203 protein-coding genes, 4 tRNA genes and 2 pseudogenes (2 of these 209 running past the window's edge) are annotated in these 229,221 nt (G+C 66.2%); 104 read left to right on the plus strand and 105 right to left on the minus strand.

Features of this window, described 5'->3' with window-relative positions; genetic code table 11:
- A protein-coding gene (locus tag OU998_RS09415) for an ArsR/SmtB family transcription factor (RefSeq protein WP_267513127.1) crosses the window boundary here: on the minus strand, positions 1–558 show its 5' portion. It extends 417 nt beyond the left edge of the window; the window shows 558 of its 975 coding nt (coding positions 1–558); its start codon is at positions 556–558; its stop codon lies off the left edge, out of view.
- 117 nt (positions 559–675) lie between these two features.
- Here OU998_RS09415 and OU998_RS09420 point away from each other — a divergent pair, with 117 nt between their 5' ends.
- Entirely contained in the window at positions 676–1,074 is a 399-nt protein-coding gene (locus tag OU998_RS09420) for an EF-hand domain-containing protein (protein WP_267513128.1), read from the plus strand.
- Positions 1,075–1,088: 14 nt separating this feature from the next.
- Here the strand turns inward: OU998_RS09420 and OU998_RS09425 are convergent, their stop codons facing one another.
- Genes OU998_RS09425 through ettA form a run of 4 tightly spaced genes read right to left on the minus strand, consistent with a single transcriptional unit; the run spans position 1,089 to position 4,266 of the window.
- Positions 1,089–2,015 carry a 2-hydroxyacid dehydrogenase gene (locus OU998_RS09425; RefSeq protein ID WP_267513129.1) on the minus strand — a complete coding sequence of 309 codons (927 nt, stop codon included), beginning with the start codon at positions 2,013–2,015 and terminating at the stop codon, positions 1,089–1,091.
- Positions 2,012–2,344, minus strand: coding sequence for a DUF5615 family PIN-like protein (locus OU998_RS09430; protein WP_267513130.1), 333 nt, complete (start codon positions 2,342–2,344; stop codon positions 2,012–2,014). The genes OU998_RS09425 and OU998_RS09430 overlap by 4 nt, the downstream gene beginning before the upstream one ends.
- Entirely contained in the window at positions 2,341–2,574 is a 234-nt protein-coding gene (locus tag OU998_RS09435) for a DUF433 domain-containing protein (protein ID WP_267513131.1), read from the minus strand. The genes OU998_RS09430 and OU998_RS09435 overlap by 4 nt, the downstream gene beginning before the upstream one ends.
- Before the next feature lie 24 nt (positions 2,575–2,598).
- Positions 2,599–4,266 carry an energy-dependent translational throttle protein EttA gene (ettA, locus tag OU998_RS09440; RefSeq protein ID WP_267513132.1) on the minus strand — a complete coding sequence of 556 codons (1,668 nt, stop codon included), beginning with the start codon at positions 4,264–4,266 and terminating at the stop codon, positions 2,599–2,601.
- Positions 4,267–5,340: 1,074 nt separating this feature from the next.
- Between ettA and hemA the strand changes: the two genes are divergently transcribed.
- Together hemA and OU998_RS09450 are read left to right on the plus strand one after the other, a co-directional pair.
- The gene (gene hemA / locus OU998_RS09445) at positions 5,341–6,567 is read left to right on the plus strand and encodes a 5-aminolevulinate synthase (protein ID WP_267513133.1); all 1,227 of its coding nucleotides are present in this window, start codon (positions 5,341–5,343) and stop codon (positions 6,565–6,567) included.
- Positions 6,568–6,575: 8 nt separating this feature from the next.
- Positions 6,576–6,767 (plus strand): DUF6898 family protein, encoded by a 192-nt coding sequence (locus OU998_RS09450; protein WP_267513134.1) that lies wholly within the window; start codon positions 6,576–6,578, stop codon positions 6,765–6,767.
- A gap of 114 nt (positions 6,768–6,881) precedes the next feature.
- On the opposite strand, the gene topA is transcribed toward OU998_RS09450, so the two are convergent.
- The 3 genes and pseudogenes from topA to plsY all read right to left on the minus strand — a co-directional run bounded on the left by topA (position 6,882) and on the right by plsY (position 11,351).
- Positions 6,882–9,506 carry a type I DNA topoisomerase gene (gene topA / locus OU998_RS09455; RefSeq protein WP_267513135.1) on the minus strand — a complete coding sequence of 875 codons (2,625 nt, stop codon included), beginning with the start codon at positions 9,504–9,506 and terminating at the stop codon, positions 6,882–6,884.
- A 138-nt stretch (positions 9,507–9,644) separates the two neighbouring features.
- Positions 9,645–10,716 (minus strand): annotated as a pseudogene (gene dprA / locus OU998_RS09465) (DNA-processing protein DprA).
- On the minus strand, positions 10,713–11,351 hold the full coding sequence (gene plsY, locus OU998_RS09470; RefSeq protein ID WP_267513136.1) for a glycerol-3-phosphate 1-O-acyltransferase PlsY: 639 nt from the start codon (positions 11,349–11,351) through the stop codon (positions 10,713–10,715). The pseudogene dprA and the gene plsY overlap by 4 nt, the downstream one beginning before the upstream one ends.
- A 127-nt stretch (positions 11,352–11,478) precedes the next feature.
- On the opposite strand from plsY, the gene OU998_RS09475 reads away from it, so the two are divergent.
- A complete protein-coding gene (locus tag OU998_RS09475; protein WP_267513137.1) occupies positions 11,479–12,411 on the plus strand; it encodes a glycerophosphodiester phosphodiesterase family protein in 933 nt (310 codons plus the stop codon).
- Positions 12,412–12,480: 69 nt separating this feature from the next.
- Positions 12,481–13,662 (plus strand): 5-demethoxyubiquinol-8 5-hydroxylase UbiM, encoded by a 1,182-nt coding sequence (gene ubiM, locus OU998_RS09480; protein WP_267513138.1) that lies wholly within the window; start codon positions 12,481–12,483, stop codon positions 13,660–13,662.
- Between the two features lie 3 nt (positions 13,663–13,665).
- Here ubiM and OU998_RS09485 read toward each other — a convergent pair whose 3' ends face one another.
- The gene (locus OU998_RS09485; RefSeq protein WP_267513139.1) at positions 13,666–14,613 is read right to left on the minus strand and encodes an alpha/beta hydrolase; all 948 of its coding nucleotides are present in this window, start codon (positions 14,611–14,613) and stop codon (positions 13,666–13,668) included.
- A 297-nt stretch (positions 14,614–14,910) separates the two neighbouring features.
- Here OU998_RS09485 and OU998_RS09490 point away from each other — a divergent pair, with 297 nt between their 5' ends.
- From OU998_RS09490 to OU998_RS09545, 13 genes are all read left to right on the plus strand, one after another.
- Complete coding sequence (locus OU998_RS09490) at positions 14,911–15,267, plus strand: hypothetical protein (protein ID WP_267513140.1); 357 nt, start codon at positions 14,911–14,913, stop codon at positions 15,265–15,267.
- Between the two features lie 3 nt (positions 15,268–15,270).
- On the plus strand, positions 15,271–15,381 hold the full coding sequence (locus OU998_RS17085) for a DUF6898 family protein (protein ID WP_420709721.1): 111 nt from the start codon (positions 15,271–15,273) through the stop codon (positions 15,379–15,381).
- 126 nt (positions 15,382–15,507) lie between these two features.
- Positions 15,508–16,467 (plus strand): IS5 family transposase, encoded by a 960-nt coding sequence (locus OU998_RS09495; RefSeq protein WP_267513141.1) that lies wholly within the window; start codon positions 15,508–15,510, stop codon positions 16,465–16,467.
- Between the two features lie 375 nt (positions 16,468–16,842).
- A complete protein-coding gene (gene glyA / locus OU998_RS09500) occupies positions 16,843–18,126 on the plus strand; it encodes a serine hydroxymethyltransferase (protein ID WP_267513142.1) in 1,284 nt (427 codons plus the stop codon).
- 8 nt (positions 18,127–18,134) lie between these two features.
- A complete protein-coding gene (nrdR, locus tag OU998_RS09505; protein WP_267513143.1) occupies positions 18,135–18,617 on the plus strand; it encodes a transcriptional regulator NrdR in 483 nt (160 codons plus the stop codon).
- Positions 18,617–19,237, plus strand: coding sequence for a RibD family protein (locus tag OU998_RS09510; protein ID WP_267513144.1), 621 nt, complete (start codon positions 18,617–18,619; stop codon positions 19,235–19,237). Before nrdR ends, OU998_RS09510 begins: the two co-directional genes overlap by 1 nt.
- A gap of 59 nt (positions 19,238–19,296) precedes the next feature.
- Positions 19,297–19,887, plus strand: a complete 591-nt coding sequence (locus tag OU998_RS09515) for a riboflavin synthase (RefSeq protein ID WP_267513145.1) — start codon at positions 19,297–19,299, stop codon at positions 19,885–19,887.
- The gene (gene ribB, locus OU998_RS09520) at positions 19,887–21,023 is read left to right on the plus strand and encodes a 3,4-dihydroxy-2-butanone-4-phosphate synthase (RefSeq protein WP_267513146.1); all 1,137 of its coding nucleotides are present in this window, start codon (positions 19,887–19,889) and stop codon (positions 21,021–21,023) included. Before OU998_RS09515 ends, ribB begins: the two co-directional genes overlap by 1 nt.
- The gene (gene ribH, locus OU998_RS09525) at positions 21,020–21,481 is read left to right on the plus strand and encodes a 6,7-dimethyl-8-ribityllumazine synthase (RefSeq protein ID WP_267513147.1); all 462 of its coding nucleotides are present in this window, start codon (positions 21,020–21,022) and stop codon (positions 21,479–21,481) included. Before ribB ends, ribH begins: the two co-directional genes overlap by 4 nt.
- A complete protein-coding gene (nusB, locus tag OU998_RS09530; protein ID WP_267513148.1) occupies positions 21,478–22,002 on the plus strand; it encodes a transcription antitermination factor NusB in 525 nt (174 codons plus the stop codon). The genes ribH and nusB overlap by 4 nt, the downstream gene beginning before the upstream one ends.
- Positions 22,002–22,991 (plus strand): thiamine-phosphate kinase, encoded by a 990-nt coding sequence (gene thiL, locus OU998_RS09535; RefSeq protein WP_267513149.1) that lies wholly within the window; start codon positions 22,002–22,004, stop codon positions 22,989–22,991. Before nusB ends, thiL begins: the two co-directional genes overlap by 1 nt.
- Before the next feature lie 43 nt (positions 22,992–23,034).
- Entirely contained in the window at positions 23,035–23,484 is a 450-nt protein-coding gene (locus tag OU998_RS09540; RefSeq protein WP_267513150.1) for a hypothetical protein, read from the plus strand.
- A 178-nt stretch (positions 23,485–23,662) separates the two neighbouring features.
- Positions 23,663–25,810, plus strand: a complete 2,148-nt coding sequence (locus OU998_RS09545) for a sodium-translocating pyrophosphatase (RefSeq protein WP_267513151.1) — start codon at positions 23,663–23,665, stop codon at positions 25,808–25,810.
- A gap of 66 nt (positions 25,811–25,876) precedes the next feature.
- On the opposite strand, the gene OU998_RS09550 is transcribed toward OU998_RS09545, so the two are convergent.
- Positions 25,877–26,356, minus strand: a complete 480-nt coding sequence (locus OU998_RS09550; RefSeq protein ID WP_267513152.1) for an outer membrane protein assembly factor BamE — start codon at positions 26,354–26,356, stop codon at positions 25,877–25,879.
- A 91-nt stretch (positions 26,357–26,447) separates the two neighbouring features.
- Between OU998_RS09550 and OU998_RS09555 the strand changes: the two genes are divergently transcribed.
- From OU998_RS09555 to OU998_RS09585, 7 genes are all read left to right on the plus strand, one after another.
- Positions 26,448–26,972 carry a ubiquinol-cytochrome C chaperone family protein gene (locus OU998_RS09555; protein WP_267513153.1) on the plus strand — a complete coding sequence of 175 codons (525 nt, stop codon included), beginning with the start codon at positions 26,448–26,450 and terminating at the stop codon, positions 26,970–26,972.
- 4 nt (positions 26,973–26,976) lie between these two features.
- Entirely contained in the window at positions 26,977–27,495 is a 519-nt protein-coding gene (locus OU998_RS09560; protein WP_267513154.1) for a YceD family protein, read from the plus strand.
- A gap of 106 nt (positions 27,496–27,601) precedes the next feature.
- Positions 27,602–28,678, plus strand: a complete 1,077-nt coding sequence (gene plsX / locus OU998_RS09565) for a phosphate acyltransferase PlsX (protein WP_267513155.1) — start codon at positions 27,602–27,604, stop codon at positions 28,676–28,678.
- A complete protein-coding gene (locus OU998_RS09570; protein WP_267513156.1) occupies positions 28,675–29,652 on the plus strand; it encodes a beta-ketoacyl-ACP synthase III in 978 nt (325 codons plus the stop codon). Before plsX ends, OU998_RS09570 begins: the two co-directional genes overlap by 4 nt.
- A gap of 78 nt (positions 29,653–29,730) precedes the next feature.
- Positions 29,731–30,039, plus strand: coding sequence for an integration host factor subunit alpha (locus OU998_RS09575; protein ID WP_267516756.1), 309 nt, complete (start codon positions 29,731–29,733; stop codon positions 30,037–30,039).
- Between the two features lie 5 nt (positions 30,040–30,044).
- Complete coding sequence (locus tag OU998_RS09580; protein ID WP_267513157.1) at positions 30,045–30,476, plus strand: MerR family transcriptional regulator; 432 nt, start codon at positions 30,045–30,047, stop codon at positions 30,474–30,476.
- A 41-nt stretch (positions 30,477–30,517) separates the two neighbouring features.
- Positions 30,518–30,594, plus strand: a tRNA-Pro gene (locus tag OU998_RS09585).
- A 197-nt stretch (positions 30,595–30,791) separates the two neighbouring features.
- Here OU998_RS09585 and ygiD read toward each other — a convergent pair.
- Complete coding sequence (gene ygiD / locus OU998_RS09590) at positions 30,792–31,577, minus strand: 4,5-DOPA dioxygenase extradiol (RefSeq protein ID WP_267513158.1); 786 nt, start codon at positions 31,575–31,577, stop codon at positions 30,792–30,794.
- Between the two features lie 131 nt (positions 31,578–31,708).
- On the opposite strand from ygiD, the gene OU998_RS09595 reads away from it, so the two are divergent.
- On the plus strand, positions 31,709–32,251 hold the full coding sequence (locus tag OU998_RS09595; protein WP_267513159.1) for a VOC family protein: 543 nt from the start codon (positions 31,709–31,711) through the stop codon (positions 32,249–32,251).
- 16 nt (positions 32,252–32,267) lie between these two features.
- Here the strand turns inward: OU998_RS09595 and OU998_RS09600 are convergent, their stop codons facing one another.
- The 9 genes from OU998_RS09600 to OU998_RS09640 form a co-directional block, all read right to left on the minus strand.
- Positions 32,268–32,780 carry a flavin reductase family protein gene (locus OU998_RS09600; protein ID WP_267513160.1) on the minus strand — a complete coding sequence of 171 codons (513 nt, stop codon included), beginning with the start codon at positions 32,778–32,780 and terminating at the stop codon, positions 32,268–32,270.
- Positions 32,777–34,087: a peptidase M20 gene (locus OU998_RS09605; RefSeq protein WP_267513161.1), complete on the minus strand. Its 1,311-nt coding sequence runs from the start codon at positions 34,085–34,087 to the stop codon at positions 32,777–32,779. The genes OU998_RS09600 and OU998_RS09605 overlap by 4 nt, the downstream gene beginning before the upstream one ends.
- A gap of 8 nt (positions 34,088–34,095) precedes the next feature.
- Entirely contained in the window at positions 34,096–35,373 is a 1,278-nt protein-coding gene (locus tag OU998_RS09610; RefSeq protein WP_267513162.1) for a CynX/NimT family MFS transporter, read from the minus strand.
- Between the two features lie 166 nt (positions 35,374–35,539).
- Positions 35,540–36,211 carry a cysteine hydrolase family protein gene (locus OU998_RS09615; protein WP_267513163.1) on the minus strand — a complete coding sequence of 224 codons (672 nt, stop codon included), beginning with the start codon at positions 36,209–36,211 and terminating at the stop codon, positions 35,540–35,542.
- Positions 36,211–36,690 (minus strand): hypothetical protein, encoded by a 480-nt coding sequence (locus tag OU998_RS09620; protein ID WP_420709723.1) that lies wholly within the window; start codon positions 36,688–36,690, stop codon positions 36,211–36,213. The genes OU998_RS09615 and OU998_RS09620 overlap by 1 nt, the downstream gene beginning before the upstream one ends.
- On the minus strand, positions 36,687–37,433 hold the full coding sequence (locus OU998_RS09625) for an LLM class flavin-dependent oxidoreductase (RefSeq protein ID WP_267513164.1): 747 nt from the start codon (positions 37,431–37,433) through the stop codon (positions 36,687–36,689). Before OU998_RS09625 ends, OU998_RS09620 begins: the two co-directional genes overlap by 4 nt.
- Positions 37,434–37,606: 173 nt before the next feature.
- A complete protein-coding gene (locus OU998_RS09630) occupies positions 37,607–38,452 on the minus strand; it encodes an oxidoreductase (RefSeq protein WP_267513165.1) in 846 nt (281 codons plus the stop codon).
- A 35-nt stretch (positions 38,453–38,487) separates the two neighbouring features.
- Complete coding sequence (locus OU998_RS09635; RefSeq protein WP_267513166.1) at positions 38,488–39,369, minus strand: TauD/TfdA dioxygenase family protein; 882 nt, start codon at positions 39,367–39,369, stop codon at positions 38,488–38,490.
- 19 nt (positions 39,370–39,388) lie between these two features.
- Positions 39,389–41,752, minus strand: coding sequence for a TonB-dependent receptor (locus OU998_RS09640; RefSeq protein WP_267513167.1), 2,364 nt, complete (start codon positions 41,750–41,752; stop codon positions 39,389–39,391).
- A 426-nt stretch (positions 41,753–42,178) separates the two neighbouring features.
- Here OU998_RS09640 and OU998_RS09645 point away from each other — a divergent pair, with 426 nt between their 5' ends.
- The 5 genes from OU998_RS09645 to OU998_RS09665 all read left to right on the plus strand — a co-directional run bounded on the left by OU998_RS09645 (position 42,179) and on the right by OU998_RS09665 (position 49,292).
- Complete coding sequence (locus tag OU998_RS09645; protein ID WP_267513168.1) at positions 42,179–43,174, plus strand: bile acid:sodium symporter family protein; 996 nt, start codon at positions 42,179–42,181, stop codon at positions 43,172–43,174.
- Positions 43,175–43,276: 102 nt separating this feature from the next.
- Complete coding sequence (locus tag OU998_RS09650; RefSeq protein WP_267513169.1) at positions 43,277–44,386, plus strand: acetamidase/formamidase family protein; 1,110 nt, start codon at positions 43,277–43,279, stop codon at positions 44,384–44,386.
- A 309-nt stretch (positions 44,387–44,695) separates the two neighbouring features.
- Entirely contained in the window at positions 44,696–46,840 is a 2,145-nt protein-coding gene (locus OU998_RS09655; protein WP_267513170.1) for an acetamidase/formamidase family protein, read from the plus strand.
- Positions 46,841–46,945: 105 nt separating this feature from the next.
- Positions 46,946–48,025, plus strand: a complete 1,080-nt coding sequence (locus OU998_RS09660) for a TauD/TfdA family dioxygenase (protein ID WP_267513171.1) — start codon at positions 46,946–46,948, stop codon at positions 48,023–48,025.
- A gap of 13 nt (positions 48,026–48,038) precedes the next feature.
- Entirely contained in the window at positions 48,039–49,292 is a 1,254-nt protein-coding gene (locus OU998_RS09665) for an NAD(P)/FAD-dependent oxidoreductase (protein WP_267513172.1), read from the plus strand.
- Positions 49,293–49,306: 14 nt separating this feature from the next.
- Here the strand turns inward: OU998_RS09665 and OU998_RS09670 are convergent, their stop codons facing one another.
- The 3 genes from OU998_RS09670 to OU998_RS09680 form a co-directional block, all read right to left on the minus strand.
- Positions 49,307–49,624 carry a 2Fe-2S iron-sulfur cluster-binding protein gene (locus OU998_RS09670; RefSeq protein ID WP_267513173.1) on the minus strand — a complete coding sequence of 106 codons (318 nt, stop codon included), beginning with the start codon at positions 49,622–49,624 and terminating at the stop codon, positions 49,307–49,309.
- A gap of 91 nt (positions 49,625–49,715) precedes the next feature.
- Positions 49,716–50,921, minus strand: a complete 1,206-nt coding sequence (locus OU998_RS09675) for an aromatic ring-hydroxylating oxygenase subunit alpha (RefSeq protein ID WP_267513174.1) — start codon at positions 50,919–50,921, stop codon at positions 49,716–49,718.
- A 313-nt stretch (positions 50,922–51,234) separates the two neighbouring features.
- Positions 51,235–51,309: transfer RNA gene (locus tag OU998_RS09680), tRNA-Asn, on the minus strand.
- A gap of 62 nt (positions 51,310–51,371) precedes the next feature.
- Between OU998_RS09680 and OU998_RS09685 the strand changes: the two genes are divergently transcribed.
- A complete protein-coding gene (locus OU998_RS09685; RefSeq protein WP_267513175.1) occupies positions 51,372–52,184 on the plus strand; it encodes a TrmH family RNA methyltransferase in 813 nt (270 codons plus the stop codon).
- 291 nt (positions 52,185–52,475) lie between these two features.
- Here the strand turns inward: OU998_RS09685 and OU998_RS09690 are convergent.
- Positions 52,476–52,549 (minus strand) — tRNA-Cys (locus tag OU998_RS09690).
- Between the two features lie 135 nt (positions 52,550–52,684).
- On the opposite strand from OU998_RS09690, the gene OU998_RS09695 reads away from it, so the two are divergent.
- From OU998_RS09695 to OU998_RS09715, 5 genes are all read left to right on the plus strand, one after another.
- Entirely contained in the window at positions 52,685–53,314 is a 630-nt protein-coding gene (locus OU998_RS09695) for a protein-L-isoaspartate O-methyltransferase family protein (RefSeq protein ID WP_267513176.1), read from the plus strand.
- 122 nt (positions 53,315–53,436) lie between these two features.
- Positions 53,437–54,933 (plus strand): TolC family outer membrane protein, encoded by a 1,497-nt coding sequence (locus tag OU998_RS09700; RefSeq protein ID WP_267513178.1) that lies wholly within the window; start codon positions 53,437–53,439, stop codon positions 54,931–54,933.
- Positions 54,934–55,100: 167 nt separating this feature from the next.
- The gene (locus tag OU998_RS09705) at positions 55,101–55,721 is read left to right on the plus strand and encodes a DUF2497 domain-containing protein (protein ID WP_267513180.1); all 621 of its coding nucleotides are present in this window, start codon (positions 55,101–55,103) and stop codon (positions 55,719–55,721) included.
- Positions 55,722–55,824: 103 nt separating this feature from the next.
- Positions 55,825–58,632: a valine--tRNA ligase gene (locus OU998_RS09710; protein ID WP_267513181.1), complete on the plus strand. Its 2,808-nt coding sequence runs from the start codon at positions 55,825–55,827 to the stop codon at positions 58,630–58,632.
- Positions 58,629–59,354, plus strand: a complete 726-nt coding sequence (locus OU998_RS09715) for a TlyA family RNA methyltransferase (protein ID WP_267513182.1) — start codon at positions 58,629–58,631, stop codon at positions 59,352–59,354. Before OU998_RS09710 ends, OU998_RS09715 begins: the two co-directional genes overlap by 4 nt.
- Before the next feature lie 134 nt (positions 59,355–59,488).
- Here OU998_RS09715 and OU998_RS09720 read toward each other — a convergent pair whose 3' ends face one another.
- Positions 59,489–60,121, minus strand: a complete 633-nt coding sequence (locus OU998_RS09720; RefSeq protein WP_267513184.1) for a glycine zipper 2TM domain-containing protein — start codon at positions 60,119–60,121, stop codon at positions 59,489–59,491.
- Between the two features lie 268 nt (positions 60,122–60,389).
- Between OU998_RS09720 and OU998_RS09725 the strand changes: the two genes are divergently transcribed.
- Positions 60,390–61,634, plus strand: coding sequence for a class I SAM-dependent RNA methyltransferase (locus OU998_RS09725; RefSeq protein WP_267513186.1), 1,245 nt, complete (start codon positions 60,390–60,392; stop codon positions 61,632–61,634).
- A 5-nt stretch (positions 61,635–61,639) separates the two neighbouring features.
- On the plus strand, positions 61,640–62,053 hold the full coding sequence (locus OU998_RS09730; protein ID WP_267513187.1) for a hypothetical protein: 414 nt from the start codon (positions 61,640–61,642) through the stop codon (positions 62,051–62,053).
- Between the two features lie 247 nt (positions 62,054–62,300).
- On the opposite strand, the gene OU998_RS09735 is transcribed toward OU998_RS09730, so the two are convergent.
- The gene (locus tag OU998_RS09735) at positions 62,301–63,365 is read right to left on the minus strand and encodes a PA0069 family radical SAM protein (protein ID WP_267513189.1); all 1,065 of its coding nucleotides are present in this window, start codon (positions 63,363–63,365) and stop codon (positions 62,301–62,303) included.
- Positions 63,366–63,554: 189 nt separating this feature from the next.
- Between OU998_RS09735 and OU998_RS09740 the strand changes: the two genes are divergently transcribed.
- The 9 genes from OU998_RS09740 (at position 63,555) to gmk (ending at position 71,795) form a co-directional block, all read left to right on the plus strand.
- The gene (locus tag OU998_RS09740; RefSeq protein WP_267513191.1) at positions 63,555–64,913 is read left to right on the plus strand and encodes a cytochrome b/b6 domain-containing protein; all 1,359 of its coding nucleotides are present in this window, start codon (positions 63,555–63,557) and stop codon (positions 64,911–64,913) included.
- Between the two features lie 84 nt (positions 64,914–64,997).
- Positions 64,998–65,960, plus strand: coding sequence for an ACP S-malonyltransferase (fabD, locus tag OU998_RS09745; protein WP_267513193.1), 963 nt, complete (start codon positions 64,998–65,000; stop codon positions 65,958–65,960).
- Positions 65,961–65,965: 5 nt separating this feature from the next.
- The gene (locus tag OU998_RS09750) at positions 65,966–66,568 is read left to right on the plus strand and encodes a rhomboid family intramembrane serine protease (protein ID WP_267513195.1); all 603 of its coding nucleotides are present in this window, start codon (positions 65,966–65,968) and stop codon (positions 66,566–66,568) included.
- Positions 66,568–67,308, plus strand: a complete 741-nt coding sequence (gene fabG, locus OU998_RS09755) for a 3-oxoacyl-[acyl-carrier-protein] reductase (protein ID WP_267513197.1) — start codon at positions 66,568–66,570, stop codon at positions 67,306–67,308. Before OU998_RS09750 ends, fabG begins: the two co-directional genes overlap by 1 nt.
- 171 nt (positions 67,309–67,479) lie before the next feature.
- A complete protein-coding gene (locus OU998_RS09760) occupies positions 67,480–67,719 on the plus strand; it encodes an acyl carrier protein (protein ID WP_008264317.1) in 240 nt (79 codons plus the stop codon).
- A 151-nt stretch (positions 67,720–67,870) separates the two neighbouring features.
- Positions 67,871–69,142 (plus strand): beta-ketoacyl-ACP synthase II, encoded by a 1,272-nt coding sequence (fabF, locus tag OU998_RS09765; RefSeq protein WP_267513214.1) that lies wholly within the window; start codon positions 67,871–67,873, stop codon positions 69,140–69,142.
- A gap of 1 nt (position 69,143) precedes the next feature.
- Positions 69,144–70,283 (plus strand): endolytic transglycosylase MltG, encoded by a 1,140-nt coding sequence (mltG, locus tag OU998_RS09770; protein ID WP_267513217.1) that lies wholly within the window; start codon positions 69,144–69,146, stop codon positions 70,281–70,283.
- Positions 70,280–71,164: a YicC/YloC family endoribonuclease gene (locus OU998_RS09775; protein WP_267513218.1), complete on the plus strand. Its 885-nt coding sequence runs from the start codon at positions 70,280–70,282 to the stop codon at positions 71,162–71,164. Before mltG ends, OU998_RS09775 begins: the two co-directional genes overlap by 4 nt.
- Entirely contained in the window at positions 71,154–71,795 is a 642-nt protein-coding gene (gene gmk, locus OU998_RS09780) for a guanylate kinase (protein ID WP_267513219.1), read from the plus strand. The genes OU998_RS09775 and gmk overlap by 11 nt, the downstream gene beginning before the upstream one ends.
- 255 nt (positions 71,796–72,050) lie before the next feature.
- Here gmk and OU998_RS09785 read toward each other — a convergent pair whose 3' ends face one another.
- From OU998_RS09785 to OU998_RS09820, 8 genes are all read right to left on the minus strand, one after another.
- On the minus strand, positions 72,051–73,181 hold the full coding sequence (locus tag OU998_RS09785; RefSeq protein WP_267513221.1) for a pyridoxal phosphate-dependent aminotransferase: 1,131 nt from the start codon (positions 73,179–73,181) through the stop codon (positions 72,051–72,053).
- 4 nt (positions 73,182–73,185) lie between these two features.
- On the minus strand, positions 73,186–73,641 hold the full coding sequence (locus tag OU998_RS09790) for a hypothetical protein (RefSeq protein ID WP_267513222.1): 456 nt from the start codon (positions 73,639–73,641) through the stop codon (positions 73,186–73,188).
- Between the two features lie 11 nt (positions 73,642–73,652).
- Complete coding sequence (gene rsmA, locus OU998_RS09795) at positions 73,653–74,465, minus strand: 16S rRNA (adenine(1518)-N(6)/adenine(1519)-N(6))-dimethyltransferase RsmA (protein ID WP_267513223.1); 813 nt, start codon at positions 74,463–74,465, stop codon at positions 73,653–73,655.
- Between the two features lie 144 nt (positions 74,466–74,609).
- The gene (gene pdxA / locus OU998_RS09800; protein ID WP_267513224.1) at positions 74,610–75,602 is read right to left on the minus strand and encodes a 4-hydroxythreonine-4-phosphate dehydrogenase PdxA; all 993 of its coding nucleotides are present in this window, start codon (positions 75,600–75,602) and stop codon (positions 74,610–74,612) included.
- On the minus strand, positions 75,599–76,954 hold the full coding sequence (locus tag OU998_RS09805) for a peptidylprolyl isomerase (RefSeq protein WP_267513225.1): 1,356 nt from the start codon (positions 76,952–76,954) through the stop codon (positions 75,599–75,601). Before OU998_RS09805 ends, pdxA begins: the two co-directional genes overlap by 4 nt.
- A 72-nt stretch (positions 76,955–77,026) precedes the next feature.
- Positions 77,027–79,459 carry an LPS-assembly protein LptD gene (locus OU998_RS09810; RefSeq protein WP_267513226.1) on the minus strand — a complete coding sequence of 811 codons (2,433 nt, stop codon included), beginning with the start codon at positions 79,457–79,459 and terminating at the stop codon, positions 77,027–77,029.
- Positions 79,460–79,492: 33 nt separating this feature from the next.
- A complete protein-coding gene (lptG, locus tag OU998_RS09815) occupies positions 79,493–80,629 on the minus strand; it encodes an LPS export ABC transporter permease LptG (protein ID WP_267513227.1) in 1,137 nt (378 codons plus the stop codon).
- Positions 80,626–81,774: an LptF/LptG family permease gene (locus OU998_RS09820; RefSeq protein ID WP_267513228.1), complete on the minus strand. Its 1,149-nt coding sequence runs from the start codon at positions 81,772–81,774 to the stop codon at positions 80,626–80,628. Before OU998_RS09820 ends, lptG begins: the two co-directional genes overlap by 4 nt.
- Before the next feature lie 144 nt (positions 81,775–81,918).
- Here OU998_RS09820 and OU998_RS09825 point away from each other — a divergent pair, with 144 nt between their 5' ends.
- From OU998_RS09825 to OU998_RS09840, 4 genes are all read left to right on the plus strand, one after another.
- Complete coding sequence (locus OU998_RS09825; protein WP_267513229.1) at positions 81,919–83,394, plus strand: leucyl aminopeptidase; 1,476 nt, start codon at positions 81,919–81,921, stop codon at positions 83,392–83,394.
- A gap of 20 nt (positions 83,395–83,414) precedes the next feature.
- Positions 83,415–83,873, plus strand: coding sequence for a DNA polymerase III subunit chi (locus OU998_RS09830; RefSeq protein WP_267513230.1), 459 nt, complete (start codon positions 83,415–83,417; stop codon positions 83,871–83,873).
- 101 nt (positions 83,874–83,974) lie between these two features.
- A complete protein-coding gene (locus tag OU998_RS09835) occupies positions 83,975–84,187 on the plus strand; it encodes a hypothetical protein (RefSeq protein ID WP_267513231.1) in 213 nt (70 codons plus the stop codon).
- A 25-nt stretch (positions 84,188–84,212) separates the two neighbouring features.
- Entirely contained in the window at positions 84,213–84,518 is a 306-nt protein-coding gene (locus OU998_RS09840; RefSeq protein ID WP_267513232.1) for a hemolysin, read from the plus strand.
- A 4-nt stretch (positions 84,519–84,522) separates the two neighbouring features.
- Here the strand turns inward: OU998_RS09840 and OU998_RS09845 are convergent, their stop codons facing one another.
- Complete coding sequence (locus tag OU998_RS09845; RefSeq protein WP_267513233.1) at positions 84,523–85,449, minus strand: LysR family transcriptional regulator; 927 nt, start codon at positions 85,447–85,449, stop codon at positions 84,523–84,525.
- Positions 85,450–85,566: 117 nt separating this feature from the next.
- Between OU998_RS09845 and OU998_RS09850 the strand changes: the two genes are divergently transcribed.
- Positions 85,567–86,265, plus strand: a complete 699-nt coding sequence (locus tag OU998_RS09850; RefSeq protein WP_267513234.1) for a pirin family protein — start codon at positions 85,567–85,569, stop codon at positions 86,263–86,265.
- Positions 86,266–86,365: 100 nt separating this feature from the next.
- Positions 86,366–86,764 carry a DoxX family protein gene (locus OU998_RS09855; RefSeq protein WP_267513235.1) on the plus strand — a complete coding sequence of 133 codons (399 nt, stop codon included), beginning with the start codon at positions 86,366–86,368 and terminating at the stop codon, positions 86,762–86,764.
- Positions 86,765–86,800: 36 nt separating this feature from the next.
- Here OU998_RS09855 and pip read toward each other — a convergent pair whose 3' ends face one another.
- Both pip and OU998_RS09865 read right to left on the minus strand, forming a co-directional pair.
- Positions 86,801–87,775, minus strand: coding sequence for a prolyl aminopeptidase (gene pip, locus OU998_RS09860; RefSeq protein WP_267513236.1), 975 nt, complete (start codon positions 87,773–87,775; stop codon positions 86,801–86,803).
- 45 nt (positions 87,776–87,820) lie between these two features.
- On the minus strand, positions 87,821–88,177 hold the full coding sequence (locus OU998_RS09865) for a DUF423 domain-containing protein (RefSeq protein WP_267513237.1): 357 nt from the start codon (positions 88,175–88,177) through the stop codon (positions 87,821–87,823).
- Positions 88,178–88,251: 74 nt separating this feature from the next.
- Between OU998_RS09865 and OU998_RS09870 the strand changes: the two genes are divergently transcribed.
- Complete coding sequence (locus tag OU998_RS09870) at positions 88,252–89,421, plus strand: MFS transporter (RefSeq protein WP_267513238.1); 1,170 nt, start codon at positions 88,252–88,254, stop codon at positions 89,419–89,421.
- Here OU998_RS09870 and OU998_RS09875 read toward each other — a convergent pair.
- The 3 genes from OU998_RS09875 to OU998_RS09885 all read right to left on the minus strand — a co-directional run bounded on the left by OU998_RS09875 (position 89,418) and on the right by OU998_RS09885 (position 93,047).
- The gene (locus OU998_RS09875; RefSeq protein ID WP_267513239.1) at positions 89,418–90,008 is read right to left on the minus strand and encodes a hypothetical protein; all 591 of its coding nucleotides are present in this window, start codon (positions 90,006–90,008) and stop codon (positions 89,418–89,420) included. The two genes, OU998_RS09870 and OU998_RS09875, sit on opposite strands and share 4 nt — an antisense overlap.
- A gap of 77 nt (positions 90,009–90,085) precedes the next feature.
- Entirely contained in the window at positions 90,086–92,752 is a 2,667-nt protein-coding gene (locus OU998_RS09880; protein ID WP_267513240.1) for a tipN, read from the minus strand.
- Positions 92,753–92,867: 115 nt separating this feature from the next.
- Positions 92,868–93,047 carry a hypothetical protein gene (locus OU998_RS09885; protein ID WP_267513241.1) on the minus strand — a complete coding sequence of 60 codons (180 nt, stop codon included), beginning with the start codon at positions 93,045–93,047 and terminating at the stop codon, positions 92,868–92,870.
- Between the two features lie 159 nt (positions 93,048–93,206).
- On the opposite strand from OU998_RS09885, the gene OU998_RS09890 reads away from it, so the two are divergent.
- Positions 93,207–94,685, plus strand: coding sequence for a phospholipase D-like domain-containing protein (locus tag OU998_RS09890; protein ID WP_267513242.1), 1,479 nt, complete (start codon positions 93,207–93,209; stop codon positions 94,683–94,685).
- On the opposite strand, the gene OU998_RS09895 is transcribed toward OU998_RS09890, so the two are convergent.
- The 5 genes from OU998_RS09895 to OU998_RS09915 form a co-directional block, all read right to left on the minus strand.
- The gene (locus tag OU998_RS09895) at positions 94,670–95,407 is read right to left on the minus strand and encodes an endonuclease/exonuclease/phosphatase family protein (protein ID WP_267513243.1); all 738 of its coding nucleotides are present in this window, start codon (positions 95,405–95,407) and stop codon (positions 94,670–94,672) included. The genes OU998_RS09890 and OU998_RS09895 overlap by 16 nt on opposite strands.
- A gap of 75 nt (positions 95,408–95,482) precedes the next feature.
- Positions 95,483–96,163, minus strand: a complete 681-nt coding sequence (locus OU998_RS09900) for a TPM domain-containing protein (protein WP_267513245.1) — start codon at positions 96,161–96,163, stop codon at positions 95,483–95,485.
- Positions 96,163–96,924, minus strand: a complete 762-nt coding sequence (locus OU998_RS09905) for a TPM domain-containing protein (protein ID WP_267513247.1) — start codon at positions 96,922–96,924, stop codon at positions 96,163–96,165. The genes OU998_RS09900 and OU998_RS09905 overlap by 1 nt, the downstream gene beginning before the upstream one ends.
- Positions 96,925–96,983: 59 nt before the next feature.
- A complete protein-coding gene (locus OU998_RS09910) occupies positions 96,984–97,661 on the minus strand; it encodes a LemA family protein (RefSeq protein ID WP_267513248.1) in 678 nt (225 codons plus the stop codon).
- 61 nt (positions 97,662–97,722) lie between these two features.
- On the minus strand, positions 97,723–98,646 hold the full coding sequence (locus tag OU998_RS09915; protein WP_267513249.1) for a bifunctional methylenetetrahydrofolate dehydrogenase/methenyltetrahydrofolate cyclohydrolase: 924 nt from the start codon (positions 98,644–98,646) through the stop codon (positions 97,723–97,725).
- Positions 98,647–98,734: 88 nt separating this feature from the next.
- Here OU998_RS09915 and OU998_RS09920 point away from each other — a divergent pair, with 88 nt between their 5' ends.
- On the plus strand, positions 98,735–100,564 hold the full coding sequence (locus OU998_RS09920) for a PPC domain-containing protein (RefSeq protein ID WP_267513251.1): 1,830 nt from the start codon (positions 98,735–98,737) through the stop codon (positions 100,562–100,564).
- A 40-nt stretch (positions 100,565–100,604) separates the two neighbouring features.
- On the plus strand, positions 100,605–101,636 hold the full coding sequence (gene fni / locus OU998_RS09925; RefSeq protein WP_267513252.1) for a type 2 isopentenyl-diphosphate Delta-isomerase: 1,032 nt from the start codon (positions 100,605–100,607) through the stop codon (positions 101,634–101,636).
- Between the two features lie 12 nt (positions 101,637–101,648).
- On the opposite strand, the gene hutH is transcribed toward fni, so the two are convergent.
- The 3 genes from hutH to hutG are packed head-to-tail and all read right to left on the minus strand — an operon-like array spanning position 101,649 to position 105,690.
- Positions 101,649–103,178 (minus strand): histidine ammonia-lyase, encoded by a 1,530-nt coding sequence (hutH, locus tag OU998_RS09930; protein ID WP_267513254.1) that lies wholly within the window; start codon positions 103,176–103,178, stop codon positions 101,649–101,651.
- Between the two features lie 3 nt (positions 103,179–103,181).
- Positions 103,182–104,846, minus strand: a complete 1,665-nt coding sequence (gene hutU, locus OU998_RS09935) for a urocanate hydratase (protein WP_267513256.1) — start codon at positions 104,844–104,846, stop codon at positions 103,182–103,184.
- Positions 104,847–104,868: 22 nt separating this feature from the next.
- Positions 104,869–105,690 carry an N-formylglutamate deformylase gene (gene hutG / locus OU998_RS09940; RefSeq protein ID WP_267513257.1) on the minus strand — a complete coding sequence of 274 codons (822 nt, stop codon included), beginning with the start codon at positions 105,688–105,690 and terminating at the stop codon, positions 104,869–104,871.
- Between the two features lie 96 nt (positions 105,691–105,786).
- On the opposite strand from hutG, the gene OU998_RS09945 reads away from it, so the two are divergent.
- The 5 genes from OU998_RS09945 to OU998_RS09965 are packed head-to-tail and all read left to right on the plus strand — an operon-like array spanning position 105,787 to position 114,214.
- A complete protein-coding gene (locus OU998_RS09945) occupies positions 105,787–107,142 on the plus strand; it encodes a formimidoylglutamate deiminase (protein WP_267513258.1) in 1,356 nt (451 codons plus the stop codon).
- Entirely contained in the window at positions 107,139–107,858 is a 720-nt protein-coding gene (gene hutC, locus OU998_RS09950) for a histidine utilization repressor (RefSeq protein ID WP_267513259.1), read from the plus strand. Before OU998_RS09945 ends, hutC begins: the two co-directional genes overlap by 4 nt.
- Positions 107,858–109,069 (plus strand): imidazolonepropionase, encoded by a 1,212-nt coding sequence (gene hutI / locus OU998_RS09955; RefSeq protein ID WP_267513260.1) that lies wholly within the window; start codon positions 107,858–107,860, stop codon positions 109,067–109,069. Before hutC ends, hutI begins: the two co-directional genes overlap by 1 nt.
- A gap of 37 nt (positions 109,070–109,106) precedes the next feature.
- Positions 109,107–112,577 carry a class I SAM-dependent DNA methyltransferase gene (locus OU998_RS09960; RefSeq protein ID WP_267513262.1) on the plus strand — a complete coding sequence of 1,157 codons (3,471 nt, stop codon included), beginning with the start codon at positions 109,107–109,109 and terminating at the stop codon, positions 112,575–112,577.
- A gap of 38 nt (positions 112,578–112,615) precedes the next feature.
- Positions 112,616–114,214 (plus strand): phytoene desaturase family protein, encoded by a 1,599-nt coding sequence (locus OU998_RS09965; RefSeq protein ID WP_267513264.1) that lies wholly within the window; start codon positions 112,616–112,618, stop codon positions 114,212–114,214.
- Here OU998_RS09965 and OU998_RS09970 read toward each other — a convergent pair.
- Together OU998_RS09970 and OU998_RS09975 are read right to left on the minus strand one after the other, a co-directional pair.
- The gene (locus OU998_RS09970; RefSeq protein ID WP_267513265.1) at positions 114,192–114,569 is read right to left on the minus strand and encodes a response regulator; all 378 of its coding nucleotides are present in this window, start codon (positions 114,567–114,569) and stop codon (positions 114,192–114,194) included. The two genes, OU998_RS09965 and OU998_RS09970, sit on opposite strands and share 23 nt — an antisense overlap.
- Positions 114,554–116,041 (minus strand): sensor histidine kinase, encoded by a 1,488-nt coding sequence (locus OU998_RS09975; RefSeq protein ID WP_267516759.1) that lies wholly within the window; start codon positions 116,039–116,041, stop codon positions 114,554–114,556. The genes OU998_RS09970 and OU998_RS09975 overlap by 16 nt, the downstream gene beginning before the upstream one ends.
- A 152-nt stretch (positions 116,042–116,193) precedes the next feature.
- Between OU998_RS09975 and OU998_RS09980 the strand changes: the two genes are divergently transcribed.
- The gene (locus tag OU998_RS09980; protein ID WP_267513267.1) at positions 116,194–117,786 is read left to right on the plus strand and encodes a carboxylesterase/lipase family protein; all 1,593 of its coding nucleotides are present in this window, start codon (positions 116,194–116,196) and stop codon (positions 117,784–117,786) included.
- Here the strand turns inward: OU998_RS09980 and gor are convergent.
- The 3 genes from gor to glmU form a co-directional block, all read right to left on the minus strand.
- Positions 117,743–119,125 (minus strand): glutathione-disulfide reductase, encoded by a 1,383-nt coding sequence (gor, locus tag OU998_RS09985; protein WP_267513268.1) that lies wholly within the window; start codon positions 119,123–119,125, stop codon positions 117,743–117,745. The genes OU998_RS09980 and gor overlap by 44 nt on opposite strands.
- 148 nt (positions 119,126–119,273) lie before the next feature.
- Positions 119,274–119,957, minus strand: a complete 684-nt coding sequence (gene rpiA, locus OU998_RS09990; protein WP_267513270.1) for a ribose-5-phosphate isomerase RpiA — start codon at positions 119,955–119,957, stop codon at positions 119,274–119,276.
- On the minus strand, positions 119,954–121,318 hold the full coding sequence (glmU, locus tag OU998_RS09995) for a bifunctional UDP-N-acetylglucosamine diphosphorylase/glucosamine-1-phosphate N-acetyltransferase GlmU (RefSeq protein ID WP_267513272.1): 1,365 nt from the start codon (positions 121,316–121,318) through the stop codon (positions 119,954–119,956). Before glmU ends, rpiA begins: the two co-directional genes overlap by 4 nt.
- Positions 121,319–121,382: 64 nt before the next feature.
- Here glmU and OU998_RS10000 point away from each other — a divergent pair, with 64 nt between their 5' ends.
- The 3 genes from OU998_RS10000 to OU998_RS10010 all read left to right on the plus strand — a co-directional run bounded on the left by OU998_RS10000 (position 121,383) and on the right by OU998_RS10010 (position 123,616).
- Complete coding sequence (locus tag OU998_RS10000; protein WP_267513273.1) at positions 121,383–122,096, plus strand: HAD-IA family hydrolase; 714 nt, start codon at positions 121,383–121,385, stop codon at positions 122,094–122,096.
- Positions 122,097–122,195: 99 nt separating this feature from the next.
- Positions 122,196–123,485, plus strand: a complete 1,290-nt coding sequence (locus tag OU998_RS10005) for a dicarboxylate/amino acid:cation symporter (RefSeq protein ID WP_267513274.1) — start codon at positions 122,196–122,198, stop codon at positions 123,483–123,485.
- A 56-nt stretch (positions 123,486–123,541) separates the two neighbouring features.
- Positions 123,542–123,616: transfer RNA gene (locus OU998_RS10010), tRNA-Val, on the plus strand.
- 615 nt (positions 123,617–124,231) lie between these two features.
- On the opposite strand, the gene OU998_RS10015 is transcribed toward OU998_RS10010, so the two are convergent.
- From OU998_RS10015 to OU998_RS10065, 11 genes are all read right to left on the minus strand, one after another.
- The gene (locus OU998_RS10015; protein WP_267513276.1) at positions 124,232–124,429 is read right to left on the minus strand and encodes a hypothetical protein; all 198 of its coding nucleotides are present in this window, start codon (positions 124,427–124,429) and stop codon (positions 124,232–124,234) included.
- A 129-nt stretch (positions 124,430–124,558) separates the two neighbouring features.
- On the minus strand, positions 124,559–125,128 hold the full coding sequence (locus OU998_RS10020; protein WP_035306831.1) for a recombinase family protein: 570 nt from the start codon (positions 125,126–125,128) through the stop codon (positions 124,559–124,561).
- A gap of 299 nt (positions 125,129–125,427) precedes the next feature.
- On the minus strand, positions 125,428–126,558 hold the full coding sequence (locus tag OU998_RS10025; RefSeq protein ID WP_267513277.1) for a nickel/cobalt efflux transporter: 1,131 nt from the start codon (positions 126,556–126,558) through the stop codon (positions 125,428–125,430).
- Positions 126,559–126,565: 7 nt separating this feature from the next.
- Entirely contained in the window at positions 126,566–126,841 is a 276-nt protein-coding gene (locus OU998_RS10030) for a metal-sensing transcriptional repressor (protein ID WP_267513278.1), read from the minus strand.
- A 100-nt stretch (positions 126,842–126,941) separates the two neighbouring features.
- Positions 126,942–128,195: a chromate efflux transporter gene (chrA, locus tag OU998_RS10035; protein ID WP_324287961.1), complete on the minus strand. Its 1,254-nt coding sequence runs from the start codon at positions 128,193–128,195 to the stop codon at positions 126,942–126,944.
- A 208-nt stretch (positions 128,196–128,403) separates the two neighbouring features.
- A complete protein-coding gene (locus OU998_RS10040) occupies positions 128,404–129,105 on the minus strand; it encodes a transmembrane anchor protein (RefSeq protein ID WP_267513279.1) in 702 nt (233 codons plus the stop codon).
- A gap of 13 nt (positions 129,106–129,118) precedes the next feature.
- Entirely contained in the window at positions 129,119–129,847 is a 729-nt protein-coding gene (locus tag OU998_RS10045) for a HupE/UreJ family protein (RefSeq protein ID WP_267513280.1), read from the minus strand.
- Positions 129,844–133,020 carry an efflux RND transporter permease subunit gene (locus tag OU998_RS10050; protein ID WP_267513281.1) on the minus strand — a complete coding sequence of 1,059 codons (3,177 nt, stop codon included), beginning with the start codon at positions 133,018–133,020 and terminating at the stop codon, positions 129,844–129,846. Before OU998_RS10050 ends, OU998_RS10045 begins: the two co-directional genes overlap by 4 nt.
- 14 nt (positions 133,021–133,034) lie before the next feature.
- The gene (locus OU998_RS10055) at positions 133,035–134,291 is read right to left on the minus strand and encodes an efflux RND transporter periplasmic adaptor subunit (RefSeq protein WP_267513283.1); all 1,257 of its coding nucleotides are present in this window, start codon (positions 134,289–134,291) and stop codon (positions 133,035–133,037) included.
- The gene (locus OU998_RS10060) at positions 134,288–135,610 is read right to left on the minus strand and encodes a TolC family protein (RefSeq protein WP_267513284.1); all 1,323 of its coding nucleotides are present in this window, start codon (positions 135,608–135,610) and stop codon (positions 134,288–134,290) included. The genes OU998_RS10055 and OU998_RS10060 overlap by 4 nt, the downstream gene beginning before the upstream one ends.
- A 47-nt stretch (positions 135,611–135,657) precedes the next feature.
- Positions 135,658–136,050 (minus strand): hypothetical protein, encoded by a 393-nt coding sequence (locus OU998_RS10065; protein WP_267516762.1) that lies wholly within the window; start codon positions 136,048–136,050, stop codon positions 135,658–135,660.
- 454 nt (positions 136,051–136,504) lie between these two features.
- On the opposite strand from OU998_RS10065, the gene OU998_RS10070 reads away from it, so the two are divergent.
- The 4 genes from OU998_RS10070 to OU998_RS10085 all read left to right on the plus strand — a co-directional run bounded on the left by OU998_RS10070 (position 136,505) and on the right by OU998_RS10085 (position 140,598).
- Positions 136,505–138,145, plus strand: coding sequence for a Mu transposase C-terminal domain-containing protein (locus tag OU998_RS10070; protein ID WP_267513285.1), 1,641 nt, complete (start codon positions 136,505–136,507; stop codon positions 138,143–138,145).
- Positions 138,142–139,041: a TniB family NTP-binding protein gene (locus OU998_RS10075; protein ID WP_267513287.1), complete on the plus strand. Its 900-nt coding sequence runs from the start codon at positions 138,142–138,144 to the stop codon at positions 139,039–139,041. Before OU998_RS10070 ends, OU998_RS10075 begins: the two co-directional genes overlap by 4 nt.
- The gene (locus OU998_RS10080; protein ID WP_267513289.1) at positions 139,038–140,105 is read left to right on the plus strand and encodes a TniQ family protein; all 1,068 of its coding nucleotides are present in this window, start codon (positions 139,038–139,040) and stop codon (positions 140,103–140,105) included. Before OU998_RS10075 ends, OU998_RS10080 begins: the two co-directional genes overlap by 4 nt.
- A gap of 148 nt (positions 140,106–140,253) precedes the next feature.
- Positions 140,254–140,598 (plus strand): hypothetical protein, encoded by a 345-nt coding sequence (locus OU998_RS10085; RefSeq protein ID WP_267513290.1) that lies wholly within the window; start codon positions 140,254–140,256, stop codon positions 140,596–140,598.
- A gap of 368 nt (positions 140,599–140,966) precedes the next feature.
- Here OU998_RS10085 and OU998_RS10090 read toward each other — a convergent pair whose 3' ends face one another.
- Both OU998_RS10090 and OU998_RS10095 read right to left on the minus strand, forming a co-directional pair.
- Positions 140,967–141,827 carry a DNA adenine methylase gene (locus tag OU998_RS10090; RefSeq protein ID WP_267513292.1) on the minus strand — a complete coding sequence of 287 codons (861 nt, stop codon included), beginning with the start codon at positions 141,825–141,827 and terminating at the stop codon, positions 140,967–140,969.
- Positions 141,828–141,888: 61 nt separating this feature from the next.
- The gene (locus OU998_RS10095) at positions 141,889–143,421 is read right to left on the minus strand and encodes a hypothetical protein (RefSeq protein ID WP_267513294.1); all 1,533 of its coding nucleotides are present in this window, start codon (positions 143,419–143,421) and stop codon (positions 141,889–141,891) included.
- 245 nt (positions 143,422–143,666) lie between these two features.
- Between OU998_RS10095 and OU998_RS10100 the strand changes: the two genes are divergently transcribed.
- Together OU998_RS10100 and OU998_RS10105 are read left to right on the plus strand one after the other, a co-directional pair.
- Complete coding sequence (locus tag OU998_RS10100; RefSeq protein WP_267513296.1) at positions 143,667–145,337, plus strand: MFS transporter; 1,671 nt, start codon at positions 143,667–143,669, stop codon at positions 145,335–145,337.
- 91 nt (positions 145,338–145,428) lie between these two features.
- A complete protein-coding gene (locus OU998_RS10105) occupies positions 145,429–148,809 on the plus strand; it encodes a hybrid sensor histidine kinase/response regulator (protein ID WP_267513298.1) in 3,381 nt (1,126 codons plus the stop codon).
- Here the strand turns inward: OU998_RS10105 and OU998_RS10110 are convergent.
- The gene (locus tag OU998_RS10110) at positions 148,806–149,420 is read right to left on the minus strand and encodes a response regulator transcription factor (protein WP_267513300.1); all 615 of its coding nucleotides are present in this window, start codon (positions 149,418–149,420) and stop codon (positions 148,806–148,808) included. The two genes, OU998_RS10105 and OU998_RS10110, sit on opposite strands and share 4 nt — an antisense overlap.
- A 181-nt stretch (positions 149,421–149,601) precedes the next feature.
- On the opposite strand from OU998_RS10110, the gene OU998_RS10115 reads away from it, so the two are divergent.
- The 3 genes from OU998_RS10115 (at position 149,602) to OU998_RS10125 (ending at position 152,716) form a co-directional block, all read left to right on the plus strand.
- Positions 149,602–149,754: a hypothetical protein gene (locus OU998_RS10115; RefSeq protein WP_267513302.1), complete on the plus strand. Its 153-nt coding sequence runs from the start codon at positions 149,602–149,604 to the stop codon at positions 149,752–149,754.
- A gap of 2 nt (positions 149,755–149,756) precedes the next feature.
- Positions 149,757–151,709, plus strand: a complete 1,953-nt coding sequence (gene acs, locus OU998_RS10120; protein WP_267513303.1) for an acetate--CoA ligase — start codon at positions 149,757–149,759, stop codon at positions 151,707–151,709.
- Positions 151,710–151,807: 98 nt separating this feature from the next.
- On the plus strand, positions 151,808–152,716 hold the full coding sequence (locus OU998_RS10125) for an SDR family NAD(P)-dependent oxidoreductase (protein ID WP_267513305.1): 909 nt from the start codon (positions 151,808–151,810) through the stop codon (positions 152,714–152,716).
- A gap of 19 nt (positions 152,717–152,735) precedes the next feature.
- On the opposite strand, the gene OU998_RS10130 is transcribed toward OU998_RS10125, so the two are convergent.
- The 4 genes from OU998_RS10130 to OU998_RS10145 form a co-directional block, all read right to left on the minus strand.
- Positions 152,736–153,494, minus strand: a complete 759-nt coding sequence (locus OU998_RS10130; protein ID WP_267513306.1) for a chorismate mutase — start codon at positions 153,492–153,494, stop codon at positions 152,736–152,738.
- A gap of 290 nt (positions 153,495–153,784) precedes the next feature.
- Complete coding sequence (locus OU998_RS10135; protein ID WP_267513307.1) at positions 153,785–154,363, minus strand: prephenate dehydratase domain-containing protein; 579 nt, start codon at positions 154,361–154,363, stop codon at positions 153,785–153,787.
- A gap of 146 nt (positions 154,364–154,509) precedes the next feature.
- A complete protein-coding gene (locus OU998_RS10140) occupies positions 154,510–155,880 on the minus strand; it encodes a class II 3-deoxy-7-phosphoheptulonate synthase (RefSeq protein WP_267513308.1) in 1,371 nt (456 codons plus the stop codon).
- 66 nt (positions 155,881–155,946) lie between these two features.
- Entirely contained in the window at positions 155,947–156,087 is a 141-nt protein-coding gene (locus tag OU998_RS10145) for a hypothetical protein (protein ID WP_267513310.1), read from the minus strand.
- A gap of 207 nt (positions 156,088–156,294) precedes the next feature.
- On the opposite strand from OU998_RS10145, the gene OU998_RS10150 reads away from it, so the two are divergent.
- The 3 genes from OU998_RS10150 to OU998_RS10160 all read left to right on the plus strand — a co-directional run bounded on the left by OU998_RS10150 (position 156,295) and on the right by OU998_RS10160 (position 158,874).
- Positions 156,295–156,486 carry a hypothetical protein gene (locus OU998_RS10150; protein WP_267513311.1) on the plus strand — a complete coding sequence of 64 codons (192 nt, stop codon included), beginning with the start codon at positions 156,295–156,297 and terminating at the stop codon, positions 156,484–156,486.
- 161 nt (positions 156,487–156,647) lie between these two features.
- Positions 156,648–157,865, plus strand: coding sequence for an LL-diaminopimelate aminotransferase (locus OU998_RS10155; RefSeq protein WP_267513312.1), 1,218 nt, complete (start codon positions 156,648–156,650; stop codon positions 157,863–157,865).
- A gap of 52 nt (positions 157,866–157,917) precedes the next feature.
- On the plus strand, positions 157,918–158,874 hold the full coding sequence (locus OU998_RS10160; protein ID WP_267513313.1) for a glycoside hydrolase family 5 protein: 957 nt from the start codon (positions 157,918–157,920) through the stop codon (positions 158,872–158,874).
- Between the two features lie 10 nt (positions 158,875–158,884).
- Here OU998_RS10160 and OU998_RS10165 read toward each other — a convergent pair whose 3' ends face one another.
- From OU998_RS10165 to OU998_RS10175, 3 genes are all read right to left on the minus strand, one after another.
- A complete protein-coding gene (locus OU998_RS10165) occupies positions 158,885–160,903 on the minus strand; it encodes a sialate O-acetylesterase (protein ID WP_267513314.1) in 2,019 nt (672 codons plus the stop codon).
- A 15-nt stretch (positions 160,904–160,918) separates the two neighbouring features.
- Positions 160,919–162,445, minus strand: a complete 1,527-nt coding sequence (locus tag OU998_RS10170) for an alpha-N-arabinofuranosidase (protein WP_267513315.1) — start codon at positions 162,443–162,445, stop codon at positions 160,919–160,921.
- A gap of 75 nt (positions 162,446–162,520) precedes the next feature.
- On the minus strand, positions 162,521–163,645 hold the full coding sequence (locus OU998_RS10175; RefSeq protein ID WP_267513316.1) for an SGNH/GDSL hydrolase family protein: 1,125 nt from the start codon (positions 163,643–163,645) through the stop codon (positions 162,521–162,523).
- Positions 163,646–163,814: 169 nt separating this feature from the next.
- On the opposite strand from OU998_RS10175, the gene OU998_RS10180 reads away from it, so the two are divergent.
- Positions 163,815–166,280 (plus strand): glycoside hydrolase family 3 protein, encoded by a 2,466-nt coding sequence (locus OU998_RS10180; RefSeq protein ID WP_267513318.1) that lies wholly within the window; start codon positions 163,815–163,817, stop codon positions 166,278–166,280.
- Between the two features lie 76 nt (positions 166,281–166,356).
- Here the strand turns inward: OU998_RS10180 and OU998_RS10185 are convergent, their stop codons facing one another.
- Entirely contained in the window at positions 166,357–167,250 is an 894-nt protein-coding gene (locus OU998_RS10185) for an ROK family protein (RefSeq protein ID WP_267513319.1), read from the minus strand.
- Between the two features lie 151 nt (positions 167,251–167,401).
- Here OU998_RS10185 and OU998_RS10190 point away from each other — a divergent pair, with 151 nt between their 5' ends.
- On the plus strand, positions 167,402–168,661 hold the full coding sequence (locus OU998_RS10190; RefSeq protein ID WP_267513320.1) for an ROK family transcriptional regulator: 1,260 nt from the start codon (positions 167,402–167,404) through the stop codon (positions 168,659–168,661).
- 44 nt (positions 168,662–168,705) lie between these two features.
- Here OU998_RS10190 and OU998_RS10195 read toward each other — a convergent pair whose 3' ends face one another.
- From OU998_RS10195 to OU998_RS10215, 5 genes are read right to left on the minus strand one after another with little or no spacing between them, the layout of a single operon-like run.
- Positions 168,706–170,052, minus strand: a complete 1,347-nt coding sequence (locus OU998_RS10195) for a glycoside hydrolase 5 family protein (RefSeq protein ID WP_267513321.1) — start codon at positions 170,050–170,052, stop codon at positions 168,706–168,708.
- Between the two features lie 31 nt (positions 170,053–170,083).
- A complete protein-coding gene (locus OU998_RS10200; RefSeq protein WP_267513322.1) occupies positions 170,084–171,604 on the minus strand; it encodes a tryptophan halogenase family protein in 1,521 nt (506 codons plus the stop codon).
- Positions 171,601–173,061: a tryptophan 7-halogenase gene (locus OU998_RS10205; protein WP_267513323.1), complete on the minus strand. Its 1,461-nt coding sequence runs from the start codon at positions 173,059–173,061 to the stop codon at positions 171,601–171,603. The genes OU998_RS10200 and OU998_RS10205 overlap by 4 nt, the downstream gene beginning before the upstream one ends.
- Complete coding sequence (locus OU998_RS10210; RefSeq protein ID WP_324287962.1) at positions 173,058–174,584, minus strand: tryptophan halogenase family protein; 1,527 nt, start codon at positions 174,582–174,584, stop codon at positions 173,058–173,060. The genes OU998_RS10205 and OU998_RS10210 overlap by 4 nt, the downstream gene beginning before the upstream one ends.
- Before the next feature lie 48 nt (positions 174,585–174,632).
- Positions 174,633–177,920 (minus strand): TonB-dependent receptor, encoded by a 3,288-nt coding sequence (locus OU998_RS10215; RefSeq protein WP_267513326.1) that lies wholly within the window; start codon positions 177,918–177,920, stop codon positions 174,633–174,635.
- A gap of 322 nt (positions 177,921–178,242) precedes the next feature.
- On the opposite strand from OU998_RS10215, the gene OU998_RS10220 reads away from it, so the two are divergent.
- Positions 178,243–179,055, plus strand: coding sequence for a polysaccharide deacetylase family protein (locus OU998_RS10220; protein WP_267513327.1), 813 nt, complete (start codon positions 178,243–178,245; stop codon positions 179,053–179,055).
- A 43-nt stretch (positions 179,056–179,098) separates the two neighbouring features.
- Here OU998_RS10220 and OU998_RS10225 read toward each other — a convergent pair.
- The 3 genes from OU998_RS10225 to OU998_RS10235 form a co-directional block, all read right to left on the minus strand.
- Positions 179,099–180,039 (minus strand): IS630 family transposase gene (locus tag OU998_RS10225; RefSeq protein ID WP_267513328.1). Its coding sequence is split into 2 segments (ribosomal slippage): positions 179,099–179,538 and positions 179,538–180,039, totalling 942 coding nucleotides; the frame shifts between segments, so codons are not numbered across the junction.
- A gap of 297 nt (positions 180,040–180,336) precedes the next feature.
- Positions 180,337–180,951 (minus strand): GyrI-like domain-containing protein, encoded by a 615-nt coding sequence (locus tag OU998_RS10230; protein ID WP_267513329.1) that lies wholly within the window; start codon positions 180,949–180,951, stop codon positions 180,337–180,339.
- A gap of 84 nt (positions 180,952–181,035) precedes the next feature.
- Positions 181,036–181,881 (minus strand): NAD(P)H-hydrate dehydratase, encoded by an 846-nt coding sequence (locus tag OU998_RS10235; protein ID WP_267513330.1) that lies wholly within the window; start codon positions 181,879–181,881, stop codon positions 181,036–181,038.
- A 114-nt stretch (positions 181,882–181,995) separates the two neighbouring features.
- On the opposite strand from OU998_RS10235, the gene OU998_RS10240 reads away from it, so the two are divergent.
- From OU998_RS10240 to OU998_RS10250, 3 genes are all read left to right on the plus strand, one after another.
- The gene (locus OU998_RS10240) at positions 181,996–182,334 is read left to right on the plus strand and encodes a P-II family nitrogen regulator (protein WP_008261682.1); all 339 of its coding nucleotides are present in this window, start codon (positions 181,996–181,998) and stop codon (positions 182,332–182,334) included.
- An 86-nt stretch (positions 182,335–182,420) separates the two neighbouring features.
- Positions 182,421–183,827 carry a type I glutamate--ammonia ligase gene (glnA, locus tag OU998_RS10245; protein WP_267513338.1) on the plus strand — a complete coding sequence of 469 codons (1,407 nt, stop codon included), beginning with the start codon at positions 182,421–182,423 and terminating at the stop codon, positions 183,825–183,827.
- 155 nt (positions 183,828–183,982) lie between these two features.
- A complete protein-coding gene (locus OU998_RS10250; protein WP_267513340.1) occupies positions 183,983–184,837 on the plus strand; it encodes a DUF6065 family protein in 855 nt (284 codons plus the stop codon).
- A gap of 10 nt (positions 184,838–184,847) precedes the next feature.
- Here OU998_RS10250 and tatC read toward each other — a convergent pair whose 3' ends face one another.
- The 3 genes from tatC to tatA are packed head-to-tail and all read right to left on the minus strand — an operon-like array spanning position 184,848 to position 186,522.
- Complete coding sequence (gene tatC / locus OU998_RS10255) at positions 184,848–185,741, minus strand: twin-arginine translocase subunit TatC (protein ID WP_267513341.1); 894 nt, start codon at positions 185,739–185,741, stop codon at positions 184,848–184,850.
- Positions 185,738–186,280 (minus strand): Sec-independent protein translocase protein TatB, encoded by a 543-nt coding sequence (tatB, locus tag OU998_RS10260; protein ID WP_267513342.1) that lies wholly within the window; start codon positions 186,278–186,280, stop codon positions 185,738–185,740. Before tatB ends, tatC begins: the two co-directional genes overlap by 4 nt.
- A gap of 23 nt (positions 186,281–186,303) precedes the next feature.
- On the minus strand, positions 186,304–186,522 hold the full coding sequence (gene tatA / locus OU998_RS10265) for a twin-arginine translocase TatA/TatE family subunit (RefSeq protein ID WP_267516764.1): 219 nt from the start codon (positions 186,520–186,522) through the stop codon (positions 186,304–186,306).
- Between the two features lie 386 nt (positions 186,523–186,908).
- On the opposite strand from tatA, the gene rnhA reads away from it, so the two are divergent.
- On the plus strand, positions 186,909–187,361 hold the full coding sequence (gene rnhA, locus OU998_RS10270) for a ribonuclease HI (RefSeq protein WP_267513343.1): 453 nt from the start codon (positions 186,909–186,911) through the stop codon (positions 187,359–187,361).
- Here rnhA and OU998_RS10275 read toward each other — a convergent pair.
- The 7 genes from OU998_RS10275 to kdsA all read right to left on the minus strand — a co-directional run bounded on the left by OU998_RS10275 (position 187,358) and on the right by kdsA (position 194,786).
- Positions 187,358–188,752, minus strand: a complete 1,395-nt coding sequence (locus tag OU998_RS10275; RefSeq protein WP_267513344.1) for an MFS transporter — start codon at positions 188,750–188,752, stop codon at positions 187,358–187,360. The two genes, rnhA and OU998_RS10275, sit on opposite strands and share 4 nt — an antisense overlap.
- A 61-nt stretch (positions 188,753–188,813) precedes the next feature.
- Positions 188,814–189,272: an NfeD family protein gene (locus OU998_RS10280; protein WP_267513345.1), complete on the minus strand. Its 459-nt coding sequence runs from the start codon at positions 189,270–189,272 to the stop codon at positions 188,814–188,816.
- Between the two features lie 15 nt (positions 189,273–189,287).
- Positions 189,288–190,265 (minus strand): SPFH domain-containing protein, encoded by a 978-nt coding sequence (locus OU998_RS10285; RefSeq protein ID WP_267513346.1) that lies wholly within the window; start codon positions 190,263–190,265, stop codon positions 189,288–189,290.
- 77 nt (positions 190,266–190,342) lie between these two features.
- On the minus strand, positions 190,343–191,440 hold the full coding sequence (locus OU998_RS10290; protein WP_267513347.1) for a DUF3089 domain-containing protein: 1,098 nt from the start codon (positions 191,438–191,440) through the stop codon (positions 190,343–190,345).
- Positions 191,437–192,426, minus strand: a complete 990-nt coding sequence (gene rfaD, locus OU998_RS10295) for an ADP-glyceromanno-heptose 6-epimerase (protein WP_267513349.1) — start codon at positions 192,424–192,426, stop codon at positions 191,437–191,439. Before rfaD ends, OU998_RS10290 begins: the two co-directional genes overlap by 4 nt.
- Positions 192,427–192,434: 8 nt before the next feature.
- Positions 192,435–193,889, minus strand: a complete 1,455-nt coding sequence (gene rfaE2 / locus OU998_RS10300; protein ID WP_267513350.1) for a D-glycero-beta-D-manno-heptose 1-phosphate adenylyltransferase — start codon at positions 193,887–193,889, stop codon at positions 192,435–192,437.
- An 18-nt stretch (positions 193,890–193,907) separates the two neighbouring features.
- Positions 193,908–194,786 carry a 3-deoxy-8-phosphooctulonate synthase gene (kdsA, locus tag OU998_RS10305; RefSeq protein WP_369733378.1) on the minus strand — a complete coding sequence of 293 codons (879 nt, stop codon included), beginning with the start codon at positions 194,784–194,786 and terminating at the stop codon, positions 193,908–193,910.
- A 112-nt stretch (positions 194,787–194,898) separates the two neighbouring features.
- Between kdsA and OU998_RS10310 the strand changes: the two genes are divergently transcribed.
- The 3 genes from OU998_RS10310 to sseA are packed head-to-tail and all read left to right on the plus strand — an operon-like array spanning position 194,899 to position 198,457.
- Positions 194,899–196,350 carry a deoxyribodipyrimidine photo-lyase gene (locus OU998_RS10310; protein ID WP_324287963.1) on the plus strand — a complete coding sequence of 484 codons (1,452 nt, stop codon included), beginning with the start codon at positions 194,899–194,901 and terminating at the stop codon, positions 196,348–196,350.
- 22 nt (positions 196,351–196,372) lie between these two features.
- Complete coding sequence (locus OU998_RS10315) at positions 196,373–197,593, plus strand: SAM-dependent methyltransferase (RefSeq protein WP_267513352.1); 1,221 nt, start codon at positions 196,373–196,375, stop codon at positions 197,591–197,593.
- A 15-nt stretch (positions 197,594–197,608) separates the two neighbouring features.
- Complete coding sequence (sseA, locus tag OU998_RS10320; RefSeq protein WP_267513353.1) at positions 197,609–198,457, plus strand: 3-mercaptopyruvate sulfurtransferase; 849 nt, start codon at positions 197,609–197,611, stop codon at positions 198,455–198,457.
- A gap of 6 nt (positions 198,458–198,463) precedes the next feature.
- Here the strand turns inward: sseA and OU998_RS10325 are convergent, their stop codons facing one another.
- On the minus strand, positions 198,464–199,792 hold the full coding sequence (locus OU998_RS10325) for a dicarboxylate/amino acid:cation symporter (RefSeq protein ID WP_267513354.1): 1,329 nt from the start codon (positions 199,790–199,792) through the stop codon (positions 198,464–198,466).
- 33 nt (positions 199,793–199,825) lie between these two features.
- A complete protein-coding gene (locus OU998_RS10330; RefSeq protein ID WP_267513355.1) occupies positions 199,826–200,920 on the minus strand; it encodes an amino acid ABC transporter substrate-binding protein in 1,095 nt (364 codons plus the stop codon).
- 80 nt (positions 200,921–201,000) lie between these two features.
- Here OU998_RS10330 and metC point away from each other — a divergent pair, with 80 nt between their 5' ends.
- The 5 genes from metC (at position 201,001) to OU998_RS10355 (ending at position 207,914) form a co-directional block, all read left to right on the plus strand.
- On the plus strand, positions 201,001–202,179 hold the full coding sequence (metC, locus tag OU998_RS10335) for a cystathionine beta-lyase (RefSeq protein ID WP_267513356.1): 1,179 nt from the start codon (positions 201,001–201,003) through the stop codon (positions 202,177–202,179).
- A gap of 23 nt (positions 202,180–202,202) precedes the next feature.
- The gene (locus OU998_RS10340; RefSeq protein WP_267513357.1) at positions 202,203–203,552 is read left to right on the plus strand and encodes an O-antigen ligase family protein; all 1,350 of its coding nucleotides are present in this window, start codon (positions 202,203–202,205) and stop codon (positions 203,550–203,552) included.
- A gap of 100 nt (positions 203,553–203,652) precedes the next feature.
- Positions 203,653–205,623, plus strand: a complete 1,971-nt coding sequence (locus tag OU998_RS10345) for a DNA topoisomerase IV subunit B (protein WP_267516768.1) — start codon at positions 203,653–203,655, stop codon at positions 205,621–205,623.
- Positions 205,624–205,917: 294 nt separating this feature from the next.
- Entirely contained in the window at positions 205,918–206,334 is a 417-nt protein-coding gene (locus OU998_RS10350; RefSeq protein WP_267513358.1) for a hypothetical protein, read from the plus strand.
- Between the two features lie 167 nt (positions 206,335–206,501).
- Positions 206,502–207,914, plus strand: coding sequence for an FAD-binding oxidoreductase (locus tag OU998_RS10355; RefSeq protein ID WP_267513359.1), 1,413 nt, complete (start codon positions 206,502–206,504; stop codon positions 207,912–207,914).
- A gap of 4 nt (positions 207,915–207,918) precedes the next feature.
- Here OU998_RS10355 and OU998_RS10360 read toward each other — a convergent pair whose 3' ends face one another.
- Together OU998_RS10360 and OU998_RS10365 are read right to left on the minus strand one after the other, a co-directional pair.
- Positions 207,919–209,121: a DUF1343 domain-containing protein gene (locus OU998_RS10360; RefSeq protein WP_267513360.1), complete on the minus strand. Its 1,203-nt coding sequence runs from the start codon at positions 209,119–209,121 to the stop codon at positions 207,919–207,921.
- A gap of 211 nt (positions 209,122–209,332) precedes the next feature.
- Positions 209,333–209,836 carry a DOMON-like domain-containing protein gene (locus OU998_RS10365; protein WP_267513361.1) on the minus strand — a complete coding sequence of 168 codons (504 nt, stop codon included), beginning with the start codon at positions 209,834–209,836 and terminating at the stop codon, positions 209,333–209,335.
- A 198-nt stretch (positions 209,837–210,034) separates the two neighbouring features.
- Here OU998_RS10365 and tyrS point away from each other — a divergent pair, with 198 nt between their 5' ends.
- The 4 genes from tyrS to OU998_RS10385 all read left to right on the plus strand — a co-directional run bounded on the left by tyrS (position 210,035) and on the right by OU998_RS10385 (position 213,676).
- Positions 210,035–211,288 carry a tyrosine--tRNA ligase gene (gene tyrS / locus OU998_RS10370; protein WP_267513362.1) on the plus strand — a complete coding sequence of 418 codons (1,254 nt, stop codon included), beginning with the start codon at positions 210,035–210,037 and terminating at the stop codon, positions 211,286–211,288.
- Positions 211,288–211,755, plus strand: a complete 468-nt coding sequence (locus OU998_RS10375) for a peroxiredoxin (protein WP_267513363.1) — start codon at positions 211,288–211,290, stop codon at positions 211,753–211,755. The genes tyrS and OU998_RS10375 overlap by 1 nt, the downstream gene beginning before the upstream one ends.
- Positions 211,756–211,947: 192 nt before the next feature.
- Positions 211,948–213,096, plus strand: coding sequence for a peptidoglycan DD-metalloendopeptidase family protein (locus OU998_RS10380; RefSeq protein WP_267513364.1), 1,149 nt, complete (start codon positions 211,948–211,950; stop codon positions 213,094–213,096).
- A complete protein-coding gene (locus OU998_RS10385; RefSeq protein ID WP_267513365.1) occupies positions 213,077–213,676 on the plus strand; it encodes a bactofilin family protein in 600 nt (199 codons plus the stop codon). The genes OU998_RS10380 and OU998_RS10385 overlap by 20 nt, the downstream gene beginning before the upstream one ends.
- A 40-nt stretch (positions 213,677–213,716) precedes the next feature.
- Here OU998_RS10385 and prfB read toward each other — a convergent pair.
- Both prfB and OU998_RS10395 read right to left on the minus strand, forming a co-directional pair.
- A protein-coding gene (gene prfB, locus OU998_RS10390; RefSeq protein ID WP_267513366.1) for a peptide chain release factor 2 occupies positions 213,717–214,839 on the minus strand; the annotation gives its coding sequence in 2 pieces (ribosomal slippage) (positions 213,717–214,769 and positions 214,771–214,839; 1,122 coding nt in all).
- A gap of 121 nt (positions 214,840–214,960) precedes the next feature.
- The gene (locus OU998_RS10395) at positions 214,961–217,372 is read right to left on the minus strand and encodes a penicillin-binding protein 1A (protein ID WP_324287964.1); all 2,412 of its coding nucleotides are present in this window, start codon (positions 217,370–217,372) and stop codon (positions 214,961–214,963) included.
- Positions 217,373–217,510: 138 nt separating this feature from the next.
- On the opposite strand from OU998_RS10395, the gene OU998_RS10400 reads away from it, so the two are divergent.
- Together OU998_RS10400 and cobS are read left to right on the plus strand one after the other, a co-directional pair.
- Positions 217,511–217,939 carry an organic hydroperoxide resistance protein gene (locus OU998_RS10400; RefSeq protein WP_267513368.1) on the plus strand — a complete coding sequence of 143 codons (429 nt, stop codon included), beginning with the start codon at positions 217,511–217,513 and terminating at the stop codon, positions 217,937–217,939.
- 170 nt (positions 217,940–218,109) lie between these two features.
- Positions 218,110–219,114 carry a cobaltochelatase subunit CobS gene (gene cobS, locus OU998_RS10405; RefSeq protein WP_267513369.1) on the plus strand — a complete coding sequence of 335 codons (1,005 nt, stop codon included), beginning with the start codon at positions 218,110–218,112 and terminating at the stop codon, positions 219,112–219,114.
- 2 nt (positions 219,115–219,116) lie between these two features.
- Here cobS and OU998_RS10410 read toward each other — a convergent pair whose 3' ends face one another.
- From OU998_RS10410 to OU998_RS10420, 3 genes are read right to left on the minus strand one after another with little or no spacing between them, the layout of a single operon-like run.
- On the minus strand, positions 219,117–219,653 hold the full coding sequence (locus tag OU998_RS10410; RefSeq protein ID WP_267513371.1) for a hypothetical protein: 537 nt from the start codon (positions 219,651–219,653) through the stop codon (positions 219,117–219,119).
- Positions 219,650–219,991 carry a HigA family addiction module antitoxin gene (locus tag OU998_RS10415; protein ID WP_267513372.1) on the minus strand — a complete coding sequence of 114 codons (342 nt, stop codon included), beginning with the start codon at positions 219,989–219,991 and terminating at the stop codon, positions 219,650–219,652. The genes OU998_RS10410 and OU998_RS10415 overlap by 4 nt, the downstream gene beginning before the upstream one ends.
- Positions 219,966–220,265: a type II toxin-antitoxin system RelE/ParE family toxin gene (locus OU998_RS10420; RefSeq protein ID WP_267513374.1), complete on the minus strand. Its 300-nt coding sequence runs from the start codon at positions 220,263–220,265 to the stop codon at positions 219,966–219,968. The genes OU998_RS10415 and OU998_RS10420 overlap by 26 nt, the downstream gene beginning before the upstream one ends.
- Positions 220,266–221,015: 750 nt before the next feature.
- On the opposite strand from OU998_RS10420, the pseudogene OU998_RS10425 reads away from it, so the two are divergent.
- From OU998_RS10425 to OU998_RS10435, 3 genes and pseudogenes are all read left to right on the plus strand, one after another.
- Positions 221,016–221,483 (plus strand): annotated as a pseudogene (locus tag OU998_RS10425) (sensor histidine kinase); the annotation flags it as partial.
- Positions 221,473–222,144, plus strand: a complete 672-nt coding sequence (locus tag OU998_RS10430; RefSeq protein WP_267513377.1) for a response regulator — start codon at positions 221,473–221,475, stop codon at positions 222,142–222,144. The pseudogene OU998_RS10425 and the gene OU998_RS10430, both read left to right, overlap by 11 nt.
- Before the next feature lie 897 nt (positions 222,145–223,041).
- Positions 223,042–224,772, plus strand: coding sequence for a patatin-like phospholipase family protein (locus tag OU998_RS10435; protein ID WP_267513378.1), 1,731 nt, complete (start codon positions 223,042–223,044; stop codon positions 224,770–224,772).
- Between the two features lie 40 nt (positions 224,773–224,812).
- On the opposite strand, the gene OU998_RS10440 is transcribed toward OU998_RS10435, so the two are convergent.
- Together OU998_RS10440 and OU998_RS10445 are read right to left on the minus strand one after the other, a co-directional pair.
- Complete coding sequence (locus OU998_RS10440) at positions 224,813–226,618, minus strand: aminopeptidase P family protein (protein WP_267513380.1); 1,806 nt, start codon at positions 226,616–226,618, stop codon at positions 224,813–224,815.
- An 18-nt stretch (positions 226,619–226,636) separates the two neighbouring features.
- The gene (locus tag OU998_RS10445; protein WP_267513381.1) at positions 226,637–227,503 is read right to left on the minus strand and encodes a 50S ribosomal protein L11 methyltransferase; all 867 of its coding nucleotides are present in this window, start codon (positions 227,501–227,503) and stop codon (positions 226,637–226,639) included.
- A 187-nt stretch (positions 227,504–227,690) separates the two neighbouring features.
- On the opposite strand from OU998_RS10445, the gene OU998_RS10450 reads away from it, so the two are divergent.
- A complete protein-coding gene (locus OU998_RS10450; protein ID WP_267513382.1) occupies positions 227,691–228,209 on the plus strand; it encodes a hypothetical protein in 519 nt (172 codons plus the stop codon).
- A 79-nt stretch (positions 228,210–228,288) separates the two neighbouring features.
- Here the strand turns inward: OU998_RS10450 and OU998_RS10455 are convergent, their stop codons facing one another.
- A protein-coding gene (locus OU998_RS10455) for an error-prone DNA polymerase (protein WP_267513383.1) crosses the window boundary here: on the minus strand, positions 228,289–229,221 show its 3' portion. 2,433 nt of this gene lie beyond the right edge of the window; only the last 933 of its 3,366 coding nucleotides appear in the window; its start codon lies beyond the right edge, outside the window; the stop codon is at positions 228,289–228,291.

The following is a 229,221-nucleotide window of genomic DNA, read 5'->3' on the forward strand; positions in this document are numbered from 1 at the left end:
GTTGAGCATGTTCTGGCTCAGGTCCAGGCCGACCGACATCTTGGCCTTCTTGCCGAACAGGGTCAGCATCCGGCCCGAGCCGGTGCCCAGATCGACGACGCGCTTGAAGGGGCCGGGTCCGACGGCGGCTTCCAGCGCCGCTTCGACGGCGCTTTCGCTGACATAGAGCGACCGCAGTCGGTCCCACTGGGGGGCGATCTGTTCGAAATAGGATTCGGCGGCCTCGTGGCGATCCTTCTGGACTTCGCTCAGCCGGCGATGATCGGCTTCCCCGGCGTCATCAGCCAGAATGTCCAGCACGGTGTCGATCAGACGGCGGGCGTGGGCGTCGTGCGACAGGCGGTAGTAGACGCGGGCGCCGTCGGGAAAGCGCTCGATCAGGCCCGAGTCGGTCATCAGCTTGAGATGGCGAGACACGCGCGGCTGGCTCTGGTCGAGAATCCGCGACATCTCCATGACCGAAAGCTCTTCGCTGGCCAGCAGGGAGAGGATGCGCAGACGGGTGGGTTCGCCAGCGGCGCGCAGGGCTTCGACAGTCTGGTCCGCAGTCAGGTTCATGTGGTCATATAAAGATATCCTTATATGATTTGGCAAGGAAAAACGACCTCGTACATCGTGCGACGGGAAACCTTCTGTCCTCCGTTAAAGACCCTGCAATCCCTTTGGAGTGGTTCTATGCGCAGCCTCCTGATTTCCTCCCTCGTGCTTTTCGCCGCCGGTCCGGCCCTGGCGCAGAGCGATTTCCCCGAGCCGCCTATGGGCGGGCAGATGTCGGGGCCCCCGCCGATGGGCGGAATGCGTCCGCCGGAGCGCGAGACCCTGGCCGACATGAAGACGCGTATGATTGGGATGTTCGATCGCATCGACGCCGATCATAACGGTGCGATCAACGCTTCGGAGCTGGCGGCTTCGCCCGGCGGTCGGATGCTGAGCCGCGCCGATATGGACGGCAACGGCCTGATCTCCAAGGCGGAGATGGAGGCCGGCGCAGAGGCGATGTTCAAGGCCATGGACAAAAACGGCGACGGCGTCGTCACAGCGGATGAACGTCCCCGTCCGCAACGCCCCGACTGAAACGGCCAGACTGATCACGCGACCGGCGTCTTCAGCGGCTGACCCGCGAAATGCGCCTGAAGGTTCTGCATCAGCAGCATCAGCATGCCCTGCACCCCGGCGGTCGTCGCGCCGGCGGTGTGGGGCGTCAGCACCAGGTTGGGCGCATCGGCCCAGCGTGAAGGGTCGGTCGGCTCCTCGATGAAGACGTCCAGGGCGGCCTGGCCCAGGGCGCCGGATTTCAGCGCGGCGATCAGGGCGTCTTCGTCGACCACCTGGCCGCGCGAAACATTGACCAGCAGACCGTCGGGGCCCAGGGCCTCGAGCACCTCGCGCGAAATCAGGCCGCGACTGGTGTCGTCGGCCTTGCAGGCGACGACCAGGATGTCGCTGGCCTTGGCCAGGGCCAGCAGGCTGTCGGCGCGGGGCCATTCGACCTCGTGGGGGCGGGGGCCCCACCAGGCGACCGCCATACGGAAGGCCTCGGCGCGGTCGGCGACGGCCTTGCCGATGGCGCCCAGGCCGACGACGCCCAGCTTCTGGCCGGCAATAGAAGCAGTGATGCTGCGGGTCTCGGCGGTCCAGCCGCCGGACCGGACCTGGCGGTCGCCCGAGACGATCTGACGACGGGCGGCCAGGATCAGGCCCAGGGCGTGATCGGCGACGTCTTCATGATTGACGCCGGGCGCATGGGTGACGGGCAGGCCGCGCTCACGGCACCAGTCGATGTCGATCCCGTCGTAGCCCGAGGTGAAACAGGCGATCAGGTCGAGGGCGGGGAGCTGTTCGATCAGCGCCTTGTCCAGCGGCGCCTTGCCGGCGACGATCAGGGCGCGGATGTCGTGGGCGGCCTCGATGGGCGGGCCTTCCCAGAAGCGATAGACGTCATAGGCGCTCTCGAGGATCGGCGAGAGCGGGGCGAGATGCCGTTGCATGATGAGAACGGCGGGGCGTTGGGTCATGGTCGGACCTCCACAATGGCCTCGCCGGCGGTCAGCTGGGCGACGACGCGGGGCCAGTCGCGCCGCACGATGGCGTAGAGTTCGTCGTTCGAACAGTTTCCGAGGTCGAGGCGGACCAGAGGCTGACGGCTGGCGTTACGCTGCGCCAGCAAAAGAAAGTCCTTGTCCTTGCTGACGACGACCGCGCCTCGTGACGCCGCCAAGGCCCAGATTTCCCGGTCGCCTGCCGTGGCCAGCCCCATCAATCTGACGTGTTCGACCTCATGATCGAATGCGGCGATCACATCGATCAGGCGGACGGGCAGGTTCTGATCGAGCAGGAATTTCAAGCCGCAGCGGCCGCCACCGAATGATCGAGCGCCTGCGCGGCGTAGGTCAAGGCGGCCCGCAGGTCGTCGGCTTCCAGTTCTTCGTAGTCGGAAAGGATCTGGGCCTCGGTCATCCCGGACGCCAGCCAGCCGAGAATGTCGTGCACCGCGATACGCAGGCCCCGGATACAGGGCCGACCGCCGCGTTTGCCGTCTTCGATAGTGATGCGGGACAGAAGATCGTCGCTCATGTCCCGCATCCTATCACAGATCAATCAGCGCCCGAACTTCTGGTGCTGGATGCGTTTGGGGATGATGCTGTCGGCGCCCAGGCGGCGCATCTTGTCCTGTTCGTAGGCTTCGAAATTGCCCTCGAACCATTCCACGTGGCCGTCGCCTTCGAAGGCGAGGATGTGGGTGGCCAGACGGTCCAGGAACCAGCGATCGTGGGAGATGACCACGGCGCAGCCGGCGAACTCTTCCAGGGCCTCTTCGAGGTTCTGTAGGGTTTCGATGTCCAGGTCGTTGGTCGGTTCGTCGAGCAGGATCAGATTGCCGCCCGAAGCCAGGGTCTTGGCCAGGTGCACGCGGTTGCGTTCACCGCCGGACAGCTGACCGACCTTCTTCTGCTGGTCGCCGCCCTTGAAGTTGAAGCTGCCGACATAGGCGCGGGTGTTGATCTCGCGCTTGCCGACCATCATCACATCGGTGCCGCCCGAGATGGCCTGCCAGATGGTCTCGTCCGGCTTCAGGTCGTCGCGCGACTGGTCGACATAGGCCAGTTTGACCGTCTCGCCGACCTTGATGGTGCCGCCGTCCGGGGTTTCCTGACCGGTGATCAGCTTGAACATGGTCGACTTGCCGGCGCCGTTGGGGCCGATGACGCCGACGATGCCGTTGGGCGGCAGTTTGAAGGTCAGATTGTCGAACAGGGTCTTGTCGCCATAGGTCTTGGCCAGGCCTTCGACCTCCAGCACGACATTGCCCAGGCGCGGTCCGGGCGGGATCTGGATATGGGCGTGGGTCTGGGCGCCGCGCATCGATTCCTGCTCGTCCACCATCCGCTCATAGGCGGCCAGACGGGCCTTGGACTTGGCCTGACGGGCCTTGGCGCCCGAACGGACCCATTCCAGTTCGCGGGTGAGGGCGCGCTGGCGGGCTTCGGATTCGGACTGTTCCTGAATGACGCGCTTGGTCTTGGCTTCCAGCCACGAGGAATAGTTGCCCTCGTGCGGGTGGCCCTTGCCGCGGTCCAGCTCCAGCGTCCACTTGGTGACGAGGTCCAGGAAGTAGCGGTCGTGGGTCACCAGAATGACGCAGCCGGGGAAGTTTTCCAGGTGGTGCTGCAACCAGGCGACGGATTCGGCGTCCAGGTGGTTGGTCGGTTCGTCGAGCAGCAGCATGTCGGGCTTGGACAGCAGCAGGCGGGCCAGGGCCACGCGACGCTTCTCACCGCCGGACAGGTTGGAGACCTCCCAATCGTCGGGCGGGCAACGCAGGGCGCCCATGGCCATTTCGATCCGGCTGTCGATGTCCCAGACGTCGCCGGCGTCGATCTTCTCCTGGAGGGCGGTCATCTCCTCCATCAGTTCGTCGGTGTAGTTCTCGCCCAGTTCGCCGGCGACGGCGTTGAAGCGGTTGACCCACTGTTTCTCTTCGCACCAGGCCTCGACGTTCTCGCGGACGTTCAGGCTGTCGTCGAGCTTGGGCTCCTGCTCCAGATAGCCGCGCTTGACGCCGTCGGCGGCGCGGGCCTCGCCGGTGAACTCGGTGTCCAGGCCGGCCATGATCTTCAGCAGGGTGGATTTACCCGAGCCGTTGACCCCGACGACGCCGATCTTGGCGTCGTTGTAGAAGCTGAGCCAGATGTTCTCGAAGATCTTGCGGCCGCCGGGGAAGGTCTTGGTCAGACCCTGCATCTGGAAAATATATTGCTGCGCCATGAGGTGCGGTTTCGCCCTTCGGGTTTCGTCGGATTGGGAGGTTTGGGCGGATGTAGCGATCCTGAGGCGAGAGAGCAAATGAGGCGAAGACATGCGTCAGCGTCTTCGCCGGTTCGCAGCGAAGTTGGGGAGGGCGTGGGACGCCGGGTCTGCACCCGGGGTTTGGAGTTTTAAGTACCGTTTCGGCGCAGTCGTCGTCCCACGCGGTCGTTTTCCACACGCGCTCCGGCTGGCGGCCCTAGCCTTCGAGCCTTGCCGGATCGGCGGGCCGCCTTGCGACGGCTTCGCCGGGGCGGACATGCCGATTGAAAATCGACAGCGGTCCGCTTTCCTAAGCGTGCGGCGAGCAGGAGACGGCATCCATCGCCGCCCCTAAGGACCCCGGCGGTCTCCTCCCCACCGGCTTCATCGCTCGACCACAGCCCCGCCGCCGTCAGGGCGCTGGATCCGACGCCCTCCCCATCGGCGGGGATGAGAGGATTATGCGGGAGGTTTGAGGGGTGATGAGAAGAAGGGGGTGAGATTCTGTTAGGGCGTTGAAATCTTTGAGGAGGGACCAGCGTCATTGTGCGCGCTGGCCCACCTCTCCGCGCGCGAAGGCGCGGGGGGAGGACCGGTCGCGCTTGCGACCAGGCGGGGGCGACTCCGGCGGTAGGGGTGACCGGGGCGGCGTTTAAGACCGAGTCGCCCCCTCCTGGCGCTCGCTGACGCTCCCGCCGGTCCTCCCCGTTCGCCTGCGCGAACGGGGAGGTGAGTGAGGCGGCGGCGTCACCTCTCCGCGCGCGAAGGCGCGGGGGGAGGACAGGTCGCGCTTGCGACCAGGCGGGGGCGACTCCGGCGGTGGGGATGACCGACCCAGCGTCTGACACCGAGTCGCCCCCTCCTGGCGTTCGCTGACGCTCCCGCCGGTCCTCCCCGTCGGCCTTCGCCGACGGGGAGGTGAGCGGATGGGTTCCTGAGAACCGTTATCAATGAAGGGCTTGGGGCGTTTTGACCACATGGGGCGCATGGACAAGCGGCGCCGCCGGGCGCAAAGAACGGGCAGACATCGCCATAAGCGAAAGAACGAATATCGTGTTCGACTATAAGGCCGCCTTTGAACGCTCGGTGGAGCAGGTGCGCAGCGAAGGCCGGTATCGTGTCTTCGCCGATCTGAAGCGGGTGCGCGGTCAGTTTCCGCAGGCTGTGCGTCGCCGCGACGACGGGTCCGAACAGGACGTCGTCATCTGGTGCTCCAACGACTATCTGGGCATGGGTCAGCATCCGGACGTGTTGAAGGCCATGCAGGACGAGATCGAGGCGGTGGGCGCCGGGGCCGGCGGCACGCGCAACATCTCGGGCACGACGCGCTCTGCGGTCGATCTGGAAGCCGAGCTGGCCGACTGGCACCACAAGGAGGCGGCGCTGCTGTTCACCTCGGGCTATGTCGGCAACGAGGCGACCCTGTCGACCCTGCAAAAGATCCTGCCCGGTCTGATCACCTTCTCGGATGCGTTGAACCACGCCTCGATGATCGCCGGCATCCGCCAGGGCGGCGGCGAGCGTCACATCTTCAAGCACAACGACCTGGAGCATCTGGAGGCCCTGCTGGCCGCCGCCCCGGCCGAGGCGCCCAAGCTGATCGCCTTTGAGAGCGTCTATTCGATGGACGGCGACATCGCTGACCTGGCCGGCACCGTCGCCCTGGCCAAGAAATACGGCGCCCTAACCTATCTGGACGAGGTCCATGCGGTGGGCCTGTATGGCGAAACCGGCGCGGGCGTGGCCGAGCGCGACGGCCTGTTGGACCAGATCGACATCATCGAATGCACCCTGGGCAAGGCCATCGGGGTCATGGGCGGCTATATCGCCGCCGACGCGCGGATCATCGACGCGGTGCGCAGCTGGGCCTCGGGCTTCATCTTCACCACCAGCCTGCCGCCGGCCCTGACGGCGGGGGCCCTGGCCTCGGTGCGCCATCTGAAGGCCCATCCGGAACTGCGCCATCAGCATCAGGAACGGGCGGCGACCCTGAAGGCGCGGTTTGCGGCGGCCGGGATTCCGGTGATGGACTCCGAGAGCCATATCGTGCCGGTGCACGTCGGCAATCCGATCCACTGCAAGATGATCTCGGACATGCTGCTGGACGAGTACGGCGTCTATGTTCAGCCGATCAACTATCCGACCGTGCCCAAGGGGACCGAGCGGCTGCGCTTCACGCCCTCGCCGAACCATACGGACGCGATGATGGACCATGTGGTCCAGGCGATGGACCGCCTGTTCGCGCACTGCAATGTGGCGCGGCGGTCGGTGGCGGCCTGAGGCGAGACATGTCGGACGACGGCCCCCGCTCGGACTTAGGTGAGGTGATCGTCGAGACCGTGCGCAACGGCCCCTATATCAAATGCTCGGCCATCCATGTGGCCACCGGCCGCGAAGTCAGCGCCATCGGCCCGGTGAACGAACCCAAGGCGGTGGAGCGGGTGGCGATCGCCAAGTTGAGGCGGGCGTTGGGGCTTTGACGCCTCTGTCCGTCTCCCGTGGGGGCGGATGAGGGGGGGGCTTCCTCTTCAACGGAAAGGGGCCGGTCATGCACTGACCGACCCCTGATGCGACCTCCCAAGGGGAAGAGGACGTCAGTCTTCCCCCTTGGCCTTGGTTTTTTTCGCCGGCGCCTTCTTGGCCGCAGGTTTCTTCGCAGCAGCCTTCTTGGGTGCAGCCGCCTTCTTGGCCGCGGGGGCCTTCTTCTTGGGCGCGGCGCCGGCCTTGGCGGCCAGCAGGGGCAGGGCGTCTTCGACCGTCAGGTCTTCAGGCGCCGTGCCCTTGGGCAGGGTGGCGTTGATCTTGCCCGACTTGACATAGGGCCCGAAGCGGCCGGCCATGACGTGGATCGGCTCGCCCGTTTCCGGGTGGGCGCCCAGGTCCTTCAGCGGGGCCGTGGCGGCGCCGCGACCGGGACGACCGGCGCGCTTTTCGGCCAGCAGGGCGACGGCGCGGTTCAGCCCGACCTCGAACACCTCGTCGATGTCCGACACATTGGCATAGGTGCCGGCGTGCAGGACGAAGGGTCCGTAACGACCCAGGCCCGCCGTGATCATCTTGCCGTCCTCGGGGTGGACCCCGACCTCGCGCGGCAGGGCCAAGAGGCGCAGAGCCTGGTCCAGCGTCAGGGAGGCCGGCGACCAGCCCTTGGGCAGGGACGAGCGTTTGGGCTTGTCGCCCTCGGGCGGCGTGATTTCGACATAGGGGCCGAAACGACCGATCTTCAGCTGCACCGGCTGGCCGGTCTCGGGGTCGATCCCCAGTTCGCGGTCGCCGCTTTCGGCCGATCCGTCCTCGGCCGAGGGGCTGGCGACGGGGCGGGTGTATTTGCAGTCGGGATAACGGTCGCAGCCGATGAAGGCGCCGAACCGGCTGGTCTTCAGGCTGAGCTGGCCCTGGTGGCACAGGGGGCATTCGCGCGGGTCGGACCCGTCTTCCTTGGCCGGGAAGATGTGGGCGCCGAGGCTTTCGTTCAGGGCGTCCAGAATGGCCGTGGTGCGCAGTTCGCCGGCGGCCTGGGTCGCGGCGTGGAAGTCCGACCAGAACTCGCGCAGCAGCACCTTCCAGTCCAGCTGACCGGCCGACACCTCGTCCAGACGGGTCTCGAGCGCGGCGGTGAAGTCGTATTCGACCCATTTGGCGAAGAACTGTTCCAGGAAGGCGGTGACCAGCCGTCCCTTGTCCTCAGGATAGAAGCGGTTCTTGTCGACGCGAACGTATTCGCGGTCGCGCAGGGTGGACAGGGTCGAGGCGTAGGTCGAGGGGCGGCCGATGCCCAGCTCTTCCAGCTTCTTGACCAGGGTGGCTTCCGAATAGCGCGGGGGCGGTTCGGTAAAATGCTGGTCGGTGCGGATGGCGTCGACCTTGGCCTTGGCGCCTTCCTTCAGCGCAGGCAGGCGGCTGGTGTCGTCGCCCTCGTCCTCTTCCGCGCCCTTCTGCTTCTCGTCGCGGCCTTCTTCATAGACGGCCAGGAAGCCGTCGAAGGTCACCACCTGGCCGGTGGCGCGTAAGGCTGTCAGACCGTCCGGGGTTTCGATATCGACCGTGGTGCGGTCCATGCGGGCCGCCTCCATCTGCGAGGCGACCATCCGTTTCCAGATCAGCTCATAAAGGCGCTGAAGGTCCGAATCGAGGCGCACTGAATCGGGATGGCGGGCGATATTGGTCGGCCGGATCGCTTCGTGCGCTTCCTGAGCATTCTTGGCCTTGGTCTTGTAATAGCGCGGTTCCTGCGGAACGAAGGCCGGGCCGAATTCCTTGGCGATGACCTCGCGCGCCTGGGCGATGCCCTCGGGCGTGGTCTGGACGCCGTCGGTCCGCATATAGGTGATCAGGCCGCCGGTCTCGTCGACGCCCTCATACAGTTTCTGCGCCGCCTGCATGGTGCGCTGGGCGGAAAAGCCCAGTTTGCGCGAGGCTTCCTGTTGCAGGGTGGAGGTGGTGAAGGGCGGGGCCGGGTTGCGGCGGACGGGCTTCTTCTCGACCGAGTTGATGGTGAAGTCGCCGGCGTCGATGGCCGCGCGCGCGGCGGCGGCGGTCGCCTCGTCCTTGATGTCCAGACGCTGGACCCGCTTGCCCTCATGCTTGACCAGGCGGGCGGTGAAGGGCGGGCTGTCGGCGTTCAGGTCGGCCTCGATGGACCAGTATTCCTGAGCCTTGAACTTCTCGATCTCCATCTCGCGATCGACGACGATGCGCAGGGCGACGGATTGAACCCGCCCGGCCGAGCGCGCGCCCGGCAGCTTGCGCCACAGCACCGGCGACAGGGTGAAGCCGACGAGGTAGTCCAGGGCGCGGCGGGCCAGATAGGCGTTCACCAGCTCCATGTCGATCTGGCGGGGATTGGCCATGGCGTCCAGGACGGCGGACTTGGTGATGGCGTTGAAGGTGACGCGCTCGACGTGCGTATCCTTCAGCACCTTCTTCTTGTTCAGCACCTCGAGCACGTGCCAGCTGATGGCCTCCCCTTCGCGGTCGGGGTCGGTCGCGAGAATGACGCGGTCGGCGCGCTTGGCGGCCTCGGCGATTTCGGACAGGCGTTTGGCGCCCTTGGCGTCGGCCTCCCAGTGCATGGAGAAGTCGTCGTCAGGCAGGACCGATCCATCCTTGGACGGCAGGTCGCGGACGTGGCCGTAGGACGCCAGAACCTCATAGCCGGAGCCGAGGTATTTATTGATGGTCTTGGCCTTTGCGGGGCTCTCGACGATAACGAGGTTCATGCGTGTTCGGTCTCGGGAAGGGGCGCGAACGTGGTTGGAGCGGAGCCATGTGTCAATGCACCGGCCGCCGGACGCCCGTAAACTTGCGGAATATCGGGTGACTATCACGGATCGAAGACGAATCCGGAAGAGACTTCACTATATGGACGCCAGGCCGCCGGGCAGCAGCTCGGCGCGGCCCGCCAGGCTCAACTCCAGCAGGGCGGCGGCGACCTGGCCCATGGGGGCGTTCAGGGCGCGGGCGATCTCGTCGCGCGGCGTCGGGGTGGGGGGAGAGCAGGGCGGCGACCCGGTCCAGGAAGGCGTCGTCCACCTCGCCATAGTCGATCGGCTCCGACGGCGGCGCGCGCAGGGTGCGTAAGGTGTTGAAGGCGCGCTCGATATCCTCGATCCCCTCGCACAGAATCGCGCCCTGACGCAGCAGTTCGTTCGGACCCTTGGCGCGCGGGTCCAGCGGCGAGCCGGGCACGGCGAAGACGTCGCGCCCCTGTTCGGCCGCCAGGCGGGCGGTGATCAGCGAGCCGGACTTGATCTCGGCCTCGACCACCACGACGCCGCGCGACAGGCCGGAGATAATGCGGTTGCGGCGGGGGAAGTCGCGCGCCTGGGCGCGGGCGCCGACGGGGCTTTCGGACACGACGCAGCCCTGATCGATCAGGCGGGCGTAGAGGTCGGCGTGTTCGGGCGGATAGACATCATCCACCCCGCCGCCCAGGACCGCCACCGTGCCGTTGGCCAGGGCGCCTTCGTGGGCGGCGGCGTCGATGCCGCGGGCCATGCCCGAGACGACGACATGGCCGGCCTGACCCAGTTGCAGCGCCAGGCCGCGCGCGATTCGCTGGCCGCCGGCCGAGGCGATACGGGCGCCGACGATGGCGACACAGGGCGCGTTCAACAGTTCGACCCGACCCCGGGTCCACAGGATCGGCGGGGGCGGATCCAGCGCCGCCAGCATCGCGGGATAGTCGGCGTCGCCCAGCACCAGCAGGCGGGCGCCGATCCGCGCGCCGTCGGCCAGTTCGCGCTCGATCTTGGCGACGGGCGGGGGAATGGAGGCCGCGCCGGACTTGCGGACCAGATCGGGCAGGACCTCCAGCACGCGAACAGCCGTGTTGTAGCGGCTCAGCAGTTGGGAAAAGGCGACGGGACCGATGCGGTCGGTGCGGGCGAGCCGCAGCCGGGCGAACCGCTCGTCCGCCGACAGGCTCACGCCTTCTTGGCCCCGATACGCGGTTCCTCGCCCTTCAGCAGCCGGGCGATGTTCTGGTGGTGGCGAACCCAGATCAGCACAGCGGCGAAGACGGTCAGGCACAGGATCGGCATCTCCACCGGCAGGCCGACGGCGGCCAGCGGCAGCAGGGCCAGCAGGGGCGCGGTCGCTGAGGAGATCAGGGCGGCCAGCGACGAATAGCGGAAGGCGAAGGCGCTGATCAGCCAGACGGCGCCGGCCATCAGGCCCAGGGGCCAGGCGGCGGCCAGCAGCAGACCATAGAAGGTGGCCACGCCCTTGCCGCCCTTGAACTTCAGCCAGACGGGAAACAGATGGCCCAGGAAGGCCGCGCCGCCGGCGATGGCGCCCGCGACCTCGCTGTCGAACAGGGCGCGGGCGATCAGCAGGGCGACGGCGCCCTTGCCGGCGTCCAGCAGCAGGGTGGCCAGGGCCAGGTCCTTGCGGCCGGTGCGCAGCACATTGGTCGCGCCGATATTGCCGGAGCCGATATTGCGCACGTCGCCGGCGCCGGCGGCGCGGGTGATCACCACGCCGAACGGAATCGAGCCGAGCAGATAGCCGCCCAGCGCGACCAGCGCCAAGGTCCCGACCGCGGGCCCCACCAGATCCTGCACGTTGATTCTCTCCCCGCGAATTGTTGCGGCAAAATGCGTCGGCAAGCGTTGCGGAGCAAGGGCGATCCGACCTCTTGACCCGATGAATGACGCAGGGTCAGGTCCGCCCGCCCTGCCGGAGAGTGCAATGTCTCGAATCCCCACCGCCGCCGCCCTGATTTTGCTGCTGTCCGCGTCGGCCTGCGTCGGCGCGGGCCCGTCGCGCCCGACGCCGACGGGCGGACTGGCCATGGCCGCCTATTTCGACTGCGTCCGCGACGGCGGCGTGGTTATCTCGGCGCACCGGGCGGTCTCGGCTCTGGACCAGCCCGAGAACTCCATCGCCGCCATCCTGGCCACCGGTCGGGCCATTCCCGGCGCCGTCCTGGAGCTGGACGCGGTCCTGACCCAGGACGGCCAACTGGTGCTGATGCACGATCAGACGATGGACCGGACCACGACCGGGCGGGGCCGCGTCGCCGACCTGACCCTGGCCCAGGTCAAGGCCACGCGTCTGAAGGCCTCGAACGGCGCCTTGACCCAGGCCGCGCCCCCGACCCTGGCCGAGGCCCTGGACGCGGCCGGGCGCGTCGGCGCCATCGCCAGCCTGGACCTGAAGCCGGCGGACGGCGGAACCACGGTCGATCTGGCGCGCACCGTGATCGACCAGGTGCGCCGCTCGGGCGCGCAGAACCGGGTCATCCTGATCACCTATAATGACGCCGACGCCCGCGCCGTGGCGGCCCTGGCGCCGGAGATGATGATCTCGGCCGGTCTGGACGGCGTCGAGGATCTGGACGGGCTGAACGTATCTCAGATCCTGGCCTGGACCGGCACGCGCGAGGAGCGGCCCGCCCTGTGGTCGGCCCTGCGTCAGGCCGGCGCCGAGGTCCAGTTCGGCACCCTGGGCGCCGAGGGCCGCCGCCGCGACGACCGCTACGCCGCCGACGGCGACGTCTCCGAATATCGCGACCTGTATCGCCAGGGCGTGACCGTCATCGCCACCGACACGCCCCTGGCGGTCCAGTCGGTGTTGGGCGCGGAGTTGGCCAAGGCCGCGACCTGCCGCCGCCCGCTCTGACGCGACGATTTGCGCTCGATCAAGGAGCGGACGAACCGGCTGGGGCAGGAGGAGGATCAGGAGTTTAGCATGCGCGATGATCTGATGTTCGACGTGGCCGTGGTCGGGGCCGGACCGGCGGGCCTGGCCTTCACTCGGTCGCTGGCCGGGGCGGGGCTGACGGTCGCCGTGATCGAGGGCCAGGATCAGGCCGCCCTGCGTGATCCGGCCTTCGACGGGCGCGAAATCGCCCTGACCCACAACTCCATCCGCCTGTTGAAATCCCTCGGCGCGTGGGACCGAATCCCGGCGCAAGACATATCGGACCTGCGCGAGGCGCGGGTGCTGGACGGCGGCTCGCCCTTCGCCTTGACCTTCGACCCCGGCGGCGCCGACCGGCTGGGCGTCCTGATCCCCAACCACCTGATCCGCCGCGCCCTGTTCGAAGTCGTGGAAGACCAGCCGGGCGTGACCCTGATGGCCGGGCGGCGGGTGGCCAGCTGCGCTGTCCAGGGCGCCGCCCCGCGCGGCCGGGTCGTGCTGGACGACGGCGCGACGATCCGGGCCAGGCTGATCGTGGCGGCCGACTCGCGCTTCTCCGGCGTGCGCGATCAATTGGGCGTCGGGGTCGAGATGAACCGGCTGGGCCGGTCGATGATGGTCTGTCGGATGCGCCACGACCAGGCGCACGGCCATGTCGCGACCGAATGGTTCGACCACCGCCAGACTGTGGCCCTGCTGCCCGTCGCCGACGTTGATGAGCGGGTCTCCTCCGTGGTCCTGACCCTGGCCGCTCCCGCCATCGCCGACCTGATGCGCCTGTCGCCCGAGGCCTTTGCGGTCGAGATGGAGCGGCGGCTGAAGGGGCGGCTGACCGGGCTGGAATTGGTCGGTACACGCCACGCCTATCCCCTGGCCACCACCTGGAGTCGCCGGTTTGCGGGCGCGGGTTTCGCCCTGATCGGCGACGCCGCCGTGGGCATGCACCCAGTCACCGCCCACGGCTTCAACCTGGGTCTGCGCGGGCAGGACAGCTTGGCCACTGTGTTGAGATCGGCGCGGGGCGGGGACATCGGCGCCGAACGCCTGCTGGCCCGCTATGAACGCGACCACCGCCTCGCCAGCTGGCCCCTGTACCAGGGCACCAACGCCCTGGTCCGCCTGTTCACCGAAGAAACGCCCCCGGCCCGTCTGGCGCGCGGCGCCGCCCTGCGCGCCGGCCAGGCGACGGCGCCGTTCAAACGGGTGGTGAAGCGGATGCTGACGGCATGAGGTTTACTTTTTCGCGGGCAGCAGGGCTTCCAGCGCGCGGGTGAAGCCGACCGGCGCGACGCTCAGATGGTCTTCGTCTTCCAGCACCACCGACCGAACCGTCAGGTTCGGATAGGCGTGGGACTTCAGGGTACGCTCCATGGTCCGCACGTCGGCGACCATGTCGTTTTCGCTGGTGTTGCGGCGATCCGGCCCAGGCGCTTCCCAGCCGCCGATATACATGAAGACGTCGGCCGGCAGGTCGCGGTGGCTGCGGGCGTAGTCCGCCTCCATCTTCATGATGCGGTGGTTGTCGAACCAGAAGGACGGGCTGCCTAAGGCGTAGCCGGAGAACAGGCCCGGATCGGTGAACAGGATCTGGGCGCCGAGCAGACCGCCGTAGGAGTGACCCAGCAGGATGCGGCGCGCGGGATCGGCGCGGAACCGCGTCTCTATGAAGGGCAGGACTTCGGTCTTCAGATAGGTCTGATAGGCCGGCCCCTGACCGTGGAGCATGGAACTGGCGCGTCGTGGGCCGTTCGGGGTGGGGGTATAGTCGCGGTTTCGGCTCACCGTGCCGTTGTCGCCGCGTGAATAGGACAGGCCCACCAGGATGAATTCCTCGATCACCGGCCCGTCCAGGTTCATTCGGCGCGCGATCTGCCGGATGATGGGGAAGGCGTAGTCGGCGTCGGTGACGTAGAGGACCGGATAGCGGCGCTGCGGGTTGGTCTCATAACTGGGCGGCAGGCTGACGAAGACCTCGTAGTCTCGGCCCGAGATGGGATCCGGCACAGTCCAGACCTGGGAGCCCTTCAGGACATAGGGGCCGCCTTCCACCTGGACCTTAGAGGCGGGGACCTCAGGGGCGGAGACCTCTGGGGCGGACGTCGATTGGGCGTCGGCCTTTTCCGAGCAGGCAGCAATGCCGAGGATCGCAAATAGAACCAAGCCCAGCCCTAAAATCCTCACGAACCATCCCCCAGCCTTCTCTGCGGTCAACCTTGGGGACGAATATGGCGGAAATCGGCGCAGGCGACGGCGCCGTTCAAACGGGTGGTGAAGCGGATGCTGACGGTTTGAGGTTGTAACCTAGTGCGACGCGGGCAAGACCGCCATCAAGGCGCGCGTGAAGCCGACCGGCGCGACGCTCAGATGGTCTTCGTCGGCCAGGACGGTGGATCGGCTGTTCGCCGACTGCACTGTGGCGCGCCGGTCAGTGGCGGCCTGGTCGTTTCCTGACGACTAGGATTGGGCTATGATGGCGCGATGAACGTCCATCATCCCGCGCCGGACACGCCGCCCGAGGAGGTCGACCTTTTCGAGATGGCGAACCTGTATCCACGCGACACCGGCCTGCCGATGACCGTCTGGGTCAGTCCCAAGGGGCGGGCGCGGCACGACGCGCGGGTCAAGGTCTGCCGCACGCACGGTAATCGCATGGACGCCGATGATGTGGCGACCGTCAGCATCCGGCCAGAGCCTGAACTGATCCATGGTCCGCTTCCGACTGCGGATCTGAAGCCTGTTCAAGCCTGGATCCGTCTCAACGCGACGGCGCTGATCGGCTACTGGGACGGCGATCTCAGCACGGTGGAGTTCGTGCGGGCGCTCAAGACGCTTTGAACCATGGGCGATGACGGGGAGATCATTGTCGAGTTCGTGCGCAACGGGCCCTATATCAAATGCTCGGCCGTCCATGTGGCGACCGCGAAGCTGAAGCGGGCGTTGGGGCTTTGATTTCTCTTTCCTTCTCCCGTGGGAGACCTCTGCGAAACATTTGGGGTGTTGCGGGGATGTGATTCCCAGCGGGGCGGGGTCGTGATTCTCTATCTGTGACGGGATCCGTAGAAGCGAGGGGCGGTTATGGCCGATCAGCAGTTGAGCTTGGCTGAGACGTTGGTCGATCCGAGATTGGGGACGAACGCGCGACTGGACGCCATTGGCAAGGTGATCGACTGGGCCCCGCTGGAGAAGCTGGCCGAGCAGGTCCATGCGGGCAGGTTGGGGCGCAAGCCCTACCGGGCCAGCGCGATGATCCGGGCTTTGTATCTGCAGATGCTCTACGGCCTTTCGGACCCGGGCTTGGAAGAGGCGCTGACCGATCGCCTGTCGTTCCGGCGCTTCTGCGGGCTGGGCCTGGATGAGGCGACGCCGGACGAGACGACGATCTGCCGGTTCCGCCTGACGGCGGCCAGGAAGGGGGTGATGCAGGCCTGTTTCGAGGAGGTGAACCGCCAGTTGGACGCGCGGGGCCTGATCGTTCGCAGCGGCACGCTGATGGACGCCACCCTGCTGGCGGCGGCGTCGCGCAAGCCCGACATCAAGCAGGGCGCGGGCGCGGGGCTGGAGCGCGAACCCGGGGCCAGCTGGACGCGCAAGAACGGCAAGAGCCACTTTGGCTATCGGCTGCACGTGGCCACCGACCAGGGCTTCAACCTGATCCGGGCCGTGGTGCTGACCCCGGCCCATGTCGGCGAGAGCCTGGTGGCCGAGACGCTGATCCAGGGCGACGAGAAGGCGGTCTATGCCGACAAGGGCTACGAGCACAAAGGACGGCGCGCCCGATTGAAGGCACGCGGGTGCAAGGATCGCATCTGCCACCGCTCGCACAAGCACCAGAAGGCCTTGCCCTACTGGCAGACCCAGAGGAACAAGCTGATCGCCAAGCGCCGGGCCGTGGTCGAGCAGGTGTTCGGAACTGCCCGGCGGGTGTTCGGCTACGCCCGCGCCCGATCAACCAGCTTCGCCGTGAACCTCGCCGACATCTTCCGTCTGGCCACAGTGTTCAACCTACGCCGCGTCGCAGGATTGCCGGCGACCTGACAGCCGAGTTGCGTCCAACGCCCAGCCAAGGCCGCCGACAACGCCCCAACAGGCGATCAACATCGCCTGTCCGACAGACCCGTGACCTCGGCGACGAGACCCTCCCAGTCAAATGCCTCATTCCGCAGAGGTCTCCGTGGGGAGAAGGTGGCCCGCAGGGGCGGATGAGGGCCCGCCGGTGGGCCAACTCGCACCACCTTGCCCCTCACCCTTTGGCTGCTTCGCGCCGCCCTTCGGGTCGCGCCAGAACGACGGCTGCGCCGCCGTGCGCTCAAGCCCTCTCCCGGCGGGAGAGGGTAAGACAGGACACAAGATATTGTGGTTCGGCCCGGTGCGGACTAGATAGGCGGCCTTCTCAGACGCGGGGATTCCGACGTGACCGCCTTCACCCATGACGCCTATTTCACCAAGACCCTGGCCGACGCCGATCCGGACGTCTTCAAGGCCATTCAGGGCGAGATGGGACGGCAGAAAGAGCAGATCGAGCTGATCGCGTCCGAGAACATCGTCTCTCAGGCGGTGCTGGACGCGCAGGGCTCGGTCCTGACCAACAAATACGCCGAGGGTTATCCGGGGCGTCGCTATTACGGCGGCTGCGAATTCGTCGATGTGACCGAGGATCTGGCGCGCGAGCGGGCGAAAAAACTGTTCGGCGCGGCCTTCGCCAATGTGCAGCCCCACTCGGGCGCCCAGGCCAATCAGGCGGTGTTCTTTACGCTGCTGCAACCCGGCGACACCTTCCTGGGCATGGATCTGGCCTGTGGCGGGCATTTGACGCACGGGTCGCCGGCGAACCAGTCGGGCAAGTGGTTCCGGCCCGTGACCTACAAGGTCCGCGAAGACACCCATCTGATCGACTATGACCACGTGGCCGAGATGGCGCAGAAGGAGAAGCCGAAGCTGATCCTGGCCGGCGCCAGCGCCTATAGCCGCCACATCGACTTCAAGCGGTTCCGCGAGATCGCCGACAGCGTCGGCGCCTATCTGATGGTGGACATGGCCCACTATGCCGGCCTGGTGGCCGGGGGCGCCTATCCCGATCCGATCCCGCACGCCCATGTCGTGACCACGACGACGCACAAGACCCTGCGCGGCCCGCGCGGCGGCATGATCCTGTCCAACGACGCGGATCTGGGCAAGAAGATCAACTCGGCCGTCTTCCCCGGCCTGCAAGGCGGGCCGCTGGAGCATGTGATCGCGGCCAAGGCCGTGGCCTTCGGCGAGGCGTTGCAGCCCGAGTTCAAGCTGTATGCGCATCAGGTGGTCAAGAACGCCCAGGCCCTGGCCGGCGTCCTGGTCGAGCGCGGTCTGGCCATCGTCTCGGGCGGCACCGACAGCCACCTGGCCCTGGTCGATCTGCGGCCCAAGGGCGTGACCGGCAAGGCGACCGAGCATGAGCTCGAAAAGGCGCTGATGACCTGCAACAAGAACGGCGTGCCGTTCGACACCGCGCCCTTCACCGTCACCTCGGGCGTTCGCCTGGGCACGCCGGCGGGGACCACGCGCGGCTTCGGCGAGGACGAGTTCAAGCAGATCGGCCACTGGATCGCCGACGTCGTCTCGTCGATGAACGGCGGCGACGAAGCCGATCCGGCCGTGGTCGCGGGCGTGGCGGCCCAGGTGCGGGAGCTGACTAACCGCTTCCCGATCTACGGATGATCTGACCGATGAAGTGCCCCTTCTGCGGTCATCAGGACACCCAGGTTAAGGACAGCCGGCCGTCGGACGACGGCTCGGCCATCCGACGGCGGCGCTCCTGTCCGAACTGCAACGGGCGTTTCACCACCTTCGAACGGGTGCAGCTGCGCGAACTGGTGATCCTGAAGCGCAACGGGCGGCGCACGCCGTTCGAGCGGGACAAGCTGGAGCGGTCGCTGGGCGTGGCCCTGCGCAAACGGCCGGTCCAGCCGGATCAGGTCGAGCAGATGGTCAACCGGATCGTGCGCCAGCTGGAGAGCCTGGGCGAGACCGAGGTGCCGTCGAGCACGGTCGGGGACTTCATCATGAAGGCGCTGAAGGGCGTGGATGAGGTCGCCTATGTCCGCTACGCCTCGGTCTACAAGGACTTCCGCGCGACCGGCGATTTCGCCAAATTCCTGGGCGACGAAGGCTTTGACGAGCCCTCAGGCAAGGACTTTGGCAAGGACTGATGCGCGTCACCCTGAAGCTGGCCACGTCGCTGGACGGGCGGATCGCCACGGCTGACGGCGAGAGCCGGTGGATCACCGGCGAGGCGGCGCGGCTGGAAGGCCATCGGCTGCGCGCCGGTCATGACGCCATACTGGTGGGCGTCGAGACGGTGCTGAAGGACGATCCCGAACTGACCGCGCGCCTGCCGGGGCGGAGCGTGGATCAGCCTTTGAGGGTGGTGCTGGATAGCCGGCTGAGGACGCCGACGACGGCGAAACTGGCGGGCGAGAACACGCTGATTCTGACGGCGGTCGAAGCGCGTACGGTCGGCTCGGCCCAGGTGCGGCGGGTCGAGGCCGAGGACGGGCGTCCGGCGATCCCGGCGGTGCTGAAGGCGCTGAAGGCGGCGGGGGTCGAGTCGGTGCTGATCGAGGGCGGGGGACAGGTGGCGGCGGCCTTCCTGCGGGCCGGGGCGGTGGACCGGCTGGAGTGGTTCCGGGCGCCGATCCTGCTGGGCGGGGAGGGGCGGCCCTGTGTGGCGGCCCTGGCTCTTGCAAACCTGGCCGAGGCCCCCAAGTTCCGTCGCCTGGGCGTCGAGCCCGTCGGAGACGACCTGTGGGAACGTTACGCGCGTTTCTGACGCCGTTTCCCGTCGATTTCAGACTATGTTTTTTGGGTCCGGAAGGGACCGGAGCCGAAATGTTCACCGGAATTGTCACCGACATCGGCCGCGTTCGCGAGGTTCGCGAGACCGAGCGGGATCGCCGCTATGAGATCCAGACCGCCTGGGACGTGTCCGGGATCGATCTGGGCGCCTCGATCAGTCATGCGGGCTGCTGCCTGACGGTGACGGAGAAGGGGCCGGATTGGTTCGCGGTCGAGGTGTCGAACGAGACCCTGTCCAAGACCACCCTGGGCGGCTGGAAGGCCGGCGACGGAATCAATCTGGAGCGGGCGGCCAAGCTGGGCGACGAGATGGGCGGCCATGTGGTGTCGGGTCATGTCGACGGCCTGGGCCGGGTCGTGTCGATCACGCCGGAAGGCGGGTCGCACCGGGTCGAGGTCGAGGCGCCGGCGCCCCTGCACCGCTATATCGCCGCCAAGGGCTCGATCACGGTCGATGGGGTGTCCCTGACGGTGAACAGCGTCGAGGGGCGGGTGTTTTCGTTAAATATCATCCCGCATACGTGGGACGTGACGACCCTGGGACGCCTGAAGGTCGGCGATCCGGTCAATCTCGAGATCGACATGCTGGCGCGATACCTCGCGCGGTGGCAGGAGACGGCGTGATGCAGCTTGCAGCCAGTAATATGAACGACAGCCCGATCAGTCCCATCGAGGACATCCTGGAGGACGCCCGCAACGGCCGTCCCTACATCCTGGTGGACGCCGAGGATCGCGAGAACGAGGGGGACATCATCATCCCCGCCCAGTTCGCCACCCCCGAGCAGATCAACTTCATGATCCGCCAGGCGCGCGGCCTGGTCTGTTTGGCCATCACGGCCGAGCGCGCGAACCAGCTGCGCCTGCCGCCGATGGCGGCGGACAATCGCGAGAGCATGAAGACCGCCTTCACCGTCTCGATCGAGGCCAAGGACGGCGTGACCACAGGGATTTCGGCGGCCGACCGGTCGCGCACCATTCATGTGGCGACCGATGCGTCCAAGGGCATGGACGACATCGTCTCGCCCGGCCACATCTTCCCCCTGGTGGCGCGCGACGGCGGGGTTCTGGTCCGCGCCGGCCATACCGAGGCGGCGGTGGACATCAGCCGGATGGCGGGCCTGACGCCGGCCGGGGTGATCTGCGAGATCATCAAGGACGACGGCGAAATGGCGCGGATGCCGGATCTGGTCGCCTTCGCCCAGTTGCACGGGCTGAAGATCGGCACTATCGCCGACCTGATCGCCTATCGCCGCCGCACCGAGCGGTTCGTCGAGCGGGTCATGGATACGCCGTTCGAGAGCGTCCACGGCGGGCCGTTCCGCCTGATGCTGTACCGGAACACCATCGAGGGCGCGGAACACGTCGCCCTGGTCCACGGCAAGATCGATCCGGCCAAGCCGACCCTGGTGCGGATGCACCAGGTGGATTTCGCCTGCGACCTGCTGGGCCATGTCGAGACGCGTCAGGACTATGTGCCCAAGGCGTTGAAACAGATCACCGACCATGACGGCCCGGGCGTGGTCGTCTTCCTGCGCGATCCGTCGCTGAACTCGCTGGCGGAGCGGCTGTCGGGCGTGGACAAGCCGGCGGCGGTTGACCGGTCGCTGCGCGCCTATGGCGTCGGGGCGCAGATCCTGCTGGATCTGGGCGTCAAGGATATGATCGTGATGAGTTCGACGCGACCCGAACCGACGGCGCTTGAGGGCTATGGCCTGCGTATCGTCGGCTGGCGCGACATGGATGGAGAAGACAAGGCGTGACTGAGGCCCCCCGTATTCTGATCGTCGAGGCGCGATTCTACGACGAACTGGCCGACGCCCTGCTGGAGGGCGCCAAGGAGACCCTGAAGGCGCGCGGTGTTCAATTCGACGTCGTCACCGTGCCGGGCGCCCTGGAGATCCCGGCGGTCATCGCCATGGCCGAGGAGGCCGGGCGTTTCCCGACCGCGCCGCGTTACGACGGCTATGTGGCCCTGGGCTGTGTCATTCGCGGCGAGACCTATCATTTCGAAATCGTCTCGGACCAGTCGGCGGCCGGCCTGATGGCCCTGGGCGTCAAGGGTTTCATCATCGGCAACGGCATCCTGACCACCGAAGACGAGGACCAGGCCTGGGCGCGTGCGCGGCTTTCGGAAGGGGATAAGGGCGGCGGCGCGGCCAAAGCCTGCCTCGAGCTCATTGCATTGAAGAAGCGGTTGCGGCTAGGCCTCAACGCATGACTGAACCGAACAGCGTCAAAGCCGTCCTCGAACAACTGGCCGAGGCCGAGAAGCAGCGGGCCGAGCCCCATCTGAGCTCCAAACAGCGCCGGGCCCGCACCGTGTCGCGTCTGGCGGCCGTCCAGGCCCTCTATCAGATGGAGCTGGCCGGCGAGGGCGTGGAGACGGTGATCACCGAATTCTCCAACTTCCGCTTCGACACCGATATCGAGGGCGAAGCCCTGGCCGAGGCGGACGAGGCCTATTTCGCCGACATCGTGCGCGGCGTGATCGAGAGCCAGCGCGACATCGACGCCGCCGTCAAGGCGCGCCTAGCCTCCAACTGGAAGCTGGAGCGGATCGACGCCACCCTGCGCGCCCTGTTGCGCTGCGGAGCCTGGGAGCTGGTCAAACATCCGGAGACGCCGCGCGAAGTGGTGATCGACGAATATGTCGAACTGGCCAAGGCCTTCTTCGACGACTCCGAGGCGCGCTTCGTCAATGCGGCGCTGGACGGGGTGTCCAGAGACACGCGCAAATAATGCCGGCGCTCGACGTCGCGGGCGAGTTCGAGACGATCGAGAGGCTGCTGCGGCCCCTGGCCCATCCCGAATGGGGCAGAGGGCTGGCGGACGATGTGGCGGTGCTGCCGTCGCGGCCCGGCTATGACCTGGTGCTGACCAAGGACGCCATCGTCGAAGGCGTGCATTTCCTGCCCGACGACCCGCTGGACACGGTGGCCCAAAAGCTGCTGCGGGTGAATCTGTCGGATCTGGCGGCCAAGGGCGCCGAGCCGTTCGGCTATCTGATGGCCTGCTGCTGGTCCGAGCGCTGCGGCTGGCCCGAACGCGAGGCCTTTGCGGCCGGGCTGGCCGAGGATCAGGCGCGGTTCGGCGTCTTCCTGATCGGTGGCGATACGGTGAAGACGCCCGGGCCGGCGGTCTTTTCCCTGACCGCCCTGGGCTGGGTTCCCGAGGGTGAGACGGTGTCGCGGGGCGGGGCCCAGGTCGGGGATCTGGTGTTCGTGACCGGGACCATCGGCGACGGTGTGCTGGGTCTGAGGGCGGCGCGGGGCGAGCTGTCGCTGGCGCCCGAGCGTCTGGAGGCGCTGATCGCCCACTATCGGACGCCCGCGCCCCAGCTGGATTTCGCCAAGGTGGTGCGTGAACTGGCGACGGCGGCGGCGGACGTGTCCGACGGATTGGCGGCCGATGTCGCCCATATCGCCAAGGCCAGCGGGCGAGGGATCGACTTGAACCTGGCTGTCCTGCCCTTGTCCGCCGCCGCCCAGGCCTGGGTCGACAACCGGGTCGATGCGCAGGCGGCTCTGTCGATCCTGGCGACCGGCGGCGACGACTATCAGATCGTTTTCACGGCCCATCCCCGTCATGAGGAGACGCTGCGGCGCGAGGCCGAACACCGTTTCACACGCTTGACCAAGATTGGAGCCGTGACCGACGGCGCGGGTGTGACGGTTCGCTATGCGGGGCGGGTCGTGCCCCTGAAACAGGGCGGTTGGACCCACGACTGAGGTGGAAACACAATCCTAACCGCAGTCGGCTAAGCTGGCGGTCATGGATCGTAGAACCCTGATCACATCCGCAACCCTCGCCCTGGCCGGCGCTGTCGCCACGGCGGCCGCGACGCCCGCCGCCGCTGGGGCATCGTCCAGCAAAGCGCCGGCCGAGGCGCCGTCTCTGGGTCTGGCCGGTCTCGGCCTGCCGGTGATCGCGGACGGGCGAGTTCGCAACTATGTCTTTGTCACGATTAAGCTTCACCTCGGCGCCGGAAAGACCCTGGAGCAGATGCAGGGCAAGGAAGCCTTCTTCCGCGACGCCCTGGTCAAGGCCGCCCACCGGACGCCTTTCACCGTTCCCGGTGATTGGACCCGTCTGGACGAGGGGCGGCTGTCGGCGGCCCTGATCGCGGCGGCTAGGACCATTTCGGGGCAGGGATCGGTGGCGCGGGTCGAAATCCTGAGCCAGGCCCCCCGGCGTCGGGCCGGCATGATCGCCGCGCGCTGAGCCGGCTGATCGATCACGGTTGCGTCAACGCGGCGCCCATGACACGCTGACCTTGCAAATCCCACGGGACGCACTGACGCGTCCGCCGCGCTCGGGGGGACCGGACGTCGGACAGAGGCGATAACGCCCGCCCGTCGCGCCAGGCCTGCGCGCTTGTTGCAAGGGCATGGAAACGCCAATGACGATCTATCTTACGCTGGTCTTCGCGGCCGGTGTCCTGGCGGTGCTGTACGGCGCCGTCCAGACCGCCGTGCTGATGAAGGCGAGCACCGGCAATGACAAGATGCGAGAGATCGCGGCCGCCATTCAGGAAGGGGCCTCGGCCTATCTGAAGCGGCAATATCTGACCATCGGCCTGGTCGGGATCGTGATCCTGATCGCCGCCTATCTGCTGATCGGCGTCTATGCGGCGGTCGGTTTCGTGATCGGGTCCGTCCTGTCGGGCGCGGCCGGTTACGCCGGCATGCTGATTTCGGTGCGGGCCAATGTGCGCACGGCGCAGGCGGCCTCTGAAAGCCTTTCCAAGGGGCTGAACCTGGCCTTCCGGTCGGGGGCGATCACTGGCATGTTCGTGGCGGGCGGGGCCCTGATCGGGGTGTCGGGCTATTATATCGTGCTGACGCACCATATGGGGCTGGATCCGGTCGGGCGTGAAGTGATCGACGGCCTGGTGGCCCTGGGCTTCGGGGCCTCGCTGATCTCGATCTTCGCGCGTCTGGGCGGTGGGATCTTCACCAAGGGCGCCGACGTGGGCGGCGACATGGTGGGCAAGGTCGAGGCGGGCATTCCTGAGGACGATCCCCGCAACGCCGCGACCATCGCCGACAATGTGGGCGACAATGTCGGCGACTGCGCCGGGATGGCGGCCGACCTGTTCGAAACCTATGCGGTGACGACGGTGGCGACCATGGTGCTGGCGGCCATCTTCTTCCGCGACCAGCCCTATGTGGACACCTTGATGGTGCTGCCGCTGGCGATCTGTGCGGTCTGTATCGTGACCTCGATCATCGGCAGCTTCTTCGTGCGGCTGGGCAAGAGCCAGAACATCATGGGCGCCCTGTATCAGGGGCTGATCGTCACTGGAGTCCTGTCCATCGGCGCGGTCTGGTGGGTGATCGACCAGATGGTGACGGGACCGATCGTGACCGGAAGCGGCCTGACGATCCAGCCGATGGCCCTGTTCTGGTCCGGCATGGTCGGGCTGGGGGTGACGGCGGCCATTGTGGTGGTGACGGAATACTACACGGGGTCGAACTTCCGGCCGGTGCAGTCGGTGGCCAACGCCTCGGTTTCGGGGCACGGGACCAATGTGATCCAGGGGCTGGCGGTGTCGCTGGAGGCCACGGCGCTTCCGGCCCTGACCATCATCGTCGGCATCGTGGCCAGCTTCCAGCTGGCGGGCCTGTTCGGCATCGCCATCGCCACCACCACCATGCTGGGCGTGGCGGGGATGATCGTGGCGCTGGACGCCTTCGGGCCGGTGACGGACAACGCCGGGGGGATCGCCGAAATGGCGGGCCTGCCCAGCGAGGTGCGGCATTCGACCGATGCGCTGGACGCGGTGGGCAATACGACCAAGGCCGTGACCAAGGGCTACGCCATCGGTTCGGCGGGCCTGGGGGCCCTGGTGCTGTTCGCCGCCTATACGTCGGACCTGCAATATTTCTCGGCCAATCCGGCGGACTATCCCTTCTTCGCCGACATGGGGCCGATCGCCTTCGACCTGACCAACCCCTATGTGGTCGTGGGCCTGCTGTTCGGGGGGCTGCTGCCCTTCCTGTTCGGCGGCATGTCGATGATGGCGGTCGGGCGCGCGGCCGAGGCCGTGGTGGCCGAGGTGCGGCGGCAGTTCCGCGAGAACCCCGGCATCATGACCTATCAGGTCAAGCCGGAGTACGGCCGGGCGGTCGACATCCTGACCAAGGCGGCGATTCGCGAGATGATCGTGCCGTCGCTGTTGCCGGTGCTGTCGCCCATCGTCCTGTTCGTCGCGGTGCTGGCGATTTCGGACAAGGCCAACGCCTTCGCCGCCCTGGGCGCCATGCTGATGGGGGTGATCGTCACCGGTCTGTTCGTGGCCATATCGATGACCTCGGGCGGCGGCGCCTGGGACAACGCCAAGAAGGTGATCGAGGAAGGCTTCACCGACAAGAACGGCGTGGTCCACGGCAAGGGCTCAGAAGCTCACAAGGCCGCCGTCACCGGCGATACGGTGGGCGATCCCTACAAGGACACCAGCGGCCCGGCGGTGAACCCGATGATCAAGATCACCAATATCGTGGCCCTGCTGCTGCTGGCGGTGCTGGCGAGCGGAAATATCGGATAGCCGATACGAAGACGCCCCGGAGAGCGATCTCCGGGGCGTTTTTTCTTTGACGATGGAGCGGGGCTCTTAGTCGGGGCGGCGTTGGCCGGGGGTGTCGTCCTCGGTACGCGGCAGTTGGCCGCGGCCGACGTTGCCCAGCAGCTGTTCGAGCACGGTCAGGGCGCGGCCGCGGGTCGGGGTTTCCTTGACGTTCATGGCGATCTGCTGGCCGTCGGTCAGGCCCAGGGTGCGAACGCCGGCGACCTTGTCGCCGTTCGGCTCGAACGTCACTTCAGTGATGGTGCGGCTGGAGATGACCGGGCGGTTGTAGGTGTATTTCTCGGTCGTCTGGCTGATGTAGTACCAGACCTGGTCCGGTTCGAAGGTCGAGGTGGTCGAGGGCGAACCGAGGCGGGCCAGGATGGTTTCCTTGGTGTCGGTGCCCGCCACGATGTCCTGCGGCTTGGCGTCGATGGCCTGGAAGCCGTTGGAACCAATGGTGGGCGCGCAGGCGGCGGACAGGCCGGCCAGGGAAACGGCGACGAATATCGGGACGAAACGAGACATGATCGGGCGCCTGCGAGAGAACAAGGTCTTTGACCTAGACGGACCTGCGTCCTAGTTCAACGGCGCGGCGGAAAAGGGGCCGTATAAAACCATGCTGAAAAACCTGTTCAAACCCCGGCCCGGCGTCCGTATCGGCGACGCCCTGTACGCCCTGGCGGTGGAACAGGCGCGAAATGTCGGATTCTACACGCGTCTGGGCGTGGCCGATCGGATCGACGCCCGGTTCGAGCTCTATACGCTGCACGTGCTGCTGCTGGTGCTGCGGCTGCGCGACGAGAACACCGAGGCGGGGCGGGATGCGGCCCAGGCCCTGTTCGACGTCTATGTCTCGGCCCTGGACCATGCGCTGCGGGAAGAGGGCGTGGGCGACGTCTCGGTCGGCAAGAAGATGCGCAAGCTGGGCGAGGCCCTGTACGGGCGGATGAACGCCTATGAGACCCCGCTGCGCGATGCCGAGGTTACGGCCCTGGGCGAGGCCTTGGCGCGCAACGTCTATGCAGAGACCGGGGCGGAACGGGCGGCCGATCTGGCGGCCTATGCCCTGGCCGCGCGGGCCGGTCTGGCCGGGCAACAATTCAACGAAGTGCTGGCGAAGCCGGCCTGGACGGATGTTTGAGACGATGAGCGTAAGCCTTCCCTATAGCGAGACGGTGCGGGTCAACCAGATCGGCGCCGGGCTGAACCGGCGGCTTGAGCCGGACGCGGACACGCGCAAGCGAATCGCCCGCGCCCTGGACCTTCAGGGGCTGGAGGACTTCGTCGTCGAGATCGAGGTCAAGCCGACCCCGTCGACCAGCGAATGGACGATGAAGGGCCGGGTCTCGGCCCACGCGGTCCAGACCTGCGGCCTGACGCTGGAGCCGCTGCCGGTCGATGTGGACCGCCGCTTCTCGATCCAGCTGGTCGAGGCCGCCCCGCAGGAAACCGATGAGATCGAGGTCACCCTGGACGAGGAAGACGCCGACCTGATCGAGGACGGCAAGATCGACCTGGGCCAGTACGCGGTCGAGCAGTTGGTCCTGTCGCTGGACCCGTTCCCGCGCAAGCCGGGCGCGGAATTCGTGCAACCGGAAGAACCCGCCGAAATCTCGCCGTTCGCCGCCTTGAAGGCCTTGAAGCCCCAGGACGATCAAGGCTGAGGTTGACGTAAGGGCCGGGTGGTTGCATCCCCCGGCTTCGGCGCTATCGTCCAGCGCCCTATATCAAGCGTCGCGCGACAAGACGACGCGGCCACACGAGGTCCATTTGCCAGCCCCAGTTACGATCTCGCTTGACGCCATGGGCGGCGATCACGGGCCATCCGTCGTCGTTCCCGGCATCCGCAGCTATGTCCGCACCCATGGCGGGGAGGGGGTCCGCTTCCTGCTGCACGGCGACGAGGCCCAGATTTGCGCCGAGCTGGCGCGTTGCGACCTGCCGCCCGAAATGGTCGACATCCGCCACACCGACAAGGTGGTGGCTATGGACGAGAAGCCCGCCCAGGCCATGCGCCGGGGCAAGGGCTCCAGCCTGTGGAACGCCGTCGAAGCGGTGAAGACGGGCGAGGCCGGCGGCGTCGTCTCGGCCGGCAACACCGGCGCCCTGATGGCGATCTCCAAACTGATTCTGCGCATGTCCGCGCCGGGGCTGGAGCGGCCGGCCATCGTCGCCAGCTGGCCGACCTTCAAGGGCCATACGGCGGTGCTGGACGTGGGCGCCAATATCGGCAGCGACGCCGAGCAGCTGGTCGAGTTCGCCATCATGGGCGAGGCCTTCCAGTCGGCGGTGCGCGGCATCGCCCGTCCGACCATCGGTCTGCTGAACGTCGGGTCCGAGGACGTGAAGGGCAACGAACAGGTCAAGGAGGCGCACGCCATCCTGCGCGACGGCCCGTTCGACCTGAACTATCACGGCTTCGTCGAGGGCGACGACATCGCCAAGGGCACGGTGGACGTGGTCGTGACCGACGGCTTCACCGGCAATATCGCCCTGAAGACGGCGGAGGGCACGGCCCGTTATATCTCGGCCCTGCTGAAAGAAGCCCTGACCTCGAACCTGCAGTCCAAGCTGGGCGCCGCCATCGCCATGCCGGCCCTGAAGAAGATGCGCGAGAAGATCGACCCCAGCACCATCAACGGCGGCCCGCTGCTGGGGCTGAACGGGATCGTGGTGAAGAGCCACGGCGGGGCCGACGCCAAGGGCTTCGGCAATGCGATCCGCATCGCGGTCGATCTGGCCCGCAGCGACTATATGACCAAGGTGGGCGCCAATCTGGGCAAGCTGGACGCCGTGTTCGACCATTCCAGTCCGCCCGTCGTCCCCGCCGGAGAACCCCTTCAGTGAGCGTCACCCGTAGCGCCGTAACCGGCGTCGGCTCCTATTTGCCGGAGCAGATCGTCACCAACGCCGACCTGGCCAAGATCGTCGACACCTCCGACGAATGGATCCAGGAACGCACCGGCATCAAGCAGCGCCACAAGGCGCGCGACGACCAACCGACCAGTGATCTGGCGACCGAGGCCGCGAAGAAGGCCCTGGCCGACGCCGGGAAGACGGCGGCGGATGTCGATCTGATCATTGTGGCGACCACCACGCCCGACATGACCTTCCCGGCCGTCGCCTCGATCGTTCAGCGCAAGCTGGGCGCCGGAGTGGGCATCGCCTTCGACGTCCAGGCGGTCTGTTCGGGCTTCGTCTACGCCTTGAGCGTGGCGGACGGTTTCGTGGCGCGCGGCCTGTCGAAATGCGCCCTGGTGATCGGGGCCGAGGAAATGACCCGGCTGATGGACTGGACCGACCGGACCACCTGCGTCCTGTTCGGCGACGGCGCCGGCGCCGTGGTGCTGGAGCCGCGCGAGGGGCAGGGGACCGCGGCTGACCAGGGCATGCTGGGCTTCGCCCTGCGCGCCGACGGGTCCAAGACCGATCTTCTCTACGTGGACGGCGGCCCGGCCACGACCGGGACCGTGGGTCATCTGCGCATGGCTGGGAACCAGGTCTTCCGCCACGCTGTGGTGAACATCGCCGAAGGCATCACCGCCGCCTGCGCCGCCGCCGACATCGAAATCGCCGACGTCGACTGGTTCGTGCCGCATCAGGCCAACCAGCGGATCATCAAGGGCGTCGGCGACCGGCTGGGTCTGGACGAGAACAAGGTGATCTCGACCGTGGCCATGCACGCCAACACCTCGGCCGCCTCCATCCCCCTGGCGCTGGATGCGGCGATCCAGGACGGGCGGATCAAGAAGGGCGATATGGTGCTTCTGGAAGCCATGGGCGGCGGCCTGACCTGGGGCGCCTGCGCGTTGCGACTCTAGGTTAAGCCCATAGGCATTGATTTTCCGCAGACTTTGCGCGCCTATAGGCGCAACGGACCGAACCAAGCCGGGGATATGATGTCAGGCCAACAGACCGTAACACGCGCCGATCTTTGCGAAGCCGTGCATGAGGAGGTCGGCCTGTCCCGGCAGGAGTGTTCGGCCCTGGTGGAACGGACCCTGGAACTGATCGTGGAAGCCCTGGAGCAGGGCGATACGGTCAAGCTGTCCGGGTTCGGCGTCTTCCAGGTCCGCGAGAAGCGCGCCCGCATGGGCCGCAATCCCAAGACCGGCGAACCGGCGGCGATCAATCCCCGCCGCGTCATCAGTTTCCGCGCCTCTCAGATCATGAAGAGCCGGGTTCACGACGCCGTCGTCGAGGCCTGATTCGCTTGGCCAAGAGCGCCGACGCCTTCCGCACCATTTCCGAGGCGGCCGAGGAGGTCGGGGCGCCCCAGCATGTGCTGCGGTTCTGGGAGACCAAGTTCACCTTCGTGACCCCGGTCAAGCGGGCCGGGGGACGGCGATTCTATCGCCCCCAGGACATTACGGTGCTGAAAGCCGTGCGGCGGTTGCTGCATGACGACGGCCTGACGATCCGCGGGGTCCAGCGCCTGTACAAGGAGCAGGGGCTGAAGAAGCTGGTCGGCGCCGAAGCGGCCGCCTTGATCGAGGATGGCGAGACCTTCGCCGTGCGCGCCGTCCCGGCCCCGAGCGCGGGGCGAGGCGAACATGCGGATTTGCAGGGCGTTCTGGCCGATCTCGAGCAGGCGAAGGCCCGTCTGGACGCCGTCCTGTCGCGGCCGGTGGAAAAGTCGTTTTAGCGTTTGCGGTCAACGGTTCCCCCGTCTATAGGGAGCGCCTTCGGAGCGTGGCGCAGCCTGGTAGCGCACTTGACTGGGGGTCAAGGGGTCGCAGGTTCGAATCCTGTCGCTCCGACCATCTTCCCCAAAGAAGACGGTTGGTTGAAGGGGTCGCTCTCGGGCGGCCCCTTTGCAATTGGACCTAGGGGCGCATATGGGGCGCAGCCGCAGGGCGGGCTGCGGCCGGTTTCCTGGATCAGGGCGAGGCATCGCTGTGCAGGCTTGGTCGAGATGATGCGCATCGCGGAAATCAAGCCGCAGCGGTTCAGCAGGCGGTCACCCGCCCAAGGTGACGGTGGTCATGCTGAGCGAGCCGTGTTCGATGTGGTCCGGTAAGAAAATGGGCGTGTCGCCCGGCAGACGCGCGCCCAGAACATAGAGCAGCGGCCAATAGTGCTCCGGCGTCGGGATGGAGCGTCCAGCGGGTTCGCCTTGGCTTTCGTAATCGACGGCCTGTTCCGGGGTGTCGGCGAGAATTGCGTTGCGGATATGATCGTTGAACGTCTTCGCCCAAGGGTAGGGCGCACAGTTCTGATCGCCCCAGTTCATGGCCGGCAGGTTGTGGACGATGTTGCCGGTGCCGATGATCAGGACGCCTTCATCACGCAGAGGCGCCAGACGGCGGCCCAGTTCGAAATGCCAGGCCGGAGTCTGAGTCACGTCCATGCTGAGTTGGACGACAGGGACATCTGCGTCAGGATAGGCCTTGCAAAGAACCGACCAGGTTCCGTGGTCCAACCCCCAGGACTGGACGTCCAAGGCGACGGGTATGGGCGAAAGAATCTCGCGCACGCGGGCGGCGAGCTCCGGCGATCCGGGCGCCGGATAGCGAACATCGAACAGGGCTTGAGGGAAGGCCCCGAAGTCGTGGATGGTCCGGGGACTTGGCATGGCCGTGACGGCCGTACCCGTCGTTTCCCAGTGCGCTGAGATACATAATATGGCCCGAGGTTTGCCGATCCGTTCGCCTATGGCCGCCCAGGTCCGGGTTACGTCATTGTCCTGAAGGGCGATCATCGGGCTCCCGTGACCGAAGAAGACGACGGGCAGACGCTGGTTCATGGGAAGATTCCGAACGGGTTGAGGATCAAGACCTATCGGTGACCGGGGGCTGGAATCTTGCGGCTGGGCGCACTCAGATTTGGCGACAATCCTGCGGGCGCTTCAGGCCAAGACGATGAGGGGCGGGCGTGGTGAAGATTTGTTCGCCGGTCGGTGTTCGGCCGGAAGCGATGGAGTTCCGCGTGCCTAAACCCAACACCCTCATTTTCGTCGATCTGGCCTCGGACGATCCTTCGGCGGCGGGTCGATTCTATGCTGAGGTCTTCGGCTGGGAGAATGACGCCCGGCCCGAAGGAATTTATCATCGGATGGTGCCGGGCGGCCACTTTGCCGATCCGGATGGCCAGCCCAGTCAGATCGGCAATCTCCATCTCGGGGTCTTCGATGCGTCCAATGCGCGGCCTCATCCCCAGGCTGCCGGCGTGGCGCCGCGCGGCCTTAGCCTTGAGGGGCGCAAGGCGCGGATCTGGGTGCTGGTCAGCGACGACGACACACCCGAACGCATCTTGGAAGCCGCCGTCGAGCGCGGGGCGGTGGAACTGTGGCGCAATCATTATTGGGCCGAGTTCAATGGCTATAATCACGCCTTCCGTGACCCGTGGGGCAACGAGATACTGCTGTGGTGCAAGGCGGGCCCCAATCCCGCCGTGCCGGATCATTTTACCCGCGAGTAGGGCGGCGGCGCGAGGCTCAGGCCGGGGGCAGGTGCGAAAGCCGCCCTCGGCCATACACCAGGGGCGCGAGGTTCGGATCGACCTGGATGTGTTCGGGATGCCCGATGAGTATGGTGTGGTCGCCGCCGGGCAGACGGTCGTGCAGCCGGCACTGGAGCGCGGCGACGCAATGGCGGAGCACAGGCGTTCCGTCCGGGGCTTGATCGAAGGCCACGCCGTTGAAACGGGCGTCCGCCTCTGTCCCGGAACGGCCGAAGCCATAGGCGAGGTCTTCTTGGCCGGCGCCGAGAATGTTGACGCAGAACCGTCCGCTCTTGAGCACGGCGCTCAGTGTGCGGCTGGAAGAGGCTAGGCAAACCAAGACAAGGGGGGGCGACAGAGACAGCGAGGTGAAGGCGCTGACCGTCGTGCCGTGGAGTTGTCCGTGGACGCAGGTGGTGATGACGGTCACCCCGGATGGGAAGCTGGCCATCGCGGCGCGAAAGCGCGCGGCGTCGACCGGAGCGTCAGGGGACAGGATTTCAGTCATGCGACCCGCCCGCACAGCGCCAAGGCCGCCAAGGCGTAGATCCGGGTGCAGGCGACCAGGTCATCGACGCTGGGGCGCCAGCGAACCGGTCCCATTGTCACGGAAGGAATACGGTTCAGATTGAACACATTATGATCTCGCCACATGCTGGAATAGACGGTGTGGCCGATCGGCAAGGGCGCGCCGCGCACCGAGACGTGGGCCATGTCCAAGGCGGCTCTCAGCGGCTGGACCGCGACCGGATCGGCCTCTGCGCCCGCGCGGAAGACATAGGGACGAACGTCGCAGTTCTCGACGCCTGCCGCACGCAGCACGGCCTTGAGTTCCCGGTCCACGGCTCCGATCGTCTGGCGAGGCCCCATATTGACGTCTAGATAGATTGAGCAAACCTCGCTGGAGGCGCCGATGGCCTGGGGGTTGCCGCCCCTGATCGCGCAGACCTGGACCTTGGGGGTGACGACGCCGCCGCCCTCGCTCTCGTAGGTATGCCGCTTTTCGTACGCCTGGGCCCAGGCGTTCACCGCCTCGATCACCCCGCCCATGCGCACGATCGGATTCAGACTCGCCGTCTGGGTCTCGTGATCGAGAATGGGCGTGAACAGCGCCTCGCCGTACAATGTGACCTTGAAGTAGGCATAGCCGCAGGCTGCCCAGTTCAGGCCGAAATCTGTGCCCTCGGCCGATATTGCGAAATCCGGCGCCACCCCGCCGTGCGCCAACATGTAGGCGGCGCCGAGCTCCTTGCCGATATTGGCCACGCCTTGATGTTCGTCGACCGGTTCCGGGCCGATCTCGCCCGGGCAGGCGGTCAGATACAAGGTTCCGGCCAGCTTGAAGCCGGCGGCTTTCAGCGCCTTGGCGGCCATAATGAAGCAGACCATCGGCCCACGATCATTGCCGACCGCATAGCCGAAGAAGACCTCATCCTCGAGCCACGCCTGCAGCCACTGAGGATCCGCTACTGTCCCCGGGCGGTAGGTATGGTGATCCACGGGTTCGTAGAAGGGGCTTTCGGTATCCAAATGGCTTGAGAACAGAAGATTGGGGCCCTCGCCATCGCCGCCGAACCGGCCGACGACATTGAATCGGTCCTCGACCAAGGCGACCTTTTCGGGGGCGAAGCCTTCTTCGGTCATCCAGTCGAAGACATACTGGCCAGCCTCCCGTTCACGCCGGGTCGGGCTGGGGATGTTGCAGAGTTCTAGGACACGCCGAACCAGTTCGTCACGGTCGATGGCGGCGTCGATGGCGGCGATGTCGTCTGCGTTGAACAGATCCAGCGAAAAGGGAATGGCGGGGTCTGACATCTATCCAACTATTCTGCAGCCGGAAGTATGGCGGCTTCAAGGGGGGCGGTGGTCGAAGCGGTTGTGTCCGCGTCGACGCCGGCTTCGGGGTTCGGCTGGTGCATGAACAGCAGGCTGCTGACGCCGACGAGAGCCAGCAGTACGGCCAGAACCATGAAGACGGGGATGAAGCCGCCGGTCTCGTCAGCGACCCAACCGGCCACGATCGGGCCGAGCACCGCAAATGTGGTGGCCATGGTCGCCATCGCCACCATCTCGCCCGCGATGGCGCTGCCGAAGTAGCGCAGGAGCAGGATGTGGGCGCTGAGCCAGGACATGCCCCAGCCGACGCCGAAGATCAGGGCGAAGCCATAGGCGAGGGACGGCGTTGTCGTAACGCAGAGGATCATGATGGCGACGCTCTGTAGGAGCAGGCCGCCGACCAGCAGTCCCTTGGGACTGGTCTTTTCGCTGAGGGCGCCGGTGAACCCCTTGGCGAGGGTTCCGGTTAGGGCCAGCAGGCTCATGGCGACGGCGCCGGGCGCAGCGCCTCCGCCCAGGCCGGCGACGTGGGTGACGAGGACCGAGTGCATGGTGGTGACAACCGTCTGGACCACGATCATGGCTAAGGCCAGGAATAGAAAGGACGGGGTGCGCAGGGCTGCGGACACCGTCCAGGGCCGGGGCGACTCGATCTCGATGCCGCCGGCTCCGGCTGCCTTGACCTGGTCGGTGGTCTCGACCTTGACCGCGTCGCGGACGCAGACGAGGCAGATGAGGCCGATGATCGCTGCGAAGACCGCCATGACCACCCAATGCACGCGCCAACTGCCGGACAGGGCGACGATGCCGCCGACAATCAGCGGGCCCACGACCCCGCCGAAGGCGCCCGCCATGAAGTAGAAGCCGACCCAGCGCGAGGCGGTCTTGGGAAACCAGGTGGCGAGCAGATAGACCGCCGGCGCCGGGGCGACCAGCGAGAAGCCCACGCCCATCAGGGTGGTCGCCAGGAAGAAGAGGTAGATGTGCTGGATGATCGAGGCGAGGCCAAACCCAAGCGCCAGCACCAGTCCGCCTAGGAACATGGTCCAGCGCGAGCCGACGAATTTCATCAGCAGCGGTGGAAGTGGACTGCTAAGCCCGCAGGCTAGGCCGAGGCAAGCGAAGCTGAAGCCGGCGGCGGCCTGTGACCAGTGTAGCTCTTCGACCATTGTGTAGAGCACATAGCCGAGGGAGGTGAAGGTGGTCGCTGTGACGAAGAAGAATCCCAAAGAAACCGCGAACATGACCAGATATTTGCACGCCATCTTCATTCCTCGGATTGGGGCGGCGGGTGGACACCCGACGCGGTTGCCTAAAATTGTGGACAGGAGCTACGCCATCCTGATCCCCACTCTCCGCCGTCTTTGGTTGGACCGCTTGATCGGCAGCGCCACTTGAGTTGCGGCTGGGCGAACTTGGCGGGTCGCGGGCCTAGGCTGGAGCCCATGCCGCACGCACGTCGTCGGTCAGGACGGGCAGGGCGAAATTCTTGGTCATGATGCTCATCGCCGCCCGGTGCACAGCCAATTCGTAAGCGGCGCAGGCATCGTCCACGACGAAGACGTTGAACTGGTGATGGAAGGCGTCACGCGCGGTGGAGTCGATACAGCAATCGGTGGTGAAGCCGGCGACGACCACAGTTTCGATCCCCCGCGCCCGCAGTTGCAGATTCAAATCCGTGCCGGAGAAGCTGGAATAGAGTAATTTCTCGATGTGGATGTCGCCGTCCTGCGGCTGGATTGTCCTGTAGTAGTCGGCGCCGACCTCGCCGGCCCGACACAGTTCCAGGGCGTCATCGCCATAGCCGCGTCTCTGCATCAACAGTTGCAGCGCCTGGCTGTCGCTGCGCTTGCGGGTGACGACGCGGATCAGGACGACCGGCACGCCTGCGGTCCGCGCACTGTCCATCAGTGACGTGATCCGCGCCAAGGCCGGCTCGAGCGCCGACATGTCGACGCCCGACCGCCCCAGGACGCCGTCCTGGGCCACGAAGTCGTTCTGGACATCGACGATCAGCAGGGCTGTGCTGGCGGGGGGGATCATCCCGACCAGATCTGCGCTGGGGACTGTGACGATGGAGAATGGATCGGGCGCGTTGTCCATCAGGCGGCCTGTTCCGGAAAGCGAGCGCGTACCAGCGGCAGCACCTTTTCGGCGAAGAGCGGCAAGCCCGTCAGGTAGTCAGGGAAGATCAGCATCAGCCCGTCCAGGTCCGCCTTGTCGAGAAGGGTGATCAGCTTTTCGGCTATGGTCTCGGCCGAGCCGACGGCGTGTTCGCTGATGAAGCCGCTTCGCGCCTTCTTCACGAAGACGTTCTCCTTGCCGATCTCGCTGTCGAGGAAACCGTAGGCGCGCATCATGCCGTGCAGGGCGCCCTCGTCGAAGCCGGCGCGATAGGACTCGGCGGTGGCTGCGGCGGCTTCGTCCGTGTCGCCGATCACCAGGTTGATCATCGTATAGGTCTTGATGGTCTTGCCGACGTCCTTGGCCATCTGCTTGGCCTTGCGGCTGTTGGCGGCGAGTTCATCGACCGTCGCCCCGCCCAGGAAGATTGCGTCCATCTCCTCGATCGAGAACTTCATGCCGCGTGACGAGGTGCCGGCGCAGACCAGGAAAGGACGGGGATCGCTGACGGCTTGGGATCGCTCTGGCAGTCCTTCAGCTGGAAATACTTGCCGTCATGTGTGACGCTGGGTTCGGACCAAAGCCGCTTGATCACATGGACCCACTCCTCGGCGAAGGCGTAGCGCTCGTCATGACCCAGATCGTCGCGCCAGGCGCCCATTTGTTCGAACTCGTCCTTGAACGAGCCGCTGACCACATTGAGTCCGGCGCGGCCGCCGCTGACATGGTCCAGGGTGGTCATCATCTTGGCGGTGACCGCAGGGTTTTGTAGCAGAGTATGGACGGTGGCCCAGACTTTTACGCGGCTGGTGACGGCAGCCAAGGCCGCCATCAGGATCTGTGACTCCATCGAATAGCGCCAATGCTCCGTCGCGCCGCCGAAGCCGCGCAGTTTCGACATGGCCATGATGAAATCGAGGCCATGGAGTTCGGCCAATTCGGCGACCTTGCGGTTGTAGGCGTAGGAGCCGTCCAGGGGCGGCGTGGAGGAGGAGATGATCCAGCCGCCGTTTGCGATCGGCATGAAGACACCGAGGTCCTTGCCGCCGAGGTCGGAGGGGAGGTGGGTGGAGGTCGTGGTCATTGCGTCAGGTCCGCGTGGTGCGCCGACGGATCGCTGGCCGGAAATGAAGGTCGGACAGGCGCGGTCGGCGGAGAGAAATGGATCGTCCGACAGCCCCGGACCATCGGGCCCGGCCATCGGATAGTGTCGCCAAGGTCTCGTTCGCCAAAGCCGCCTGCCCGAGCGAAGGCTCAGACTACCGGCTTATCCATGGGCGGGCTCCTCGCCAGTCCGAAAGTGGTCATATTCATTGAGGCAGGTCAGGGATCCAATCTTGACCCTGGGCGCACGCAGTTTTGTCGGCGGCGGGCTCAGGCCTTTTCGGCGTCCGCGAAGTCGGTGCTGATCGACAGGGTTTCCCAACACGCGGTCTCCGCCAGTTGAGCGTTCAGCTTGCCGCGCAGATAGCTGACGGCGTCGGCGCCCAGGAGCAGACGCAGAGGCGGTTGTTCCGCGTCGAGCGCCGACAGGATCGCCTGGGCTGCACGGACGGGATCGCCTCTCTCGTGACCCGTATGGCTTTCCAGTATGCGCTTGCAGTCCGCTAGGACTGTGCCCTCGTAGTCGGCGATGGGGGCTCCGGCCTCGAAGCGCGACCGCCCGGCGAAGTCTGTGCGGAAACCGCCCGGCTCGACCATCATGACGCTGACGCCGAAGGGCGCGACTTCCTGCGCCAAGGTCTCGGTGATGCCTTCCAGCGCGAATTTGCTGCCGGAGTAGACACCCAGGCTTGGCCAGCCGACTAGGCCGGACACCGAGGTGACATTGACGATCGTGCCGGACCTGCGGTCACGCATTGCGGGCAGTACGGCCTGAATGACCGTGACGGGACCAAAGACATTGACCTCGAACTGGGCGCGCATCTCGGCTGAGGATGCCTCTTCGACGCCCGAGACCAGCCCGTAGCCGGCGTTGTTGACCAGGATGTCTATCGCGCCATGAGTGTTCGCGACGGCGGCCACCGTCGCCTTCACCGCAGCGGGGTCGAGCACATCCATGATGAAGCCGTGGGCGCGTTCGGGCGACAGGGCCTCGAACCGCGCCACCGCCTCGGGGTTGCGAACAGTGCCGGCGACGCGGTCGCCGCGATTCAGGGCGGCCTGGGCCAGGGCGCGGCCGAGGCCGGAACTGACTCCCGTGATCAGCCAGGTTTTCATGAAGTCGTCCGATCCGTCTGAAGAGGGGGAACGGGTCAGAATACCGGTCGTTCGCCCTTGAGGGTGACGCGGAAGCCGGAGCGGGTCTGCGGGAAATAGTCCCAGACCGCGAGATGGTGGGTGCAGCGGTTGTCCCAGAAGGCGATCGAGTTCGGCCGCCAACGGAAACGCACGTGGAAGTTCGGATTGGCGCAATGGTCGTAGAGATAGGCGAGGACCGCCTGGCTCTCATTGTCCGAAAGCTCGTTGATCTTGGTGGTGTAGGACGAGTTGACGAACAGCGCCTTTCGCCCGGTCACCGGGTGGGTGATGACGACCGGATGGTTGTTGCGAGGGTAGGTCGTCTCATAGTCCTTGTAGAGGGCGTGATAGACGTGGTTGGCGTCATGTTCGGCCGTCAGTCCTTCCAGATAGGTCTTCATTCGATCCGACAGCGCCTCATAGGCCGCATACATGCTGGCGAACATCGTGTCGCCGCCGCACTCGGGGACGGTGTGAAGGCGCAGGATGCTGCCCAAAGGCGGCTCGGCGTTGCACGACAGGTCAGAGTGCCAGGACTCGCCCGCCACATATTTTGAGCTGGCGTCCGCGTGGATGGCGACGATCAGCGGATGGTCCTCGATGCCGGGCGCGCCGGGGTGAACGATCAGTTCGCTGAAGGCCCTTCCCAGCGCCATATGCTGCTCATGGTTGATCGGCTGATCGCGGAAGAAAATGACCAGATGGTCCGCCAGCGCGCGCCGCAGCTCGATCTTCTGCGCCTCACCGATGGGTTTAGTCAGGTCGATGCCGGAAATCTCGGCGCCGATCCGCAGGGTTACAGGTTCCACGGTGATGGTGCTGTAGGGTTTGGTCGCCCCCGCTGATGCGGGGGCGACCTGATCCTGGCGGGACAGCTCAACGGCGCTCTGTGTCATGATCGATGTCCTTGGCAGATCAGAATTTGTAGCCGATCGACGCGATCCACTGACGGGGCGCGATATAGGTGTCGCTGACTTGGGCGCTGCCGTAGGGGTCGCTGAAGCGTGAATTCAGGCCTTCCTCGTCGAATAGGTTGGACCCCGTCAGCGAGAGGTTCCACTTCGCCGCCTCCGGCTCGTACCGCAGGAAGAGATTCACCGTCGAATAGGCCGGCACAATGTCGGTCGAGGCTTCGTTGAACAGGCGATAGATGTACTCGCCGCGATAGACGTACTCTAGTTTGGCGGTTACGAGGCCGCCCGCGATCTTGTCCGAATAGGTCGTGCTGATCGAGCCCTGCCGCCCTGGAATCTTCGGCACATCGTTGCCGTTGATGTTTGAGCGGGCAGAGTCACGGGCCAAGGCGGCGTTGTAGAAGTTGGACCAGAACAGATATCCAGGGTAGCCGGCGTTGCTCTGGGCCTGGGTCGCTGAGACAGGGTCCAGAGCGAAATAGTCTTCGTCGAATTGACCCTCGGTGAAGGACAGGGTTCCGTCGAAGCGCCAATTCGATGTCGCGAGCCAAGAGCCCTCGAGTTCGAGGCCGTAGATCTCAGCACTGGGCGCGTTGCTGGTGCCCTCGTAGAATAGAACAGGGTCTTCCTCAAGAAACTGCATGTCGCTGTAGTTGTATAGGAAGGCCGCTGCGTTAAGTTGCAGGCTGTTGTCGAGGAACCGGTTCTTCGAGCCGACCTCGAAGGCGTCGACGGTTTCGGTTGCGAAGGTCGCTTTGATCGATTGCCAGTCCGTGCCGCTGTCGGAAGCGCTGTTCAGGCCGCCGGGCTTATAGCCGCGCGTGTAGCTGGCGTAGACCATGCTGGTGGGCTTGAACTGGTAGTTGAGTGAGGCCTTGCCGGTCACTTCCTCGGTGGTCAGGCCGGGGCGTGCGGTCGGCTGCAGGTGCGCGCCGGAGGTTAAGCCGGTGACGCCGCCGCTGTAGCTGTCGCTCGCGCCGCTGTATTCATCCCTGTTGTACCGCAGGCCAGCGGTTAGGGTCAGTTGGTCCGTCAGGTTGTAGGACCCCTGGAAGTAGGCGGCCCAGGACTCTCGCTTGATGCTGGATAGTTCCGCATAGGTCACACTGGCGACCGCAGGGTCGTCGAACGGGGTGTCCTTGGGAATGGCGGCGCGGGTGATGTTGTCGTCGTCGTCACGGTACTCGACGACATACTGCGAGTTTTCGGATTTCAGATAGACGACGCCGCCAATCCACTGGAATGGCCCGTCGGTTTGCGAGGCTAGGTTAAACTCCTGGGTGTAGGACTCGGTGTCTGACTGCCACAGCGGAACGTGGTCGTAGGCTGTGCCCGTGAAGATGCGGGGATCATAGGTCAGATCGTAAAAGAGATCCGCCGTTAGACCGTCGGAGTCCCATGCCTGCATGCTGTAGAGCTTTTGGTAGCTGGAGATCGACTTGAAGGTCGCCCAGGGCAGGTCCCATTTCAGGGTGGCGGAATAGAGATCGGTCTCGACGACCGACTTGCCCGGATAGTCCTGCGAAAGGATGCGAGGGTCGGTTTCGGGGTCGAGGATGTTTTTCTGCGCCGGCCCGTTGGTGTCGCTGTCATAGCTGATGGCGCTCAGGGTGATCGACAGATTGTCACGCGGGGCCCAGAGGGCTGAAACCTTCCAGCCCATCTCGTCGGCTTCGTCGAGGTCGTAGTGATCCGTTCCTTCGACGCCGGTCGCATAGGCATAGCCCTCGTGACGATAGGTCTGGACCGCGCCGCGAATGGCGAATGTGTCGCCCAGCGGAATATTGAGCGCGGCGCTGGTCTTGGTCAGCCCATAGTTGCCGACCCCGACCGACAGCGCGCCGCCGTAGGCGCCGAGTTCCGGCTGATTGGTTACGACATTGATCGTGCCGCCGGTCGATCCTTGACCGAACATGGTCCCCTGCGGGCCGCGCAGAACCTCGACCTGCGCCACGTCGATGAAGGCGGCGCTCGCAGCGATGGAGTTGAAGATATAGACGCCGTCGACGTGGTAGGAGACCCCCGGCTGGGTGTTGGTGTTCTCCGGCGTTTCCGAACCGATGCCGCGAATGGCGACCATGAGTTCACCGCCGCCGCTGCGGGCCACGACCAACCCTGGAACGACGCCGTTCAGGCCCGTGACATTGGTAATGTTGCCTTGCGCCAGAGTTTCGGCGGTGACGGCGGTGACGGCTATAGGCGCCTTTTGCAGCCCGACGGATCGGCGTTCGGCCGTAACGATAACCTCGGAAAGTTCGCTTGATTGCGGTTCCGTCACGGCGGTCGGATCGTCGACGGGCTCATTTTCAGCAGCGTGGGCGGCGGACGGCGCCAAGGCGACGACGGAGGCGGAAAGCAACAGCATCAATCGCGAATTTGCGACCTTACAGATTTGGCGGCGCATCAGCGTATCCCCTTTATCTCGCTGAGACAGGACGCTGTTGCGGCGGGCAAGGAGCGCCGAAACAGCGAAGCCAAGGTGTCTGTCTAATGGAGCGCCATCTTGATTTGGCACGTCCTATTTGTTGCTTGAAGCTCCGTCTGCTGAAGGTTGGATTGACTTGGGGAGGGTCGGCCACGAGAGAGGCGCACATATGAACACACGCGGGCGCGAGGCGGAGGTCTGGGGTTTGCGTGGCCCTTCGGAGACATGTGTGTGGCGAAACCCGACGATCTGATCCCGCGCTCTGGCGTGGAAAGCGCGGTCACACGCACAGCCCTGGAGGCATCGACATCCGATGACGACGCCACGATCCATTTCCTGCTTTTTTGATGAAGATCGAGTCTGACCATGTTTCGCCGTATCCGGCCTGACGGCTTTACCCTGCTGCTTATCGGCGTCGTGGTCCTGGCCACTCTGTCGCCGTGTCGAGGTCTCGTGGCGACCGGTTTCGAATGGGCGACACGGGCGGCGATCACCCTTCTGTTCTTTATGCACGGTGCAAAACTGTCCCGCGAGGCGGTGGTTCGCGGCCTTGGCGCCTGGCGGCTTCACCTTGGCGTGGCGGGGGCCACCTTCATCCTCTTTCCCCTGCTTGGGGTGGCGGTATCGCTTTTGCCCGACGGTTGGGTGTCCGCCGAGGTTAAGATCGGCGTCCTGTTCCTGTGCGCCCTGCCGTCCACGGTCCAGTCTTCCATTGCGTTGACGGCCATCGCCCGCGGCAATGTGGCTGCGGCTGTTTGCAGCGCCTCATTGTCCAATATCGCCGGGGTGGTTTTGACCCCCCTGCTGGTCGGACTGATGCTCCATGCTCAGTCCGAGGCGGGGGGCGACCTTCTAGGCGCTATCGGCAATGTGGCCGTGACCCTGCTGGCGCCTTTCGTTCTGGGCCATCTGTCGCGCCCCTTCACGGCGACATTCGTCGATCGCCACAAGCCCCTGCTTGGGCGTCTGGACCGGGGTTCCATCCTGCTGGTCGTCTACACCGCCTTCAGTGCGGCGGTGATCGAGGGCATCTGGACCCGGATGACGACGGGGGATTTCGCCGTCATTGCGGTGGTGGATGTCTTGCTGCTGGCGGCGGTCCTGACGCTGACGACGGTTGCGGCCCGCCTCGTCGGCCTGCCGGTCGCGGACGAGATCGTTCTGGTCTTCTGTGGGTCGAAGAAGAGCCTGGCCAGCGGGGTGCCGATGGCGGCGGCCCTGTTCCCGGCCGCCATGGTCGGGATCATCATCGTGCCGCTGATGTTATTCCATCAACTACAGTTGATTGTCTGCGCGGTCCTGGCGCGCCGTTACGCCGAACGGATCGAGGCGGAGCCGGCGCTGACGCACGCCCCCACCTGAAGCCTGTGCACGTCAGCCTGAGTTTTGTGCGCGTGAGGTCAAGACCTTCCGCGCCGTCAGGGCGATGTCTGGCCCTAATTCGGTTTTCAGGAGAGTGGGCGAATGGCGTTGATCTGCGACGGCGGTCAGGTGCGGCATGAGGTGAAGACGGGGGCGATCCATCACCTTCGTGCGACGCCAGAGACCGTGCACTGGGGCTATTTCCACCCCGAGATCAAACCGGCGCTCCGCGTGCGTAGCGGCGACCTGATCCAGGCCGAAGCCATCACCCACCATGCCGGCGACGCGCCTGAACTGATGATGGATGAGGCCATCACGCGAATCTTCACAGAGATCGATCCCTCGGACCGGGCGCCGGGCGTGCACATCATGACCGGCCCTATCTATGTCGAGGACGCCAAGCCCGGCGACATGCTCGAGGTCCGCTATTTTCGCATGACGCCGCGGTTCAATCACGGGTCCAACCTGGCGGCCAACTGGGGGCATCTCTACCAGGAGTTCGACGAAAAGGAGCGGGTCACCATCTATGAGCTCGATCCCAACGCCAACACCGCAAGTGCGCTTTATGCCTACGATTTTAAAGGGAAATATCTGACGCCGGGGACGATTACCCATTGTCCCGTGTGCGAGCGCCAGCCAGCGCTGAAGGGGGTCACGATCCCGGCCCGTCCACACCTGGGCACGGCCGGCGTCGCGCCGGCGTCCGACGACCGGGTCAGCACTATTCCGCCGGGTCTGCACGGCGGCAATATCGACAACTGGCGCATCGGTGCGGGGGCGACGATGTATTATCCCGTCCAGGTCGACGGCGCCCTGTTCTCGATCGGCGATCCGCACGTCAGCCAGGGAGACGGCGAAATCTCCGGCACGGCCATCGAGGCGTCGCTGGACGTGTTGTTCCAGATCGTCCTTCGCAAAGATTTCAGCTTCCCTTCGCCCCTGCTGGAAACCCCGACCAAATGGATTGTGCACGGGTTCGACGAGGACCTGAACAAGGCGATGAAGAACGCCGCCCTCGATATGCTGCACCTGTTGACCGAGCATCAGGGGTTGAGCCGTAACGACGCCTATTCGCTGATGAGCGTGGCGACGGACTTCGGTGTGACACAGGTGGTGGACGGCACCCAGGGCATCCATGTTCGCGTCGATCGGGGTATTTTCCCGAGCAAGGGCGTGGTCGTCGAGGCGCCCGAGATCAAGCGCGACAAATAATGGGGCGTTCTGAGATAATCCCTGCATTGACCACGGATACTTTGCGCCACTAGCGTTGCCGTGGCGTTGCGTCCTCCTCTTCCCCGTTGGACGTGGCGTCTCCGGGGATATCCAGGCTATGTATCAGTGCGGCTGACAACCAACGCCTATCCGAAGGAGCAGCGTCACGATGCGTGGCGATTTGCTCTAAAACGTGTTTCGCTTGAATGCCTCGACAGCGAAGAGGACATCTATGGCGAACTGGTCACCTTTCGGAGCGCCTTGGACATTCAGTTCCTCCGCGTCACGGGGTCGAGACAGTCGTTAGCGGTGGATTTCAGCGAGACCCCTGCCTGTGTCTGGCTGGTTCTGGTGCTGGAAGGGGAGGGGAGGGTCACCAGCGGGGCGACGCAGCAGGATCTGACCGTCGGCGCGCTGATCTGCGGCGGCGACCGGGTCGGTGTTCGTCTGGACATGACCGGGGATCATCGGCTGCTGGTCGTGCGCGCGCCCCTGACCTTGCCCAGTCTCAAGGCGCGGGCGACGCCCCCGTCGGTCATGACGGTCCTCGATGGTGAATCAAACCTGGGGCGGATGCTGGCAGGACTGCTGTTCTCGGTCGCGGACGCCATGGTCGACACCACCAATGACCAGATGCGGCCGGTCGAGACGGCCCTGCCGGAGTTTATCGCCTCCCTGCTGCTGGACAGCGCGCCCGACAAGGACCGCGGCGGCACGGCCGGGGGGCGGGCGGCGCTTCTCGAGCGGGTTTTCCAAACGATCGAGATCCGCCTGAGCGACCCGGACCTGAGCCTGCAGAAGGTGGCGCTCGAACACGGCATTTCGCCGCGCTATCTACAGAAGCTTTTCGAATCCGTCGGCGACAGCTTCGGCCACTGCGTGAAAACCCGTCGGCTTGAACGGTGTCGCCTGGACTTGGGCAGTCCGCTCCATGCGCAGAAGTCGATTTCGGAAATCTTGTTCCAATGGGGCTTCAATGATTCAGCCTCCTTCAGCCGTGCTTTCCGAGATCAGTACGGCGTCAGTCCGCGTCAATACCGCAAGGCGCCCGTTGTCTTGGAGGAGGCGGCGAGCGAGGCGCCCTTGCGGGGACGGCCGGAGTCGCTGAAGGAGCCGCGCAAACCTCAGCTTCGCCTGGCGACGATAGAAGACGTGGATGTCGAGCCGGTGATCCCCGAGCCGGTGATCGACCCGCCCGTCATGGGGGCGGAGGTTCGCCACCATTTGCTGCCGGCGACGCCGGAGACAATTCATTGGGGCTATTTCAGTCGGGGCCTGAAGCCTGTGATCGAGGTCCAGTCGGGCGACTATGTGACCATCGAAACCCTGACCCATCATGCCAATGACGATCCCGAGCGGATGGTCGATGGGGATGCGGGCGTGGAGTCGGTCTTCCGCTGGACGGCCGAGGGCAAGGCCGTTGATCGGCGCGGCGCAGGGCCGGGCGACGCCTCCGCCCTGGGCAGGGGGGCCGGCGAGGGGTTCGGCGTCCACATCTGCACCGGACCGATCGCCATTGCGGGCGCCCGTCCTGGGGATGTTGTCGAGGTTCGAATTCTCGATATCTCGCCCCGGCCCAGCGGCAATCCGCGGTTCGCCGGCCGGGCCTTCGGCAGCAACGCCGCCGCCTACTGGGGCTTCCACTACAACGATCTGCTGACGGAGCCGAAGCCGCGCGAGGTCGTGACCATCTATGAGATCGATCACCAGCACAGCCGGAGCTGCGCCCGGGCCGTGTACAACTATCGCTGGACGCCCCAAACCGATCCGTTCGGGATTGTGCACGACAAGATCGACTATCCCGGCGTTCCGGTCGATCTGGACACCGTAGAGCGCAATTTCGAAATCCTGCGCGATATCGAGGTGCCGATCCGCCCTCATTTCGGCGTCGTGGCCATGGCTCCGGGTCATGCCGATCTCGTAGACTCCGTGCCGCCGGCGAATTTCGGGGGCAATATCGACAACTGGCGCCTGGGCCCCGGCGCCAGCATCTTCCTGCCGGTCGCGGTCGCAGGCGGCCTTCTCTCGATCGGTGACCCGCACGCGTCCCAGGGCGACTCAGAACTGTGCGGCACGGCCATCGAATGTTCCATGACGGCCGTGATCCAGATCATCCTGCATCCGGCCAAGACGGCGCGCGAGCCGCTGAAGGATCTGGACTACCCGCTGCTAGAGACCGCCGACGAATGGGTCATCTTCGGCTTCAGCCACCCCAACTACCTGAAGGAGCTCGGCGCTGCGGCCCAGAGCGAGGTCTACAAGAAGTCGTCAATCGACCTGGCCATGCGCGACGCCTTTCGCAAGGCGAGGCGGTTCCTGATGACGACGCGGGGGTTGAGCGAAGACGAGGCGATTTCCCTGCTGTCGGTCGGCGTCGATTTCGGCATTACCCAGGTCGTCAACGGCAACTGGGGCGTCCATGCGATCATCCGCAAGGCCATGTTCGCCGGTTGAGGGCGGGCAGGGTCAACTTCGCGCGCGGCTGACGACAAATCGACCGATCTGCGAAGTGGTAGGCTTGCGCCAGATCATGCCTCCACCAGAAGTCGAGACCTAGAAATGAGCACCCTGACCGCATTGCCGCCCGTCACTGGAGCCGCCGCTTGGCGTGGGGACAGGCTCAGCAAGTCGCAGGACTGGGTCTATTTGCTCTCCCCGGAGCAACGGACCGAGCTGGAAGTTCTGGGCCAGCGTTTCGTTGAAGAGGATCCGGACCTTCGCTTCGTGCAGGCGGACGACTATCCGCTCGTGGCCTGCGCTGCGGCCATAGAGCAATGGGGCAACGACGTGGACCGGGGGCGTGGTTTTGTCCTGGTGCGGGGCCTGCGCACCGACCTCTATTCCGACGCTCTGTCAGCGGCGATTTACTACATCCTCGGCCTGCACATGGGCGACCCGATCCGTTTGAACGAGCTGGGCGATCTGATGGACAGTGTCTACGCCACCTCGACCAAGACTATGGACGACCCCACGGCCCTGTCGTCCAAAGTGCGCGACAAGCTGGTCTTCCATTCCGACAGTTCCGACATCGTCTCGCTGATGTGCCTGCGTCCGGCCAAGTCCGGCGGTGCGTCCTGCCTGGTGTCCGGAGCCGAGATCTACAATGAGATTTTGCGGCGTCGCCCCGATCTCGCGCCCCTGCTGCTCCAGCCGTTCCACTGGGATTGGAAGCGTCAGGATCATGAAGCGCCGGCCAACAGCTACACCTCGCCGGTCGTCAGTCTCGAGCAGGGGGTCTTTAGCATGTACGCGGGCAGCCTCTATATCCTGACCGCCCAGGAATATCCCGATGTGCCACGCATCACGCCCGAGCAGATTGAGGTGCTGCAGCTGTTTGACGAGATCACCTACGAGCCGGGCATGGCCATCGAGATGGATTTCCGGCCGGGCGATATTCAGTGGCTGTCGAACTACGCGGCCCTACATTCCCGCACCGAGTTCGAGGACCACCCCGAGCCGCAGCGTCGACGGCATCTTCTGCGACTTTGGCTGAGCCGCAATGCGGGGCGTCCCGTCGTGCCGGGCTTTGGCAAGAACGGCGTGGTGCAAGTGCGCGAAGCGCCGCGCGACGGCAAGTCCGAGCATCCCGACGCCTGGTTCAGCATCAAACTGGCGGCCGTGCCGCGTCTGATGTCCTAAACGGGCCCTGGTCGTGGAGCATTTCGACGTCCTCATCGTCGGCGCCGGTCACGGCGGCGCCCAGGCGGCGATCCAACTGAGGCAGGAGAAGTTCGAGGGCTCCATCGCTCTGGTTGGGGACGAGCCCTGGCTCCCTTATGATCGACCGTCGATGTCGAAGGACTATCTGTCGGGCGCCAAGACGTTTGATCGTCTGGCGCTGCGGTCGGCGACCGCCTGGACCGAACGGGACATCCTCCTGCGGCCGGGGGTCAGGGTCGTCGCTGTGGATCCGGTCGAGCGACGGGCGACGACCGACGCGGGCGACGTCCTTTCTTACGGGCGGATGATCTGGGCCGCCGGTGCGGCGCCCCGGGGGCTGACCTGTGCTGGATGCGATCTGGAAGGCGTCCATGTGCTGCGAGGGCGTGAAGACGTGGACGGTCTGCTGGCCGGTCTGGACACGGTGCGCGATATTGTCGTGATCGGCGGCGGCTATATTGGCCTGGAAGCGGCTGCGGCCCTGATCAAGATGGGCAAGCGCGTCACGGTGGTCGAGGCGAGAGAGCGGTTGTTAGCCCGAACCTCGGGCGAGATCGTCGCAAGGACCTTCGAGACCACGCATCGCAGCATGGGTGTCAATTTCCGCTTCAGCCTGTCCGTCGCCGAGTTGCGCGGCCGCGACGGCCGGGTCAGTGCGGTTGTTCTGTCCAATGACGAGGTGCTTCGCGCGGACAGGGTCGTCGTCGGCATCGGGGTGACGCCCGCCGTCCAGCCTTTGCTCGATGCGGGCGCGGATGGAGACGACGGGGTCTTGGTCGATGAGTTCTGCCGCACCAGCCTGGACGGCGTCTTCGCGATCGGCGATTGCGCGCGCCACGTCAATCCGTTCGCGGGCGTCGATCCGATCCGTCTGGAATGTGTCCAGAACGCCCATGACCAGGCGCAGACGGCGACGCGCTACATCTGCGGACGACCGGCTCCCTATGTGGCGGCGCCTTGGTTCTGGTCCAACCAGTATGACCTGCGTCTCCAGTCGGTGGGGCTGGCTCTTGGATATGATGCGGCGGTGGTGCGGGGCGATGCTGACAGCGCCAGCTATTCCGTCGTCTATCTTCGGAAGGGGCGAGTGATCGCGCTAGACTGCGTCAACTCCGTCAAGGACTACGTCCAGGGGCGCGCCCTCGTGGTCGGGCGCGCTGTCATATCCGAAGCCGCCCTGGCGGATGCGAGCACGCCTCTGAAAGCCCTGCAATCTGCGGTCGCCGAGGCCGTCATCGAGGGATGAGCCTTCGGGTCGGATCAGTCTTCGGGGGCTATAACGAAGGTGTGGCCGTCCAGGCCGCGGGTCAGTTTCAGCTGGCAGGAAAGACGGGATAACTCGGTACGGTAGTCAGAGGCGTCGAGCAGGTCGTTCTCGTCCTCGCCCATTGGTGCGACCAGGTCTGCGGTGTCGCGTCCCACATAGACATGGCAGGTGGCGCAGGATCGCGCGCCGCCGCATAGGGCGAGAAGCTCCCCGACCCCGGCGTCCCGTATGGCCTCCATCACAGAGACGTCCTCTGCGCCCTTCACCCGTATCGTCTCGCCTTCGCGCGTCACGATATTGATTTGAACCATGGGCGTAGCGACACTCGACTTGCTGGAGGCGGGGTAGGACGGTTGGGGAAGCGTTTGCGTCGCCGCCGTAATCGGGGATGCCTGACGAGAATCAGCCACTGACGACCGCCAGACGTGGCGTGACCGGAGGCTCGGGGTTGCGACGTTCCCACTCGGCCTTATAGCGCCGGATCAACCAGCTGTTCAGTCCGGCCTGGGCGCCTTCCTGCCAGGAATAGCGGCCGCGCTTGGCGTAGCGGGACTGCAGGCCGATCTGGACCTTGGCGTCGACGTCGAAGTCCTGGGCGATGATGTGTTGGGTGGCGATCCACATAGCCTCGAGCTTGTGCGGGAAGGAGTTGTCCTTCATCGCGCCCGGTGCGACCAGCAGGCCGGTGTCCATGTAATGGGTCTGGGGACTGTCGGGCCGCAGGATCATATAGATCACCACGTCGCTGGTCATGACCAGCGACAGGGTGGGGGGCAGGTTGGCGAAGGTCAGTCGGTTGCGCTCGACCTCGGTCAGACCCGGGAAGATCGGCAGCATAGCCTTTTGTGTGGCGTTGAAGCTCGCGTCGGGATGGGTCGAGCCATTGTAGCGTAGATAGCCGGCGGCTGCGGGGTCGGCCGGGGGGAATTCCGCCAGATTCGATGGCACGAAGTCGTGCAGCGGGCCATGGTGCAGGCGGCTGGCGTGATAGCCGTCGTTGTTGTTCTCAAACATGACCTTCCAGTTCCACGCCATCATCGGCGCTGGTTCCGGTCGGGGGCCTTCGGCATTGGCCAGGTCATATGGGGCGATCGCCTCGGCCACCTGGGTCAGGCGCGGCGCCAGCGCCTCGGCGTCGGGATCCAGATTGACGAAAATGAACCCGTGCCAAAGTTCGACTTTGAAGTTTGGCAGGCCGTGCGCCTTGCGGTCAAACTCGCAGGTCTTGTTCATCGCCGGAGCGGCGATCAGATCGCCATCCAGCGAATAGGACCAGTGGTGGTAGGGACACAGGAAGCCCCGAGCATTTCCGCTGCCTTCGGCCACGAGCATGGCCCGGTGCTGGCAGACGGATGACATCGCCTTGATCTCTCCCTTGCGGTTGCGGGCTATGACCATCGGCTCATTGGCGATCGTAGTGGTGAAATAGTCGCCCGGCTCCGCCAGCCAGCTCTCGCGCCCGACGCACAGCCACTCGCGCGCGAAGATGGCCTCCTTCTCGAACGCATAGAATTCGGCGTCCGTGTAACAAGCGGGGGGGAGCGTCTCGGCGGTCGATACGTCCTGCGCCGAGCTGTCGAGACCGCGGATGAATTCGGATGTGAGCATGGTCGTCATAAGGACATGACTAGGGTCGAGGCTGGCCGCACGTCTTGGCGTGTAACGAACAAAGATTTGGCGTCGTCACGTCAGTGCGGCGAAGCGGCCGCCTCCAGGGCGCCGAGACGGGCCGTGAACCGTGATCGCTTCATTCTGTCCGTGCCTTTCGAGGGGCGGACGTCAGGACGCTTCCCTGGGGAGCCGGAAAAACGCCGAGCCCGAACGAAAGGTCTCGTCGGGCGGCGAACTCAAAATGTAAGAAACATCGGTCTGGGCCATGCCCGCCAGAACGCGTCGTATCGCAACGCTGTTCTGGCCCGAGTGGCTCCGCGGGTAGGATTCGAACCTACGACCAGCCGATTAACAGTCGGCTGCTCTACCACTGAGCTACCGCGGAACTGCTCGGGAGGCGGGCCTATAGCAGCGGCCATTCGATTCGTGCAATGGGAAAAACGACGAATGCGCACGATCTCGATCAATGACCCTGAAGACCCCCGGATCTCCGGCTTTCGCGATATTCGCGAACGCGACCTGACGGGTCGCGACGGCCTGTTCATCGCCGAAGGGGAGGTGGTGGTGCGGGTGCTGGCGTCGGCGGCGTCGCTGTGCCGCCCGCGCGCCCTGTTGCTGGCCGAGAAGCGCGCGGACGCCCTGCGGGACGTGATCGAGGCGTTGGGGCAATCGACGCCCGTCTATGTCGCCGGTCAGACGGTTCTGGACCGGATCGCCGGCTTCCCCTTGCATCGGGGCATTCTGGCCCTGGGCGAGAAGCCGCGCGTCCCGCCGTTGGCGGAGATTCTCGCCACCGTAGAGAGCGACGACGTCTTCGTGATCGCGAGCGGGATCGGCAATCACGACAATATGGGCGGGCTATTCCGGAACGCGGCGGCCTTCGGCGCCCGCGCCGTCTTGATGGATCAAGCCTGCTGCGATCCCTTCTATCGCAAATCTATCCGTGTCTCGGTCGGGGCGGTCCTGCGAACGCGGTCTTCGGTTTCCGAGTCCGCCGAAGGACTGGTGGCGGAGATGCAGGCGCGCGGGGTCGAGGTGGTGGCCTTGACGCCGTCGGCGACCGAACGACTGGCGGATTACAGGCCTCGGGGGCCGGTCGCCCTGATGGTCGGCTCGGAGGGGCCGGGCCTGCCGCGCGCGGTGATCGAACGGTGCCGCGCGGTCGGCGTGCCCATGGCGGGCGGCTTCGATTCGCTGAACGTCGCCGTCGCCAGCGCCCTGGCCCTTCACCATGTGACCAGCGCTACAGCCGCCGCCTAGGCCCGCCGCTCACCAGGATGTGACGCGTTAAGGATTTGTATACCTTGTCGAGAGGCTGAAACTGTGACGCCATGCCTCCAGTTGGTGTGGGGGCGCGCAATGAACATTCTGTATTTTCTGAACCGAAACGGCCGGGCCGCGATCTTTGTCGCGGTCTGTGCTGCGGGGCTGGGCGCGGCAGGTGTGATCGGCTGGATCACCGCGCCGGTCAGCTGAACATCGCAGGCCTACAGGCCTAAATGAAAAGAGGCGCGGATCCTGGGATCCGCGCCTCTTGTTCTGTTGTCGCGATGGAGGCCTGACCGGGAATCGAACCCGGGTGCAAGGATTTGCAGTCCTCTGCGTCACCACTCCGCCATCAGGCCGCTTTATGTCCCGATTTCTCGGGGGCGGTCATCGCGAGGGGCGTTCGCTATCAGATCGGATTGTCCGCTGCAACGCACGGAACTATAAGCGCGCGAGATTTCCTCCCCTGACTATCGATTGAAGGCTGCCCAAAGATGGATTTTACCGCCGAGCGCAAGGCCATGGTCGACTCGCAGGTCCGCGTGAACGACGTCACCAATCACGAGATTCACCTGGCCATGATGGTTGTCCCCCGTGAGCGCTATTGCGCGGCGGACCGGGTTTTCGCCGTCTATTCCGACGCCTCGGTCGAAATCGCGGGTGATCGCAAGCTGATGCCGGCGCGCGACGTGTCCAAGCTGCTGCAGGCCGCCGATGCGCGCGAGGGCGAGAAGACCCTGGCCATCGCGGCGCCCTATGCGGCGGCGGTTCTGGCCCGCATGGGCCTGACGGTCACGGCCCAGGAAGCCGATCCGGCCGTGTTTGAGGTCGTGGGCGAGGCCCTGGCCGAAGAGGGTGTGGCCACGTCGGTCGCCCCCCTGGACACGGCTGTGGGCGAAGACTGGGACCTGATCGTCTGCGAGGGCGGCGTGGCGGCTGTGCCCGAGGCCTGGGGCAAGGCCCTGCGCATCGGCGGCCGCATGGTCCTGGTCGAACGTCGCGGCGCCATCGGCAAGGGCGCCCTGTATGTGAAGGGGCGTGAAGGCCTGTCGCGTCGTGAACTGTTCGATTCGTCGCCGGCCCTTCTTGCGGAACTGACGCCGGCGCCGACATTCGCGTTGTGAGGCCGACACGCGGGGGTTCGCCGTCTGCGTGAAAAAAACTTAACTGGCGTCAGATCGACTGAGGCCGCAGTTACGCTTGATGACATTCGGGCGCTCCCGGGGGCGTCAGGCAAGGACGGACAATGTTGAAACGCTCGCGTGTGCTGGCTTCGGCCGCTGTGGTGGCTCTCGTCGCAGGGCTGGGTGCGCCCGCCTGGGCCGAGACGCTGCAGGAAGCGATCGCCCTGGCCTATCAGACCAACCCCAGTCTGCTGGCCCAGCGGGCGAATCAGCGCGCCTTGGATGAAACCGTCGTCCAGGCGCGCTCGGGCCTGCGCCCGACCCTGAGCGCCTCGGCCGAGGTCGATTACACCCGCAGCGACTTCCCGGCCGCCACGCCGGGCGCCAGCTCGTCTTCGGATAGCGACGGGGCTACCGTCGGCGTCAGCCTGTCCCAGACCATCTGGACCGCGGGCCGGACCTCCCGGGCCATCGACCAGGCCCGCGCCAGCGTGATGGCGGGGCGTGAGAACCTGCGTGAGGTCGAGCAATCGGTCATGCTGTCGGTGATCCAGGCCTATGTGAACGTCTCCCGCGACATGGAAATCCTGCGCATTCGCCAGGAAAACCTCGCCGTGCTGCAACGCCAACTGGAAGAGACCAGCGCCCGTTTCGAGGTCGGGGAGATCACCCGCACCGACGTAGCCCAGGCGGAGGCCTCGCTGGCCCAGTCCGAGGCCGACCTGGCCAACGCCCAGGCTCAGCTGTCGATCACGCGCGCCGCCTATGCCGCCGTCGTGGGCCAGTCGCCCAGCGATCTGGAATCCGCCCCGGTTCTGCCGACCGTCCCGACCGATTTCGACGCCGCCATGGAAATCGCCCTGGCGCGTAATCCGGGCGTGCTTTCGGCCGGCTATTCGTTGCAGGCCGCCGAGGCCGCCGTCGCCGCCGCCCGGGCCGAATATCTGCCGTCGGTGCGCGCCACCGCCTCTTACGGCGGCACGGCCACCGATCTGGGCAATCTGGACGAACTGGCGGATCGCCGCAGCTTCACCGCCGGCGCCACCCTGTCGGTGCCGCTGTTCACCGGCGGCCTGAACCGGTCGCGGGTGGCCCAGGCGCTGGAGCAGGCCAACGCCGCCCAAATCGCCGTCGAGGGCGAGCGCCGCACCGTGCTTCAGAACGTCAGCTCGGCCTATGCCCAGGTCCTGTCGACCCGTGCGACCGTGGCCGCCGGCGAAGAGGCGGTACGCGCCGCCTCGGTTGCGGCGGAAGGCGTGCGGCAGGAGGCCCAGGTCGGCCTGCGCACCACGCTGGACGTGCTGAATCAGGAAGTGACGCTGCGGTCGGCCCAAACCTCGCTGGCCACCGCCCGCGCTGCGGAATATGTGGCCCGCGCCTCGCTGCTGTCGGCCATGGGGCAACTTGAAGGCGCAAGCCTCAACGCTGACCTCACGGCCTATGACGCCAAGGCCAACTATGACCGCGTCCGCAATCGCGGCGGTCTGCCGTGGGACGGCGTGATCGAGGCGCTGGACCGCGTCGCCTCGCCGCCCGTGGTCGACGCCGACGACGCGCCTGACGCGCCGATCGACACCCAGCTGAAGAGCGACGTGATCCGGACCGCGCCCGGCGCCTGACTTCGGTCGGGGGTCGAGTTCCAAAACGCCCGTTGATTCTGACGGGCGTTGATGCGACGACACTCATCGGGGTCGGAAAGGCTTGATCTTTCCAGCCCCAACCCGTGAATAGTGTCGGGGGCCACCTCGACGCCCCCGTTTCATCCCAGGCCTCTCCCAGGTTAGTCATGTCCGATCAGTCCGCCCAGGAACCCACCATGGAGGAGATCCTGGCGTCGATTCGCCGGATCATCTCGGAAGACGATGCACCGGCCGAGACGCCGGCCGCAGCAGCGCCTGCGCCCGAACCGGAACCCGAGCCCGCCCCGGAGCCCGCTGCGGCTGAGACCATATTTGAAGCGCCGGCTGAGGCTGAGCCCGAAGCGGCCGATGAGGAAGTGCTCGAGCTGACGGAGCTGTACGAGGCGCCGGCGGAAGACGCGCAGCCCGCAGAGACCATCGGCGATCTCGATATCGTCGAGACCGCGCCCGAGCCCGAGCCCCAGTTCGAGCCCGAACCTGAGCCCGTCGAAGCCGCCGCTGAGGCGCCCGCGCCGGCCTATGATTCGCTGGTCGGCGAAAGCGCCGCCGCCAGCGCGGCCTCGGCCTTCGCCGGCCTGGCCGCCTCGTTCAAGAAGCCGGAGGCTCCGGCGTCGGGCGACATGCCGTTCGTCAGCGGCAACACCGTCGAGGCCATGGTCGCCGAGATGCTGCGTCCGCTGCTGAAGGACTGGCTGGACAATAATCTGCCCGGCATCGTCCAGGCGGCGGTACAAAAGGAAGTCGAACGCATCGCGCGCAGCGCCTAGCCCTTCGCTTCACCGCAGACTATCGAGGGGCGGCTCCTGCGGGGGCCGCCCTTTGTCATTCAAGGCCGTCTCCCGGCCACACGACAACGATCAAAGAAGACCCATGCTCGAGAAGACCTTCGAACCCCAGGCCGCCGAACCCCGTCTGTACGCCCAGTGGGAAGAGAGCGGCCTGTTCGCGCCGCGCGCCGCTGCGGCCACGGACGGCGCCGCCGACGCCTATTCGATCGTCATTCCGCCGCCGAACGTGACGGGCAGCCTGCACATCGGCCATGCGCTGAACAATACGCTTCAGGACATTCTGGCCCGGTATCACCGGATGAAGGGCAAGGGGGTGCTGTGGCTGCCGGGCACGGACCACGCCGGCATCGCCACCCAGATGGTGGTCGAGCGCCAGCTGGCGGCCGCCGGGAACGTCGGGCGGCGCGACATGGGCCGCGACGCCTTCATCGACAAGGTCTGGGAATGGAAGGCCGAGAGCGGCGGGACCATCGTGCGCCAGCTGCGCCGGCTGGGCGCGTCCTGCGACTGGTCGCGTGAGCGGTTCACCCTGGACGAGGGGCTGAACGCCGCCGTGCGCAAGGTCTTCGTGCAGCTCCACAAGGAAGGCCTGATCTATCGCGACAAGCGGCTGGTGAACTGGGATCCGCATTTCCAGACCGCCATCTCGGATCTGGAGGTCGAGCAGCGCGAGGTGGACGGCGCCTATTGGCATTTCGCCTATCCGCTGGCGGACGGCGTCACCTACGAACACCCCGTCGCCTTCGACGAGGACGGCAAGGCGACGGAGTGGGAGACGCGCGACTTCATCGTGGTGGCGACGACCCGGCCCGAGACCATGCTGGGCGACACCGGCGTGGCGGTTCATCCCGAGGATGAGCGGTATGCGTCGATCGTGGGGAATGATGTCATCCTGCCTATCACTGGCCGTCGCATCCCAATCGTCGCGGATGAATATGCTGATCCGACCAAGGGGTCCGGCGCGGTCAAGATCACGCCGGCACATGACTTCAACGACTTCCAAGTCGGCAAGCGTGCAGGGCTGCGGTCCATCAACATTATGAACTCGTTCGGGCAAATTCTTAGCTCAGCCGATGTGACCTACCGCGAAATCCCCGGCACCGATGCGCTGGATTACGGTTCAGAGCTGTTCCTGATCGAAAACGAAATCCCGCGCGACCTTCAGGGCCTCGACCGCTTCGCCGCGCGAAAGGCCATCGTCGCTCGGGCCGAAGAAGAGGGCTGGCTGCGCGAGATCGAGAAGACCAAGCACGTCGTGCCGCACGGCGACCGCTCCGGCGTGGTCATCGAACCGTGGCTGACGGACCAGTGGTACGTCGACGCCAAGGTCCTGGCCCAGCCCGCGCTGAAGGCGGTGGAGCAGGGCGACACGGTGTTTGAGCCGAAGTCGTACGAGAAGATCTATTTCGAATGGCTGAGGAACATCGAGCCCTGGTGCATCAGCCGCCAGCTGTGGTGGGGCCACCGCATCCCGGCCTGGTATGGCCCGAACGGCGAGATCTATGTCGCGGAGACCGAAGAAGACGCCCGCGAACTGGCGATGGCGGACTATGATTCCGAGGTCGCCCTGACCCAGGACGAAGACGTGCTGGACACTTGGTTCAGCTCGGCCCTGTGGCCGTTCTCGACCATGGGCTGGCCCGAGAAGACCGAGGATCTGGAGCGGTTCTATCCGACCAGCGACCTAGTCACAGCGGCGGACATCATCTTCTTCTGGGTCGCCCGGATGATGATGATGGGCCAGCACTTCATGGGCGAGGTCCCGTTCAAACGGGTCATCATCAACGGCCTGGTCCGCGACGAGAAGGGCCAGAAGATGAGCAAGTCCAAGGGGAACGTCATCGACCCCTTGGGCATCATCGACGAACTGGGCGCCGATCCGCTGCGCTTCACCATGGCCATCCTGTCGGGTACGCGCGACATCAAGCTGTCGAAACAGCGGATCGAGGGATACCGCAACTTCGGCACCAAGCTGTGGAACGCCGCGCGCTTCAGCCAGATGAACGAGGCGCAGCGCGTCGAGGGCTTCGATCCCGCGACGGTCGAACAGACGATCAACCGCTGGATCCGCGGCGAACTGACCAAGGCCGAGCGGGCCGTGTCCGAGGCCATCGAGGGCGGGCGGTTCGACGATGCGGCGGGGGCGCTGTATCGGTTCGTCTGGAATGTCTTCTGCGACTGGTATCTGGAACTGGCCAAGCCGGTGTTCAACGGCGCCGATGAGGCCGCCAAGGCCGAGACGCGGGCCATGACCGCCTGGACCCTGGACCAGACGCTGAAGCTGCTGCACCCGGTCATGCCCTTCATCACCGAAGAACTGTGGGCCGAGCTGGGCAAGGAAGGTCCGGCGCGGGAGAGCCTGCTGATCGGCGCCGAATGGCCGGTGCTGCCGGACGGCTTCATCGATGCCTCGGCCGAGGCCGAGATCGGCTGGCTGGTCGATCTGGTCGGTGAAATCCGGGGTCTGCGGGCCGAGATGAACGTGCCGCCGGCGGCCAAGCCGCCGCTGGCTTTCGTTGCGCCCGACGTCGTGACGGCCGAGCGGATCGCGCGCCATCGCGACCTGATCCTGACCTTGGGTCGGGTGTCCGAGGTCGGATCGGCGGAGGCCGCGCCGACCGGGGCCGTGACCTTCGTTTCCGGTGGATCGACGGTCGCCCTGTCGCTGGCCGGGATCATCGATCTGACCGCCGAACGGGCGCGGTTGGAGAAGGAGATCGCCGTCTTCGAAAGCGATATCGGCCATGTGAACAAGAAGCTGGGCAATCCCAATTTCGTGTCGCGGGCCGCGCCGGAAGTGGTCGATGAACAGCGGGCCAAACTGGCCGAGGCCGAGGCGGGCAAGGTCAAGTTGCAGGCGGCGCTGGCGCGGCTGAGCGAGATCGGATGAGGCTGGACCAGCTTCTGGTCACGCGCGGCCTGGCGGAAAGCCGGGCCAGGGCGAAGGCGGCCATCGAGGCCGGCGGCGTCACCGTGGACGGGGCGCCGGCCAAGTCCGGGTCTCAGACCGTCGGCGCGAACGCCGCCATCGGCTATATTGACGCCCACCGCTGGGTCGGGCGTGGGGCGTTGAAGCTGGACCACGCCCTGACCGTCTGGCCCGTGGCCGTCGAAGGACGGGTGGTGCTGGACGTCGGGGCGTCCACCGGCGGCTTCACCGAGGTCTGTCTGGATCGCGGCGCGGCCAAGGTGTTCGCGGTCGATGTCGGCTTCGGCCAGATGCACGACCGGGTCGCAGCCGACCCTCGGGTGGTCAATCTGGAGCGCACGGATGCGCGCGACCTGACGCCGGAACTGATCCCGGAGGCGCCGGCGCTGGTCGTGTGCGACGCGAGTTTCATCAGCCTGATCAAGGTTCTGCCCGCTGCGCTGGATCTGGCGACAGCGGGGGCGGACCTGATCACCCTGATCAAGCCGCAGTTCGAGGCCGATGGGCCCGGCGGCGGCAAGAAGGGTGTGATCAAGGATCCGGCCGCCCATGCCGCCGCTGTGGAGCGTGTTCGGGACTGGCTGGAGGCGATGGGCTGGGCCGTGCAGGCCACGACCGAGAGCCCCATCACCGGCGGCGACGGGAACGTCGAGTTCCTGCTCTGGGCCAAGAAGCCAGACTAAACGCCCGATACCCCCTCAAATAACGGGCTCAAGTAGCGCGAAGCGCGATAGCCCCTCAAACAATGAGAAACCGCCGGAGGACAAGTCCTCCGGCGGCTCCCGTCACGTCGTCGATCTGACAGGGGGGCTGAAAATTAATCGACGACGCGATAGCGGCCGTACTGGTCGGGGCAGGTGCGGACGTAGCGGGTGTCCGTGCGACCATCGGGCAGACGGATCTGGCTTTCGGCCAGGCGGCATCCGTCTGAATTCTGATAGGAGTCGACCGGGCGAGAGCGGTCGTCGTGATCGTCGTCGCCATTGTAGGCGTAGTCGTCGCGGCGGTCGTCGTCGCGATAGGCCTGATCGCGGCTGTCGCGGTCGTCATATTCGCCGTAGCCCTGGCTGTAATAGCTGCTGGCGCCGTAGCTGCTCTGGTAGGTGCGGCAGGCGTCCGAGCTGGAGCGGCCGACCTGTGACCCGATCAACGCGCCGACGACGCCGCCCAGGATACTGCCTTCAGTGCGGCGACCACGGGCGGCCAGCTGCGAGCCGATGACCGCGCCGGCGCCGCCGCCGACCAGGGCCCCGGCGCCGGTGCGACCCTGGCGTTCGCGGGCGCAGGGGTCGTAGGCCTGAGAACGGCCGTAGTCGTAGGAGGGGGCGTAGGCGCCGGTGCCGTAGTTCTGGCTGTAGCCGTAGCTCTGAGCCGAGGCGGCCATGGGCGCGGCGACGGCGCCGAGGGTCAGGGTCGCGACGGCGGCGAGGGACTTGGTGGAGAGACGCATCTTCAACCCCTTGTGGTCGGACGTTCAGTTATGGGGCTGAACGGGTGGACCGGCTGTCTGTTGCATCAAGGTTTAGGGCCCCGAAGCTGAACGGCTTTTGAGCGCCCCGTTCATCTTCGTTCATGTTTTGGGGGCCTATCGCGCTTCGCGGCATCCTTGGTGGCCTATCGCGCATAGCGCTACTTGAGGCCGGTTGAGGCCGGCTGGTGTTCGGTCTCTTCTGTCGGCGCGCTTGGCGGGCGACAGCGGTGGGGCTAGAAGCCCGGCGATGCAGACCTTTACGATCAGCCGCGTCGGCGGACAGGGCGACGGCGTCGCCGAGACGCCGGAGGGGCCGGTCTTCGCCGGCCTGACCCTGCCGGGGGAGACGGTGCGCGGCCAAGTCGCGGACGGGCGGCTGGAGCAGGTCGAGATCGTCACGGCCAGTCCGGACCGGATCGCGCCGGTGTCGCCCCAGTACGGCGACTGCGGCGGGTGCTCGCTGCAACACTGGGCCGACAAGCCCTATCTGGAGTGGAAGCGCGAGCAGGTGCGGCTGGCCCTGGCGCGCGAGGGGATCGAGACCGAGATCGAGGCGACGGTGGCGAGCCCGGCTGGGACGCGGCGGCGGGTGGCCCTGCACGCGCGCCGGACCCAGGACGGCCGGGTGGTGCTGGGCTTCAAGGCGCGGCGGTCGTGGCGGCTGGTCGAGGTGCGGGAGTGCCCGGTGGCCGATCCCCGGATCATCCGCGCCATCCCGGCCCTGACCGAAGTGGCGGCGGCCTTTCTGGAGCATCCGAAGTCGGCGCCGACCCTGCACGTGACCTGGACCCTGTCAGGGCTGGACGTGGATGTGACGGGCGTGGAGCGGCGCTCGGGCGGCGGACTGTCGGCCGACGCCCAGATGCGGGCCATTGCGGCGGCGCACCGGGCCGATCTGGCGCGGCTGAGCCTGGCCGGCGACACCCTGGTGATGGCGCGTCAGCCGAAGATCGGCTTCGGCCCCGCCACCGTGCCCCTGCCGCCGGGGGGCTTCCTGCAAGCCGTGCCCCAGGCCGAGGCGGCCATGGTGGAGCGGGCCGTGGCGGCGGTGAAGGGGGCCAAGAAGATCGCCGACCTGTTCTGCGGCGCCGGGACCTTCACCTTCCCGCTGGCGACCGTCGCGCCGGTGATCGCGGCGGATGCGTCCAAGGCGGGGATCGAGGCGCTGAAGGCGGGCGTGGGCTCGGCCAAGGGGATGAAGGCGATCACGGCCGAGGCGCGCGACCTGTTCCGGCGGCCCCTGACCCCCTATGACCTGAAGGGGTGCGACGCCGTCGTGTTCGACCCGCCGCGCGCCGGGGCCATCGACCAGACGGCCCAGATCGCCGGGACCAAAGCCGCTGTCGTGGTCGGGGTGTCGTGTAATCCCCAGACCTTTGCGCGGGATGCGCGGGTGCTGATCGACGCCGGGTTCCGGCTGGAGCGGGTCACGCCGGTGGATCAGTTCCTGTGGTCGGCCCATGTCGAACTTGTCAGTATTTTCAAGCGGTAAGCCCTATGGATGATGAGCTGGAAGATGGCTTTCTGGGCGAAGACGGGGGCGGGTTCGACGCCGACGACTGGAGCCGGTTGACGCCCTTCGTCGGGGTGGTGGCGACGCTGGACGACGTCCAGGCGCGGCGGGCCGTCTTCGCCCTGGGCGAGACCGATGATCCGCGCCCCATCGCCATGGACCTGCCCCAGCCGGTGATCTGGTGGGAAGAGGACGGCGAACAGGCGGCGGTCGCGGTTCAGGCCGAGAGCCATCTGGGGCCGGACGGCGAAGAGATGGAGATCCTGGGCCTGATCCTGCCGGACGGGGAGGGGGCGGTGGCCCTGATGGAGGACGTCGATCTGGTCGACGACACCGACCCGACCTGGCGGGATCTGGTGACGCGGGCCGTCGATCCGTCGGCGGCGGACGAAGCCTGAGAAATTGCACACCGGATGAAATCGGGTGCAATCTGTGCAGTTTGCGACAGGTTGCTGTTTTTACTGGGGAAAACTTACCGCTGAAATTGCACTGTGCAATCTCGTTCAAATCCGTTCCGTCGCCGTGTCAAAGACCAGGGCTTGATCTTATCACAGCGCCGCAGGGCGCCGGGTTGATTGTCGGATTTACTTTCAAGCGTCTGAAAAGGCGGCTGATTGTTTTCAGAATTAGGAAACCTGGGCGGCCCTAGCCGAACAACTCCAGCTGCGGTCGAGCGTCGGCCGGCACGCGGAACTGGGTTTCGTCCAGCAGTCGCAACGGCGTATCCAGGCCGTAGCGTTTGACGGCGGCCTTGAAGCGGGCGCCGATCAGTTCGGCGACGGGGCCGGTCCCCTTCATCCGCTGGGACCAGTCGGCGTCATAGTCCTTGCCCCCGCGCGTCTGGCGGATCAGCGACATGACGCGGGCGGCGCGGTCCGGCCGGGCGTCGGCCAGCCACTCGCGAAACAGATCCTTGATCTCGAGCGGCAGGCGCAGGGTGACATACATGGCCCGCGTCGCCCCGGCCTTGGCCGCCGCCTCGAGCACCGATTCCAGTTCGTGGTCGTTCAGGCCGGGAATGACAGGCGCGAAGCCGACGCCGACGGGACATCCCGCGTCGGCGAGGCGGCTGATGGCCTCCAGCCGTTTGGCCGGGGTCGAGGCGCGAGGCTCCATGGCGCGGGCCAGGCCCCGGTCCAGGGTGGTGATGGAGACGAAGGCCGAGGCCAGGCCGGCCTGGCCCATGGGCCCCAGAATATCGGCGTCGCGCGCGATCAGCACCGACTTGGTGATGATGCTGAACGGGTGGTTGAACCGCCGCATGACCTCGAGGATCGACCGGGTCGATTTCAGCTCGCGTTCGACCGGCTGATAGGGGTCGGTATTGCCGCCTATGTGGATGCGTTTGCACCGGTATCGGGGGGCGAGGAAGGCTTGTTCCAGCAGACGCGCCCCCTCGGGCTTGAAGAAGATCCGGCTCTCGAAATCCAGGCCCGGGGATAGGCCCATCCAGGCATGGGACGGACGGGCGTAACAGTAGATACAGCCATGTTCGCAACCTTTGTACGGGTTGATGGAGCGGTCGAAGCCGATGTCGGGACTGTCGTTCCGGGCGATGATGGTGCGGGCGTGTTCGGGCGTGAGGGTGGTGCGCAGCGGCGCGGCCTGGGCGTCGTCGGTCGTCCAGCCGTCGTCGAACGACTCATGCTGCTCGGGCTCGTAACGGCCTGTCGCATTCGAACGCGCGCCTCTTCCCTTGGCGGATTGCATAAGGGGGAGGATGGATCAGGAAGGAGAACATAGCAAGAACATTTGTGCGGCACGCCCGGCGAGCTGGGCCGGCGCGAACAAACTGATACAGTTGCTGTTGCTAAGGAGGATTTGTCGGGTGTAGAGGGGCGTAACGTCTTCCCGTGTCGAGAACGCGGGCGGATTGCGTCGCTGATCCGGAGAGTCCCGATGGCCCCCACTCGCTATTCCGCCGTTGCTATCGCCCTGCACTGGGTGATCGCGCTCTGTATCCTGTCGATGATCCCGATGGGATTGTGGATGACTGCGGCCATCGAACAGCCCGACAGTCAGGCCCTGGCCTATCGGGTGTTCCAGATTCACAAGTCGATCGGTTTTCTGATCCTGGCCCTGACCGTGGTGCGGATCGTCTGGCGTCTGACGCATCGACCGCCGGCCCTGCCGGGCGGGATGAAGCGATGGGAAGGCTTTGCGGCCAATGCGACCCATGTGGCCTTTTACGCTCTGATGCTGGCCCTGCCGCTGACGGGGTGGCTGTATGTGTCGACCGGATGGGCCGTGGCGCTGGACCGGGCGCTGGAGGTCGCGACCAGCTGGTTCGGCCTCTTCCCGATCCCGCATCTGCCGGGCGTGGCCGAACTGTCGGCGAGCGTCAGACGGACCCTGGCCTTCCAGGCCATGGGGGCGCATGCGGCGATGGCCTGGGGCGCGGTCGCCCTGATCGCGCTGCACATCGGGGCGGCGTTGAAGCACCAGTTTCTCGACCACGACGGGGTGCTGGCGCATATGGTTCCCTTCCTCAAGCCGGCGGAGGGTCATGCGTCGGCGACGGCCCCAAAGACATCTCCGGCTTCGCCCTGGGTCGAGCGGGGCGTGGGCGTGGCCCTGATCGCGGTCGTGGCCATGGCCGGCGCGGTCGCGGCGCGGCCCGACCCCAAGCCCAGTCTGGACATGAGCCGCACAGCGCCGCCCGCGGCGGCCCCGACGCCGGTGTCGGCGCCCGAAACCGCGCCCGAAACCGCAGCTGATCCGGTCGCCGAAGAGGCGCCGGCCGAGACAGCTGTGGAGGCCGGCGTCTGGACGATCAATCGCGCGGCCTCCAGCATCGCCTTCGGCGGAACCCAGTCGGGCGACGCCTTCAAGGGGCGGTTCGAACAGTGGACGGGGCAGATCCGCTTCGATCCGCAAGACCTGGCCGGGTCCAAGGCGGTGATCACGGTGCAGACGAACTCGGCCCGCACCGGCGATGCGACCCAGGAGGGGTCTTTGCAGGGCGCCGAATGGTTCGATCCCGCCCAATATCCGACCGCCCGGTTCGAGACGACAGGGTTCCGCGCCCTGGGCGGGGATCGCTACCAGGCGACCGGCACGCTGCGGGTCAAGACGACGACCCTGCGCGTGGTCCTGCCCTTCACCTTCAGCGAGGCTGACGGCGTCGCCACGGTGGCCGGGCGGCTGGAACTGGACCGGACGGCCCTGAACATCGGCATGGAGTCAGACGCGACCGGCGACTGGGTGTCGAAGATGATCGACGTCCAGATCAAGGTCTCGGCGCGACGGGCGGGGTAAGGCGGCCAGCGCGCCGCCGCTTGCCCTGAGGGAAGTCAGGCCTTAGGGGTCCGCGCTCTTGATCAATGATTCAGGGAGCGGTCGATGACCCTCGCACTTCTGTTTCCCGGACAGGGCAGCCAAGCCGTCGGCATGGGCGCGCAACTGGCCGACGCCTTTCAATCCGCCCGCGATGTCTTCGCCGAGGTGGACGAGGCCCTGGGCCAGAAGCTGTCGGTCTTGATGCGCGAAGGCCCCGAGGACCAGCTGACCCTGACCGAGAACGCCCAGCCGGCCCTGATGGCGGTGTCCATGGCGGCGATCCGGGCATTGAAGGTCGAGTTCGGGTTCGACGTGGCGACGGCGGCCTATGTGGCCGGTCACTCGCTGGGCGAATATTCGGCCCTGGCGGCGGCGGGGGCGATCTCGCTGTCGGATACGGCGCGGCTGCTGAAACTGCGCGGCCAGGCCATGCAGCGGGCGGTTCCGGTGGGGCAGGGGGCGATGGCCTCGCTGATCGGGCCCAAGACCGATCTGGCCCTGGCCGAGGCCGCTGCGGCGGCGGGCGCCGAGGTCGGCGTCTGCGTGGTCGCCAATGACAACAACGCCGGAAACATCGTCATCTCGGGCGAGAAGGCGGCTGTGGACCGGGCTATCGAGAAGGCCAAGGAACTGGGGGCGCGGGCGATCCCGCTGAACGTCTCGGCGCCCTTCCACTGCCCGCTGATGCAGCCGGCGGCGGACGAGATGGCGGCGGCCCTGGCCTCGGCGACCATCCTGGCTCCGGCGGTTCCCGTGGTGGCCAATGTTCTGGCGCGGCCGGAACGCGATCCAGAGGTGATCCGTCGGCTGCTGGTCGAACAGGTCACCGGCCGGGTGCGCTGGCGCGAAAGCATGGAGTGGATGGCGACGCCAGACTCTCAAGGCGGGGGTGGGGCGACCCGCTTCGTCGAGATCGGCTCGGGCAAGGTGCTGACCGGCATGGCCAAGCGGATCGCGCCTGAGGCCGAAAGCCTGCCGCTGAACACGCCGGAAGAGCTGGAAGCCTTCGCCAAGGCTCTGGTCTAAAAACCGTGACACGGGGCTCAGCGATCCTTTGGATCTGGGCGGCGAGCATTGTCCTCGTCTGGATCGCGGTCGCGGTCGATCTTGGGCAACCGCTGTGGGTGCGTCAGCATTCCATTGACCTGACGGCCTATGGGGCCTTCGAAGGTCGGACTTTAACGGTGGGCCACGGGTGGAAATTGCTGGCTTCGCAATGGCTGCACGTCAAGTTTCCGCACATGGTGTTCAACGCCGTCATCATCGGCTTGGTCGGGTCTGCGCTAACGCGGCGGGTGAGTTGGCCGCTGGTTCTGGCATTAGGTCTGATCGGCGGCGCTTTCGGGCAACTGGCGTCAGCGCTGGCGCAGCCTGACGCCTATGTCTCTGGCGCGTCCCAAGCCTATCTGGCGCTGTGTGCGACAGCACTGGTGGTGCTGGACCGCAAGAGCGTCGGCTGGTGGTCTGCGGTCGTGGGCGTAACGGTCAGCGTGGCGCTGGACCTGTTCGTGAGCGGCCATGAGGGCGTAAAGCCCGGACATATCGTACCTTTCGTCATCGGTTTGATCGTTGGCGGCGTTTTTCTATTGTTGGACAGACATCGCCCTGATGGGGTGGTGGTTCGGAGGACATGATGTTCAATCTTGCAGGCAAGACCGCGCTGGTGACCGGCGCGACGGGCGGAATCGGCGGGGCGGTGGCGCGGGCGCTGCACACCCAGGGTGCGACCGTCGTGCTGTCGGGCACGCGCGAGGCGGTGCTGGCGGATCTGGCCAAGGCGCTGGGCGAGCGGGCGCATTTCGCGACGGCGAACCTGTCGGACCCCGAGTCGGTCGATAATCTGGTCGCGGCGGCCGAGGCGGCGGCGGGCGCGCCGCTGGACATCCTGGTGGCCAATGCGGGCATCACCAAGGACGGCCTGCTGATGCGGATGAAGGACGAGGACTTCCAGTCGGTCATCCAGATCAATCTAGAGAGCTATTTCCGCCTGACCCGCGCGGCGGTGAAGGGGATGATGAAGCGTCGTTCGGGTCGAATCATCGGCGTGACCTCGGTCGTCGGCGTGACGGGCAATCCGGGCCAGACCAACTATTCCGCATCCAAGGCCGGCATGATCGGCTTCTCCAAGTCGCTGGCGCAGGAGGTCGGGTCGCGCGGCATCACCGTCAACTGTATCGCCCCGGGCTTCATCGCCTCGCCGATGACGGATGTGCTGAACGAGCAGCAGCGCGAGACCATTCTGGGCCGAATTCCCGCCGGTCGGCTGGGCACGGGCGACGAAATCGCGGCCGCCGCCGTCTATCTGTCGTCGAACGAAGCCGCCTATGTTACGGGTCAGACCCTGCACGTGAACGGCGGCATGGCGATGATCTGATCACGATCACGACACGCTACACCCTATTTCCTGCCCGAAAGCCTGTGCTAAAGGGCAGGGACGCATCGGCGGTTCGGGCTTTCGGGCTTGCGTCGCCTTCGCTGCCGTGAGACGGCGATTTACAAGTTACACCCGCCTCTACGGCGATTTTAAACAGACAGAGAGACACTCATGTCCGACACCCTCGAGCGCGTTCGCAAGATCGTCATCGACCACCTGGACGCCGATCCGGACAAGGTCACGGAAAAAGCCAGCTTCATCGACGACCTGGGCGCCGACTCGCTCGACAACGTCGAGCTGGTGATGGCCTTCGAAGAAGAATTCGACATCGAGATCCCGGATGACGCCGCCGAGCACATCCAGACGGTCGGCGATGCGGTCAAGTTCATCGACGAAAAGTCGGCCGGCTGATCCCAGCCCCCGACTGGCGGCCGAAAGGCTGACGGTTCACAGGGCCGCCCGGCGCTCCTAGCGGAGACGCCCGGCGGCCTTTACTGTTTCTGACCCTTGCGAATCCGCAGTGATTCCTTGGGCCGGGATTGGAGTTTTAGGAGCACGCACCATGCGCCGCGTCGTCGTTACGGGCATCGGTCTGCTGACCCCCCTTGGCTGGGGTGTCGACAAGAGCTGGAAGGGTATCGTCGAGGGGCGGTCGGGCATCGGTCCGATCACCTCGTTCGACACCACGGGCTATGGCTGCACCATCGCCGGCGAAGTGCCGAGCGTTGATGGACGCGGCGGCGGCGGCGAAGGCGACTTCGACCCCGAGAAGATCATGTCCGTCAAGGACAGGAAGCGCGTCGACGACTTCATCCTGTACGCCATAGCGGCGGCGGACGAGGCGCTGCACGACGCCAACTGGAAGCCCGAGACGGACGAGGACAAGGAGCGGACGGGGGTCATGGTCGGCTCCGGCATCGGCGGCCTGGGCGTCATAGCCGAGACGGCCATTGTGCTGAAGGAACAGGGGGTGCGACGCGTCAGCCCCTTCTTCATCCCCAGCGCCCTGATCAATCTGGCGGGCGGGCAGATCTCGATCCGCCACGGCCTGAAGGGCCCGAACCATGCGGCGGTGACCGCCTGCGCCACCGGCGCCCACGCCATCGGCGACGCGGCCCGGATGATCGCCCTGGACGACGCCGACGTCATGGTGGCGGGCGGGGCGGAAAGCTCGGTCGTGCCGATCGGCATCGCCGGCTTCCTGGCCTGCAAGGCCCTGTGCACCGCCTATAATGATACGCCGGAGAAGGCGTCGCGGCCCTATGACCGGGGCCACGCCGGTTTCGTCATGGGCGAGGGCGCCGGGATCCTGGTGCTGGAGGAATACGAACACGCCAAGGCGCGCGGGGCCAAGATCTATGCCGAGGTCGTCGGCTACGGCATGAGCGGCGACGCCCACCACATCACCGCACCGTCCGAAGACGGCGAGGGCGGGGTGCGGGCCATGAAGATGGCGCTGAAGCGGGCGGGCATGGAGCCGTCGGACCTGGATTACGTCAACGCCCACGGCACCTCCACCATGGCCGACTGGATCGAGCTGAAGGGGATCGAGGGTCTGGTCGGCGATCACGCCAAGAACCTGGCCGTCAGCTCCACCAAGTCGATGACGGGCCACCTGCTGGGCGCGGCTGGGGCCATCGAGGCGGCCTTCTGCGTCCTGGCGATCCGGGATCAGGTGGCGCCGCCGACGATCAATCTGGATGACCCGGAGATGGAGACGCCGATCGACCTGGTCCCGAACAAGGCCAAGCCGATGAAGATCGATGTCGCCATGTCCAATAGTTTCGGCTTCGGGGGCACCAACGCCTCGGTGATCTTCAAGAAGGTCGACTGACATGTTCGGACGGGGGCGGGTTGAAAAGGGGCGGGGACGGTCGGGTCTGACGGTGACCTTGCTGACCGCCTCGGCGACGTTCAGCCTGTTCCTGATCGCCGCCCTGGCCATTGTCTGGGGCGTCTATTACGGCCCGGGGCCGGGGGCGCGTCAGGGGGACCAGACGGTCGTCACCCTGGCCAGCGGCTCGGGAGTCTCGGCCATCGCCGCCCAGCTGAAGGCGGCGGGGGTGATCCGCTCGACCGATCTGTTCAAGGCGGCGGCGACCTTTACCGGGGCGGACCGCAAGCTGCGGGCCGGGGAGTATGAGGTGCCGTCGGGAACCTCGCTGGGCGGTGTGCTGAACCTGCTGGTCGAGGGGCGGGTGGTGCGCCATTTCGTCACCCTGCCGGAGGGCTGGTCCTCGGCCCAGGCGCTGGACATCCTGGCCAAGGAGTCGGTGCTGACGGGGACGGTCGCGGTGACGCCCGAAGAGGGCAGCCTGTGGCCCGACACCTATGAGATCGCACGCGGCGACACGCGGCAGTCGGTGATCGACCGGATGCAGCGCGCGGCCAATGAGAACCTGCGGCTGTTGTGGGCCCAGCGGGGGCCGGGCGCCGTGGTGCGCAATCCCGAGGAGGCGGTCATCCTGGCCTCCATCGTCGAGAAAGAAACCGGTCTGGCGGCCGAGCGCCCGCGCGTGGCGGCCGTATTCTCCAATCGGCTGCGGCAGGGGATGCGGCTGGAGAGCGATCCGACCATCGTCTACGGCCTGACCCAGGGGCGGCCCCTGGGGCGCGGCATTCGCCGTTCCGAACTGCAGCGCGAGACGGCCTGGAACACCTATCAGATCGACGGCCTGCCGCCGACGCCGATCGCCAATCCGGGCAAGGACGCTCTGGCGGCCGTGCTGAACCCGCCGGCGGACCAGGCCCTGTTCTTCGTCGCCGACGGATCGGGCGGCCACGCCTTCGCCGCCACCTATGAAGAGCATCTGCGCAATGTCGCGCGCTGGCGTCAGATCGAGCGCCAGAAGGCGGGCCTGCCGGCGGAAGCGCCGACGCCGGCCGCGCCGGACGCCACCACTGCGCCGATGACCGACCCCAGCGATCAGGCCACCATCACACTGCCCGCGGGCGCGAGCCAAGGTCTGAGATGAGCCTGATTTCAGGAATGACGGGCTTCGGTCGGGCCGAGGGCGCCGGTCACGGCTGGACCTGGTCGGTCGAGGCGCGCTCTGTCAACGGGCGTAATCTGGAGGTCCGGTTTCGAGGGCCGAACGGATTCGACGCCCTGGACCGGGCGGCCAAGACAGCGGGGCAGGCGCGGTTTGCGCGCGGCCAGATCACGGTCGGCGTCCACGCCAAGCGTGTCGAGGGCGGCGAGGCGGCGGTCACGATCAATGCGGCGGTGCTGGCCCGCTATCTGACCCTGGCCAATGAACTGGCCGAGGACGGGGCCACGCCGCCGTCCGCCGACGGCCTGCTAGCCCTGCGCGGCGTCATCGAGACGCCGGAAGACGTCGAGGATCCCGAGGCGCGCGCGGCGCTGGAGATCGCGATGGCGCGCACGGTGGAAGAAGCGCTGGACGCCCTGAAGGGCTCACGCCATGCCGAGGGCGCACAGCTGGCCCCGCTGTTGTTGGACTTCATCACGCGTATCGAGACGCTGGTGGCGGCCGCCGAGGGCGAGGCTCAGGCCCAGGTCGAGGCGATCCGGGGCCGGTTCAGCCGCCGTATGGCCGAACTGGCGCCCGATGCGCCGGGCCTGGAGGACCGGATCTTCCTGGAAGCGGCGGCCCTGGCGGCCAAGGCCGATGTGCGCGAGGAGCTGGACCGGCTGACGGCCCATGTCGGCGCGGCGCGTCAGTTGATGGCGTCGCCGCCGGCAGGACGGAAGCTGGATTTTTTGATCCAGGAATTCATGCGCGAGGCCAACACCCTCTGCTCGAAATCGGCTACGACCGCGCTCACCGGAATCGGCCTCGAGCTGAAGGCCGTCATCGAACAGTTGCGTGAACAGGTCCAGAATGTCGAATGAACGCTCGCCCCGCCGGGGCGTCCTCCTGATCGTCGCCAGCCCGTCGGGCGCAGGCAAGACGTCGCTGTGCCGCCGGTTGATGGCGGATCACGGGGGGCTGGAGCTGTCCGTCTCGATGACGACGCGGGGTATTCGTCCCGGCGAGGTCGACGGACGCGACTATAATTTCGTTGATCGCGAGCGATTCCAGAAGCTGATCGACGCCGACGCCTTCCTGGAATGGGCCGATGTTCACGGCAATCTGTACGGCAGCCCGCGCGGCCCCGTGGACCGCGCCCTGGCCGAGGGCCGCGACGTGCTGTTCGACATCGACTGGCAAGGCGCGCGTGACGTGGCCGAGAAATGCCCGGAGGATGCGGTGCGGGTGTTCATCCTGCCGCCCAGCCTGGAAGAACTGCGTCGCCGCCTGATCACCCGGTCGCAGGATTCGGACGATGTGATCGAGCGCCGCGTCGCCAACGCCAAGGGCGAGATCGAACACTGTGACGCCTTCGACTATGTGATCGTGAACGAGGATTTCGACCGGTCGTACGCCGAACTGGCGCACATCTATCATGCCGAGCGTTCGCGCCGGTTCCGCAATCTGTGGGTGGGCGACTACAAGGCCGCCTTGATGCGCGAGCCGGTCTGAGGCGAACCCGGTCCAGGGCGATCAATCTGAGAAGAACAACGACACCGCGGCCGGCGGAGGGGGGACAAAGCCGCCGCGGTGTCGTCTTCGGCTGAGGGCGGTGACGACATCGCGCCAGGCGGGGGCGTCCTACGCGATGTCGTCTTCAGCGCTACTCAACTGCACCCCTTATCCCACAACAGGGGTTCCAGAGGGTAAATTTCTATCTAGGGGCGATTGCTTAGGTACGCGGCACGATTGCCGAATCGTTTGCGGTCAGAGCGGCGTCCGCGCCGCAAACCAGGGCGTGATTCGCGCTAGAGCCGTCTCGACCTCGGGCGTTGAGACGGCGAAGCTAATGCGGATGAAGCGGTGGCCGTCGACGGGATCGAAATCGACGCCGGGCGCGGTAGCCACACCGGTATCGCGCAGGAGTTGTTCGCAGAAGGCCACGCTGTCGTTCGTCAGATGGCCGATGTCCGCCCAGATGTAGAAGGCCCCGTCGGGCGGGGCGATCTTTCTCAAACCGAGGGCGGGGAGCGCCGCCAGCATCAGGTCGCGGTTGCGGGCGTAGGTCTGGATATGACCCTCGAGCTCGTTGATCGCGTCCATGGCCACCAGGCCGGCGTGCTGGCTGAGGCTGGGCGGGGTCAGGAACATGTTGCCGATATAGGCGCGGGCGGCGTCGACCAGGGCGTCAGGGACCAGCAGCCAGCCTAGTCGCCAGCCGGCCATGCTCCAGTATTTGGAGAAGCTGTTGATCACCATGGCGTCGGGGGCGAACTGCAGCATCGACGGGGTCGGGCCGACGTAGGACAGACCATGATAGATCTCGTCCGACAGGATGGCGATGTTTCGCGCACGGCAGACTTCGGCGATGGCGGCGAGCTCGCCCTCGGGGATGATGGTCCCGGTCGGATTGGCGGGGCTGGCGATGATGACACCGGCGGGGGCGGGGTCGAGCGCCTCGAGCTGGGCGGCGGTCAGCTGGAACCGGGTCTCGGGACCGCAGGCGATCTCGACCGGCTCCAGATGCAGGGCGCGCAGGCTGTTGCGATAGGCGACATAGCCGGGACGGGCCAGGGCGATTCGGTCGCCGGGCTTGAACCGGGCGCTGAGGGCCAGGACCAGGGCGGGCGAGGCCCCGCAGGTCAGCAGGATATTGGCGGGATCGACCGTCACGCCGTAACGGTCCTGATACAGGCGGGCGATGCGGGCGCGCAGTTCGGGGCTTTCCCAATAGCCCATGCCGTCAGCGTCCAGCACCTGGTGCGCACGGGCGATGGCGGCGGCGGGGGCGCCGGTCGAGGGCTGGCCGAACTCCATATGGATGATCGAACGGCCTTCGGCCTTCAACTGGTGCGCCAGGCGGCTGACGGTGATGGCGCGGAAGGGTTCGACGGTCATGGGATCACTTACGTTCAAAGCGTTGTGTCATGGTGGACAAGAGCCAGACCGTTCCCATGCACACCACACCTCCCGCCACCAGCATCCAGCCGGTCGGCGTAGGATGGACATCAATCCAGTCAGGATCGACGCTGAGGTAGCAACCCCAGGCGCCGTGAGTCACGATGTTGATCAGTCCCGCGTTGATGATGTGTAGAGAGCAGGCATAGCCGATGGCTCTTGAGGCGACGCCCACACCCCAATAGATCGTGAAGAAGAGGAGGGCCATGCTCGATGCACCGGCGAACCAGGGCGTGTCCTGTATGACGGACAGGACATTGCAGGATTGGCCCATCGCCCTGCTGAAAGCCCCCAGAGCAAACTGCGCGAACAAGCCGAAAACCATCACTACGCAGAAGATGACTCTAGGCCAGTGATGACGGCGACGTAGCGGCAATACGCTGTGCTCTATGTCGCCCAAGGTATCACGTCCTACTGCAGCGCATCGGCGATGCGCAGGAAACCCGCCACGTCCACCGTCTCAGCTCGCACGTCCGGTTCGATGCCGGCGGCCTCGCACAGGGCGGCCCCGCCGAGTTGTTTCAGGCTGGAGCGCAGCATCTTGCGGCGCTGGCCGAAGGCGGCGGCGGTGACGCGTTCCAGCTTCTTCAGACGTTCGGGCGACGGGCGCTCGTCCAGCGGAATCAGATGGACCACGGCCGAGGCCACCTTGGGCGGCGGGGTGAAGGCGGCGGCGGGCAGGTGCATGACGATGCGGGCGGTGCAGACGGCCTGGGAGATGACCGCCAGACGGCCATAGGCGTCCTCGCCTGGCCCGGCGGCCACGCGCTCGGCGACTTCCTTCTGGAACATCAGGGTCAGGCTGTGGGGCAGCCAGGGGCCGGTCAGCCATTTGATCAGCAGGGGCGTGCCGACGTTGTAGGGCAGGTTGGAGACCAGATGGGTCGGGCCGGAGACCAGATCGGCCTCCTTCACCTTCAGGGCGTCGGCCTCGACGATGGTCAGGCGGCCGGAGCCGTCGTCCAGCTCGGTCAGCAGGGGGATGAAGCGCGGATCTTTTTCGACCAGGACCACGGGGCCGGCGTCGGATTCCAGCAGGGCGCGGGTCAGGCCGCCGGGGCCGGGACCGACCTCAATCACCGCCCGGCCCTCGAACGGGCCTGCGAGGCGGACGATCTTGCGCGTCACATTGAGGTCCAGCAGGAAATGCTGGCCGAAGCTCTTCTTGGCCAGCAGGCCGTGGGCGTCGAGGGTTTCGCGGAGGGAGGGAAGGTCGTTGGCCAAGAAATATTCCGCTCATCCCCGCGAAAGCGGGGAGCCAGTTCTTTCAGAGCACCGGCCCTGGATCAGTTGAGGCATCCATAGACCAACGGACGGCGCGCCCAAAGCTCTGGGTCCCCGCTTTCGCGGGGATGAGCGGACAAAAATCTAGCGCGCCCTCGCCGCCGCCATCTCCGATGCCAACCGAATGGCGGCGATCAGGCTGTCGGGACGAGCGATTCCCTTGCCGGCGATGTCGAAACCCGTGCCGTGGTCGGGCGAGGTGCGGATGACGGGCAGGCCCAGCGACACGTTCACGCCGCCCCAGAAGTCGAGGGTCTTGACCGGGATCAGGGCCTGGTCGTGGTACATGCAGATCGCCGCGTCATAGGTGGCGCGGGCGTCGTCATGGAACAGGGTGTCGGCGGGTCTGGGGTCGGTGATGTCGATCCCCTCGGCGCGCAGCTGTCGGGCGACCGGGATTAGGATGTCGATTTCCTGAAGCCCCAGGGCGCCGCCTTCGCCCGCGTGCGGGTTCAGGGCGGCCATGGCCAGGCGAGGACGGGCGATGGCGAAGTCGCGTTTCAGGCTTTCGTGGACGACGCGGGCGGTGCGAGCCACGCGCTCGGCGGTGACCAGTTCGGGCACCTGGTCCAGGGCGACGTGAATGGTGACCAGACAGGCGCGCAGGTCGCGGGCGGTCAGCATCATGACTGGACCGCGCGTGCCGGCGTAGGGGGCGTCGGCGGTCAGTTCAGCGATGAATTCGGTGTGGCCCGGAAAGCGGAAGCCCGAGGCGTACATGGGCGCCTTGGCGATCGGGGCCGTGACCAGGCCTGAGGCTTCGCCGGACAGGACGAAGCTGACAGCCTCCTCGATCCCGTCGGCGACGGCGGAGGCATTGGCGGGATCGGGGGTTCCGACCACGACCGGGGCGGGCAGGGGACGGTGGATGACCGGCAAGGCTCGCGCGAATCGGTCAAGGGCGTCGGCGGGGCTGTTGACCTCGCTGACCGCCAGGCCCTGGGCCCGCAAAAGCGCGGCGTCGCCGATGACGGCGAAGGCCAGGGGTTCGGTGTTGAGCGCTCGCCAGGCGGCGGCCACGATCTCTGGCCCGACGCCGGCGGGTTCGCCCAGCGTCAGGACCAGAGGCCGGGTCATTTGAACTCGATGAGCGCGTCGTTGCGCAGGTCGCGCAGGTAGCGGCGCTCGAGCACGGCCATGTTCTGGGACCGCAGGCGGCCCTCGACCTGTTGGCGATTCGGAGCTTCCGGGCCGCCGACGCGACGGCCGCAGACGGCGACCAGGTGCAGGCCCAGCGGGGTGCGGATCGGGGTTGAGACCGAACCGATTTCGCCGGTGCGGGCGAACTGCTGGAACTGGGGCGCCAGGTCGGCGACGTCCGATTCGCCGAGGTCGGACCCGATGACGCCGGCCGTTGCGCGAGACTGGGACAGGATGTTGTCGCAGTTCAGACCCTGACGCATGGCGTCCAGCGTACGGGTCGCGGCGGCGAGGTCGGCTTCCGACGCGGTTTCGGGCAGTTCGACCATCAGTTGCTTCAGCGACACCAGGCTGGTCGCCGCGCCGTCGCGCTTGTCGCGCATATAGATGATGTAGACTCCGCCATCGACCGGGACCGGGTTGGACAGCTGGCCGGGCTGAAGCTGGTCGAAGATGCTCTGAAGGGCGGGCTGGACCGTGCCCTTGACCACCCAGCCGGCGTCGCCGGGGACGCGGGCCGAGGCCGAGGGGGCCGACGAGAACTGCTGGGCCACGGCCTGGAAGGGGGCGCCCTGGATGATCTGCTGCACCAGCTGGCGCGCGCCGTTCACGGCGGCTTCCTGGCCGCCGACGCGGGCGGCCTCGATGTAGATTTCGCCGATCAGATACTGGGGCTGGGCGGCCGCATCATTGAGGCGACGGACTTCCTGGTCGACCTGAAGCGTGCTGGGCCGGGCGCGGCTGTTGAAACGACCGGGCACCAGCTGGCCCCAGCCGATCTCGGTGCGCAGGCTCTCACGGAAGGCGCTGGGCCGGATGCCGCCCTGTTCGAGGAACTCCATATAGGCGGCAGGGGCGACCCCGGCCTGACGGGCCATCTGGGCGATTTCCTCGTCGATTTCCTGGTCGGAAATCTTGAGGGTCTCGAACTTTGTGATCTCCTGAGCCTTCAGGCGCTCTTCGATAAGACGGTTCAAGGCGGCCTGCTGGATCGCCGGCAGGTTCTGCTCGGTCGGCTGGACCTGCGAAGAGGCGATCAGCATCAGCATCTGCTGGCGCAGGTCGAAGCCGGTGATGATCTTGTCATTCACCGTGGCGACGATGCCGTCGGCCATTTCGAACTGAGGCGCAGGACGAGCGGCGGCGGGGCCGTCGCCTGCGGCAGGATTAGGCGCTCCGGCGGCAGGCGCCTGCTGAACGACCGGAGTGGACGCCGTTTGACCCTGGGCCGAACCGGCGAGGAGGGCCGCCGCGAGCGCAGCCCCCGTCGAATAACGCATCAAACCCATTGGTCGTCCTGATTCCTCACAGCGGTCCATCTGCCGGGTCGGCAGGCCGTCGCGCCCCGTAAAGCGTCATGCTCAACGCATCTCGCCCTGTCCATAACCTGAACCTCCGAAAGTGGCGAGGTTTAGGCGTACATAGATCCCCTCTGAAGTGCCGCTGGCCCGAACGCGCGTATTGTTGCGGCGATAGCCGAACTCGACACGGAAACAGTCGTCGTCAAACAGAAGGCCGACCTCCTGGCGGGTGATGATATTGCCCTCGAGGTCGGCGATGCCGGCGACCGCGACGCCCCAGTTCCCATAGACGAACTGCTGCGCCGTCAGTTGCACGAACTCGTAATTGCGATTCAGGTCGCCGGCGAGGGGATTGGAACGGTCGATGATATAGCTGACCGTAGCCAGGTTCCGCCTGCCCCAGCGACCGTCGATCGCCGCCTCGCCGCGGTGGATGTCGCCCGAGCCGTCGAAGGTAGCATGGCCCCAGCTGCGGATCCTGTCAGAGGGCGAGAAACTGCCCTGTACGACCCAGTCCGACGCCGATGAGGCCAGGCCGGTCGGGTCGTACAGCTGGCCGGTCGTGCTGTCGGGAATGGTGGTGCGGAAGGCGTCCTCGTCGTCGGCGCGATAGCTGCGGCCGACAAACAGGCTGGCGCTGCGGCCCTCGGACCATCGAATCGTCGCCCGACCGCCGGCCGTGAGCCGTGCGCCGCCTTCCACTAGATCGTAGCCGGAGAAGCGGTCCATGCGGAACAGCGAGGATTCGTCGAGCTCGATCACCTGCGAATCCTCGTTGGGAATGCGCGGATCTATGTCGGCCTTGTTGGATATTGAAACCTGGACGACAGGCTCCAGGATGATGTCGGCGCGCTGGGTGCGGCGGATCAACGGATAGCTGAGATCGACCCCGGCGCTGGCGCGGGTCCGGCTGAGGCTTTCGTCGCTCTCGACCCCCATCATCGGCGGGAGGTCGGACAGGGAATAGAGATCGACGCGGGTGTCGATGAAGGGTTCGATCCGAAGGCCGGGGCCGGTGATGAAGACGCGGCGCCATTCAGCCTGGGCGGTGAGGCGGCGGCTGTCTACGCCGGACAGACCGGTCGTGTCGGTCGGCACGATGTCCGGATTCAGGACAGGGGCGCCGACGAAGCTGTCGCGATACAGCGAGACGGCCGAGCCCTTGACCCGCAGACGTCCGCCGAAGATGGGGCCGGCGGGCTCCCAGCGGGCGTCGACCAGGGGGGCGACCAGGGGCAAGGTGTCGTCGTTCTCGAACACCTTGAAGCCAGCGGCGTCGCGGAAGTCATTGTCTTCGAAGGCCGGATCCAGACGCAGGCTCTGGATGGAGAAGGCGGCGACCGATACATAGGAGCGATCGGTCTGGCGTTCGGCGTAGATCTGGCTGATCAGCCGGCGACGGTCGCCGTAATAGAGGCCGTTGTCCTGGTACGGATCCCGAATGTCGTAGCGGTCGAACAGGGTCTTGTCCGAGGTGCGTTCGGCGGTGAAACCGAAGCGCCAGGGGCCCTGGGGGTCGAACTCGCCGTGCGACAACAGGTAGGAGCGGTGCTCCTTGTCCCCGAATCGGACATTGCTTTCGTAATCGCCGTCGCCATCCAGGTCGAAGTCGCCGAAGTTCCGCTCATAGGTGTAGCCGCCGCGCGCGACGATGGAGCCCTCGGCGAAACGTCGGCGCCACTGCAGGTTCAGCAGGGGGGCGACCTCGGTGTTGATCTGCGGGCTGATCAGCCAGTCTTCCGACGGCGAGACGACGTGCAGATAGGGCAGTTCGACCGAGACGCCGCGCCCCTCGTCATAGTTGATGATCGGGACGAGCAGACCCGAGGCCCGCTCTACTGTCGGGTCGGGGTGAGCGAAAAACGGGGTGTAGAAGACCGGTACGCCGCCGACACGGAATATGGCGTTCCGATAGATGACGGCGCGAAGGGCCTCGTCCTGGACCACTTTTTCGGCCTGGATCGAGATGCTGGGCGTCTTTGGCCCGTCGGCGTCGCAGATGGGGCAGGGCGTGAAAATGGCGTAGCTCAGCTCGTTCACACGCTCGCTGCGTCGAACCGCCGTCGCCGCCATAAGACTGGCGCCGTTCTCCAGCCGCGTTGCGAAATCTACCGCGACCGCCGCCTTCAGATCCCGGTCGGTCTCCAGGTGGCTGGCGTAGACCACTGTGCCGTCGGCCGAGATCGCCTCGACCTGGCCGCCGATGGAGGCCGCGCCGGTGGAAAGATCATAGGCCAGGTCATCGCCGCGCAGGACGTTGCCGTCGGTGCGCAGATAGACCCGGTCGTCGCCGTCGCCTTGCGCCGTGATGACGTCGCCTGTGCGGCCCGCCGAGGCGGCGTCGACATAGACCGCGCCTTTCGACAGCCCATCCGAAGCCGGAGCCGCCTGGGCCAGGACTTCGCCGGCGAACGGAACGCAGACGAACAGCGCCGCGCCGGCGAGGAGCCGAGCCCGGAATGTCTTGGAACGCTGATCGCGATCACCCTGCATGAAGCATCCGTCTGTCTTGAGCGAGGCGTTCGCTTAGCCGTCTTCGGTATAGAACAGCAAGGTGAAGGCGGCGAGGCCCGTCAATAGAGGCGGCAGCCAGGCCGCCACGACCGGCGGAATGACCTCGGCCGAGCCCATGGCGGACGAGAACTGGTTCAGGAAGAAGAAGGCGAACCCCAGCACCACGGCCGCGACGCTCATCTTCGCCAGATCGCCCAGCCGCATCAGGCGCAGCGAGAAGGCGGCCGCCAGAATGGACATGGCCGCAAAGACAAGGGGGGTGGCCAGCAATTGCTGGAACCGCAACTGGTATGCGGTGGAGGCGAAACCGGCGTTCTCGATTCGCTTGATCTGGTTCGGCAGGGACCAGAAGGGCGTGGACTGGGGACGGGCGAACCGCTCGAACGCCTCTTCGTCCGCCAGGCTGGAGATCAGGTCGAGGCTGGAATAGGTGACGGCCCGCTGGCCGATACTGGCGCCGACAGCGTTGGTCAGCCGCCAGCGACCGGCGCTGAGGGCGGCGGACTGGGCGTCAATCCGCTCCGAGAAGTCGCGATTGCCCGAGGCGTCCGTCGTATAGATGAAGAAGGTGACGTCCAGCAGCCGGGCGTTGGCGCGATCCTGGCGGCCGGCGCGGATGATCATCTGGCGCTGCTCGTCGCCTTCGCGCAGCCAGATGGCGGCGTTCGAGCTTGCGTCCGGGGCGGCGCCGGAGATGCGGGCCCGTTCACGCTGCCACAGGCCGTCGCCGGCCGAGGCGAGGGGGCCGAGCACGGTCACGGTAAGCATGCCCAACACGAGGGACATGCCCGCGGCCGGAAGGACGAAGCGCCAGGCCGACACGCCAGCCGCACGCATCGCGATCAGTTCGCTGCGTCGGTTCAGGCCGATATAGGCGGCCAGAGTGCCGAACAGGAAGACGAAGGGCAGCAGCTGCACGACCACCGACGGCGACTTCAGCGCCACCAGGCCAAGGATGCGCAGGGCCGACAGATCCTGGTCCGAGCCGACGCCGCGCGACACCTCGACGAAGTCGATCAGCATCACCAAGGCCCCGATCACAGCGAGGGCGACGCCCAGGGCGCGAAGCTGCTGGGCCAGGACATAGCGTTCGATCCGGCCCAGACGGGGCGGATGGAGCGAGGACAAGGACGGCAGGGCCAGGGTCATGCGAACCTCGCGCGGAACTGAGCCCGCATCCGGTCGATGATCGGATGTTCGCGACGTCTTCGCGGCTTCAGGGCGCGGAACAGCAGACGGGCCGCCAGGGCCACGGCGACGAGCGGCGCCAGATATTGAAGGATGTTCATCCAGGGATTCCAGGCGCTGGCGGCGACCAGCCCATAGCCGATCACCCGAACCAGCAGGAAGGCCCCAGCGGCCTTGGCGATGCGGATCGCATAGCCGGTGCGGCTGAAGGATCCGCCCATGATGGCGGCCAGAGCAAGCGCGACGGCGACCAGGGCGTAGAGCGGAGCCGAGATACGGGCATGCGCCTCGGCCAGCAGTTCGTCGCGCGATCCCGCAGTCTCGAGAACGCGGGGCGTGGGGTTCAACAGCTGCCGTAGATAGAGGTCCGCCGGCTTGTAGCGGATCTGCTCGGTGACGGCGGAGAACTGACCCAGGGGGAAGTCGTACCGGTCGAAGGACAGGGTCTCCAGCACGCCGCGTGACGAGTATTTCTGCCACGAGCCGTCGATCATGGTCAGGACCGGTTCGTTAGCGGCGTCGCGGCCGAACCGGGCCTCGGCCGCGCTCCAGTTCTGGGTCGATTTGCCGTCGTCCAGATAGACGAACATGTTCTTCAGCAGGCCGTTCTGCTCGATCTGCTGGACATAGACGGTGAGCCCGTCGGGCCCCTGGACGAACTGGCCCTCCTCGACCAGCAGGGCGGCGAGGTCGGTGCGGATGGCGAAGGCCTGGTTGCGGGCTTCCCGCTGGCCCCAGGGCTGGGCGAACAGGGTCATGGCCAGGTTGAGGATGAGCACGATCATGGCCAGCCGCGCCGCCGGCGCGATCACCTGCCAACGCGTCATGCCGCCGGCGAAGGCGGCCGTCAGTTCCTGCTCGCGTTGCATGCGGGTCAGGGCGATCAGAACCCCGACGAACAGGCCGATCGGCAGGATGACCGCCAGCAGCTGGGGCAGGGCCAGAAGGGTCAGTTTGACCATCACCCACACGCTCTGGCCACGCTCGACGATGACCTCGAGCTGGTCCAAGCTCTGGCTCAGAATTCCGATTCCGGCCAAAGAGGCGCAGGCTGCAACCACAGGCAGCGAAATCTGGCGGAAAAGGTATCTTTGGATAAGGGTCATGGGCGGATGGACTTCGCCCGGTTGCAGGCGGCGATAATGAGGCGCATCTAGTAGCACAGGAGGGCGCGTCCGCGACAAGCAGACGCGCCGTTTGTCTTTTTCTTACGTTGTAAACGCCGGGTGGGGCCTGGCTGGAGTCGCTGAATGAAGATTGAGTTTGTCGCCGCCGTAGACGCTGCTGAAATTCTCGCTGTGCCGGTTCATGAGGATCGGACCCTGGCGGGCTCTGGGGTGGAGTTGGACGCTAAGTCCGGCGGCGCCCTGACCCGGGCGATGAGCAAGGGCCGTTTCGTCGGCAAGCCGGGCCAGACGCTGAGCGTCGCCGCGCCCTCGGGCGTGAACGCCGACACCATACTGCTGGTTGGCGTCGGCGCGGCCGACAAGGTCGACGACCTGGCCGTCGAAGCCTTCGGCGGCAACGCCTTTGCGGCGGTGAAGCTGTCGGGCGCCGAAGTCCTGACTATCGACGCCTCGAATCTGAGCTCGGAACAGGCGGCGCGCGTCGGTTTTGCCGCCCGTCTGGCCGCCTATCGGTTCGACAAGTATCGGACCACCCAGAAGGCGGACAAGATTCCGTCGATCACCGCGATCCGCGTCGTGACGTCCGACCTGCGCGGCGCCGAGGCGGCTCTTGAGCCGCTGTCAGCCGTCGCCGACGGCGTGATCTTCGCCCGCGACCTGGTGTCCGAGCCCGCCAATGTCCTGTATCCGGCCGAATTCGCCAAGCGCGTCAAGGCGCTGGAAAGCCTGGGGCTGGAGGTCGAGATCCTCGGCGAGGCCGAGATGGAGAAGCTGGGCATGCGCACCCTGCTGGGCGTGGGCCAGGGCAGCCGTCGCGAGAGCCAGCTGGCCGTGATCCAGTGGAAGGGCGGCGAGGCGGGCGGTCAGCCGATCGCCTTCGTCGGCAAGGGCGTCTGTTTCGACACCGGTGGCATCTCGATCAAGCCGGCCGACGGCATGGAAGACATGAAGTGGGACATGGGCGGCGCGGCCGCCGTGGCCGGAACCATGATCGCCCTGGCGGGCCGCAAGGCCAAGGTCAACGCCGTCGGCGTGCTGGGCCTGGTCGAGAACATGCCGGACGGCAACGCTCAACGTCCGGGCGACGTCGTCGTGTCGATGTCGGGCCAGACGGTCGAGGTGATCAACACCGACGCCGAGGGCCGTCTCGTGCTGGCCGACGCCCTCTGGTACACTCAGCAGCGCTTCAAGCCGAAATTCATGATCGACCTGGCCACCCTGACGGGCGCCATGATCGTGGCCCTGGGGCTGGATTACGCAGGCGTCTTCTCGAACTCGGACGAGGTCGCTGATCCGATTCTGGCGGCGTCCAAGAAGGTGGGCGAGAATTTCTGGCGCATGCCTATCCCGGCCATCTACGAACAGCACATCGATTCGAAGATCGCCGACGTGAAGAACACCGGCAACGGCCGCGCCGGCGGTTCGATCACCGCGGCCCTGTTCCTTCAGCGCTTCACCAATGGCGTGCCGTGGGCGCACTTGGACATCGCCCCGACCGCCTGGGCCAACAAGAGCCCCAGCCCCACCGTGCCGGAAGGCGGCGTCGGCTTCGCCGTGCGCACGCTGGATCGCATGGTGGCCGATAGCTACGAAGCCTGAGTTTCGGACGGTAGAGCCGGATGAGCGGCAAGCCCGAAATCTGGTTCTACCACCTGGAGCGTTCGACGCTGGACCAGGTGCTGCCGACCCTGCTCGAGAAGACGCTCGAGCGGGGCTGGCGGGCCTTGATCAAATCGTCCCATGCGCATCGGCTGGACGATGTGGACGAGCGGCTGTGGAGCTTCCACGAGGAAAGCTTTCTGCCGCACGGCCGGGCGGATCAGCCTTATGCGGATCGCCAGCCTGTGCTGCTGAGCGAATCGGGAGAGAACCTGAACGGCGCTCAGGCGCTGTTCATCGTCGATGACGCAGAACTGGGCGTGACGGAAGGGATCGAACGATGCTTCATCATTTTCGACGGACGGGACGAGCCGGCGCTTCAGAATGCGCGGGCGCGCTGGAAGGCGCTGAAGGCGGACGGGGCCAATCTGGCCTATTGGCGCCAGACGGACGAGGGACGCTGGGAAAAGGCGGCCTGATCGCACTGGTGATGTTGGCGGGCTGTTCGACCCCCGTCGCGGAACAGCAGGCGCCGCGAACTGTTGAACGCGCGCAGTCGCACCCGCCGATCGGCAGCCGCATGCCGACCGCACAGACGACCGACGTCTGTAGGGCCGGAGAGCTGCAATATCTGGTCGGCCGGCCCCGGACCGAAATTCCCGTACCCGTGGATGTGGTCAACCGCCGAGTGACCTGCACCACCTGCCCGGTGACGGAAGACTTTTCGGCCTATCGGCTGAACATTTTCTACAATGCGGATACCGGTGTGATCGAACAGGTTCGCTGCGGCTGAAGCACGGCCAGAGGTAAAGACGACCATGAAGACCGCCTTCGTCCTCAGTTCCCTAATGGCCGCCGGTCTGGCGCTGTCGGCGTGCGCGCCCACGGAAACGCCCGTGACCATAAGGACGCCGGGCGGCGATGCGGCGTTCAAGGCCTGCAAGGTCGAGGACTATCAGGCCTATGTCGGCCGGAACCGCTCGACCGTTCCGAGCGCGCCTGAGGGTCAGACCTTCCGAGTGTTGTGCACGACCTGTATGGCGACCACGGACTATCGGGAGAACCGGGTGAACTTCGTCTACGACGAGGCGTCAGGCGTGATCCAGCAGGTCAAGTGCGGCTGAGGCCTTAGCGGCCGGCCGCATCGCCGGGCCAGAGCGGGGCGCTGAACGTCTTGGCCAGATAGTCCATCAGGGCCGTGACCCGCGCCGGGCGCGGCCCGCTGCTGGGCGCGACCAGGTGCAGGGCGATGGGGGGCAGACGCCAGTCGGTCATCACCGTCTCCAACCGCCCTTCGGCGACATCCTTCCAGTAGATGAAGTCTGGCTGAGGAAAGACCCCCAGGCCTGCGCAGAGAGAGGCGGTCAGGGCGTCGGAATTGTTGGCCCGTAGCGGTCCGCGCGGCCGCACCATGACCTCATCGCCCGCATCATTGATGAACCGCCAGACGTCGGGCGTCGGCATATAGGCGTAGCCGAGGCAGGCATGCCGTTCCAGATCGTCTGGATGGCTGGGCCGTCCACGCTGGGCCAGATAGTCAGGCGAGGCGACCAGGCGGCGTTCGACCGTCCGCAGCCGGCGCGCGGTCAGCGACGAGTCCGGCAGGGCGGCGATCCGAAGGGCGCAATCGAAACCGCCGCCGACCAGGTCGATGACCTCGTCGGACAGGTGCAGATCAATCGAGACATCGGGGTGGGTGGCCAGGAACTCGGGCAGGGCGGGGGCGACATAGGCCATGCCGAAGGACATGGGGGCGGCCAGTCGCACCAGGCCGCGCGGCGTCACCGACATGTCCAGGGCCTCCGACACCGCCCCTTCGGCCTCTGTCAGCATGTGAGCGGCGCGCGCCGCCAGGGTGCGGCCGGCGTCGGTCAGGGCGAAGCGGCGCGAGGTGCGGTGCAGCAGGGTGGTCTTCAACTGCTGCTCCAACCGTGTAACCGCCTTGGACACGGTCGCCTTGGACAGGCCGAGCGCCTCGGCCGCGCCGGAGAAGGACTGAGCCTCGGCGACCTTGGCGAAGATGGCCATGGCCTCGAGGTCGGGCAGGCGGGACATGGCGGCCTCGGCTTTGGAAACGATGAGTTTCAGGGGTTTCTATTTCTGTTCGGTCGCCGATCTCTATCTTGGCGTCAAGCCAATGACGCCGGGACGGCCCGGCCTGAGGATAGACCGATGATCGAGCGTAGACCTTTTGAATCCCTGGGCGGCGCCAACCATGGTTGGTTGAACGCCAAGCATCACTTCTCCTTCGCCAACTATTATGATCCCAAGCGGATGAGCTGGGGCAATCTGCGGGTCTGGAACGACGACGAGATCGCCGCCGGAACCGGCTTCCCGCCCCATCCGCACGCCGACATGGAGATCATCACCTATGTCCGCGACGGGGCCATCACCCACGAGGACAGCCTGGGCAACAAGGGCCGCACCGTGGCCGGCGACGTCCAGGTGATGAGCGCAGGCACCGGCATTCGCCACGCCGAATACAACGCCGAGCCGGAGCTGACCCGGATCTTCCAGATCTGGATCGAGCCGACCAAGCGGGGCGAGGCGCCCAGCTGGGGCTCCAAGCCCTTCCCCAAGGGCGAGCGTTCGGGTCAGTTCGTGGTCCTGGCCTCGGGCTTTGAGGGCGATACGGATGCTCTGCCGATCCGCACCGATGCGCGGATCGTGGCGGCGACCCTGAACGCCGGCGACAGCGCCGACTATGCGTTGGGCTCGAACCGGCGGGCCTATCTGGTGCCGGCCAAGGGCGAGATCGAGGTCAACGGCGTTCGCCTGAACGCCCGTGACGGCGCCGCGATCGCTCAGGAAGACGTCGTCACCGTCAAGGCGATTTCGGACGCCGAGATCGTGCTGGTGGACGCGGCCTGATCGACAAGCCCGTTGTTTTCAGATCAACCTGCCCAGCCGAGCAAAGTTCGGTCGGGCGACCCGCCTGATGCGGGTCAGTCCCCATCACGTAGGAGATCAGATGTTCAAACAACTTGAAGCCTCGTCGCCGCATTTCCTTGCGGCTCTGCGTATCGTCGCCGGCGTGCTGTTTCTGGCCCACGGCGTCGTCAAACTGTTCGGCTTTCCGGAAGGCGCCCAGCCGGGACAGGTCGAAATCCTGTCGCTGTTCGGAATCGGCGCGATCCTGGAGCTGGTCGGCGGCTCCCTACTGGTGCTCGGCGCCTTCACCCGTCCAGTAGCCTTTATTCTGGCCGGTGAAATGGCGGTCGCCTACTGGATGTTCCACTTCCCCTCCAGCCCCTATCCGGCGGTCAACGGCGGCGATGCGGCCATCCTGTTCTGCTTCATCTTTCTGTACCTGCTTGCGGCCGGTCCAGGCTCCTGGAGCCTGGACGCGCGACTGCGCAAACAGGGCTGAGTCCTTGTCTCCTTTCCGCCGTGCGGGAAGGAGACCTCAGACGCCCAGCGCCCAATCCGTTGCGCGAACGAGGCTGTCGACGATGCCGGGTTCAGACGAGGCGTGGCCGGCGTCGCCGACGATGTCCAGCTTCGCTTCGGGCCAGGCGCGATGCAGAGCCCAGGCGCTGGCGATGGGCGTGACCACATCAAACCGCCCCTGCGCGATCCAGCAGGGGATGTGGCGCATACGGTCCACGTTCCTCAGCAGCCAGCCGTCCTCGGGGAAGAAGCCGGCATTGGTGAAGAACCAGTTCTCGATCCGAGCGAAAGCGAGTGCGAACTCAGGCTCGGAAAACTTGTCGGGTCGAGCGTCGGGACCTTCGACGCTGACGGTTTCACCTTCCCAGCTGGACCAGGCCACGGCGCATTGTTCACGCTCGGCGACATTGTCGCCGATCAGCCTCTTGTAATAGGCGCCCATCAGATCGCCGCGCTCGGTCTCAGGGATCGGGGCGACGAATCTTTCCCAGGCGTCGGGGAAGATCATCGAGGCGCCGTCCTGATAGAACCAGTGCAGTTCCTTCTTGGTCAGCAAGAATATGCCGCGAAGCACCAGGGCGCGGACGCGTTCAGGGTGGGTGATCGCATAGGCCATGGACAGGGTCGAACCCCACGAGCCGCCGAACACCACCCATTTGTCCACGCCGCAACGTTCCCGCAGGCGTTCGATGTCCTCGATCAGGGTCCAGGTGGTGTTGTTCTCGAGCGAGGCGTTCGGGCGCGACTGGCCGCAGCCGCGCTGGTCGAACATGATGATCCGGTATTTGGCCGGGTCGAAGAAGCGGCGCATGCCAGGATTGACGGCTCCGCCGGGGCCGCCATGCAGGACCACCACGGGCAGTCCCTGGGGATTGCCACTCTCTTCATAATAGATTTCGTGGATGTCGTCCGACGCCATCCAGCCCGACGCGAACGGCTCGATCTCCGGATAGAGGTCGCGACGAAGCTCCTGGGACGCCGAAAAGGCCATGCGTTGCGGTCTTTCTACTCGGCCCAAGCTTGGCCGTACTGAACGTTATGAACGGAATGCCGCAAAGGCCAGGCAAAGCCAACCGCCGATCATCAGCAAGCCGCCGACTGGGGCGACGGCGCCCATGGCGGACAGGCTGAGGAGGGCGACCAGGGTCAGGGCCAGACAGAAGATCAGACCGCCCGTCGCGCCCAGCCAACCGGCGAGCCGCGCCAGGCCGCCGCCGTCGGTCCAAAGCGCGCAGGCCAGGGCGAAGACGGCGTGCGCCAGCTGGTAATGGGCGCCGGTCGACAACAGAGTCTTGACCTGAGGTCCGGCCCCGTGCGCGGCGAAGGCGCCCAGCCCTATGGACAGGGCCCCGTTGAGGGCGGCGAAGACGATCAGGGGGCGACTCGCTGTCATGAGATCACCCTAGACTGCGACGGTCGCCGAGCAAACCGGTCGAGACGGGCCGAACTTCTGCTATTGCGGCCCCCATGAGATTCGGCTCGAAATGGCGCGCAGCGTCGCACTACGCCCTGATGTACGGCGGTCTGGGCGTCAGCCTGCCCTACGCCGGTCTGTGGATGAAGGCCCAGGGGCTCAGCGGGGCGGAGATCGGCGTCCTGTTGGCGGCCCCGATGCTGGGACGGCTCGTCACCGGCCCCGCCATCGCCGTATGGGCCGACGGCTTTCAGTATCGGCGCACCCCTATCGCTTTGCTGGCGGGGCTCGCCGCCCTTGGCTATGGCGCGGCCGGGCTGGTGGACGGGTTTCTGGCCTGGGCCGTTTGCTGGTTCGTCGCCGCCACCGGCGCGGCGGCGATCTTGCCTTTGACAGACGTGCTGGTGCTGCGTCGGTCGAGGCGAGACGGCTTCGCCTTCGCTGTGCCGCGCGGGTTCGGCTCGGCCGCCTTTGTCGCGGCCAATATCGCCATGGGGTTTGTGCTCAGGACGACCGGTACCGAGGCGGTCATCGTCGTCGTCACCCTGACCTGTGTCGGCATAGGGCTGACGGCCTGGCGAGTGCTGCCCCTGGAACCGGTGCATGACGGGCCGCCGCTGGCCGGTTGGGAGCGGTTTCGCGGCATGGGACGGTTGCTGAAGGATCCTGTGCTTGTGACGGCGTTGGCGGCCATTGGGACGGTGCAGGCGGCCCATGCCTTCTATTACGGCTTCTCCGCCATTGTGTGGCGCGAGCAGGGGATCGAGCCTCATCTGACCGGAATACTTTGGGCCTTCGCCGTGGTCGCGGAGATCGCCCTGATGTGGGTTTTCGAGCCGTGGCGACGGCGGCGGGGCATCGGGGCCTGGCCCATATTGATGATCGCGGCGGGGGCGGCGATGGTGCGTTGGTTGTTGATGGCCGCAGCCCCGCCTCTATGGGCGTTGTGGCCGTTGCAGGCCCTGCACGCCGTCAGCTTCGCCGCCAACTATCTCGCCGGCGTCGAGCTTATCGAACGACTGGCGCCGCGCGACAGCCAGACCGCAGCCCAGACGCTGAATTCCACCCTGTCGGCGGGGGTGTTGATCGGCGTCGCGACCCTGGCGAGCGGTCCGCTGTACGACGCCTGGGGCGCGGGCGGATATCTGGCGATGGCGGGGTTGGCCGGACTGGGATTGATCGCGGGGTTGGCGTTGAAGCCGATGCTCGGCGCCCGGGCTTAGGCGCGCGGCAGCAGGGCCATCTGGCCGGCCATGACGGAGGCCGCAGCCTTGATCGCTCGCTTCACCGTGTTTTCGTCGGCCGTCGCCGGGGTGCGCAACAGACCAACAGCGGGCGTGTGCGGACCGTCGGGGAGTTCGACCAGCACGCGATAGAGCAGATAGGAGCCGACATCCGCCTCGGCCTCCGAGGTCGCATCGGCGGCGATGCCGGTTGCATTGATGGCGCGGATGATGTCGGCGACCGGCGCCGTGGTTCGCGCTAGGCCGGGACCGGTCTGCGACAACCGTTCTTCATTATCGAGGGCGCGGTTCTCGGCGCGCATCTGCATGCGGAAGCCATTGCTCTTTGCAGCGCGCCCCACCAGGAGGACGGCGCGGCAATCGCCGTTTCTCAGATGATCGCCCAGCCGTTCGGCCAAGCGCGCCGGGTCATCGGCTGAAACACTGAGGGTGCGCGCGCCAGCGGGGCTCCAGGCCTCTCCCGACAGATCTTCGACCATGTCCCAACCAGGAACCGCGTCATAGGCGCAGATCGCGATGCCGGGGCGTCGGTCGGGGCGGCTTGAACCTTGGATCTCGGTTGTCATTCAGGCCTTACCTTCACCCAGCGTGACGCTTTCGTGACGAGAGCTAGGTGGCGCGAACTTCTCCCCGGCGTCAAGCCTCAACCCAGGTCGCCGACCGCCGCATCGAGCAGCATGAAGGCGCGGCCGCTGTCGGAGGCTAGACGGTTCTGCACCGCCTGGGCGTCCCTGCTGCGGGCGTAGGCGGCGAGGTCCTGGGAGAAGACGACGACATAGCGTTCGGCGTCGGCGCGTAGCTCAGGGTCGCTCAAGACCCGACGTGAGACGCTGCGCACGGCGGCCGGCGCGACGCGGCGGACGATGCGACGGGCGCCGTCGGGATCACCGGCGCCGAAGAGCCGAGCCGCCTCCTCGACACGCGATCGCGGCAGAAGCGCATTGGGATCGACGCCCATGCGACGGATCGCGGCGGCGACCCGGTCGGACAGGGCGACCGAGTCGGCGGCGTCCACGGCCGGACGCTCCAACTCCAGCGGGGCTTCGTCCTGGCCATCTGAGACGAGATCGTTCCAGTCCAGACCGCCTTCGGGGGCGGGCGCCGGGCGCGGCGCCTCGGCGGGGGACAGACGAAGGCGGTTGCGCAGGCCGAAACTCCGGTCGCCGGCCCGCTCCTGCGAAGAGTCGTCCGGTGCGGAGCGGGGCGTGCGGGCGCGGTCGGGCTCGGCCAGGGGCTCGCGGTGTCGGGCCGCCGGGGCGTCTCCGGAAACCACGCCCATCAGACGCACGGCTTCGGTCAGCATGTCGTAGTTGCGACGGACCCGTTCCTGGAAGCCGATGTCCAGGGCTTCGGTATCCTCGGCCGCCTTGCGCGAGGCCGCGGCCAGGGAGGACAGGCCCTGTTCGACGCTGGCGCGGACGGCCTCGACCCTGGCGCGGGCCTGTTCCGGCAGGCGGGCCGCCCGTTCGTCCACGTCGGCGACGGCGGTGTCGATCTCGGACAGGGCCGAGCTCAGGCGGTCGACCAGGCTTTCCAGTCGCTGGACCATTCGCTCGCCGGCCTTGTCCACCAGCCCGGAGGTCTCGCCGACGATACGGCGGGCGTCCTCGATGCGGGCGTCGGCGGCCTGATCGGCCTTCTGGGCCGCCTCGAACAGGGCCTCGCCCAGTCGATCGGCGCGCAGCCGCGCCTGTTCCGAGGCGTCGGCGGCTGCCGCGCGGGAATCCTCGGCCGTGGCCCGCATCTGCTCGAGCGCGCGGCGGGTCTCTTCCATCAGGGTGTCGCGGGCGTCGGCGGCCAGGGCCTCGAACCGGTCCAGAGAAACCTTGGTGGCCGCGTCGAAGCCGTCGGCCTCGCGCTGGGACATATCGACAAGGGCGCGGAACTGGTCGCCGGCGGCTTCAAGGATTTCGCGCAGGCTCTCGATGGAGACCTGGGAGGTCCGTCCCATCTCGTCGTGCGCGGTGCGCGTAGCGGACAGGTTTTCGACGAACTGGGCGCGCTGGCTCTCGACCTGGGCGGAGAAGTCTTCCTGATCGGTGCGCAGAGCGTAGGCGGCGGTGACCAGGGCGGCGCGCTGTTGGCTGAGGCCTTCCTCGACCGACTGGATCTGTTCGGCGACGCCGGTTCCGGCGTTCTCCAGCCGAATGGTCTGGCGCGCCAGGTCGTCAGCGGCGACGCGTGCGGCGTCCTGGGCCTCGCCGGCGGCGGCGGCCAGGTCGGCGGCGCGGGCGGCCAGGGCGGCCTCGGCCTCCCGCAACTGGGCCTGGGCCAGATCCGAGGCGTCAGCCACCATGCGAGACTGGCGTTCGACGGCGTCGATGACGCTAGTGGCCTGGCTGTCGAGATGAAGGCCGAGGGTCTGCATCTGCTCGCGCTCGCGCGCGAGGTTTTCGGTCAGCCGGCGGGCTGTGCGTCCGGCATGCTCGGCCGCTTCGTTCAGACGATTGGTCTCTTCCATCAGGGCCTGACGCAAAAGGGCCATGTCGTTGCGCGCGCGCTCGGCCGCCAGGGCGGCGTGGTCGATGTCGGCGCGCAGGGTGCTCAGCACCTGACCGGTCTGCTGGGCGGCGAGGGCGGTGGGGGCGACCAGGGCTTCGGCTAGATCGCGGGCGCGGCGGGTCTCGGCCGCCAATCCGGCGCCCTGCCGCAGGGCATGGGCCAGCATGATGGACAGGCCGACCGGCGCCAGGGCGATCAGGCCGTAAATGGCCAGCCGGAGGGGGTCGAGTTCCGCACCGCTGGACCCAAGCTCGAAAGCCGCCCAGGAGGCCACGCCGCCGACCCATAGGGTCGAGGCCAGGGCGGCGATCAGATAGGCCGTCTGGCTGCGTGCGGCGGTCGAAGCGCGCTCGGACACGCTGGAGCGCAGGACAGGCCAGCCCATGTCGACAGGCGCCGGAGGCTTGCCGGCGGCCACAGCCATTTCAACAGCGGCGGAAGAGCCCGAAGTGGGCTCGGCGACGATTTCGGCGGCCATAGCGGGCGGCTGTTCCGGAACCTCCGCCATCACGGGCTCGGGCGCCGGCTGTGGGAGAGGGGGAGGGGGCGGCGCCGCGGCGCGCAACTGGGCTTGGCGCGCCTCTTCGGCCATCCGACGGCGGCGGCGCTCCGAGATCGGCCGTTCCGGCGGCGGCGCCGGCAGGGGATCCAGCTCCAAGGGCGGTTCTGGCGGCATGTCGGGCTCGACATAAGTCTGTTCGAGCTCCGCCTCGACGTCTGCCTCAATCGCCGCGTCGTCGGGCGCCTCGACGGGCGCGACGGTGTCATCGTCTGTCAGCTTCAGCGGCGGCCGGTTACGGGATTTCATCAGGCGTCGAGCTCGATTCATGCGCGCGGCGCGCGAGGACGCGCCGACTCGACCCTAGCGGGTCAAAACCCAAGGTCCAAGTCGTACAGATCGCAAGGGCGTGGACTGTTCGCGATCAGCAGTCGCGACCGGCGTCTGCGACGAAGGCGGCGGATTTGTCAGCTGGACAGTCGGATACGCGGTGAACCTCGCGTTCGGCAGGCTGCGGTGCGTGGATATCGACGCCGAATTGCGACAGGACGGCGGCGGCGAGCAGTGCGATGAAGCCCGCGATCAGTTCCACCAGCGCCTGCATGACGGCGTCTCTCCCAGCCCCCATGGCCGCTCCCCCTATGCGCCTTTTTGGCGAACGTCACAATCCCGCAGCGTAAAGATTGACCAGGCCTGGCGCGCGTGAAACGGAGGGATCAGGCGTCCCCATCGCAGTGTCATGCGAATCGGGCAGGCAGGCGAAATGACCCAAGACAGCGACAGCTATGACGGCAGTCTGCTGACCCCGGGAGCGGGCGTCTGGCGCAGTGAAGTCGCACACCGATTTGCGATCCTGATGGAAAACGAAGCCTATTTCGACGCCCTGTCCTCGGCCCTGCAAAAGGCCGAACGTTCCATCGTCATTCTGGGCTGGCAGTTCGACCCCCGCACCCACCTGGATCCCGAAACCCGGCCGAGTGAGAAGCAGTTCGAGATCGGCCATCAGTTGCGGATGCTGGTCAAGCGAAAGCCGGACCTGGATATACGACTGCTCATCTGGAAGTCACCTCTGCTGATCGCGGCGTCCCAAGGCTTTTATCCGCACCGGGCGCAGCGCTGGTTCCGCAAGCGGATGGTCGAGTTTCGTATGGATGCGCCGGGACCGATCGGCGCCTGTCATCATCAGAAGGTGATCGTTATCGACGACCGCGTGGCCTTCTGCGGCGGGGGCGATATCTCGACCGATCGCTGGGATTCGGAGGAGCACCTGGACGGCGATCCGCGCCGGGCCCTGCCGAACGGGCTGATCTGCAAGGCGCGTCACGAGGTGATGAGCGTCCTGGACGGGCCGGCGGCCAGGGCCTTGGGCGATCTGGCGCGGGAACGCTGGTTCAAGGCGACCTGGGAACGGACCGTCCCGGATGAGGTGGAAAGCGACCCATGGCCGGATGGCGTCGCCGTACAGATGACAGACATCCCCGTGGGCATCGCCCGGACCGAGCCGAAATGGGGCGGCCGGCACGAGGTGCGCGAGAACGAGGCCCTGCATCTGGAGTGTATTCGGCGAGCCAAAAAGCTGATTTATCTCGAGAACCAGTATTTCACATCGCCATTGATCGCCGCCGCCCTGGCCGAACGCCTGGCCGAGGCGGACGGCCCGGAGGTGGTCGTAGTGTCGACGGGCAAGAGCCCCAGCTGGTTCGACAGTCTGACCATGGATACGGCACGCGCCGAGGTGCTGTACCGGCTGGAGCAGGCGGACAAGTACAATCGCTTCTTCGCCTTCGCCCCCCTGACGGCAGAGGGCGACCGGATCATTGTTCACGCCAAGGTGTCGATCATCGACGACCGGCTGCTGCGGATCGGGTCGGCCAATTTGAACAACCGGTCGATGGGCCTGGACACCGAGTGCGACATTGCCGCCGAGCCGACCGACCCAGCGGGGCGCGCTGTGATCGTCGCCCACCGCCACCGCTCGATCGGACACTGGATCGGCGTGCCCGCAGAGGATTTCGCCGCGGTCGAGGCGGTCATGGGATCGACCGGCGCCGCCATCTGCGGCTTCGCCAGCGAACGGCTGAAACCGCTTGGCTCGGACCCGCCGACGCGGATCCAGCGGATTTTCGCTGAATGGCAGTTTGGCGATCCCACCTCGTCCACGGACGCCTGGCGGCCGTGGAAGCGGCTGAACCGGTCGCAGCGGACCCGACCGGTGTCCGAAGGCGGTCAGGCGTCGGGCTGAACAATCTCGAAGTCGATGATCAGCGGCAAATGATCCGAGGCCACGCGGGCCAGGGGCGAAAAGTCCGCCTTGACCCCTGTGATCCGGATTTCCGGACTGACGAAACAATGATCGATGCGGATGGCCGGAAAGCCGGAGGGGAAGGTCTTCACCGACGGCTTCAGGTTCAGCAAACGTTGGCAGTCCCCCAGTTTGCGCGCCAGGGTCTGATAGGGGCGGGTGATGGAGGTGGCGTTGAAGTCGCCAGCCAGCAGCGTCGGACCGGCGCAGGCGCCCAGCCATCCTGCTCCCGTCAGGGCCGACGCCTGCAACCGCTGTTCACGCGGAACCAGGCCCAGGTGGGTGTTCAACACATTGATCGCGACGCCTTCGATTTCGATCTCGGACCAGATGGCGCCGCGCGGCTCCAGCCCCGGAATACCCCGCACCGTCGGCAGGGCGTCGGCACGGATCAGCCGTTCGGGATGAGGCGTCAGAATGGCGTCGCCATAGAGTTCCGCCTCAACCCGCATCGCGGGATGGAAGCGCGAGGTCATGGACAGGCCCTCGGCGATCGCTTCGGCCTGATCGATCTTGCCGGTGCGGACGCGGCCGACGTCCAGTTCCTGGAGACAGACGATGTCCGGTTCGTGTTCGCCGATCACGGCGACGATGCGATCAACGTCAAGGCGCTTGTCCGTGCCGACACAGCGGTGGACATTATAGGTCAGAAGGCGGGGCATGGCTTCTCGAGAACGTTCCGAGACGTGGGGGACGGCTAGGCCTTTTGGGCGCGGATTGCGACCCCGATACGACGATCAGAGCAGGATCAGGTGATCCGGCAACTCATTGGGATTGCTCGCGCGGGGTGGGAAATGGGCCGCCAGGACCTGGCCGCACCGTTCGATGGCGGCTTCGAAACCGGCGACGGGGCGGCCAGCCTTCAGCGCGCGGGTCAGGGCGGCGACAGCATCGGCCCAGACGCCTTCGTCGACCTTCTGGTGGATCAGTTCGTCGGCGATCAGCTCGACCTGATGCTCTTTCAGAGCGGCGAAGATCAGCACGCCGGTGCGTTCGCGTGTGACGTGGACGCCGTGGGCCAGGAACTGTTGAAGCGCCGCCTTGCGCACACGAGCGCGACGCAGGCCGCGCGGCGTGACCCAGCGCAGGATGGGCGGCAGTCGCGTCATCAGGAAGACGCCGACGAAGATAGCCGCCTGGATCATCGCATAGGCCGTCAGCGCCTCGCCGACGCCGGCGGCCTGGGCCGAGGCATGGGCGGCTTCCCAGGTCGCGCCCAGCGGCCAGGACAGATCAAAGCCGAACGGAATCAGGACCGTGGGCGCCAGCAAGGCCGCGCCCGCCGCCCAGGCCAGGCTGACGTCCACATAGGAAGACACGCCGCGCGAGACGACGCAGAAGATTTCGCCCGAGGTTCCGGCCTCGGCCGAAGCAATGGCGGCGGCGACCCGCGTCCGATCTTCGTCCGTGAACCGCATCACCATCCCCCCGAAGCGCCGCCGCCGCCGAAGCCGCCGCCGCCGCCTCCAAATCCACCGCCGCCGCCGAAACCGCCTCCGCCGCCGCGTCCGGCGTTTCGCAGGGCTTCCGAAGCCGCCCACAGCAGGATCGGCGTCACGCTGTCGCCGCGATGGCGACGCCCGCGTCCGGCGGAACCGACAGCCACCAGAAGGAAGAGGATGAAGATCACCGCCATGATCACGATAGGCAGGATCGGTGCGGCGCCGGCCTTATCGTCTTCCTGCGCTGCGGCGGCCGCTCGCGCCTGAGCCTCGGCCGGATCGAGCTCCAGATGGGCGATCAAGGCGTCCACGCCTCGGACGATCCCAGCCTGATAATCGCCCTCTTGGAAGGCCGGTAGGATCTGATTGCGGATGACCATGGACGAGAAGGCGTCGGTCAGAATGGGCTCGAGCCCGTAGCCGACCTCGATCCGCACCCGGCGTTCCGTGGGGGCGACGATCAGCAGGGCGCCGTTGTCGCCGTCCTTCTGGCCGATGCCCCAGGCACGGCCGAGCTGGTAGCCGTAGTCCTCGATTTCCTGGTCCTGAAGGCTGCGCACCGTGACCACGACCAGCTGGTCGCTGGATTTGGCTTCGAGCGCCGCAAGCTTTTCCGTCAGCGCCTGTTCGGTCGCGGCGTCGAGCAGATCCGCCTGATCCACCACCCGACCGGTCAGGGGCGGGAAGTCCAGTTTCGCCTGCGCCGTCGCCGGCAGCGCGAACAGCAGGACGGCCATGAGGCCGAAGAGACCCGCGACGACGCCCGCTGGACGCCGTGTCCGAACGGGAGGAGCGCTCACTGGGCGGGCGGGGGCGAACCCGGCGCGACCGGCGTTGCGCCGCCACCGGGGGCAGCCGCCGGGGCGCCGTTCAGATTGAAGTTCACCTGGGGCGCGGATTGGGCCTCAGCCGTAGCGGTGAACAATTGCATCGGCTGTGAGCCCGCGTGGGCTGTCTTGGCCCAGATCACGTTCGGGAAGGTGCGCAGGGTGGTGTTGTAGTCGCGCACAGCCTCGTTGTAGTCGCGCCGCGCGATGGTGATCCGGTTCTCGGTGCCTTCCAGTTGGGACTGGAGGGTCAGGAAGTTCTGATTGGCCTGAAGCTGGGGATAGGCCTCGACCGAGACCAGCAGGCGCGACAGGGCGCCGGACAGCTGGCCCTGGGCTTGCTGATACTGCTGGAAGGCCTGCGGATTGTTGAGATCAGCGGCCGAGACATTGACCGAGGTGGCGCGGGCGCGGGCGTTGATCACGTCCGTCAGGGTGGTACGTTCCTGGATCGCCGCGCCCTGGACGGTGGCGACCAGATTGGGCACCAGGTCGGCGCGCCGCTGATACTGGGCCTGGACATCGGCCCAGGCCGCCTCGGCACGTTCCTGCTTGGTCGGGATGGTGTTGTAGCCGCAGCCGGTTACGGCGGGCGCCGCGACGAGAGCTGCGGTCAGAGCCAGAGCGCGAGCGGTTGGACGAGCCATGGATATTCCCCTGTCGGCGACGGCGCCGGTGCGGCGACTATCGCCTCAGGACCGCAACGCTTCAAGCGTCCAATGGCTCCGGTTCGACCCCTATTGAGCGGCAGGCCGCCGAATAGGTGTTGGCCAGCAGGCAGGCGATGGTCATCGGGCCGACGCCGCCCGGCACGGGGGTGATGCGTCCGGCGACCTCGACCGCCTCCTTGAAGGCCACATCGCCGACAACGCGGGTCTTGCCCTCCGCGGCCTTGACCGGATCGGCTGAGGGAACCCGATTGATGCCGACGTCGATGACGGTGGCGCCCGGCTTGATCCAGTCGCCCTTGATCATCTCCGGTCGGCCGACGGCGGCGACCAGGATGTCGGCGCTGCGGCACAGGGCCGGCAGGTCGCGGGTCTTGGAATGGGCGACGGTGACGGTGCAGCTCTCGGCCAGCAGCAGTTGCGCCATCGGTTTGCCGACGATGTTGGAACGACCGACGATGACGGCGTTCAGACCCGTCAGATCGCCGAGCTGATCCTTCAACAACATCAGGCTGCCCAACGGCGTGCAGGGCACCAGGCCCGGAAGGCCGACCGCCAGACGTCCGGCGTTGACGACGTGGAAACCGTCCACGTCCTTGTCGGGGTCGATGGCGTCCAGCACGACCGAGGACTCGATGTGTTTCGGCAGAGGCAGTTGCACCAATATGCCGTGGATGCCGGCGTCGGCGTTCAACTGGGCGATAAGGGCTAGAAGTTCGTCCTGGGTCGTGGCTTCGTCCAGCCGGTGGGTGTCGGACCGCATGCCCGCGCGCAGGGTGGTTTCGCCCTTGTTGCGGACGTAGATTTGGCTGGCGGGGTCCTCGCCGACGATGACGACGGCCAGGCCCGGCTTGACGCCCTGGCTCGCTTCGAGGCGAGCGGCGGCGGCGGCGACGCGGTCCACCAAGTCGACCGAAAAGGCCTTGCCGTCGATCAGTGTCGCGCGTGTGGGCTCGGCCGACATAAGGAAGACTCCGGGGGATAAGGATGCGGCGATTTACAGCCGTCGTGGTTCGGCGTCTATGATCGGTGTCAAACTCTGGGAGTCTTCTATGAACCGCTCGACCCTCGTCGCCGCCGTCAGCGCCATCGCCCTGGCGTGGGCCGTTTCGCCCGCTCTGGCGCAGGACGTTCAGGCGCTGCGGATCGGGACGTCGGTGAACGGCGCCTTGACCGACGGGGACGCTGCGACGACCGGCGATGACGCCTATCGCTACGACGACTACCGATTCGAGGCGCGCGCGGGCCAGCGGCTGGAGGCCGTGCTGCGGTCGGAGGCGTTCGACGCCTATCTGGCGATCTATGCCGACGATGCGGACGCGCCGCTGACCGAGGATGACGATGGGCTGAATGAAGAGACCAATGCGCGGCTGCGGTTCACGCCCGAAACCAGCGGAACTTACATCCTGCGCGCTCGCACCCTGTCGGGCACGGACGGCGGCGACTACAGCCTGTCTTTACGAGAACGGGAAGCCCCGCCGCGCGCGCCTCGCCCGTCCGGACTTCGCGTTGGGGCTGAACAGACCGGCGAACTGACCGGACGGGATCCAGAACTGGAGGACGGGGGCCGTTATGACGCCTACGCCTTCCGGGCGGCCGCCGGTCAGCGGCTGATCGTCACCCTGAAGTCCGAGGCGTTCGATCCGAAGGTTTTGGTTGGAAGGATGAACGGCGCTGATTTCGTCGAGCTGGCCCAGAACGACGACGGCCCCGACGACGGGCTGAACTCGCGTCTGGTCTTCACCGCGCCGACCGCTGGCGAATATGTCATCCGCGCTGCTGCGCTTCAGGAGGGTGAGGGCCGCTACACGGTCGGCTTGACGGAAGCCCCGCCCGCGCCGCCGGCCAAACCTATCGCCATCGGCGACAGCCTCGATGGGAACCTGAATGAGGATACGGGCGCGAACGACGAGGGGCAGCGCGCCGAATTCTATCGGTTCTCAGTGACGGCCGGACAGCGTGTGGCCATTGAACTGTCGTCCAAGGATTTCGACACCTACCTGACCCTGCGCAAGGCGTCGGACAACTCGGTCGTGGCCGAGGATGACGACGGCGCCGGATCCGGCACGGATTCCCGGATCGCCCAGACCCTCGAAGACGCCGGCGACTATGTGGTCGAGGCCCGCGCCTTCAGCGGCGACGGCGAGGGACGGTTCAAGTTGAAGCTGGAGGAGGTCGCGCCGCCGCCGGCGCCGTCGGCCTTGACCTTTGGCCAGACGGTCGAGGGCGAGATCACGCCGGACGCACCCCAGGATGACGAGGGCAAACATTATGACGCCTATGTCTTCAGCGGGACTGAAGGCCAGCGTGTTCAGGCCATTCTGCGGTCGGGCGATTTCGACGCCGTCCTCGCGATCGGTTCGGCCGAGGATGAGTTCAGCGCCCTGGCCACCGACGACGACGGCCTGGGGGAGGGGACGGACTCGCGACTGAACCTGACCCTGCCGTCGACCGGCGACTATGTGATCCGGGCGTCGCCCCTGACCGGCGAAGACAAGGGCCTCTATGCGCTGGAACTGATCGACCGCGGGCCTGAGCCCAAGCCGGGCAGTGTTCTGGTCGGCGCCACCGCCCGCGGGACCCTGACCGTCGCCGACGCTCTCACGGAAGAAGGCGCCTATTTTGACGCCTACAGGTTCCAGGCGAAGAAGGACGAGAAGCTGCGGATCACCCTGGTCTCCAACGCCTTCGACGCCTTCATCGACCTGGGCGAGGACGGCGAGGATTTCAGCAGCATCGCCTCGGACGACGACAGCCTGTCGGACACCCACGCCAAGCTGGACTGGACCGCGCCGGAGGACGGTTGGTACGTGGTTCGCGCCCGCTCGCTGGGGCCCAACGAGACCGGCGCCTACGCCCTGACCGTTGAACGTCAGCCCTGATCGCCCCATCGGGGCCACGATCCGGTCCTAGGCGGACGATATGACCGACGCTGTTTCGCCCGGCCGCAAGGACCAGCACCTGGATGTGGTGCTGTCCGGGCGGGGTCGCCACGCCCGCGACGCGGGGTTCGACGCCATCCGCTTCGTCCATGAGGCGCTGCCGGACCTGGATCATGACAAGATCGACCTGGGCGCGGACTTCCTGGGGCGGCGGCTGAAGGCGCCTCTGCTGATCAGCGCGATGACGGGCGGGCCGTCGCGGGCCGAAGCCGTCAATGCGCGGCTGGCCGAGGCGGCCCAGCATCTGGGCATCGCCCTGGCGGTCGGCTCCCAGCGGGGGGCGATAGAGGGCGGCGCCAGCGGTGGGCTGGACCTTGGCCTGAGGCGGCGCGCGCCGGATACGCCCATCCTGGCCAATATCGGGGCAGCCCAGTTGACGCGCGGCTTCGGCCCAGACGAGGCGCGGCGCGCGGTGGCCATGATCGGGGCCGACGCCCTGGTCGTGCATCTGAACCCGCTTCAGGAAGCCTGCCAGCCCGAGGGCGACCGCGACTGGTGGGGCGTCGGGGCGGCGCTGGAGGCCCTCATCCGCAAGATCGAGATTCCGGTCGTGGTCAAGGAGACCGGGGCAGGCCTTTCTGGCCGTACCGCGCGTCGCCTGATCGACATGGGCGCCGCAGCCGTGGATGTCGCGGGCGCCGGCGGGTCCAACTGGGCCCTGATCGAAGGCGAGCGGGCAAGCGACCCACAGGACCGGATCCACGCCGCCGCCTTCGCCGACTGGGGCGTGACCACGCCACAGGCCATCGTCGATGTGCGCCGCGCCTGCCCGGACGCCGTGGTGATCGGGTCAGGCGGGGTCCGTGACGGGGTGGACGTGGCCAGGGCGGTAAGACTAGGGGCCGACGTCGTCGGCCAAGCCGCCGGGGTGCTGGCTGCGGCGACCGAGTCCACCGATGCGGTCGTGGCGCATTTCCAACGGATCGTCCGTCAGGTGAGGACGGTCTGCTTCTGCACCGGCTCGGCCAATCTGGCCGCCTTGCGACGGGCGCCGCTTCAGCCGTTCGACTGACAGGTCAGTCATTTAGGCGGACGGCAGAAGGTCTTTGGCGAAGATACGATAGCGACCGGCCCGCACCCCGTCCGTCGCCCGGGCGATGTCCGGCGCGAAATAGTGGTCGCTGGCGTATGGGGCGGCGGCCTGGCGGACGATGGACAGGACCTGTTCCAGAGCCGGCGAACTGGTCAGGGGGCGATGGAACTCAAGCCCCTGGGCCGCCGCCAGCAGTTCGATGCCCACGACGGTCGCCGTATTTTCGGCCATGTCCAGCAGTCGCCGCGCGCCGTGGGTCGCCATGGAGACGTGGTCTTCCTGATTGGCGCTGGTCGGGACGGTGTCGATACTGCACGGATGGGCGACCATGCGGTTTTCCGCGACCAGGGCCGCCGCCGTCACCTGGGCGATCATGAAGCCCGAGTTCAGGCCGCTTTCCCTGACCAGGAAGGCCGGCAGTTCGCTCATCTTCGGATCGACCAGAATGGCGGTCCGCCGCTCGGAGATATTGCCGATCTCGCACAGGGCCATGGCGATCTGATCGGCGGCAAAAGCAACGGGTTCCGCATGGAAGTTTCCGCCGGAGATGACATCGCCGTCCTCAATGAAGACCAGGGGATTGTCTGTGACGGCGTTGGCTTCGCGCGCCAAGGTCGCAGCCGAGGCGTTCAGGACGTCCAGAATGGCGCCCATGACCTGGGGCTGGCAGCGCAGGGAATAGGGGTCCTGAACCTTGGCGCAGTCGTCGCGATGGCTGTCGCGGATGGCCGAGCCGGTCATCAGTTCCCGCAGCCGCGCCGCGACGGCGATCTGGCCCGGCTGGCCGCGCAGGGCGTGGATGCGGGGGTCGAAAGGCGCGTCGGAGCCCTTCAAGGCGTCGACCGACAGGGCGCCGGCCGCGAGGCCCGCCGCGAACACCGCCTCGGTCGCGAACAGACCGGCCAGGGCCAGGGCAGTGGAACATTGGGTGCCGTTCAACAGGGCCAGGCCTTCCTTTGGCCCCAGCGTCAGGGGCGCCAGTCCGACCCGGGTCAGAGCCGCCTCGGCCTCCAGCACCTCGCCGGCGACGCGCGCCTGGCCGACGCCGATCAGCACGCAACTCATGTGCGCCAGAGGCGCCAGATCGCCGGAGGCGCCGACCGAACCTTTGGAGGGAATACAGGGCAGGACGTCGCCGTTCACCAGGGCGACCAGAGCCTCCAGCGTCTCGCGCCGTATGCCTGAGGCGCCGCGCGAAAGGCTGGCGATCTTCAGCACCATCAGCAGCCGCGTCACAGCGTCCGGCAGCAGCGCTCCGACACCGCAGGCGTGGCTGAGCACCAGGTTTCGCTGCAGCGTCTCCAGATCCTCGGAGGCGATGGAGGTGTTGGCCAGCAGGCCGAACCCGGTGTTGACCCCATAGACGGTGCGGCCCTCGGCCACGATGGCGGCGACGACAGCCGCCCCCTTGTCCACATCGGCCCAGGCGTCCGGGGTGATCGAAACCGTCACCGGGCCGTCCATCACGGCGCGCAATTGGTCGAGAGTCAGCGGGGATTGGCCGATGGCGATCTGGGTCATGGCTCAGGCTTTCAGGCTGGGGAGGTTCAGGCCATGCTCGCGGGCTGCGGCGCGGGCGATCTCATAGCCCGCGTCGGCGTGGCGCATGACGCCGGTGGCCGGATCGTTCCACAGAACGCGCTCCAGCCGTTGCGCGGCCTCGGGCGTACCGTCAGCGACGATGACCACGCCGGAATGCTGGGAATAGCCCATTCCCACGCCGCCGCCGTGGTGCAGGGACACCCAGCTGGCGCCCGAGGCCGTGTTCAGCAGGGCGTTAAGCAAGGGCCAGTCGGACACGGCGTCCGACCCGTCCAGCATGGCTTCGGTCTCTCGGTTCGGACTGGCGACCGAGCCGGAGTCGAGGTGGTCGCGGCCGATGACGATGGGGCCGGATAGTTCGCCCGAGGCCACCATCTCATTGAACATCAGGCCGGCCCGGTGACGATCACCCAATCCTATCCAGCAGATACGGGCTGGAAGACCTTGGAATGCAATACGTTCACTCGCCATGTCGAGCCAGCGGTGCAGACCCGCATTGTCCGGAAACAGCCGTTTCATGGCCGCGTCGGTCTTGCGGATATCGTCCGGATCGCCGGTCAGGGCCGCCCAACGGAAGGGTCCGATCCCGCGGCAGAACAACGGGCGGATATAGGCGGGCACGAAACCGGGGAAGTCAAAGGCGTTCGCCACGCCCTCGTCGAAGGCGACCTGACGGATGTTGTTGCCGTAATCGACGACCGGCACGCCCGCGGTCTGGAAATCCAGCATGGCCTGGACGTGGGCGACGATGGAGGTTCGAGCGGCGGCCGAGACCGAGGCGGGATCGCTGACCCGCCGGTCCTCCCATTCGGCCACGGTCCAGCCGGAGGGCAGATAGCCGTTGACCAGATCGTGGGCGCTGGTCTGGTCGGTGACCAGATCGGGTCGCACGCCCCGACGCACCATCTCAGGCAGCACGTCCGCAGCATTGCCTAACAGCCCGACCGATATCGGCTTTCTGGTCTGATTGGCCGTCTCGATCAGGGCCAGGGCCTCGTCGAGCGTCTCAGCCATGACGTCGAGGTAGCGGGTCTTGAGCCTCATCTCGATCCGGCTCCGCTGGCATTCGACCGCCAGACAGGAGGCGCCCGCCATGGTCGCCGCCAGGGTCTGGGCGCCGCCCATGCCGCCCAGGCCGGCGGTGAGGATCCATTTGCCGGCCCAGTCGCCGCCGTGGTGCTGGCGGCCCGCCTCCATGAAGGTCTCGTAGGTGCCTTGAACTATGCCCTGGGTGCCGATGTAGATCCATGATCCGGCCGTCATTTGGCCGTACATCATCAAGCCTTTGCGATCGAGTTCTGAGAAATGCTCCCAGGTCGCCCACTTTGGCACCAGATTGGAATTGGCGATCAGGACGCGCGGCGCATCGGGGTGGGTGCGGAAGACGCCGACCGGCTTGCCCGACTGGACCAGCAGGGTCTCATCAGCCTCCAGCGCCTTCAGGGTCTCGACGATCCGGTCGAAGGCGGCCCAGTCGCGCGCCGCCTTGCCGATGCCGCCATAGACGACCAGGTCCTGAGGCCTTTCGGCCACGTCCGGGTCGAGGTTGTTCATCAACATCCGCAGCGCCGCCTCGGCGGCCCAGGTCTTGGCCGTTTTTTCGGGGCCGCGCGGGCTGCGGACGATGCGGGCGTTGGGCGTGTTCATCGGACGGTCACCGGTTGGACTCTCAAGGGGCGGTCTGGGCGAAGGCGATACAGGCGGTCAGGACGCGGCGCAGATGACCCCGCATCGGTCCGGCGCGTTCGGGCTCATAGGCGCTGGGCCAGTTGTCGGGCGTGACCGGCCCGGCTGGATCCAGGATATAGCCCCGATCGGCCAATTCCATCTGAATGGCGTGGACGCCGGTTTCGGGTCGACCATAATGGCGCGTGGTCCAGCCGCCCTTGAACCGACCATTGACGACCCGACTGTCGCCGCTGGCGGCGCAGGCGGCCTCGACCGCGCGGGTCAGGTCCGGCGCGCAGGTCGCGCCGTCGTTGTCGCCGATATTGAACTGCGGCAGTTCGCCGTCGAACAGGCGAGGCACGACCGACCGGATCGAATGGGCGTCATACAGCACGACCGGCCCTTGGACGCGCAGGCGGTCGATCTGGGCCTGAAGCGCCGCATGATAGGGATCGAACCATGTCGCGCGCCGTTCGGCGATTTCGGCCTCGTCCGGACCTTGGCCGGGGCGATAAAGGGGCTCGCCGTCGAAGGTCTCGGTCGGGCATAGGCCGGTCGTCGTCATTCCAGGGTAGAGGGAAACGCCGGACGGGTCGCGGTTCACGTCGATGACGCTGCGCGAAATAGCGGTGCGCACGACGCTCGCCCCCATGTCCACGGCGAAATCATACAGCCGGTCCACCCACCAGTCGGCGTCCTTGCGGGCGAGCCAGGGCGAGATCATCCGGTCCAGGATGGCGTCGGGGATCTCAGTCCCAGTGTGCGGCAGCCCGATTATCAGAGGCGCCGATCCTTCCTGAACGGTCAGCCAGTCGTCGGTCATCTCGGCCTCCCTCGCCAAATCGATCTGTCGCAGTTATGTCTAGACATATTGATCGCAACAAGACGGACCTGTCCAGTGAGCTCTGAAGCGGAACCTGTGGACCTCACGCTTTGGTTCGACGCCGCCCTATTGCCGGACGGCTGGGCCAGGGATGTTCGGATTACCGTCAGCCACGGGCGGATCGGCTCGGTCACAGCGGGGGTCGGGCGGTCGCCGACGGATGCCGGCGGCGGGGTCGCCGTGCCGGGCATGACCAATGTTCACAGCCACGCCTTTCAACGGGCCATGGCCGGTCTCACCGAGGCGCGCGGGCCTTCAAATGACGACTTCTGGACCTGGCGCGAGCTGATGTACCGCTTCCTCGACCGAGGCGGGCCGGACGAGATTGAGGCCATAACCGCCCTGGCCTTTGCGGAAATGCTGGAGGGCGGCTTCACCCGGGTGACCGAGTTCCACTATCTGCATAACGACCCCAAAGGCGTGGCCTATGCCGACCGAAGCGAGATCTCCGGCCGTATCGCAGCGGCGGCGCAGGCCAGTGGAATCGCCCTGACCTTGCTGCCGGTTTTCTACGCCCATGCCGGGTTCGGTGCACAGACTCCGGCGCAGGGACAGAGGCGGTTCATCACCGACCTCGATGGTTTCGCCGATCTAGTCGGGGCCTGTCGTCGGCTGACGGCGAACATGCCGGACGCCAGCGTCGGGGTGGCTCCACACAGTCTGAGGGCGGTCAGCGCCGAAGAATTGGCGATTCTACCCGGCCTGGCGCAGGGCGGCCCGATCCATATCCATGTCGCCGAACAGACCAAGGAGGTCGAAGACTGCCTGGCCTGGTCCGGCGCGCGGCCCGTCGAGTGGCTGCTGGATCACGCGCCTGTCGACGCTCGATGGTGCCTGATTCACGCCACCCATGTGACCGAGACCGAATGGCGGGGCGTGGCCGCGCGAGGCGCCGTCGTCGGCCTTTGCCCGATCACCGAGGCCAATCTGGGCGACGGCGTCTTTCCCGCCGCCGCCTATATGCGGGCAGGGGGGCGGTTTGGGATCGGGACGGATTCCAACGTCCAGATCGGCCTGGCGGAGGAACTGCGGATGCTCGAATACAGCCAACGCCTGACGTTGCGCGGGCGCGCCGTGATGGCCGATGCCCAACGCTCGACCGGCCGCGCCCTGTTCGACCACGCCCTGGCCGGCGGCGCGCAGGCGGGCGGGGTCGCGGGCGGTCTGGCGGTGGGGCAGGCGGCCGACATCGTCTCGCTGGATACGCGCCGGTTCGCCTTCGCCGGCCGGTCGGGCGACGCAGTTCTGGACAGCTGGCTCTTCGGGGCGCCGACAGGATCCATAGCGTCAGTCTGGCGCGCAGGGCGAGAAGTGGTGCGAGAGGGGCGTCACCTGGACCGTGACGCCCTGGAGGCGCGGTGCCGCGCGGCCTTGAAGGTTGTCCTGGCATGACGGCGGAGCCTCTGCACCGCCGCATCTTTATCGATCTGGAAGCGCAGATCCTGTCGGGAGAGTTCGCCCCCGGTGATCGGATTCCGTTCGAACACGAGCTGACGAACAGCTACGGCTGTTCGCGGGCGACCGTGTCGAAGGCCTTGTCCGAGCTGGCGGGCAGGGGCTTGGTGGTGCGCAAGCGTCGCGCGGGCACATTCGTAGCCCAGCCCAAGGCGCACGCGGCCTTCCTCGCTATTCCAGACTTGAGGGCCGAGGTGAATAAGCGTGGTCAAATCTATGACTATCGACTTCTTAGCCGCGATATCAGGGCGTCTCAGGACCTGGTGGAGTTCGAACTGGCGGCCGGCGGACAGTTACTGGCGCTGACATGTCTGCATAGCGCCGACCAGGTCCCCTTGGCCCTGGAGCATCGCTTGATCGCCCTATCGGCTACCCCCGAAGCGGAAAAGGTGGATTTTCAGTGTGTTCCTCCCGGAAGCTGGCTTCTCGACTCGGAACCCTGGACCCAGGCCGAGAACCGGATCGGTGCTGTCGAGGCGGATCGGGCGTCTGCCCGTCTGTTGCAAATTCGGGCGGGCGCCGCCTGCCTCTACGTCGAACGGCGGACCTGGAGGGATGGTCAGGGCGTCACTCGGGTTCGCCAGATTTTCCCTGGCGACCGCTATGATCTCGTTGCCTTGTTTTCCTCCGTTCATGCAAAGGATCAGGTTTGATGAAGGCCGACCGACTGCTGATCGATTGCCACGCCGCCACCATGATGGAAGGCGGCGCGCCCTATGGCGTGATCGAGGACGCCGCCGTCGTCATCTCTGGCGGGCGGATCGCCTGGATCGGACCGCGCGTCGATCTCCCGCCCGTCCAGGCCGAGACGACCGAGCGGCTGGACGGGCGCTGGCTGACGCCGGGACTGATCGATTGTCACACCCATCTGGTCTTCGGCGGCGACCGGTCGGGCGAGTTCGAACAGAGGCTGGGCGGCGCGACCTATGAGGAGATCGCGCGGGCTGGCGGCGGGATCGTCGCTTCAGTCCAGGCGACGCGCGCGGCGTCCGAGGATGAGTTGTTCGTCTCCGCCATGGCGCGGCTGGAGGGGCTGAAGGCGACCGGAGTCACGACGGTCGAGATCAAGTCCGGTTATGGGCTGGATCTGGACTCCGAGCTGAAGATGCTGCGGGTCGCCCGGCGCATCGGCCGCGAGGGCGGAGTCCGCGTCCGCACCACCTATCTGGGACTGCACGCCGTGCCGCCCGAGCATCGGTCCGACCGCAGCGCCTATGTGGACAAGGCTGTGGACGAAATCCTGCCGACCGCCCACGCCGAGGGCCTGGTGGACGCCGTCGACGCCTATTGCGAGCCCATCGCCTTTTCGCGCGAGGAGGTGTCGCGCCTGTTCGACCGGGCGCAGACTTTGGGACTGCCGGTCAAGCTGCACGCGGACCAACTGTCGAACGGCGGCGGAGCGGAGCTGGCGGCGCGCTATCGGGCCTTGTCAGCCGATCACATCGAATATGCGACGGAGGCGGGGATAGCGGCCATGGCCAGAGCTGGGGTGGTCGCGGTTCTGCTGCCCGGCGCCTTTTTGATGTTGCGCGAGACCCAGGCGCCACCGATCGCCCTGCTGCGGGCCCAGGGTGTGCGCATGGCGGTGGCGACCGACTGCAACCCCGGCACCTCGCCCCTCGCCTCTATGACGGACGCCTTGAACCTGGCCTGTGTGCAGTTCCGCCTGACGCCGGAAGAGGCGCTTGCCGGGGCGACGCGCGAGGCGGCGCGGGCGCTCGGCTTGCAGGACCAAGCGGGGCTGCTGCAGGCTGGACGGGCGGCTGACCTGGCGGCCTGGGACATTTCGCGGCCCGCCGAGTTGGCCTACTGGCTGGGCAAGCCGATGCTGCACGCTCGTTGGATTGAAGGTGTGCGATCCTAGGTTGCGCTTAGGCAGGAAATAACCATAGGTTGCTTTCATGGCTCGAAAGCAATCCGAAGATGTTGACGCCTTCATCGCTCACTGGGCTCACGTCCCGATTAGCGAACGGGCTCAGTACCAGACCTTCATCATCCAGCTTTGTCGGATCATCGGCGCGCCGGCGCCCGATGATGAACGGATGGGAGACCTGGACTATTGTTTCGAACGGCCGGTGCGCTTCGTCCACGAGGACGGGGTCAGCCATCCTTGCTATATCGACTGCGCCAAACAGGGCTGTTTTGTGCTGGAGGCGAAACAGTCGCTGAAACGGCGGGATGGCGGGCCGTTGGACCCGGCAGTTCAACTGGCGCGGTTCGTACACCCGTCACGCAAGGGCCGCGCGCCGTCGCCGGACGCCCTGGATCGGCTGATGCGCGCGGCGAAGCGACAGGCCGAAAACTACGCCAAGGCCCTGGATGAATGGCCGCCGTTTCTGATCGTGGTCGATGTCGGCAGAGCCATCGAGCTGTGGTCGGATTTCGCGCGACAGGGCAAGGCCTATGCTCAGTTTCCGGATCGGGCGACATACCGGATTGAGCTCGAACAATTGCGTCAGGCAGAGGTGCGCGACCGGCTTCGTCGGGTCTGGACAGATCCGATGTCGCTGGACCCTGCCGCCCGGGTGGCGGAAGTCACCATGGACATCGCCGCTCGGCTGGCCCTGCTGGTCCGATCCATTCGTCAAAGACAGTCGCAGTCGAGCGACGATCAAGCGGCGAGGGCGGCGAGGGCGGGGCGGATCGCCTTGTTTGTCATGCAGTGCATCTTCGCCATGTTCGCCGACAGCGTCGGTCTGATCGACGGGCGGGGCTTTCAGGGTTTCCTCGAGTCCTATCGCGGAAAGGCGGACCGGTTCCATGATGCAGCCCGGGTGTTCTTCAGCGCGATGGACCGGGGCGGCCATTGCCTGGCGACCCAGCAGCGTATCCGCCAGTTCAACGGCGGGCTGTTCAAGGTGGTCGATCCGATGCCGATCACCGAGGCGGAGCTGGGGGCGCTGATCGAGGCCTCGAAATGTGACTGGAGCCTGGTGGAGCCGGCCATCTTCGGCGCCTTGCTGGAACAGGCTCTGGATCCGGCGGAGCGCGCTGAACTGGGCGCTCACTATACGCCGCGTGCCTATGTCGAGCGCCTGCTCGAGCCGACGATCATGGAGCCGCTCCGCGCCGAATGGGAGGCGATCGAGGCCCAGGCCATCGGTCTGCATCTGGAGGGGGAGACGGCGACTGCGCGGCGGATGGTTCGCGCCTTTCACGACCAGCTTTGTCGGGTCCGTGTGTTGGATCCGGCCTGCGGCACAGGCAATTTTCTCTATGTCGCCATGCGGCTGATGAAGGAACTTGAGGGTGAGGTTCTGGGTGTCCTGAGCGAGATGGGTGAGGCCCAAGGGCGGCTGGGGATGGAGGGCCACGTCGTCAGTCCTGAACAATTCTATGGGCTGGAAAAGAATGCCTACGCAGCGTGGATTGCAGAATTGGTGATGTGGATCGGATATTTGCAATGGCATTTTCATCTTTTCGGTGACGCCAATCCGTCGGAGCCGATCCTGAAGGATTTCCAGCGCGTCGTGCGAACGGACGCGCTGATCCGGTGCTCCCGCCTGGACTTGGCGCGCGACGCAGAGGGCCGGGTGATCACCCGGCCTGTCGGGCGGCTGTCGGACGGGGCGGCCGAGCGGGAGGTCGAATGCTACGTTGATCCCTACCCAACGCCCTGGCCGGAGGCGCATTTCATCGTCGGCAACCCGCCCTTCATCGCCGGCAAGGATCTGCGAGCGGAACTGGGCGACGGCTATGTCGATGCTCTGGACAGGCTCAGAGGCGGGCGGTTTCGTTCGGCGGACATCGTCACGGCCTGGTGGGATCGAGCGGCGGAGATTCTGACACGCGAGGGGTCGATCCTGCGGCGGTTCGGCTTCATCATGACCAATTCGGTGACCCAGATCTTCTCGCGGCGAGTGATCGAACATCACCTGGCGCGTCGCCCAGCGATCCGTTTGGTCTTCGCCATTCCTGACCATCCATGGGTCACGGGCGCCGGTCGCGCCGATGTGCGGATCGCCATGTCCGTCGCTGAACGCGGCGAGCCGGACGGCCGTGGCCGGTGGCTGGAGGTTGTCGGCGAACAGGACCTGCACACTGATCTGCCCAAATTGAGCTTCCGGGAAAGGGAAGGCGTCATCGGCGCCGATCTGATGATCGAGTCGGGCCTGACCCAGGCGGTCGATCTAAAGGCCAATACGGGCCTGGCGCATCGCGGCGTTCAGTTGATGGGCGCCGGGTTTCTGGTCGCCTCGGCGCAGGGGCGGGCGCTGCTCGAGGGATCGGAACCGGACGCTCCGTCCCCGCTTCGCACCTATCGCAACGGACGGGACCTGGCGGACCGGGCGCGGGATCTGCAGGCGATCGACCTGTTCGGCTGGGACGAGGTCGAGGTGCGGCGTCGTCATCCATTGATCTATCAGCATCTGCTGGAGACGGTTAAGCCTGAGCGAGACCGTAACAACCGGCTATCCTACCGAGAAAACTGGTGGACGTTCGGCGAGCCTCGCCGGGATCTGAGAGCCGCGCTGGAGGGGCTCGACCGCTACATCGTCACCGTCGAGACGGCCAAACACCGCTGGTTTCGCTTTGTCGATTCCGCCGTCCTGCCCGACAACAAGCTGGTGGTCATCGCCAGCGATGACGCCGCCGTTCTGGCCATGCTGTCGTCCCGCCAACACCGAGCCTGGTTCGCCGCCAACGCCGGCCGGATCGGCGAGTACAGACGCGAGGCCGTCTATGTGAAAGGCGTCTGCTTCGACCGTTTCCCTTTCCCGCAGCCGACGGCGGCGCAGACGGCTGAACTTGCGGCCCTGGGGGAGGAACTGGACACGACGCGGGCGCGCGTTTTGGCTGAGCATGCCGATCTGACAATGACCGGCCTTTACAATGCGCGGGCGCGTCTCGGCGATCCGACGGTGATGAGCGCTGCGGAGCGCATGGTTTACAACACAGGCCGCATCGGCATCCTCGACCATCTTCACAGGATGATCGACCGTGTCACGGCCGAAGCCTACGGCTGGCCCGTCGACTTGTCCGACGCCGAAACGGCGACCCGACTGGCAGGGCTCAATCGGACGCGAGCAATGGAGGAGGCGCAGGGACGGGTGCGGTTCATTCGTCCGGCCTACCAGAACGAGCGGGTCAGAACCTCTTCAGCGCCAGCTCAGACTGAGGCCATGCTGACGCTCGAAGCGATCCTGCCGCGCCTGCCGGAGGATCCTGGGCGCTTGGCGGCGGCCCTGCTGACCAACCTGCGCCGGTCAGGTGTTCCGATGAGATCGGAGGATCTGGCTACGGGCTTTGACGGGCGCGGGCTGCGCAAGCGGCGGACGATTGAGCACACCCTGGCCGTCCTGGCGGTCTCTGGCGCGGTCCAGAGATCGGACGGCGGGTGGTTCGCACCGCGGCGCACGGGCGCTGGTTGAACCGCTGAAGGGTGCTATGCCTTGGTCAGAGAGGGGCCATGGCCAAGACCGAAACCGACGTCGTCATTCTGGGGGGAGGGCATAACGGATTGGTGTGCGCCTTCTATCTCGCCCGGCGGGGATTGAAGGTGACCGTGCTGGAGCGCCGCTCGGTCGTCGGCGGCGCGGCGGTGACCGAGACCTTCCACCCCGGCTTTCGGAACTCTACCGCCAGCTACACCGTCAGCCTGCTCAGTCCGACCGTCATCGCCGATATGGATCTGGCCCGACATGGACTGAAGATGGTCGAGCGGCGGATGTCGAACTTTCTGCCGCTGGGAGACGGACGCTATCTGGCGGCGGGGCCGGGTCGGACGCGGACGGAGGTCGCGAAGTTCTCGACGCGCGACGCGGAACGTCTGGACGCCTACGAAACCCGGCTGGAGACGGTCGCGGCCCTGCTGCGAGATCTGACGCTGACATCTCCGCCGAACATGGTCGAGGGCGGCTGGGCGGCATTGCCGGAGATGCTGAAGGCGGGCCGTCTTGGGCGTCGCATCGTCGGGCTGGGTCAGACGGGCCGCCGCGACCTTCTGGACCTGTTCTCCAAGTCGGCGGGGGACTGGCTGGACGGCTGGTTCGAAAGCGATCCGATCAAGGCCCTGTTCGGTTTCGACAGCGTGGTGGGCCACTACGCCAGTCCCTATACGCCGGGTTCGGCCTATGTCCTGCTGCACCATGTCTTCGGCGAAATGAACGGCAAGAGGGGCGTCTGGGGTCACGCCCTGGGTGGGATGGGAGCGATCACACAGGCCATGGCCTCGGCCTGCGCCGAACAGGGTGTGGACGTGCGGCTGGATGCGGCCGTGACTGAGGTCCTGATCGAAAAGGGCAGGGCGGTCGGTGCGGTGACCCAGGACGGCGACGTCGTGCGCGCCCGAGCCGTTGTGTCCAACCTGCACCCCCGCCTGTTGTTCGAGACGCTGCTCGACCCCGCATCGGTTCCGACGGATTTCAAGGAACGGATGGGACGATACGCCTCTGGCTCTGGCACCTTCCGAATGAATGTCGCGCTTTCGGAGCTTCCGAAATTCACCGCCCTGCCAGAGCCCGGCGATCACCTGACGGCCGGCATCATCATCGCCCCGAGCCTGGCCTATATGGATCGCGCCCATGCCGAGGCGCGGCTGAACGGCTGGTCGTCAAAACCGATCGTGGAGATGCTGATCCCCTCGACGCTGGACGACAGTCTGGCGCCGGCGGGCGCCCATGTGGCGAGCCTGTTCTGCCAGCATGTTTCCCCCGATCTCGAGGATGCGCATCGCGACACGGTGGCCGATCTGATGATCGATACGGTCGACGCCCATGCGCCGGGCTTCAAGGCCTCTGTTCTGGGGCGGATCGCCCTGGGGCCACGGGATCTGGAGCGAAGGTTCGGACTGGTCGGGGGCGACATCTTCCACGGTCGGCTCAGCCTGGACCAGTTGTTCAGCGCCCGCCCGGTTCTGGGCCATGCCGACTACCGTATGCCGGTTCCGGGCCTTTACCTCTGCGGATCAGGCGCTCACCCCGGTGGCGGCGTCACCGGGGCGCCGGGTCATAACGCCGCGCGGGCGATCCTGATGGATCTCAAGCCTAGACCTGGGCGACGCCCATAGCCTTCATCAGGGCCTCCCGGATCGCCGCCTCGGTGAAGGGCTTCTGCACGGTGGCGGAGCCGCGCCATTCCTCGGGCAGGCCGCCTTCGCCATAGCCGGTCGAAAAGACGAAGGGCACGCCGCGAGCTTTTAAAGCCTCCGCGACGGGAAAGACCTGACGCCCCGCCACATTGACGTCCAGCAGGGCGGCGTCGAGATCTGCGGTGTCGCGCGCCATCGCCTCGCCGTCGTCGATGTTGGACGCGGGGCCGATGGGGATGCACTCCATGTCTTCCAAAATGGTCTCGAGCAGCATGGCGACGAGCGACTCGTCTTCCACCACCAGGACACGTCGGCCGTTTAGGGGTTGGGGCATGGGGCGGCCGTCCTGTCCAGTGGAACCGTCAGTTCCGCAATCAATCCATCGCTGGCGTAGACCAGTTCGATCTCACCCGCCAGATCATGGTGAATGTTTCGCTCAATCAATCGACTACCGAAGCCTCTTCTGTCCGGTATCGAAACTTTCGGGCCGCCGATTTCGCGCCATCTGAGCTTGAGAACTCGGCCGGGATCGGTGACCTTCCAATCGATCAGCACCCGCCCGTCCGGTTCGGACAGGGCGCCGTATTTCGCCGCATTGGTCCCGAGCTCGTGAAAGATCATGCCCAGCGAAAGGGCGGTGGCCGGGGGCAGGGCCGTACTGGGGCCGTTCAGGCTGATGCGGGCTGGACCGAAGGCTTCGGTCTCGTGCAGAAGAACCGCTTGAAGATCAGCCCCTTCCCAATGACTGTGCGTCAGCAGATCGTGGGTGTGCGACAGGGCCAGAATGCGAGACTGGAATGTTTCGGCGAAACTGGCCGGGTCGGTATGCGATCGAGCGGTCTGGATGGCGATAGACTGAACCGTGGCCAGGGTGTTTTTCACACGATGGTTCAGCTCATCTATCATAAGCTTCTGGATCTGAACGGCTCGAACATTGTCCGTGACGTCATGACCCTGCACGAAGATGCCGACCACGGCGCCGCTCTCGTCACGGATCGGCTGAAAGATGAAGTTGAGGTAGAGGGTTTCCAGCGTACCGTCCGGGGTGCGTTGCAACTCCGCACGGCGCTCGCGACCTTCATAGGCTTCCCCGGTCTCGAACACGGTGTCGAGGCATTCCAGAAATCCCTGACCCGCCAATTCGGGCAAGGCCTCGCTTACCGGCTTTCCTGCAATGTCCCGATGCCCGATCAGTTGGCCGTAGGCGTGGTTGTGCATCTGAAAGCGGTGCTGACGACCGCTTAGGACGGCGACGAACCCCGGCGCCTGCATGAACATCTCAACCAGCCGGTTGCGTTCCATCTCAAGACGGCGATTGTCTTCCTGGACGGACTGGGCGCGCCGAAGAACCGATCCGCCGATCAGGGCGTCCAGCGCCGTCGTCGGTTCGTCGGCGCGGATCGCGGGCGACAGATCCGTAATGTCCATCGTGTGCTGAAGCAGAAAGACGACTTCACCCTCAGCGTTCATCAAGGGGGTATGTGTGGCGCTCCAAATCCGCTCTTCGAACACTTCGCCGCCGTCGCTTTTCAGGCGCGGCATCGAATAGCGCACCACGGCCAGGTGGTCGCGCTGGCGCGTATCGCGCGCCTTTTCCAGCGACGCCTTCACCTGTCTGACATTGTCTGGCGCGCGGTCGCCTGGCCCGGAGTCGAACGCCGTGAACAGGGGGCGGCCGACGATCTCGCTTCGTCGCGCCCCGGTGACATCGACATAGGCCTGATTGACCTCGACGATGCGCAGATCTGGCGTGAGCAGCAGATAGGGATTTGGCGAGGCCTCGAAGGCGCTCGCCAATTCCTCCACTGAGGCGCCGGCTCTTTCTAGAACAGTCAATACAAACCCCAACCCAATAGGGTCCCTAACGCGCGATGGGGCAAACGGTTCGGTAGCGGACAAAGAATTTTCCGCTCGGCCTTCGTCATTGGCGTGTTGAGAGAATTTGCTAAGGACGGGGCATGACATTCGCCGCCGCCTTGGCCACCCTCTCGCTCGCCATGACCCAGCCCACAGATCGGCCGGCGGCCGAACCGCCCGTCGTCCAATTGCCGCAAGGCGCCCTGTCCGGAGCCGCGGAAGACGAGGTCGCGTCTTTCAAGAACATCCCCTATGCGGCGCCGCCGGTCGGGGAACGTCGCTGGCGACCGCCCGGCGAGGCGCCTCAGTGGGAAGACCTTCGGGACGCCACCCGCTACGGCGCCCTATGTATCCAAGCGACGCCTCAAGGCGATCCCGGCGTCGGGCCTCTGCCGATGAGCGAAGATTGCCTGACCCTGAACATCTGGCGACCAGAGGCGGTGAGCGCGCCGGCCCCCGTCATGGTCTGGATCCATGGCGGCGGACTGGTCAACGGCTCGGGCACAGCCGCCCTGTATGACGGGTCGCATCTGGCGCGCCAGGGCATGGTGGTTGTGACCCTGAACTATCGCCTGGGACGGCTCGGATTCTTCGACCATCCCGCCCTGGTGGCCGAGCGTCCGGCGGACGAGGCGGCGGGCAACTATGGTCTGATGGACGTCATCGCCGCCCTGAAATGGGTCAGGGCCAATATCGCGGCGTTCGGCGGCGATCCCGCGAACGTCACCATCTTCGGCGAGTCGGCCGGCGGCGCCATCGTGACCCGGATGATGATTTCACCCCCGGCGCGCGGCCTGTTCGACCGGGCCGTGGTTCAGTCCGGTCTGGGGCGAGAGCTGCAGACGCCGCTGGATCGGCGTGGGGCCTTTGACCTTCCTTCGGCGCGCGAGCGGGGCGAGGCGTGGGCCTATGGCCATAATCTGATGACCGCGGCCGATTTGCGCGCCGCGCCGGTGGAGCAGTTGCTGAGCCCTGCGCCGGTCTTCGCCAACGGCGACCTCAGCCTGATCGACGGCAAGATCGTGACCTCCACCGTCGAAGCGGCTTTCCGCGCCGGGCGGCAGGCGCCTGTGCCCTTGATCATCGGGACCAACAGCGCCGAGTTCTGGTGGATGAAGCCGACGGACCGCAACGGCTACGGCATGATCGACGACGACATGACCTGGCTGGAGCGGGCTTTGATCACGGCGGCCTACGGAGGCGAGGGGGGCTTTGACCGGGGCTTCCTCACAGACGCCGTCTTTGCCGAACCGGCGCGATGGCTGGCGAGGCGGCACGCCGCAGCGGGGCATCCGGCCTATCTTTATCGGTTCGAAGTCTCCTCGCCGGACAATCCTGAACCCCACGGCGGCGCCACCCATGCCATCGAACGCCCCTATGTGTTCGGGACCCTGGCCTTGCTGCCCTATTCGGTGCGGGACGCGGATAGAGCGGCGTCCGAGGCGATGATTGGCTACTGGACCGCCTTTGCAAGGTCCGGCGATCCGAACGGGGTCGGGCGTCCGAACTGGCCCATGACGGTCGGAGGGGACACCCAGATGCTCCAGTTCCGCAACGAGGGCCCCGCCGCCACGTCTCTGCCCGAGGCGGGGCGACTGGATCTGATCGAGATGTTCCGCGAACGGCCGCACTTGATCAGCAAGCCCGCGATCACACCGCCGACGTCGCGCCCGACTGCTTCTCCTTCAACGTAACCAGCTCCTCAGCCATTGTGGGGTGCACGGCGCAGGTCGCGTCCCACTGAGCCTTGGTCAGGCCGGCCTTCACGGCGATGGCGGCGAGCTGGATCATCTCCGGGCTGTCCGGCCCGACGATATGGACGCCGACGACGCGCTGGCTGTCGGCGTCGACCACCAGCTTCATCAGCACGCGTTCTTCCGAACCGGTGAAGGCGTATTTCATCGGTCGGAAACGGGTCACATAGACATCAACACCGGCCGAGCACGAACGGCGGGCCTCTGCCTCTGACAAGCCGACGACCCCGACCGGCGGCTGGCTGAACACGGCCGTCGCCACGGCCTCGTAGTCGAAATGCTGGGGATTGTCGCGATAGACGGTCTGATGGAAGGCGACCGCCTCACGGATGGCGACCGGCGTCAGGTTCATCCGGTCGGTGACGTCGCCGATGGCCCAAATGTTGTCGGCCGTCGTCTTGGAATAGGGATCGACCTTGATCGCGCCCTCGTCATTCAGCTCGACGCCGGCGGCCTCAAGCCCCAATCCCTTGACGTGCGGGATGCGGCCGGTGGCGAACATCACAACGTCCGTCTCCAGCTTCATCCCGTTCTCGAGATGGTTCACCAGTCCCGTGGCGGTCTTTTCGATCTTCTCGTGTTGGCAGCCCAGGATGACCTTGATGCCGCGTTTCTCGATCTCGCCCGCCAGATGGGCGCGCACGTCGTCGTCGAAGCCGCGCAGGATGTTGGGGCCGCGATAGATCAGGGTGGTCTCGACACCTAGACCGGCGAAGATGCCGGCGAATTCCACCGCGATATAGCCCCCGCCCGCGATCAGGATGCGCTTCGGCAGCTTTGGCAGATGGAAGGCCTCTTCCGAGGTGATGGCGTGTTCGATGCCCTCCAAGCCCTCGGGCTTCCATGGGCGGCCGCCGGTGGCGACCAGGATTTTTTCGGCGGTGATGGTGCGGTTCTTGCCGACGATCTCAACCGTATGGGCGTCCTTCAGCACGGCGCGGCCGTGGACCAGCTCGACGCCGGCCTTGCCCAGGTTGGCGGCGTATATCCCCGACAGGCGGGCGATCTCGACGTCCTTGGCTTCAAGGAAGGTCGGCCAGTCAAACTTCGCATTGTCGAAGGACCAGCCGTAGCCTTCGGCGATCTCCAAGGCATGGCTGACCTCCGAGGCCATGACCATGAACTTCTTCGGCACGCAGCCCCGGATCACACAGGTGCCGCCGACGCGGTATTCTTCCGCCACCGCGACCTTCTTGCCGCCCAGCGCCGTCAAACGCGCGGCGCGCACGCCTCCCGAGCCGGCGCCGATGACGAAGAGGTCATAGTCGTATTCGGCCATCGTACGCTCCGTTCAGGCGGGCAAGGCCCGGTCTGAATTGTCTGAATCGTCAGGAATCGGTTCCGGCCAGGCCGGGTTCCGAGGCGTCGGATTTAGGCGCCGACGTGCTCTGGGGCAAGACGACCCGCGCTCTCGCCCTGAGCGGCGGTCAGGGCGTGATGATCTCCACGCCCGTGTCCGTGCCGATAATCGCCAGATCCGCCAGGTCCAGGAAAAGCCCGTGTTCGACCACGCCGGTGATCAGCTTCAGATCATCGGCCAGACGCACCGGGTCGTGGATGGCCTTGCATCCCGCGTCATAGATCAGATTGCCGCCGTCGGTGCGGACCAGACCGCGATCCGCCTGACGGACGCGGGCGGGTTGGCTGATGTCATGGTCGATCAGCACGTCAGCGATGCGATTGGCCGTGGTCTTGTGGCCGAAGGCGACCACCTCGATCGGCAGGGGGAAGGTCCCCAGCACCGGCACCACCTTGGCGGCGTCGGCGATGACGATGCACCGGCTGGACGCCTCCCAGACCAGTTTCTCGCGCAACAGAGCCGCACCGCCGCCCTTGATCAGGGCCAGGCCGGGACCGACCTCGTCGGCGCCGTCAACGGTCAGATCGATGCGCGGCGTATCCTCCAGGGTCGACAGAGTCAGGCCCAGTTCCCGCGCCAGGTCGGCGGTCTTTTCCGAGGTCGGCACACAGCGCAGACCCGACAGGCCGCGCGCCGCCAGGGCCTTGACGAACCAGGCGGCGGTGGATCCGGTGCCCAGACCGACCACCATGCCGGCCTCGACGTATGCGGCGGCGGCCTCGCCTGCGTTCTTTTTCTGGATGTCGCTCATTTCTGCTTGGCGGCCTTGGCCGCTTCCTTCTTGGCTTTGGCCTTCTCCCGGAAGGCGGCGCCGGCGTTCGGCTTGAGGGTTTGACGGGCGCGGCCGAAGGCCAGGGCGTCTTGCGGCACATCTTCGGTGATCACCGAACCTGAGGCGACGATGGCCCCGGCGCCGACCGAGACCGGCGCCACAAGACTGGAGTTCGAGCCGACGAAGGCGCCGGCGCCGACCTCGGTCCTGGCCTTGTTGAAGCCGTCGTAGTTGCAGAAGATGGTGCCGGCCCCGATGTTGGCGCCGGCCCCGACCGATCCGTCGCCCAGATAGGCCAGGTGATTGGCCTTGGCGCCCGCAGCCATCTTCACATTCTTGACCTCGACGAAGTTGCCGATCTTGACCCCCTCGGCCAGATCCGCGCCGGGCCGCAGCCGGGCATAGGGCCCGACCTCGGCGCCGGAGGCGACGCGCGCGCCCTCAATATGGCTGAAGCTGCGAATCCGGGCGCCGCCCTTGATCACCGCGCCGGGGCCGAAGACGACGAAGGGTTCGATCACGGTTCCGCCGCCGACCTGAGTGTCCCAGGCGAAATGGACGGTGTCGGGCGCGCTCATGGTCACGCCCGCCGCGAGGAAGGTCTCACGCTGGACGGCCTGAAACAGGGCCTCGGCCTGGGCCAACTCGGCCTGGGCGTTGACGCCCATTACGGCGTCCTCCGCAGCGAAGACGGCGTGGGTTGGGTGACCGGCCCTGCGGGCCAGCTCCACCACGTCGGTCAGATAATATTCGCCCTTGGCGTTGTCGTTGCGGACTTCGGCCAGAAGCGAGAAGAGCAGGGCGGCAGGCGCGGCCATGACGCCGGAGTTGCAGGCGGTGATCGCCAGGACCTCGGGCGAGGCCTCCTTGGCCTCGGTGATGGCCGTAAGCGTATCGCCTTCGATGATCAGTCGGCCGTAGGCGCCGGGATCGCGGGCCTCGAAGCCGATCACCGTGACGCCTTCGCCGGCGAAAACCGGTTCGATGTCGGCGGCCTTCAGCAAGGGTACGTCGCCATAGGTGATCACCACGTCGCCGTCGAACCCGGCCAGCGCCTGTTCCGCCGCGCGGACGGCGTGGCCTGTGCCCAGCGGAGGATCCTGAACGGCGACGGCGGCCTCGCCCAGGCGTTTGACGACGTGGGCGCGCACTTCGGGCGAATGGGTTCCGACCACGACGATGATCCGCTCGCAGCCCAACCCCTCCGCCGCGTCGATGGCGTGATCCAGCATGGCGCGATGGGCGACGGGGTGCAGCACCTTGGGCAGGGGCGATTTCATTCGCGTGCCCTGACCGGCGGCGAGAATGATGGCGGCGCGTGGGCGCGTCTGGCTGGTCATGAATCGTCTCGCAGTCTAGTCGTCCTGCGATCTAGCCCATCATGCGGGCTAGCGGGAGACATGGATGAGCGATCGCGACCTCGAAGGCTGGACCATCGCCTTCGACCTGGATGGAACCCTGGTCGATTCCGCGCCGGACCTGATCGGAACTCTAAACCGCCTGTTGGTTGAGGAGGGATTGCCGCCCGTGCCGATGGCCTCGGCCCAGACCCTGATCGGGTCCGGCGCAAGGGCCCTGCTCGCGCATGGATTCGAGGCGGCTGGCGCGTCGGCCGAGCGGGCCCAGTCGGAGGCGCTGTTCGAGCGGTTCATGAGCGACTACTCGGCCCATATCGCCGACGGATCCCTGCCGTTCGAAGGGGTGGTCGAAACCCTGGAGCGCCTGAAGGATCGCGGCGCCATCCTGGTGGTGGCGACCAACAAGCGGTCCGACCTGTCCGAGCTGCTGCTCGAGAAACTGGACCTGACCCGCCATTTCGCCGCCATCGTTGGGCCCGACCGGGTGTCTGCGCGAAAGCCGTCCGGCGTCCATCTGCGGGAGGCTGTCGTCAAGGCCGGCGGCGATCCAGAGCGGGCCATCATGGTCGGGGACGCTGCGCCGGACGCGGACGCGGCCAAGGATGCCGGAATGCCCTGTATTCTGACGACCTTTGGCTACACGCCGGTTCCCGTAGAAACCCTGGGCGGCGACGTCCTGATAGACTCGTTCGAGGACGTCGAAGAGGCGATCGACGGCATCCTGTCCGACTTCTACGTCATGAGGGCGCTGAAATTCTGAGGGCGCCGGACAGTAAATCTTGGGTCTGAACCCTCACAGGCGCGGTTGCGGATCGCCGACGCGATGGCCAGTTTGGCGCACCCCATCGAAAGCGCCTCCATGTTCGCTCGCTTCTTCAGAATTCCCTTGTGGCAACGCACCTTCGCCGGCCTCGCCTTGGGCGTCATCGCGGGACTGATCCTGCGCGAGCGGGCCGAAATCTGGCTCCAGCCGATCGGCGACATCTATCTGAACCTGATCCGCATGGTGGTGGCGCCCCTGGTGCTGTTCACCATCGCCAGCTCCATCGCCAAGTTGGGGGAGGGGGCCGGGGCGGTGCGGCTGGGCGTGCGGACCATCGTATGGTTCGCCATCACCTCGCTGCTGGCCGTTCTGGTCGGTTTCGCCTTCGGCCACATCATCAATCCGGGCGTCGGCTTGTCCAACCTGCCCTTGGGCGAGGTCAAGGAACGGGTCATCCCGACGCCGCTGGAGGTGCTGATCGGGGTGGTGCCGACCAATCCGTTCGCCGCCTTGGCCGAGGGCAGGGTGCTGCAGATCATCTTCTTCTCGGCCCTGATCGGCGTGGCCCTGGTGGCGCTGGGCGACCGGGCGCAGAATGTGAGGCGGCTGGTCGATGAAGGGGCGGCCGTCATCTTCCGGATCACGCGCTGGGTGATCCAGCTGACGCCCATCGGCGTGTTCGGCCTGATCGGCTCGGTCGTCGGCGGCTATGGCTGGGAGGCCCTGCTGCCCTTGCTCAAGTTCATTGGCGCCATCTATGCGGCCTGCCTGTTCCACATCCTGATCGTCTATTCGGGCCTGCTGAAGTTGCACGGCCTGAAGGTGACCAGCTTCTTCCGCGGCGCCTTTGCCGCCCAGCAGACGGCCTTCGCCACCTCTTCCTCCTTGGGGACCCTGCCGATCACCCTGCGCCAGACGGTCGAGCGCCTGGGCGTGCCCCAGGCCTACGCCGCCTTCGCCGTCCCCCTCGGCGCCAATGTGAAAATGGACGGGTGCGGCGCCATCTATCCCGCCATCGCCGCGATCTTCATCGCCCAGTATTTCCAGATCGACCTGACCCTGACCCAGTACATCCTGATCGGCCTGACGGCGGTGCTGGGGTCGCTGGGCACCGCCGGCGTGCCGGGGACGTCCATCGTCATGCTGACCTTGACCCTGTCCACCGCCGGTCTGCCGCTGGAGGGCATCGGCTATATCGTCGCCATCGACCGGATCATCGACATGATGCGCACGGCGACCAATGTGACCGGCCAGATGCTGGTTCCGGTGTTGGTGGCCAAGGAAGAAGGCATTCTGGACCTGGGAATCTACAACGGCCACGTGGCCTGGTTGCCGGGCGACCCGGAAGCCGAGGCGCCGGAAAACGTGCAAGCCGCCGGAATCTGAAACGGATGCTTGCGCGGGGGCGACGACCGGGCTATGTCGCCGCCTCCGCAAGGCATGGATGCGTAGCTCAGCGGGAGAGCACCTCGTTCACACCGAGGGGGTCACAGGTTCAATCCCTGTCGCATCCACCATCTTTCCTTTTCTATGACCACAGGCTTGACCCGCTCGGAATATCCGAACGGATCAAGCGCGCGATCGCGTTTCGCTCCGCCGCGCTTCAACCCCGCTGTGCGCGCTCCTGAGTCCGATCGAGGTAGGCCGAGATGATCGGCACAGAATGGGCCCGTGAGGGTCTCGGGAAGATTGGGATGCATCGACAGAAAACACGCTGGGGAGTAGCAGGCGCGTTCCCGTAAGGTAGAAAGCGAAGAGCGGTGGATGTGGACCGCTCAAAGCCCAGCAGCTGCGCGTTTTGATAGCTGCGCCGCGGGGCTTTGCGCTCCAGGGTTAGCCTGCCTTGCAACTGTGAGTGCGCCATAATCCCAAGACTCTAACTGGTTGAATTTCCAACGGTGCCATGTTCCATAATCCCGAGAATCCCATAGTTCACCGCAAGCGATGGTGCTGCATTATTGGGATTCATTGCATGGCCATAGTCGGTGCAACGCCACGCTAGTGGCTAGTGCCACCACGCAGGATCGCGGGCCGCTGAGCGATAGTGATAGCTAGATGTTTGGTCCCGGATTTCGGAAGCGTTTGCCTGATCGTCAGCCGGCATCGACGCGAGCTGTCCAGCAGCATGTTCTTTAGGGCGACAGATATCGCAACAGTCGCATGCTGACCCAAAACAATAACACGCCCGCGATCACCCCGATTTTGATCTGGTGATCCATGAACCGAACGCCCAACACGGCGAAGAATGCGCCGGCCAGGCAAAGCACGGACAGGTTTCCCATCAACCTGGCGGTCATCTTGAGCCAGATGTCGTTTTGGTAAGGCGTCATTGGCGCGTTTCCATTCAAATCACAGCCTACACCGTATCGACGGGATGGGAAGATGCATGAAATACATCCACACCCACCCGTAACTGGTGGACTGCAAGCCGCCCTCTCAGAACGACAAAATCGCCAGAACTATTTGCCGATCTGATCCGAAGTCCGGGCCAAAGCGCGATACAAAGTGCTGCGAGAAATCCCGAAAGTGGTCGCTACGGCTCCCATCGTCTGATCGGGATGCTGAAGTAAGAGACGGACCTGCTCAAGCTGGCGCGCCGATAGAGCCCGCTTACGCCCGCCAGTTCGTCCTCTCGCGCGAGCGGCTGCCAAGCCTGCCATGGTCCGCTCGCGGATCAGGTCTCGCTCCATTTCGGCTAGAGCCGCCATCATATGGAAGAAGAACCGTCCTGCCGGTGTCGTAGTGTCGATGCCATCAGTCAGGCTTCGAAATTCAACGCCGCGGCTCTTTAGGGCACTGACGAAATCAACAAGCTGACCGACTGTGCGGCCTAGGCGGTCAAGCTTCCAAACGACGAAGACATCTTTCTCTCGGGCAAAGCTCAAAGCCTCGCCCAATGCCTTGCGATCTACCCGCGCGCCGGACGCAGCTTCAGAGAAAATCCGCTCGCAGCCCGCCTGTTTCAGCGCGTCAATCTGGAGATCGAGGTTTTGGTCCGCAGTCGAGACCCGCGCGTATCCGATAAACATGTCGCGAAACTCGTAAACATAGGGCTTCATGACACATAGATTATGCAACAGAGTTTAGCCACACCTTCGGCGCTGACGGCAGGGGGCGGAGTTGGATTCGGACGGTCGCGGTCACAAACGTTCGTTTGTGCGACAAGGATCGACAGTGTGGCAGGACCATCAGATCATTGCTGATGCATTAGCGACGCTGTAACGGTCCGGTTTAGGCAAATGTATGGGCATTGCGTCGTGCGGCTCTTGATGCAGCGGGCAAATCGACGCGCCGGTTTGGCAGTGGATAGAGGCTAGCCGCGCTTTGATTAGGACGTCAGCGCCGCTATCGCCTGCCATGTGAGCACTATACCGACAATGGCTATGAGAGCGCCTGAAGCGTAGGGAGCTTTGCGTGCGAAGGATGAGAAGCCTTTCGACCAGCGCGTCTCGGCATGCCGCATCCCGATAGCGGCCGCGACGCCTACCGTGACCATCGTCGCCGCCAATCCGATCGAGAAACACAGCACGAGAGTGGCGCCCAAGGCGACCTCCCTGAGCTGCAGGCACAGCAAAAGCACGGTGATCGAAGCTGGGCAAGGGATCAGGCCCCCGGTCAAACCGAACAGCATGATCTGCCAGGTGGTCACTTTGCGGTCGGCGAACCGCCTTTTGATGTCGTTGGCGTGGGCGCGCTCGTGAGCGTCCTGGTAGTCGGGATCGGAGACGTCTAGACCGCCGTGGCCGTGATCGTGACCATGGTCGTCCTCGCTGAAGACGACGTCGAAGGCGTGGACGTGGCCAGGGCGCCCGATGGTTAGCCGTGCCGTGAAGGCGTGCGGCTCGGGAATGTCCTCGGTGGAGCGTAGAACCTCGCCGTAGCGCTCAAATTTGAAGCTCTGTGTTGCGCCGCCTTCCCGGGTCGTCGTGACGATGATGTCCTCGGTCTCCGCTAGGAGACCGCTTTCGGCCGCGACGCGGAACTCGGGCGGGATGTCCTCCTCGAAGATGCTGAGGACGAGGACGCCGTGCCCAGTGTCGATGCGCCGTGTGCCGTCGTGCCTGTGGCTGTGGCCGTGGTCATGATCGTGGCCATGCTCGTTGTGCACGGCGCGCTGCTCGCGCCAGGTGGCGAAGATCATCCAGGCGGCGACCCCGAGGATGATCAGCGCCGACGCCAGTTGGAACCAACCCTCCGACGCCTCGATGTCGAGGTTGCGGCCGAAATAGAGGCCGGCGAGTGCAATCGCCCACACGATGGCGGTGTGGGACAGGGTCGCCGACAGGCCCAGTAGGATGGCCTGCCAGACGGTCCCGCGCACGGCGACGATGAAGGCGGCCATCATGGTCTTGGAGTGGCCGGGCTCCAGACCGTGCAAAGCGCCCAGCAGCAGGGCCGAAGGGATGAAGAGCCAGGCGTGAGCCGAACCCTGCTGGAGCAAATCCGCGAACGGCGTCATCGGCGTCTCACAGGTATTTGGTGATGTCTTTGAACTCGGCCATGGCTTGGCGAGCCTCGTCCGGATCGCCCTCGGCCGCATGGGCCAGGCAATGGTCGATATGGTCGTGAATCAACGCCTTCTTGGCCGCAGCGACGGCCTTTTCAATGGCGTGAAGCTGCTGCGCCAAATCCAGGCATGGGCGTCCGCTCTCGATCATCTGGATGACCGTGTTCAGGTGACCGTCCGCGCGTCGAAGGCGTTTGATGATCGCGGGATGGGCGGCATGGGAAACGTGAGCCATGCCGCAGAAATATCCCCCCCGGGAGGATATGGCAACTATCCTCCCTAGGGGGATAGTTGCGGTGTCGTGTTCGTAGCGGGCGAAGCGCTCTGAAGCGGGATCAGACGCGGAGAAGCATGACCCCGGCCAAGCCTGCCGCCGCGAGGATGACCGGCGGCGCGAGCTTGCTCTTCCAGAACCAGTTGGCAGTGAAGGCGGCCGCGAGGATCGTCCCCAGAACCGCAATCTGGCTCAACGGCGTGAAGAGGCTGATGACCAGTTGCAGCGCGGTGACGGCGATCAGGCCGACGACGCCGGCCGCGACGCCTTCCAGCAGGGCCTTCACGCCATCCATCTCGATGACCGTCTCCAGTCGATCGTAGAAGACCAGAGAGAAGGCGAAAGCGGGCAGGAAGACGCCGGCGGTGATGGCGAGCGCGCCGAGCGGACCTCCGGCGACATAGCCGATGAAGGTCGAGAAGATGATCAGCGGCGCGGGCAGGACGCCGGACAGGGCGAGACCGTCGAGGAACTGGCCGTCCCCCATCCACCCCTGGGCGGCAGCGTCGTTGCGCAGGAACGGGATGGCGGTGTAGGCGCCGCCGAAGGTCAGCAGACCCGCCTTCAGCCCCGACAAAAAGAGGATCCACGGCGCCACAGCGCCCGGAGCGGCAGCGACGAAATCGAGCGACGCTCTGACGATGGGGTCTGGCGCCGACAGTCGGGCGGCGACAGCGACCGCCACGGCGAGGGCGGCGACGCCGATGGCCCATCCGCGCCGACCTGAAGCAGCCAGGGCGTAGACGACGCCCGCCGCCGGCAGGGTGATCCAGAAGCTGACGCCGACCAGGGCGGCGGTCGCGCTGGTGAGGCCAATGCCCCAGAGCCAGCGGTCGATGAGGATATGCTGGCCGATCCGATGGACGGCCCGCAGGATCAGGGCGATCACGGCCGCCTGCACGCCGAGGAAGGCGGCCCCGACCCAGGCGCGGTCGAAGTCTATGCGGAAATAGAGCCACGACAGGATCATCATCAGCACAAAGCCCGGCAGCATGAAGCCGAGACCGGCGAGGACCCCGCCCCAGCGTCCCTTGGCGCGCATGCCGAGATGGACGCTGAGTTCGTGCGCCTCCGGCCCCGGCAGCACCTGCATGACCGCCAGCAGTCGGTTGAAGCGGGGACCGGACATCCAGCCTTCCTCCTCGACGAGCTCGCGGCGCAGCATGGCGATCTGGGCGACCGGGCCGCCGAAGGCCAGGGCCCCGAACTTCAGGAAGCGCAGGAACAGCGCGCCGTAGGACAGCGGGGGCGGCGAGGGCTCGTCGAGCGTCTCGGATCGAGCGAGGGTCGGATCAGGCAGGGAAGGACGGGACATGCACGCGCTCCTGGCCGCACGGTTGTGCGGGTGGAGCGGGACTTGGACGGCCGAAGCCGCCGACGCCGGGCGCCCGCAGAGGCCCGGATGTCCATTGTATCAGCAAATCGGCGCTCGGGAAGACGTAAGGCCGCCCGTCTCTTCCGCGCCCCACCATACTGACGGACAGGACGCCGAAGAGACGGGACGACTTCGGTTGCGCGAGACCCTATTCGACGAACTCAACGCGCTCATAGGCGCCGCGCGTCACCAGGGTGATGGTCACGGCCTCGTCGCCGCGATTGCGCCAGAACCAGCCATGCTTGCCGTCGAAGGCGGCGACCAGAACGCCTTCGACGCGGGTGTCCGTGCCCTTGTCGTAGCCGTGATAGGAGATACCGCGTCCGTCGCCATGGGTGTCGTAGTTCACCGCCCCGCCGTCGGTGGACCAGGTGAACTGCGCGCGATCGCCCTCCTTCATGGTTAGCTTGATCTCGCCACCCTCGTCGGGCTCGAGCGTCAGGCTCGTCCGGTCCGAGCGGACCGCCGTCGTAGGTCCGGCCGCCGGGACGGACGGCATGGCGGCGGCGGTCGTGTTGGGGGCGAGGTCTGTCGAAGGCGTCGGCGGGGCGACCGTCGGCGCGGCGTCAGCCCCGGCCGAAGAAGCGAGGGGCGTGATGGCCACGGTGACGGCTTGCGGAGCGGCGCTGGCCTCTTCGGCCGTGGCCTCGGCGGCGAGCTGACGCTTGATCCGGCCCATCTCGGTCAGACCGAGGAGCGAGCCGACGCGCGTCGGATCGATCCCGTACTCGGCGGGAAGGACGACGGTGACGAGCAGGGCCGAGGCGACGACCACGGCGAGGCCGGTGGATTTGAGCAGCTTGGCGGTCGACGGCAGTTCGGAGGCGTCGGGTTTGTTGGCGTTGTACATTTGAGGTCTCCGGTCAGGCGACGAAGAAGCCGACGAGCTGATAGCCCGCCAGGATGAAGCCGAGGGTCATGAGGACGACGTTGGCGGCGTAGGCGTGTCGCCAGAAGCCGGACGTCTTCCTCCAGAAGCCCATGACGATGAGGATGGCGCCGAGGGCCAGGAGCTGGCCGACCTCGACCCCGACGTTGAAGGCGATGAGGTTGCCGATCAGGCCGTCGGGCGAGAGGTTGAAGTCCTGCAGCTTGGTGGCCAGACCGAAGCCGTGGACCAGGCCGAAGATCAGGGTCGCGGCCTCGGTCGAGGGCTGGAAGCCGAACCAGCGCTGGAAGGCGCCCATGTTGTCGAGCGCCTTGTAGGCGACCGACAGGCCGATGACGGCGTCCACCAGATAGCTGGAGACGCTGATGTCGGTCAGAACTCCAAGCAGCAGGGTGGTGGAGTGGCCGATCGCAAACAGCGTCACATAGAGGCTGATGTCCTTCATCCGGTAGAGGAAGAAGATCACCCCCAGCAGGAAGAGCAGGTGGTCGTAGCCGGTGACCATGTGCTTGGCCCCGAGATAGACGAACGGCCAGAACAGGAAGCCCGAGGTCTCCTGGATGTAGCCCTTGTCGCCCTCGGCCACGCCGTGCGCGAAGGCGGCGGTCAGGCAGCCGTTCAGGAACAGGATGAACAGCCCCAGCAGGAGGACGCCCGCAGGCGTCCTCAGCCAGGCCGTCCAGCGATGGATCGCGGCGGTCATGCGTTACTCCGGGTGAAGGGAAGACGGGAAAGCCAGCGGCGCGGCGCGCCCTCAGGACGGGGCGGACGCCCATGGACGAGGCTGTAGAGGGCAGGCAGCACCAGCAGGGTCAGGATCGTCGAGGAGATAATCCCGCCGATGACGACCGTGGCCAGCGGGCGCTGGACCTCGGCGCCGGCCCCCACGTTGAGCGCCATGGGAACGAAGCCGAGGCTGGCGACCAGGGCGGTCATCAACACCGGCCGCAGCCGGGTCAGGGCCCCCTCACGGATCGCTTCGCTGAGAGGTTTGCCTTCGGCGATCAGGCTGCGGATGAAGCTGACCATGACGACCCCGTTGAGCACGGCGACGCCGGACAGGGCGATGAAGCCGACCGCCGCCGAGATGGACAATGGCAGGCCACGCATCGCCAGGGCCGCGACCCCGCCGGTCAGGGCCAGGGGCACGCCGGAGAAGACGATGGCGCTATCCTTGACCGACCGGAACAGGGCGAACAGTAGCCCAAAGATCAGCAGCAGCACCACGGGCACCACCAGTTGGAGGCGCTTGGCCGCGGAGATCAGCTGTTCGAAGGTGCCGCCGTAGCTGATCCAGGACCCGGCCGGGATCTCGACCTCCGCCCCGACCTTGTCCTGAACCTCGGCGATGAAGGAGCCCAAATCGCGTCCCCGCACGTTTGCGGTGACCACCACGCGACGTTTGCCGTCCTCGCGGCTGATCTGGTTCGGCCCCTTCTCGACGACGACGGTGGCGATCTCCTCGAGCGGCACGAAGGCCGTGCCGCCCGAGCCTGGCACGGGGATGCGCAGTCGGCCGATGGCTTCCGTGTCCTGGCGCAGCGTCTCGGGCAGGCGCACTACCACGTCGAAGCGCCGGTCGCCCTCGAACACCTGACCGGCGACGACGCCGCCGATCGAGGTCGCAACGACCTGCTGGACGTCGTCCATGCTGATCCCGAGCCGCGACAGGGCGGCGCGGTCGGGCGTGATCTGCAGCACCGGCAGACCGGTGACCTGTTCGACCGAGACATCCTCGGCGCCCTCGATGCCGCCGACCACGCCTTCGATGGCGTTGCCGACCTCGAGCAGGGCGTCGAGATCGTCGCCGAACACCTTGATGGCGACGTCGGCTCGAACCCCCGAGAGAAGCTCGTTGAAACGCATCTGGATCGGCTGGGTGAACTCGTAGTTATTGCCCGGGATCTGGGCCACGGCCGCCTGGAGTTCGGCCAGAAGCTCGGCCCTGGGCTTGCGCGGATCGGGCCAGTCCTTGCGGTCCTTCAGCATGATGAAGGTGTCGGCGACCGAGGGCGGCATGGGATCGGTGGCCACCTCGGCGGTTCCGATCTTGGCCACGACCCGTTCGACCTCGGGGAACTGGGCGATGCGCCGCTCCAACGCCGTCTGCATCTGCACGGCCTGGCTGAGGGAGGTGCCGGGGATGCGAAGGGCGTGCATGGCGATGTCGCCCTCGTCGAGGTTCGGGATGAACTCCGACCCCATACGGCTGGCGCCCAGGGCCGAGATCGCCACCAGGGCGACGGCGACCGCCACGAAGGCCACCCGCATCCGCAGGGCCAGGTCCAACGCCGGCTGGTAGAAGCGCCGGGCGCCGCGCATGACGAAACTGTCCTTCTCCTCGACCTTGCCGGCGACGAACATGGCCACGGCGGCGGGCACGAAGGTCAGCGACAGGACCAGGGCGCAGGTCAGGGCGATGACGACGGTGATCGCCATCGGATGGAACATCTTCCCCTCGACCCCGGTCAGGGCGAAGATCGGCACATAGACCAAGGTGATGATCAGCACCCCGAACAGCGACGGTCGAATGACCTCGCCCGAGGCCGAGGCCGCCAGGCTGAACCGCTCGTCGCGCGTCAGCAGACGGCCCAGGCGATGCTGGGTCTCCCCGAAGCGGCGCAGGCAGTTCTCGACGATGATGACCGCGCCGTCGACGATGAGGCCGAAGTCGAGCGCGCCCAGGCTCATCAGATTGCCTGAGGTTTCCGTCCGCACCATGCCGGTGATGGTCATCAGCATGGTGACGGGGATGACCGCCGCCGTGATCAGGGCGGCGCGGATGTTCCCGAGCAGAAGGAACAGCACGACGATGACCAGAAGCGCGCCTTCGAGCAGGTTCTTCTCGACCGTGTGGATCGCCCGGTCGACCAGATCGGTCCGGTCGTAGACCGGCACGGCCCGGACGCCCGCGGGCAAGGCTTTTGAGGCTTCGTCCAGACGGGCGGCCACGGCCTGGGCCACGGTGCGGCTGTTCTCGCCGACCAGCATGAACACCGTCCCGAGCACGACCTCGCGGCCGTCCTCCGTGGCCGCGCCGGTCCGCAGTTCCTCGCCCATCACCAGATCGGCCACATCGGCCACCCGCACGGGTACGCCGTTGCGGTTGGCGACGATGATGGCCCCGAGATCTTCGAGGCTTTTGGCCTGGCCGGGAACCCGGACCAGATACTGTTCGCCGTAGCGTTCGACATAGCCCGCGCCGACATTGGCGTTGTTGCGGTTCAGCGCCTCGACGACCTCGGCCAGTGTGACGCCATAGGCGACCAGACGGTCGGGCCACGGCGTGATGTGATATTGCCGCTCGAAGCCGCCGATGGTGTTGACCTCGGTGACGCCGGGCGTGTTGCGCAGCTGGGGCCGGATGACCCAGTCCTGCAGGGTTCGCAGATCCTCGGGCGTGTACAGTTCGCCGTCAGGGCGGCGCGCGCCCTGTTCGGCCTCGATCGTGTACATGAAGATCTCGCCCAGACCCGTAGCGATGGGACCGAGTTCGGGCGTCAGCCCTTCCGGCAGCTGGCCGCGCGCCGCCTGCAGCCGTTCATTGACCAGCTGACGCGCGAAATAGATGTCGGTGCCGTCCTCGAAGACGACGGTCACCTGGCTCAGTCCGTAGCGCGAGACCGAGCGTGTGTACTGCAGGCCCGGCACGCCGGCGATGGCGGTCTCGACCGGGAGGGTGATCCGCTGTTCGGATTCCAGCGGTGAGAAGCCGGGGGCCTCGGTGTTGATCTGGACCTGGACGTTGGTGATGTCCGGCGTGGCGTCGATCGGCAGGCGCTGGAAACTCCAGACGCCGACCGCGCAGGCCAGGAGGACGAGCGCCATGACGATCCAGCGGAAGCGGATCGACAGCGCGATGATGCGTTCGAGCATGACGGTTCGAGCCCCTAGTGATCGTGGCTCGCGCCGGACTTCTCGACGTCCGCGCGGATGAGGAAGGCGCCGTCCACGACGTATTCGACGCCGGGATCGATGCCGCCGAGGACTTCCGTCCACTCCGGCGTGCGGCGGCCCAGCTCCAGCATCCGCACCTCATAGGTCGTGCCGAAGCGGGCATAGACCACGGTGAAGTCGCGGAAGGGCTGAAGAGCCTTGGTGCGGACCGCCAGCGGGACCTGGCCCGCGCCGACCTGAACCGTGCCGGACACGCCGAGACCCGGCCGCCACACCCCGCCCTGATAAGGAAGGTCGACGTGGGCGATCAGCACCTGACTGGTCAGGTCGGTCGAAGGCAGAACCGCCTCGATCCGGCCGTTGAACGCGTAGTCGCCCGCCAGACTCTGGACCGTGACCGGCTGGCCCGCACGAACCCGTTCGGCGTCGCGCGGATAGAGCAGGAACTCAGCGTGCAGCCGGGTCGGATCGCCGATCATCAGCATCGGTTCGCCGCCTCCGGTGATGGAGCCGACGTTGACGTTCTTGGCCACGATCATGCCCGAGATGGGGGCTGTGATCGCATAGGTCTGCAGGCTTTCGCTGGACTCGACCCGAGCGATGACCTGGCCGCGCGAGACCCGCGTGCCCAGTTGGACATTCAGGCTCATGACACGTCCGGGATAGCGAGCGTGAACCTCGGCTTGGCCCTCGGGCGTGATCTCGACCCGGCCGGTCAGGGGCAGGGTCTCGCCGAGCACCGCGGGGCCGACACGCTCGACGCTGACGCCGCCGGCGCGGGCGGCGTCAGCCGATATGGTCGTGCGGCCCTCATAAGAGGCGTAGGTCCACCGGTGGCGTTCGCCGGCTTGCGCCGCCGCCACCACCACGTCGAACGAGTGGGGTTCGAAGACCGGTGCGGGCGAGGTCAGATAGTCGTTCTCGGCGGCGAAGACGAACTGGTGGGTCTTGGGCCCGAGGCGGTTGAGGGTGATGGTCGCCTGGACCTGGCGCGGATCGACCGGCTTGTCTTTGACGTAGGGATACAGCCGGAACAGAGGTTCGGGCCCTTCCTCATAGAGCGTGATCTCCAGCGCGAAGTCGCCGTCACGGAGCATGCGGCCCCTGTGCGGGCCGCGTTCGTAGTCCGCTGCGGCGGCTTCGCCTTCCGCCTTTTCGGCGGGCGCGCCCTGGCCGCAAGCCGAGACGCCGACGGCGAGCGCCATCAGGGACGCGGCGATCAGACGCCGCGAAAAGGGGAGAAGGGTCATGGTTGGATCTCCAGGCCGAGCAGGCCGGCATGCGCGCCGGTCAGCCGGTCGAGGCGGGCGCGGTCGATATGGAATTGTTGGAGCACCGCGACGCGGCGCGCTCGGGTTTCGATCAGGGCCGAGTGGGCGCTCATGACGTCATTGTAGGTGAAGCCCCCGCGCGCGAAGCCGTCGCGGACGAGCGACACCGCCCGCTCGGCCTGCGGCAGGATCTCTTCGCTGATGCGGCGCGCCTCGCTGGCTCTCGACAGAAGCTGGACCTGCAGGCGCGCGATCTCACGTTCCCGTTCTATGCGGAAGGCTTCGCGATCGGCCTGTGCGGCCGTGCCTTCCGCCCGGGCCCGTTCAATGGCGCCGAGATTGCGATCGTAGCGCTGTAGCGGAATGGAGCCGCCGAACACTAGCGAGACGTCGTTGTCCCAGATGTGCCTCACGCCGACGCTGACCGTCGGGTCGGGTATCGCGCGGGCTTCCTCGATGCGGACCTGGGCGTCGGCGACGCCGCGTTGGGCCGCGAAGACGTCCAGATCGATCTGGGCGACCGCGCCGGCGGCGATGCGAGATGCGTTGGTGTCTTCGAAGGCGGCTGCGCCGACCCCGAAGTCCGCCGGGCCGTCCCAGAACTTGGCGAGAGTGACGCGGACAACACGGATCGTGATCTCTGCTTGATCGAAGTCGATCTGCGCCTGGGCCAGTTCGGCCTCGGCCCGCGCGCCCGCGAACAGCGGGTCGCGGGCGGCGTCCACACGACGCTGCACCTGGATCTGGAACCGCTCCGCGAGCTCCAGTCGCTCGCGGGCGATCTCCAGACGGGCTTCGGCGGTCAGGACCTCCGTCCAGGCGCGTTGCACAGCCTCAAGTCGATCAAGCTGGCGCACACGGGCGTTGGCGGCGACGAGCGCCCCTTCGCTTCGGGCCAGATCCATCCTCGCCGGTCGGTCGCCACCGCGCTCGATCCGCTGTTCGTAGCTGATGGTCGTCTCGGTGCGTCCGAGGATGTCGCCGCCACCGAGGGTCGGCAGGTTCTCCACCATCAGGCCGAGGGTGGGGTTCGGCCGGATATCCGCCTGGCGGACCCCGGCCTCGGCGGCGCGGGCGCGCGCTTCCAGGCCGGCGCGGGCCGGGTCGGCGGCGGCGGCGCGGCGCAACGCCTCGTCCAGAGGGAGCAGACGCGCGGGCGCGGTCGCCGGTGATGGGGGCGTCGTCGTCTGGGCGACCGCCGTCGTTGGCGGCACGGCGGCCGCCAGCGCGAGCGCGAGGGCCGAAACGGCTCCACATCGCGCCCACGATCCGGCGCAGCCGGACAGGGGATGTCTCAAGGGTAGTCTCCAAAACAGGGCGCACGCGGCCGGTCGGCCGCGCAGGATCAGGCGATCAGGCGCTGTTGTTTTGGAGGGTGAGAAGGACCGTCGCCTCGGACGCCGGGCGGCGTGAGGCCGGGCGCCGGCGCCAAATCGACCGACGACGTGATTATGGATTCAGTCGGATCGGCAGGCATCGCCAGGCCGACGTGAATGTCGCCGCCGCTGTGGTGATGGTGCTTGATCGGGCCGTCCCCGGGCGACTCGGCGACGTCGAAGGCCGCGGCGGCGTCGGTCGGCGAAGGTTCGGGCTGATCATGATCGTGTTCGTGCCCATGATCGGGCTCGTGATCGTGGTCGATCAGGGCCGCTTCCGCATAGGACACGCCCGGGAACTGCAGGCTGTGTTCGATGCGATGCTGGGTGTTGACCACCCCATGCGCCTGCAACGCGACCATGATGGTCACGCCGAGACAAACGCAAAGGAGGCGGAGCGATTGCGGCAATAGAATTCTCCGATATCCGCCGATTAGGGCGAATCGAGTGGCGACGCAACGATCGGGTCGTCGAAGCCGAATCCGGAGGGCGCGAATGTCCTCTTTTGGGCGACGCCCCAAAGTCGGCTGTTCGCGCAAAGCTGTACCCGGCAGAACCTAACTGCGCAGGTCGATGGTGTCGCAAAACGAGCTCGCGGGTGGCACGGAATTTTCGATCCAGCCCGGCACCCCGTCGTTGATGGCGAGGCTGATACGCTCGCCGTCCTAGCTGCTGGCCCAAGGTTTTCTCGTCGCGAATACGATGCTCAGTTCGAGTCCCGTACTTTTGAGAACTTGGCAAGTAAGGCTTGACCTGCCGGCGGACTCCAGATGCTGTTCTCTGATATTGCAGAAATCTGCAAGTCGGGGGGCAGCTGTGGCCGGCAGGGTAGGGCGTGACGACGCGTCGGACGCGCAATGGGATAGGGCGGTCGCCATCAGCCAAGTTCTTGGTCCGCTCGTTGGCACAAAGACGCGGCGCGCGGATATTGACCGCGCTGCGGCGGAACTGGGAATCTCGACGTCGTCTGCCTACGCCCACCTCAAATCACTGAAGGCCGATCTGCGTCCGACGTCGCTATTGGGCGGCCGGCCCGGCCGGCCGCAGGGCAGCGCCTCGCTCGATCTTCGGATCGAAGAGATCGTCGCCGAGGTTCTGAAGCGTTCTTACTGTTCCGACCAAAAGCCAAGCGAGACCGCGGTTCTCAGGGATATCCGCGGGAAGTGCATGGCCGAAGGTCTCCTGCCTCCCGGACGCAAACTCGTCCACAGCCGGATAGTGGCGCTGGACCTCTATCAGCGTCTGCGCTCGCGGGAAGGCGAAAACGTTGCCGAAAGGGCCGCGCCTCGTCCGGGCGGGATGGTCGCGACCCGTCCGAACCAGATCTGGCTGATCGACCACACGCTGGCCGACGTGATCCTGCTTGACCGACGTTATCGCCAGCCGCTGGGGCGACCGACGCTGACGCTGATCATCGACGCCTACACCCGGATGTGCGTCGGCTGCTATGCGAGCTTGGGTGCGCCGTCGATCGTTCAGACCGCCATGGCCTTGCTGCGCGCCTTTATGCCCAAGGAAGCGCTGCTTGAGGCGGCCGGGGTCGCTTGGGACTGGCCGAGCCACGGTTTCCCCGAGATCGTGCATTCCGACAACGGCTCCGACTTCCGGTCGCTGGCGATCCGACGGGGTTTGAACACCTATGACGTCAAGTCGCACTATCGGCCAGTGCGCAAACCAAGGTTCGGCGCCCTGATCGAGCGCTTCATCGGCACCATCATGGGCGAACTTCACCTCGTGCCGGGCACGACGTTCTCCAACGTGCAGCAGCGCGGCGAATACGACAGCGACCGCAAAGCGGTCATGACGCTCGACGCCTTCGAGCATTGGGTGCTGCTCCAGATCGCTCGCTACCACAGGTCGCCGCATGCCGGTCTGGACGGCTTCACGCCGCTGTCACGCTGGACCGAGGCGACCGAGGCCGGCTTCAGACCCCGGGCGGTGCAGCCGGGTTTGGCAGAGGACCTCCTGCTGGCCTTCCTGCCGAGCGCGACGCGCAAGGTGAGCCGAACGGGAATCCAGTTCAAAAAGCTTCGCTATTGGGCGGTCTGGTTCGGACCGCTGATCCGCAAGGGGCAGGGGTCGATCCAACTGCGCTACGACCCCCGCGATATGTCCTGGATCTGGGTCTTGGCGCCGACGGGCTGGGAACGAGTCCATCTCTATCACCGCCAGGCGCCCTTCACCCTTCGCGAACACGAACTGGCAATCGCCGAAATGCGCACCCGCGCCAACGCCAGCTGGACAGAGGAGGACCTGCACGCCTTGCGACGGGAATCGACTGAGGTGATCCAGGCCGAATCCCGGGCCACCCGGCGATCGCGCCGACAGAACGAACATGCCGAACGCTCGATCGAGGCGAGTCAGGGCGTATTCGCGCTTCCCGCGCCGGAGAACGCGCCGAGCTCCGAGTTCGCAATCACGACCCTCGCGCCCAAGGCTGTTGTGGAGGAATGGTGACCGACATCATCCATGTTCCCGAAGCCGATCCGTGGCTGCGGATCGCCGCAATCCAGCGGGATCGCTGGGCGCCCAATCCGGTCAGCGACGGAGCCCTGAAACGCGCCCGTCTGGCCGTTTCGTCGGCCGGTAGGCTGCGCCCGAGGGCTGTGTTGTTCTGGGGTCCACCTAATGCCGGCAAGAGCGCTTTGCGTGAGAAGATCGTTCGTGAGATCGAACGCAACCTGTTCTTTCCCGGTCGCGCCCAGGCTCAGGTCATAGTTTCGTTCGAGGCTCCGCCAGAAGCCGATGAGGCCCGGTTCTACGAAGCCCTTCTTCAGGGTGCCCATCGATACATTCCGCCAGGGAACAACCGAACCCTGCTCAAGGCAGTGACCCTGTACTTCGAGGACGTCAGGCCCGACGTCATGATCCTCGATGAGGTCGGCAATTTGAACGCCTATACCGGGGCCCGTGGCGCCATCTGCCTGAACGCGCTGCGGCGGCTGTGCAACGTCCACAAGGTCGCTCTGCTGGGATTTGGCACCGCGACCGCAATGACCGCCATGCAGGCCGACGAGCAGCTCGAGAACCGTCTCGAAATCTTCCACCTGCGACCGCTGACGCCGCCGGAATTCACCACCTTTGTCGACCTGATGACCAGCGCCATGCCGCTGCTCCAGCCCACCGTCTGGTCGCCGACGATGCTGGAGCGCGCCTACGAGATGACCGGCGGCTATGTCGGGCGCACGGTTTACCTGCTCCATGACGCGGCGACCGAGGCAGTTCTGTCCGGCATCGAACAGATCACGCCGGAGATCCTCGACAGCGACGAGCTCGCAGAGAGCCTGGCCGCGCTGCGCCAGGCGCGAATGCGCGCCGGCAGGCGGGGTCGCCGATCTAGGGGAGACCGTTGACGCTCAAGCCCTATCCGGACGAAGCCCCCGGATCAGTCCTGATGCGCTGGGCCGCACGGGGCCGCGTAGCGCGCGCGCTGGGTCAGATCGCGCTTCAGGACGACCTTCAGACCCAGCATGCGGCGCTAATGGCCTTGCGGCAGGCGGGTGCCAGCGATGAGGTTCTGGAGCTAACCGACGCCCTGGCGCTGGACCGGCGCTGGCCCTTGCTCGCGGCCGACGATCTCGACCGCCCTGCGGAGGGGTCCGACCGGTTGGGAAAGGCGTGCGAGTTCTGTCTCGCGGAGGACTCAGCTGAAGGGCGGGATCACTATCTGAGGCAGGATTGGAGGCTGGCTTGGCGGATGAGCTGCCGACGGCACGGTTCGCCGCTAGTCGATGTCGAGACCTTCGACCTCGTCCCGGTCGTGATCGATGGCCAGCGCGAACGCCGGGTGCGGTTGTTGCGAAATTTCGAGAAAACCGTGGATCGCTTCCTGAGGCGGGCGCGGGGAGGGGGCTTCAACCGTCAAATTATCCCGGCTGCCGCGCTTTGCTTGGAGGCCGACATTGACGCCGCCCTCGATGGGCGTCGGCTTCCCGCACTCTGGTGCTTGGGGTCGGACTGGCCGCAGGCGAGGCGGTCCCTGATAGGTCTCGCCGATCTGCTACTGAGCCCCTCTCGTACCGGGCACGGACGTCTGATCCACTATGTCGCTGATGAAGGTCCGATGCCGCAGAGCCACACGCAGTTTTTCACAACAGGGGGTTTCCCTGTTTTGGGCAGCCTTTGGCAACGCCGCATCCTCGAAAGCTGTGCTCGGCTTCTGATTGATCCGGACCGATATGAACATCTGGATCAGGGACGGCGGTACACGCCCCATGCTGATCTGCTTGGGGGGGGCGGCACGGTGAGGGCTCACGGCGCTCTTGGCCGGATGGCTTCCGCCGACACGCTGAGCACCATCCTGGCGTACGCGCGGGTAGAGCAGATCGAGCGCCTCGAAGCCAACCTACCTGGAATGGCCAAGCCTCTGGCAAACCGAATACGCAACGCCGCGGCCGTCGCGCTTTATATCCCATAGGGAACTAGACGACCGCCAGCATGCGGCAACTTCGTTAGATCCTGCGGGTTTTATATAGGATAGAATATATCGCCACCACCTAGACGGCGGACTCCAGTTTTGCGAGTCTCTAGGAGTTGAAGTCAAAAAATTTGCAGGAGTCAGGGTGATGAAACCGAAAAACGGTTCGCTCCCCGATCACTACCAGACGATGAGCCTTCGTCTGCCTAGGCCGATCCATGAACGCATGAAAGCCTTGGCTTCGCGCCGCGGCTCCCGTGCGGCTGAAACCTATATCGATACGGTCGAGGCCTTTATCCGCGACCATCTGAGCGACGATCAGCACATTTTCGCGGTCGAGAACGACGCTGTGCATATCACCATCAGCACACCCGGCGCATTTGTGCGCGCGGTTCGCGAGGCCGCGAATGTCCGGCGGGTCAGTCCCAACGAACTGATCTACACGGCCGTACTGCGGGAGCTCGACGCTACGGCCGCCCAAGGCGTCGGATGATCGGAGTTCGAGTCCAGGGATTCAGGCACCTGAGTCCAGACATTCGGGAACACAAGCCGTGTCGGCGGGAGAATCCAGCGATTGGGGAAAACTGACAGCAACACCTTCGAACTTGGGCTTGCTTCGCATAATATATCTTAGGCGACAATTTCATAGCTTCGACCAAGTTGCTGTCCGCTTCGGCTCATAGTTCCTGTCCGAAAATGCTGGCCAGCGATCAAACGCGACACCCCCCGCGCCGACGCGCTGGATGGATGTTGAAGGCTTGAGGTCACGTCCGACCTCGTCATGTGCCGATGTGGATAGGCTCTGCCCAGCGAGAAGTCCTCCCCACAGGCTACTGAAAGCGCTAAACGTCAGTCATGCGATCAAGCGGCGATGCCGCGCCATGTCGAGACTGTGCTGGCTGATGCGTTGATTTTCGGGCCGTAGATCATGACTTCCGAGCCCCTGGCCACGGGGCCAGCCGAATAGTTGATACCAAAAACCTCTTGGCGGAACGCCAAGTATAGCGTTCGGATTTCGGGTTGATCGTCGTAAGACACGACCCATGGTCGATCTAGCTGCGCTATTGCTTCCGCCAATTCCGCGTGATCAGCAGGCTTGTAATGATTATCGTAAAGCTTCTCAGCTTTACGATAATATGGTGGGTCAAGATAGAATAAAGTATTAGCGGGTGTCGAGGTGCCGAGTTTCTTAATGAGCGCTAGAGCGTCCTGACCATGCAACGTCACCCGCGACTTGTAGCTAGCGAACTTTTCGATCCGGCTTCCAATATCCTTACGATTGAAGCGGGCGTCGATCTTCCACTGCCCTGCTTGTTCCTTGCCGCCAATCACTCCCCCCTTAATCACGCCTGACCGGTTGGTCCGGTTCATGTAGAGTGTCGAAAATCCGAGATCGAGAACACTAGGAGACTCTGCGCGCTGAACTTCTCGCTGCCTCCGCCACTCGTCCATGTCGAGTGGCGTGTCAGCCACCTTGCGACACATCTCTTCTGGATGATCCAGGCAGGCGCTCCAAAATGCATGCACGGATCGATTGAGGTCGTTGAGGTGGATGTGGCTTGAGTACTCCAAATAAAGCAGTGCCAGCGCAACGCCGGCCCCTCCGGCATATGGCTCTACATAGTGGCCTCCGGTCAGCCCATTGTCTTCGATCAACTGTCCCATGTAGCGCGCAAGCCGCGCTTTCCCACCGGGGTAGCGAAGGGGGGACAGGTACTGCATCGCGGATGGCTCCGTTGATCTCCCTCCCCCACTATCGGAAAAATCGTGTGCTGGCCAGCAACTACTTCTGCGCGCTAAGACTGTCATGCATGGCGCGCATCAGGGGAAACCAGCGATCCCAAATGGTGATCAATTCCTTCGGGTTTAGCACACGTTCAGGGTCATGCATGAAAGCGTGAACCTTGTTGAGGTTGTGAGCGTAGGCCGGATCGGTGGATAGGCCCTCTCGCGCATGGTTTAGCGTAATATCGATGCTCGTCGGATCAAGATGTTCTAGAACAGCCTTGATCTTGTCCTCCAGTCGGATGCCACGCGCGCTCCAGTCGGCCTTATCACGATGCTTGTGCGGCAGGCCAACGAAAGCCTTGCAGTAGGCCTCGACGCTTAGCTCTAGAAACAGCCGGATCATCATCGAGGCAGCGTTCCGCTGGTCATCAACGTCGATTTTCCGCGCCTCGGCATAGACTTGCTTGAGGCGTTTGCCGGACACGTGAAGCGTACTTTCGATGCGGGTCGAAGCCAGCGTCGATCTGTCGTTCTCGGGCTTCTTGGGCCGGCGTCCGCCGCCCCCGTCTGTAGCGGTCGATCCGGTGGCGCCCGAAGTTTCCGGCGACGCGCCTGATGGGCCAGATCCGCGACTACCCTTTGAATCTGAGCCTTCACGACCGCCTGGCCTCCAAGTCCCAGAGGCGTTGCTTGAAAAGTCACCTCCCCTACCCCCGGCGCTGCCGTTATGGTTTTGGTCTGGCGTAGGTTTCGGCTGGGACGTCGGCGGCGCTTGCTGAGCTTCGACAAGTCCAGCGATAACCCCTCTGATGAATTCAATCCGCTGCTTCAGAGATTTCACATGGTCCACGCTCTTGTCTTTCAGAGCGCCGAGGATTGCCCACATCAGCTCCCGGTTCGTAACCGGGTCTGCCCCGAAATCCACCGACCAAGGCTGTCTCCGCGTAATCGTGATCCCGATGAAGCCGAATTCTTCCGCAAAAGTGTTGAGAACGCGATCGACCGTGGTCGTGCGGTCGTCAAGTCCCAGGCGGTTGGCCAGCGGCTCGGGGTCGCCCTCCTCGCTCAGGTGCTCCATGACGACCATGCTTCGGTTTCTTGATCGCCCTCTGGCCTTAGCTGCACGATCTTGAGCGAAGGGATCCCACCACTGAATCCCGACGCCAGACTGCTCATTGGTGTGACGTCGCTCTACCCACGGTGCGGCTTCCTCAACGGAGTCAAACAGGGCGGCTCGCACGACACGCCGCGGCATTTCGACAAATCTCGCATTCAGACGCCTGTAGGCGGTCTCAAAATCCGTCCCTGACGCGAGTGCAGGATTATCCATCACTTTCAACGCAGTGATGCGGCGATTGCCTTCAAGAACCACAAACTTGCCCTGGGCTCTCGGATCAGGTGCGACCCAGAGCGGCTCCCCGGGGCTTAGGCCGACATCAAGGATGTCCTGAGCTAGTTCCAGCAGTTTCTCGCCTTGGCGTCGGACCATGGCTTGGATGCAGCTTCTTTGGTCCGGAAAGGATCCCAGGCGGAAGTTGTCCTGGTCGACGTTCAACTCTGCCAACTGGAATTCGCGTATTTGTTGCAAGTCCGCCCCCTATCCGCACCCTACGGTTCAACGTCGATTCTCACCCCGAGGATAGACGTATGATATCATCGGCAAGCCAGGTAGAACGCCAAGGCTTGGCCGCAAGTCGATTTCGCTAGGCAAGGCCCCTACTACCAAAGTCGCCCTGACGCTTGTTCGCCCGCTGCGCCACTGTCTCCCGTCAACAAGCGCCGTTCTGCGGTGTGAAAGCGGTCGAAAAGACCTGAGAGCTGGGAGGCTACGCTATGACGGACAGCGCGACGGGTGCGCCGGTCGATGAGTATGTGGTGGGTAAGAACGACAAGCTGGTGATCCTGGCGTCGTCGGTCGGCACAGTCATCGAGTGGTATGATTTCTACCTATACGGGTCTCTGGCCGCGATCATCACGGTGCAGTTCTTCTCGGGCGTCAACGAGACGACCGGCTATATCTTCGCCCTTATGGCCTTCGCCGCCGGGTTCGCGGTGCGACCGTTCGGGGCCATCGTGTTTGGGCGGCTGGGCGACCTTTGGGGTCGCAAGAACACCTTCCTGGTGACCATGCTGCTGATGGGGCTATCGACCTTCGTCGTGGGTCTGTTGCCGCCCTATGCGGCGATCGGCATCGCGGCGCCGATCATTCTGGTGCTGATGCGCCTGATCCAGGGCCTGGCCTTGGGCGGCGAGTACGGCGGCGCCGCCACCTATGTGGCCGAACATGCGCCGCACGGTAAACGCGGCTTCTACACCTCCTTCATCCAGATCACCGCGACGGCGGGCCTGGTGCTGAGCCTGGTGGTCATCCTGGGCGTTCGCGTCGCTGTGGGTGAAGACGCCTTTGCCGAATGGGGCTGGCGGATTCCGTTCCTGGTCTCGATCCTGCTGCTGGCGGTGTCGCTGTGGATCCGTCTGAAACTGTCCGAAAGCCCGTCCTTCAAGCGGATGAAGGCCGAGGGCAAGGGCTCCAAGACCCCGCTGAAGGACTCCTTCGGCAAATGGCCCAATCTGAAGCTGGTGCTGATCGCCTTGGTGGGTTTGACCGCCGGCCAAGCCGTGATCTGGTACACGGGCCAGTTCTACGCCCTGTTCTTCCTGGAACGGGTGATGAAGCTGGACGCGACCCTGGTCTATGTGATGCTGACCATCGCCCTGGTCGCCGCCTCGCCCTTCTTCATCTTCTGGGGCTGGTTGTCGGACAAGGTGGGACGCAAGCCGGTCATCCTGGCCGGGTGCCTGATCGCCGCCCTCACCTATTTCCCGCTGTTCAACGCCCTGACCCAGGCCGCCAATCCGCGCCTGGCGGCGGCCGCCGCCTCGGCGCCGGTCGTGGTCTATGCTGATCCGGCGGACTGCAACGTCCAGTTCGATCCCATCGGCAAGACGGTGTTCAACCAGTCCTGCGACGTGGCCAAGTCGCACCTGGCCAAGGCCGGTGTGACCTACACCAATGTCGCGGCGCCCGCCGGGACGGTGGCCGAGGTGCGGATCGGCGACCAGGCGGTCGTGCAGAGCTTCCGCGGCGACGCCATGACGACGGCTGATTTCGCGGCCCAGAAGAAGGCCTGGGACAAGGACCTCAGCGCCGCCCTGACCGCCGCCGGCTATCCGGCCAAGGCGGACAGCGCCCTGGTCAACAAGCCGATGGTGGTGCTGATCCTGTTCATTCTCGGCTTCTATGTAACCATGGTCTACGGACCGATCGCGGCGGCCCTGGTCGAGATGTTCCCGACCAATATCCGCTACACCTCAATGTCCCTGCCCTATCATATCGGCAACGGCTGGTTCGGCGGCTTCCTGCCGACCACGGCCTTCGCCATCGTGGCGGCGACGGGGAATATCTACTCCGGCCTCTGGTATCCGATCATCGTGGCCCTGGCGACGGTCGTGCTGGGCTTCCTGCTGGTCAAGGAAGGCAAGGACGTCGATCTGAACGCCTGATCCTGCTTTCGGGCGCGAATGAGGGGCGGGTCGTCGCGAGACGGCCCGCCTTTCGCTTGTTAAATCCCCCCTGCCCGGTTCAGATGCCGCCATGTTCAGCCTGATGATCCTCGGCCTGGTGGTCGCCTATATGGCGGTCCTGTTCGCCGTGGCCTGGCATCAGGAACGGCCGTCGACGCGGGCGCGCGGGCGGGGCCTAGGGCCGTCCGTCTATGCCCTGTCGCTGGCCATCTACTGCACGTCTTGGACCTATTACGGCGCGGTGGGCACGGCCGCGCGGGACGGGTGGGAGTATCTGCCCATCTATATCGGACCGGTGCTGGGCCTGACGGTGCTGTTTCCGCTGTGGCGCCGCATCGCCGCCGCGGCGCGACGCGAGAACGTGGGTTCAATGGCCGATTTCGTCGCCTCGCGGTACGGCAAGAGCCCGACGCTGGGCGCAGCGGTCACCCTGGTCGCCATCCTGGGGTCCCTGCCCTATATCGCCCTTCAGTTGAAATCCCTGTCGATGGCCGGGGCGCTGTTGACGGCGGGGACGCCGGTCGCCGGGTCGGAGAGTCTGACCGTCCTGGTGCTGGCCGGGGTGCTGGCGGGGTTCGCCATCCTATTCGGGGCGCGGCGGCCCGACCTGACCGAACATAACCGAGGACTGATCCAGGCGATCGGCCTGGAATCCCTGGTCAAGCTGGGCGCCCTGTTGCTGGTGGCGGGCTTTGCCCTGGTGCTTCTGGTTCAGGACGGTTCGCCGGCTCGCAGCATGGAAGGCCTGGGCGCCCTCGCCGCCGCGCCCGAACTGACGCCGCGGTTCATGGCCATCACCCTGATCGCGACCCTGGCCATCTTCTGCCTGCCGCGCCAGTTCCATGTCGCCTTCGTCGAGGGCGCGGACCCCAGCCATGTGCGGCGCGCCCGCTGGATCTTTCCCGCCTATCTGGTGCTGACCAGCCTGGCCATCCTGCCGCTGGTGGCGGCGGGCGCCCTGTTCGCGCCCTCGACCAATCCCGATCTGCTGGTTCTGGCCTTGCCGTTCGGACGTGGCGAATCCCTGCTGACCGCCGTCGTCTTCGTCGGCGGATTCTCCGCCGCGACGGCCATGGTGATCGTCGAGGCTGTCGCCCTGTCGGCCATGGTGTCCAACAGCCTGATCCTGCCCTTTCTGGCGCGGGACCGCTGGCGACTGAGAGGCGACGCTTCGGACATGTCGGGCGTCATTTTACAGGTGCGGCGCGGGGCCATTGTCGCGGTTCTGCTGCTGGCCTGGCTCTATTATCAGGCGACCGACCAGTCGCGTGGGCTGGCGGCCATGGGACTGGTGTCGTTCGCGGCCATGGCGCAGCTGGCGCCGGCGCTGTTCGGCGCGGTGCTGTGGCGCGGCGGGCATGCTCATGGCGCCCTGGCGGGGATGATGGTCGGGATCACGGTCTGGATCTTCATGCTGGCCCTGCCCCAGTTGGCGCCCGGCGCACCCTGGCATCCGCATGTCATGCTGGGGATAAAGGACCCCCTGGCTCTGGGCGTGTTCGTCAGCCTGGGGCTGAACCTGGCGGCCTATGTGGGCGTGTCGCGGTTCGCCGAGCCGCGGCTGATCGACAGGGTCCAGGCTCGCGCCTTCGTCGACCGGCTGGGCCCTGACTGGCTGGAGACCAAGCCGTCGCCGTCCGGGGTGTCGGTCAAGGATCTGCGCGCGCTTGCCGCCCGCTTCATCGGGGACGAACGGGCCGAGCGGGCCTTCGCCGCCTGGAGCGCCGAGACCGATATCCGGTTGCGTGACGCCGACCCGGCGGATGCCGCCCTGGCGCGGGCGGCGGAGCGGATGCTGGCCGGCGCCATCGGCGCGGCTTCCGCGCGGCGCGTCATCGCTGCGGCCCTGGCGGGCGGCGGTCGTGCGCCTGAGGATGTGGTGCGGATGCTCGATGAGGCGTCCCAAGCTGTTCAGTTCAGCCGCGACCTTTTGCAGACCACCCTGGACAACATCGATCAGGGGGTGATTGTGGTCGATGAGGATTTGCGGGTAACCGCATGGAATCGCAGATATGTTTCGATGTTCAATCTGCCGGTTGGCTATGTCCACGTCGGCCTGCCGATCGCCAGCATTTATCGGCTGAACGCCGAGCGTGGCGAGAGTCCAAATGATATCGACGCCTGGGTCGAACGTCGGCTAGAGGCCCTGAGCCGCCGCATTCCGCATGATCACGAGCGGCTTCAGCCCGATGGCCGGGTGTTGCGATCTTCCGGCGCCCCTATCCCCGGAGGCGGCTATGTCACCAGCTACACGGACATCACCGCCTTGCGGCACGCCGCCAGCCAGCTGGAAGAAGCCAACGAACGGCTCGAGGCGCGCGTCGTCGATCGCACCGCGCGGCTGGAGGAGGCCCGGCGCGTGGCCGAGGATGCGACGGCGTCGAAGACCCGCTTCCTGGCCGCCGCCAGCCACGACCTGTTGCAACCGCTGCACGCCGCCCGGCTGTTCATTGCAGCCCTAAAGGAGGAACCGGCCGTATCCGGTCCCGACGCCGGACCAGCCAGCCGCACCCTGGCTGTCAACGCCGACCGCGCCATCGACAGCGCCCATCGCCTGCTGACCGCCCTGCTGAACCTGTCAAAGCTGGAGGCCGGCGGCGTCAAGGCGGCGGTCACCCGCCTGTCGCTGGATAGCCTGTTCGACGAGCTGAGGCGCGAATACGCCCCGGTGGCCGAGGCCAAGGGCCTGGCCCTGACCCTGGCGCCCAGCGGCCTGTGGGTCTGGTCGGACCGGGATCTGCTGCGGTCCATGCTGCAGAACCTGATCGCCAACGCCATCCGGTATACGGATACGGGCCGGGTGCTGGTGGGCGCGCGTCGACAGGGGGAAACGGTGCGGCTGTTGGTGTGCGACACCGGGCGCGGCATCGCCGATACGGATCAGGAGATGGTTTTCGGCGAATTCGTTCGCCTGCCCGGCGCACCGGTGGACGAACCCGGCGCGGGTCTCGGCCTGGCCATCGTGCGCCGTCTGTCCAGTCTGCTGGATCACCCGCTGGAGCTGAACTCGCGCGTCGGACGCGGCTCCATCTTCCGCATCACCGTGCCGCGCGGCGTCGCGGATGCGGTTGTCGAGGTCGCGCCGACCCATGAGGTGCGACTACCTCTGGCGGGTCTGCGGGTGCTGTGCGTGGACAACGAGCCGGTGATCCTGGAAGCCCTCGACGCCCTGCTGACGCGATGGGGCGCCCGGCCGACGCTTGTGTCCGGGGTGGATGCGGCCCTGGATGCGGCGGGACCGTTCGACGCCGCCGTGGTGGACCTGCACTTGGGCGACGGGGCAGACGGATTTGCGGTCATCGACGGCCTAAGACCGCGCGGCGTGCGCCGGATCGCCCTGGTCACCGCCGACACCCGTGATGGTCTGAACGAAAGGGCCAATGCGGCAGGGGCGGTTCTGTTGCCCAAGCCGATCAAGCCGGCGGCGCTGAAGGCCTTTCTGTCGAGCTAGGCGGGATCGAGCTGTTTCGCCAGGATCACCGCCTGGGTGCGGTTGTGGACGCCGAGTTTCCGGAAGACGCTGGTTAGGTGGGCCTTGATGGTCGCCTCGGACACGCCGAGGTCGAAGGCGATCTGCTTGTTCAGCCGCCCGGCCTTCAGGCCTTCCAAGATCCGTAGTTGCGACGGCGTCAGGCTGGCGACCCGGGCCGGCAGATCGTCGTCGGCGTCGCCCTCCGGCGTGTCCGGGGCCCATCCGTCGCCGGCGAGAATGGCGGTGATGGCCTCGACCATTTGCGGCAGGCTGGCGGACTTGGGGATGAAGCCCGCGGCGCCCAGGCCCAGCGCATGTCGGACGACCGCCGCATCTTCGCTGGCTGACACCACGGCGACCGGCACGGCCGGATGTTCGGCGCGGATCGCGGCCAGACCGGCCATGCCTTCGCTGTCTGACAGTTTCAGGTCCAGCAGCAGCAGATCGACCGACCCCGCCGCCAAGGCCAGCCGGACCTCGGCCAGACTGCCGCATTCGTCAATCGCGGCGCCGGGGGCCGCCTTGTCCACCGCAGACCGCAGAGCGGCGCGAAACAGCGGATGATCGTCGGCGACGACGATACGGTCCATAAGGCGTCCTTCCCTTTTCCGGCCCTTGTCCGGCCCTTGTCCGGCATGCTGTAGGCTTGTTTCAGCGACGGCATAAGCGGTTCGACTTTCGTCGAAACTAGACGAATGGCTAATGGCCGCATACGCCTAACCGGGAAAAGGTTCCTGGCACGCTCGCGTCAGACGGGCGCTGGAGGGAGCCATGCTCATACCGTACAGCCGGGAAAACTTGATCTACCCGCTCGTTACGGCCTTTGATGGGGCCGCCGCGCCGATGTTCGTTGATGGCGCAAACGAATCTGGCGCGAGCAGCGACATGACCCGACTGATCCTGTTCGCCAAATACGGATTCTAACGATGCTGGAGACGTCTCGCGTGCCCGATTCCGACCTCTACCCTGTTCCCGCAGACTTCGCCGCCAAGGCCCATATGGACCGGCGAGCCTATGAGGCGGCGCGGGTCGCGGCCCGCGAGACGCCCGACGCCTTCTGGTCCGAACAGGCCAAACGCCTCGACTGGATCAAGGCGCCGACGAAGATCAAGGACGTTTCCTTCAAGAAGGAAGACTTCCGCATCCGCTGGTTCGAGGACGGCGTCCTGAACGTCGCCGCCAACTGTATCGACCGGCACCTGCCCCATCGTCAGGACGAGACGGCGATCATCTGGGAAGGCGACGATCCCGCCGATAGCCAGCACATCACCTATGGCCGGCTGCACGATGAAGTCTGCCGCATGGCCAATGTGCTGAAAGCCCACGGCGCCAAGAAGGGCGACCGGATCACCCTCTATATGCCGATGATCCCCGAGGCGGCCTACGCCATGCTGGCCTGCGCCCGCATCGGGGCGGTCCATTCCGTCGTCTTCGGCGGCTTCTCGCCGGACAGCCTGAGCGGCCGGATCGAGGACTGCGGTTCGAACCTGGTCATCACCGCCGACGAAGGCCTTCGCGGCGGCAAGGTCGTGCCGCTGAAGGCCAATGTCGACGCCGCCCTGGAAAAGGTGAAGGTCGATACCGTCCTGGTCATCCGCCGCACCGGGGCCGATGTGCCGATGGTCGAAGGCCGCGACGTGGACTACGCCGTAGAGGCGGCCAAGGCCTCGACCGACTGCCCGCCCGAACCGATGAACGCGGAAGATCCGCTGTTTATCCTCTACACCTCAGGTTCCACAGGAAAGCCGAAAGGCGTTCTTCACACGACTGGCGGCTATCTGTTCTGGGCCGCCTGGACCCATGAGCTGACGTTCGACTATCGCCCCGGAGAGGTCTTCTGGTGCACCGCCGACGTGGGCTGGGTCACGGGCCATTCGTATCTGGTCTATGGGCCGCTGGCCAATGCGGCGACCACCCTGATGTTCGAGGGCGTGCCCAACTACCCCGACGCCAGCCGGTTCTGGCAGGTGGTGGACAAGCACAAGGTCGAGGTCTTCTACACCGCCCCCACGGCCCTGCGCGCCCTGATGCGCGAAGGCGACGCGCCGGTGAAGGCGACCTCGCGCAAATCCCTGCGGGTGCTCGGAACGGTCGGGGAACCGATCAATCCGGAGGCCTGGCGCTGGTATCACGAGGTGGTCGGTGACAGCCGCTGCCCCATCGTGGACACCTGGTGGCAGACCGAGACGGGCGGGCATCTGATCACCCCCCTGCCCGGCGCCACGGACCTGAAGCCCGGTTCCGCCACCCTGCCCCTGCCCGGCGTCGAGCTTGAGATCGTCGATGCCGAAGGCCAGGAACTGGTCGGCGCCGTCTCGGGCAATCTGTGCATCACCGACAGCTGGCCGGGGCAGATGCGCACCGTCTATGGCGATGACCAGCGGTTCTTCGAGACCTATTTCTCGACCTATCCGGGCCGGTATTTCACCGGCGACGGCTGCCGCCGGGACGCGGACGGCTATTACTGGATCACTGGTCGGGTCGACGACGTCATCAATGTCTCGGGCCACCGGATGGGCACGGCCGAGATCGAGAGCGCGCTGGTGCTGCACGACGACGTCGCCGAGGCGGCCGTAGTCGGCTATCCCCACGACATCAAGGGCCAGGGCATCTACGCCTATGTCACCCTGAACAAGGGCGTCGAGGCGACCGAAGACTTGCGCAAGGCCCTGGGCGCCCATGTTCGTCGCGAGATCGGACCCATCGCCGCGCCTGACGTCATCCAGTGGGCTCCGGGCCTGCCCAAGACACGGTCGGGCAAGATCATGCGCCGCATCCTGCGCAAGATCGCCGAGAACGAGATCGGCTCGCTGGGCGACACCTCGACCCTGGCCGATCCGTCCGTGGTCGAGGATCTGGTGAAGAACCGCGCGGGCTGAGCAGGCCGGACTTGTGCGCCGCGCCCGGCCTCGTCAAAACCGGATCAAAGAGGCCGGTTCTAGAGCCGAACGCCTCATCCTTGGGTGGAGACGACGAGATGACGATCCGGTTTGACGGTCAGGTGGCCATTGTGACGGGCGCGGGCGGCGGTCTGGGGCGGGAACACGCTCTCGCCCTGGCGGCCCGCGGCGCCAAGGTGGTGGTCAATGATCTGGGCGGCGCGCGAGACGGCTCAGGCGGTTCGGCGACGGCCGCCGAGGCCGTGGTCGCCGAGATCGAGGCCGCCGGCGGCGAGGCCATGGCCAATGCCGCCTCCGTGACCGACTTCGCCGCCGTTCAGGCCATGGTCGCGGCGGCGATGACGAAATGGGGCCGGGTCGATCTGCTGGTCAACAACGCCGGGGTGTTGCGAGACCGCACCTTCGCCAAGATGGAGATCGAGGACTTCCGCTTCGTCGTCGAGGTCCACTTGATGGGCGCGGTCAACTGCACCAAGGCGGTTTGGGAGATCATGCGCAGCCAGAACTATGGCCGGATCGTCATGACCACCTCATCCTCGGGCCTGTACGGAAACTTCGGCCAGTCGAACTATGGCGCGGCCAAGATGGCTCTGGTGGGCCTGATGCAGACCCTATCGATCGAGGGCGCCAAGAACGACATCCGCGTCAACTGCCTGGCGCCGACAGCTCACACGCGCATGACCGAAGACCTGGGCGCCGCCCTACCGCTGGAGGCCCTGGGGCCGGAGCTGGTGACGCCGGGCCTGCTGTATCTGCTGAGCCGGGACGCGCCCAGCCGCTGTATCCTTGCGGCCGGCGCCGGCGGGTTCGAACGCGCCTATGTCACCCTAACCGAGGGCGTCCACATCACGGGCGAGGATGCGCCGGAACAGGTGGCGGCCCGTTTCGACGCCATCTCCGACCGGTCAAACGAGATCGTGCCGGAGATGGGCGCCGCCCAGGGGATGATCGAACTGACGAAGGCCCAGAAGGCTCACGCCTCCTGAGCCGCATCAGTCGGCGCGGTCAGCCGATCGCGCCGACGCAGCCTTCCGCCTCGCCGGGGTTCAGTTCCGCCTCGGTCAAGGCGATGGTCCAGCCGTGGTGGGTGTTCAGGCCCCAGCGGCGTGCGCCGCCGCCATCGCCGGCGTCACCGCCGGCGGTCACGACCACACGGCGGCCCCTCGGCAGGGCCGGCGGATCGATCTTGCCGACAGCCAGAGACGTCGGCGTCTCGCCGCCGTAACCGTCGAACACGCTGAGCATCGACCATTCGCGACGCAGGCCCATCCACCAGGCGTCCTCGGTGTTGATGGCCAGGACGGCGATGCCCTGCCCCTCGGCGGCGAAGGCCAGGGCCTTTTGCGGGTCGCGCACCATCTTGATGTCGGCGGCCGCGCCGAAGCGTTGTCGGGCGCCGTCATAGGCGCGAGTCGGCTCGATGGGAGCCCAGACCTGGACCTGAAGCCGGCCCTGGCGGGCCAGCCCCCACCCGATGATTTCGCGCCAAAGATGCTGCACGGCTTCGCCGTTCTCGGGCTGGGCCTTGGAGAGCATGCGCGACAGGACCGTCTGCTCACGGTCAGGACGAAGCTTGGTGTGGGGCCCGTTGGGGGCGTCCTTGGCGCGGCCGACGGTGGCGGCGACGGCGAGACGCTGTTCGAACAAGGCCAGGATCTGATCGTCGATGGCGTCGATCTCGGCGCGCAGGGCGGCCAGCGCCTGTTGTTCAGGAGTCAGTTCGACAACGTCAGACCAGACTTTTTGGGCGATAGAATTGGGCATGGGATTAGGCTTTCGGCAAAGGGGGATTTCGATGTGCAGGGGCGGACAGCCGCTCTGGTCCAGAGCGGTCGCCGGCGAGACTGTCAGGGACGAAGAGCGCCCGACGCCTCAGCCGGCGTATCGAAAGCCGTAAAAGCCGTAGCCGAAATAGAGGCCGGAAACCGTGCGCGAACGGTCGAAGGAAACAGAAAGAACGCGCTGGCGGGACATGGGTCCGGGTCCGGTTATGCGGATCGTTTGCGATCCGTGCGGGCTTAAAGCACGCAAAGACCGTGCGCCGTCAAGTCCTTTCAGGCGGACAAGAGGAGAAAACGCGTTTGGTTATCGCTGGAATCCTGAAGATCGTTGCGCAAAATCGACAGGCCATAGACCTCGGCCGCCCCCACGGGCGCAATGGCGGCCCGGGTCGGATCGCCCGCCTCCGCCACGTCCCGGGCGGCCCCGGCGGTGTCGAAATGTTCGATGATCTTCAGAGGCATGGCCTTCAACGTCCCCGCGCATTGGGCCAGGGCGATGGGATGGCTTTCGACCGTTCGAAGGTCCGCCATCCGCGCTCCGTTGATCCCCATCAGGGCGTGGCGGATGGGGCGCCAGACGTCGGCCAACACCTTCAACCCTGATTCACGCACCAAGGTGGCGGCCGGTTCGACCGGGCCGATGGTCGAGTTCTCAATGGGAATGAGGGCCATGTCGCACTGACCCGTCGTCAGGGCTTCCAGGGCTTCGGCGAAGGTCGCATGGGGTATGGGTTTGTCCCAGGGGCGCAGAGCCAGGCAGGCCTCGTGGCTGAAGGCGCCGAGCGCACCTTGAAAGGCCACACGGGAATAGGCGGGCGCGTCGGTCGGGCGGGGGGTGTCGGTCTCGGTCATCTTCGATCCTGCGTGGGCGCGGTCCCGATGTGATCCGGCGCCATGGCCGCTTCACGATCACAAATCATCGCCATTGCGGCGCCTGTAGCGGCCTCTGGCGACGCCTCTGTCTAACCTCGGTCAGACAGAGGCAGTCGCTGTTTTAGCTAGGCGGCCTTGGACTGGCTGACTCGCCCTGCCTTCAGCCGTTCGGCCACCAGGAAGGCCAGCTCCAGCGCCTGGTCGGCGTTCAGGCGCGGGTCGCAGTGGGTGTGATAGCGGTTGGACAGGTCGTCCTCGGTCACGGCCTGGGCGCCGCCGATGCATTCGGTGACGTTCTGGCCGGTCATCTCCAGGTGAACGCCGCCGGGGTGAACGCCCTCGGCCTCCGCGACATCAATAAATGTCCGCACCTCGCCCAGGATCCGGTCGAAGGGCCGGGTCTTGTAGCCGTTGCCGGCCTTCAGCGTGTTGCCGTGCATCGGGTCGATCGACCAGATCACCTTGCGGCCCGAGGCCTTCACTTCACGCATCAGCTTGGGCAGGCGTTCGCCGACCTTGTCATGACCGAAGCGGCCGATCAGGGTCAGGCGGCCTGAGACATTGTCCGGATTCAGGGCGTCGATCAGCGGCAGCAGATCGTCGGCCGTCATGGTCGGTCCGCACTTCACGCCGATGGGGTTCTTGATCCCCTTCATGAACTCGACATGGGCGCCGTCCAGCTGACGGGTGCGCTCGCCGATCCACAGCATGTGGGCCGAGGTGTCGAACCACTCGCCCGAACCGCCGTCCAGGCGCGTCAGGGCGCTTTCGACGTTCAGCAGCAGGGCCTCGTGGCTGGTGAAGACCTCGACCCGGCTCAGATCGGGATGGGTCTCGGGCGTGACGCCGACCGCCTCCATGAAGGCCAGGGCCTCCGTGATCTTGTCGGCCAGCTCGCGGTATTGGGCGCCGGCGGCGTTGTCGCCCGCAAAGCCCAGGGTCCAGCGATGGATGTTGTAAAGATCGGCATAGCCGCCGCCGGCGAAGGCGCGCAGCAGGTTCAGGGTCGAGGCCGACTGGTTGTAGGCGCGGATCAGACGCTGCGGATCGGGCGCGCGCTCTTCAGGCGTGAAGGCCATGCCGTTGATGATGTCGCCGCGGTAGCTGGGCAGTTCGACGCCGTCGATCTCTTCCAGCGGGGACGAGCGCGGCTTGGCGAACTGACCGGCGATCCGTCCCACCTTCACCACGGGCTTGCGCCCGGCGAAGGTCAGAACAACCGCCATCTGCAGAATCAGGCGGAAGGTGTCGCGGATATTGTCGGTCGAGAACTCCTTGAAGCTCTCGGCGCAGTCGCCGCCCTGGAGCAGGAAGGCCTCGCCTCGCTCCACCTGGGACAGTTTCGACGTCAGGCGTCGCGCCTCGCCGGCGAAGACGAGCGGCGGCAAGGCGCGCAGCTCGTCCTCGACCAGGGTCAGGGCATGGGGGTCTGGATAGTCCGCCGGCATGTGCAGGGCGGTCTTGGTTCTCCAGCTTTCGGGGGTCCAGCGTGTCATGACGCAAGAATAGGGCTTTGCGGCCGCCCAAACAACGAAAACACGAATAGATTTTGCAGCGGAGCCTTAATCCTCGGCGGACGGCGCCTTTTCTGCTGCGTCCGCCGCCTTGCGTTCAGCCTTGGCGGCCGCCTTTTCCGCCGCCTTTATGGCCGCCGCGCGATCACGTTCCTGACGTTCGAAACTGTAGTTGGGCTTGCGGGCCATGGGTGTCCTCGTGGAGTCTGTCGTTGGCGCAAGGGTGGCGGTCTGGCGCGCGCGACGCAATCAGCAATTCGCTCTGCCTTCGGATTACAGGTGCGGCGCCCGCCGCTGGGCGATGAAATTTCTACGACACAGGCTTGCGGCGCTGGCGCCGGCCGCCAGCCTTCCCATGTCCTGAATGGGGGAGAAACCAAGAGCCGGAGACGCGATATGGCGGCTTACGACCTGACCCTAGAAGAGATGCTCGCTGATCCCATCGTGCGTCGCCTGATGGAGCGTGACGGCGTCGTCGAGGCCGAGGTGCGCGGCTTGGCGGACTATGTGCGGCGGCGGCGAAGCGCTTCGTTCAATCTGAGGTCGCCCAGCCGGATCGCCGAGGAATCGCGCGCGCTCGAACCCTGACGAACCCCAGCTTCGCAAGCTTCTTGCTTCGGGCCGGCGTATTGCGGGGGCGGACACATGTTTCAGCGAGAAAACGGCTTCTGAGGTCATCTTTCTGTTTCGCGAAGCGCGCATCGGTGGCATCGCTGGCGCCCCGTAATCCTCCACCCATGAAGATCGAGATGTCCGAAGAATTCTATCGCATGAAGCGCCTGCCTCCGTATGTGATCGCGGAGACCAACGCTATGCGAGCCGCCGCCCGTCAGGCCGGTGAGGACGTCATTGATCTCGGCATGGGCAACCCGGACCTGCCGCCGCCGGCGCATGTCATCGAAAAGCTGTGCGAAGTGGCGCGCAAGCCCGACGCCCACGGCTATTCGGCGTCCAGAGGGATTCCCGGCCTGCGACGCGCTCAGGCCAATTATTATGGTCGTCGCTTCGGCGTGGATCTGGATCCCGAGACCGAGGTGATCGTCACCATGGGCTCCAAGGAAGGCTTGGCCAGTCTGGCGACAGCCATCACCGAGCCCGGCGACGTGGTTCTGGCCCCCAACCCCTCCTATCCGATCCACACCTTCGGCTTCATCATCGCCGGCGCCGCGATCCGCAGCGTGCCGACAACGCCCGACGAGCGCTATTTCGAGGCGCTGGAGCGGGCCATGGCCTACACCGTGCCGCGCCCCAAGATCCTGGTGATGAACTATCCGTCGAACCCGACGGCGGAGACGGTGGATCTGGCCTTCTATGAGCGGGTCGTCGCCTTCGCCAAGGCCAATGATCTCTGGATCATCAGCGACCTCGCCTATTCCGAGCTCTATTACGACGGCAAGCCGACGGTCTCGATCCTACAGGTGCCCGGCGCCAAGGATGTGGCGATCGAATTCACCTCGCTGAGCAAGACCTACAGTATGGCCGGTTGGCGCATCGGCTTCGCCGTGGGCAATCCCAAGCTGATCGCCGCGATGGCGCGGGTGAAGTCCTATCTCGACTATGGCGCCTATACGCCGATTCAGGCGGCGGCCGTCGCCGCTCTGAACGGGCCTCAGGACATCGTCGAGCAGAACCGCGCCCTGTATCACCGGCGTCGGGACGTTCTGGTCGACAGTTTCGCCCGCGCCGGCTGGGACATTCCCAAGCCCGCAGCTTCGATGTTCGCCTGGGCGCCCCTGCCCCCGGCCCTGGCGCATCTGGGCAGCCTCGAGTTCTCCAAGCAACTATTGACGCACGCCAAGGTCGCGGTCGCGGCGGGCGTCGGTTACGGCGAGAACGGCGAGGGTTTCGTCCGCATCGCCCTGGTCGAGAACGAGCAGCGCATCCGCCAGGCCGCGCGCAACATCCGCACCTATCTAAAGTCGATGGGCGTCAATGTGCCGCCTGGGCGCGAAGTGCCGGACGTGTGAGGGTTTGGCGGCTTCGCCAAATCCGGATCAATCGGGTCAACTGAGACGATAGATGAGACCACCGCTTCTTTTGGCCTTGGCCCTGCTGGTCACGGCCCTTCCCGCTTACGGCCAGACGCCCGTTCAGACCCATGGGGCTTTGGCGGTCGAGGGGGGCAGCGTCGTCGATTCAAGCCGGCGTCCGGTCGTGCTGCGGGGCATGTCTCTGTTCTGGAGCCAGTGGCAGCCGCAGTTCTATAATCACGACGTGGTCCGGTGGCTGAAGGACGACTGGAAGATCACGGTGATCCGCGCCGCCGTCGCCGTCGAGCACGGCGGCTATCTGGATCATCCCGAGCGAGAGACCGCCAAGGCCGAGACCGTGATCGACGCGGCCATAGCCGAGGGCCTCTATGTGGTTGTGGACTGGCATGCGCATCAACCGCATCCAGAGGAAGCAATCACCTTCTTCACCCATATCGCCCAGAAATACGGCGCGTATCCGAACCTGATCTACGAAATCTACAACGAACCCCTGCCCGAACACGGCTGGGCCGAGGTGGTTCGGCCGTACCATATGCAGGTCGCCGCAGCGATCCGGGCCATAGACCCCGACAACCTGATCGTGGCCGGAACGCCAAGTTGGTCGCAGGACGTCGATATAGCCGCAGCGGATCCCCTGCCCTTCTCCAACCTGGCCTATACGCTGCACTTCTACGCGGCGTCGCATCGCCAGGAACTGCGGGACAAGGCCCAGATCGCTCTGGATCGCGGCGCCGCCCTGTTCGTCACCGAATGGGGGACGAGCGAAGCCGACGGCGCCGGGGCCTTCGATCCCGACGAGACCCGCCTGTGGTGGGCGTTCATGGAGAAGAACGGGCTCAGCTCGCTGAACTGGACCATCGCCGACAAGCCCGAAACATCGGTCGCCTTGCGGCCCGGCGCCTCGGCGCATGGCGGCTGGTCAGAGGCTTGGCTTACACCGTCGGGTCAACTGGTGCGCGATCATCTGCGCGAGATGAACCGATAATCGCTGCGCCCTATTCGGAGCTGATCGACAGCCGGAAAGGTCCCAGGGGCAGGCCTGCTGCGTTGAACAGGTTCAACACCGGCGCATCGTCCCAACCGTATCGCACCACGGCGTCGGACGAACCGAGACCCGCGATCATCAGCGCGTCGCCTGTGACCCGGCCTTGCGCATAGCGACAGTCGCTCTCGTCGGCGTTGCACAGTTCCAGACCGATCGCCTGATCGGACCCCACGCTCCTCAAGCCCGAAGCATCGCGCAACCGGATCTGCAGTCTGTCGCCAACCCGAACGGCGGTCTCGGCCGCCGGCCCCGTCTTCGAACCCCTGCCCGCGTCGGCGTCGCGATAGATCACCGCCTGCGCCGCCTGCGCCAGACGTCGGCCCACCTCACGCTTCTGCGCCGGGTGGATGTCGTGTCGATCACCCAGGTCGATGGTCACCGCCATCCCGGCGTTCGCGTCGGCCTCGACCGCACGGCGCTGGGCGTCGCGGATCTCCGCCCAGCCGGACGGCCCGCCTTCATCCGGCAGGGCGCCGAAATCGGCCAGCTGCGCCACAAGGAACGGCAAGTCCGCCCGGCCGAAGCGCGCCCGCCAGTCGGCCATCAACTCGGCGAGATAGTCCTGATAACGATCTTGCTCGTAACCGACGTTGGACTCGCCCTGGTACCAGAGCACGCCCCGCAGTCCATAATCATGCAGGGGCGCGATCATGGCGTTCGAAAGGGTCGACAGGCCGAACAGCGCCTCCCAGGGGGCGCGGGGCGGTTGCCCGATGCGGGCGTCGACGGGACGGTAACGCCAGCCAAAGCCGTCCAGCGCCACTTCGGCGCCGTCGCCCAGCCGCAGGAAACGTGTGTTCGCCGACCCAAACACGCCGCCGTCGCCCCAGCTGTCGAGCACATTGATTGTCAGTTGGTTCCGGCCGGGTTTGAGCGCGCCGGCCGGTATGGCGTAGGTCTGGTTTCCCGCCTCGCCGATCCCGATAATCTGGCCGTTCAGCCAGGTCAGATTAATCTGGTCGACCATGCCCAGAGAGAGTTCGGCCGCACCCGCCCCAGCCTGAGCCTGAGCCGGCGTGAGGTCAAACTCCAGTCTGTACCAGACCATGCCGTCGAATGCGGCCAGGGACGCAACGCCCCACTGTTCCCAAGGCGTCATGGCCGGGACCGAGGTCCAGTCGCCGCCTTGCTCCGCCCATGGACGATCCCCGGCCGCCTGCGTCCACCAGTCCTGCCAGACGCGGCTCCAGAGCTGAACGCCCTTGCGCCGGTCGCGCGCATAGACGTCCAGCGCATCCAGGGCCGCCTCATGCCCGCCCAGCCGCCGCAGATGGTCTGAACCGATCCAGGCCTGGATCGACGATCCGCCCCAGGAGTCGGCGATCAGGCCTACCGGCACGCCTTCCGCCTCTCGTACGGCCTGACCGAAGAAGAAGCAGACGGCGGAAAATTCCTCGACGGTCTGGGGCGTCGCCGGGGTCCAGCCGACAGGATGCGCCAAGACGTCCAGCGGCGCGGGCGCGCTGTCCTTGGCCACCGTCAGCAGACGTATGATCCCATCCTTGTCGCCGGCGACGGGATCCCAGGCTCTTTGCGCATAACGGACCGGCTGTTCCATGTTGGACTGGCCGGAACAGACGTAGACGTCGCCGACCAGGACGTCCTGAAGCGTCTGCTCCGCGCCGTCGCTGCTCTTGGCGACCAGCAGATAGGGGCCGCCCGCGGGCGTGGACGGCAGGACCGCACGCCAACGGCCGTCCGGTCCTGCCTGACCTTGAGCCTTGAGTGCGCCCAGGGAAACCTCGACCTCCGCGCCGGGAGACGCCTGCCCCCAGACCGAGATTGGATGATCACGCTGTAGAACCCCATGGTCGGTGAACAGGCTCGCCATCAGCGGCCCTGCCGGAACATGGCCGGCGACCTGCCCTTCGTCCTGGCTTTGGCGGTTGGGCGTCGCCGATGCGATAGGGCCGCCGGCCAAGCCTGCTAAGATCGCACCGGCTGCGGCGCAGAGACGAAGGGTTCGCATGGGAATTTTCCTGGCCTATTCCAGCGTCAGCACGACCAACGACTTGGGCGGAAGCGTGGTCATCAGGCGACGACCAGCCACGCGCGCATCGCGGAACGGCGCCGGTTGGACGACCGCGGCCGTATCGAACCCGTTGTGAGCATCCATCTGGCCCGCCGTCAGGACCTGGCCGGTGACCGCGCGCAACTGTGCGCCGTCCAGATCGACCGACACCGGTTGGGCGTTACGAGGGTCGAGGTTGACCAGAGCGAGGTGAACCTTACCGTCCGTTCCTCGCGCCGCCGTCCCGTCCACCACCTTCACCGTCCCATAGGATGGCGCCTCGAGGCTGAGCGGCAGCACCGTCGCGCCCTGGAACGGGCGATACATCTGGAAGGCGTAATAGGTGGGGGTCAGCACCATCTTCTCGCCGTCCGTCAGGATCATGGCCTGAAGCACATTGACCATCTGGGCCACATTGGCCAGCCGCACCCGGTCGGCGTGGCGATGGAACATGTTGAAGTTGACCGCCGCCAGCAGGGCGTCCCGTAGACTATTCTGCTGTTGCAGCCAACCGCCCGGCGATCCCGGCGTAGGGTCATACCAGGCGCCCCATTCGTCCACGGCTAGGATCTTGGCGCCCGCTGGATCCGTCTCGTCCATAATGGCGTCGTGCTCGCGGAGCATCTCGGCCATGCGATAGGTCTGTTCGAAGGTGGCGCGCCATTGCGCCTCGTCAAAGCCCAGCGCCGGCCCCTTCGTCGTCCAGTCGCCCGTCGGCAGCGTGTAGTAGTGCAGGGACAGGGCGTCGAAGTCCTTGCCCGCAACCGTCATCAGGGTGCGCGTCCAGTCGTAGTTGGTCGCATCCGGCCCTGCGGCGACCACGATCGCGTCGTTGGGTTTGACGAAGCCGACATACTGACGGAACAGGTCGGCGTAATAGGCGGGGCGCATCCGCCCGCCGCATCCCCAGGGCTCATTGCCGACGCCCAGATAATCAATCTTCCACGGCTTTTCGCGGCCGTTGGCGCGCCGCTCCTGCGCCAGGCGCGAGCCGGTCGGCGAAGTGATGTATTCGATCCAGTCGGCCGCCTCGCCCGGCGTCCCCGTGCCCAGATTGATGCTGAGATAGGTCTTGGCCCCAATCAATTCGGCGAACTCGAAGAATTCATGGGTGCCGAAGGCGTTGTTTTCTTCCTTGTTGCCCCACCAGCGGTTCAGGGTGACGGGGCGCTGCGCCCGCGGGCCGACGCCGTTGCGCCAATGATAGATGTCTGCGTAACAACCGCCCGGCCAGCGAACGACCGGCACGTCCAGCGCCTTCAGCGCGGCGACCACGTCGTTGCGGAAGCCGTGTGTATTGGGGATGGCGGAGTCTGGTCCCACCCATACGCCTTCATCGATGCCGGTTCCCAGCTGCTCCATGAACTGGCCGTAGACCTCGGGCGCAATGACTGGGCCGGATTTGTCCAGTTGCAGTCGCCCTGTCGTCTGCGCCGAGACCGCTGTCGCGCCGAAGACCAGCAAGGCCGCACAGGCCGCTTTTATCGTCTTAAATCCCATACCCGTTCCTCCATGCGCGTTACGCCGCATTTGATTAGTCTTGAACCACTCTGCCTTCGTAGCCGTAAGCCGATCTCAACGATCAACCCATAGGTCGCCGTCCCCATCCAGAACGGCGGCGATAGTGGCGGCGACGGCCCGGTCGTCGGCCAGGTCGGGATGCCAGTGACAGGCGGCCAGCCCCATCGCCGCAACAGGCGCAAAGACGATGCGCGCGTCCCCCTCTGCTCTCAGACGCCCCACCACGCGCTGGGAGGCCACCGCCATTTCGCTGCCTTCCGCGCCCCACGCCACGATGCGCGCGTCGGGCGACCTAAGTCGGAGCCCGCGCAGGAAGGCGGCGTAGGCGATCTCATAATCTTCCGTCAGGGCCTCTCGGCTTTTCCACCGCTCGTCAGGCGTCAACTCGGTCGAGAAGTCGTTGGTGCCCAGGGCCACGACGATGACCTGTGGCCGCCACGCCGCATCGGCGTACCAGACTTGCTTGTCGAACAAGGTGAAGGGATAGGCTTGCGGCAGGGTGTCCCGCGCCATGCCGCCATAGTTGCGCACCACGCCTCGGCCCGAAATGGCGTTCACCTGATAGTCGGCGTCGTATCGCCTGGCCAGAACGCCGGCGATCCCGGCGCCGGTGTCCGTGGTCTCCCACACGGTCTCATCTGAGCAGTCGCGCACCGATGTGGTGTTGGCGTAACCCACGGTGTGGGAATCGCCGATGAATTCGATCTGCCGAGCACGGGGGTCGACGACCATGGCGCGGGCTGGAAGGCCGAGGACGCCTTCGAAACTGACAGGGGCGGTCTGGTTCTCGCTGACGATTTCGATGCGCAGACGGTGGTCGCCGTCGGCCAATCCGCCGATTCGATGTAGGCCCTGGCCCGGCCTCAGGACCGAGACCGCCTGGCCATCCACCGTCACGCGCAGATGAACATCGTCTTCCCCCGTGCGGAAAAACACCTCTCGGCCGCTGAAGGCGGTTTCGAAATAGGCGCCGGGCCATTGGCTCAGGTAAGCGCCGCCTCGCTGCTGCACCCTGCCGCCGACATGCAGAGGAAGGGACTCACTGCCCGCCTGAACCTTGATCGCCGGGGCAACCTGCAGCGTCTGGGAAACCTGCAGCGTCTGGGCGCAGGCCGCGACGGGCACGCTCAAGGCGACAGAGAGCAAGGCCGCGCGCCAAAGATTCTTAACCCCGTCCATTCGCCACTCCCTCGTCAGCGTCTGCGCACCATACGTCCAAGCTTGAATTGCTTGGAAAGGGCAAGACGCGAGATGCGACAAAAGGTAAAATTGAAATATCAATTCTTGACGCAGCCCTTCCCCTCCCCTTGGTTGCGCGCAATCACAAGGGTCGAATGGGAGAGGCCGAATGCACATCAAGGCGATTATTGGGGCCAGTCTGATGGTTCTTGCACAGGCGGCGACACCGGCCTTGGCTCAGAGCGCCGCCCCGCCGTCTGCGACGGCCCATCCTGATCAATGGCCGGCCTTGCCGCCGGCCAGAACCCGCGACGCCGCTGTAGAGGCCCGCATCGATGCGCTGATGGCGCGTATGGCGATCGAGGACAAGGTCGGCCAACTGATCCAGGTCGATATCGCCAGCATCACCCCCAAGGACCTGGAAACCTACAAGTTCGGATCGGTGCTCAACGGCGGCAACTCGGCCCCGAACAATGATGAATATGCACCGCCGGCCGAGTGGCTGGCTCTGTTTGACGCCTTCTACGACGCCTCCATGAAGCGATCGGACGACCGTCCGAAGATTCCCGTCATCTGGGGTACGGATGCGGTGCACGGCCACAACAATATCGTCGGCGCGACCCTGTTTCCGCACAACATCGGCCTGGGCGCTGCACGCAATCCCGACCTGATCGAACAGATCGGCGCCGCTACCGCGCTGGAGACGTCGGCGACTGGATTGGACTGGAGCTTCGCCCCCACTGTCGCGGTGGTTCAGGACGACCGCTGGGGCCGAACCTATGAGAGCTACTCCGAAGACCCGGCCGTCGTCGCGAGCTACGCTGGTCGAATGGTTCAAGGACTACAGGGTCGAGTGGGCGTAGATTTCCTGGCTCCGGGCAAGGTGATCTCGTCCGTCAAACACTTCCTGGCCGACGGGGGCACCGGCGGTCGCGACCAAGGCGATGCGCGCATCGACGAAGCCACCCTGCGCGACGTCCATGCGGCCGGCTACACAACCGCTCTACCTGCCGGGGCGCTGACCGTGATGCCGAGCTTCTCGAGCTGGAACGGCGTCAAGATGACCGGCAACACCAGCCTTCTGACGGGCGTGCTCAAGGATCGCTGGGCGTTCGACGGCTTCACCATCGGCGACTGGAATGCACACGGCCAGGTGCCGGGATGCACCAATGAAGACTGTCCTGCGGCCATCAACGCCGGTCTCGACATGTTCATGTATTCCGGCCCGAACTGGCGTCAGCTCTACGACAACACCCTGGCGGCGGCCCGCGACGGTCGTATCCCGAAGGCGCGGCTCGACGACGCGGTCCGTCGCATACTGCGTGTGAAGATCCTGGCGGGCACGTTCGAAGCCGGGCGCCCCTCCTCTCGCCCTATGGCGGGTCGTTTCGAGGTTCTGGGTTCCAGCGAACACCGCGCCCTGGCGCGCCAAGCCGTGCGCGAATCTCTGGTTCTCCTGAAGAACGACGGCGGCGTCCTGCCTGTCCGCGCCGATGCTCGCATCCTGGTCGCGGGGCGCGGCGCTGACGATATCGGGCAGCAGGCCGGCGGCTGGTCGATCACCTGGCAAGGCACGGACGTGACCAACAGCCATTTCCCCAATGGTCAGTCGATCTGGGCCGGGATCGAGCAGGCCGTCGCGGCGGGCGGAGGCCAGGCCGTTCTGGCGGCCGACGGTCGCTATGACCACAAGCCGGATGTCGCCATCGTCGTCTTCGGCGAAACGCCCTATGCCGAGTTTACCGGTGATCGACAGACCCTGGAATACAGCGCCGACGACAAGTCCGACCTCGCCCTGCTGCGGCGGCTGAAGGCCGAGGGCGTGCCGGTCGTCGCCGTCTTCCTTTCCGGTCGTCCCCTGTGGGTCAACCCCGAGCTCAACGCCGCCGACGCCTTTGTCGCCGCCTGGCTGCCGGGCACGGAAGGGGGCGGCGTCGCTGATGTGCTGATCGCGGGGGCTGACGGCAAGCCTGCGCACGACTTCAAGGGCAAACTCAGCTTCTCTTGGCCCAAACGCCTGGATCAGTTCGTGCTGAATGCGCGAGATGCGAACTATGACCCGCTGTTCCCCTTCGGTTACGGCCTCGCCTACGCCGACGGGCCCAGCCGCCTGGGCGCGCTTGACGAGACACGGCCCGAGGTCGCCGCCAACGACAGAACCGCCGTCTTCGTGCGGGGCCGCACCGCCGCCGGCGCGACGTTTGATCGTGACGGCGCCATACGCCTGGCCCGCACCGATCGCGGCGCACAGGAGGATTCGTTGCGTCTCACCTGGACGGGGCCGGGCGGTCTGTCGGTCAATGAAAACGGCTCGGCCGACTTCACGCGCGAGAGCAATGGGCAACTCAGCCTGATCGTCGACTATCGCGTCATGGAGGGCGCTGCGGGAACGGTCACCCTGGGCATGGCCAGCGCGGAGCGGCAGGTCGATCTGCCGCTGACAGGCGCAGTCAGAACCACGGGAGACTGGACGACGGTGGCGACGCCGCTGCGCTGCTTTGCGGACGGCGGGGTGAACATGGCCGCCGTGACCCGTCCCTTCATCATCGCCGCGACGGGGCCGATGGCGGTGGATATTTCGTCGATCCGCATCGCCAGCGCCCCGCCTGGCCCCGTGCAATGCGGCGTAAGATGAAGAGCTCAATCACGCAGGACGGCGATGTCCGTCCTGCGTCCTTCGCCGCGTCGTAATCCAACGGCGCGGCTGCTGATTACGACCAGAGCCGCGCGGCGCCGCGGACCCCTGACGAGTCGCCCCAACGCGCCTTGACCACACGTCCCTGCCACAAACCGCCGAACGCATACTGGGCGATCACGGCGGGCAGACGATCATAGATTTCATCAACGTTCGACATGCCCCCGCCCAGGACGAAGACATCGGGATCGACGATATTGGCGATCATGGCGAGCGCGCGCCCCAGGCGGCTGACATAGGCGTCTAGAGTGGCGACCGCGTCCGGCTCTCCGGCCCTCGCCGCTTCGACGATCAGCGGCGGGTCCATGGCGACGCCGGTTCTGCGTTCGTGATCCAGCCGCACCCCTGTTCCCGAAACCAGCATGTCCAGGCAGCCGTGCTTGCCGCACCAGCAGGCGGGCCCAGGGAACTCGTCCTGGGTCATCCAAGGCAGGGGCACATGGCCCAGTTCGCCGCCCATGCCGTTCGCGCCCTCCACGATCCGGCCATCGACAACCAGACCGCCGCCGACGCCGGTTCCGACGATGACGCCGAAGGCCGAGCGCGCCCCACCAGCGGCGCCGTCGAAGGCTTCGGACAAGGCCATGCAGTTGGCGTCGTTGGCCAGGCGGATGGGGCGACCAAGCGCCGTCTCAAGATCGGATTGGAAGGGCCGGCCGTTCAAGAAGGTGGAGTTGGCGTTGCGCATCATGCCGTCCCGAGGCGAGGGCGAACCCGGCGCGCCGATTCCGACCGTGCCTTTTCGCCCCGATTCCTGCTCGACCCCCTGGATCAGGTCGCGAACGACGCGAATGGCTTGGTCATATCCGCCTGGATTCGGCGTTCGTAAGCGCGACAAAAAGGCGCCAGACGGATCGATCGCCGCCGCTTCGATCTTGGTCCCGCCAAAATCTACACCTATCTGTATCATCGCCTGCTCCTTGGGCCGCCCAATATAGTACCTAGCGCCCTTCCCAAACGGGATCGTTCGGGTAAAAGTCAATTTCATTTATTTATTCGATTTTCTTGTTTGTCGATCACGAGCGCGCCAGACAGCTCCGGATCAAACGCCGTGCGGAATCATGACCCTCAAAACCGCCGCCCAGAAGAATCGCGCGTCCAAGGCCGGCGCCAAGAAGCCTAACGACGCTCGGTCTCCGCGAACCCTGTCGGGCACTTTGTCGGGCACCAATCTGGAACGGGCCGGCGACTACAATCTGCGCACGGTGCTTCAGGCGATTCGGCTTCAGCCGGATGTCACCCGGATTGAAATCTCCCAGCTGACGGGGCTGACCGCGCCGACCATCGCCAATATCACCCACCGTCTGATCGAGATGGGCCTGGTGACGGTTGTCGGGCGTCGCAAAGGCGTTCGCGGCCATCCCGCCCTGATGCTGCGCGTCGTGCCTGAGGGCGCCTTCAGCATAGGGTTGAACATCGACCGTGATCACCTGACCATTCTCATCCTCGACCTGGAGGGCGTGGTCAGAAGTCGGGTCTCGCGGGAAGCGGCGTTTGCGATGCCCGAAGAGGTCATCGCCTTCGTGCGCGACGAACTGGATGGCGTCATCACCTCCGGCAAGGTCGATCGAACGCGTATTCTGGGCGTGGGCGTCGCCATCCCGGACGACCTTGGGCGCATCAGCCTGGCCCATCGTCCCCCCGGCTACGAGCGCTGGAGCGACATCGCCATAGACAAGGCGTTGGCCGACCTGATGCCCTGGCCGATTCACTGTGACAACGACGCTGCCGCGGCCGCTTTGGGCGAGGCTGAGTACGGCACTGCCTTCGATAACCCCAGCTTCTTCTATCTGTTGATCAGCGCCGGCCTGGGCGGCGGCTTGGTGATCAATCGAAACTATCATCGCGGCGCCGCCTCCCGGAGCGGAGAGATTGGTCTGATGCCCGACCCGACCTCGACCGGCCCCAATATGCTGGTGCAGGACACAGTCTCCATGTCGGCTCTGTTGGAGCGGCTTGAACAGGCAGGTCTGGCCTCGCCCTCGATCACCGACCTCGCCGCACCCTGCCCTGAAACGGAGGCCGTGATCCGGCGCTGGCTCGAGGATTCGGTGCGATCGCTCACCCTGCCTCTGGTCAGCCTCAGTTGCCTGATTGATCCCCACGCTATTCTGATCGGCGGACGTCTGCCCGAGAGCTTGATCGCGCGACTGGCGGCCGGCCTGACCGAAGCCCTGAGCAGGATGGCGCTGCCGTCCACGCCGAGGATCATGCCCGCCGTAATCGCCCAGGACGCTCCCGCGATCGGTGCGGCCATATTGCCTTTCCTTGACCAGCTTCTTCCGTCTGACGCGATACTCATGCAGGCGGGTCGCAACTAAGCCGCCGAAGACCCCGCCCGCATGGCGGGGTCTTCGGTTGACCATCAGACGGTCAGTGCGCGCATGGCGGCGGCGTGCGTCCGAACCCGCGCACGGGTGGAGGCGTCGGTGTCGAAGACCCCGTACCAGCCCTGCGGCTCATGCGGGGGATCGCCCAGCCAGGCCGTGTCGCCGCTCTTGAAGCGATGGTCGGGATGAGCCGCGCGACCCTCGCCGTTCCAGGCCCAGAAGTTGGTCCCCGCGACCGGCCCGCCGGCGCGCGCATCGTCGAGCGCCGCCTTGTAGATGGTCTCATAGAAGTCGTCCCGCATGGTCGTGGGAACCGACGGATCATACAGGTCGCCGTCGCGGGGATATCCGAACTCTTCGATCACCAGCGGCTTGTTCAGGCCGCGAGCGATATCGACGTGCCTGGCGATGTAGTCGGCGGTCTGCGCCTTGGCGTTGGCGTGGGTCGCGGCCATGTTTTGCCGATCCAGCCAACCCCAGTTGCCGGGCCAGATGTGGGTCGTCACATAGTCGATGTCGGCCGAGCGGTGGGTGTCGGCGACGATTTCGGCGCTCTCGCCCGAGCCTTTCAGCCCCTCGCTGCCCGTCGAAACCAACTGGTTGGGGGCGATAGACTTGATCAGACGGGCCGTGCCGTTGACCCAGGTCAGGAAGGCCGGCTGGTTCTGCCTGACCTTTTCCAGACCACCCGCCGCCCGCGGCTCATTCGCCAGTTGCCAGCTCATGATGGTCGGGTCGTCGCGATACGCGAGGCCCGTGATCGTATTGGTGCGGCCGACCACGGCGCGAATATAGTGGTGATAGAGGGCCACCGCCTCAGGGCTGCGATAGAAGTCGGCGTTCATGTCGGCGAATTCCGGCCAGGGATGGGCCGGGTCGTTCATGTTGATGTAGCGACCGCCATTGACCCAGTGGAGATAGGTCATCATCCCGCCTGACCACTCCCAGAAGTTGGTCAGATACAGGACCGCCTTTATGTCCCGTCGGCCCATCTCGGCCAGGGTGCGGTCCAGACCGACCAATAGGGTCTCGTTGTAGTCCGTTCCGCGGTCACGGAAGGCCGGCCGCACCGAATTGGTCAGAGGGGACAGTTCGGCCGAAGCGGACACGCGGATGTTGGTCACCCCGTCCGCCTTCAAACGATCAAGCTCGCGTCCCAGCCGGGCGTTGTCGCCATAGTCGGCCGCGGCGCCCAGCCAAGGCAGGTACCAGGCGTTTGCGCCCGCGTAGCGATAGGGCTTGCCGTCCAATGTAAAGGACGCACCGTCGCGCCGCACAAATCCCGTGGGCCTGGCCGCGCCGGGCATGGTGGCGCAGGCGGCGGCGCCTGGGAGAACAGCCGCCGCTGCGGAGGCGGCAAGAATTTGTCGGCGATTTAACATGGAAGCTCCTTGGGCGATTTTGAAAATGGGCTCAGGCGGCTGACGCTGGCGGCGGTGCGGTCAGCCCAGCCTGAATCAGATACTGATCATGAAGCGGCATGGCGGTGGCGCGCTCGAGAACGGCCTGCTGGATCTGTGTCAGGGTCGACTCCAGCTGAGCGAAATCCCGCTGGTCGGCGACGGGATGATAGCCCTCAGGCGTCATCCCCATCCCCATCAGCACCGCAAGCCAGTTGGCTTCCTTGAACAGTTCCTGATGCCGCGCGAGCACCTCGCCGCGCGAGGCGAACAGGTCGAAGCGCGCCTGAAGCGAGTCCGGCACGGCCATGTCGCGGCAGTGGCGCCAGAAGGGCGTGTCGTCCCGCTCGGTCAGCTTGTAGTGGGCGATCAGGAAGTCACGGATGACTTCATAGTCTTCAGCCATTTCACGGCTGTATTTCTCGGCCAGCCGCGGTTCGCTGCGGCGCTGTGGGAAATGGGCCAGCAGCTTAGCCACGCCGGCCTGGATCAGGTGGATGCTGGTGGATTCCAGCGGCTCCAGAAACCCGCTGGAGAGGCCCAAGGCGACGACGTTTCGATCCCAACTCTTGATACGACGGCCGGCGGTGAAACGCAGGACGCGTGGATCCCCCAAGGGCTGGCCGTCCAACCGCTCCATCAGGCGCGCGCTGGCCTCGTCCTCGGATAGAAACGCACTGCTGAACACATAGCCGTTGCCGGTGCGATGCTGCAGCGGGATGCGCCACTGCCAACCGGCCTCACGCGCCGTGGCCCGCGTATAGGGCGTCATGTCCGACACTCTGGCGCACGGGACCGCGACGGCCCGGTCCGTCGGCAGCCACGGGGTCCAATCCTCGTAGGCGGCGCCCAGGGTTTCCCCGATCAGGAGGGCGCGGAAGCCTGAGCAATCGACGAAGAAGTCGCCATCGACAATCCGGCCGTCATCGAGCACCAGAGCGTCGACGTCGCCCGTCTCGCCGTGCCGGCGAACCTCGACGATCCGCCCCTCTTCGCGAACCACGCCCCTTTCCTCGGAATAGCGGCGCAGGAAGGCGGCGAACAGGCCGGCGTCGAACTGGTAGGCGTAGTTGACCGGGGGCAGTCGGCGCGGCCGCTCGTCGGCGACCCGCATGAAGCGATTTCGACCCGCCGCCTGGGTTTCGGCGCTGAACAGATCGTGGCCGCCTCCACCGCCGTTCGCCTTCCACCTCAGCCAGAAATGCTGGAAGGGTATGCCTTCCATATCGACGCCATAATGGCCGAACGGATGGAAATAGCTGTGGCCCAGCCGGCGCCAGTCGGCGAACTCGATCCCCAGTTTGAAGGTCGCCTGGGTGGCGCGGATGAAGTCATCCTCCTTGATGCCCAGGATGCGATTGAACAGCAGGATCATCGGAATAGTGGCTTCACCCACCCCGACCGTGCCGATCTGATCCGACTCGATCACGACGATCTGCCGATCTCGAGTCCCCAAGGTCTTGGCCATCGCGGACGCGGCCATCCACCCGGCGGTTCCTCCGCCGACGACGACGATCTTCTTGATCTCGCTCATGCCGCGCCCCTGGATGATCGCCACGCCTCAACCGACGGCAAACCCGCCGCCTCCGCCACATTCCGCTGAATGACGCCAAACAGCCGGCGCCTCTCGACAGCGTCATCAAGAGACTCGGCGGCTGGGTTGGGGTCGGTGGGGATCAGGCCGTGTCCCAGCAACATCATGCGCCAGTCATCAGCCTGAAAAACCTCGTCTTCGAAAGGCGGCAATGCGCCGCGCACGGCGAATAGATCCAGACGCGCCTGTAGTGACGACGGGATCGGCGCATTCGCAGCCTGACGCCACTTCGGCTCGCTACGGTTCGACAGCCGATAGTGGGCGGCCTGGTAGTCACGAACCGCCTCGGCATGTCGCCGCACTGCCGAATTGAACAGACGCGCCTCGCCGGCCATGTCCTGACCGAGCGGGAAATTGGCGATCAGATGGGTCAGCCCGATTTGCAGCCCCAGCAGCCACCCGCCCTCCAGGACATCGGTCCTGAGCGCCGATCGCCCCAAGGAAACGCAGTTTCCGACCCAGCCGTCTCGCATCCCAGGGCTGGCGGGCGCGGACCCGCCCGAAGCCGTGACCGGCCCGCCGAGAACCGCCTCAAGCTCCATTCTGGCGACCTCGCCAGAGATTTGATCGTCCAAGACCGCCGCTATGACGCGTCGGTCCGCCAAGTCCAGAACAGCGGCCCAACCGCTTGAGAGGGCGACATTTTCCGTCAAGGCTTCAAGCTGATGCGGTCGGCTCGCGGTGAAATAGCCAAGCTTTCGGAAAGGGAAGCAGGCAGACCAATCTTCCCAGGATCCAATGAGGCCGAGGCGCGCATCTTCCCCGGTCGCATCAATGTACAGATCCGCCCTCACCCGGCCGTCGGCAATATCCAGACCCTCTAGGCCGCCCTCATTGCGATGGACGGCGAGCGATTCCACGGCGCGCAGCGTCACCCCCGCCGCCAAGGCCTTGCGCTGAATCAGATCGACGTAAGCAGCGCCATCGAGACGATAGCCATAATCCGCGCCCTTCCATTCTCCCTGAATCGGCGGGGCCCGGCGCTTGGCCGCCGCAACGCCGGCCGGGCTGAAGTCGCCGAAGCCGGCGGTCATGCCCAGGGCCCGCGCGCGCAGCCAGTGCTGGATGAAGTCGAGGTGCGACCCGCCGTCGCCGACGCTGGCGTAGGCCCGCACGAACGGCGGCTGATCCAGGTTCCAACCCGTGAACCTTTGTCCAACGACGGGCACGGCCCCGCACTGGGTCACCAGGGTTTGTTCATCCACGCCCAGCAGGCGATGAAGCGCCCGCAGGGCTGGCAGAGCGTCCAGCACTATGGGGGTGGGATCAGTCGGCGTCTGCAACACCTCGATCGCAACCCCCAACGGCCCTACAGCCCGCGCCAGGGCCAAGGCCGTCAGCCAGGCATCGACGCCTGACCCGACGATCACCACGTGCGAGATAGGCGCGCCCTTCATGCGGCGCGCGCCAGGGCGTTGCGCGCAACATAGTCGGCGTGGAACGGCATGGCCGCGACCCTCGCCACCAGTCGCGCGCGCTCATCCTGCAAGCCCGAGATGACCTGCGCCAACGGCATATGATCCGCGAGACGATCATAGGCCTGAGGCGGGGCTCCCTGCCCCGTCATCACCGAAATCCAGCTCGGCGCTGCGAACAAGCCGTTGCGATAAGACGGCGCATGGCCGCGGCTTTGGAACAGGGCCGCCGTCTCACGCAGGCTGGCGGGCGGTTCTGTTTCGCGACGCTCACGCCAGAAGGGCTCCGGGCGGTCATTGAGCCAGTAGTGCAAGATCAGGAAATCGCGGACACGATCATACTCCAGATCAATGGCCGAGTTGAAGGCGTCGCGCAGAACCGCGTGGCCATTGGCGGCGCCGGGCCAGAACTTGACCAGGTTGGTCACTGCCGCCTGGATCAGATAAATGCTGGTGGATTCCAGCGGTTCGAGGAAGCCGCTTGAGAGCCCGACGGCCACGCAGTTGCCCAGCCAGGATGCGCGGCGGCGTCCAGAACGAAACCGCAGGAAGCGAGGCTCCGCCAGGACCTCCCCGTCCACGCCCGCCAACAAGGCGGCCGCCGCCTCGTCATCCGATATGTGGGCGCTGGAATAGACATGGCCGTTGCCGGTGCGATGCTGCAGCGGAATACGCCACAGCCACCCCGCGCTGGATGCGGTTGATCGCGTGAAGGGCGTGAACGCTTCAGAGCGGGCCGTCGGAACCGCCACGGCGCGGTCGCAGGGCAGCCAATGGCTCCAGTCTTCCCAGGCGTCGCCGGGCTGTTCGCCGATGGCGAGGGCGCGAAACCCGCTACAGTCGATAAACAGATCGCCCTCGATACGTTCGCCGGAGACCAGCCGAAGGGCGGCGATATGATCGCCGGTTCGCTCGACCGCCTCGACCCGCCCCTCCGTCCGCAGTAGCCCCCGACCCTCGGCGACATCCCTGAGGAAGCGGGCATAGAGGCCAGCGTCGAAATGATAGGCGTAGCTGTAGGTGGACTCGACGCGGCTGTCGTCGAGCGACGGCGGCTCGAACCGGTTCTGCCGACAGGCTTCGATCGAATAGGCGTAGTCGTCAATCGGCCCCACGGGCGCGCCGGCCAACCGGGCCCTGGTCCACTGGTGATGAAACGCCGCCCCGCCGAGCGGACGACCGTGCGCGCCAAATGGATGGACGTATCGGGATCCGATACGACCCCAGTCGACGAACTCAATTCCGAGTTTGTAGGTCCCCTGGGTTGCGACCAGCATGTCGCGCTCGGCAATCCCGGCGAAGGCGTTGAATTCTCGAATGGCCGGCAAGGTGGCTTCGCCCACGCCGACGATGCCTATGTCGTCAGATTCGACCAGCCGCACCCGTACCTGCGCGGGATTGAATACGGCGGTCAGAGCGGCCGCAGTCATCCAGCCGGCCGTTCCACCGCCCAGAATGACGACAGTCCTAGGCTGCCCTTGTGCGGTCTTTCGCATGTCTTCCATCGGGCAAGGAAGGACGCGCCCCGCCAGGCGGGGCGCGTCGGATGTCGATCAGTAGCGCAGGCGCAGGGTGACCATGAAACGACGATCGGTGCGGTTCCAGGAGTAATCCTTAAGCAGCCCGCCCTCCTCGGCATCCGTCACCTGCTGTTTCAGCACGGATTCCGTGTCCAACAGATTGGACGCCTGGAGGTTCACTTCGGCGTGGTCGTTGATCTTGTAGCGCAGAGACGCGTCAAGATAGCCGGCCGCCTCTTGCCAGATCGGCAAGCCGATGCAGCAGTCCACCGCAGACAACAGGAATTCCGAGCGCCAGTTATAGGCCACACGCGCGGCCCAAGGGCCCTTTTCATAGAGGCCAACCAGGTTGAAGGAATATTTCGACAGGCCCTCCAGACTATCCGTGGTGATACTGTCCGAGGCTTGGCTGACGCCGTTGCCGGACGTGTTCGAGCCGCCGCCGCTCGACACGTTTGTCAGGTTCGAGTTCGAGATGCCGGAGTTCTCGACATAGGTGAAGTTGGCCTGCACGCCGAGACCGTCAAACGGCGAAGGCAATGAGGGGAAGAAGCTCTGGAAGGCGACTTCCGCACCATGCAGCGAGGCCCCGTCGCCATTGACAGGCCCCCGAACCTGAACGTCGCGTGTGACGCCGTCGATCGTGATCGACTGATCATAGGTTCCATACTGAATGTAGTCGTTGAACTTCTTGTAGAAGAGCGCCAGCGAGAAGGAGCCGGTGTCAGCGAAGTAATTTTCCAGCGTCAGGTCGAACTGATCGGCGGTGATGGGCTTGAGGTAGGGGTTGTAGGCCTCCGCCGTATAGCGCGGCGTGACGCCCACGATGTTTCCGGAAGCATCCTTCACCCACCGTTCGTCGTTGGGGTCGTCGGTGCTGGGCAGGCTGATCCCCACCTGCAGATAGTTCTTCAGATAGCCGATGTCCGGACGGGACATGGCGCGCGAAGCGGCGAACCGCATCAGCCAAGTGTCGGTCAGATCCACACGGAGATTGAAGCTCGGCAGGAAATTCTTGTGCTTGACCGAAGCGACACGAGCCTCCGCCAGACCGTCCGAAAAGGCGATATCGTCTGCACTAATGTAGCAGCCGATGGTCTGCGGCACGACGGGCGTGGTCGATCCCGGCGGGGCTGTGTTCGCGCGGCAATCCAGGGAGGTCGAACGCAGCAGGTCGGCATGGATCAGGTAGCCGTCGCTGGAGTCCTTGGTCTCCACATAGCGGGCGCCGATATTGCCGGAGATGCGATAGCCGCCGATCCGGGTGTCCGGGCCGCCGAACTTCAGCATGGCATAGACGGCGGCGGTCTCTTCCTTGATTTCGGCGATCTCCTGCGGGAGATAGCAGCCGTCCACCTCACCGGCGCGGCGACAGACCGGTGTCCACCGCGAAGATCCCACGCCGACGCTGTCATAGGCGAAGGCGTTAGATAAGGCCTCATGGCTTTCCAGGAAGTCCCAGCTTGTGAAGGAATAGGGGCCGCCAGAAACCAGACCGCCGAAAATCTCCGGGAAGTCCTGAACTGAAGCTAGGCCTGCATCCCAGCCGGCGAAGGTCGTATTGGGCGTGGAGGCGTTGCAATCACCGTTCACGCTGGCGCCGCCCGTGGTGCTGTCCACATTGTACCATGCGGAGTTCGTGCTCGTGGCGTCAAAGCTGTCACAACCCCAGGCATTGGCGACGCCGCCCCAGTTGTAAGCGCTCCACCGTACCGTTTGCTCGCGATCAGCGTAGCGAACGCCAGCTTTCAGACTGTCCAGCCAACCGCCTTCATCGAACTTGTATTCCATGTCGCCGCGGACCGCCAGTTGATTGCCTTCGCTATCTTCGGTGTGGTCATTGACGTTGTTGAAACGCCAGGCGTTGGGATTGGACAGGAAGCCGTCGGCATAATTGTTGTTCGTGCCGGGCGTGAGGGTCATCGTCGGATGCTCGCCGGTCGCGTCGATGGCGATGTTGGCATAGGCGATCTGGCTGACGTCCTGGTCGAGGTTGGTCACCGTCGCATTGACGTACTGAATATCAGCCATGAAGCTGAGACGGTCTGTCGCGTCCCACCTCATGTTCAGCGACAGATCCTCCGTCATCTGCTCATTTCGATTGTAGCGCGTGATGGATTCGACCTCGCCGCCCCGCGTCTCCGGAGAGCAACCCGCCCAGCTGTAACAGGCGTTGATGATGGGGCTACCGTCGGAAGTGACGCCGATCCCTGCCCCGGCGGAAGCATTGTCGAGACCGGCCCAGCCGATCGGAGAGTTCAATACGCCAGTTTCGAAATTACCTTCGTCATCAAAGGTAAAGGTGCTGCCCGGCGCTGCGGCCAAGGTGGTGGCGTAGTTGGCGTCGGTGATCACATAATCCGTCGGCTGGCCGTACAGGGTGAAGGCGCTGCCTTTGATGGCCTGCTCATGCCAGACGTTCTCATAGGTCGAGCGGTTGTATTGCAGCGTCGCTTGGAAGCGACCGGAATTGTCGCGATACTGGACGGCCCCCGCTAAGCCTTGCCGGGTCCGGTCAAACTCCGTACGGCCCACCCGATACCAGGACGGGATGTATTTCGTGCCGCCGCCGAGAGCGGTGACATTCTCGAATACGCCCATCCGTCCGTATTGGGCGCTTTCCGACACACTGCTCAGCTCGGAATAGGCCAGGTTGGCCATGACGCCGAACTCGCCGATCGATGTCTGGAACCGGTCGCTGAAGATGGCCGAGACTTCCGGCGTGATCTCTTCGGCCAGGCTGCCATAGTTGCCGGTGACGGTCAGGGCCGCCTGACGGCCGGACACATCGAACGGAAGGCGGGTGCGCAGATTGATGGTGCCTGCAATGCCGCCTTCGATCAGTTCCGCAGTCTGGTTCTTGTAGGTGTCGACGCCTGACATCAACTCGGGCGACACGTCGCCCCAGCTCAGCCCGCGTGACGAATTGGCGCTGAAGGTGTCGCGGCCATTGAACTCGGAACGCACCTGCGAAAGCCCCCGGACGAGCACGCCGGAGGGCTCGTTGGAGAAGTGGGTGGTGTCAGACGTCGCGGCGTAGCGATTGACGGTCACGCCGGCGACCCGCTGCAAGGCCTCCGCCACCGACTTGTCCGGGAAAGAGCCGATGTCTGTGGCGGTGATGGAATCGACCACGGTGTCGGCGTCGCGCTTGATCCGCTGGGCCGAGCGCAGGGCGCCGCGAATGCCGGTGACCACGACCTCATCGACGACGGCCGCGTCATCGGTTTGGGCGGGCGGGGCTTCGCTCTGGGCGAAGGCGGACGTCGGAGCGCCCAAGGTAAGGACAAAGCCGACGGCGATCGCCGAAGTGCCCGCCATCAAAGCCGCAGTCCGTGAAGAACGCGAATTAGTCATTATTCAGCCATCGCGCCTAGGCGCGCCCCCTGCCGGGCCGAACCGTTGCGGGATCGACCTCTGTTTCCAAACCTAGGGTGCGATCAAGCAGATGCCCGCTCTCGCCGCCCCTCCCGTCTAACTGCGGGATTGCACGCCCGACATTAGCTCGAGACATTTCGAAAACGCCAGCCTTAAATGAAGTCTTTTTTTCTATTCGCCTCAGGCACGACCTTGCGCCTTGGCTTAAGGAAGCGGCATCAAGGAACAAGCAGGCCCGCTGGCGGCCTTAAAGGGAGATCCGATCATGGCGTTTGGCGCGCGCATTCTCGCCGTTCTGGCGGTCGCCGTTGCGGTATTCACGCCTACGGCTTCCTTCGCGCGCCCGCCTGGAACCAAGGCTATAGTTGTTCTGACGTATGACGACGCCCTGCCCTCTCAGTTGAGCATCGCCGTGCCGGCGCTCAACGCCGCAGGCCTGCCTGGCGTCTTCTTCTTGAGCAATCTCAAGCCTGAGGCCGTGGAGTCCTGGCGAACTGTGGCTGCGGATGGACATGAACTGGCCAATCACACCCTATTCCACCCTTGCCTGTCGGCGACCTTCCCGGCGGATCCGCGCAATACCCTGGAGGCCTACACGCCTCACAGCCTCCTCCAGGAGATCGCCCAGGCCAATACCTTGTTGACCGCCATCGACGGCAAGATGCGCCACGGCTACGCCATGACTTGCGGTCAGACCGTGGCCGGCGGCCAGGACTATATCGAGCCGCTGCGCCAATCCGGCTTGGTCACCTATGCACGCAGCGTGTCGGCGAGCTCGGACGATCTGCGCCGCGATATATCAAGCCTGGATCGGATGAATGTGCCTGCCGCCGGCTTCGCGGAAGACGCGACCGCCCAAGACCTGATCGCATTCGCCGAACAAGCCCGCGCAGGCGGCGGAATGGCGGTCTTTCTATTCCATGGCGTCGGGGGCGATCATATCGCCGTCAGCGAGGCCGCGCATGCGGAGCTGCTGGCCTGGCTCGCGGCGCACCGCGACACGATCTGGACGACCACTCTTCAAGAGGCTTTCGATTGGATCGACGCCACAAGTGTTGGATCGGCAGCTTCGAGATAGGTCGGCTCACTCGCGCACAGGCGCGCTCTAGAGCGTGATTCCTTCACACGGAACCGTATCCTGAGTTGACGAGGTAGTTCGCACATTCGGCGGGGCTGAAGAGATTGATGATCTCTCCGGCCTTTCGCCACGTGGCTTCAATGGTTCTGGGCTGGGCGTTGCGCATGAGGTGTTTGAGCTTGGCGAAGACCTGTTCGATGGGGTTCAGGTCGGGGGAGTAAGGGGGCAGGAAGATCATGTGTGCGCCTTTGGCCCTGACAGCGGCGCGGGCGGCCTTGCCCTTGTGACTGCCGAGGTTGTCGAGGACGACGACGTCGCCAGGCGACAGGGTCGGCGCCAGTATTTTCTCGATGTAGACGAGGAAGATCGCGCCGTTGATCGGACCATCGATAACCCAGGGCGCGTCGATCCGGTCATGGCGCAGGGCGGCGATGAAGGTCAGGGTTTTCCAGTGACCGAAGGGCGAGTGGCCCTTCAAGCGTCGCCCCTCGGCCCCCAGCCGCGCAAGGGCGCCATGTTGGTCTTGACCCAGGTCTCGTCCAGGAACACCAGTCGCGACGGGTCGATCCGCCCCTGATGCGCCTTCCAGCGTGCGCGGCGGCGCGCGACGTCAGGCCGGGCCTGCTCCTCAGGCAGCAGTGTTTTTTTGAAGCTCAGTCCTTCAGCGTGCACGAACACCCACACCGCTCGAGGGCCGGTCTTGATCCCGCGCGCGGCAAGTTCGGCCGTCAGTCCTCTGAGCGTGAACGGCCCTGAGGCGATGCGGGTGCGCAGCCATTCGGCGCAGTCTCCTGACAGCGTGCGAGGCTTGTGGCCGCCGACCTGGCCCGGCGCCGCCGAACCTGTCTCTCCAACTCGCTTCGTCCACTTGGACACGCAAGACGGACTGATCCGAAGCGCCGCCGCGATCTCCCGGTGTGTCTCGCCCTGCGCCTTACGCGCCAACGCTCGCTCACGAAGATCCATCGAATAAGGAGCCGTCATCCGGGCTGGCCTCCCATCCAGCACGAATGTTGAATCAGATCACCGCAAACTTGGGAATCCCGATTCCGTCAAAGCGAGCCATGCTCTAGGCTCCAAACCGAATCACCCGCTTGAAGCGGGGCGGCAAATCCTGATTCCAATGCGTCTTGGTCGCGCCGGAGTCGGTGATGGCCCGCAGCGCCTCGTTCGACTCCACCTACGTCAAGGTGCCACGCTCGGCCTTCGGCGGAAAAGGGGGCGGGAGCGCGGTAGCCGCCATTGTCTCACGCTCCCAGCTTTCTCAAAAATCGAATCGATTCAAATGGCGCGAACCGGTTGTCGAAGAATAGTTTTGAGCTTGGCCGGTTCAGTTTTGCGTGGGTCGCTGAGGTAGATCTCGTGATGAGGACCGGCGAAAGTCACGCCCAATCCGGGCATTACGTCCTCGTGCAGCCGCTTCAACACCGGGCCTTCGTCATCATAGCTACCAATGTGTAGGATTTGCAGCGACCGACCCTCAGCATAGGGTTCGAACCGCAGCGACGATGGGCGATCGTTCCGCTTGTTCAATGTTTTGGCGACCGCATCCTCGAACATCGCGCCAGTGGCGAAATCAGGCGCCATAATCATGACGGTCCATTGCCAGCGATCCTTCTCACGGCAGGCGAAGGCGCCAGGATCATCAGACCACCAAAGCGCTTCGAGCGGCGGCACCACATAGTCGCGCGCCAAGCCGTTCTTCGCGGCAAATTTCATGGCGTAGCTAACGCCGTATAGCCATTCGACCGCCGTTCTATACGCAGGAGCAGTATTGGGGTCGCCGGCCCCGTCAATCTTGACGAAATCCATTGTCGGAACCGCAATGTCAGCGAAGTCGTGTTTTGGCGGATTGAACAGTTCGCGAAGCTGATTCTTCAGATCGACCTTAGTCATGCGTCCCATCCCAGCGAATGTTTCAGAGACCTAAAGTTCACCATGAGGAGCGTTTTCGTGCCGATGAGATGGTGGACCAGGCGATCAATCTCGACGCCCGCCGTCGGCATCCAACCACAGGCGCTTCAGGGACTGCGGCATGACCTCGCTCAGGTCTTCCGCGATCAGCCCTGGCCCGAACCGGTCGGCGGCGTCGGCGTGAATCCAGACCGCGGCGCAGGCCGCTTCGAAACTGTCCATCCGCTGGGCGATCAGACCGCCGATCATGCCGGACAGGACGTCGCCGGTTCCCGCTGTGGCCAGCCAGGGCGAGCCGTTGCGATTGATGCGCACACGGTCGTCGGGCGCCGCGATGACGGTCTCGGCGCCTTTGAGCACGACGATGGCCTGGGCGCGCCGGGCCGCTTCGACTGCGGCGGCCGCGCGGCCCTTGCGCAGCAACCCCGGAAACAGGCGCTCGAACTCCCCCTGATGCGGGGTCAACACGTCGTCGCGGTCCAGGACAGCGAACAACTCGGCGCTTCGCCCCTTGAACACCGAAAGCCCATCTGCGTCGATCACCAGGGCCGCGCCGCTCATCGCCAGGGCCTGCACATTGTGCACGGTCGTCTCGTCCAGACCGGCGGCCGGCCCCACCACAACAGCATCCATATCCTCGACTTCACGGGCCAGGGCGTCGGCGGTGGCGAAGGGCGTCAGCATGATGGCCTCGACGGCGGGGGCGATCACCGCGACCGCGTCGGGCGGGCAAAAAATCCGCACCACCCCTGCCCCGATCCGCAATCCGGCTCGCGCCGCCAGCCGCGCCGCCCCGGTCTGATGCGCACGCCCCGACACCACGCCAAGACGGCCCCGCGCATGCTTGTGCGTTTCAGCGCCCGGCCACGGAAGAAAATTGCGCCATAAGGCGGGGACGTTGGTTTCAATCATCAGAGCTCCGAATATCCGTGACTTTTCTGCGAAAACCGCTTGCCTTGATCGGCCTTGATGTGTCCCATTCCCGCCCGAGCGCCGTGGCATTCCGCCCGCCGTTCAGGGGTCGCCATGAAGAAGATTGAAGCCATCATCAAGCCTTTCAAGCTGGATGACGTCAAAGAGGCGCTCCAGGACGTCGGCGTGCAAGGCATGACCGTGCTGGAGGCCAAGGGATATGGCCGCCAGAAAGGCCATTCCGAACTATATCGCGGCGCGGAATACGTCATCGACTTCCTGCCGAAGATCAAGATCGAGGTCGTCGTCGCCGACGATCTCGCGCCCGCTGTGGTCGAGGCCATCCAGACCTCGGCCCGCACCGGCAAGATCGGCGACGGCAAGATTTTCGTATCCGACGTCGCCGAAGTGATCCGTATCCGCACCGGCGAGACCGGGGCCCAGGCCGTCTGAGTTCGCGTACCCTCCTCCGTCGCTCGGCTTCCTAGAAATCGGGCGTTCGGTTCCTCCCCAACGACTAAAAAATAGGACTTCCGAGAATGAGCGCCAGCAAGATCCTCAAGGAGATCAAGGAGAAGGACGTCAAATACGTCGACGTCCGCTTTACCGACACCCGCGGCAGGCTGCAGCACGTCACCTTCGACATCGACCTGGTCGATGAGGATTTCCTGAACGAGGGCACGATGTTCGACGGTTCGTCGATCGCCGGCTGGAAGGCCATCAACGAGTCCGACATGCTGCTGAAGCCGGACCTGACCACGGCCTATATCGACCCGTTCTACCAGCAGACGACCATGTTCCTGTTCTGCGACGTCATGAACCCGGACACCGGCGAACCCTACAACCGCGACAGCCGTTCGATGGCCAAGAAGGCCCTGTCCTATGTCCAATCGTCGGGCGTGGGCGACATCGTCTATTTCGGCCCGGAAGCCGAGTTCTTCATCTTCGACGACGTGCGCTGGTCGACCCAGCCGCACAACACCTCCTACTCGTATGATTCGACCGAGCTGCCGGCCAACACCGGCGCCGAATACACCGAGGGCAATATGGGCCACCGCCCTGGGCCCAAGGGCGGCTATTTCCCGGTAAACCCGGTCGACTCCGGCCAGGACCTGCGCGGCGAAATGCTGGGCGTCATGCGCGACCTGGGCCTCCAGCCCGAGAAGCACCACCACGAGGTGGCGCCGGCCCAGCACGAACTGGGTCTGAAATTCTCGGACCTGCTGACCATGGCCGACCGGCTTCAGCTCTATAAGTACGTGATCCACAACGTCGCCGCCGCCTATGGCAAGTCGGCGACCTTCATGGCCAAGCCGATGTTCGCGGACAACGGCTCGGGCATGCACGTCCACATGTCGATCTGGAAGGACGGCAAGCCCCAGTTCGCCGGCGACAAATACGCCGGCCTGTCGCAGGAATGCCTGTGGTACATCGGCGGCATCATCAAGCACGCCAAGGCCATCAACGCCTTCGCCAACTCGACCACCAACTCCTACAAGCGTCTGGTCCCCGGCTATGAAGCCCCGGTGAAACTGGCCTATTCGGCCCGCAACCGTTCGGCCTCGATCCGCATCCCGCACGTCTCGTCGCCGAAGGCCAAGCGTCTGGAAGCCCGCTTCCCCGACCCGATGGGCAACCCCTATCTGACCTTCGTCGCCCTGCTGATGGCTGGCCTGGACGGGATCGAGAACCGCATCGATCCGGGCGCGCCCGCCGACAAGAACCTCTACGATCTGCCGCCGGAAGAGCGCGGCTCGATCCCCGAGGTTTGCGGCTCGCTGAAGGAAGCGCTGGAAAACCTGGATAAGGACCGCGCCTTCCTCAAGAAGGGCGGCGTGATGGATGACGACTTCATCGACAGCTACATCGAGCTGAAGATGGAAGAGGTGATGCGCCTGCAACTGCACCCGCACCCGGTCGAATTCGACATGTACTACAGCTGCTGATCGACCCGGCAGTCTGACTTCAAGAGAGCCCCGGATGGTCCGCCATCCGGGGTTTTTCTTTTCGCGCATGACCGTCACGGGTCAGACATGCGGCTGTCCTAAAGGCTTAAAACGCCCGCTCCATAGGGCGAGGTTGGCGGCATACGAGGCTCGAAATGGTCAAACGTTTGAAGGGATCTGTTCCCGCACGCCCCAAGGGCGCGCCGGTCCGTGCGGCCGAAACCGAACTGGTCTGCTATGTCCGCGAGGGCTGGGCCCCGCGCGTCGCCCCGGCCTCGGCCAAGCGCGACTGGATGACCGCAACCCCCGAAAGCTTCGCCTATCGCTGCCTGCCCCTCGCCATCGCCAACGCCCATGGCTGGGAGATGCTCAGCCCCTGCGGCTTCAAGGCCCGCTGGCACGGCGGCGTCGACGCCAGCTCCGTCGAGATCGTGCTGGACCCCGGCTCTGACCCCAAGCGGGGGCCGGTCTCCCTGTTCGGCAGCGGAACCCTGACCTTCCACGTCGATGGCATAATGCGCACTTCGGAGGGCTGGAACCTGTGGGTCGGCGGCCCGCCCAACGCCATGAAGGACGGGATCGCCCCCATGGGCGGCGTGATCGAAACGGACTGGTCGCCCTATACCTTCACCATGAACTGGCGCTTCACCCGCCCCGACGTCTGGATCCGGTTCGAGGAGAACGAGCCCTTCTGCTTCTTCTTCCCCACGCCGCGCGGGGTGCTGAACCGGCTGAAGCCCGAGCTGCGGCCGATGGAGGACCAGCCCGAATTGCTGAAGACCTTCGACGCCTGGCGCGCCGCCCGCCTGGCCTTTCAGGACTGGGTCAAGAAGAGCAAGCCCACGGCCCCGGCTGACCAATGGCAGAAACTCTATTATCGGGGCCTGCACCCCGAGGGTCATCCCGGCCCCTCGGACCACGAGTCAAAACTCAGACTGTCGCCGTTCCGCCAAACCGGCTCGCGACGGGTCTGCCCCGTCAATCACACGGACGGTCCTAAGCGCGGCTAGATCAAGGGCCTCAGACCGAAGCCAGCCCGTCCTCATCATCCGCCTTCTTGCGGCGCAGTTCGATCAGCCGCACGCACCAGATCGACACCTCGTAGAGAATGACCAGGGGCACGGCCAGCATCAGCTGGCTGATCGGATCCGGCGGCGTGACGACCGCGGCGACCACCACCACAGCGACGATGGCATAGCGACGCCCCGAGGCCATCATCTTGGAATTGATCAACCCGGCCAGCCCCAGAAGGGTGGTCACGACCGGCAGCTGGAAACACAGGCCGAACGCCAGCAGCAGCGAGGTCACCAGGCTGAGGTAGTCCGAAATCTTGGTCGTCTGGGCCACGGAAATCCCGTCGCTGACCACCTGCTGTCCCAGCGAGAACAGCATGACGAACGGCAGCATGACATAATAGACCAGCGCCCCGCCCAGGCAGAACATGACCGGCGCCGCGATCAGGAAGGGCAGGAAGGCGCCGCGCTCATTGCGATACAGACCCGGCGCGACAAACCGGTACATCTGCCAGGCGATGACCGGGAAGGTAAGCACCGCCGCGCCGAAGGCCGCGATCTTCATCTTGGTGAACAGCTGTTCCAGCGGCGCCGTGGCGATCAACTGGACCACGGCCGCCGAACCGGGCGGATAGGGCTTCAGCCCCATCATGGTCGCGATCAGCTCCAGCGGATTGGCGTGGCCGCCGGACGCCAGAGCCGCCGCATGAATGGCCGCCGCCGCCTGATAGGGTTTGATCAGGGCGATCTGGATGGGGTTGGCGAAGGCGAAGCACAGGATGAAGCCCAGGCCAAAGGCGATCACGCAGATCAGCAGCCGCCCGCGCAGCTCGATCAGGTGGTCCATCAAGGGCGCGCGCGACGCCTCGATCTCGGCCTCGTCACGATCAGAGAAAGTCAAAGCTCAGCGGCCTTCTTGCGCGGGGTCCGGGGCTTGGCGGGGGTCTTGGCCGCAGCGGACGCCGCAGCGGACGCAGGCTTGGCCTTGGCCGTCTTGCCCGCCGCCTTAGCAGAGGCGCGCTTCGGCTTGGCTTGCGCGACCGGCGGCGCATCGACCACGGGCGGCGTATCCGGCCACTCATCGACGACCGGCGTCACAGCCGGCTCTTCAGGCGCCGGCAAGGCGGCCGACGTCGCCGGCGCGGTCAGGCCCGCATTGATGTCCTTGAAGGCCGCATCCGCCTCGGCGCCCAGGGGATATATGGCCCCCTGCCCGGTCCGCAGCGCCTCGACCTCCTTGCGCAGGTCGTCCAGCTCGGACTGACGCGCCATCTCGTCGAAGCTCGAGCGGAACTCGTTGGCCATGGAACGCGCCTTGGCGACCATCTGACCGACGCGACGCATCAGCACAGGCAGATCCTTTGGCCCCACCACAAGCAGGGCCACCAGGCCGATCACCACTAATTCGAAGCCCCCGATACCGGGGCCGAGCCCGCCCATGCGTCAGCCCTTACAGACGACGACTAGCGCTTCAGCTCTTCCTTTTCCGCATCGGTGCGCGGCAGCGAGCTGACACCGTCGTGCGGGCCGTCCTTCTTGTCGTCGTCCTTCAGGCCGTCCTTGAAGGCGCGGATGCCCTTGGCGGCGTCGCCCATGATGCCGGACAGCTTGCCTTTTCCGCCGAACAAAACGGCTACGACAAGAATTACGAGGACCCAATGCCACCACGAGCCAATTCCCATCACGCAACCTCCTCACGCGGACCAAGTGCGATCCTGCTAGTCGGATCGCATATAGGCCGAGTGACGCCGGGGCGCAAAGGCTACCTACCTATCTCGGATCAGCTTGCGCGCTTTGTCGCGGCCAATCGCTAAAAGCCATAATCCAAAGTCCGATCAAGCTGACGAATGGTAGTACGCTCAACAGGCTCAGCCATCCAGGAAGCCCGAGCCGCCTAAGAATCCGCCACACAGGAATGACCGTGATTGCGGCGGCAAATGGCCAGAAGACGAACAGCACTATAGCCCAGTGCCAGATGCTCACAGCGCCCATTTTTCGATCCCCTTCGTTTCGTTCACCCTAGCGAATGATGGCCCCGCGCCAAGGGAGGCTGTAGGTCTGCGCGACCATGAGTCTCTCCGATCACGTCATCATCCACACCGACGGCGCCTGCAAGGGCAATCCCGGCCCCGGCGGCTGGGGCGCCCTGCTTCAAACCGGCGGCGGCCACGAAAAGGAATTGTGGGGGGGCGAGCCCAATACGACCAACAACCGCATGGAGCTGATGGCCGCCATCATGGCGCTGGAGGCGTTGAAACGCCCGTGCAAGGTCGAGCTGCACACCGACAGCAAATACGTCATGCAGGGCATCACCGAATGGATGCGCGGCTGGAAAACGCGCGGCTGGCTGACCGCCGACAAGAAGCCGGTCAAGAACGCCGACCTGTGGCAGCGCCTGGACGCCGCCCGGCTGAAGCACGACGTCAAATGGCGCTGGGTCAAGGGCCACGCCGGCCATGAACTGAACGAACGCGCCGACCAGCTGGCGAATCGCGGGGTCGCCGACCTTCGGCGTGGTTAGACCACCTCGACTTCCTTCTCCGGCTCGGCCGTGCGGCGTCGGATGCGCGATCCGCTCATCACCGCCCCAAACAGAGCCGCGACGGCGGCCAGCTCAAAGCCGTGACGCACGCCCGAGACCGGCGCCGCCGACAGCAGGAAGGCGACCACGACCGCCCCCAGCGACTGACCCAACACCCGCGCCGTGCCCAGGGCGCCGCCCGCCGCCCCGGCCCGCTCGCGTGGGGCCTCGGACAGAAGCGCGCGGTTGTTGGGCGACTGGAAGAAGCCGAACCCGGCGCCGCACAGGGCCATGCGCCAGACGATGTCGAATCGGGACGAGTCCCCGTCGAGGAAGCTCAGCGCCATCAGGCCGCAGGCGAACAGGCTCAGACCTATGGCCCCCAGAATCCCCGCCGAATACCGATCCGACAGCCACCCCGCCAAGGGCGCGGCGAACATGGTGGCCAGCGGCCAGGGCGTCATCAAAAGCCCAGTCTCGACCGCGCTCAGTCCCAGCGGGCCCTGCAAGAAGAACGGCAGGGAGACGAAGGCCATCATCTGGGCGGTGAAGGAGATGACCGAGGTCGCCACCGACAGGGCGAACATCGGCCGCGCCAACAGATCGAGCGGGATCAACGGGGTCTTGCTGGGCCTCTCATGCCGCACCAGCAGCACCCCGGCCGCCAGCCCCAGTCCTGTCAGGCCGAAACCCAGGATCGAGGCCTCGCCGTGGGCCAGGGCCTGCACCCCGGTAATGACAAAGCCGAAGGCCGCCGCGCTCAGCGCGGCCCCGACCAGGTTCAGCTTGCGCTTCTGCAACGGATTGCGCGGCAGGGTGAAGCCCGCCATCGACACGGCCAGGACGCCCAACGGAATGTTCAGCGCGAACAGCCAACGCCATTCGCCCAAGCTCAGCACGGCGCTGGCGATCGTCGGGCCGGCGGCGGCGGCCATGGAGACGATCACGGCGTTTATGCCGACCGCCCGGCCCAGCAGCCGCTGCGGATAGGTGAAGCGCACCAGGGCGCCGTTGACGCTCATGATCCCGGCGGCCCCGAATCCTTGCAGCACCCGGGCCAGACTCAGGGTCAGGATCGAATCGGACAGGGCGCAGGCCAGGGAGGCCAGGGTGAAGACCGCCAGCCCCGCCTGAGACACCCGCCGATAGCCGATGATCTCGCCCAGCGACGCCAGCGGCAGAAGCGCGACCACAATGGCGATCTGGTAGGCGTTGACGATCCAGATCGACGCCGCCTCGGACGCCTTCAGGTCCTGGGCGATCGACGGCAGGGCGACATTGGCGATGGCCCCGTCCAGCACCGCCAGGGTGATCCCCAGTCCGATGGAGACGATGGCCCAGTATCGCCTCGGAACCGGCAGTCCATCCTGAGAAGGGGGCGCGGCGGTCATTGAGGGAGCGATCATCTCGGCCAAACGTCGCTTAATGGCGAAGGTTGCAGACGCCGCCGTTTTAGATCGCGGGGGTGACCGTCAGCAATGAGCCGCTGACCCCGCGCACCACCACATCCTCGCCCACGTCCGGCGCCTCGCCCTCGATCACGGCCGGCCATTCGGCGCCGGAGACGAAGACCCGGCCCCGCCCGCCGATGAAGGCCTCCACCACGCGCGCCCGTTGGTCGATCAGTCGACTGTCGCGGTCGTTGATGTCCACGCCGTCCGGATTGGCCTTCTGGATCAGGCGTCGCGACAACAGGGTGGCGATGACCGTCAAGACGGCGAAGACCGCCACCTCGCCCGGCAGGCCCAGCCGCACACCGACCGCCGTCATCACAGCCACCAGCCCGGCCGCAACCGCCGGCCACAACAGCCATTCGGTCGAGAACATGGCCTCGACAGCCAGCAGCAGAACCCCGATGGCCAACCAGATCCAGAAGGGCTGGGCGGCGTACAGATCGGCGACGACGGTCATGGCGGATGCTCCGGATCAGGCGGTGGGCGGAACGGACGCACGGCGGGGCGCGGCGGGCTTGACCGGCGCCGGCTCCTGCTGCTGCCCCTTGGCCAGGTTCACCATCTCGCCGATGCCGGCGATGGTGCCGACCAGGGTGCCCATTTCGGCGGGCACGATGACGGTCCGCTGTTGCGGGCTGCGGGCCAGTTCGGCGAAGGCCTCGACGTATTTCTGCGCCACGAAATAGTTGATGGCGTTCACGTCGCCACGGGCGATGGCTTCCGACACCATGGTGGTGGCGCGGGCCTCGGCCTCGGCTTCGCGTTCGCGCGCCTCGGCGTCACGGAAGGCGGCCTCCTTGCGGCCTTCGGATTCCAGGATGGCCGCCTGTTTGGCGCCCTCGGCGCGAGTGATGGCGGCCTGTTTCTCGCCGTCCGCCTCGGTGACCACGGCCCGGCGCTCACGCTCGGCCTTCATCTGGCGGGCCATGGCGTTGGTGACGTCGGTCGGCGGGGTCAGATCCTTGATCTCGATCCGGTTGACCTTCACCCCCCACGGCTCGGTCGCCGCGTCGATCACGTGCAACAGACGGGTGTTGATGCTGTCGCGCTGGCTCAGCACCTCATCCAGCTCCATCGAACCGACCACGGTGCGCAGATTGGTCATGCACAGCTGCGAAATGGCGTAGGGCAGATCGTCGACCCGATAGGCGGCGCGGGCGGCGTCCATCACCTGGATGAAGACGATGCCGTCCACCCGGACCATGGCGTTATCCTTGGTGATGACTTCCTGCGTGGGCACATCAAGAACCTGCTCCATCATGTTCATCCGCTTGCCGACCCGCTCGACGAACGGGGTCAGGAAGCCGATGCCGGGGCTCAGGGTCTTGGTATATTTGCCGAAGCGTTCGACCGTAAATTCACGGCCTTGCGGCACGATCTTAATCACGCTGAACAAGAGCGCAATCGCCAGGAACAGCAGCACGCCGGCGAAGATGGTGAGAACGTCCATAGATACCCTCCGTATGCGAGGAGGTTACCCGCAGCGCGCGAACCGCGCCACAGAAACCGGACGCCGTTCGCCCGATTTCAGCCGCCGGCCTTGGCGTAGATCGCCAGCCGATCCGCAACATCCGCTTCCAGATCGCCGTAAAACAGATTGTACGGCCTGGCTTTTCTTCGGTCCGCCCAATTGCCGGTCTCGCGGAAGGATTCCAGATCCGGCCAGCTGTGTCGCAGCAAGCCGTCGCGGCACTGGGTCTCGACCTCGCGCGCCATCAGGGCCGGACGCGCACCCCATTCCAGTCCAGTGGCGTTGGTCGCGCCCCGGTGCAGCCGGGCTGGAACCTTCTCTTCGCCAACACCGCCGGTCACGGGATTGACGCAGACCGCGGCCCGGTCCGCCAGGTCGACCAGATGCCCGCGATCGTCCCAGACCGTCGCGCGGCGCAGCCGCCTGCGGGCGGCGCCTTCGTCCCGGTCGCCGACCTGGGACCAGGCGACGACGCAATGGATCTGGCGTCGATCGGCGCACGGCGGAATCGACGCCGGCAGGTTCTCGGCGGCGATGATCGTGTCCATCAGATAGGCCGCAACCAGACGATCTCGGACCGCCGCATCCGGCGCGATCCGCGCGCGGATCAGCCGGTCCAGCAGATCGGCGCCCTGCTCCACCCCCGCCAGGACAATGGGACCCGTGGGATGGCGCGCCAGCCAGGCGTCGAAGGCCGCAACCACGTCGCCATAGGCGAAAGCCCGGGCCTCCCGGGCGTCGTCCCGCAAGGTCAGCCGCGTATAAAGGCTGGCCTGTCGATAGCGCGGCGCGCTGACCGCGCCCGCCCGCGCGAAGGGCCCGGCGTAGTTGGGCAGCACGACCCGGTCCAGATAGGCGTCGGCCTTGGCGTCGCTGATGGCCCCGATCCAGTCGCGCCCCCCGTTGAAGGTGGTCGAATGGACAAAGAAGACATTCGCCGTCCCCGTCCCCGGCGCCCGCGCGTCCAGCAGGGCCCAGGCGCTCGGATCGGCATAGTCAGGCGCCGGCGGCGGCTCATAGGTCTGGAACGGCACCTGAGGGTCCAGACCGGCGCGCAGTATGTCGCCGCGCCACACCGCGACCGCAGCGGTCAGCAGAAACACCAGGAAAAACCCGGTGTAGCCGATCCATTGCCGGGTCGTCAGTCGCTTCATCTGTATGGATCGGGCTGGGCCAGGAAGTCCTGGACGTAGCGGCGCACGCCCTCTTCCAACGGCGTGGACTGGCCTTCGAACCCGGCGGCGCGGATCCGGTCCATCCGAGCCTGCGTGAAATACTGGTACCGGTCGCGGATCGCCTCGGGCATGTCGATATACTGGATCGACGGCGCTTTCCCGGCGGCGGCGAAGGTGGCCTTGGCCAGATCGTCGAATGACCGCGCCTGGCCCGAGCCGGCGTTGAAGACGCCCGACACTTCCGGCGACTGCAGCAGGAATTCGACGATATCGACCACATCGTCCACATAGACGAAGTCGCGCAGCTGGCCGCCGTCCGGATAGTTCGGATTGTGCGACCGGAACAGGCTGACGGTCTCGCCCGCCGCGACCTGGGGCCAGATCTGGGCCACGACCGACTTCATCCCGCCCTTGTGCCCCTCGTTGGGGCCATAGACGTTGAAGAATTTCAGCCCCGCCCACTGGGGCGGCGCCTGGCCGCGTTCCGACTGACGCACCGCATACTGGTCGAACAGCATTTTCGAATAGCCATAGGCGTTTAGCGGCCTCAGCTTCGACAGCGAGTCCGCATCGTCATCGTCATTGAACCCCGTCTCGCCGTCGCCGTAGGTCGCCGCCGACGAGGCGTAGATCATCCGCACATTGCGGATCGCGCACCAGTCCCACAGATCGCGCGACAGGGTGAAGTTGGTCCTTAGGATCAGATCCGCGTCCGGCTCGGTCGTGGACGAGATGGCGCCCATATGCACCACGGCCTCGATCCGCTCCGCATGACGCTCCAGCTGTTCGAACATCTCTTCCGGCGTCCAGAAGTCGGCGATGGGATGTTTGGCCAGATTCTTCCACTTGGCCAGGTCGGCCGTCTCAAGGCGGTCGCAGACCACCACGTCATAGGCCGTCTCGGCCGTCAGCCGCGCCACGATGTTGGAGCCGATGAAGCCGGCCCCGCCGGTCACAACAATCATTCTGGGCGTCATTGCGCGCTTCCCGTCATCTTCTCGATCGTCCGGGTCGTCGAATACCCATCCTTGAAATCCGCCAGCCGGACCACGCCGCCCCAGCTCTCCACCAGATCGCCGCCCACCACGCCCTCGCGGCTATAGTCCGATCCCTTGATCAACACGTCCGGCCGCAGCCGTTCGATCAGGGCGATGGGGGTGGGATCGTCGAAACTGGTCACCCGATCCACACTGCTCAAACCGCCGATCACCACGGCGCGACTGTCCAGATCATTGACCGGCCGCCCCTCGCCCTTCAGCCGCTTGACCGAGGCGTCGGTGTTCAGCGCCACCACCAGCCGGTCGCACCAGCCGCGCGCCTGGGCCAGATAGGCGACATGGCCCCGGTGCAGAATATCGAAACAGCCGTTGGTGAAGCCGACCTTCAGCCCCTGCCGCCGCCAGGCCTCGACCTCGGCCGCCAGCTCGTCCAGCGGCGTCACCTTGGCCTGGGCCGCAACGGCGTGCTGGCTCAGCTCCGCCTCGATCAGTTCTGCCGGCGTGACCACGGCCGTCCCGGCCTTCCCGACCACGACGCCGGAGGCCAGGATGGCGAACTGCACCGCCGTCTCCAGCGAGGCCCCAGCGCCCAGGGCCAGACCCAGCGCGGCCAGCACGGTGTCCCCGGCGCCGGACACATCGAACACCTCGCGGGCCCGGCCGGGGAAATGCCGCACCGGCCCGTCGCGCCGCGCCAGGCTCATGCCCTTGCCGGCGCGGGTGACGATGATGGCCTTCGCCGTCGTCGCCGCCAGCAGGGCCGCCAGCGCCGCCTCGACCTCGGCGTCCGTCTCGACCGGCAAGCCCGTGGCTCCCGCCAGTTCCGATGCGTTGGGCTTGATCACATCGACCGCGCCATAACGAGCGAAGTCGCGCCCCTTGGGATCGACGATGATGGGCGATTGCGTCTCGCGGGCGGCCTTCAGGGCGAATGCGATCAGGGCGTCGCCGACCACCCCCTTGGCGTAGTCAGACAATAGAATGGCGGAGACACCTGAAAACGCGTCCGTTTCGGTCAGGGGCGCTGCCGCCGCCTCCTCGTCGAGGCGCAGCAACTGCTGGCCCGCCGCCACGAACCGCGTCTTGACGATAGTCGCCGCGCCGACGGGCCGGGCGATGAAATCGACGATCCGCTCCTCGGCGGCGATCAGGTCGCGCAGTTCCACGCCGGCCGCGTCCTCGCCCGTCACGGCGCCCAGATGCGCCACCCCGCCCAGGGCCGCGACATTGCGCGCCACATTGCCGACGCCGCCGGGCATGGCCGTGGTCCGGCGGGTGCGCAGCACCGGGATCGGCGCCTCGGGCGAGATCCGGCTGACCTCGCCATAGACGTAGCGGTCTAGCATCAGGTCGCCGACGCAGGCCGTCTTCAGGTCGCGCACGCGCTCCAGCAGCTTTTGCAGGGCGCCCAGATCGAGGGTGTCAGACATGGGCCCGACCTAGAGGATTCAGGCGGCCTGCGCCACCGGCGCCTTGGCCCCGATCTTGATGGCCAGGTCGTCGAAGGCGATCAGCTGCGCGGCCAGGGCCTCGAACTGGTCCAAAGGCACCATATTCGGGCCGTCCGACGGCGCATTGTCGGGGTCCGGGTGGGTCTCCATGAAGACCGCGTCCACGCCGACCGAGACGGCGGCGCGGGCCAGAACCGGCACGAACTCGCGCTGACCGCCCGACGACGTGCCCTGCCCGCCCGGCTGCTGCACGCTGTGGGTCGCGTCGAACACGACCGGGCAGCCGATCTCGCGCAGCACCGGCAGGGCGCGCATATCGCTGACCAGGGTGTTGTAGCCGAAGCTGGCGCCCCGCTCGCAGGCCATGACGTTCGGATTGCCCGCCCCGACCACCTTGGCGATGACGTTCTTCATGTCCCAGGGGGCCAGGAACTGGCCCTTCTTGATATTGATCGCCTTGCCGGTCGCGGCGGCGGCCAGCAGCAGGTCGGTCTGGCGGCTGAGGAAGGCCGGGATCTGCAGCACGTCGACCACCTCGCCCACCGGGCCGCACTGGGCCTCGGAGTGGACGTCGGTCAGGGTCGGCAGGCCGACGGTTTCGCGAATCTCGGCGAAGATCGGCATGGCGTCCTTCAGACCGATGCCGCGCGCGGCGCTGGCGCTGGTGCGGTTCGCCTTGTCGAAACTGGTCTTGTAGATGATGCCGACGTTCAGTCGCTCGCCGATTTCCTTCAGCGCATGGGCCGTTTCCAGCGCGTGCTGACGGCTCTCCATCTGGCAGGGACCGGCGATGAAGGCGATTCGTGCGCCGCCGCCGATGACGACAGGCGTCCGAAGACCTTCGGACAACGTAATGACAGCGTTGGGTCGGCTCACGAGGCGGCTCTTTCGAAGTTCGGGCGTTATGGGAGCGGCGTTTGCCGCAGCTATGAGGCCATCAGGTGGCGCTCGTTCTGGATGAGCGCAAGTTATCATGGAGTTCGGCTGCGTGGCCACCAAGCCTGTCGTCCTTTGGTTTCGCCGCGACCTGCGTCTGAACGACAATCCCGCCCTGTCTCATGCCGTCGCCACCGGCCGTCCGATCCTGCCGGTCTTCATCCTGGACCGCGACCCTGACCGTCCGGCGGGCGCCGCCTCGCTGTGGTGGCTGGACAAGTCCCTGCGAGCGCTCAACGCCGCGCTTCAGGAACGCGGTGCGCGGCTGATCCTGCGTCGCGGTGATTCGCTGACCCAGCTTCAGAGCCTGATCCAGGAGACGGGCGCCGACGCCGTCTTCATGAACCGGCTGTTCGAACCCGCCGCCTTCGCCCGCGACGCCGACATCGCCCATGAGCTGAAATCGGCCGGTGTCGACTGCCGGGGCTTCAACGGATCCTTGCTCGCGCGACCCGGCGCCGTGCTGAACGGATCGGACGCGCCCTACAAGGTCTTCACCCCCTTCATGAAGGCGTTGCTGGCCACCGCCGACCCGCCGCCGCCCACGCCCGCGCCCCGCCGCATCGAGACGCCGGACACGGTTCGGACCGAGGCGGTGGACGATTGGGGCCTGCACCCGACCCGGCCCGACTGGTCCCAGGGGTTCGACTGGACGCCGGGCGAGATCGGCGCCGAGGCCGCCCTGTCCGACTTCCTCACACGGGGCCTCAAGACCTACGCCCAGGGCCGCGACCACCCCGCCCTTCCGACCACCAGCCGCCTGTCGCCCCACCTTCACTGGGGCGAGATCAGTGCCTGGCGCGCGGCCCAGCGGGCGCGAGACGCGGCGGACGCGGGCGCGGTCGCGCCGGGCGAGGCGGACAAGTTCGTCTCCGAACTGGGCTGGCGCGACTTCTCGGCCCACCTGCTCCACCATTTCCCGACCATCACCGACCGCGCCTTCCGCCCGGAATACGAATCCATGCCCTGGCGCGAGGACCCCGAGGATCTGGAGGCGTGGAGGCGCGGCCGCACCGGCTATCCGCTGGTTGACGCGGGCATGCGTCAACTGTGGACGACCGGCTGGATGCACAACCGGGTGCGGATGGTCGTGGCCTCCTTCCTGGTCAAACATCTGCTGATCGACTGGCGCGAAGGCGAGGCCTGGTTCTGGGACACCCTGGTGGACGCCGACCTGGCCAGCAATGTGCAGAACTGGCAGTGGACAGCCGGTTCCGGCGCCGACGCCGCCCCCTATTTCCGCATCTTCAACCCCATCGCCCAGGGCGAGAAGTTCGACGCCGAGGGCGGCTATGTCCGCCGCTGGGTTCCCGAACTGCGCCGCCTGCCCGACCGCTGGCTCCAGTCGCCCTGGACCGCCCCGTCCGAGGTGCTGCGCGACGCCGGCGTGCAACTTGGCAAAGACTATCCCCACCCCATTTTGGATCATGCCCAGGCCCGCGCCCGCGCCCTCGACGCCCTGAAGGCCGTCACCGGCCGAGACGACCAGGCCGGCCATGACTGACGACGCACAAAGAGGTTCCCGCATGAGTGTCGCCACCGTCGATATCGAGGCCGCCGCCGCCCGCACGCCGCGCATGTTCGCCATGCTGCTGCGTCTGCTGGCGTCGAACTGGACCTTCGGCCGCCTGACCGTCCACCTGCCCAATGGCGAGACCCATGTGCTGGACGGCGCCCGCCCCGGCCCCAGCGGCGTGCTCGAGATCAAGGACTACGGCTTCGCCCGCCGCGTTCTGGCCGCCGGCGACATCGGTTTCGCCGAGGCCTATATGGCCGGCGAATGGGACAGCCCGCATCTGGCCGCCCTGCTGGAGACCCTGGTCGAAAATTACGACCACATCCGCCGCCTGTTCGACGGCAACTGGCTGATGATGGCGGTCAACTGGCTGTCCCACCGCCTTAACCGCAACAGCAAGACCGGGTCGAAGAAGAACATCCACGCCCACTACGACCTGGGCAACGCCTTCTACCAGACCTGGCTCGACCCCTCGATGACCTATTCGTCGGCCCGGTTCGAGCGGGCGGACGCGCCGTTGGAGGCCGCGCAAAAGGCCAAATACGCCGCCCTGGCCCGGATGATGGACCTGAGACCGGGGATGTCGGTGCTGGAGATCGGCTGCGGCTGGGGCGGTTTCGCTGAGTTTGCGGCGCGCGAGATCGGCGCCCAGGTCACGGGCGTGACCATTTCCAGGGAACAGCACGACTTCGCCCGCCGCCGCCTGTTCAATTCAGGCCTGTCGGAGCGCGCGACGATCGACCTGATGGACTATCGCGACGTCCAGGGCCGGTTCGACCGCGTCGCCTCCATCGAGATGTTCGAGGCCGTCGGCATGGAATACTGGCCGACCTATTTCAGCAAGATTCATGAGGTGCTGAAGCCCGGTGGTCGGGCGGGGCTGCAGATCATCACCATGCAGGAATCCCTGTTCGAGGAATACAACGCCCGCACCGACTTCATCCAGAAATACGTCTTCCCCGGCGGCATGCTGCCGTCGGAAGAGCGGCTGAAGCCGGTGGTGGCCGAGGCCGGCCTGGCCTGGGGGCCCATCGAACGGTTCGGTCTGGACTATGCCGAGACGTTGAAGCGCTGGGACGACAGCTTCCAGTCGGCCTGGGGCGACATCCGCCGTATCGCCGGATTCGACGAACGGTTCCGCCGACTGTGGCGCTTCTATCTGGCCTATTGCGAAGCCGGCTTCCGCTCGCGTCGGACGGATGTGGTGCAACTGGTGCTGGACCGCGCCTGATATTAGGTTGGGGGCATGACCCAGTCTTCGCCCCTCTCCCCCCTGATCTCAACCGACGCCCTCGCGGCCCTGATGGACGACCCGACGCTGCGGATCGTCGATGGCTCCTGGCATCTGGACGGCCGGGACGCCCAGGCGGACTTCGATCAGGCCCGGCTGCCCGGCGCCGTCTTCTTCGATCTCGAGGCGGTCTCAGACCACAGCTCGGACCTGCCGCACATGCTGCCGACCGCCGCCGCCTTCGCCGAGGCGGTCGGCGCGCTCGGCATCGCCGCGACCGACACCATCGTCATCTATGACACGGTCGGCCTGCGGTCGGCTCCGCGCGTCTGGTGGACGTTCCGGCTGATGGGAGCGACCAATGTTCGGGTGCTGGACGGCGGCCTGCCGCTCTGGCGAGCTGAAGGGCGGCCTGTGGTCTCGGGTCCGGCGCAGACGCCGACCCCGGCGTCGTTCGCCGCATCACGGCGCAGCGACGCCGTCGCCGACCTGCCGATGGTGCTGGGCGCCCTGACCGGCGAAGCGCAGATTCTGGATGCGCGGCCGGCGGCCCGGTTCGCGGGTCAGGCGGCGGAACCACGGGCCGGCTTGCGCTCCGGCCATATGCCGGGAGCGTTGAACCTGCCCTTCCTCTCCGTGATCGGCGACGACGGACGGCTTCTGGAGCCTGAGGCGCTACGCGCCCGGTTCACTCAGGCCGGAGTGGCCTTCGACCGGCCGATCATCACCAGCTGCGGCTCGGGCGTCACCGCCGCCATTCTCACCCTGGCCCTGGCCACGCTCGACGAGCCGTCTCGTCTCTACGACGGCTCATGGGCCGAATGGGGGTCTCGCCCCGACACCCCCGTCGTCAGCGAGGCCTGACCCCGGTCAGGCCAGGATCGGCGAGATCGAGGGCTTCTCGGCGACCGGCTCGACCTCGTCGTCCTTCTCGCCGCGCGACACGACGGTGGCCAGCACCAGGTCGCCCGTGACGTTCAGCGTCGTGCGGCACATGTCCAGGAAGCGGTCGACGCCCAGGATCAGGCCGATCCCTTCCGGCGGCACCTTCACCATGACCAGGATCATGGCCACGACGGGCAGCGACCCCGCCGGCACCCCGGCCGTGCCGATCCCGCCCAGGATACAGACCAGCATGACGACGACCTGCTGGCTCAGGCTCAGCTCGATATTGAAGAACTGGGCCAGGAACAGCACCGTCACCCCTTCGAACAGGGCCGTGCCGTTCTGGTTGGCGGTGGCGCCGACCGTCAGCACGAAGCGGGCGATCTTCTTGGGCAGTTTCAGGTTCTGCTCCGCCGCCTTCAGCGACACCGGCAGCGAAGCGTTGGACGAGGCGGTGGAGAAGGCCACCACCATGGGCTCGCGCACGGCCCGGAAGAAGGTGATCGGCGAACGTCCGCCCAGGATCCAGATCACCAGGGGATAGACCACGAACATATGGATCGCCATGGCCCCGACGGCCACGCCGACGAAGGCCGCCAGCCGCACCAGCAGATCCCAGCCGAACAGGGCCGCCAGGTTGAACATCAGGCAGGCGATGGCGATGGGCGCCAGTTTGATGAACAGGTTGATCAGCTTCATCGTCACTTCGAACAGCCCCTCGATCACCTCTTGCAGGCGATCGGTCGCGGGGCTCTTGGCCATGACCAGGCCGATGCCGAAGAACAGGGCGAACACCATCAGCGGCAGGATCTGGTTCTCCGCCGCCGCCGTCACGGCGTTGGACGGCACCAGGTCCAGGAAGAAGTCGCCCAGCTGGATGCTCTCGGGCGCCTTTTCGACGATTCCGGCCGCGCCGGCGCGGCCCTGTTCCAGCAGCTGCTGCGCCATGGCGGGATCGACGCCCCGTCCGGGCTGCAACAGATTGACCATGACCAGGCCGATCACCACCGCGATGCCGGACACCAGTATGGTCAGCAGCAGGGTCTTGATCCCCGCGCGACCCAGCGAGTTTAGGTCTCCCATTTCGGCGACGCCGATCACCAGGGCCGAGAACAGCAGCGGCACCACCATCATGAACAGCAGGCGCAGGAAGATCTGCCCCGCCGGTCCGGTGATATTGTCGGTGACCCAGATCACCCAGGCCGTATCGGCGCCCAGGGTCAGGTTGACCCACAGCCCTCCGCCCAGGCCGACGGCGAAGCCGAGCAGCATAAGCCAGTGAAGGGCGATGCCCCCGCGTTTGGTCTCGGTCATCGATCCCCCAGGAAAAGACTCAAGCTGAGCCGCTTATCGGATGGGCAGGCCATAGATCAAGCCGCCCGGCCGCGCGTTCCACTGTGCGTTCAAACCGCGCGCCAGGTCGAGCGGCGATTGCGAACCCAGGTTCCGGTCGAAGATCTGGCCGTAATTGCCCACGGCCAGGATGGCGTCCTTGGCCCAGTCGTCCGACAGGCCCAGCATGGCGCCATATTCGCCCTCGGCGCCCAGCAAGCGCTTGATGCGCGGGTCGTTTGAGCTTTCCGACAAGGCCTCGGCGTTCTCGCGTGTGACGCCCAGTTCTTCGGCCAGTATGACCGCGTTCAGGGTCCACCGGACCAGGGCGATCCAGCGTTCGTCCCCCGCCTTGACCACCGGTCCCAACGGCTCTTTCGAGACGACGTCTGACAATATCGTGTGGGCCTGCGAATCGGCCAGAACGGTCCGGGCGGCCGCCAGGGCCGAGATGTCGGCGCTGAAGGCGTCGCAGTCTTCACGGCCATAGGCGTCGCGCGCCGCCTCCTCGGTCGGCAGGACGATGGGGCGATAGGTGATGCCGCGCGAGCGGAAGAAGTCGTCGGCGTTGGCCTGGGCGTTCGATCCCGCCTGAACGCAGATCCGCGCGCCGTTCAGTTCCGTGGCGCTGTTGAGGCTCAGCGACCGGCGCACAAGGAAGCCCTGGCCGTCGTAATAGTTGATCCCGGCGAAGACGAAGCCCTCGCCCGCGTCGCGGCTCATCGTCCAGGACGAGTTGCGCCACAGAACGTCCACCCGTCCCTCGTTCAGGGCCGCAAACCGGTCCGACGCCGACAGGGGCACGAACCGCACCGCGTTCGGATCGTCGAAAATCGCCGCCGCCATGGCGCGACAAAAGTCGACGTCAAACCCCCGCCACTGCCCGCGATTGTCGGTATAGGCGAAGCCGACCAGCCCCTGGTGCACGCCGCAGTTCAGCCGGCCGCGTCGCTTGACGGCGGCCAGGGTCGGACTATCGGGACGTTCGGTCGCCGCCGTCGTGGTCGGGGTCGGGGAAGCGGCCTCCAGGGCCGGATCCGCATCCCGGCGTCCGCACGCCGCCGTCAGCAGCATGGTCGCCGCCAAGGCTCCGATCATCAAGATCCGCATCGCGTTTCACATCCTCGCCGCTTGCGCCCCGCTGACTTTAGAGGCCTTTAGGCCCTGATCCGCAACCCATCGGAGAGGCCATGTCGCCGCATTCGGACCGCACCCGCCTGATCTCGTCCGCCACCCGTCGGGGCCAGGGCCGACGTCCGGTCAATCCGCCCATCGAGCGCGCCTCGACCATGCTCAGCGACCGGGCCGAGGCTATTCGGGACGATACCGACGGCCCAACCTACGGCCTCGACGGCGGCGCCGCCGCGCGCCAGCTGCGCGCCGCCCTGGCCGATCTGGAGGGCGCGGCCGACGCCTTCATCGTCCCCTCCGGCCTCGCCGCCGTGACGGTCCCCATTATGGCCCTGACGCGGCCCGGCGACGAGGTCATCGCCACCGACGCCGTCTATGGCCCGTCACGCCGCTTCCTGGCCCGTCACCAGGCCGCCCGCGGGGTCACGACCCGTTTCCTGCCCGCCGACACGGATGCGGCGGGCCTGATCGCCGCCCTCAGCGACCGCACCCGTCTGGTCCTGATGGAATCCCCCGCCTCCCTGACCTTCGAGATGATCGACGTCGCCGCCGTCGCCGCCGCCTGCCGCGAGCGCGGCGTTCTGACCGTGATCGACAACACCTGGGGCGCGGGCCTCGCCTTCAAACCCCTGGCTCACGGCGTCGATCTCAGCGTCCAGGCTCTCACCAAATATGTCTCCGGCCACTCCGACGTGCTGATGGGCGGGATCGCCGCCAACGCCCCCGCCTGCCTGCGCGCCGTCGCCGAGACGATCGAGGATCAGGGCTGGCACGTCTCGCCCGACGACGCCTGGCTGGCGCTGCGCGGCCTGCGCACCCTGCCGCTGCGCTATGCCGAACAGGGACGTTCGGGCCTGAGGGTCGCCGAATGGCTGCAAGCCCGGCCCGAGGTGGCGCGCGTCCTCTATCCGCCCCTGCCCGGCTCGGTCGGCCACGATCTGTGGAAACGCGATTTCACCGGCGCGGCCTCCCTAATGGGCGTGGTGCTGAAGGGCGGGACCGAGGCCGCGGCCCGCGCCCTCCTCGACGCGCTCAGCCTGTTCGGAATCGGCTATTCCTGGGGCGGGTTCGAAAGCCTGATCACCCACGAAACCCACCAGATGGCCTATCGCGAGCGCCCGCCCGTGCTCGAGGGTGAACTGATCCGCCTGCACATCGGCCTGGAAGACCCGGCCGATCTGATCGCTGACCTCGAACACGGCTTCACCGCCTTCCGCACGGCGCTCACCCTTCCTTAAGCGGCGGCGGCGACAGTCGCTCCGTGCACGCCTCGCCCGTCCAGATCGATGATTCGGACGCCCCGCCCGCCTGGGAGCAGGGGGCGGCGGGCTTTGTCGTCTTCATGCTGACCGGCGCCCTGATCGCCCCCGTCATCGCCCCCGACCAGGGCGAGAACCCGGTGCTTCGCCTGATCTGGCTGCCGGTCTACGCCGTCACCATCGGCCTGATCCTGTTCCGCTTCGAAAAGGTCGTCCGCGCCTGGCCGGCCTGGCTGATGGTCGGCGGCCTGGTCGGTCTGGCCTATGTCTCGCAATACTGGTCCATCGACCCCGGCGTCACCGACCGGCGTGTCATCGCCTTGGCGATCAACAGCGCCTTCGCCGTCTATCTGGGCGCCGTGTTTCGAGGCTCCGCCCTGCCCCGCGTCCTGATGCACACCGGCCTGGTCATGGCGGTCGGCAGTCTGATCATGGTCTTCCTTTTCCCCCGCATCGGGGTCCACCAGGCCGACAACGCCGGCCTGTGGCGCGGCCTCTGGTACGAGAAAAACCAGATGGGCCTGGTCATGGTGGTCGGCGCCGTCTCCGCCGCCGCCTGTCTGGCGGCCGACCATCTGGCCCAGAACGGTCGCAAACCCTGGGTCGCCCTGCTCGCCTTCGCCCTGGCCACGCTTCTAGTCGTGGCCACCCAGTCCAAGACCTCGCTGCTGTGCTGGATGCTGGGCGTCGGCATGGTCGGCGGCTGGTGGACGTTGAAACAGGGCGGCGCGGCCGTCACCGTCGCGGCCGTCTGGCTGGGCGTGGTCGCCGCCGCCGTCGGCGCCTGGATCTGGAACACCGATTCCGCCGCCATCCTCCAGGCCCTGGGCAAGGACCCCTCCCTGACCGGCCGGACCCTGATCTGGGACGCCCTGATGCGCAGGGTCGCCGACCGCCCCTGGACCGGCTACGGCTTCAGCGCCTTCTGGGGCAAGGATTCCATCCCAGCGCGCGAGATCCGGCTCGAAACCCAATGGCCCGTTCCGTCCGCCCACAACGGCTGGATCGACCTGCTGGTCCAGCTGGGCTGGCCCGGCGCCCTGGCGGTCGGCGCCCTGATGCTGACGGCGGCGATCCTGATCCTGGTTCGCCTCAACGGCATGGGCGCGCGCGAGGGCTTCTGGAGCCTGGGCTATCTGTCGGTCTTCTTCGCTCTCAGCCTGTCAGAGAGCGTGCTGATGACCCACGCCAACCTGCCCTGGGTGCTGATGCTGGCGATTCTGGCCCGCGCCGTCACCTTCGATCCGGTTCCGGTGCGACCGCCGCTTGCTCGACCGGCGACACGGGCCTACCAGAACCGGCTCCGAATCGCCTCAGACTATGTGAATGGCCGACGACCTCTTCGCTTTTGACGACACGCCCGACGCTCCCAAGCCCGAGGCCCCCAAACCCGTCGCGGTGACCCCGCCCCAGGCTGCGCCCGACGCTGCGCCGGTGATCGCTACACCGTCCATGCCTGCCGCTCCCGTCGTCACCCCTCCTCTGGCGACCGCCACAGGCTATTCCGCCTCGTCGATCGAGGTGCTGGAGGGACTCGAGCCCGTCCGCAAACGCCCCGGCATGTATATCGGCGGCACCGACGAACGCGCCCTGCACCACCTGTTCGCCGAAGTCCTCGACAATGCGATGGACGAGGCCGTGGCCCGCCACGCCAAGCTGATCACGGTCGAGCTGGACGCCGAAGGCTATCTGTCGGTCCGCGACGACGGCCGGGGCATCCCCGTCGATCCCCACCCCAAACACCCCGGCAAGTCGGCGCTGGAGGTGGTGATGACCGTGCTCCACTCGGGCGGCAAATTCTCGGGCAAGGCCTATGAGACCTCGGGCGGCCTGCACGGCGTCGGCGTCTCGGTCGTCAACGCCTTGTCGGAACATCTGGACGTCGTCGTCTGGCGCGACGGCTTCGAGTGGAAACAGTCCTTCTCGCGCGGCGCCGTCCTGGGCCCGATCCAGCAGGTCCAGCCGTCCAAAAAACGCGGCACCCAGATCCGGTTCAAGCCGGACGACGAGATCTTCGGCATGGGCGCGGCCTTCAAGCCCGCCCGCCTGTTCCGCATGGCCCGCTCCAAGGCCTATCTGTTCCGCGGCGTCGAGATCAAGTGGACCTGCGCGCCGGAACGGATCACCGACGCCACCCCGACCCAGGCCCTGCTCCACTTCCCCGGCGGCCTGGCCGACGCCCTGACCGACCGGATCGGCGAGCTGGACACCGTCACCCCCGCCTTCGCCGGCCGCGCCGAGCGTCAGGGCGAGGCGGGCGCCTTCGAATGGGCCGTCACCTGGTCGCCCATCGGCTTCGGCGAGGCCGACGGCTTCATCCAGTCCTATTGCAACACCGTCTCCACCCCCGACGGCGGCACCCATGAGGCCGGCTTCCGCGCCGCCCTGGTCAAGGGTCTGAAATCCTACGGCGAGCTGACCAACGAAAAGCGCGCCGCCATCATCACGGCCGAGGACGTCACGGCCAACGCCGGCGCCCTGATCAGCGTCTTCATCCGCAATCCCGAGTTCCAGGGCCAGACCAAGGACCGCCTGTCCTCGCCCGAGGGCGCCCGGCTGGTCGAACAGCTGCTGCGCGACCCGCTGGACCACTGGCTGACCGAAAGCCCCAAACAGGCCAACGCCCTGCTCGGCTTCGTCGTCGATCGCGCGGAGGACCGCCTGCGCCGCCGCAAGGACAAGGAGGTCCAGCGCGCCGCCGCCACCCGCAAGCTGCGCCTGCCGGGCAAGCTGTCGGACTGTAGCCGCCAATCGGCCCAGGGCACCGAACTCTTCATCGTCGAAGGCGATTCGGCCGGCGGCTCGGCCAAACAGGCGCGCGACCGCACCACCCAGGCCATCCTGCCCCTGCGCGGCAAAATTCTTAATGTTGCGTCGGCCACGGCGGATAAGCTGCGCCAGAATATCGAACTGTCCGACCTGGCCCTGGCCCTGGGCGTCCAGCCCGGCAACCGGTTCAACATCGACGACCTGCGCTACGAGCGGATCGTCATCATGACCGACGCCGACGTGGACGGCGCCCATATCGCGGCCCTGCTGATCACCTTCTTCTACCGGGTCATGCCCGAGACGATTCGCCAGGGCCGGGTCTTCATGGCCCTGCCGCCCCTCTATCGGATCTCGGCCGGCCCCTTGAGCGAATACGCCCGCGACGACGCCCACCGCGACGAACTGCTGGCCACCGTCTTCAAGGGTAAGAAGACCGAGATGGGCCGGTTCAAGGGCCTGGGTGAAATGATGGCCTCCCAGCTGAAGGAGACCACCATGGACCCCAAGAAGCGCACCCTGGCCCGGATCACCGTCCCGGACGCCGAGGCCGGCGTCGAGGATCTGGTCGAACGCCTGATGGGCAAGCGCGCCGACGCCCGCTTCCAGTTTATCCAGGAAAACGCCCAGTTCGTGAAGGAAGACCTGGACGTCTGAGGTCCGCTCCTCCCTCTAAGCCCGCGTCATTCCGCTACAATCCGTCATCACCCTCTATAATTCGTCATCCTCGGGCTTGTCCCGAGGATCCATACTCCCGGTCTTCGACAATGAGCACTGCCCTATAAAACCGGGCGTATGGATCCTCGCCACAAGGGCGGGCTTTCACCGGGACCGACAATGGCTGGCAGTCTCGATCTGAAGGTCGGCTTTCCGGCGGCGGGTCAATTTCGGTTCGCGACCCGTTGCGGGATTCCCCTATGCGTCGCTGTCGAACCTTGCGAATAGCGTTTTATGACCGCGACGATTCCGAACGCCATCTGCGACGCCGTTGCTCAGGCGTTGCCTTTGGTGAAGCACGGCTCCCTGCGAGTTTGGGGGAAGTTCTTCGGGCGGCCATACGACAACATCCACCGGATTATCGGCTGCTCGCCTCTGGTGGATGGTGTGCAGTTCACGTTTGATGAGGGCGAAACCCTTACCGTCTGGCATCCCTCGCGATGGGACATCTCGCCCGCCCGATTTGAAATCTTCGAAGCGTCACGTGTTCGCTGGGATTGGTTTTACTACGGGAGAGAGAAGTCGCCGGAAAACCGCTACCACATCGAATGGACCGCATGGGGCGACGTGGCTACGGTCTCCACAAACGTCGATTGGTTTCAGACGTCCTCCGAAATCCGCCGTCAAGGCGCAGCCGCAGAGTTGCTCTGAGTTAGATCCGCTTCCCACCCCGTGCAGACGATCGGTAGGTCCTCTGTCGGGCGCCCCGACCGGGTTTACCAGTGTCGGTGTATTCCCGTCGTTCCAGGGCGAGGATGACGGTTGTGAATGGGCGAAAACGCCTTCCCTCTCCCGGTCCCGCCTGACAAAAGGGGGCCATGCAGACGCCCGCCCCCTCTCCCGCCGTTCTCGATGAACTGAAGGCCGCCCTGGGTCCGGGCGGCTGGACCCAGGATCCCGAGGTCATCGCCCCGTCCCTGACCGAATGGCGCAACCGCTGGAGCGGCAATACGCCCATCCTTCTGACCCCGCGCTCGGTCGAGGAGACGGCCAAGGTCGTGACCCTCTGCGCCCGCGAAGGCGTGGCCATCACGCCCCAGGGCGGCGGCACCGGCCTGGTCGGCGGCCAGATCCCCTTCGGCGAGGTCCTGCTGTCGACCCGCAAGATGCGCGCCGTCCGCGACGTCACCCCCCTGGACGACGCCATGACGGTCGAGGCCGGCCTGACCCTGCTCGAGGCGCAGCAGGCGGCCACGGCCGCCGGCCGCTATTTCCCGCTCAGCCTGGCGGCCGAGGGGTCGGCCACCATAGGCGGCGTCATATCGACCAACGCCGGCGGCACCCAGGTGCTGCGCTACGGCATGATGCGCGACCTGGTGCTGGGCCTTGAGGCGGTCATGCCCAATGGCGAGATCTTCCGGGGCCTGAAGCGCCTGCGCAAGGACAACACCGGCTACGACCTGAAGCAGCTGCTGATCGGCGCCGAGGGCACATTGGGCGTCGTCACCGCCGCCACCCTGAAACTCTTCCCCATCATGCGCTCGCGCGCCGTCGCCGTCGTCGGCCTGGAGACGGCCGCCGCCTCGATCGAGCTTCTGGCCCGCGCCAAGGCCGAGACCGGCGGCGGGGTCGAGGCCTTTGAGCTGATGAAGCGGCTGGGCATGGAGCTGGTGCTCAAGAACATTCCCGACACCCGCGAACCGCTGGATTCGACCCCCGACTGGTATGTCCTGATCGAGATCGCCTCCGGCACGCCCGGCGGCGCCGAGGCCCAGATGGAGGCCCTGCTGGAGGTCGCCTTCGAGGAAGGCCTGATCACCGACGCCGCCATCGCCCAGAACGACGCCCAGCGCGCGGCCTTCTGGCGTCTGCGCGAAGAACATTCGGCGGCGCTGAAGCCCGAAGGCGGCGGCTGGAAACACGATGTCTCCGTCCCCATCAGCCGCATCGCCGAATTCATCGACGAAGCCTCCGCCGCCGTGGAACGCTTCCACCCCGGCGCCCGGATCTCGGTCTTCGGCCACGTCGGCGACGGCAATCTGCACTACGACATCCTGCCGGGCGTGGGTCAGGACATCCCCGCCTTCATCGGCCGCTGGAAGGAAGGCTCGCAAGTGGTTCACGACGTCGTCGGAACCTATGACGGCTCCATCTCCGCCGAACACGGCCTGGGCCGCCTAAAGACCGAAGAGGTCAAACGCTACAAATCCCCCCTCGAGATCGAAACCATGGCCGCCCTTCGACGCGCCATCGACCCGAAGCGGATCATGAACCCGGCGGTGCTGTTCTAGCGCATCAATACAGCAGGAACGGCCGCCGGACCTCTTCCCACGCCGCCTCGTCCGGCCGCGTCGCCGCATCCAGATCGCCCGGCGTCGCCGCCGCGTCGTCCACCCATTCCCGCAAGCCGGGCCCGCCGTTGATCACGTCGATAGGCAGTTTCCCGAACGCATACTCATACGGAAAATCCCGCCACAGGTCGTAGTCGGGATACAGCCGCCGGATCGCCTTGAACCCCAGGGCCTGCACGCGCCACGGCCTGAAGGCCGCATGGTCATAGCCGGGGTGATCGACATGGATCTGCACCCCGCTGCACAGCTTGCCGACATGCTTGTGGAAGGTCGGCTCGAACCACATGTCGCGTAAGCTACAGCCGCCCAGCCACTCCGGCGCCAGAGCTTGCATCTCGGCGATCACCGCCCGCGCATCGATGTCCGGCGCCCCGAACAGCTCCAGCGGCCGGGTCGTGCCCCGCCCCTCCGACAGGGTCGCCCCCTCCAGCATCACCGTTCCGGCATAGGCCCGCGCCATCGACAGGTTCGGCGCATTCGGGCTGGGGTTGACCCAGGCCCGCTCGCCCAGCGGCCAGCCGAAGCCCGGCCCCGCCTCGGGCGCCCAGCCCTGCATCTCCACGACCCGGTAATCCACATCCAGCTTGAACTGGTCGATGAACCACAGGCCCAGTTCGCCCATCGTCATCCCGTGCCGCATCGGCATCGGTCCGGCCCCGACGAAACTCTCCCAGCCGGACTTCAGCGTCTGCCCCTCGACGGGCCGCCCCACCGGATTGGGCCGATCCAGCACCCACACCGACTTGCCGTGTTTCGCCGCCGCCTCCAGCACGTACAGAAGCGTGGTCACATAGGTGTAGATGCGGCAGCCCAGGTCTTGCAGGTCGATCAGGACGACGTCGAATGTCTCCATCCACTCGTCCCTGGGCCGCCGCACCTCGCCGTACAGGCTGAAGACCGGGAAGCCGTGCACCGGATCGCGATAATCCGGGCTCTCCATCATATTGTCCTGAAGATCGCCCTTCATCCCGTGCTGCGGCCCGAAGGCGGCGGTCAGTTCGATCTCGGGACAGGCGGCCAGGGCGTCCACCGCATGGCTCAGATCCTTCGCCACCGAGGCCGGATGCGCCAGCAGGGCCACGCGCCGCCCCTTCAGCTGCGCCCTCAGGGCGTCGTCGGACAGCAGGCGGTCGAGACCGAAATTCATGGGCGGCTCCTGAGGCGTTCGACCCAGCCATGCCTCAGGCCGAGGCCGCTCACAACCCGTCCCCGCCCTCTCCGCTCGTCATCCCAACCTCGTCATCCTAGGCCTTGTGCCTAGGATCCATAGACTCGAGCGGCGAAGCGCGGATTCCGATCCCAAACACCGGGCGTATGGATCCTAGGCACAAGGCCTAGGATGACGGCGGGAAGAGATCCTAAGGGACAGCCGCGAACGAGTCGGGATGATGAAAGTCCGGCTTATCCGATGGATGCGCCAGGGCCCAATAGGCGATCGCCCCGTCCCCCCCCTCGACCACCGCCGTCAGCCCGACGACGCCCGTCGCATCCTCCGGCAGTTCGACATCCACCGTCAGCCCGAACCGCCCGGGCGCCAGCCGCGTGACGATGAAGGGCGCCGCGATCTCCAGCGCCCGCATCCCCTCCCGATAGGCGTCGAACCGATAGGCGGCCCAGGCCCCCGACGGCGACAGATTATATTCCACATAGCCGTCCGCCGTCCGCACGAAGGCCTCGAAACAGGTCGTCCGCCACAGTTCGTCGGTCCTTGCCCGCGCCGTCGCCTCGGGCCAGCGCACAAACTCGACCGGCCCGGCCAGCAGATACTCCAGGCTCAACACCCGCCCCGCCCGCCGCGCCTCGACCTCCAGCGTCAGCCCGGCGGGCGGCGAAAGCGGGTGTGGGATCAGGGGCAGGCGCATCTGTCCTTCGTAGCGAAGGCTTGACGCCGGTCAACGCTGCGCCTTATCCAGAACCCATGTTCGCCGCCCGCGCCATCGCCGGCCTGTATTACCGCCCGCTGTAAGCGAGCGGCCCGCGAACACGCGCCGCCTTCGCTGGCGACGCGCTCTTCGGAAATGGAAGACGACCGCCGGCATCCCTGCTAACGGAGCCCCGCCATGACCGAACAAGCCTTCAAATCCGACTTCCTCCGCACCCTCCAGGCGCGCGGCTACATCCATCAGATCACCCATCCGGTCGAGCTGGATGCGGCGGCGGCCGACGGCGTGGTGGCGGGCTACATCGGCTTCGACGCCACCGCCCCGTCGCTGCACGTGGGCAGCCTGATCCAGATCATGATGTTGCGCCGGCTCCAGCAGGCGGGCGGCAAGCCCATCGTCCTGATGGGCGGCGGCACCACCAAGGTCGGCGACCCGACCGGCAAGGACACCTCGCGCCCCCAGCTGACCGAAGCGACCATCCAGTCGAACATCGACTCGATCCAGACGGTCTTCGCCAAATTCCTGACCTTCGGCGACGGGCCGACCGACGCGGTCATGGTCAATAACGACGACTGGCTGTCGACCTACGGCTACATCCAGTTCCTGCGCGACTTCGGCACCCATTTCACCGTCAACCGGATGCTGAGCTTCGACTCGGTCAAGCTGCGCCTTGAGCGCGAGCAGCCGATGACCTTCCTTGAGTTCAACTACATGCTGATGCAGTCGGTGGACTTCCTGGAGCTGAACCGCAGCCACGAGGTCACGCTCCAGATGGGCGGATCGGACCAGTGGGGCAACATCACCTCGGGCGTCGATCTGGTCCGTCGGGTGGATCAGAAGGCCGCGTTCGGCCTGACCACCCCGCTGCTGACCACGGCCTCGGGCGGCAAGATGGGCAAGACGGCCCAGGGCGCCGTCTGGCTGAACGCCGAACAGCTCAGCCCCTATGACTACTGGCAGTTCTGGCGCAACGCCGAGGACGCCGACGTCGGCCGTTTCATGCGCCTGTTCACCGACCTGAGCCTGGAGCAGATCGCCGAATACGAGGCCCTGGAAGGCGCGGCCATCAACGACGCCAAGAAAGCCCTCGCCGACGCCGCCACCACCCTGCTGCACGGCGCCGACGAAGCCGCCAAGGCCCGCGCCGCCGCCGAGAACGCCTTCGAAAAGGGTCAGATCTCCGCCGACCTGCCGACCATCGAACTGCCGGCGGCCGAGGTTTACGGCGCCATGATCGCCGCCGTCGTGACCAAGGCCGGCCTGACCGCCTCGAACGGCGAGGCCCGTCGCCTGGCCCAGGGCGGCGGCCTGCGCCTCAACGACGCCGCCGTGGCCGACGGCGCCCAGCTGCTGACCGAGGCCGACGTCAAGGACGGCGTCATCAAGCTGGCGGCCGGCAAGAAGAAGATCGTTCTGGTGAGGCCCATCTGATGTCCGCCGCCGAAGGCCACCCCGCCCCCGCCCTCGACCTGCCGACCGACAACGGCGGCCGGGTCTCCCTCGCCGCCCTGAAGGGCAAGCCCGCCGTCGTCTATTTCTATCCCAAGGACGACACGACCGGCTGTACCCGCGAGGCTCAGGACTTCACCGCCCTGGCGGCCGACTTCGCCGCCCTGGGCGTGCCCGTCATCGGCGTGTCCAAGGACACGGTGAAGAAGCACGACAAGTTCAAAGCCAAATACGACCTCGCCGTCACCCTGGCCTCGGACGAGGACGGCGTCGCCTGCGAGGCCTGGGGCGTCTGGGTGGAGAAGAAACTCTACGGCCGCGAATATATGGGCATCGAGCGCGCCACCTTCCTGATCGACGCCGACGGTCGGGTCGCCAAGGCCTGGCGCAATGTGAAGGTGGCCGACCACGCCGCCGCCGTTCTGGACGCCGTCCGCGCCCTCGGCTGACGGCTCCCCGCCGACCCGACACCCGGCCGGTTGAAAAGCCGATTCAGGAATTCCCCTTCAGCGCGAGTCTCAATCAACAATCGCGTGATAATGCCCGCTTAACGCCATAATCGTGGTTAACGGGCGATAAACAGTCTTGCCCGTGTCATCGTTGCACCGGATAAACCTCACCTCGACGTGGGGGCGTTGCTTATGACTGTGCAAGAACAATCTCAGGAACCATCCTGGCACGAACGTTTCTTGCCGGTGCGCTACCTGTACCTCCGCAGCCATGACGACATTCGCGCCTATGCCCTGACTGCACGTCGGCAGGTGGTGATCGCGCTCGTGGCCGTCGTCGCCCTGGGCTGGTCGCTGATGGCCTCCGGCGCCTTCCTGTTCGACCTGATCGCCCAGCACCGGTCCGACGCCGAGGTCGTCCGCGCCCGCGCCGCCTCCGAACGCCTCAACGCCGACCTTCAGGCCCGACTGGAAAGCGCCGTGGTGCGCATGTCGGCCGCCAACGGCTCGCTGGAGCAGACCGCCGCCATGATCGAGCGGCGCCACGCCGCCCTGACCAATGTGATGGCCGACTTCCACGGGATCGAGGGGGCGGAGAAGGCTCTGGCTCCGGCCGCCATTCCCGCCACCGCCACGCCGATCCAACGGATCCTGGCGGTCCGCCTGGATCAGGAACGCCTGCTGGACCGGGCCGAGGACTTCGCCCAGACCCGCGCCGAACGCCTTCGCGTCGCCTTCCGTCTGGCCGGCCTCAACCCCGCCGCCTATGTCGCCGCCTCCGGCCCCCTGGGCGGCCCCCTGGTCGAGGCCCGCGATCCCCGCGCCCTGGCGGCCATCCTGGACGTGGACGAACCCTTCGCCGTCCGTATTCGTCACGCCGCTTCCAATCTGAACGAGATGCGGGCCCTGACTGACGCGGCCGAAGGTCTGCCGTTCAAACGTCCCACCCAGGCCCGCACCACCTCCGGCTTCGGCGTCCGCTTCGATCCGTTCAACGGCCGGCCCGCCATTCACCAGGGCCAGGACTTCGCCGCCCCCCTGAACACGCCGATCTACGCCACGGCCCCCGGCGTCGTGGCCTTCGCCGGCGTTCGTTCAGGCTATGGCAATACTGTTGAGCTAGACCATGGGCGCGGTTTCAAGACGCGCTACGCCCATCTCAACGTCCTGGGGGTCAAGCCCGGCCAGTCGGTCGCGCTCGGCCAACGCATCGGCGCCATGGGCACGACGGGCCGCTCCACCGGCGTCCACCTCCATTACGAAGTCTGGCTGAACGGCCGACCACAGAACCCCGCACGCTTCCTCAGAGCAGGAGATCAACTTGTTCAACAAGACAAATAAAGCCCCGGCCCCGGCGCCTTCGCCCCGTCCGAACTCGCCCGTCATTCCGCCTCTGCCGGACATGCCGTCCGCGCCCCGCGCCGGCGTGGCCCCGTCCACGCCCTCGCCGGTCCCGACCGGCCGCGGTCTGTCGACCCTGTCGTCGGACCTGGTGTTCGAAGGCAATGTCTCGGGCGCCGGCGATCTTCAGATCGACGGCCAGGTCAAGGGCGACGTCCGCGTCGGCCGCCTGATCGTCGGCGAGACCGGCGCCGTCGAAGGCAATGTCCAGGCCGACTATATCGAGGTGCGCGGCCGTATCGTCGGCGGCGTCCTGGGCAAACAGGTCAAACTGGTCGCCACCGCCTATGTGGACGGCGACATCACCGCCGAACAGCTGTCGATCGACGTGGGCGCCTTCTTCCAGGGCCGCGTCGCCCAGGGCCAGCGTCAGGCCCCTGCGCCCGCCGCCGTCACCCCGGTCGCGCCGCAACCGGCGCCTGCCCCCATCGCCAGCCCCGTCGCGTCGCCGGCTCCGGTCGTCGTCGCCTCGGCGCCGGACGCCCCGGCCGACAAGCCGACTGAAAAGGCTGCGGTCTAAGCCTACAGCCTCCTCCCCATCACGGATGGGGAGGAGACCTTCAGTCCAGGTTCGATCCGCGCGTCTCGCCGACCCGCGCCGCCAGGGCCGCGCCCATGAAGGCGTCCAGATCGCCGTCCAGCACCCCTTGGGTGTCCGACGTCTCGACCTCGGTCCGCAGGTCCTTCACCATCTGATACGGCTGCAACACATAGGATCGGATCTGGTGACCCCAGCCGATGTCCGTCTTGGCGTCGGCCAGGGCCTGCGCCACGGCCTCGCGCTTTTGCAGCTCCAGCTCGTACAGGCGCGCCCGCAGCATCTTCCACGCCTGTTCGCGGTTCTGGTGCTGCGACCGGCCGGCCTGGCAGGCCACGACCGTGTTGGTCGGAACGTGGGTCAGGCGCACGGCTGAGTCGGTCTTGTTGATGTGCTGACCGCCGGCGCCCGAGGCGCGATAGGTGTCGGTGCGCACGTCCGACGGATTGATGTCGATCTCGATGGCGTCATCGACGACCGGCGACACCCCGATGGAGGCGAAGCTGGTGTGCCGCTTGGCCGCCGCGTCATAGGGGCTGATCCGCACCAGACGGTGCACGCCCGATTCCGACTTCAGCCAACCATAGGCGTTGGGGCCTGAAATCAGGATGGTGGCCGACTTGACCCCCGCCTGTTCGCCCTCTTCGTGCGCCTCGATCGTCACCTCGTAGCCGTGCGCCTTGGCCCAGCGGGAATACATCCGCAGCAGCATCCCGGCCCAGTCGTTCGATTCGGTGCCGCCGGCGCCGGAGTTGACTTCCAGATAGGCGTCGTTGCCGTCGGCCTCGCCGGACAGCAGGGCTTCCAGCTCGGCGCGTGCGGCGCGGTCCTTGATGCCCCGCAGCGAGGCGCGCGCGTCTTCCAGCGCGCCCTCGTCGCCTTCCTCGTCCGCCATCTCGGCCAGCATCACCCCGTCCTCGAGGTCCTGCTCCATCGCCTTGACGGTGTTGATCTTGGCTTCCAGCTGCGAACGATCGCGGCTGACGGCCTGGGCCTCGTCGGGCTTGTCCCACAGCGTCGGGTCCTCGACCCGCGCATTCAGCTCATCGAGCTTTCTTAGAGCGACATCCCAGTCAAAGACGCCTCCTGAGCAGAGCGACGCTCTGCTCGATGTCGGCCTTCATGGCCTCGACATCCGGTCTCATCGCAATCTCCAGCGACAGAAGAGCCCTCAAGCAGCGCGGCCCGCAGGCCGCGCGATAGGGCAGGTTTAAAAGGAAACGGCGCGCCACGAGGACGCGCCGTTCGATGGGCCTACCTAGAGCCTCAATACAGTCCGCTCAAGTCCTCAGCCGGCGCCTTCTTCGGCGGCGGGGCGGCGGCGGCGGGCGGCGGGGCGTTGGCGCCGGCGGCGGCGGCCTCCTGTTCGCGGCGCACGACGTCATAATAGTTCTCGGGGCCCGCTGGCTGGGTCGGCGCCTGGGTCGGGGGCGGCGCCTGGCGTTCGGTGCCGGGACGGAAGGCTTCCTCTATGCCGTTCACCGTGCGGAAGACGGCGTTCTTGGGCCGCACGAAGGGCCGCGCGGGCCGTTCCTTCAGCGCCGTCTGCATGAAGTCGTTGAAGATCGGCACGGGCGTCGTCGCCCCCGTCTCGCCGGACCCCAGCGACCGATTGTCGTCGAAGCCGATGAAGACCCCGACCACGATGTCGGTGGTGAAGCCCACGAACCAGGCCGAGCGATATTCGTTGGTCGTGCCGGTCTTGCCCCCGACCCAACGGCCCAGGCCGCGCGCGCTGGCGGCGGTGCCGCGCTGGACCACGCCTTCCAGCATCGAACTCATCTGATAGGCGGTGATCGGGTCGATCACCTGGGTTCCGCGCGGCTGTAGACGCGGCGATTCCTGCCCCGAGAAGCCCCGGCCGCACTCGCGACAGCCCCGGTTGTCGGCCCGGAAAATGGTTTCCCCGTCCCGGTCCTGCACATAGTCGATCAGATAGGGGGTGATCCGACGCCCGCCGTTGGCGAAGGCCGAATAGGCGGCCGTGATCTCCAGCGGCGTGACCTCGCCCGCGCCCAGCGACACCGACAGGTTCGGCGTCATGCCGGGAATCCCCATCCGATCCGCCTGGTCGACGATCTTCTTCATGCCCACGGCCTCGGCCAGACGCACGGTCATGACGTTGCGCGACAGTTCCAGCCCGCGCCTCAGGCTCTGCGGCCCGTAATATTCACGGCTATAGTTCTCGGGCGTCCAACGCTGGCCGTTGGCCCCGCCGGCGAAGCTGATCGGCGCGTCCAGCACGATGGAGGCGGGGGTGAAATCCCCCTCCAGCGCCGTCGCATAGACGAAGGGCTTGAAGGCCGACCCCGGTTGACGCCGCGCCTGGGTCGCCCGGTTGAAGCTGGACAGGGCGTAGGAATAGCCCCCCACCATCGCCAACACCCGGCCCGACTGAGGCTCGATGGCCACCAGGGCGCCGTTGACGCGTGGCAACTGTTTCAGGGCGAACTGGCCGTTCTTCTTCTCGACGAAGATCAGCTCGCCCCGTCGCAGTTGCTTGTTGGCGTTGGCCCAGGCGGCGTCGGCGGCGATCAGGGTTCCGCTCTCGTCGTCCTTGGCGGTGCGGATGCGGACCGTGTTCCCGCTGACGCTCTCGATGGCGGCGGCCTGCCAGGTGCGGCGCTCGGGCGGCGCCTGTTCCTTCAGGGCCGCGGCCTGCCAGCCCTCGGCGAAATCGGTCGTGCCCCAGCCCCCGCGCCAGCCGTGGCGGCGGTCATAGTTCTCCAGCCCCTGCATCAGGGCCTGGCGCGCCGCCGTCTGCAAGGTCGGGTCCAGGGTGGTGCGCATATAGAAGCCGCCGGCGCGCAGTTGCGCCCCGAAGTCGGGATTGGCCGCAGCCTGGCGCCGCGCCTCTTCCACGAAGAAGTCCGCGTCCTTGTATTCCGACCGTTGCGGCGCATCGCGCGTGGCCAGCGGACGGGCGCGCATCTCGACCAGCTGGGCCTCGGTCAGCCAGCCGCTCTGCTCCATCTCGCCCAGCACCCAGTCCCGCCGGCCCTTGGCCGCGCCGGGGTGGCGTTTGGGGTGATAATTGTTCGGCCCCTTGGGCAGGGAGGCCAGGAAGGCCGCCTCGTCCGGCGTCAGCTGCGCCAGCGACTTGCCGAAATAATTATAGGCCGCCGAGGCGATGCCGAACGAGCGATAGCCCAGGAAGATCTCGTTCAGATACAGGTTGAGGATCTGCTCCTTGGACAGGGTCGCCTCCAGGCGATTGGCCAGGATGGCTTCCTTCAGCTTGCGGTTCAGGCTCGATTCGTTGGTCAGCAGGACGTTCTTGGCCACCTGCTGGGTGATGGTCGATCCGCCTTCCAGCCGCCGCCCCTGCACCAGGTTGAAGACGTTCTTGATCGAGGCCCGGCCGATGCCGCCCACGTCGATCCCGCCGTGCTGGAAGAAGTTGCGATCCTCGGCCGCCAGGAAGGCCTGGACCACGGTCTCCGGAATCTGGTCATAGGACACATAGATTCGGCGCTCGTCCGAGAACTCGCCGATCAGGGTGCCGTCGCCGGCATAGACCCGCGTCGCCGTCGGCGGCCGATAATCGGCCAGCTCGGAGGCGTCCGGCAGGTCATGAAACAGCCATGCCGCATAGACGGCGACGACCAACCCCGCCAGGGCGATGCCGCCCAGCAGAACCATGCCCGCCCATACGAACCAGCGTTCGGCAATCTTCACTGCGTACTCCGACGACGCGCCCCGAAACCGTGCTTTAGCCCGCGTCGCCCCCCAAAGGCTAGGGCGCGGATGCAACGTCCCCTTCCCGTCATCCGTTAGGCCTGCATCTGAAGCCTTCCCAACCCCCAGGAGCCCACCATGGAAGTTCTGTATCGCGCCCAGGCCACAGCCTCCGGCGGCGGCCGCGAAGACGGTCGCTCGGCCACCGACGACGGCAAGATCGACGTGAAACTGTCCACGCCTGCGGAAATGGGCGGCAAGGGCGGCGACGGGACCAATCCCGAACAGCTGTTCGCCGCCGGCTACGCCGCCTGCTACCTCAGCGCTCTGCGTCTGGTCAGCGGCAAGGCCGGCACGCCCGTGGGCCCCGACACCAAGGTCACCGCCGGGATCGGCTTAGGCAAGAACAGCAAGGGCGAGGGCTTCAACCTCGACGTCGACCTGACCGTCACCGACCACGGCCTGGACCAGGCCGTCATCGACGACTTGATCCAGCAGGCCCACCAGGTCTGCCCCTATTCCAACGCCACGCGCGGCAATGTGGATGTTCGGCTGGCGGCCAAGTAAACACACTCCGCTCATCCCCGCGAAAGCGGGGACCCAGAGCCTTGGGCGATGATCGGACGGGGTTTCTCGCGGTCGTGGTCCAAGGCCCTGCCGAGCAAAAGAACTGGATCCCCGCTTTCGCGGGGACGAGCGGGGTTTCAGTGGCCCCGAACCTGCGCTAATCGCAGACCATGACCTCCCCGCTCGACGCCCTCCCCGATCCCCTGCTGACGCTCGAACCCGCCCGCCGCGTGACCCTGCGCGAAGCCTTCGGCGTGGACAGCGACATGACCGTGCCCGCCTTCGCCGAGCGCGACAGCCATGTGCCCGAGATCGACGAGTCCTATCGCTTCGATCCGCAGACCACGATCGCCATCTGCGCCGGCTTCGCCTTCGACCGCCGCGTCATGGTCCAGGGCTATCACGGCACCGGCAAGTCGACCCATATCGAACAGGTCGCCGCCCGCCTGAACTGGCCCCTGGTCCGCGTCAACCTGGACAGCCACGTCAGCCGCATCGACCTGGTCGGCAAGGACGCCATCGTCCTGAAGGACGGCAAACAGATCACCGAATTCCGCGAGGGCATCCTGCCCTGGTCGCTGCAACGCCCCGTCGCCCTGGTGTTCGACGAATATGACGCCGGCCGCCCCGACGTCATGTTCGTGATCCAGCGCGTGCTCGAGGCGCAAGGCCGCCTGACCCTGCTGGACCAGAACCGCGTCATCCGCCCGAACCCCTATTTCCGCCTGTTCGCCACCACCAACACCATCGGCCTGGGCGACACCACGGGCCTGTACCACGGCGCGCAACAGATCAATCAGGCCCAGCTGGACCGCTGGAACATCGTCACGACGCTGAACTACCTCGACCACGACGTCGAGGCCGAGATCGTCGCCGCCAAGGTCCCCGAATGGTCCGACGCCGAGGGCCGCCGCCGCATCGCCGCCATGGTCCGCGTCGCCGACATGACCCGCAACGCCTTCATGAACGGCGACATCTCCACCGTCATGTCGCCCCGCACCGTCATCACCTGGGCCCAGAACGCCCTGATCTTCGGTGGCGACCTGGCGCTCAGCTTCCGCCTGACCTTCCTCAACAAGTGCGACGAACTGGAACGCCCCACCATCGCCGAGTTCTACCAGCGGGCGTTTGGGGAAGATTTGCCGGAGGCGGCGACGCGGGTGAAGGTGGGGTAATTTTACGTCCGCAACCTCAGCGGCGTGAAGCTTGATTGCGCGCATCGCACGACGACCCGCTTGTAATTTGCGAAAGCCGCGGAAACAGCGCCAACGTTTGGGGCAAAATCTTGGCGCCAGGAAAAGCCGTCAGCTTGGCCAGCCCGGTATGCTTCTTTATGAACAGAAACCAATCCATTGTATTTAGATAGCGCATCACGCACCGCGTTTAGATCGGATACAGCTGAAGGAAAGTAAATTTCCGTCAGCATGTCGACGCGGCGATTTAAATTTCCGTCATCCTTCTTTCCGCGCTCAATTATAAGGTCGAGATATTGGTTGTAACTAATTACACCATCGACGACAGATTTTAGCGAAACCACCTCAACGCTCCACGAGGTCTCGAGCGCTTCAACAGAAACGTAGAGATCTTCCGCCTTCTGTCGAAGAAGGCTTCTTCTTTCGCGGTCGTTGGTTAGAAAGTGCGTGACCAACGCGGCCACGGATCCGCTTGCCAGCGCTGTCGCCGCAATCGCTCCGATCACATTAAGCACAGTCACGCCGCCCTCGGCCTAATCATCGCCAGCGCATCGCCCATCTTCCGACGCTGCTCCATCAGATCGTAGTCCGCCTGCAACCCCAGGAAATACCCTGGCCGCACGCCCCAGTACCGCGCCAGACGCAGGTCCGTGTCGGCCGTCACCGCACGCTTTCCCAGCACGATCTCATTGATCCGGCGCGGCGGCACGCCGACGGCCTTGGCCAGGGCCGTCTGACTCATGCCCAGCGGCTTGAGAAACTCTTCCAGCAGAATGTCGCCCGGCGTCGGGTTCTTCAGCCAGTCGTCCGCCAAGCCGATATCGGCGACACGCTCAGTGGTAGTCGCAGATTTCGACATCTTCGGCGCCTCCGTCTCTCCAGCGGAAACAAATCCGCCACTGTTGATTGATCCGAATCGAATACTGCCCCCTCCGGTCGCCCGACAAGGACTCCAGCCGGTTGCCGGGCGGTATACGAAGCTCGTCCAACACCACGCTTCTATTCAGCAGGCGCAGCTTTCGCAGCGCCGCCTCCTGAATATCGCCCGGCAGTCGCCGAGACCGCTGACCGTTCCAGACCTTCTCCGTCTCGCGGTCACGGAAACTGCGGATCATGGCGGCAGCATAACGCATGGCGTTATGCCGATCAATAAACCTCACGGTTGAAGCCTCGTTAAGCTTCCTCGGGTAAGGCCACGCTCGAAGCGGGGACTTGGCGAAGTGGCCGACAGTACAGATTACCTAAAAGCCTATGCCGACCGGTATAGGGACATGTTCCCGGTGCGGCTGGCCACCATCGCCGCCATCGTGGTCCTGGGCTGGTGGTTGCTCGGCTGGGGCTGGGCGGCCAATTTCGCCGTCTTCCAGTTCGGCCTCTACGCCCTGCTCTGGAACGTCGTCCAGACCGCCCGCGCCCGTCCCGGCGCGCCGGGGGCCGAGCGGCGTTTCCGACTCAGCACCGAGGCCGTCACCCTCGGCCTCGCTTCCCACAACGCCCTGTTCATCCTCGCCGTCTGGCATTCCCAGCCCCAGTATCTCGACTATCTGCGCCTATTGCTGGCCGGCAATCTGATGGTCGGTGCGCTTCAGGTGCACATCAGCCGAATCAGTTTCACCGCCGCCGTCGCCCCGCCGTCCATCGCGGCCATGATCATCGCCTCCAGCCAGCCCCAGGCGACCATGGGGATCAAGGTCGCTGTCGGCCTGTTCGTCCTGGGCATCATCGGCGCCTCCTGGCGCCAATGGCGCGCCGATCGCCAGACGGTCGAGCTGATGGTGGCCCTGACCGAACGCACGCGCGAGCTTCAGTCCGCCCTGGGCCAGGCCGAGACCGACCACGCCGCCGCCGAACGGGCCAACAAGGCCAAGTCCCGCTTCCTGGCCATGATCAGCCACGAGGTCCGCACCCCGCTGAACGTCATCCTCGGCCTGACCGAGGTCCTGCGCGGCCGTCGCCGTCCCAAGGCCGAGGCCGTGGTCATCGACGACATGGCCGAGGCCGGGGGCATGCTGCTGCGCCTGCTCAACGGCGCCCTGGACATCTCCAAGATCGAATCGGGCCAGGTCGATGTTCGCCTCGCCCCCGTCGATGTCGCCGCGCGGATCGAGGCCATCGCCCGCGTCTGGCGCTCCCGCGTCGACGAACTGGGTCTCAGGCTCGAGGTCGAGCTCCAGGGCCGGCGCGAGGACTTCCTGGTCCTGACCGACGAGGCCCGGGTCGAACAGATCCTGATCAACTATCTGTCCAACGCCCTGAAACTGACGCCGTCCGGGACCGTCCGCATCCTGGCCCGCGCCCTGCCCGCCGCCGATGGCCGCATCGACCTTGATCTGGAGGTTCATGACCAGGGCCCCGGCGTGCCGAAGGATCAGCGCGAGCGGATCTTCGAACCCTTCGAACAACTGGCCCCCGGTCGCGCCGCCGGGGGGCGCCGGCCTGGGCCTGGCCCTGTGCCGCGCCTCCGCCCAGGCGCTCGGCGGCGCCCTCGGCGTCCGCGGGGCCAGGCCGCAAGACGGCGCGCAAGGCGCGGTCTTCTGGGTCCGTTTCGCGGCCGAGCCCGCGCCATGCCCGACCGTCCAGGCTGCGGACGCCGGCCTCGCCGCCCAAGCGCCGGTCGAGGCTTGCCCCACGCTCCGCGTCCTCGCCGCCGAGGACCACCCCGCCAATCGCAAGCTGCTGACCCTCCTGTTCCAGGCCTTCGGTCTGGACCTGGTCCTGGTCGAGAACGGGCAGGAGGCGGTCCAGGCCGTCGCCGCCGAACGTTTCGACCTGGTGCTGATGGATGTCATGATGCCGGTCATGGACGGCGTCGAGGCCCTGAGCGCCATCCGCGCCGACGAAGCCGCCACGGGCCGTCCCCGCCTGCCGATCCATATGCTCACCGCCAACGTCTTCGACGAGGACGTGGCCCGCTACATGGCCGCCGGCGCCGACGGCGTCCTGCGCAAACCCATCGAACCCCCCGCCCTCCAAGCCGTCCTTCTGGGGGCGAGCCGCTCCATCGACGCCTGACCGCCGCCTCACTCACCTCCCCGTCGGCGAAGGCCGACGGGGAGGACAGGCGCGAGCGTCAGCGAGCGCCAGGTGGGGGCGACTCGGTGTCAGACGCTGGGTCGGTCATCCCCACCGCCGGAGTCGCCCCCGCCTGGTCGCAAGCGCGACCTGTCCTCCCCCCGCGCCTTCGCGCGCGGAGAGGTGACGCCGCCGCCTCACTCACCTCCCCGTCGGCGAAGGCCGGCGGGGAGGACAGGCGGGAGCGTCAGCGAGCGCCAGGAGGGGGCGACTCGGTGTCAGACGCTGCCCCGGTCACCCCCACCGCCTGAGTCGCCCCCGCCTGGTCGCAAGCGCGACCGGTCCTCCCCCCGCGCCTTCGCGCGCGGAGAGGTGGGCCAGCGCGCACAATGACGCTGGTCCCTCCTCAAAGATTTCAACGCCCTAACAGAATCTCACCCCCTTCTTCTCATCACCCCTCAAACCTCCCGCATAATCCTCTCATCCCCGCCGATGGGGAGGGCGTCGGATCCAGCGCCCTGACGGCGGCGGGGCTGTGGTCGAGCGATGAAGCCGGTGGGGAGGAGACCGCCGGGGTCCTTAGAGGCGGCGATGGATGCCGTCTCCTGCTCGCCGCACGCTTCGGAAAGCGGACCGCTGTCGATTTTCAATCGGCATGTCCGCCCCGGCGAAGCCGTCGCAAGGCGGCCCGCCGATCCGGCAAGGCTCGAAGGCTAGGGCCGCCAGCCGGAGCGCGTGTGGAAAACGACCGCGTGGGACGACGACTGCGCCGAAACGGTACTTAAAACTCCAAACCCCGGGTGCAGACCCGGCGTCCCACGCCCTCCCCAACTTCGCTGGTTTTCCGCGAAGACAGAGCCAATTCACCCGCAACGGAATCTCCCCTACAACCGCCCCATGGCTCCGCTTCGTCCCGACACCCTGGCTTCTGCTCTGTCGCGCATTTTCGAAGGGCCGATGATCGATCGGGCCAGCTGGTTCGCCCTGACCGGGGGCGAGCGGCTGTTCGCGGCGGGCGACCCCTCAGACACCCTCTACCTGGTCCGGTCGGGCCGATTGGGCGTCTTCCATGCCGAGCCGGATCAGCCGCCCCATCTGCTGGGCGTGATCCGGCCCGGCGAACCGGTCGGCGAAATGGCCATGCTGGCGGGCACGGCCCATACCGCCGACGTCATCGCCCTGCGCGACACTGAAATCCTGGCCCTGCCGCGCGAGGCCTTCTTCGAGGCCGCCCGGACCGAGCCGGATCTGTTGGTCGAGCTGTCGCGACTGATGATCCACCGCGCCCGCAAACGCGCCGGCGGCGCCGCCGAACCCAGCGTCTTCGGCTTCGTCTCCGCCCGCCCTCGCCCGATCCGCGCCTTCGTCGACCGGATCGCCGTCGCGGTCCAGGCCATGGGCTTCACCTGCCGGGTCATCGACCAGTCGGCCCTGACCTCGGCCGCCGAATGGTTCAGCCGGGTCGAGGACGATCATGACTATGTCCTCTATGTCGCCGAACACGACCAGCCGGCCTGGGCCGACCTGTGCGCCCGTCAGGTCGACCGGCTGTTCATCGTCGGCAGCGGGCTTCTGGCCCCGCCGTCCGACCTGCCGCGCCGGATGGGCTTCGGCGACGGCCGGCGCCTGACCGACCTGATCCTGCTGCGTGATCCGCGCATGAGCCGTCCGGCCAACACCCGGGTCTGGCTGGACGCGCTTCAGCCCGACCGCTGGTTCCACTGTGTCGCAGGGGTCGAGGCCGACACCGCCCGCATGGCCCGCGTCATCACCGGCACCGCCGTGGGCCTGGTCCTGTCGGGCGGCGGCGCCCGCGCCTATTGCCACATGGGGGCGGTCAAGGCGCTGGAAGAGGCCAAGGTGCCCATCGACTTCGTCGGCGGCGCCTCCATGGGGGCGGTCGTGGCCGCCGGACCGGCCCTGGGCTGGTCGTTCGAGCGGCTGGATTACGAGATCCGCCGCGCCTTCGTCGAGTCCGACCCCCTGTCCGATCTGGCCTTCCCCATCATCGCCATGTCCCGCGCCCGCAAGGTGGCGGGCCTGCTGGAGCGGGCCTATGGCGACACGGACTTGGCCGATCTCTGCCTGCCCTTCTTCGCCGTCTCCTCCAACCTGACCTCGGGCCGGATCGAGGTCCATCGCACCGGCCTGATGCGCCGAGCCATGCGGGCCTCCATCGCCATTCCCGGCGTCCTGCCCCCCGTGGTCATGGACGGCCAGGTGCTGGTGGACGGGGCGGTGCTGAAGAACTTCCCCACCAGCGTGATGCGCCAGCTGAACAGCGGCCCCACCATCGGCGTGGACATGTCCCAGACCCGCGGCGTCGATCCGGCGGCCCTGGAAAATCCGCCCTCCTGGTGGAAATGGGTGCTGTCGGGCGCCTGGAAGGCCGGCCCGCCCATCGTCTCCATCCTGATGCGTTCGGCCACCATCACCACCGACGCCGAGATGGAGCAGTCGCGCGCCGCCGCCGACCTCCTGATCCTGCCCCGGATCGGCGGGACCGACATCCGCGACTGGAAGGCCTATGACGAACCGGTCGCCGCCGGCTACGAGGCGACCAAGGCAGCCCTGGCGGACCTGACCGTCCCAATCACCCACCTGCGGCGCAGGCTGCGCGATCATTAGAACCTTCCGCTCATCCCCGCGAATGAGCGGACTCGAAGGCTTAGAGCGGGGCGCAGACCCGCTCCAGCCAGGCCCGGACCTCGCCCTCGACCAGGGGCCCGACCTTGGCCAGGGTCTCGGCGTGATAGGCATCGACATAGGCCCGCTCGGCCGGGGTCAGCCGATCAACCGCGATCAGCCGCCGATCAATGGGGGCGAAGGTCAGCTGTTCGAACCCGTGCATCGGCCGCTCGCCGCCCTCGGGAACCACGGCCGGCGTCACCACCTGAAGGGTCTCGATGCGGATGCCCCAATGGCCTTCGCGGTAATAGCCGGGCTCGTTGGACAGGATCATCCCCTCCAGCAGCGGCTGGGCCGTGCCCCATTTGGCGATCCGTTGCGGTCCCTCGTGAACCCCCAGATAGGATCCGACGCCGTGGCCGGTGCCGTGATCATAATCCAGCCCCGCCGCCCACATCGGCGCCCGGGCGATGGCGTCCAGCGCCATGCCGCTGGTCCCCGCAGGGAAGCGGATCGTCGCCATGGCGATATGGGATTTCAGCACCAGGGTGAACTTGTGACGCTGGTCCGCCGACGGCTCGCCCACCGCCATGGTGCGGGTCACGTCGGTCGTCCCATCCAGATACTGGCCGCCGCCGTCCACCAGCAGCAAGGAGCCGTTTTCGATCCGACGGATCGTGGCGCCGACCGGCTTGTAATGCGGCAGGGCGCCGTTCGGCCCGGCCCCGGCGATGGTGTCGAAGCTGAGGTCCTTCAGCGCCCCGGTCGCCTCGCGGAACCGCTCCAGCGTCTCCACCACCTCGCGCTCGTCCGGCAGGGTCTGCTGCGCCGTCGTATCGACCCAGTGCAGGAAGTTGGCCAGGGCCGCGCCGTCGCGGATATGGGCCCGGCGGCTGCCCTCGATCTCGACCGCATTCTTGGTCGCGCGAGGCAGGGCGCAGGGGTCCGCCGCCCGCACCACCGTCGCCCCGGCCTGCTCCAGCCGGTCGAAATACCAGGCGGACGACAGGGCCGGATCGATCATGATCTTCTTGCCCGCCAGACCGTCCAGCGCCTCGGCCAGCCGTTCGGGCGCCTCCAGCTGAACGTCGTCGCCCAGCCAGGCCGGCAGCGCATTCGTCACCTTGGCTCCGTCCAGGAACAGCCGCGCCTTGCCGTCGGCCGTCAGCACGGCCTGACCGATCGGCAGGGGCGAACGGATCACGTCGCCGCCGCGCACATTGAACAGCCAGGCGATCGACATGGGGGCGGTCAGAACCACGGCCTCGGCGCCGGCGTCCGCCACGGCCTGACCGATCCGCGCCCGCTTCGCCGCATGGGGCTCGCCGGAATAGACGTCTTCGTGCGGCGTGACCGGCGCGCTGGGCTGGGCCGGACGATCCGCGCCCCAGGCCTGGTCCAGCGGATTGACCGCGACCGGCTTCAGCTCGGCCCCGGCCTTCTGCGCCGCCCGCTTCAGGGCGACCAGGGCGTCCGGGCTGTGCAGCTTCGGATCATAGCCGATCACCTGGCCGGGCTTCGCCGTCTCCAGATAGGCGGCGACATCGTTCAGGTCGCGCCGTTCGAACAGGGCCGGATCGGTCTGGGCCTTGACCTGGACCGTATAGCGGCCGTCGGTGAACAGGCTGGCCCGATCCTGGAACACCACCGCCGCCCCGGCCGAGCCGGTGAAGCCGGTCGCCCAGGCCAGCCGCTCGTTGGCGTCGGGCAGATACTCGTTCTGATGCTCGTCCTCGTGCGGGATCAGAAAACCGTCCAGCCCCTGCTCCGCCATCCGGGCGCGCAGCAGCGGCAGGTGCTTGGCCCCAAAGGACGGATCGGTGGTCTCATCGAAGGTCTGGCGCATCGTCTCGTCTCTCGGTCCTCAGCCCATCCGCCGCAACACCAGGGCGCTCCAGGCGTCATGGTGGATGCGCTTCTCCAGCCGGAAGCCGCGCGAGGTATAGGCCGCCGTCACCCGGCGCTCCTGGGTCCGCAACAGGCCCGACAGGATGGCGACCCCGCCCAGGCTCAGCGCCATCTTGATGTCCTGCGACAGGACCACCAGCGGCGGGGCCAGGATATTGGCGAAGACCAGGTCATAGGGGCCGTGCTTGCGCACCCGCTGATCGTTCAGGCCCGAGGCGTGGACGAAACTGGCGTGGGCCTGGTTCAGGGCGGCGTTCTCATTGGCGATCCGCACCGAGGGGGCGTCGATGTCGGTGCCGACCGCGATCCGGCTGCCGGTCCGCGCCGCCGCGATGGCCAGGACGCCCGTGCCGCAGCCGACGTCCAGCACCCGCTCGAACCGCTCGCGCTTCAACAGGTCGTCGAAGGCTTCCAGACAGCCGACCGTCGTGCCGTGGTGGCCGGTGCCGAAGGCGGCGCCGGCGTCGATCTTCAGATTGACGGCGTTGGGCGGAACCCGCCCCTCGTCATGGGCCCCATAGACGAAGAAGCGCCCGGCCCGCACCGGCGGCAGGCCCGACAGGGACATGGCCAGCCAGTCGGCGTCGGCCAGCTTCTCGACCGTGACGGTGACCGGATAGTCGGCCAGGGTCGCCTTCAGTCCCTCGACCTCATCGGCCGTGGTCGGGAAGGCGTCGATGCGCCAGATGTTGCGATCCTCGTCCTCCTCCAGGATGGAATAGGTCGCGCCCTCCAGCGTGGGATCGGCGTCGATGGCGGCGGCGGCGGCCTCTGCGTTTTCGCGCGGACCCCGTGCGATTATCTGAACTGCGGACTCGGACATTTTTCAAACACCGCTAAGATGACGAATCATTGCGATCCGGCGCATCGTCTTCCCGACGCCGCCGGGCTTTTTAACTAACCAAGGGGTCGGGGAATACATGGCCAAGTCACCGTCTACGTCTAAACCTGCGTCGCCGAAGCCGGCGACCGCCGCTTCCAAGCCTAAAGCTGCGCCGAAGTCGAGCGCTGTGAAGCCTGTCGCCGAGAAAACAGCGGCGCCCAAGGCGACCAAGACCGCCGCTGCAAAGCCTGCGCCCAAGACCACGGCGGCCAAGCCCGCCGCGAAAGCCGCGGCCCCGAAGGTCGCTGCGCCCAAGGCTGCAGTCGCCAAGACCGCCGCACCGAAGACCGCCGCGCCCAAGGCGGCCGCCAAGCCCAAGGCCGCGCCTGCCGCCAAGGCTGCGCCGGTGAAGGCCGCCGCTCCGAAGGCCGCGCCGGCCAAGCCGTCCAAGCCCGTCGCTGCAAAGCCCGCGGCCAAGACCACGGCCGCCAAGCCGGCCGCTAAGGCCGCAGCGCCCAAGGCGGCTCCCGCCGTCGTCGCGGCGCCGACGCCCGCTCCGGCCGCAGCGCCCGTCGCCGCTGCTCCGGCGCCCAAGCCCGTCGAAGCCCCCAAGCCGGCCGCCAAGCCCGCTCCCGCCCCTGCTCCCAAGGTCGAAGAAAAGAGCTTCTTCGCCAAACTGGGCGACATGATCTTCGGCAAGCGCTGAGTTCGGATCGCAGTCGAGACTGAAGGTCGCCGGACGGTTCACCCCGTCCGGCGATTTTCGTTTCAGGCCGACGCGCGGCTCAATGAAAGTCGCGCGACCCCGGCAGAATACGGACGTCGCGCGGATGCCGGCCGGTCGAACTGCGCGGCGCTGGCGGGTATTTCACCTCATCCGCCCGGGACAGCTCAGCCGCCAGATCATGGTCCTCGGACAGCCGCCCCAGCTCGGACGACCGGTCGATCACCCGCCGCGCCATGACGTGCAGCACGCCCTCGACACTCTTCTCGACCGTGCCCTCCACCTCCATCAGCCGCGCGGCCATGACCTCGCGCCGGAAGGTCTCGAACAGCCGCGCCCACAGCAGGATGTTCACCACCCCCGTCTCGTCCTCCAGGGTCACGAAGATGGCGTTGCCCGTGCCCGGCCTCTGGCGCACCAGCACCACCCCCGCCGTCTTCACCAAGGCCCCGTGCCTCTTGGCCTCGACCGCCTCGGCGCTCAGCACCCGCTCGGCGTCGAACATCGGCCGCAGGATCTGCATCGGATGTCCCTTCAGCGACAGGCGCGTCGTCTGATAATCGGTGGCGATATGCTCCTTCAGCGGCATCAGCGGCAGGTTCGCCGCCGCCTCGACGCCCAGCTCCCTGGCCCGCGCCGCCTGGAATAGCGGCAAGGGCTCGTCATCCGGCAACCGCCTGACCGCCCACAACCCCTCTCGCCGATCCAGCCCCAGAGAGCGGAAGGCGTCCGCATCCGCCAGCTTGCGCATCGCCGCCGCCGCCAGCCCCGTCCGCCGCGCCATCTCCTCGACATCGGTGAAGGGGGCGTCGCGCGCTTCGACCAGCTTCGAGGCCCAACCTTCCTTGAACCCGTCGATCTGGCGCATCCCCAGTCGCAAGGCCGGGTACCGCCGGCCCCGCGCCGTCGGCTCCAGACTATTGTCCCAGAGGCTGTGGTTCACGTCGGTCGCCCGCACCTCGACCTTCTGCGGGCTCTCCTGCGCATCCCGCAC

The organism is Brevundimonas sp. SL130 (assembly GCF_026625805.1).
In the GTDB taxonomy this organism is placed as follows: domain Bacteria; phylum Pseudomonadota; class Alphaproteobacteria; order Caulobacterales; family Caulobacteraceae; genus Brevundimonas.

Bases quoted from the DNA above. Each gene is read 5' to 3' on its own strand.
- OU998_RS17085 (WP_420709721.1), top strand. From the start codon at position 15,271: ATGGGCGATGACGGGGAGATCATTGTCGAGTTCGTGCGCAACGGGCCC.
- OU998_RS09545 (WP_267513151.1), top strand. From the start codon at position 23,663: ATGACGATCTATCTTACGCTGGTCTTCGCGGCCGGTGTCCTGGCGGTG.
- OU998_RS09495 (WP_267513141.1), top strand. From the start codon at position 15,508: ATGGCCGATCAGCAGTTGAGCTTGGCTGAGACGTTGGTCGATCCGAGA.
- OU998_RS10380 (WP_267513364.1), top strand. From the start codon at position 211,948: ATGACTGTGCAAGAACAATCTCAGGAACCATCCTGGCACGAACGTTTC.
- OU998_RS10365 (WP_267513361.1), bottom strand. From the start codon at position 209,836: ATGCGCCTGCCCCTGATCCCACACCCGCTTTCGCCGCCCGCCGGGCTG.
- OU998_RS09610 (WP_267513162.1), bottom strand. From the start codon at position 35,373: ATGGCGTGCAAATATCTGGTCATGTTCGCGGTTTCTTTGGGATTCTTC.
- sseA (WP_267513353.1), top strand. From the start codon at position 197,609: ATGACCCAGTCTTCGCCCCTCTCCCCCCTGATCTCAACCGACGCCCTC.
- hutC (WP_267513259.1), top strand. From the start codon at position 107,139: ATGACGGCGGAGCCTCTGCACCGCCGCATCTTTATCGATCTGGAAGCG.
- OU998_RS10195 (WP_267513321.1), bottom strand. From the start codon at position 170,052: ATGTTAAATCGCCGACAAATTCTTGCCGCCTCCGCAGCGGCGGCTGTT.
- rfaD (WP_267513349.1), bottom strand. From the start codon at position 192,426: ATGATTGTTGTGACCGGCGGGGCCGGCTTCATCGGCTCCAACATCGTG.
- OU998_RS09830 (WP_267513230.1), top strand. From the start codon at position 83,415: ATGAGCGGCAAGCCCGAAATCTGGTTCTACCACCTGGAGCGTTCGACG.
- OU998_RS10215 (WP_267513326.1), bottom strand. From the start codon at position 177,920: ATGGCGGGCACTTCGGCGATCGCCGTCGGCTTTGTCCTTACCTTGGGC.
- OU998_RS10445 (WP_267513381.1), bottom strand. From the start codon at position 227,503: ATGTCCGAGTCCGCAGTTCAGATAATCGCACGGGGTCCGCGCGAAAAC.
- OU998_RS09695 (WP_267513176.1), top strand. From the start codon at position 52,685: ATGGATTTTACCGCCGAGCGCAAGGCCATGGTCGACTCGCAGGTCCGC.
- OU998_RS10235 (WP_267513330.1), bottom strand. From the start codon at position 181,881: ATGATTGAAACCAACGTCCCCGCCTTATGGCGCAATTTTCTTCCGTGG.
- OU998_RS10430 (WP_267513377.1), top strand. From the start codon at position 221,473: ATGACCAGGGCCCCGGCGTGCCGAAGGATCAGCGCGAGCGGATCTTCG.
- OU998_RS10005 (WP_267513274.1), top strand. From the start codon at position 122,196: ATGTTCGCTCGCTTCTTCAGAATTCCCTTGTGGCAACGCACCTTCGCC.
- OU998_RS09875 (WP_267513239.1), bottom strand. From the start codon at position 90,008: ATGACAACCGAGATCCAAGGTTCAAGCCGCCCCGACCGACGCCCCGGC.
- OU998_RS10190 (WP_267513320.1), top strand. From the start codon at position 167,402: ATGACCCTCAAAACCGCCGCCCAGAAGAATCGCGCGTCCAAGGCCGGC.
- OU998_RS10280 (WP_267513345.1), bottom strand. From the start codon at position 189,272: ATGACCGTCGTCGCCGATCTGTACGCCGCCCAGCCCTTCTGGATCTGG.
- mltG (WP_267513217.1), top strand. From the start codon at position 69,144: ATGTTCGGACGGGGGCGGGTTGAAAAGGGGCGGGGACGGTCGGGTCTG.
- OU998_RS10050 (WP_267513281.1), bottom strand. From the start codon at position 133,020: ATGCTCGAACGCATCATCGCGCTGTCGATCCGCTTCCGCTGGATCGTC.
- OU998_RS09905 (WP_267513247.1), bottom strand. From the start codon at position 96,924: ATGGCCGTCCTGCTGTTCGCGCTGCCGGCGACGGCGCAGGCGAAACTG.
- OU998_RS10360 (WP_267513360.1), bottom strand. From the start codon at position 209,121: ATGAATTTCGGTCTCGACCGCCTGCTGTCCGACGACGCCCTGAGGGCG.
- OU998_RS09700 (WP_267513178.1), top strand. From the start codon at position 53,437: ATGTTGAAACGCTCGCGTGTGCTGGCTTCGGCCGCTGTGGTGGCTCTC.
- acs (WP_267513303.1), top strand. From the start codon at position 149,757: ATGCTGGAGACGTCTCGCGTGCCCGATTCCGACCTCTACCCTGTTCCC.
- gmk (WP_267513219.1), top strand. From the start codon at position 71,154: ATGTCGAATGAACGCTCGCCCCGCCGGGGCGTCCTCCTGATCGTCGCC.
- hutH (WP_267513254.1), bottom strand. From the start codon at position 103,178: ATGACCCAGATCGCCATCGGCCAATCCCCGCTGACTCTCGACCAATTG.
- OU998_RS09490 (WP_267513140.1), top strand. From the start codon at position 14,911: ATGAACGTCCATCATCCCGCGCCGGACACGCCGCCCGAGGAGGTCGAC.
- OU998_RS10285 (WP_267513346.1), bottom strand. From the start codon at position 190,265: ATGGACGTTCTCACCATCTTCGCCGGCGTGCTGCTGTTCCTGGCGATT.
- OU998_RS09435 (WP_267513131.1), bottom strand. From the start codon at position 2,574: ATGAGCGACGATCTTCTGTCCCGCATCACTATCGAAGACGGCAAACGC.
- OU998_RS09450 (WP_267513134.1), top strand. From the start codon at position 6,576: ATGTCGGACGACGGCCCCCGCTCGGACTTAGGTGAGGTGATCGTCGAG.
- glnA (WP_267513338.1), top strand. From the start codon at position 182,421: ATGAGCGCCAGCAAGATCCTCAAGGAGATCAAGGAGAAGGACGTCAAA.
- OU998_RS09910 (WP_267513248.1), bottom strand. From the start codon at position 97,661: ATGGCTCGTCCAACCGCTCGCGCTCTGGCTCTGACCGCAGCTCTCGTC.
- OU998_RS10025 (WP_267513277.1), bottom strand. From the start codon at position 126,558: ATGACGCCGTTCGCGGATTTGCTCCAGCAGGGTTCGGCTCACGCCTGG.
- OU998_RS10175 (WP_267513316.1), bottom strand. From the start codon at position 163,645: ATGGACGGGGTTAAGAATCTTTGGCGCGCGGCCTTGCTCTCTGTCGCC.
- OU998_RS09890 (WP_267513242.1), top strand. From the start codon at position 93,207: ATGACCCAAGACAGCGACAGCTATGACGGCAGTCTGCTGACCCCGGGA.
- OU998_RS09920 (WP_267513251.1), top strand. From the start codon at position 98,735: ATGAACCGCTCGACCCTCGTCGCCGCCGTCAGCGCCATCGCCCTGGCG.
- nrdR (WP_267513143.1), top strand. From the start codon at position 18,135: ATGAAGTGCCCCTTCTGCGGTCATCAGGACACCCAGGTTAAGGACAGC.
- OU998_RS09900 (WP_267513245.1), bottom strand. From the start codon at position 96,163: ATGCGGTTCACGGACGAAGATCGGACGCGGGTCGCCGCCGCCATTGCT.
- OU998_RS09645 (WP_267513168.1), top strand. From the start codon at position 42,179: ATGTTTCGCCGTATCCGGCCTGACGGCTTTACCCTGCTGCTTATCGGC.
- OU998_RS09475 (WP_267513137.1), top strand. From the start codon at position 11,479: ATGTCTCGAATCCCCACCGCCGCCGCCCTGATTTTGCTGCTGTCCGCG.
- OU998_RS09725 (WP_267513186.1), top strand. From the start codon at position 60,390: ATGCAGACCTTTACGATCAGCCGCGTCGGCGGACAGGGCGACGGCGTC.
- OU998_RS10220 (WP_267513327.1), top strand. From the start codon at position 178,243: ATGGCGTTTGGCGCGCGCATTCTCGCCGTTCTGGCGGTCGCCGTTGCG.
- OU998_RS09715 (WP_267513182.1), top strand. From the start codon at position 58,629: ATGAGGCTGGACCAGCTTCTGGTCACGCGCGGCCTGGCGGAAAGCCGG.
- OU998_RS09810 (WP_267513226.1), bottom strand. From the start codon at position 79,459: ATGCAGGGTGATCGCGATCAGCGTTCCAAGACATTCCGGGCTCGGCTC.
- ygiD (WP_267513158.1), bottom strand. From the start codon at position 31,577: ATGAACCAGCGTCTGCCCGTCGTCTTCTTCGGTCACGGGAGCCCGATG.
- hutU (WP_267513256.1), bottom strand. From the start codon at position 104,846: ATGAACACGCCCAACGCCCGCATCGTCCGCAGCCCGCGCGGCCCCGAA.
- OU998_RS10240 (WP_008261682.1), top strand. From the start codon at position 181,996: ATGAAGAAGATTGAAGCCATCATCAAGCCTTTCAAGCTGGATGACGTC.
- topA (WP_267513135.1), bottom strand. From the start codon at position 9,506: ATGAACCTCGTTATCGTCGAGAGCCCCGCAAAGGCCAAGACCATCAAT.
- ubiM (WP_267513138.1), top strand. From the start codon at position 12,481: ATGCGCGATGATCTGATGTTCGACGTGGCCGTGGTCGGGGCCGGACCG.
- OU998_RS09675 (WP_267513174.1), bottom strand. From the start codon at position 50,921: ATGCTCACATCCGAATTCATCCGCGGTCTCGACAGCTCGGCGCAGGAC.
- OU998_RS09805 (WP_267513225.1), bottom strand. From the start codon at position 76,954: ATGGGTTTGATGCGTTATTCGACGGGGGCTGCGCTCGCGGCGGCCCTC.
- OU998_RS10330 (WP_267513355.1), bottom strand. From the start codon at position 200,920: ATGCGGATCTTGATGATCGGAGCCTTGGCGGCGACCATGCTGCTGACG.
- OU998_RS09660 (WP_267513171.1), top strand. From the start codon at position 46,946: ATGAGCACCCTGACCGCATTGCCGCCCGTCACTGGAGCCGCCGCTTGG.
- nusB (WP_267513148.1), top strand. From the start codon at position 21,478: ATGACTGAACCGAACAGCGTCAAAGCCGTCCTCGAACAACTGGCCGAG.
- OU998_RS10210 (WP_324287962.1), bottom strand. From the start codon at position 174,584: ATGGAAGACATGCGAAAGACCGCACAAGGGCAGCCTAGGACTGTCGTC.
- OU998_RS09960 (WP_267513262.1), top strand. From the start codon at position 109,107: ATGGCTCGAAAGCAATCCGAAGATGTTGACGCCTTCATCGCTCACTGG.
- OU998_RS10250 (WP_267513340.1), top strand. From the start codon at position 183,983: ATGGTCAAACGTTTGAAGGGATCTGTTCCCGCACGCCCCAAGGGCGCG.
- OU998_RS10155 (WP_267513312.1), top strand. From the start codon at position 156,648: ATGTCCGAAGAATTCTATCGCATGAAGCGCCTGCCTCCGTATGTGATC.
- OU998_RS10105 (WP_267513298.1), top strand. From the start codon at position 145,429: ATGTTCAGCCTGATGATCCTCGGCCTGGTGGTCGCCTATATGGCGGTC.
- tatA (WP_267516764.1), bottom strand. From the start codon at position 186,522: ATGGGAATTGGCTCGTGGTGGCATTGGGTCCTCGTAATTCTTGTCGTA.
- rfaE2 (WP_267513350.1), bottom strand. From the start codon at position 193,889: ATGTCTGACACCCTCGATCTGGGCGCCCTGCAAAAGCTGCTGGAGCGC.
- OU998_RS10110 (WP_267513300.1), bottom strand. From the start codon at position 149,420: ATGGACCGTATCGTCGTCGCCGACGATCATCCGCTGTTTCGCGCCGCT.
- OU998_RS10160 (WP_267513313.1), top strand. From the start codon at position 157,918: ATGAGACCACCGCTTCTTTTGGCCTTGGCCCTGCTGGTCACGGCCCTT.
- metC (WP_267513356.1), top strand. From the start codon at position 201,001: ATGTCGCCGCATTCGGACCGCACCCGCCTGATCTCGTCCGCCACCCGT.
- OU998_RS10100 (WP_267513296.1), top strand. From the start codon at position 143,667: ATGACGGACAGCGCGACGGGTGCGCCGGTCGATGAGTATGTGGTGGGT.
- OU998_RS09560 (WP_267513154.1), top strand. From the start codon at position 26,977: ATGAGCGTAAGCCTTCCCTATAGCGAGACGGTGCGGGTCAACCAGATC.
- OU998_RS09420 (WP_267513128.1), top strand. From the start codon at position 676: ATGCGCAGCCTCCTGATTTCCTCCCTCGTGCTTTTCGCCGCCGGTCCG.
- OU998_RS10015 (WP_267513276.1), bottom strand. From the start codon at position 124,429: ATGACGCCTTACCAAAACGACATCTGGCTCAAGATGACCGCCAGGTTG.
- glmU (WP_267513272.1), bottom strand. From the start codon at position 121,318: ATGACCAGCCAGACGCGCCCACGCGCCGCCATCATTCTCGCCGCCGGT.
- OU998_RS10145 (WP_267513310.1), bottom strand. From the start codon at position 156,087: ATGGCCCGCAAGCCCAACTACAGTTTCGAACGTCAGGAACGTGATCGC.
- OU998_RS10115 (WP_267513302.1), top strand. From the start codon at position 149,602: ATGCTCATACCGTACAGCCGGGAAAACTTGATCTACCCGCTCGTTACG.
- OU998_RS10150 (WP_267513311.1), top strand. From the start codon at position 156,295: ATGGCGGCTTACGACCTGACCCTAGAAGAGATGCTCGCTGATCCCATC.
- OU998_RS10040 (WP_267513279.1), bottom strand. From the start codon at position 129,105: ATGTACAACGCCAACAAACCCGACGCCTCCGAACTGCCGTCGACCGCC.
- OU998_RS09705 (WP_267513180.1), top strand. From the start codon at position 55,101: ATGTCCGATCAGTCCGCCCAGGAACCCACCATGGAGGAGATCCTGGCG.
- OU998_RS10400 (WP_267513368.1), top strand. From the start codon at position 217,511: ATGGAAGTTCTGTATCGCGCCCAGGCCACAGCCTCCGGCGGCGGCCGC.
- OU998_RS10030 (WP_267513278.1), bottom strand. From the start codon at position 126,841: ATGGCTCACGTTTCCCATGCCGCCCATCCCGCGATCATCAAACGCCTT.
- OU998_RS09540 (WP_267513150.1), top strand. From the start codon at position 23,035: ATGGATCGTAGAACCCTGATCACATCCGCAACCCTCGCCCTGGCCGGC.
- OU998_RS09600 (WP_267513160.1), bottom strand. From the start codon at position 32,780: ATGACTGAAATCCTGTCCCCTGACGCTCCGGTCGACGCCGCGCGCTTT.
- OU998_RS09870 (WP_267513238.1), top strand. From the start codon at position 88,252: ATGAGATTCGGCTCGAAATGGCGCGCAGCGTCGCACTACGCCCTGATG.
- OU998_RS10420 (WP_267513374.1), bottom strand. From the start codon at position 220,265: ATGCGTTATGCTGCCGCCATGATCCGCAGTTTCCGTGACCGCGAGACG.
- OU998_RS09865 (WP_267513237.1), bottom strand. From the start codon at position 88,177: ATGACAGCGAGTCGCCCCCTGATCGTCTTCGCCGCCCTCAACGGGGCC.
- pip (WP_267513236.1), bottom strand. From the start codon at position 87,775: ATGGCCTTTTCGGCGTCCCAGGAGCTTCGTCGCGACCTCTATCCGGAG.
- OU998_RS10315 (WP_267513352.1), top strand. From the start codon at position 196,373: ATGAGTGTCGCCACCGTCGATATCGAGGCCGCCGCCGCCCGCACGCCG.
- OU998_RS10350 (WP_267513358.1), top strand. From the start codon at position 205,918: ATGACCGCGACGATTCCGAACGCCATCTGCGACGCCGTTGCTCAGGCG.
- OU998_RS10230 (WP_267513329.1), bottom strand. From the start codon at position 180,951: ATGACTAAGGTCGATCTGAAGAATCAGCTTCGCGAACTGTTCAATCCG.
- OU998_RS10200 (WP_267513322.1), bottom strand. From the start codon at position 171,604: ATGAGCGAGATCAAGAAGATCGTCGTCGTCGGCGGAGGAACCGCCGGG.
- OU998_RS09850 (WP_267513234.1), top strand. From the start codon at position 85,567: ATGATCGAGCGTAGACCTTTTGAATCCCTGGGCGGCGCCAACCATGGT.
- OU998_RS09510 (WP_267513144.1), top strand. From the start codon at position 18,617: ATGCGCGTCACCCTGAAGCTGGCCACGTCGCTGGACGGGCGGATCGCC.
- OU998_RS10440 (WP_267513380.1), bottom strand. From the start codon at position 226,618: ATGCGCCAGACCTTCGATGAGACCACCGATCCGTCCTTTGGGGCCAAG.
- OU998_RS10065 (WP_267516762.1), bottom strand. From the start codon at position 136,050: ATGGTCGCGTTGCAGGCGCATGGGGTGGTCAACACCCAGCATCGCATC.
- OU998_RS09825 (WP_267513229.1), top strand. From the start codon at position 81,919: ATGAAGATTGAGTTTGTCGCCGCCGTAGACGCTGCTGAAATTCTCGCT.
- OU998_RS09840 (WP_267513232.1), top strand. From the start codon at position 84,213: ATGAAGACCGCCTTCGTCCTCAGTTCCCTAATGGCCGCCGGTCTGGCG.
- OU998_RS09620 (WP_420709723.1), bottom strand. From the start codon at position 36,690: ATGAAGTTCTCGATCGAGGAGATGGACGCAATCTTCCTGGGCGGGGCG.
- OU998_RS09735 (WP_267513189.1), bottom strand. From the start codon at position 63,365: ATGCAATCCGCCAAGGGAAGAGGCGCGCGTTCGAATGCGACAGGCCGT.
- OU998_RS09880 (WP_267513240.1), bottom strand. From the start codon at position 92,752: ATGAAATCCCGTAACCGGCCGCCGCTGAAGCTGACAGACGATGACACC.
- OU998_RS09760 (WP_008264317.1), top strand. From the start codon at position 67,480: ATGTCCGACACCCTCGAGCGCGTTCGCAAGATCGTCATCGACCACCTG.
- OU998_RS10125 (WP_267513305.1), top strand. From the start codon at position 151,808: ATGACGATCCGGTTTGACGGTCAGGTGGCCATTGTGACGGGCGCGGGC.
- hutI (WP_267513260.1), top strand. From the start codon at position 107,858: ATGAAGGCCGACCGACTGCTGATCGATTGCCACGCCGCCACCATGATG.
- OU998_RS09775 (WP_267513218.1), top strand. From the start codon at position 70,280: ATGAGCCTGATTTCAGGAATGACGGGCTTCGGTCGGGCCGAGGGCGCC.
- OU998_RS09615 (WP_267513163.1), bottom strand. From the start codon at position 36,211: ATGGACAACGCGCCCGATCCATTCTCCATCGTCACAGTCCCCAGCGCA.
- rpiA (WP_267513270.1), bottom strand. From the start codon at position 119,957: ATGAGCGACATCCAGAAAAAGAACGCAGGCGAGGCCGCCGCCGCATAC.
- OU998_RS10275 (WP_267513344.1), bottom strand. From the start codon at position 188,752: ATGACCGCCGCGCCCCCTTCTCAGGATGGACTGCCGGTTCCGAGGCGA.
- OU998_RS09820 (WP_267513228.1), bottom strand. From the start codon at position 81,774: ATGACCCTTATCCAAAGATACCTTTTCCGCCAGATTTCGCTGCCTGTG.
- OU998_RS10140 (WP_267513308.1), bottom strand. From the start codon at position 155,880: ATGACACGCTGGACCCCCGAAAGCTGGAGAACCAAGACCGCCCTGCAC.
- OU998_RS09670 (WP_267513173.1), bottom strand. From the start codon at position 49,624: ATGGTTCAAATCAATATCGTGACGCGCGAAGGCGAGACGATACGGGTG.
- OU998_RS10415 (WP_267513372.1), bottom strand. From the start codon at position 219,991: ATGTCGAAATCTGCGACTACCACTGAGCGTGTCGCCGATATCGGCTTG.
- OU998_RS09635 (WP_267513166.1), bottom strand. From the start codon at position 39,369: ATGACACAGAGCGCCGTTGAGCTGTCCCGCCAGGATCAGGTCGCCCCC.
- OU998_RS10170 (WP_267513315.1), bottom strand. From the start codon at position 162,445: ATGGGATTTAAGACGATAAAAGCGGCCTGTGCGGCCTTGCTGGTCTTC.
- OU998_RS10085 (WP_267513290.1), top strand. From the start codon at position 140,254: ATGAAACCGAAAAACGGTTCGCTCCCCGATCACTACCAGACGATGAGC.
- OU998_RS10130 (WP_267513306.1), bottom strand. From the start codon at position 153,494: ATGCCCAATTCTATCGCCCAAAAAGTCTGGTCTGACGTTGTCGAACTG.
- OU998_RS09575 (WP_267516756.1), top strand. From the start codon at position 29,731: ATGTCAGGCCAACAGACCGTAACACGCGCCGATCTTTGCGAAGCCGTG.
- OU998_RS09625 (WP_267513164.1), bottom strand. From the start codon at position 37,433: ATGGCCGGGCCCGATGGTCCGGGGCTGTCGGACGATCCATTTCTCTCC.
- rnhA (WP_267513343.1), top strand. From the start codon at position 186,909: ATGAGTCTCTCCGATCACGTCATCATCCACACCGACGGCGCCTGCAAG.
- OU998_RS09555 (WP_267513153.1), top strand. From the start codon at position 26,448: ATGCTGAAAAACCTGTTCAAACCCCGGCCCGGCGTCCGTATCGGCGAC.
- OU998_RS10020 (WP_035306831.1), bottom strand. From the start codon at position 125,128: ATGTTTATCGGATACGCGCGGGTCTCGACTGCGGACCAAAACCTCGAT.
- OU998_RS10355 (WP_267513359.1), top strand. From the start codon at position 206,502: ATGCAGACGCCCGCCCCCTCTCCCGCCGTTCTCGATGAACTGAAGGCC.
- OU998_RS09730 (WP_267513187.1), top strand. From the start codon at position 61,640: ATGGATGATGAGCTGGAAGATGGCTTTCTGGGCGAAGACGGGGGCGGG.
- OU998_RS09895 (WP_267513243.1), bottom strand. From the start codon at position 95,407: ATGCCCCGCCTTCTGACCTATAATGTCCACCGCTGTGTCGGCACGGAC.
- OU998_RS09785 (WP_267513221.1), bottom strand. From the start codon at position 73,181: ATGACCGTCGAACCCTTCCGCGCCATCACCGTCAGCCGCCTGGCGCAC.
- OU998_RS09640 (WP_267513167.1), bottom strand. From the start codon at position 41,752: ATGCTGTTGCTTTCCGCCTCCGTCGTCGCCTTGGCGCCGTCCGCCGCC.
- OU998_RS10375 (WP_267513363.1), top strand. From the start codon at position 211,288: ATGTCCGCCGCCGAAGGCCACCCCGCCCCCGCCCTCGACCTGCCGACC.
- OU998_RS09915 (WP_267513249.1), bottom strand. From the start codon at position 98,646: ATGTCGGCCGAGCCCACACGCGCGACACTGATCGACGGCAAGGCCTTT.
- OU998_RS09515 (WP_267513145.1), top strand. From the start codon at position 19,297: ATGTTCACCGGAATTGTCACCGACATCGGCCGCGTTCGCGAGGTTCGC.
- fabD (WP_267513193.1), top strand. From the start codon at position 64,998: ATGACCCTCGCACTTCTGTTTCCCGGACAGGGCAGCCAAGCCGTCGGC.
- OU998_RS09845 (WP_267513233.1), bottom strand. From the start codon at position 85,449: ATGTCCCGCCTGCCCGACCTCGAGGCCATGGCCATCTTCGCCAAGGTC.
- hutG (WP_267513257.1), bottom strand. From the start codon at position 105,690: ATGACCGACGACTGGCTGACCGTTCAGGAAGGATCGGCGCCTCTGATA.
- OU998_RS09965 (WP_267513264.1), top strand. From the start codon at position 112,616: ATGGCCAAGACCGAAACCGACGTCGTCATTCTGGGGGGAGGGCATAAC.
- thiL (WP_267513149.1), top strand. From the start codon at position 22,002: ATGCCGGCGCTCGACGTCGCGGGCGAGTTCGAGACGATCGAGAGGCTG.
- gor (WP_267513268.1), bottom strand. From the start codon at position 119,125: ATGGCCGAATACGACTATGACCTCTTCGTCATCGGCGCCGGCTCGGGA.
- OU998_RS10345 (WP_267516768.1), top strand. From the start codon at position 203,653: ATGCCTGCCGCTCCCGTCGTCACCCCTCCTCTGGCGACCGCCACAGGC.
- OU998_RS09425 (WP_267513129.1), bottom strand. From the start codon at position 2,015: ATGACCCAACGCCCCGCCGTTCTCATCATGCAACGGCATCTCGCCCCG.
- pdxA (WP_267513224.1), bottom strand. From the start codon at position 75,602: ATGACCCGGCCTCTGGTCCTGACGCTGGGCGAACCCGCCGGCGTCGGG.
- OU998_RS09740 (WP_267513191.1), top strand. From the start codon at position 63,555: ATGGCCCCCACTCGCTATTCCGCCGTTGCTATCGCCCTGCACTGGGTG.
- fabG (WP_267513197.1), top strand. From the start codon at position 66,568: ATGTTCAATCTTGCAGGCAAGACCGCGCTGGTGACCGGCGCGACGGGC.
- OU998_RS10290 (WP_267513347.1), bottom strand. From the start codon at position 191,440: ATGAAGCGACTGACGACCCGGCAATGGATCGGCTACACCGGGTTTTTC.
- OU998_RS09630 (WP_267513165.1), bottom strand. From the start codon at position 38,452: ATGAAAACCTGGCTGATCACGGGAGTCAGTTCCGGCCTCGGCCGCGCC.
- OU998_RS10090 (WP_267513292.1), bottom strand. From the start codon at position 141,827: ATGCAGTACCTGTCCCCCCTTCGCTACCCCGGTGGGAAAGCGCGGCTT.
- OU998_RS09720 (WP_267513184.1), bottom strand. From the start codon at position 60,121: ATGCGTCTCTCCACCAAGTCCCTCGCCGCCGTCGCGACCCTGACCCTC.
- OU998_RS10205 (WP_267513323.1), bottom strand. From the start codon at position 173,061: ATGAAGGGCGCGCCTATCTCGCACGTGGTGATCGTCGGGTCAGGCGTC.
- OU998_RS09970 (WP_267513265.1), bottom strand. From the start codon at position 114,569: ATGCCCCAACCCCTAAACGGCCGACGTGTCCTGGTGGTGGAAGACGAG.
- lptG (WP_267513227.1), bottom strand. From the start codon at position 80,629: ATGACCCTGGCCCTGCCGTCCTTGTCCTCGCTCCATCCGCCCCGTCTG.
- OU998_RS10135 (WP_267513307.1), bottom strand. From the start codon at position 154,363: ATGACCGAGACCGACACCCCCCGCCCGACCGACGCGCCCGCCTATTCC.
- ribB (WP_267513146.1), top strand. From the start codon at position 19,887: ATGCAGCTTGCAGCCAGTAATATGAACGACAGCCCGATCAGTCCCATC.
- OU998_RS10325 (WP_267513354.1), bottom strand. From the start codon at position 199,792: ATGACCGAGACCAAACGCGGGGGCATCGCCCTTCACTGGCTTATGCTG.
- OU998_RS10055 (WP_267513283.1), bottom strand. From the start codon at position 134,291: ATGACCCTTCTCCCCTTTTCGCGGCGTCTGATCGCCGCGTCCCTGATG.
- OU998_RS09550 (WP_267513152.1), bottom strand. From the start codon at position 26,356: ATGTCTCGTTTCGTCCCGATATTCGTCGCCGTTTCCCTGGCCGGCCTG.
- OU998_RS10180 (WP_267513318.1), top strand. From the start codon at position 163,815: ATGCACATCAAGGCGATTATTGGGGCCAGTCTGATGGTTCTTGCACAG.
- OU998_RS10435 (WP_267513378.1), top strand. From the start codon at position 223,042: ATGGCTCCGCTTCGTCCCGACACCCTGGCTTCTGCTCTGTCGCGCATT.
- OU998_RS09885 (WP_267513241.1), bottom strand. From the start codon at position 93,047: ATGCAGGCGCTGGTGGAACTGATCGCGGGCTTCATCGCACTGCTCGCC.
- OU998_RS09650 (WP_267513169.1), top strand. From the start codon at position 43,277: ATGGCGTTGATCTGCGACGGCGGTCAGGTGCGGCATGAGGTGAAGACG.
- OU998_RS09605 (WP_267513161.1), bottom strand. From the start codon at position 34,087: ATGTCAGACCCCGCCATTCCCTTTTCGCTGGATCTGTTCAACGCAGAC.
- fni (WP_267513252.1), top strand. From the start codon at position 100,605: ATGACCGACGCTGTTTCGCCCGGCCGCAAGGACCAGCACCTGGATGTG.
- OU998_RS10045 (WP_267513280.1), bottom strand. From the start codon at position 129,847: ATGACCGCCGCGATCCATCGCTGGACGGCCTGGCTGAGGACGCCTGCG.
- OU998_RS09835 (WP_267513231.1), top strand. From the start codon at position 83,975: ATGCCGACCGCACAGACGACCGACGTCTGTAGGGCCGGAGAGCTGCAA.
- OU998_RS10165 (WP_267513314.1), bottom strand. From the start codon at position 160,903: ATGCGAACCCTTCGTCTCTGCGCCGCAGCCGGTGCGATCTTAGCAGGC.
- OU998_RS09685 (WP_267513175.1), top strand. From the start codon at position 51,372: ATGCGCACGATCTCGATCAATGACCCTGAAGACCCCCGGATCTCCGGC.
- OU998_RS10000 (WP_267513273.1), top strand. From the start codon at position 121,383: ATGAGCGATCGCGACCTCGAAGGCTGGACCATCGCCTTCGACCTGGAT.
- chrA (WP_324287961.1), bottom strand. From the start codon at position 128,195: ATGTCCCGTCCTTCCCTGCCTGATCCGACCCTCGCTCGATCCGAGACG.
- tatB (WP_267513342.1), bottom strand. From the start codon at position 186,280: ATGGGCGGGCTCGGCCCCGGTATCGGGGGCTTCGAATTAGTGGTGATC.
- cobS (WP_267513369.1), top strand. From the start codon at position 218,110: ATGACCTCCCCGCTCGACGCCCTCCCCGATCCCCTGCTGACGCTCGAA.
- OU998_RS10185 (WP_267513319.1), bottom strand. From the start codon at position 167,250: ATGATACAGATAGGTGTAGATTTTGGCGGGACCAAGATCGAAGCGGCG.
- tyrS (WP_267513362.1), top strand. From the start codon at position 210,035: ATGACCGAACAAGCCTTCAAATCCGACTTCCTCCGCACCCTCCAGGCG.
- ettA (WP_267513132.1), bottom strand. From the start codon at position 4,266: ATGGCGCAGCAATATATTTTCCAGATGCAGGGTCTGACCAAGACCTTC.
- OU998_RS09980 (WP_267513267.1), top strand. From the start codon at position 116,194: ATGACATTCGCCGCCGCCTTGGCCACCCTCTCGCTCGCCATGACCCAG.
- fabF (WP_267513214.1), top strand. From the start codon at position 67,871: ATGCGCCGCGTCGTCGTTACGGGCATCGGTCTGCTGACCCCCCTTGGC.
- OU998_RS09710 (WP_267513181.1), top strand. From the start codon at position 55,825: ATGCTCGAGAAGACCTTCGAACCCCAGGCCGCCGAACCCCGTCTGTAC.
- OU998_RS09855 (WP_267513235.1), top strand. From the start codon at position 86,366: ATGTTCAAACAACTTGAAGCCTCGTCGCCGCATTTCCTTGCGGCTCTG.